The following is a 230,686-nucleotide window of genomic DNA, read 5'->3' as shown; positions in this document are numbered from 1 at the left end:
AGGTCCCGTCGACGTCGGCGAAGTCGCCCCTCTCCCCGATCACGGCCACGGTGACCGGGACACCCAGCTTCTCCGCTGCCGCCTCGGCCGCCATCGACCACGGTCCCCCGCCAGTCGAATCGGTGAGCAGCAGGAATCCGTGCCGGTCGACGAGGTCGTGTGTTGATAGCCGCTGCCCCTCGCGTTCCAGCCAAGCATGCGGAAGCCTGTGTCCGGGGCGAGTTGTGGGAAGGTACTTTGTCCCCATCGGGTCATTTGCTGGCGGCACGGACCCGTCCGCGACGAACGCGCCCTGGTCGTAGCGGAAGCCGAGTTCCAGGTCGTGGGCCTGGAACTCGGTCCGCTGCGTGCGGAGGACTTCGGCGGCGCGAGCCCGGCGCGTCTCGCCCCGCGGTCCCTCGGCGAAGAAGGCTTCCATCGCTGCGCGGTTGGCCTCCGGTGGTTGACCCGGCACCAGCCCTAGCCCTGCGTCGATGACCAAGTGGTTGAGGAAGGTGAACATCGCCCAGTCCACGTTGCGGGCCCCGACCGGCTGCCGTTCGAGCTCGTAGCTGTCCAGAAGCTCGGGCGCTGCCTGCTCCTTGATTACTGCGGCCAGTTTCCAGGCCAGGTTGTGTGCGTCCTGGATCGCGGTGTTTAGCCCGAGTCCGGTGGTCGGCGGATGCCGGTGCGCGGCGTCGCCAGCGACAAACACCCGGCCGACCTGGTAGTGGTCGGCCAGCACGCCCTCCAGTACCCAGTGACTGACGCGTAACACTTCGATCTCCAGGTCGGGCAGGCGGAGTAGTTCCTTGAGTCGCGGGACGATCATGTCCTCGTCGAACCGCTCGGGGTCGCCCGGGGCGAAGGCGAAGCTGAGCTGCCACTCTTCGGAGTGCTTGCCCCAGGTCGGTCCCATCGGGACCATCCCGCCGCTTCCCCAAGCCCCTGAGCCGTCGGGATCGATGAACCACGTGATCAGACAGCCGTCGTCGACGTAGGCGGAGAGGTCGGCCTTGAAGTGGCAGCCGACCATGTCCAGCATCCCGCTGGGTCCGTGCAGCGCGATCCCGATCTGCTCGCCCACGGTCTTGCCGCCGTCCGCGGCGATCACGTACTGCGCGCGCACCTCGTATACGGCGGCGGTGGTGCGGTCCTGGATGGTGGCGGTCACGCCGCTGTCATCCTGGGTAATGGTGAGCAGCTCGTGTTGGAATCGCACCCGACCGGGCGCGCGTTCCTCGGCGTGCCGTTTCAGAATCGGTTCCAGGCGGATCTGCGGCAGGTTGCTCGACAGGGCCGGACTGTCCGCGACGTAGGTGTCGTACAGGCCACCGCCGCCGAAGGCGTCCATTGTGTAGAAAACGCGCCGGTCAAGGGGTCCGTCGCCGCCGAGTGAGGTGGTCCAGCGCACGCTGCCGAAGTGTTCGGGTCCGGCACCGGCCGCGTAGACGGACTCGGCGATGCCGTACTGCCGGAAGATCTCCATGGTGCGCTGGTTGAGGTAGTGGGCTTTGGGTAGGTGTGAGGTGTCGGCATGCCGCTCCACCAGCAACGACTCGACCCCTAGTTCGGATAGGAAGATCGATGTCGACAGGCCACAGCCGCCGCCACCGACGATCAATACGGGTACTTCAAGGTGAGACATCGACGTCTCCTTTTCGTGCTCGGAAGGGCGTGTTCAGGAGGACAGGGCTCCGGCCGGGGGCGGCAGGTCCGGTGTGGTGCTCAACGCCCAGGCGCGGGTCTGCAGCTCCTCCGCCGACGTCCCGTCACGCCGTTCGGTGATCATCAGGTCTGGGGAGAAGCCGACTCCGACGGGGTCCCGGCCGTACTCTTCGCCCTCCATGTAGGCCGTGGCCGCGTCGGGGGTGCGGAAGTTGTCGACCTGCAGTTCGACGAAGTTGCCGTCCGGATCGCGGTAGTACAGAGAGGTCGTCACCCCGTGTTGCACCGGCGCGACCGGAGTGATGCCTTGCTCCTTGAGCTCGGCATAACGTGCGAGCAACGAGTCGAGGTGATCGAAGGTGTAGGCAGTGTGGTGCATGCCGGAGGCTGCCGGGTTCTTCTTTTCCAGCTGCACGGGGGGCTGTATGAGGGCGAGCCGGTGGTGCTCCTCATCGAAGGTCAAAAAGCACAACCCCTGTCCTTCGTAGACGGTGTGCGCCTCGAGGACCGTGTTGTACCAGTTGCGCATCTCCGCCAACTGGCTGGTCTGCAGAACTACGTGCGCGAGATAGGGTTTGGTGCTCATCCGAGTACTCATCTCCAATGTTGGTGCGTTCGTTCAGCCATGGTTGCGGGCGCGCCGGAACGTATGATGCATCTCGCCGACCAGGTCCGCGGCGGTGATGAGGTCGTCGTCCGGGCTGATCAACAACTTCGGCTCACGCGCCCACCCGATCCCGGACGGGGTGCCGGTGAAGATGAGATCCCCCGGGTACAACGTCACCACGGAGGACAGAAACTCCACGATCTCCGGCAGCGAGAAGATCATGTCGCTGGTGCGGGTCTTCTGGACCAGTACACCGTTGAGCGAGCAGCGGATCTCGATGTCGTCCGGGTCCTCGAACTCGTCAGGAGTGACCAGCGCGGGCCCGATCGGAGCGAATCCCGCGAACGACTTGCCCATGTTGAACTGTTGAGGTGCCGGTCCGGCGCCCTGCAGCTCCCGTTCGGAGAGGTCCTGGCCGACGGTGATACCCGCCAGATGCGCCCACGCCTCCTCGGCCCGCACACCGGCGGCCGTCCGCCCGACCACGGCCACCAGCTCCACCTCGTAGTCGACCGATCCCTCGGGCAGATCGATCACGCCGCGAGGCCCGGTGACGCTGGACGGAAACTTGGTGAACACCATCGGGGCCTGAGGCAGCTCCAGCCCCGCCTCGATCGCGTGCTCGCGGTAGTTCAGGCCGATGGCGAAGACCTGCCGGGGCTCAGGAGCGGGTGCGCCGAGAGCGTCGCCGGCGACATCGACGGTGTCGCCCGCCGACCAATCGCCCGATGCCCAGTCCCGGAACTCGTCCCAGCTCTCATAGATCGCCTGCGGGTCCGATCCGAAGCGGCCACGGCTGGCCGTTTCGACGTCGACCCCCCGCTCGCCGTCGACGTCGATCGTCAGCCGGCCGGCGGCGTTCAGGATGCGCATGTTTCTTCCTTTCTGCGCCGTGCCCCGATCTCGGAATACCACGGCAGCACCTCGGGGTGGTCCACTACGCCGGAGTTGACCGCACTGTCTTGGCCGATGCCCTGCATCAGCCGTTTGACAGGCACCTCCAGCCTCTTGCCGGTAAGCGTGCGCGGAATTGCCGGCGCCAGCAGGATCTCGTCCGGTACGTGCCGGGCGGAGCCCTGCCGGCGGATCTCGTCAGCGATCCGGATACGCAATTCCTCGTCGAGGCGGGCGCCGTCGACGAGTGTGACGAACAGCGGCATCCAGTACCCGCCGCCGTCCAGCTCGGCACCGATCACCAGGCTGTCAGCGATCTCCGGGATCCGGTCGACCGCAGCGTAGATGTCCGCGCTGCCGATCCGTACGCCGTGGCGGTTGATCGTCGAGTCCGAACGGCCGTGTACGAGGGCCGTGCCCCGCGAGGTGATTGTGATCCAGTCACCGTGCCGCCACACTCCGGGATAGACGTCGAAGTAGGCCTCACGGAATCGGAGGCCGTCCGGGTCGTTCCAGAACCGCACCGGCATCGACGGCATCGGCGCGGTGACGACGAGCTCCCCGATGCGGTTGGTGGCGTGCCGACCGTTCTCGTCCCAGGACTCCACCCGAGCACCGAGCAGCCTGCACTGCATCTCTCCGGCATACACCGGCGCGAGTGGGTTGCCGCCGACGTAGCTGGTGCCGACGTCGGTGCCACCGCAGGGCGCGTCGAGCCAGAGGTCGGACTTGACCCGGTCGTAGACCCAACGCCAGCCGTCCACCGGCAGCACCGAGCCGGAATAGAGTACAGACCGCAGCTCGCTCAGGTCATGGTCACGGCCCGGGACCAGACCGGCCTGACGGGAGGCGGTGAGGTAACCGGCGCTGGTGCCGAACTGCGTCGCCCCGGTAGCGGCGACGATCTCCCAAAGTCGGTCCGGGCGCGGCCGGTTCGGCGAACCGTCGTAGAGGACGACGGTCGCGCCCACCATCAGTGCCGCCACTGCAGCATTCCACACCACCCAGGCCGTCGAGCTGAACCAGAAGAACCGGTCCCCGGCACGTACGTCGGCGTGCAGCGCCAACCATTTCAGGTGCTCCAGCACGATGCCGCCCTGGGAGTGCACGATGCCTTTCGGCGGCCCACTGGTCCCGGACGAGTACAGAATCCACAGCGGATGATCGAAGGGCAGTCGCGCGAAGACCAGCTCTGCCGGGTCCGCGACGATCTCGGCCCAGGGGGTTACTGTGACCGGCAGGTCGAGATCGACCGCGTCGTGGATCCGCGGCACCACGACGACCCGCTCGAGCCCCGGGAGGCTCTGCGCGAGCTGTCGGATCGTCGGGACGGAGTCGATGTCGCGGCCGGCGAACCGGTAGCCGTCGGCGGCCACCAGTATCCGTGGTTGCACCTGCGACAACCGGTCGAGTACCGCGTCGGTGCCGTAGTCGGGGGCGCAACAGGTCCACACCGCTCCCACCGCGGCGCTGCCGAGCAGTGCGATCACGGCTTCGGTAATGCTCGGCAGATACCCGGCGACCCGGTCGCCCGGGCGGATCCCCCACTCGCGCAGCCGGGCGGCGAAAGCGCCCACGTGCCGGCGCAAGTCGGTCCACGAGACCTCGAGGGTCGGGCTGTCCTCGCTGACCTGGATCAGCGCGGGGCCGGCGGCATCGTCACCGCGCAGGGCCTGCTCCGCGTAGTTCAGGCGGACCTGGGGGAACCACCCCGCCCCGGAGAACCCGGATCGGGCCGGATCCCGCTCCGGCGACCAGTCGCCGTCCGCGGCGACATCGAGGAATTCAGCCAGCGACGCCCAGAACCCGCTGCCTGGCCGAACCGACCAGTCCCATAGCGCCTCGTAATCGTCGGCCGGCACACCCGCCCGCTCGGCGATCCAGCCGCAGTAGCGAGCCAGTCCGCTCGCAGCGCGCCGCTCGGTGGACGGGGTCCAGAGAATCTCGTTGTTCGTCTCGGCGGTCACTGTCCATCTCCGGGCGTCATTGGCGATCTCCTTCGAGCATGCCCGTCGCACTCGACGACTGGGCCAATGCCATTTGTTGTAATTGATAGCCGCATTGTCCTGTTCATGCTGACCCACATCCCGCAAGCACAGACCCCACCGCCCAGGACGACGGGGCGGCGCGGATGACACATGGACTCAGTGCCACACCAGATGTCACGACAGGTCCTTTTGGTACCGGTCGGAAACCCGGACAAGCGATTTCCCCATGTTCCGGCCCTCGAGCAGTCGGACCAGCGCCGCAGGCGCATCGGTCAAGGAAGGAGCCATCTCCTCGAGATGGCGAACCTTGCGATTTCGCAGCCACACAGACATTTCCGCGATGATTTGATCGAATCGGTCGAAGTGGTCGGTCGCAAGGAAGCCTTGAATCGAAATCCGTTTGACCAATATGCGGCGCTCGATTCGCGGACCGACGGCCTTTCCATCTGGCGGTAAACTGATTGTTCCACAAATCGCAACGCGGGCACCGACATTGAGGTTCTCCAGCGCGGCGTCGAACGTTGCTCCGCCGACAGAGTCGAAGAACACGTCGACACCGTCCGGACATTCGCGGCGGATCGCCTCGGCCAGATCATCCTCTTCCCGATAGTTGATGGCTGCGTCGAAGCCGAAGTACTCGATGCACTGGCGGCACTTGTCGCCCGAACCCGTCAGGCCGACTACCCGTGCACCCCTGAGCGCCGCCAGCTGACCTGCGGCGGAGCCCACGGCACCCGCCGCCGACGTGACCAGGACAGTCGAGCCGGGCCCCGGTCGTCCGATATCGATCATCCCGACATAGGCCGTGAGGCCAGTGACGCCCAACACGCCCAGCGATGTCGAGATCGGCGCGAGATCAGGATCGATCCGGCGCTGAATCTCCGGCTCGTTCATGGTCGCCCACTCCTGCCAGCCGGTGAATCCGACCACCAAGTCCCCCGCGCGAAACCCCTCGAGGTTGGAGGTGACGACCTCGCCGACGCCGAAGCTTCGCATGGGGCTTCCCACGGGGACTGGTGGCAGATAGTTCGGAGCGTCGAGAATCCAACCGCGCATGGCGGGTTCGATCGAGACGATGAGAGTTCTGACGAGGACCTGTCCTGGGCCCGCTTCAGGAATCTCTCCCTCACGCTCGACGAAGTCTTGCTCGATCGGCAAGGTGGTTGGACGGCGGTCCAGCACGATCTGGAGGTTGCGGGACACGGTTGCTCCTCAGCGAGTCAGAGTAGATTGTGCACAATATTCTGTATTTGTAGTGCGGAATATTTGTCGAAGCGGGATCCGTCGTTGTCGCCGATCGAGCTCGGCCACGGGACTTCCCTTCAGCGAGGTCGCCGCGTTCATCTGGCATCGCTACCTCCGACCTTCGGACTCGCACCGGGCTGTCTCTGACCCAGGGATGGTCAGGGTTGAGCGGGTTGCAACTGCGGAGGGGTGAAGAAGCCCTCAACGGTGACGAACTTCGTCCCGTCCCACCTCAGGATCGAGATTCCCGGGCGGTGAATGCCGGGAAACTCCGGTGGCGCGGCGCCGGCGGGGCTTCCGAGGAAGGTCGGGATAGTGGTGGTGCTGCCCGGCGCCAGGGTCGTCGTAAGGTACTCCTTGAGGGTGGCTGCGTTGACCTTGTCTGCTCCGATGGTTTTGGCAGCGTCCGCCAGAAACATGACGTTGGCGAAACCCCACTCGGCCAGTGCGGAGCGGGCGATGTCCCCGAACCCGTACTTATCCATCGCCTCCCGGAAGATTTTCACATCGGGATCGTTCAGATCGTCGGGATTGGTGAACTCGCTGATCACGTTCGCGCCGACGGCCGCGGGGCCGGCGGCATCGAAGACCTCCGCGTCCATTGCCACACTGTGGATGTAGATCTGTTCGGGCTCGATCCCTTGCTGTTGCAGCTGATCCCACACCTGCGGGATCTGACTGCCGTTGACCAGGGTGAAGACGGCTTCGGGATCCGTGCTGGTCACCTTGGCGACCGAAGCGGAGAAGTCCGTGATCTGGGGATTGAAGAAGACCGTGTTAACGGTCTCGACGCCGGCCTCCTTCGCCGCCTTTTCGAGCTGCTGCGCGTAGGTGCGGCCCACCGGTTGGTCCTGCATCAGCAACGAGATGTTCTTCAGCTTGGCCGTGGTGCCGAGGTAGTGGCCGAGTCCATAGAACTCACCAACCCCGCCCGGCCCGATGGCGAAAGAGTTCGGGCTTTGGATCAGAGTCGGCTGATTCGGGGAGTTCATGGTGATGATGTTGTTCTTCTCGAAAAGGGCATCACCTCCGGTACTCGAGAAGTCGTCGATCCCGATGACGGCCAGCGATTTCTGCGCGACCGCCTGCTGAGCACACGCCGCGGAGGCGCCCGGGTCGAACTTGGAGTCACAGCTCGTGATTTTGATCGGCCGCCCGCCGATACCACCGTTGTCGTTTATGTACGCCGCGGCAGCCTTCGCCCCGTTCGGCATTGCCGAGGGGGCGAAGCCTGGGACACCGCTGACTTCGCTGATGTCGGCGATGACGATGGGCTCGCCGGTCAGCTTCGCCGCCGCCTCGTCCAGTAGGGAGTTCCCACCCGAGCTCGTGGCCTCACCGCTGCCGCACGCTCCGGTGAGGAGTGCGGCGACGGCAAGCACTGCCGTGAGTCCCAGTCTCTTTCGATGATTCATGTGCACTCCTGATCAATGGACGATGGGTAGGTACGAACGTCCTCGCGGCAACCTCGGCGAGCAGGTGCAGAGGGCCGTTCGACGCCTCGCGTGTGGGGGTGTGGTTCGTGAAGTCTTGAAACAATCATGCTGGCGTGGAACTGGCATCTCAGGCCGTGGCACGTAGTCGCGTGCGGATGGCATTCTTGATCTCCTGGTTCTTCAGCGCGATGCCGTCGGGCTGCAGGACGACGGTCACCACCAAGAGCAGGCCGGTGAGGACATCCCAGTACTGCGCGATCCCCGAGATCTGGTTGAGGAGCACGAAGAACACGCCGCCGGTCACCAGGAACCCGGCTTGATACGCGCCGCTGATCGCTGCAATTCCGCCGATGAAGGCCACCGCCACCACCGACAGAGACAACGCAGTGACGAAGTTGTTGCCGGAGGTCGCACCCGCCTGGTACGCGAGCAGTCCACCGCCGACCGAACCGATGGCGGCCGACAGAGCGAAGGCGTAGATCTTGATACTGGCGACGTTGACGCCGGCGACCGCCGCGGCGCGCTCGTTCGCCCGGACCGCCAGCATCTTGCGCCCGACGGCACTTCGTCGAAGACTGGCCACCCCGAGTGTCACCAGACCCAGAACAACGAAGACCATCAGAGCGAACGCGGTCGGGTTCGTCGCGGCGTCGAGCGAGAGCCCGAAGATCGACGGGGCTGGCACAAGCCGCCCGGTCTGTCCACCGGACACCTCGTAATTCTGGAACACCGCGGCATCAACGGCGATACCTATACCGAGCGTGATCACCGCCAGGTTCACCCCGCGGATACGCAATGCCGGCAGGCCGATAAGCGCACCGATCAACATCGTGATGAATGCGGTGAGGACGATCGGCAGTGGGAATGGCAACCCCAGGTTGGTGCCCAGCAGCGACGCGCCGAACGCGCCGACCGCCGCGAAGCTCAGGGGGGCAAGATTCGCCTGGCCGACGTAGCCCGTCACCACCACGAGGGAGAGTGCCACGATGACCGCGATCATCGACGCGGTGATAGCCGCCTTGAGCTCGTTACCCGTGAGCAGCAAGGAACCGATGATCACGACCGGAACCAGGATCAGCCAGACCGGCGTGACACGGCCGTCGGTTGCCCTGGCCGGCCGCGGCGGTGTGAGTGTGCCCCGGAGCGGAATTCGCTTCCCTGCCACCGCGATAGCAATGACTACTACCACCAGCGGGAGTGCGATTGCCATCCCCTGAAGCGTCCAGAAACCCGTCACCACCGACTGGCCGATCCCGATGAGGACTCCGGCCACAGCGGTGAGAGCGAAGGAGGTGAAGCTCCCGACGAGCGCGGCGGCCAGTGCGGGCAACACAATGAAGGTCAGTGCGTTCACGTTGAGCCCAGAAATCGGAGCGATGAGCGCACCCGACAGACCCGCGAGAGCGCAGCCCAGCGCCCAATTCGTCGCGGCGACGCGGTCCGGGGAGATCCCCAAGAGAGAGGCAGCACGCTCGGACTCAGCAGCCGCACGCGTGGCCAGCCCGAAGCCGGTGTGACGGTAAAGCCAGGCGAGCAGGGCCGTGATGACGACAGCGGTGCAGAGAAGGTAGAGCCGGTCTACTCCCAAGGAAACACCCAAGAACTCGACTGTAGTGACGGGCAGCAGACGCGCCGCCTGCTGCCCGGTCGCCATACTGTTGTGCCAGAGCAGCACCGCGAGAGCGTTGAGCGTCAGTAGCAACCCGATCGAGGCGATGACCTGAGAGAGCGCAGAGGCGTTCCGTAGAGGCTTCATGACCACCACGTAGATGCCGACGCCCGCGAGCGCGCTGAGGATGCAGGTCACGAGGAGGGCAAGTGGCGCTGGAACCCCCTCCCTGACTAGTGCACTGCAGACGAAAGCACTGAACATAGCGATCGCGCCCTGGGCGAAGTTGACGACTCCGGACCCCTTGTAGATAAGGACGATTCCGAGCCCGAGGAGGGCGTATGCCGCTCCGGCACCGAGCCCGAGCATGACGAACAACAGCAGCTGATCCATGGCTATTCTCCAATCGCGGCGGGATCGACCTCGCCGAGGTAGCTGGCCTCGAGCAGGTCACGGCGCTTGCCGAGCTCGGCTGCCGAGCCCGCCAGCCGGATCTCCCCGTGACTGAGAACTATGGCCCGGTCGGCGATGTCCAGGGCAAGGTCGGTGTGCTGCTCGACCAGCAGCACACCGACGCCGAGCTCGGTGGCCGCGCGCCTCACTGGCGGCGCGAGGGACTGAGCGACGACGGGCGCAAGGCCCATGCTCATCTCGTCGATGAGGATGGCCTTCGCCTCCCGGCTCAGTGCCCGCCCGACCGCCAGCATCTGCTGCTCGCCACCGGACAGCAGACCCGCTCGGATATCCAGCTTCTTCCGCAGCGGAGGGAAAAGGTCGAGGGCGACCTCGGTCGACTTTCGGGCCGTGGCCCTGCTCAACGCGACCGCCAGGTTCTCCCGCACCGTCAAGCCGGAGAGCACGGCACGATTGTCGGGCACGAGGCAGACACCACGCCGGCTGACCAGATGCGGCTTGCCCCCAGCCACCGGCGCTCCGAGCGCCTCCACGGCACCCGAGATCGGCGTCAGCACACCGGCCAGCGTCAGTAGCGTGGTGGACTTCCCTGCGCCGTTCGCGCCCAGGATAGCGACGATCTCCCCCGGCAACACCTCGAAACTGATGTCACGGATCGCCGGGATGCCCCGGTAGCCGCTGGTCACGTTCGCCATACTCAGGACCGGTGTCGTCACAGCACACTCTCCATGGGTGCGGCGGCCTCGGATCCCAGATAGGCCTTCACGACCCGCGGATCCTGCAACACCGCCGCAGCCGATCCCTGCGCGATGATCTGACCAAACTCCAGCACATAGACGTAATCGCACACACTCAGCACCAGACCCATGTCGTGGTCGACCAGCAGCACCGTCCGGCCATCGGTCGTGAGCTGACGCAGCTGACGTCCCAATTCGATGCTCTCCGCGGAGTCCAGACCAGCCGCCGGCTCATCGAGCAACACCATTCGCGGATTGGCCGCCACCGCCCGCGCCACCGTGACCAGCTTCCGTTGGCCCAACGAAACACTGTCCGGCATTCGGCCCGCCAGATCCTCGATCCCAAGACTCGCTAGCGCCTGCTCGACACGGTGCGCGGCATCGGCCGACCGGGAAGGCCAGAACGGCGCCCGCGCCATGGACAGCCAAGACGCCCCCTCCGCCGCGACCAACAAGTTCTCGCGAATGCTCAGGTCATCGAACAGCTCGATGCTCTGAAACGTTCGGGCCAAGCCGACTCGCGCCCGCTTGTGCGGCGGCATCCGTTCGATGTTCCGGCCAGCGAATCGCACCGAGCCCGACGACGGCACGAGCCCACTCACGGCATCGATCAGGGTGGTCTTACCGGCGCCGTTCGGACCTATCAGCCCAACGAACGCCCCTTCGGGAATATCGAGAGACACCGCGTCGACCGCGCGCAGCCCGCCGTATTGCACTGTCATTTCCGTCAGTTCCAGCAGTCCCACTCGGTGGCCTCCTCATTGAGCGTCGGCGCCTCGGTGATTCACGTCACCGGCTGCACGACTTTGCGACTTGGAACACAGTACATTGTGCAACAGTGTTTTGTGAAGACGGTCTTGCAACGACGATGTGGAATCGCGTGATTGACAGCAGATCGCACTGACCTCGGGGCAGTTCGACGCCATGGTCGCGACGCGATCGGGTTGGCCACCGCCGCGGTCCGCGTCCTCCCGACTACCGGAGACGATTCGCGAAAGATGTTCTTGCAGATCGATTTTGGCGCGCCGCAACCTGGCCGGGTAGGGCTTCTCCTGATGATCTTGACATCGCACCTGGATCATGATGAGAAGGATTACCTGGCCACCTTGCACTCGGTCGCCGATCGGCCCATGGCAGGGGTCCGGGCCCGCCGCTATCCCTCCGATACCACCGACGTCGAGTGGGCACTGCTGGAGTCGGCGCCACTCAGTGCGGGCTGCCCGACCCCGGTAGGTGGCCCCCGGAGAACACCACCGTCGGGACATCGTTGACGCGATCCACCTACAACGGCGGTCGATTGCGGGCTCTCCCCTGCGGCCCCGCATGGAAAATGATCCTGCTCGCGTTGTACCAGCCGGCGATGTAGCGGAACAGCTCCGCCTCCGCCTCCCATCTGTCGACGAATACGGAGGCGCGGTGCATCAATTCGATTATCAGGTCGACCACAGATTTTCGGCGAGCGCGTTATCGAAGCCCCACGCTGCCGGTGGACGGGCCGATGCCCGGCGTCAATCAAGTTCCGTAGCGCCTCCGGGTGCACCTCCAGCTACTCGGCCGGCCGCTCGATCACCGGTCCGGGCTCGGACTCCCGATAGAATCGCACCGCCTTCTCTCCGCCGGCGGATACTCCCGCGTTCCCACATTGATGTCCTTCCTCGGTCTCCACGATCAAATCTGGTTCGGAAGACTTCGGGAAAGCGGGAAAGCTCGGTCGTGCTGTGTCGCACGCTCTCCAGGTCAGGCGGCCACGACAGTGCGGACCTTCGGTGTGGCCCGAGAACCGGAGCGACGTCGTCGAACGCTGCGCTCCTGTCGATTGGAAGGAGTACCGCAAGAGGTAGACCTACTCGCTACGGCTGCCGCGTGACGCGGCATTCGATGCAGATCCGGTTCTCCGGCCCGACAGAGCTCTCAGCTTGACAGCTCGCCTCTGGCACTGATCAATTCGGTGATCTGGTGAACTGTGGTCTGAAGATGAGTCCGCACGATGCGCGCGCAGACTTTGCCCTTACGCGCCTTGAGGGCAGCAACGATTTCTTCGTGCTGTTGCTGCACTGCCTTACGGTAGTCGGGGTCTTCTTGCCCGTCAGGACTTACCGTGAGCTTGGCGTAGTTTGCCGAGGTGACACGAAGGTTACTCAGGATTTCGAACAGTCTGGGCCGGTTCGCGATCTTGTAGATGGTGTCGTGGAGCACGCCGTTGAGCTCGATGTAGCGGTCCGGCGCAGCCGATGACATCTCGGCGACGATGGCTTCCAGCTCTGTTACCTGATCGTCTGTGATGCATCTCGCCGCGAGTTCGGCGGCCAGTGGCTCCAGGGCGAGGCGGATCTCGTAGAGCTCCTCGAACTCCTCAGCAGCAGGTTGGAACACAACGACACTACGGTGCGCGTCTTGCTGCACGAGGCCTTCCCGCGTGAGTACCGCGAAGGCTTCGCGGACGGGTGTGGTGCTCACCCCGAACCGCTCGGCGACCTCGGTCTGACGCAGACGTGTTCCCGGCGGAAGCTCGCCCGAATGGACCATGTTGCGCAGTCTCTCGGCGACAAGGCCTGCTCGGGTAACGGATACCAATTTCTCCGATGTCACAACCAACTCCCACCCATTGACCCTCCGCATTGTCGGCGCGGGGACCGCTTTCGTCAAGAGTATACGATCCGCCGCCGAGGTCGCACAGAGTCATGCCGGCACCCGGTGCGGAAGGAAGCCGTTTCTTTTGCCGGGGCGGCAACCCGAACTAGCTCGCGCCCCCGTACGCAACCCCACATCCGATGGCTCGTCACGATGTCGCCCATCTCGTACCAGCGATGAAGCTTCCCTTTGCCGCACCCAATTTGTATACTGTGCACTCGACAACTGGCAACTTCCTCGGCCTCGCGTGCGCATCAGAGCACAGCGTCGGAGCCGGACGTTCAGCTACAGGAGAGATTTGCGATGCCTTCAAACCCGACGCCACTGGCGGACTCGGTAAACATGCTGATGGATCGAGCCGCCATCGAAGACCTGATTACAACGCTCTTCCACTGCGTGGATACGAAGGATTTCGCGGGGGCCGCGAAGCTCTTCACAGAGGACGGCGAGATCGTGCTGCCGTTCGCGTCATATCCGGCCACAGAGCTCGTCGAGACGTCGGAGCGCATATTCGCCCCCTTCCAGGCCACTCACCACATGATCGGGAACGTCGCGATCACGATCGATGCCGACTCCGCCCAGTCCCGGCACTACGTGCGGGCAACGCACGTTCCAGATACGACGGTGGCCTCTCGACACGCCGACGTCGGCGGCTGGTACCACTGGCAGTACCGGCGGACCCCCGAGGGGTGGCGCATCACCCGATACGAACTCACCTTCGTCTTCTCGGACGGCATCGAATTCGACCCGACTACCTGAACTAAGCGCCCCGCTCCTGCCGCCCACCCCATGTCAGTGCGCTCGCGTGCGGCACCAGAGCACTGCTTCTGGTCGGTAGACGTGCCGCGTACCTGCTGACACTGCCGCTGCTGGCCATCACGAATGCCACGTTGCTATCCGGACTGCGGTCCGGATAGCATCGGCCTCAGTCCGGTTGGACTGCCCAAGGATGCCGGAAAGGCCCGGCAACCCAACGTTTTCGAGGAGAATCACATGACTGTTGCAGCGCCGACCGGCCTGGCGGCCGGAACCTGGGCCATCGACCCGGTGCACTCGTCGATCAACTTTTCCGTCCGCCATCTGATGGTCAGCAAGGTCCGCGGTACCTTCGGCGCCTTCAGCGGTGCAATTACCGTCGCCCAGGACGGCAGCCCCTCGGTGACCGCCGACATTGACGTCGCCTCGTTGAATACCGGCAACGAGCAGCGCGATGCACATGTGAAGGCCGCGGATTTCTTCGACGTCGCGAAGTTTCCGACCGCCAGCTTCCGGTCCACCGGCGTCCAGGCCAAAGGCGACGACTACGTGCTCGACGGCGAGTTCACCCTTAAGGGCGTCACCAAGCCGATCAGCCTCGCGCTGGAATTCAACGGTGTCAACCCAGGCATGGGCCACGGCGAAGTAGCCGGTTTCGAGGCCTCAGTAGTGCTGAACCGCAAGGACTTCGGCATCGACCTCGACATGCCGTTGGAGTCCGGTGGCGCGGTCCTTGGCGACAAGATCAACATCACCCTCGAGATCGAGGCGCTCAAGCAGGCCTGACCCGGCTCGCGGGCGCGCGTATGACTACCGGCGGACGGCAAGTTCGGCGCCTGGACGGATCGCGCGCTCGCGTCGAGCTAAGCCGAGACTGCGGCACCGGTGAGCACATGCAACTGCACCACATTGGCGTGCAGAGCATCTTCGAGGTCAGCCATCAACTCCTGGCCGGCGCACACCGCCACATTGTCGACGGCTGGCAGTTGCATCCCGACATGGTCGGACCAAAGCTGCCGGCATCTTCGATCCGCTCGTAGTTCGCCCTCGGAAAGCTGCACCAAGCCTTTGGCTTTCAATAAGAAGCGGAGCGCCTACCGGGGGTCCAGCCGCTTGTCCTGCAGCGCCTCGGCGCTCTGCAGCAGATGCACCTGTCGCGTCGCGGCAGCGGGCAGCGCCAAAGCAGCGGCACCCACCACGGCGGTCCTCCGGGTCTGTCGCATCGGCGGCAGCACGACCGTGTCTCCTGTCCGGCACACGGCCCAGCGGACGCGACACCGTTTTGTGAACGAACACGTGATCCAGTCCCCTTCTGAGCGTCTCGTCGCCGCGCGCTAACCAGCGAACCCACGACTGGTCTGGTGTCGTTCGGTTGGAGCACTCAGTGTCGATCTGTAGAAGCTTGGACTTGGATCGCCTTGTCGAGGACCCAGCCGACATCCGCGCGCGGCGCGCGAGATTGGCACGCAGCACTGGCCAACCATGCCGGTCGCCTTGGCGATATCGAAGGGGCGGATGGCGGGCGCCCCTTGCGGTGTGCGCGTGACCGAGCGCGAGCTCAGTCGGACCCGCAGGAACATCCGGGTGCCTCGCGGGGAGTTCGGCGCGCTCTGGCAGGCCGCCGAAGAGCTCACCTCGGCGAACGGTGAGCGCGGTATCGCCGACGGGGTGCCGCCGGCGTGGCGCTGACGTGCCGATGTGTTGCCCGAACGGCAAGCGTAACCGTGAAGGGTCCCCAGATCCTGACGACCGCACCGGTGACGCGTCTCGGCTCGCTTCCGAGGAGACCATCGACGCCGAGTACCTCGCAGCGGAAAAGCTGCTGGCCCAGTGCGACGCCGGCGCGCTTCAGAAGATAGCCCGGCAACATCGAGGCGGACTCGCAACACTGCGGTGGGTATGGCCTGTCGGCGGCCCCATTCTCGTCCTCGCCTGGGCTGAGTGATTTCACTGCGCGCTCCAGGAAATTTTCGTCGACGACGTCCTGTTCATCGACTGGTTAGGGCGTGGACTCGATCGCGAGTTTTTCTGCTTCGTGGACGGCGTCGTAAGCCCCGCGCTCGTGAATCTTGGCCAGCTCACGGTGGGCTCCGGTCGAGCGCGTCCGCGGCCTCGTCCGCCCACGGGGGACGCCGGCCATGGTCTGCACCGCGGCTGCGGTCCTCATACGACCGCGAGCTGCATTGATCGGAACGGCTATTCCATCCGCGCCCTCCCCTAGCGTCTCGGCGTTCCCGCTACCCAGCGAACCCAAGATGGTCTGGTCTCACGTTGGATCAGCCCGCAACACCACGCTTCACGGCCGGGAGGAATTCGCACCTGCCAGAATGTAGATCGCTAGGGCTCGCGATTACAGCAAAGCAGAGGTCACATCACCGCCAGACGACGTGGACGGCGCAGACAGCTGCAAGCGCATCAGGCGGAAAGGCCGAGCAGTTGCCGCCAGGACCGCACGGCCTATTTCAACCACCTCGCGCCCCCCAGCTCCGGTGCAGTAGTCCACACCGGCATTGTGGAGTGCCGTGGGTAGTACTTCTCGTCAGCGTGCGCGGCGTGCGTGGTTCGCTATGAATTCACGCAGTCGGACGCGGATGGGCTCCAGATGGCGTGCCGGTGGTCCGTCGAGAATTTTGCCGAGCCTCGCCACGTAGCGTGCGGGTGTCATCCCGAACTCGACGAGGAGATCTCCAGTGTTTCCTCCCCCGTATGGGGAGCCATCGCCGGGCGAACTCAATGATCTGGGCGTCCTCGATGACAGAATCGTTCATCATGGAAGACCTCCTTGGTTATCGAAAGAAGCTTTGCGCGAGTTGCTTTCACTTGAACGTCGAGGTTTCCGGCGCGTCAGAGGAGCTGATGAGGGGGCCCGGCCATGACGCCGGCGAGCCCGAACTCCTCGGCGGACTTGAATGCTCGACGAACTCTTCGGGCTTGACCCACCGTTCGGGGTCTCCCAGGTATCAGGATGGTTGATCGGACGGGATGGCGTGTTTGCGGAGTTCGCGGGTTGCGACGACCATGCGGTGAACCTCGTCGGCGCCGTCGATGAAGCGCATGGTGCGGGCCTGGGCCCAGAGCATCGCCAGCGGGTGATCCTGCGTCATTCCACCGGCACCGTGGACTTGGATCGCCTTGTCGATGACCCAGCCGACCGCGTCGGGGGCCGCGACCTTGATCGCGGAAATCTCGGTTCGCGCCTCTCGTGCGCCCACGGTGTCGATCAGCCACGCGGTTCGGAGGACGAACAGTCGCAGCTGGTCGATCTTGACCCGCGACTCGGCAATCCAATGCTGGATGATTCCCTGATCGGCGAGTCGTTTGCCGAACGCGGTCCGCTCGTCCGCTCTGCGGCACATCAACTCGATGGCGCGCTCGGCCATTCCGATCATGCGCATGCAGTGGTGAATTCGGCCGGGACCGAGTCGGGCCTGGGCGAGTGCCTGCCCGCGCCCGCGTTCACCGAGCAGGTGCCGCTTGGGGATACGAACGTCGTCGAAGCGGACTTCTGCATGCCCACCGTGGGCTCCGTGCGTGAAGCCGAACATCGACAGCCCCCGAACGAAGGTCAGGCCCGGTGTGTCTCGGGGCACGAGTACCAGACTGTGTCGCGAGCGAGGATCCGCGTCCGGGTCGGACATGCCCATCACTACCAGAAGCTGACAGTCACTGCTCATGGCGCCGGTCGACCACCACTTTCGGCCGTCGATCTTCCAGTGATCGCCCTCGTCGGTGATGGTCGTGGTCAGATTCGACGGATCCGATGATGAGACGTCGGGCTCGGTCATGCAATAGGCAGATCGGATGGTGCCGTCGAGCAAGGGCTCGAGCCACCGTTGCTGCTGCTCGTCGGTGCCGAACAGGCTGAGCAGTTCCATGTTTCCGGTGTCGGGGGGATTGCAGTTGAATGCTTCCGGAGCCACCTCCGGACTCCACCCGGTCAGTTCGGCGATCGGGGCGTACTGCAGGTTGGACAGTCCGGCGCCGCGCGGATCATGTGGGAGGAACAGGTTCCACAGGCCCTGCGCTTTGGCTTCCTTCTTCAGGTCCGCCATGATCGCCGGTCGTTCCCACTGCAGGTCCCCGGCGGCGGGATCGTCGTGGAAGTGCTTTTCGGCGGGGAAGACGAACTCTTCCATGAATGCCGAGACCCGATCGCACATCTGCTGGGTGGTCGAGTCGAAGGTGAACTCCATGTCAGTCCTTGGTCCTTGTATTAACGGTCGGGTGCGGTAGGTCAGGGAAGGGCCGCGAAGCCCCGCTCCGCGAGCGGCTGGACCATCGAACCGATGTTGTCGAACCCATCCCCCACCGTCTCGCCGTTGACGAAGCGAAGGTGGATGCCCTCCAAGATGACGGCCATCTTGTAGAAGGCGAAGCTCGAGTACCAGCTCAACTCGCTGACATCGAATCCGGTAGTCCGTGCGTAGCGCTCGACGAGGTCGTCGAAGGAGGGGTATCCGGGGTGCGTCGACGGGGTGCCGGCAATGGGGTTGGTGATGCCCTCCCATCCGGACCAGAACAGGTGCACCAAGCCGAGATCGGTGAGGGGGTCACCGAGAGTGGACATCTCCCAGTCGAGCACGGCGGCGATCGTCGGCTGCTCGCCGATCCGCGCAATCATGTTGTCGAAGCGGAAGTCACCGTGGACGATCGAGGCCTCGGAATGCTGCGGCAGCCGCTCGCCGAGCCGCCTTCCCAGCTCTTCGAGCACCGGCAGCTCCCGGGATTTCGACGCGGCGAGTTGCTTCCGCCAGCGCCGCACCTGCCGCTCGAGGAAGCCCGCCGGCCGACCGAACGTGGTCAGGCCGAGCGAGTCGTAGTCGCGAGTGTGCAGCGCCGAGAGGCAGTCGATGTACCGGTAGGACAGGGCCGCGCGTTGGGTCGGCTCGACCTCGCTGAAGTCGCTGTCCGTGCGAAGGACCTCGCCGTCGATCTTGTCCATGATGTAGAAGCTTCCCCCCGCATCCGGTGCGGCATCGTCGGCGTACACGATGCGCGGAACCGGAACAGGGCTGTTGGCCAGTGCCCGCTGCACGGCGACCTCACGCTGCATATCGTGTGCGGTTTCGAGGCGGTGCCCGATCGGCGGCCGGCGCAGGATCCACTTCCGGTTCGGGCTGGCGAGCTCGAACGTCAAGTTCGATCGCCCACCGGCGAGCAGACGTACCGCGAGTTCGTCGGAGGAATCCAGTTCGAAGAGTTCCTCGAGCTTGCTCCGCACGTGGGCGAGATTGAAGGGCGCGGATCGCGCGATCTCGTCGACCTGGTTCATAGGTTCCTCAATATCGTTAGCAATATGGGTGTTTCAGGGGTTGGCGACGATGCCCGTGCCCACGGGAAGCTCGTTCCGAACGAGGATCTTCACGTGGTCGATCGTGCCCGCGGTCGGCCTGAGTGCCGCGAATACGTCGTGGACCGCGTCGAGGCTGGCGTACCCGGTCACCATGAGAGACGGGTCGAACCGCCGGAGAACCCGACGATAGGACTGTGACGGACTGATGCCGACGTGCGGCCGGATAAATTCGTCCCACCGCCGTGGGGTGCCCAGCTGACTGTGCAGGCGAGTAGTTCCCGTTCGTACCCAACGGTTCGCTCTACGGTTCGAGTGAGAGCGGTCATTGCAGGTCCTCGGCTGCGAAGCCACTCGCGAGTTGCCGCTTGACCGCCGTCAGATAACGGGCGGCGTCGGCGCCGTCGACGATGCGATGGTCGTACGACAGCGACAGATACGCCGTCGACCGCACCCCGATCTCGAGTTCCTGGATCTCGCCCCGAATTGGGACGACGCGATCGACGACGGTTCCGATCCCGAGGATGGCGGACTGTGGTTGATTGATGATCGGGGTGTCGAATAGTGCCCCGCGGCTGCCGGTATTGGTGATGGTGAACGTACCGCCGGACAAGTCGTCGGCCCGGATCGTGCCCGTGCGGACACGATCCGCAGATTCGGCAATCGCGCGCGCCAGTTCAGGGATGCTCAATGCCGCGGCGTCGCGGATGACAGGCACCATCAGCCCCTTCTCGCTGTCGACGGCCATCCCGAGGTGCACTGCACCGTGGTATGTAACCTCGGTGTAGTCGGCGTTGAGCGAGGAGTTGATCACGGGGTGATCGGCGAGCGCCTCGACGGCCGCAGCAACGAAGAACGGCAGGAACGACAGCTTCACCCCGGTGCGACGGGAGAAGTCCTCCTTCTCCTGCGACCGAAGCCTCGCGATCGCGGTGACGTCGACCTCGACAACTGTCGTCAATTGTGCTGAGGTTTGCAGGGAGTCGAGCATCCGCCGCGCGATCGTGCGGCGAATCCGGGGCAGCTTCTCCACCCGGTCGCCTCCGCCCAGTTTCGTCGCCGAGGACGGTGACGGCTTGGTGACGGCAACCGGGACCGTCTCCGGGTCGGCCACGCTCGGCGGAATGGGAGTGGGCACCGGTGCAGTTGCACGCGCGATGCCCGGTGCAGGACTCGCAGAGGGCTCCTCTTCACCCTCTTCACCAAGAAGAGCCAGTGCCGCGCCGATCTCGACGACTGCGTCCTCTGGGGCGAGGATCTCGAGGAGTGTTCCGGCGGCTGGGGAGGGGACCTCGGTGTCGACCTTGTCGGTGGCCACCTCGAGCAACGGTTCATCCTGCTCGACGCGGTCGCCGGGAGCTTTGAGCCAGCGGGTGATGGTCGCCTCGGTGACGTTCTCGCCGAGCGAGGGTAGCACCACCGTGATGGTGGTCTGAGTGGTGGTCATCTGTGTGGGGTCTCCTGGGTCACTCGACGAGTGTTTTCAGCCAATGAGGTCGAGGGCGGCGCGGACAACGGCATCGGTGTCGATGCCGTGGTAGCGGTAGACGTCCTCGAGGGACCCGACCTGCCCGAACCGGCTGACACCGAGCGCCGCACCGGGAACGTGGTTGATCCCGGTCAGGAACGCGAGGGTGTGCGGGTGTCCGTCGAGGACGGTGACCATCGGTGCCGCCCGGTGGGCGGGGAAGACCTGGTGGAGGATCCAGGACGGGGCGTCGGCGAGGCCGCGGCGCGCCTGCACCGCCTCGAACAACAACCCGGGGCTGGTCACGCACACGACGTCGGCGGCAATCCCCTGCTCGGCTAACCGGTCCGCGGCGGTGAGGGTTTCGGTGATCATCGCGCCCATCCCGACCAGCGTGACGGTCGGGTTGTCGGTGTGCCGGAGGGTGTACGCGCCGGCGACGACCTGACGGCGGCGGCGTTCCCGGGCGGCGGGATCGGTGGGGACGGCGGCGAGGGTCTGGTCGACCGGGCGGGTCGAGAGCCGCAGATACGACGAGGAGCCGTCCGGGCGGCCCAGGCGGGAGATGCTGTCGAGCAGCGTCCACTCGACGTCGATCGCGAAGGCGGGTTCGTAGCTGATGCAGCCGGGCTGTTCGAGGCCGATCGACGGGGTCTTGATCGACTGATGCGCCCCACCCTCCGCCGCCAGGGTCACCCCGGACGGGGTGCCGACCAGGATCGACTGCCCACCCGCATAGATGCCGTACGACCAGGGCTCGAGGGCGCGTTCGACGAACGGGTCGTACATCACCCCGATCGGGAACAGCGGCTGGCCCCAGCGACTCCAGGTGGAACCGAGCTCGCCCATCAACCCGACCAGGTTCGTCTCGGCGATGCCGAGTTCCATGTGCTGCCCGGTGGGCTTCTCCCGCCAGTGCATGATCGTCTCGGCGTCGTCGTCGAACCAGTTGCGCCGCTCGTGCGGCGACCACACCCCCACCTTGTTCAGCCACCCCGCCAGGTTCGTGGTGGACGAGACATCCGGGCTGACGGTCACCACCCGTTTCGCCGCGTCGGGGGCCTCCCGGGACAGGTCCAGCAGGGCGCGCCCGAGGGCGGCCTGGGTCGTCGATGTCCCGGAGGGGGTGCGGCCGATGTCCGCCGGCACCGACGGCGGGGTGCCGAATTCGACGGGGTCACGCCGCAGCCACTGTGCAACCGCATCGCAGACCCGGCCCGCGACACTGTCCGGCTCGAACCGCGCCCACGGGTTCGCAGGGTCCATACCCAGTTCCGCGGCCAGCTGTTCGTACTGTTCCGCCGTCAGCAGCGACGAGTGATTCTGCGGATGCCCCTGCGTCGGCAGGCCGCGGCCCTTGATCGTGTAGGCGATGATCACCGTCGGGCGGGTGTCGTCGATCTGTGCGTACGCGGCGCGCAGGGCGTCGAGGTCGTGACCGCCCAGGTTGCGGATCGCCCGCAGCAGGGTCTCGTCGTCGAGGCCGGCGATCAGGGCTGCGATGGCGGCGGCGTCGGGGCCGTCCCCGGGCAGCCGCACCCGCACCTGCTCGGCGTCGCACCGCAGCAGCCGCTGGTATTCGGGGTTGGGCATGTCCAGGATCCGGGTCCGCAACGCCGCACCACCGGCCCGGGTAAACAGCGACTCCAGCAGGGTCCCGAATTTGACGGTGATCACCTGCCACCCGGCGGCTGAGAACATGGCCTCGAGCCGGCCCGCGGCGATGTTCGGCACCACCCGGTCCAGGGACTGCCGGTTCAGGTCGACGATCCACACGATCTCCCCGAGTTCGGACACGGACGTGTCGAGGATCGCCTCCCACACCGCGCCCTCGTCCAGTTCGGCGTCCCCGACGAGCGAGTACTGGCGGCCCGTGCCCGCAGAACCGATCTGGGTGTTCACGTAGCGGCGGGCGATGGCACCCCAGATCGGGGCCGTCGCACCGATCCCGACCGACCCGGTCGAGTAGTCCACCGGATCAGGATCTTTCGACCGCGACGGGTACGACTGCAGCCCGCCGAACTCGCGCAACGTCGTCAGATACTTCTCGTCCAGCTCCCCGAGCAGGTAGTTGATGCCGTGCAGCACCGGCGAGGCATGGGGTTTGACCGACACCCGGTCACCCGGCCGCAACTGCTCGAACCACAACGACGTCATGATGGTCGCGATCGACGCACACGACGCCTGATGGCCACCCACCTTCAACCCCGTCGGATTCGGGCGAACCCGGTTGGCATGATGAATCATTGCCGTCGACAACCACAACACGCGCTTCTCGATCTCCACAAGCGCTTGCGGAGTGGTCGCGCGCGGGGCGTGCTGCGAAGTGTGGTCGTCGATCGTGTGGGCGTAGTTCATCGTTTTCGTCCTTGCCTGTGAGTTCCTGGCACCGAACCCGATCCGCCAGCCCAGGTCGTGAGCGAGGCAGATCGGCGGTGACGGGCAGGCGGACCTGTGGGAACCGAACCTACCGCGGGGCGGCGTGGCGCCGTCCATGTGTCGAGATCTTCTGTGAGAAATCAGGTTCCAGTTGATCATCGGCATACACTCCGGGCAATACCGATCGCAAAGTTTCAGCATTCTGCGCACCATCCCGCGCTCCCCCCAGTTGGAGGTTGTCACAATGCCCAACACACCCACCGTCGATTCCCTCGACGCCCGCATCCTCGGCGCACTCAACGATGATCCGCGAGCAACGGTGATCGCGCTGGCCGACAAGACGGGTCTGTCCCGTAACACGGTGCAGGCCCGGCTCGGCAAACTCGAAACGCAGGGAGTGCTGCATTCATTCGAACGACGCATCGAGCCGGGCGCCCTCGGGTACCCGCTGACCGCCTTCATTCTTACCAGCGTCATGCAGCGGGCACTGTCTCGAATTGCGGCGGCGCTCAACGGAATCCCCGAAGTTGTCGAGGTGCACGGACTCAGCGGCGCCACGGACCTCCTCATCCACGTCGTCGCCCGCGACGCCGACGACCTCTACCGCATCGCCGGCCACATCCTCGACATCGACGGAGTGGAGAAGACCACCACCGCACTCGTCATGCGCAAACTCGTCGACTACCGCCTCACACCACTGCTCAAACAACTCGTCGACAAGGACTGATCGGGTTCGACGTGAGCATTTTGCCCACTGCACTTCCGCCGGATCAGTAGTTCGTGTGCAGTCTGCGCAGCGGCGTCGTCGGAGATTGTGGGTTGTCAGCGATGATGCTTGACTTGTCGCCCGAGCTCGCCCACCCCCGAGCATTGTCTCTTCACGCGCACCATCCTCCGATCCCGAGGATGTCCGGCAGGTCGCGAAGGCGTCGCATCCGAGTCGTCGGCGACCGAGTCGATCCGACAACCCGTCTCGATCCGAGGATTCCCATGAGTGCACCCACCCGACTCGACTGCCCTGCTCACCGTACCTGTGCTGACACACGTCACCTGCCACAGCTGGTAACCGGGGCGCAGGCTGTCGTGCGCACCTTGGAGGAACTCGGTGTGGATTGTGTCTTCGGGATCCCCGGCGGTGCGATCCTGCCCGTTTACGATCCCCTCCTCGAATCGACCCGGGTGCGGCACGTGCTGGTCCGCCACGAACAGGGCGCAGGGCACGCCGCCACCGGCTATGCCCAGGCCACCGGCAAGGTCGGGGTTTGCATGGCCACCTCCGGTCCCGGTGCGACCAACCTGGTGACTCCGCTCGCAGACGCGCAGATGGACTCCGTCCCGGTTGTCGCGATCACCGGTCAGGTCGCCCGCGGGCTCATTGGCACCGATGCCTTCCAGGAGGCCGACATCTCCGGCATCACGATGCCGATCACGAAGCACAATTTCCTGGTCACCGACCCCGCCGATATCTCCCGGATAATCGCCGAGGCGTTCTACATCGCGTCGAGTGGGCGCCCGGGCGCGGTGCTCGTCGACATTCCGAAAGATGTCCTGCAGGCGACGACGACGTTCTTGTGGCCGCCGGAGATGCGGCTTCCCGGCTACCGTCCCGTGACGAAGCCGCACAGCAAGCAGATCCGCGCGGCAGCCGAGCTGATCAACTCCGCCGAAGCCCCGGTGCTGTACGTCGGCGGCGGAGTTATCAAGGCCGGCGCCGCGGCCGAGCTGCGTGAACTCGCCGAACTGACCGGAATCCCGGTCGTCACCACGCTGATGGCGCGCGGCGCGTTCCCCGACAGTCATCCGTTGCACTACGGCATGCCGGGCATGCATGGGACTGTCGCCGCGGTTGCCGCGCTGCAGCGCAGCGAGCTGCTGATCACACTCGGCGCGCGATTCGATGACCGCGTCACCGGGCATGCGGAGTCGTTCGCCCCGGACGCACGAGTGATCCACGCTGACATCGACCCGGCCGAGATCGGAAAGAACCGGGAGGTGGACGTCCCCATCGTCGGAGACTGCAGTGAGACGATCCCGGCGCTCACCGCCGCCCTTCGCCTCGAACGTGCCGCCGGAACCACCCCGGACCTGAAGGGGTGGCGGGCATCGCTGGACGAGGTACGGCGCACGTACCCGGTGAGTTACGACCGCCCGACCGATGGCATGCTGTCGCCGCAACTGGTCATCGAGGCGGTCGGGAAAGCGGCCGGCCCCGACGCGATCTACGTTTCCGGAGTCGGTCAGCACCAGATGTGGGCGGCCCACTTCATCGACTTCGAGAAACCGCGGACCTGGCTGAACTCCGGCGGCCTGGGAACGATGGGATATGCCGTCCCCGCGGCGCTCGGCGCGAAAATCGCTGCGCCCGAAAAAGAAGTTTGGGCGATAGACGGCGACGGCTGCTTCCAGATGACCAACCGGGAACTGGCGACGGCCGCGATCGAGAGCGTGCCTATCAAGGTGGCCCTGATCAACAACGGCAACCTCGGCATGGTGAAACAACTCCAGGCGATCCACTACGAAGGGCGCTACTCGCAGATCGACCTCGCCACTGACTCGCGTCGCATTCCTGACTTCGTCAGACTTGCCGAGGCACTCGGCTGCGTCGCCCTGCGATGCGATCGGAAGGAAGACGTCGCGGCCGTCATTGCGCAGGCCCGCGCGATCAACGACCGGCCCGTAGTGGTCGACTTCGTCGTCAGCGACAATGCCCTCGTCTGGCCGATGATTGCCGCAGGCGCGAGCAACGACCAGATTATGGCCGCAGAAGGGATTCGTCCCTTGTTCGACGAGGACTGAGCCACGGTGATCCGGTTGGTGAAGTGTGTGCGGCACCGGGATGTAGGTTGGGCCAGAATAGTCAGTCCAAACTTCGGCCTCCTACCGCGTCAGCTCAGGGGTACGGCACGTCACATTTTTCGGGCGTCCTGACCGGCCAGAATCCGCAAGATCTCACCTGGTCCCCTCGCACCACCCGCTATCTGGCAGCGCCTTAATTCTGTGGGTTCGAGGACTGTATAGCGACCTCGGCCTCGTGAATAACAGCCAAAACAGCATTCCTGTCCGGGGCATGGGTAGTCATCCGCCGATTCATCGACGCCCGCTCCCCTGCGCGGTAGCCCACCGGGAAGCACCGTTTACTCAAACATCGGTTGACCTGTGCGTATGACACGTCCCCCCGCGCATCAGAGGCTCTAAGAACCATCGGCGATGGGGTGGGTGGATGATGACGTCTATGAATGCGAACGGAACGGATCCGGACCGGAACCAGATGTCGCTGGGCCTCCTCGTGTTTTTGGGAATACTGATTACGACAGTCCTTGGAGGGTTGCTGTTCTGGCTTTTTACATGGGCACAGTCTGATAATTCGGCATTCAGGGCATTCGGTGATGTGGACGGCGACGAAATGTTCGACGCCGCCCGTACAGCCGTAACGGTCATCGGCGTAATCGGTATCGGCGGAGCGGCGCTGATCGCCTACCGTCGCCAGCGTACGACCGAGACCGCGCAGCAAACAGCTGCCCAGTCGCTGACCGTGGCCGCAAACGCGCAGACCACCGCTGCAGAAGCACTGACACTGAGCCAGAGCCAGTTCAAGCACACCACCGAACGGGCATTACGCGAGCGGTATACGGAGGCTGCAGAACAACTTGGCTCGAAATCCTTTGCCATTAGGTTCGCCGGCGTGTACGCCTTCGCCTCGCTGGCAGACGATTGGTTGACGATCGGTAAACCGGCCGAATGCCAGGTCTGCGTAGACGTGCTATGCGCGTATCTACGAACGCCAACGTCCGCCTACAGCGACAACGACGATGACGCCGATGATGATGAAGTCGAGAGATCCAGACCTACAGCAGCTAGTCAAGAAGACGAGGTTCGCAAAGCAATTCTCCGGGTGATCGCTGACAAGACGCGCATACCTAAGCCGGGTGAAGCCAGGGGGACCTGGCAGAAGTGCACCTTCGATTTGTCCAATACAACGCTGTGGGACGTGCAATTGGTTGGCTGCAAGTTCGACGGAGGTGTCGACTTCACGGGGACTCGATTCGGCGGGATGCCCTTCTTCGATCGCTCCGAGTTCGTAAAGACCAGCTTCGCCAAGGCACGGTTGACGTACGGTGCCTCATTTCGGAAGTGCGTTCTCGGTGATGGAGTGAAGTTCGACAAGGCACAGTTCAAAGGCGCGATTCGATTCACCCAGGCACAAACCAGCGGATTGATCACGTTCGACGAGGCACGTGCCTGGGAGGCCGATCTCTTCTTCCAGGAGGCACACTTCGCGCCTCTGAGTAGCGTGACGTTCAACTTCATGAAAGTGCTAGGGAAATCGACACTTAACTTCACCAATGCTTGGTTCGACGGGGGTGCCGTGGATGTCTCCTCGGTCAGAGCAGAGATCGAATCACGACTCATTTTCGATGAACCTCGGTGCTGGAAGAGGCCTCCGATAGTCAAGTGGGGAGAAGGCACGTCACCCGATGACGTGTCACCCACCCCATGGCCCCCACTCGTTGACGAGCAACCTGATTCGCCCGGCCGACATATAGAAGAAATTCCAGAGACTAATCGATCACGGATCGTTCGGGACGACGAGTGATCTCAATACTGCGCACACGCACCTGACGTCAAGTCAGTCTGGTGTGGACCTCGTAATCCTCGCCCACACATGACGAAACCCCAGCACCAGGAGACTGGACTGGGGTTTCGCCATTCCAGGTCAGGCCTAACGAAGTTCCCTGTATGCGAGCGTCCGGGTGGTGATCGTCTCACTGAGGTCGGTGACCGCAGTGGCCGGCGTCGTCGGGGTGGTGGCCTGTGCGGTGACTAGACGCTCAATTCGCCCTGCGGACTGTTCTGCTCGTTCGGCACGCTCGGCGTCGAGCTGTGCAACGGCATCCGCGGCGGCGAGTTCGGCCGACAGCTGCGTGACTGCGGCGGCCGCGTCCCGCAACGCCTGAACTGCATCGGCGATTCGGGCGCACGACAGCACGTAGGTCTGGTCCTCCTCGGGCGCAAGGGCGCCGTTACCGGATTCGCTCGCCGCGGTGATGGCGTCATGCAGCTCTGTGGCCGCGAGAACCCGGGAGCCGATGTCCCAGATAGCCGCCCGCAGGTCCACGTCGGTGAACAGACCTTCTCGCCACGCGCGGGAATCCTTGATCGTTTCGACGGTCAGGACAGCATCACTCATGAGGGCGCGCACCTCGTGAGGTGCAGCGGCCAATTGGTTGCCGGTGATCTCGTTGGGCTTTCGCTTGTTCCGCACTGCACCGAGTGCTGTCACGCCGCCCACTGCAGCGACCCCAACGAGGAATGTCGCCGTGGTTGCGCCGGCCAGTGTCCAGAGAGCGTCGGAATGCTCGCTAAGGAAGCTCACCTCGACGCCCGCGAAGGCTGCCAGCGCAACCGTTGCCCCGGAAAACAGCAGCGGGATCGCCGTCAGAATGGTTCCGCCGATCGAGAGAAGGACGACGCCGAGCAAGACGCTCAGTAACCCGTCTTCCGCTGGGCGGGCCGGCGGCAGTTCGGATTCCTTCAGGACGACCGTGGACCGCGCCAGATCGCCTGCAGCAGCAACCTCATGACGAAGAACACCGGGCGCAACCGTCCCGGCACCCACACTCGGCTCGCACCGCGGTGCAGACCGCGCACGACAGCGTCCGCGACCTGTGCCGGTGTGCTCGACATCGGCGCCGGCGACATCCCCTCGGTCATCCGGCCGATCACGAAACCGGACCGGACGAGGTCTTCATTCATCCTCTTCCGCCTCCGTGTCCTCGTTGCGCCAGCATGCGGTCAGATACCTGCAGTCGGCTCTCTTCTCGGTGCAGCCGCCATTTCTGGGCGCCCGCAGCACCAGCAGCTATCACCATGACAGCAGCCATGAACACAATCGCAACGGTCGCGCCGAGGTCGTCCGTCGTGGTCTCAGGCGAGCGTTCCCCGGCGTTCATGCTGGCCACCAGGAGTAGCACGCCGAATTGGGCAATGGATCCGCCCATGAGCCACACGAGTCCCAACCAACAGCGGCGGCCTCCAGTGACGGCGGTCGGGGCGGCCGGACGCGGCTCGCAGCTCATTGTCCAGCGACCATGCGCGGCGTTTCGAGTACAAGCTCGCGACCGCGAAGACCGTACCGACCAACACAGTTACCGCAAAGAAGGCGAGGATGGTTGTGGCGGACAGTCGTGCGCCGAAAACCCCTGCCACCCCCGTATAGAGGAACAGCAGGCCGTAGAGGGCCACGAGCGACATGGCTGCGACCGTCGCCTGGTTCTTGGATCGATCCCCGTCACTCCAGCTCCGCACGACCCCCAGCAGCGGATACAGCGCCCCGCCCAGAAACGCCACCCCCAGAGCGAGCATTGCAACGATCAGCATTCTTGTCTCCTCCCTACCAAGACCGGGCATGAGTTGCCCGGTGGGCAATGTAGCGCCGCATACCCACATTTCTCGGTCATGCCGACTTCTGATGCAGGCCAATGTGGTCGAGACCTCCACCGCCGGCGATTCCTGCGAGACGCTGCAGCTGCTCGCCCATGCTGCGGCTGCCGGCCAGCGGAGTGCGGGCGTGCGGCCATACGGCGGTGACGATCCGGCTGTAGTCACGCCCCGCCAGCACGACGACGTCCGGGGCGCCGAGGAGTCCTCGGTCAGCGGCCTGGGCGTGGACAGTGTCGGCGGTGACGGAACCCGGGCGGCCGAGGCGCATCTCGTACGGGGCGACGACTGTGTCGAGGTCGAGCAGGGCCGTGCAGTCCGGAAAGTTTGTGGATGCGCTCGAGAGGTGCCAGTCGGCAGGCAGCCTCTTGGCAAAGTCGGTGGTAGGAGCCGGTATAGAGGGCTCCAGCGGGGGCTGGCTCGCCGCGTTTGCGTCCACCACACAGCACGATCATCAGAGGCGAGGCCGCCGCCTCCTCGGTGACGGGGTGACACCGTGTGCGGGTGCCGTAGTGGCGGCGGCGCGGTGGTCGTGGGTGACGTGGTCAGCAAGTGTCCCGTCCAGCCATTCCCAGCCCGGCCGGTGGCGGAGGTCGACGACGCCGTGGCGGTGACCGGCGATCAGGAACGGGGTGTTCCACAGCAGCAGATCGGTATTCGGCAGGCGCTCGATGCCGTCGTGACGCCGGAACAGTGTGGTGGTGGGACCGACCGAGAGCGGGATGCCGCCGTGCCGGCCGCCGCCCTTCGGGCCGACGCCGGGACGGGAGAACACCAGACCCACCTCCACGACCAGGCCGGCACCGGGGGTCGGAGGTGTCAGGGTCGGATCGGTGTAGCGGTAGGTCGGGCGAATCAGCGCAGGCATGTCAGGTCCTTTTGTCGGAAGCAGAAGGGGGCGCGCGAGATCGGCGGCCGACGAGGGCATCTCGCCGAGCCGGGTGCGCGGTTTGGTGGTTGGTGACGTGGGTCAGGCGGCGGGGTCGAGGGGTTCGAGCTTGGCGCGGGTGATCACGGTCTGGTCCTGGTCACGGAAGATTTCGTGGTCTTTGACGGTGGCGCACAGGATCCGCACCCGCTGGCCGGGTTCGTAGTCGCGCACACCGGTGGCGAACCACTTGATCAGCAGGTTGCCGTCGGTGCGGAGCACGAGCAGGGTCTTGGCGCCGTAGTGGCCGTCGATGATGCGGGAGACGGACGGTCACGGTGGCGCCGAGGTCGGTGACCTTGGCACCGGTCGGGGCGGGGAAACCGGGGACGAGGGTGGCGCGTTCGGCTCGCAGCTGCTGCTGCCGGGCGTAGACCGCCACCAGTGAGGCGGCGATACCCACCGACTTCGCAGACACGTACTCCCCGGCGAGCAGGGTGCGCAGGTTCATCCCTTAATCCCTGGCCGCACCGATGGTCTCGGCGGAGGCCAGGACGGCGTCGATCAGCTCGGGCTGCTCGGGCCCGGATCCGGCGGGCCTCCGCCGCGCCGTCGTCGAGTTCGCGGCGCACCGCCGGGTCGCGGATGAACGCCAGTCCCCACCCGGCGGTCGCGATGGTGTCCGCTGTCGCGGGAATCTCGCGGTCACGGCCCGGGCGCGGGAGATGTAGCCGCGGCCGCCCTCGGAGAACGCGCGGGCGAGGGCGATGGGGTCGAGCGTGTGCAGCGACCGGTCCCCACCGGCCGCCGGTTCGCCCCACTCGTTGCCGCCGAGGTCGGGCAGGTGCTCGTCGTCGTATTCGAGGGTCCACAGTCCGGCGACCTTCACCCCGAGGAACTTCGGTGATGCAGGAGGCTCCGACCTGCGTGATCTCACCGGTGCCGGTGTGGCGCACCACGTACTTTCTTGGCGCGGCGGCGGAACTTGCCGCAGTAGTCGCAGTGCGGGGTGTCCGGGCGACTCCGGCCGTCGAGGTTCTGGCCCGGTGCGCAGAAGGTCACGTAGTCGGCGTCCTCCTCGACCAGGCGGGTGACGAACAGCCAGCCGTCGAACCCGATCCGCGGGGCGGACAGGGTCAGGCGCATCCGCTGCTGTGCGGTGGTGATGCCGAGGGCGTTGGTCTCCTCGTGGGTGTGGGGGTCGAGGACGTAGGTGAACCGTTCGGCGATGTTGTTGCGCGCCAGGCGGGTGTTGGCCTTATCGATCTGCGCCAGCGCGGCCGGCAGGTCGTACGTCACGGCTCCCCCATTCGTCGCGGTCTCACTTCCCCATCACCTTACAATTTAACATTGCGATGTTGCAACCCGGGAGGGAACCGGCCACCGATCAGCACCGGATACACGCACCGGCCCGGAACCGGACGTGCCCCGCATCGGCATCGATGCGGGACACTCACCCTCGAGTAGGGATGGCGGAGGCTGCTGTCGGTTACCCGCGGGAGAGTCCGGGCTGGATCTGGATCTGCCCGGGGTTGGCCTTGGTCTTGCCGACCGTCCACTCGCCGTCCGCACCGCACACCAGCGCGCCATTGCGATCACCGGGCTTGCCGTACGTCACCGTCTCATTTCCCTGCGAGTCCGTGTTCACGATCGGACACGGACCACCGGTGGGACCGTTCGGACCGATCGGCTCGGCCTGAGCGACGGACGCCGCCCCGACCGCACCCAGAACCGAAAAGGCAGTGAAGGCGATAGCAGCAACGGTTCGGCGGGCGTTGATCATTGGCGTTTCTCCTGAGGATGTCGGGGAAGTGCGTCGGTGACAGGTACAACTCTGCCCACGACAGCGCCCGTATTGAAGCAACCCCAGGGGGCTCGATCGCCCACCCCAGGCGGTGGACGCACCCCACCCCCAACAGAGGTCGACCTCGACACATGCACCGACCGGGAACACCGACACACCCAGCACGGTCGACACCCCGGCGCCTGGCTTCACTGCACCAGGCCCTACATCCGTCATGCTCCGAATAGATTCGAAGGGAAGGTCCGTGCACTGGACCAGATTGAACACACTCACCAAGGTGCAACTCGCCGGTCACCTAGCGGGCGGTGTCCGAACCCACTAAGCGGCAATTGCACTCGCCGCCGGATCACCCTGATATTGGTGATAGCGCGGGCCGGACGAAGCGGTGCACGACCTGCGGAGTAGCCTGGTCGTCGCCCCGCTCAGCGCCGGAGTGCGGCCGCGGAGATGGAAGTCCCGCCGCAAGGCGTCACAGACATCGGACGGCGTCCGGGTGGATGATGCCGCGCGGCGGCGATCGCACTGACCACCTGGTGGACCCGCATCCCGTCGAGATAGGACAGGACCTGTTGGTGCTTATCTGGGGACTGAATGGGGGCCGGACGCCTCTTCCCGTATTCGACCGAGGGCGGCCTTCCGTGCACCCGTAACGTGATTCCGTGCGGCTCGTCGTGCCGCTGCTGGGTCGCCGGCAAGGAGCGCATCGAGAATCCGCTGGTGGTCCGCGCGGGAGCGTTCCAGACGCCCGGGAACTTGCAGCGTCGTCTCCATACCGCGGGAGAGTATCTCGTGCAGGACGCCCTGAGTGCGGGCGAGGAAGCGATTCCCGGCCGCTTCGACGATGCGCATGTGGAAAGCTGCGTCGAGTGCCTGGAGGTGACGCCAATCGATCTTCGGCTCGAGGCTGGCAGCGTTGAGAGCCTCGTACGCTTCGGACACTTTTTCGAGCCTGGCTTTGTCACCGTTGCGCGCGGCCCAGGCAGCGGCGGGCAACTCCAGCACTTCGCGCATGTCGAAGAGTTCTTCGATGTCGACTTCTTCGGCGTAGAGGGCCTCGCGCAGGTTGCGGGTGGTCTCCGGGTCTGCGACGTACACCCCGGACCCGTGCCGGACGTCCACTCTGCCCTGCGCCTTCAGGGAGCGAAGAGCCTCTCGGAGTGAGGGCCGACTGGCTCCGAGCATGGCAGCCAACTCGCGCTCCGGAGGTAGTCGGTCGCCCGGGCGAAGTTGGTCCTTCGCGATCACATCGAGAATGCGTCTCGCTATGAGGTCGGAGACGCGTCCCCGCTGAAGCGACTCCCACATTTCATCGGCTGCCATGGAGATCTCCTTCCCGAAAATTTGGTAAGACCACTTTACCTCCTGGGCGAGAATTCTTCTTCATTGACTCTTGCGTCGCGCGTCACACCGTGCCAGACTCCCAGAAGAGGTAAGACCTCTTGCCGAAATAGGAGGAAATTATGAAAGACGCAACCCGAGCGCCGGACTTCCTCGCGCACCACGACGGCGACGTCGTCGCAGTTGCAGTGCGCGATCTCGATCCCGGCGCTGTAGAGGGTGGCTACCTGCGCGGGCCGGCATCGGTCAGCCTCGAATTGCTGGACCCAATCCCTTTGGGGCACAAGGTTGCATTGGTTGATCTCGAGGCCGGACAAGACGTCATCGAATACGGACTGCGCGTCGGTGTGACTACCGAAAAGATCACCCGCGGCTCATACGTCCATGTTCACAACATTAGGAGTGCACGGTGGCACAACAGCATCGCCTGACCGGATACCGCCGAGAGAACGGCACCGTCGGCATCCGCAATTACACGGTGATTCTGCCGCTGGACGACCTGTCCAATGCAGCCGCCGAAGCGGTCGCCAAGGTGGTGCCCGGAACGCTCGCTCTGCCGCATGCATACGGCCGCCTTCAGTTCGGGCCTGACCTGGACCTGACCTTCCGTACCCTGATCGGGACCGGTTGCAACGCCAACGTGGCCTCGGTCGTGGTCATCGGCATCGAGCCGAACTGGACCGACCGGGTAGTTCAAGGAATTGCCAAGACTGGCAAGAAGGTTCAGGGATTTTCGATCGAACGCCACGGGGATCTCGAGACGATCGCGAAGGCCTCACGGGTGGCCGCCCAGTTCCTTCAGGACGATTCCGAGAAGCATCGCGAGCCGGTGGAACGCAGTGAGATCGTTCTGTCGGTCAAGTGCGGCGAATCCGATACCACCAGTGGGTTGGGATCGTGCCCGACCACTTCCGAAGCGGTGGACCGCTGGGTGGACGCCGGCGGCACGGTCTTCTTCGGTGAAACCACGGAGTTGACCGGAGGCGAGCATCTGATCGCCGAACGGTGCGTCAATGACACTGTGCGCGAGAAGTTTCAGTTCATCTACGACGACTACATCGCGATGGTCGAGCGGACCGGGGCGAACCTTCTCGGATCCCAGCCCACCCAGGGCAACATCCGGGGCGGATTGTCGACGATCGAGGAGAAGGCGATGGGCAACATCGCCAAGACAGGCACGAAACCGGTGGTGGGTGCGTTGGCGGCGGCGGAGGCACCGACCTCGGGCCCGGGGCTGTACTTCATGGACACTTCGTCTGCGGCCGCGGAATGCATCACGCTGATGGCCGCCGCAGGAGCTGTCGTGCACCTGTTCCCCACCGGGCAGGGCAACATCATCGGCAACCCGATCGAACCGGTGATCAAGCTGACCGCGAATCCGACCACCGCCGAGACCATGAGTGAACACATGGATCTCGACTGCTCGGGTCTGCTCCGCCGCGAGTACGACCTCGCGGCGGCCGGTGACCAGCTCATGGCGGTCATCGACCGGACCACCAATGGACGACTCACCTGCGCTGAGGCGCTGGGCCACCGCGAATTCGTGATGACCCGTCTGTACCCGAGCGCGTGACCCGGTGGCCGGGGGTGGGCAACGCCCTCCCCCGGCCTCTCAGAGTAAGGAATTCACAGATAATGGCGAATACACCGAGCGTTCTCATCGACGGTGCGTGGCACGAAACCACCGAACAGAAGGATGTGCTGAACCCCGTGACGGGGTCCGTCGTGGGCCGGATCGGCTACGGCGGCCGCGCCGAGGCCACCGCGGCGGCCGACGCTGCTGCAGCCGCGCTTCCCGCATGGGCGGATACACCTGCACGGCAACGTGCAGACCTGCTCCACAAGGCCGCCGACCTGATCACCGCGCGTGCCGAGGAGATCGGCACACTTCTGGCCGCCGAGGCGGGCAAACGCAAACCCGAAGCCGTCTGCGAGGTCGCGTTCTCCGCGGAATACTTCCGTTGGTTCGCCGAGCAGGCGCGCCGCCCGAGTGGCAGTGTGCACCCACACGAAGCGGCCGATCGCCGCCACATGACACTCCGTCGTCCCGCCGGTGTCGTGGCCAGCCTCACCCCGTGGAACTTCCCCTGCTCGATCCAGGCCCGCAAGCTCGCGCCCGCTCTCGCGGCCGGCTGCACCGTCGTGGCCCGCGTCTCGGACCAGGCGCCGTTGGCCGCGACCGAACTTGTCCGCGCGCTGACTGACGCCGGCCTCCCCAAGGGCACCATCAACCTGGTTCACGGCCCCGCCGCCGAGATCACCGATGCCTATCTTCAGCATCCCGCTGTGCGGGTCGTCTCGTTCACAGGTTCGACCGGTGTCGGACAGGACATCATGGCAAAAGCGAGCCGACGTATCACCCGGCCGCTGCTCGAACTGGGCGGAAATGCCGCGTTCATCGTCTTCGACGACGCCGACATCGACGCCGCGGTGGCCGGCGCCATGATCGCCAAGTTCCGCAATACGGGACAGTCCTGCATCGGAGCGAACCGCTTCTTCGTCCATTCCGCCGTGTACGACGAATTCACCAGCCGATTCGCTGCCGCAGTCGATGAGATGACGGTGGGCAACGGATTGTCCTCACCGGTTCCCGACCTCGCGGCCTGCATCGACCAGCGACGCGTCCGCGCCGTGAATGATCTGGTCGATCGGGCTGTGGATGCCGGTGCAAAGAAGATCACCCGCGACTTTGATCTTCCCACCGGCGCATTCTGCACCCCTGCCTTGCTGGTCGATGTCCCCGAACACGTGGGGCTGGCCACCGAGGAGGTATTCGGCCCGGCAGCCGCGATCTTCCAGTTCGAGGACGAAGACGAGGTGCTCGCGCGCGCCAACGCCACGGAAATGGGGCTCGCTGGATACTTCTACACCCGCGACACCGCCCGTGTGTGGCGAGTTGCCGAGCATCTCGACGTCGGCATCACCGGTATCAACAACGCCCTGCCCACAGCGGCATTCGCGCCGATGGGCGGAACAAAGCAATCCGGACTCGGCCGTGAAGGTGCCGAGATCGGCCTCGAGGAGTTCGAAGAAACCCGCTACCTCGCGATCGGGCTCTGATCTGAATCCGTTCGATCCTCCACGCTCCACCCCACTCCGGAACGACCTAGCGGCACGGTCACGAGGCCCGTAAAGTCCGCGTTAAGGGAGCAATGCCATGTCAGGTCCGCACTCGACGGGCGAGCCGATCATCATCAGATCCGCTCGCGACGTCACCAACCTGGTCAACTCGGGTATCGCGAAAGGCGGCAATGCCCGAGCAATTACCTTCATCGCCTTAGGCGGCATCTTCATCGATGCCTACGATTTCTCCGCGATTGCCTTCGGGCTCCACGACATCGCCCACACCTACCAATTGGGTCCTGTCGGTGAGGGAATCGTCGCATGTTCCATCATGGTCGGCGCCCTCATCGGTGCCCTCGTCGGCGGCTATCTTGTCGACCGGCTGGGCCGCTACAAGCTCTTCATGGCCGACATGATCTTCTTCGTCGTCGCAGCACTGGTCTGCGCTGTGGCACCGAACGTGGAAATTCTCACTGCGGGCCGGTTCGTGATGGGTGTCGGCATCGGCATCGACTTCCCCGTCGCCCTTGCATTCATCGCCGAGTTCACCCGATCGGCCCGAAAGGGTGGGCAGGTAACCCTTTGGCAACCGATGTGGTACTTGGCGACGGCGTCGAGTTTTCTCGTACTCCTCCCCCTGTATTTCATCGTTCCCGAATCAGCCCATGACAACTTGTGGCGATGGGCAGTCGGTTTCGGTGCCGTCCCTGCGCTCGCTGTCATGCTCGTTCGCCACCGCTACATGGACGAGTCCCCCTCCTGGGCCGCGAACCAGGGAGACCTCGAGCGGGCGGCGGCGATCCTCAAGAAGTCCTACGGCCTGAAGGTCCACCTCGACCCGGACGCTCCGAGAGAGCTTCCTTCGGGCGACAAACCCAAGTTCGGGGACTTCCGCAGACTGTTCACCCGCCGCTACCGGCAACGCACGATCCTGGCTGCGACGGTCTCCGCCTGCCAATCCATGCAGTATTACGCCGTCGGGTTCGCCCTGCCCGGAATCATCATCGGGTTCCTCGCCCAGGACCGGCTCACCTCGATCGTCGGGGCGCTGGCGTTCAACGTCCTCTTCGGCATCACCGGAGGATTCCTCGGCGTCAAACTGGCCGGCAAGTGGGGATCGTGGAAGCTCTCCACGATCGGATTCGGGATCTGCCTCGCCGCCCTGGTGGGCTTGGGGCTCATCGGAACGCCATCGAGCACGACGATGCTGATCGGTGCGGCTGCGCTGCTCGGCGCCTTCGTCTTCGCGCACGCCGCCGGCCCCGGCGCGCAGGGCATGACCATGGCGACCCTGAGCTATCCGACCTCGCTGCGCGGAGTCGGCTCTGGATTCAGCCAAGCGCTGCTGCGGATCGGGTCGACCGTGGCCCTGCTCTTCTTCCCGATCCTGGGCGCCCATCTGGGCACCGGCGTCTATCTGGTCGTGGCGCTCGCACCGACCTTGGGTCTGCTCACCCTGCTCCTGATCCGGTGGGAACCCATCGGACAAGACGTCGACGCCGACGACGATCCAGCCCCACAGTCCACCTCAACCAACCCATCAGCCACCACCGAGGCTGTCGGCGCTACCGGGTCGGCCACGACCGGTGGCCCGCCGGCCGGGCGGCCACTCAGCAAGGAGATGCAATGACCACCAACACGAAGGTTGCCTTCATCGGCGTCGGAAAGATGGGCGGCGCGGTTGCTCGCCGCCTGGCTACCGGCGGATACGACGTCCGGGTCTTCGACCTCAACGACGCCGCCGTCAACGACTGCATCCAGGTCGGTGCCGTCGCCGCCGCATCCGCGATCGATGCGGTGGCCGGGGCGGATGTGGTGTTCACCAGCCTCCCGCTCCCCGAGCACGTGCTGTCCATGTGGCGCGAAGTGGCGCCGCACCTCGCCGACTCGGCGATTGCGGTGGATGTCTCGACGATCGATCCCGCCACCGCACGCACCACGGCCGAACTCCTCGAAGGCCTGGGCCACGGCTTCGTCTCCTGCGCCCTGGGCAAGACCCCCGCCGCCGCCGAAAACGGCGAGATCCCGCTGTTCGTCGGCGGATCAGCGCCTGCGCTCACCCAACTGCAGCCGTTGCTGGACCGGATCGGCCAGCAGACCTACGACTTCGGCTCCCCCGAGGGGGCGGCCATGTTTAAGCTGATCTCGAACTTGATCGGGATGACCAATCTGGCCGTGCTTGCCGAGGGGTACGTGCTCGCACGCAGCGTCGACATCACGCCGGAGATGTTCGCCGCCGCCCTCAAGGACACCGGGGCATGTTCGTTCCAGTCGGACGTGCGGCTGCCGTGGATCATCGACAACGACTACACCGCACGATTCGGTGTCACACTCGCCGCCAAGGACGTCCGGCTCGCAGTCGACGCCGCCGCGCGGACCGGTGTGCCGACACCTGTTGCTGCACAAGGTCTTGCGCAGCTCGTCTCCGCCATCGCCCACGGCTACGGTGACGAGGACGTCATCGCCATGGCCAAGGTCCTCGACCCGAGCTCGACCCTGCTCAACTCCGAGGGGGCAGACCATGTCTGACATCGACGGAATGATCGACGCAGTCATCACCGAGGACGTGTGGGGGCAGCCGTTCGACGATCTGGGGACCTCGCGCTCGATTCTGCGTGCACCCCACGCCTGGCAAGACCGGGAAAAGCTGCTCGAGCTGGGCTCGCGGTCCCGGGCACTCGTAGTCCGCAACCGGACCCAGGTCGATCGCCAGCTGATCGAGGCATGTCCGTCCCTGCGGGTCATCGCCCGCGCCGGGGTAGGGCTGGACAATATCGATCTCGAGTGCGCCAACGAGGCCGGGGTCGTGGTGGTGGCCCCCTTGGGCGCCAACGCGATCAGCGTCGCTGAGCACACGCTCGGGATGGCCCTGTCCGCGGTGCGCCGCACCGTCGAACTCGATGCCGACTGCCGCCGGGGCGGCTGGCAGCGTACCCCTGGGCGGGAACTTCACGGCGGCGTGTGGGGACTGTTGGGTGCCGGAGCAACCGGACGGGCCTGCGCCCGCCTCGCCCGCAGCCTCGGTATGACGATCGTGGCGTACGACCCGTACGCCGATGCCGAAAAGTTGGCGCAGGAAGAAATAGAATTGCTGGAGCTTCCTGCCCTGGTCGCAGCGAGGGCGGACGTGATGTCGTGCCACCTTCCGGCGACCCGCGGCACCGCGCACCTCATCAACGGTGAACTCCTCGCTGTCATGAAACCCACCGCAGTGCTGGTCAACGTCGGACGCGGCGAAGTCGTCGATGAGGGTGCACTGGCCGATGCCCTCGAGACCGGTCGCCTCGGCGGCGCCGCACTCGATGTCCGGGAAGTAGAACCCCCACTCCCGGGGCGCCTCGACAAACTCGACAACGTGATTCTCACCCCGCACATCGCAGGAATCACCACCCATAGCCAGGACCGAATCCTCGCAGTGCTTGCCGACAACATCGCGGCGGTGCTCGACGATCGCAGCGCGACCGCTGCGGTCGGAACACACCGAGAGGCCCGCTCATGATCGACACCGCAAACGCTGCCATCGACCTGGCCACGGACCTCCTGCGTGCGGCGGGGCTCGAGCCCACCCGGGCGGCAACAACCGCGGAATGCATCGTGCAGGCCGACCTGTGGGGCATCGGCTCTCACGGCCTGCTGCGCCTGCCCTATTACCTCGAACGAATGCAGGCAGGTGGATACCCACCGGAGGCCGAGTTGGTCACGGTCAGCGACACCGGTCCCGTGCTCGCGCTGGACGGCGGCGGCGGTCTCGGGCACTGGCAGCTGTGGCGCGCAGCCGAACTCGCCGCCGAACGCTGCGCCGCATACGGAGTCGCGGTGGTGTCGGTCGGCAATTCCGGTCACTGCGGAGCCCTCGGCATCTACACCCGCGCCGCAATCGACGCCGGCTACATCGCGCTCGCCTTCTCGAACGGACCCGCGGTGATGCCCCCGTGGGGCGGCAACAAGCCGTTGCTGTCGACATCACCGATCGCCGCAGGCATACCCAGCAGACCCACCCCGGCCATCATCGACCTCGCCACCAGCGCGGTCGCGCGGGGGAAGATCGCAGCCCACGCCCAGAACGGCGATCAACTTCCCGATGGGTGGGCACTGGATGCACACGGAGAACCGACGACAGACCCGCAGGCCGCACTGCGCGGCATGTTGTCCCCGCTGGGGGGTGCCAAGGGATTCGCCCTTGCCTTCCTGATCGAGGCACTCGCCGGCGGTGCGGTCGGCCCCCACCTGTCGGTGGACGTCCCCGACATGTTCGACGACTCCGACGCCAAACATCCGCAGCGGATCGGTCACCTCATCGTGACGGTCGACCCTGCCCGCCTCGACAGCAGCGGAACCGGGGCCCAGGATCGAATCGACAGGCTGGCGAATCTTGTGGGTGAACACGGAGGTCGACTACCGGGCGCCCGCCGGTCGACAATCGGCAACCTTCCCGCCAACACTCCGCTCGACCTCGCGACGACCACGGTCGACCAGTTGATCGGATGGGCGGGGCGCCTGGGCGTGGCAGTTGCCCCCAGCACCGACCAGCCGGTCATGACCTGAACCGAACATCCCCGGCCAACCCGATCGCAATGTCGACAGGGATGGCCGGGTTATGGCCGGCTCCAGGAGCACCAACCACCCACATCTCCAAAGTCCCAGGTACCAGAGGTGACGATTACGATCCGCGACGTCCGTGCCATCTACGGACGTGGAGATGGAACGGTCGCGATGTTCCCCTACATGATCGGAACGCAGGCAGATCCGCGGGGAGTGGGAGCCGGCCGCAATCCTCCCCGGCAGAACACCTCTCTCGCCGGTACACCGTTGAAGGAAACACACCACGTTGCTGCACCCCGCGGCGCGGGCTTTTACCAGCAAGATCCCGCCTCCTAGGTGCGGCCGGAAAGGAACATCGTCACGACCTCCACCACAGCCCCTGTCACGTTGCGTCATCGGGTCGGCAGCTCGCGCGGCCAACTGACCATCATCACCGACAGATCAGCTCCCGCACCGCCATTGCGCAACTGCACCAACTCGAGCGCCACATCGAGGACTCCGACAAACCACGGTCGCGCAAGCGAGCTGAGCGAATGCATGGTGACGCTACCGACCACATTCTGGCATTCGCACTGAAGAGCGGCACTGGGACGGTGGATCAGCCGAGGACATCCTCGTCGAAGTGGGTCTTCCCTGAGCAATACTCCCGACGCGTGAGACGCGATTGGACGGAGTGCCGGCGAAATCCTGCCACCGCAGAACAACCGACGACTCACGAATATCTGCCGCGTCAGACTGAGATCCTCACCACCCCAACCGGAGTAGACACCTGGGGTGCGTACTTTACGCGCAGCCCCACACCCGTCACCGGAAGGACACGAGAACGATGACACTGCTCACCTCGCCGCTTCCTGCACCCCTCAGTCGCTTCTGGAAATGGCAACTTCATGCTCGATGCCGAAACACCAACGCGAATCTCTTCTTTCCCTGTGAAGGAGAGGGCAAGGGCGCGCGGATCCGACGCGAACGCACGGCCAAACAGATCTGTACGGGGTGCCCGGTCCGGCCGGAATGCCACGATCACGCCGTCACGGCCGACGAAGCATTCGGAGTCTGGGGCGGCACCTCCGAGTCCGAGAGACGCCGTCTCAACACCGAATCCAAACAAATCGCTTCGCCTACACCCGACGCTCCAGGGCTCTCGCTCCGCCACCCTGGCCCGAGCAGACAGGCGCAGGATGCGGTATCCGACCAGGAAGCGGCTATTTAATCAAGAGTAACGCCACCCGCCGAAGATCAGACCGGCCAGGCCTTTCGTTCCGGGCCCCGGGTGATCAAACCAGTGAGTCACTCCTACATGCACGGCAGCGCCTGAAACTTCCTCGTCTAGACGACAACCTGCGACTGGCCGAATGGGTGTTACGGGAGACGGGTAGCGGCACGCGACAACGTTCAAGACCGCCCTGGGGCACGTCCTGCTGTTGCATTGGAGGTGTCGACAACTGCCGACCTAATCGGTGCGCCCGGAGGGCATTTCGTCGCGGTCAGTACGCGCCGAGATTGGCTCGGGACCTTTGGTCGAGCATGCGACGGAGATCCGCACTGTCCGTTGAACGCGGTGCGGCTTCCTACCGAGCGCTTTTCGGAGTCCGCCACTCTCCTATGCAAATCGCAGCCAACTCGTTGGGCAAGCACGCGTAGCAACTCATAACACGTCTTTCTCCTGATCTGTTGTCGGTCACTGCGATAGCACCCCCAGCGCGACCCGCATTTCGAGGCCAGACCCTTGACACTGTGACCGCGATAACAGTAGCGTTCCGGAAAGTAAGAGGTCTTACCACCGAGGATGAGAGCGACATGTCTCGTTCAAAGTTTAGATTTCTTCGGCCACGAGGAGGGCGATGCGGAGGCCGTCGCGGTCAGTAATCGTGAACCGGCTCAGGTCTCCTGTGCCGTCCTGTCGGGTACTGACCGAATTGTCCGTCGAGGTGCTCGATCCGGGCCCCTGGGCCACAAGCACGCTCTCACTGACCTCAGCGCGGGCGACGACGTCGAATTGAGGCACTATGCCGATTTCCAATCACGCTCTGGGCGAAGCAAATTTGGAAACTCTCCAGGGCATCGCCCACCTCATGATCGTCATCGACCCGCCTCGCACGGATTACGCCACTTATGTCTCCTCCCGCCGGCTCCACGATCTCGCGGCGGCCCACAAGCAGCAGGCGGGAGGGCCCTGGCGCTCGGCTCCTCGCCCCCTCCCAGATGACCGGTCGAGCAGCTCGGGATCGACTCCACACTGTGGCCCCCACGAGAACCTGCTCAACCATTGACCAGCGGCACACTTCCCAGAGCAAAGGAGCTCTCCGTGTCCGACACCATGCTCATCGTTAACATTGCCATCGCCATCCTGGGCGTCATCGGCCTGATCGTCGTCGTCAAACTCGACCCGGTGATGTCGCTGGTAATCGGGGCGCTCTACATCGGTCTCACCGGTGGGCTCGGGGCCGCTGGCACACTCATGGCGATGACCGAAGGATTCGGCGATGTCATGGCCGACATCGGGATGCTTATCGTCTTCGGGGTCCTCATCGGCGCGCTGTTACAAGAGACCGGCGCGATATCCCGACTGGTCGACGTGCTGCTCAACCGCTTCGGAAAGCGCGGTCTGCCTTACGCCCTCGGACTCACTGTCGGCACCGGACTCCAGTCCATCTATCTCGACGTCCTCGTCGTGATCAGTGCCCCGCTGGCACGCGCCGCGAGTCCGCGCCTGGGGCGATTCGGCCTTGCCCGGGCCGGTTCCGCGCTGACGCTCGGGTTGTACTGCGGCCTGGCCATGATGGTCCCTGGCGCCGCCAATATCGCCATCGCCGGACTACTCAACATCCCGCTCGGCAAGATGCTGCTGTGGGACCTAATCGTGATCATCCCGACGATCCTGCTGTCCACGGTCATCATTTTCACGCTGATCAAGGGCGGCTTCTGGAACCCGGACAAGGACGAGCAGGAACCCCTCCCGGCCACCACGCCCCACGACGGGCACGAGATAGCCGGCGGCACGGCAGGGCCTGACCAGGGAACGCACCCGACGGAGTCCACCGAGGACGGTCCCCAGGGTCAGAGCCACGGCGCCACAGCGGTCGCGGTACGCGCCGAGGAAAATGCGCGCTCGGTTCCCTTGCTGGTCCTGTTCCTTCCGCTGCTCCTGGGTTTGGTGCTCATCGCGTCCGGTTCGGTCGCCAACGCCGTGGGCGACGTACCCACGGTGCTCGAGCTCATCTCGGATCCGGTTGTCGCACTGTTGATCGGGCTCATCGGTACAGTTGGCGTCGCGCGCTACACGGTGGGATATGACCGTCTCGCAAACGCCTTTCAGCGCGGTTTCGGGAGCAGTGGGCAGATCCTAATCCTGACCGGTGTCGGCGGATCCCTCGCGGGAGTGGTAACCGCCAGTGGACTCGGCGATGTGCTGAAGGACTCCTTCACGGCCAGCCATGTGGCGCCTCTGCTGTTGGTCTGGGCGATCGCGGCAGTCCTGCACGCAGCGATCGGTTCGGTCACACTCGCGGCGCTGACCGCCGCAGGCATCCTGGCCCCCATCGCGCCGCAACTCGGCGTCGAGCCAGCCCTCATCGGGCTGGCCGCCGCGTCCGGTTCACTGTTCGCAGTTCATGTGACGGCCAATGCCTTCTGGATGGTGCAGAGCATGCTCGGCCTCACGACCAGAGGCACGCTGAAGCTGGTGACCTTCGGAGTATCGATAGCCTCGGTGGTCTCACTCGCCTTGGTGAATGCGTTCAACCTCATTATCTAGCTGAGATGTCGGACAGCACAGCGCGAAAACGTACCGACTCTCCCTCAACCGCCATGCTTGGCCGGGCCCGCAAAATGCCGGTGCTGAGTATCGCGGTCATCTCCTGGCGGGCGGGTACGGGCAGAGCTCGATTCCGGTCGCCTTATCACGGTCACTCCACCACTCCAACTTCGGCGAACGTTGAAAACAGTCTGGCTACCCACCGAGCGCCTGTCAGATGCGGGATTGTCCCGAGTTCAGTTGCCCCGTGGCGTCGCCGCGCAATGGCGGCTGCTGCTCCCCATGCTGGCGCACTGTGAACCCGGAATGCGGCCAACGTATTTCCTGTCACCACCCGGCCTGACCCACACCACCCCGGCACCACCGTCCCCCACCCAAGGCGACTCCATCGCGACCACCACGACTCAGGGTGCTGCACCGCCGGAAATCACGTCCGATCCCACGGTGATCGTTCGACTCTGTGCAGCTCATCCAGAACCTCATCGAGCGCAGTGGTCGGGATGCGGAAGTCCTCACCCTCCGACCCACGAAGACAGCCGCGTACATAGGCGAGCAGGACGAGTTCACGCTCGAGGTCTGCTGCGGTTCGATCGCCCACCGTCTCATCCTAACGCTGCCCAGCGGATGAACGTGCACCGGATCGGGCGCCCACACGCCCGCCGTCTCGATGCCGGTGCCGTCCTGGGCGTGCACGTCACACCAGGATTAACCAACCGGCCGAGCGGCGTCTTTTTAGTCGGGAACCGCCGCTCGACACCGATCGCTCACTGCGCCACAGCACGCCACTCGTCTGTGCGCTCAGGCGTTGCCTGCGCCAAGGCCTTCAACGTAGCTTCCCGATCAAAATCCTTGCCGTAGACCGGGGTTCCCGGCTGCTGACGCCAGGAATCTTCGACTGTGCCCGCGTCGACAGGGTCGAAGCCGAGCTGATTGACCAGATCGAATACCACCTGCTTCTGCAGTGCGTCGTCGCCGGCGACGGGGAGCGCGATCCGGCCGCTCGACCCTTCCGGTAGACCCCTCTCGAGAAGATGCTTCCACCAGATTCCGTTGAACGCCTTGAACACCGGAACTCCGAGGTGTTCTTGCACCCATTCACTCTCTACCTGACCGTCTTCGATGGCGGCGATCAATCCGTCTCGCTGCTGCGGGTAGTAGTTGTTGGTCTCGATCACCGGAGCACCATTGGCAGCGCCGGCGAGGATCCCGGCGGGAAGGTCCACGACGTTCTTCTGCGGGATGCTCACGATCACCAGGTCTGCACCCTCGGCGGCTTCGGTGTTCAGCACCGCCTTTGCGCCGGTCTCCGCCTCGAGGTCTGCGAGGGTGTCGGGTGTCCGAGAGTTCGACACGCACACATCGTGACCGAGCGCAGTCAACCTGCGTGTCAGCGTGCCACCGATCTGACCAGCTCCGATAATTCCGATGCGCATATCTCTTGTGCTCCTTCGTCGAGTGCCGCGATACTTCGCGACTGCTGCATGCGTCAACAACGGACACCGTCGGATAGTTCCGCGTGGGCCCATTCCGCTCGACCTGATTCAAATACTGGACAGTTCGACTCAGTCGGCCGACGTACCGCTTCTCGGTCCTGTCGTGGGTGAGTTGACTACCCCGATTGCGGCACGAATCGTGCTGTACATCGTGAACCGCTCTTGGAACTCGCGTTTTGGCGGTGTGAGCCCTACTCGCCGATGGTGTAGCCGCGCTGTCGATTGGCCCGGCCAACCCGGGAGGCGACAACGGCAGCGACAACGCCGGCAGCGCAGGAAACGCGTCGGTGGCGCGTTCGGTGATCGCGATGCAGACACCGCCGGCGAACCGGCCACGGTAGACGATCCCATCGAGATCGTCATGGGCCCAGTGAATGGTGCGGGCCCAGTGCTGGGTTCGGCCGTGCGCGGCGGAGTCGAGGGCAAGGTTGCCGCCGACCCCGGTCATCCATGCCCCCTCCCCGATGCCGGACACATCGAGCAGTCTCAGCGGCCGGGTGAATCGCAGCCCGGTCAGATACGGGTCGCCGCGGTGCCGGTCGATCACCCGGGCGCTCTGAAACGCCTCGGCCAACCCGCCGCGAGGACTGACGGCGCCGTACCAGATGCCGTAACCGGGATGCTGCGCCCGCGGGAGCGGGTGGTGGTCGAACCGCAGGATCGGACCGAACGTACGCAATCCATTCCACGGCAGCACATGGGTGCCGGTGGTGCGATGCACCCGCCATACCACCTCGACCGGATGCCGGTCGAACACTTCCTCGCCGCGCACGCCCGCATCACGAAGGTCGGCGATGGACGGCGGTGCGGGCAGCATCGACTCTATGCCGATTCCCATTCGGCGGCGGTGTTCCACGGTCAGGGACGGTTGCGGGAGGGTCAGCAACGCCTGCACGGTCAGCGGGTGCAGGTCCTTCGCCAACAACGGCACCACCTGGTCGAGGTGCGGCACCGCACCGGTGTCGGTGAACTGGGCGGGCGGCAGAAACCGGTTCCGGCCCGACGCGAACGCCCACAGGGTGCCCTCGCCGAGGCGTTGCCGGATCCGGGCCGCGGTCACCCCGAGACGGTCCGCGGCCTCCGCGATCGACAGGGAGTGGCGGACTGTTGCGCCCCGACTCTGACAGAGGGTCTCATCACACGGAAGGATGAGATTCATGGGAGCGCCGAGCAAGTACCCAGAGGAGCTGAAGGATCGGGCAACACGGCTGACGGTTGAGGCCCGTCGCGACCCGAGCGCACGGGTCGGGGCGATCGCGAGGATCGCTGACCAACTGGGTATCCATCCGGAGGCCCTTCGTACCTGGGTTCGTCAGGCCGAGGTCGACGGTGGTGACCGACCAGGCTCCACGACCGACGATGCGAAGCGGATCGCTGCAGACGAACGTGAGGTGCGGGAACTCAAGCGGGACAGCGAGATCTTGAAGACGGCGTCCGCATATTTCGCGGCAGCGGAGCTCTCGACCGCAAACTGAAGTGATCGTCGACTACATCGACGCACACAAGGCCGACTACGGGGTCGAGCCGATCTGCCGAGCTCTCGTCCAGGCCGGCGTGCAGATCGCCCCGTCGACGTACTATGCCGCGAAGTCCCGGCCGCCGTCGGCCAGGGCGGTCCGCGACGCCGAACCGATTCCCGAGATCCACCGTGTGCATGCCGAGAACTACGGTGTCTACGGCGCGAGGAAGGTGCACGCGGAGCTGAACCGGCGGGGAATCCAGGTGGCCCGTGCACGGTCGAGCGGCTCATGCGTGCCGAAGGCCTCCGCGGAGTCATGCGGACGAAGAACCCGTGGACCACGACACCGGCCGCCGAAACCGAGTGTCCTGCGGACCTGGTCGAGCGCCGGTTTCGCGCGGCGGCGCCGGACCAGCTGTGGGTTGCCGACATTCCCTCGAGCACTCTGTGCAGGGCGGTACCCCCACTTACGTCCGCACATTCGCCGGGTGGGTGTACGCCGCATTCGTCACCGACGTGTTCTCCCGGAGGGTCGTCGGCTGGCAACTGTCGACGAGCCTGCGCACCGATCTCGCCCTCGACGCCCTCGAAATGGGTTTACCCGCCGGTCGTCGCGGTGGGAGTGGTTGGTCCGGCGTGTGGTTATGCGGTGCCGGCGAGGGGTTCGAGGATGACGCGGTAGCCCAGTGATTCGAGCTGGCTGATGGCGCGGGCCCTGGTCTTCGTAGGGACGCGGCGGGTGAAGTAGTCGGCCCCGGGATCACGGTAGAAGTCACCGTTGGTGAGCATGTTCCAGGCGGCGACGAGCATCGCGTGCTCGATCGCCACGACTGCCTTCATCGGCCCCCGGTGCGCGGCGATGCGCCGGAACTTCGCCGAGAAATAGGTTCCCTTGGAGCGGGAGACGGCGAGGGCGGCGGAGCCGAGGGCGCCCTTGAGGTACCGGTTTCCGGGCCGGGTCTTCGTGGATTTCACCCGACCGGCCGACTCGTTCGACCCCGGTGCCAATGTGGTAGTGAAATGGGTTCGATGGTCTCCTTATGACACAGAACAAGCCGCCCATAAATGTTCCAAAGGCCCCCCAGTGCCACTCAGAGACGGTTTCATTGGAATATGCAGCCGTGATTGGCATGTTGCAATGATCATGAAAGTTGGGCAGCCGAATATTCTCGCCGTGTTGGCTCGGGTCTACGTGGATAGCCTTGAGGCTACACTTCCGCTCTACCACGAGCTTGTAGGCGGGTACGAGCCTCACGTCTTCGAGTTCCGCCAGGCCAGGCTTGCGATGATTGGATCGTTCCTGCTGGTCGAGGGAGCGAACGAGGAGATGCGGTCCCGCGCAGCAACCATCGTCGTCCGAGATATCAGGGCCATCGCAGACGCAGTTTTCGCAGCTGGCGGCGAGTTGATTGAAGGGCCTGCTGCAGGACCAAACGGCCCCCGACTCATCGCGCGCCACCCTGACGGAAATGTGCTCGAATACATTCAACTCAAAATCAACAACTAATCGCTGCATGGCGTGTCCAGAGAATTACGGTTTCGAACTCCCCGAGGTTCCCGATCCGCATGAAGGCATTGTCGGTGCCCCAGGGCCGGGCTTGGTCGATCTCGACCCGACCCGGGCCCGGCGCCGTCCTCGGCGAAGAGGCCTACTCCTCGCGCCACCTGTGATCGAGAGATATCGAATCGGTTGTCTCCGAGCCGGACGACCAGACGCAGCCGCCGTCAACACGCAGACGCGGCGATAGCCCCGGCCCGGTTCGATGCCCAGAACCGGGCCGGTCGCATCCGCACTTCTCACTCAGAAAACTGGAGAGCTTCCGTGTTGCTTGCCCCCGCTCCAGCCGAACGCCGCTCGAGCATGATCGCGATCGGATCGCCCGGTAACGCATACACCAGGAAAACGTGAGCGTATAGACGGACTAGTCTAGTCAACCACGACCACATATCCCGCCCGACGAAGAACGAAACGTACGATCATCCGTCCCACACTTACACGAGCAAACCGGAGGACACCGCCCCGTTAACGACTCGGCCATGCGTCTACAAATGCTGAGCGGGGAGGATGCGAGGAACCAACCATTGCCGTCCGAGTCGCGTTGATATTGCAACTCATTCATCCTCGTGACGACCGCGACAGGGAGGTCCAACCTACCGAATTCGGCCCTAGCCACTGTGCCCGTCCGATACGTTGACTCCTTCGAATGAGATGAGGACTTTGCGAACCGCGGCCGGATCCGTGCGCATGACGGACAGCGCCTGCTCAATCTCCTCGAAAGCGAACCGGTGGGTTACCAGAGCGGCGAAGTGCTCCGGGTTGCGTTCGATGAGGCGCAACCCTTCGTCAATCAGGTTCAAGCTGTTCCTACTACCGAGGATGTCGAGTTCTTTCAATGGGATGGCGCACATCGGGATCGTCACTTCGCGGTCGGAAATTCCCACAGCGACGACGCGCGCGGTCGGAGCGGCGATCTCGACGGCGCCGATGAAGGCCGCTGGTGACCCAGTGGCTTCGATGATCAGTGTGACCGGACGCTCGCTGTCGCCTATTGCCCTCGCGATCTCAGCCCCAGTTGGGAAGGGGGCGCTCACGTCGATCACGACAGTGCTTGCCGCACCGAACTCCCGGGCGGTATCCGTGCGCGACAGGACTGTGTCGGCGGCGACCACGTCCACGCCGGCCTCGCGGAGCGCAAGCGTCGCGATCAGCCCGATGGGGCCGCAGCCGATGACGAGCGCGAGCTCACCTGCTTGGGGACGACCCCGTTGCACAGCCTGCAGCGCGATGCTGGCTGGTTCACTGAGTGGAGCAAGTGCGCTGGGCACGGTCTCTGGGACCGAATGGAGAGCGGAGATCGGCACTGCGATGAACTCGGCAAAGGCGCCGTCTTCGTAGCACCCCAGTACTGATACGTCCCGGCAGACGTTGGATCTACCGACCGAGCATGCGTGACACTTCCCGCAGGTACGCACCGGCGATACGGCCACGCGTGAGCCGATCTGGAACGCTGGGTGGTCAGATTGGATGGAGGCTACGGTTCCGACAATCTCGTGACCTTGCACGATTGGAAACGGGTTCAGGTACTCGCCTTCCCAGATGTGGAAGTCCGTTCCACACAACGTGACATGCTCGACGCGCACCAAGGCGGTACCTCGCTGGACGGCGGGCAGCGGGCGCTCGACGAACTCGATGGTGCGTGGTGCGGTCGTGTTGGCGACCCTCATTTGATGATCCCTTCCAGTCCGAATGCGACGTTCCATCTGCGAATATCCCGTGTCTCGATCAAGCCGGCGCTCCAGAACGGGTCTCCGTCGAGGAGCCGCGCGACTTCATGTGGTGACCCCACAGAGATGACGAGAAGTGCTCCTGGACTGGCATCGTCTTCCAGCCGACCGCTTGCGGCCAACTGGCCGCGGCCGTGTAAGTCCTCCAGAAAGCGGATGTGGTCTGGGCGCAATGTATCTCGAGCGGTCGCACTGCCGCGCGTGTACTCGTACCGCACGGCGTAAAGCGCCGGAAAGGCCTGTGGGTCCATTAGTGCACCTCCAGTTCAACAGCGGCGGCTGCGAGGGTCAAAATCGCTCCGTCCTTCACGAGGTTCTTCTGAAGAGTGACCGGATCGAGTCGACTGGGCTCGATATCGAGCGCCGCGCTCAGAGCAGCTGCCGTTCCTGCGGCTTGGCCGAGTGCCATCACTGTTCCCATATGCCGCATGCCACCCATACCCTCAGCAGTCGCTGAGACGCATCGACCTGTGACGATGACTCCAGGAGCACCGGGGACCAGCAGGGCGCGGTACGGGATTTGAAACGGCGAGTCGGGGATGGTCAGTGAGATACCAACACCATCTGAGTGATGGATGTCGAGCGGCCCGCCGCCAAGCGCAATCGCGTCTGGGAATTGCCGACCCGTTCTTATATCTTCGCCCGTCACTACGTACTTCCCGACGACACGCCAGGTTTCGCGGACGCCGATCCAAGACGCGATCGTTCCGAGCTTCGCTCGCTCGAATCCGGGCACGGACTGTCGTAGGAACGGCACGAGGCCATCGATCATCCGGCGCCCGTCAACCTCAGCGAGCGCGAGTTGCGCCTCATCTGTCCCGTCTCTGCCGGACACTCGTGTCATCAGGATGATCGCATCGTCGCCATGAGGGGAGCTCACTACCGATAGCAACTTCTGGGAAAGAACACCCAAACTGACGCCTTCGACAGCTAGCTGAGCTTTCGCTGCCCTCGGTAGCGACCGGAATCGTGGCATGTCGACATCCACAAGCCGAGCGATCTGGGTCATGGGTTGTCGGGTTCGAGGGTCGGCTCGCTCGTTTTCTCGTCGGCCTCCTGCGCCGACTGCTACCGTGCCGTTTGCGCTGGCATCAACGACAACGCGTGCGCGGAGCGCCTTCCGCGACTCGATACCCTGGTAGACGATTCCTGTGCATGTGCCGTTCTCGATGATCGGTGCGACGGCCTGCGAGTGAAGGTAGAGCTGGACGCCGCTCTGCACGAGCATCTCGTCGAGGACGATCTTCATCACCTCGGGGTCGAACGGAAAGGTGACTACGTCGATTGGGGCGTCACTCGCTTCGGCCAAAACATAGCGGCCGAAGCCCGGCGACGCTTCGCGGGCGAGAATACGTTCGACCAGCTCCATGGCGATGCCGCCAACGATCCGGCGGTTGCGCCAGAAGAAGCCCATGAAGCTCGCCACCATTGCGCCAGTTGCTGTGCCCCCAAGGAATGAGGACCGCTCGACGAGCGCGACTGAGGCGCCTGATCGGGCTGCGGCGATTGCGGCAGCAACACCGGAAGGGCCGCCGCCGACGACGACGACATCGAACTCACCAACTACGCGTACTGCCTCTGCTTCCTGTAGCACGAAGGATGCATTCGAGATGGATTCAAAAGGCGACATTGATCGACCATCCTCCGCCGATAGTGAGTGTTTGGTCTGTGGCGTGGGCGGGTCCTGGGTTACCGAGCGGGGGTGGGGATTCGGCGATCTCGCCAGGTTCCACAAGAAGATCTTGATGCGTGCGCTCCGGGATGCGGCGTTCGGCAACGCGCTGGCTCGTGATCGCATCGGCCACCGTGCGGAGGCGGGTGTTCCCGGGGCTGACAGCATTCATGCGGTTGCCGTACTCAGTCCACTCGAGAGCGGGTGGCCTGGTAAGCGAGGTCGTATTCGCGGTGGCCGCCGGATCGACGGCGAGAAGGTCGAACACGGATCCTCCATGTCGGTATGTTGTTCCGGTCGTCATGATGAGGTGGTGGGGACGTAACCGAACCGGTGGGTCGGAGTGAGGGGACCGAAATCGGGCCACTCGAGATCGATGCCGAGACGAGTGGTGAGCAGCGACTGCAGGTCGGCGATAAGCTCCGCCTTCGCGCGAAGCTCGGCAGGTTCGACGCCTGCACCGAGACAGAATGCGGCGACAGCGCCGGAAGCCTCACCCGCCGACCACTCGACAGGGTGAACACGATAGGCGCCGTTGGTCAGATGGGTTGTGCCCATGGTTTTCCCCGCAGCGAGAACGTTGCGGACCCGGACCGGGATCAGGCTGCCGAGCGGTATCTGGAAGGGATAGGTGTCCAGATCGAGGGTGTTGCGTCCCGACGTCGAGGGGTGCAGGTCCATCCGGTAGGCGCCGATGCCGACCGAATCATCGAAGTGCTCGGCGGAATCGAATCCGTTGCGGGCGGCGACACCGATGTGCTGCTCGGCAACGGTGAACAGTGCCGCGATGCGGCGGCCCTCCCGGATGTACGGCCTCTTCGCAAGGCCGTCTGCGGTTCCGGTGATTTCGGTGTGCGGACGCAACTCCGGATAGCCGACACCTCCGTCGTGCCGCGGCGCCTCCGTTTGCATCCAGTACAGGAAGGATCGGGTGAACTCCCGCGCCTCGTCCAGCGCGGTCTCCCTGTGCTCGGGATCGCCACCGACCAGCGGTAGGCGCATGTAGTCCATCATCGGCCACGCCGCGATCGTGTTGTCCGAGGTCCAGTCGCCGTCCATGTTTTCTGCGGCGAGAACGCGCCGGGCGTGCCACAGGTCGTAGCGGATTCCAGTGGGGCCGGGCGCAGTCACGAACAGCGGCCGGTGGCGCGGTTCGTGCGTGACGTAGTCCGACACCTCCCAGCCCAGCAGCGGGCCGGGCCAGAAGTCCGGCTGATAGCTGCGCCAGAAATCGTAGCTGGTGGGGCGTTCGATGATGTTGTCGGTGTCCGGTGACAGACGCAGGGCCAGCGCCCATGTGATGGCTTGCTGGTCGGTCGGGTCCGGATCTCCGGGCAGTGCGTGGGGCTCACCTGTCTGACTCTGCGACTCGGCGCCGACCACGTGCTCGATCCTGGCGGCGTCGATCAGGTCGCCCAGGTCGGTCGCGTCGATGTAGTAGCCGCCGCTGATCTCCCGCTGTGTTCCGTCGAGCAACTCGACGGTCACCGAATCGACGCGGTCGCCGGTGGTGTCGGCGCGTACTACGCGCGCGTCGCGGATGATTTCGATCAGGCCGCGGCTGCGCCACGGGGCGAGCATTTGCTCGATGACAATTTCCGCCACGAACGGTTCGTGCGAGAGCGGGCCGATGTTCCCGCCCCCGGGGTTGAGGAGGCGCGCGGACCTGGCGTCCGCGGTGAGCGGGTAGTGCTCCGTGTAGAAGGTGCGCACGTTGTTGCGGAAGGTGCGGTAGCTGTGGGTGCATCCCGCGAACTCGATCCACGGATGCTCGTCCGGCGGGATGGCCTGGCTCGACACCTGCCCGCCGAGCCACTCGCACTCGGAGACGAGCACGCTGCGGATTCCCAGACGGGCGCAGGACAGTGCTGCGCCTATCCCTGCCATTCCCCCGCCGACGATGACCACACTGTTGGCGCTCATCGGGTTTCGCCCTTGCTGACCAAGTGTTCTTGTAGTGGCGTGGGGGTGTCCGTGTCGTCGTGGTTGACGCCGAGGCGTTGGGTCTCCGGACCAATGAACACGCAGTAGAAGGCCAGTAGGACGAAGCCGAGGAAGAACAGGGCGACTGCCCAGTAGGAGCCGGCGGCGGCGAGCAGTGAGGTGGCAATCAGCGGCGTCAGGCCGGCGATCGGGTCGGAAGCGGTCCGTGCGGTGGTAACCGCGCTGCTTCGAACGCGGGTGTCGAAGAGTTCGGCGAGGTAGGCGCCGGATACGGACAAGATCACCTTGACTCCGAAGCCGTAGGCGAGCACGAGGGCGACGACGACCAGCAGGTACGACTCGGTATTCACCATCCAGAAGAACGGGAACGTGAACAGCGCCAGGAAAGCGAGACCACCGAGGTAGACGGGACGGCGACCGTACTTGTCGGCGATCGAGCCGGTGAACGGGATCACGACGAGCCCGACCAGGTTGGCGGCCATGACGCCGGTGAGCCCTACGTGCTTGGGCAGGTCCAGATATGATGTGCTGTAGGCGATCGCGAAGACGTTGAACAACTGCCCACCGACGGCGTCGGCGGACCGCGCGCCGGCGGCGATGAGGAGATTGCGGCGTTGCTCCGACCACAGCCACCGCAACGGCGCCTTGACGATCCGGTTCTCTTCCTTGAGCTTCTCGAACTCGGGAGTTTCGTCGACCTGAGTGCGGATGTAGAGGCCGACGGCGACCAGCGAGAATCCGATGAGGAACGGGATCCGCCAACCCCAGGACTCGAATTTGTCGTCCGGCATCAGTGAGAGCAGAGCGAACATTCCGGTGCCCATCAGGATGCCGAGCGACACGCCCATCGCCGGGAGGCTGGCCATCAGGCCACGGCGCTTATCGGTGGAGTACTCCGATACCAGCGTGATCGCGCCGCCGTACTCTGCTCCCGCTCCGATGCTCTGAATCAACCGCAGCAACACCAGCAGGACCGGCGCAGCGACGCCGATCGCCTCGTAGGTGGGCAGCAGCCCGACGGCGCCAGTGGCCAGACCCATCGCCACGAGGCTGAGGATCATCACGCGTTTGCGCCCAAAGGTGTCACCGAATCGGCTGAGGATGATGCCGCCGACCGGTTTGAAGAAGAACCCGATGCCGTAGGTCGCGAAAGCGGCAAGCATTCCGGCCAGTGGACTCAGGTCAGGAAAGAAGAGTTTCCCCAACACCAACGTCGCGGCGGTGCCGTAGATGTAGAAGTCGTACCACTCGAGTACGGTGCCGACGACGCTAGATGCCACAGCTTTGCGCTGGCCAGAAGCAGATGTTGGCTCCGCGCCTGTGGGTGGGTTCGGAGTGTTCACGGGCAATGACTCCCTGGATGATCCTGATTGGGTGAGGCGACAGCGAAATCGGAAATCTTGTTTGCGATACGAACGGCTGTCCTCTTGGTGGAACTCAATCTAGAATTCGGGGACGTTGTGTGTCAACCAACAGATCCCCGGCGTGTGTGACGTGGCCCCGCGCCGGGCCCTATTTCACTCAGTTAGTGCGACGGAGACCTGCGGTGATCGCTGCGGCAGCTTCGGAGAGTGCAGGCGCGACGGCGTACCGGATGTCGTCTACCGAATATCGACTCTTCTGCAGGGAGACGTTCAGTGCGGCAACGACCACGCCTTCGGGGTCGCGCACGGGAACGGCTGCGGATCGCATTCCCATCTCGAGCTCGTCAGTGACGGTGGACCACCCCTGCTCGACCACGTGGTTCACGTCCGACCGAAGGACTCGGCGATCGACGACGGTGCGGGGTGTGAGTTGCCGGAGAACCACCGTGGCAAAGTACTTGTCACGTTCCTCCGGAGAAAGATGGCCGATCAGGACCCTACCGGAGGCCGTGGCGTGCGCGGGGAAGCGGCTTCCCACCGCGATGGCAGCGGTCACGACCCGCTGGCTCGAAGCGCAGGCGACGCAAAGGATGTCCTCGCCGCTTAGCACTGTGACCGCTACGGTCTCGCCCAGGTCCGCGGCTAGACGGTCGATGCGCGGTTGTGCAACGCGAGGGAGATCGTGGGTGGCGAGGTAGGAATGCCCGAACGTCAGCACTAGCGGGGTCAAGGTGAATAGGCGGCCATCGAGCTGGAGATAGCCGAGCTCGACCAAGGTGAGCAAAAATCGGCGCGCGGTCCCGCGCGGAAGCCCGACCGAGGCGGCGACACTGGACAGGGTTCGAGCGGGGTGGTCCACGTCGAAGCAGCGCAGAACCGCGAAGGCGCGTTCGACAGAGTTGACCGTCACGATGGCGCCGCCGTCGTCCATCCTGCGACTCCACCCCCCGTTCGCCGTCTTGCGTCCCGTCCCGGCATGCAGGCGCGTTTGACCCCCGTAACGCGGAACAAGCACACTATACCGGTGCCATTGAATGAAATCTCTTCCGGTGACCGGAGCGCCGTGGTGTCGAAGGCCGCCGCTGTGCTGTTCGCGTTCACGTCAGACCATCCGGAACTACCCCTGCGAGACGTAGCTAAGCGGGCAGGCCTGCCGCCGAGCACGACGCGACGGCTCCTAGTTCAACTCGCAGAGGTCGGTCTGATCTCACAGCAGCCCGCAACCCAGCGCTACCGCCTTAGCCTTCAGCTGGCGCGGCTAGGAGCCGTCGCCCTCAGCGCATTCGACATTGTCGAACTCGCTCGTCCTGCCATGGCCGACCTCAGGGACAAGGTCGGTGAGGCCTCGATCCTCGGTAGGTTGAGCGGCAGCGGCGTCGTCTACCTCGCCGTCACCGATGCGGCGACCCCGATCCGCATCGCAATCCAGGCCGGCGACATCCGCCCGGCCCACGGATCGTCAATCGGCAAGGTCATGCTTGCAGCGATGACCAACTCGGAACTCGACGCCTGGCTCGCCGCCCATGAGTTGACGCCGGTGACCCCGAACGCGCACACCACCGAGGACTCGCTGCAGCTCGATCTCGCCGATGTGCGACGGCGCGGCTACGCCCTCAACTACCGCGAGTCGAGCCTCGAGTTCGCCTCCGTCGCCGCCCCGATCTATGACCACACCGGCACCGCCGTCGCGGCACTGTCAATCGTTGGCCCGGCATACCGCATCCACCCCGAGCAGCTCACCGAGGTAGCGAGCGATGTGATCGCGGCAGCAGCCAGGGTCACTGACGCCCTCGGAGGAGAACGCGTCGCCGCTCCGACTCACCTACCCCAGCCACCGACAACTTAGATCGCCGGCCAACCCGTGGCCGGGCAGGCATGTGGGGCGAGCGAGTCCGGTTCGTCGACCAGGTCCCGATCCGGGCCTATCGCCGTCAGAAGGGCGTTCAGCGCCTCGACCCTGGGTGACGAGGATCTCCCGCGCCGCCGTCGGGGAATCTGCACGGACAGGAACACCCGCCGCGACCAGATCGTCCGCGGTGAACCGGTCCGCCTCCCCCGCCCGATTGCCGGTGCTCGGCCAGGAGTCGAAGTGCGCGCCGACGTAGGCATTGTCGCCCAGATACGGGCGGTCGTTATACTTCGTCGGCGCCGTGACCGCAGCAGCATTCGAGTCCGTGGCGAGGGTGGTCGGCAGCCGCAATGTCATACCTCGCACCCTCTCACCCCCAGGTGCTGGCGCCCGGGAACCGAGCCGAGGTGGTCGCTACGCGCCGGGCCTGGAATCAGGGCGGTGTCGGCCGCGGCGCGGCCGCCGGCGGTCTCCGGCAGAAGTGTGCGGGCCTTCTCCGCCAGGTCCGGCAGGCCGAGCGCACCCCGCCAATCCCGGTAGGCCCGAGCCGGGGGGCCAGAGCCAGTTCCTCGTCCACCAGCACCACCAGGCTGGTGGGGTACGCGACGCGGGCCACGAACCGGGCGATCTCGTCGGCTGGCAGAATCTTCCCGAGCGGCGGCGTGGTTGCTGCATCGGTCAAGGCATCTCCCCCATTGTCAGAGCTGGACGTTGTGTGGACAGTATCGCGCTGTGGGCGTGGCCGTTCGGCCGTCACAGGGACATGTCATCTGCCCAGTTCAGTGATAGGAATGCGCGGTGATCGATGCGCACAAAGGATGGCTAGAAGGCGGGTGCACCACCACTCGCTTCTTCGGCGGCGTTGACCGCTGGAGGACTGCGAACCCGCCGCCCGGCCCTCGAGTTCGTGCCGCGGCGCGTCTGCAGCTTGGCCACTTCAGGCGCCCGCACCAGGCTCGCTGGTGGTATGCCCTGGCACTGACGATGCTCCTCACCGTAATCGCGGCGGCACTCACCATCGGCGCGCTCGATGACGTCCTGATGGTGTTGCTCGTGGCGATCGCACTCATGCTGGTCGGGATATTCGTGTACGCCGTCTACGCGCTGGCACTGGCGACTCGATCCCGCGCCTACCCCGTCACCCGGTGGCGGCACCGGTTTCGGGTGACGGGGCTGACGAACCCCCGCCAGCACAGTCGGGGCGGCGCTCACCGTCTACCTCCGCCGGGGCCGTGCGGTGACCTTCCACAACCACTTCCGATGGCCCGCAATCACACCCCAGCGGCCGCCGGTCGCGCGCCGGCTACGGCTCGAGCTACTGACCATTGCCGCCGAGGCCGGCCAAGTCGTCATCACGTTCACGACAGATGAACGCATCGCCACCACGTACAACAGGGACGGGTGGCGGGCACCCACCCCCGCCGAACGTCACGAGTACACGATCCCGACAACCACGAATCAAAACGGCGAGCTCACGCGGTGGGATCTGCTGTTCGATCCTCACGACGAAGAATGCGCAGCGACCCTCACAGCTGCACGAGCCGAACTCGCTACCTGAGAGACGCAGCTGTCGGTGGCTATGCGCCGCGGCGGGCGCGGGCGTTGTCCACCACGGACCGCCGCAGCACCCAGGTACCGCCGACACGGGTGGCCGGCAGCACCTTGCCCTTGATGGCCTTCAGCACGCCCTGCCGGGTCATCCCGAGCCCGTCGGCGGCCTCCTGCACCGACACCAGCGGCGGCAGGTCCATGGCATCGGTGAGGCGATCGAAATCGGCGGAGGTGAGCACTCGCAGCGACCGCAACGACCACGGGTAGGTCCCCAGCACCGCCAGCGCCGTCGAGGTGGCCTGGCGCACCGATTCGGCGGGGACGGTGAACACGACCTCGGCGTGGCCGAGTTCCGAGCGTCCGGCCGCGCCGCTGTACTCGGCGATCGGGCCGAGCAGGGCGTCGGCGTTCTCCTCGCCGAACGTCGCGTCCAGCTCGGCGACAACGTTGTACGACTCTGTCATTGGTCCGGATCCCTTCTGTGTTTGTCAGTGGTGTCAGGTTTGGGACAATGCAACTCGGGCCGGGGTGATATCAGCACCCCCGGCCCTTGTCAGATCAGCGCCGTGGAGGCCACTGGAATCCCGCTCGCTTCAAGTACGAGAGCGTGTTCCGGAACGATCGCGGGTCGCTCGCCGAGCCCGAGAAGATCGTGATGAGCTTCGCATCAGATGTCAGCGCGCACGGCGTGCCGGTAGCACCCACACCAACTTCCTATGCAGGCATGGAAGCGCAAAACGGCTGGCGGCTTTATGTCGGAGGTGTCTGCTATTGAGGAACGATGCACCACGGTGATATCGATTGGCAGTTCTCTGACAAGTACAACTGCTGGGACGAGTGGTACCCGCCCGAGCTCGGTATCGGCTATCTCTATGTCATTGAGTTCGACTCCGGCTGGATCAAGGCCGGGCACACCACCGACTGGTCGCGACGCCTCACTCAGATTCGGTGCGACTACCGCCCCTTTGGTTGGGCTTTCGCCCGGCCCCCCTGGAGATCGTGCGTGGTCTCCAACGAACCGAGGCCAGGCGGCGAACGGACCGACCTTCGGCGGATCGAGGGTGTCCTACTCGATGAGGCACGTCGCACCTCCGATGGCCACCGGTTCAACCCTGTCATCCCCGGTGTCGGCCGCGACCGATCCAAGCCCGCCGCAACCGAACTCTTCAGCGGATGCTCATTCGGCTACCTCACGGCATACGCGGAGGTCCTCGCCCGCACTGACGCACTCGTGTAGCCCTGCGACTGCGCCGAGGTGAACGGGATCGTATCGCCGGGGCAGTATGTTGCCGGTAGGACGGACTAGTCTTCGTCGCCGGGCTGGTGGTCTTCGTAGTGCCTGGCGGTGACTCCGAGGGTGATTCGGTCGTGTCCGGCGGCTGCTGCGACAGGTCCGGGCGGAGCAGCAGATCGGCCCCATGGATGGCTGGCTCCATCTGCCCGTCACTGCCGTCGTGGATGAGAAATCCCCGCCATTGCCGGCACACGAGCGCCGGCCCGTGGTCGTCGATCATCACGGAACGCAGTGCTGGGGCTTCGGGCCGGATACCTAGAAGTGCGACGACCTCGATCCTGGGTACGAGCGCGAACGGTTGCAGTCCGGCGCCGCGGCCTCGGGCTGGGGCGCCGGGTTGTCCTTCATATTCGATGAGCGCGGCGAGCGGCCCGTGCGCGGTTCGAAGGATTCGGGCGGCACGGTCGGCGTCCAGACCTGCAGCCAGATGGTTGTACCTCTGTATCCAAGGATTTGGAGGACTACTCGACAGCGGCATGCTGTCCTCCGGTGGAGGCCCATCGCACACCTCGAGTCCGGCTGCGATTAACACCTCCCTGGCCGGGACGGCGGGGTAGGTAGATGCAAACGTCGCTTGACATTCGACAAGCGCGACCTGAACCCACTCTTCGTACGGAGCCTCATGCACGCGCACGACCTGGCTGTCTGTTCTGGTGAGTTGGCGAACGTCGGCCAGCGCGACAGCGCCGGCTGGAGGCCATTCGCCTTCGTTGTCCACCCACGGGATGGGCGCCAGCGACCATCCGAGCGCACCGGCCCGCGTTGGTGGCCGTGGAACTCGAGAGGCCTCACTGCGCAGCGCCCACAGCCCGGTCGGTCCGAGCCGTTGTGCGAGTGAGTATTCGAACCGTCGGGGTTCGGTGAGGGCTCCTCCGAGCGCTCTGGCAGTCCGGATGCCGGCGGCACTGATCTGGAATTCGTTCTCGATTACTTCTTCGTCCGCGAAGTACGCGTCGGGGATGCGCCGACTGTTCGGCGACCGGAGGTGGTCGACTTGCGCACCAGCACGCTTGGCCAAGTCGTCGATGTGTGCGGCAACCCGGTCGATGATTGCTTCGCGAAGGCCCGGTGGCTTGTTTGCGTCTGCGAGGCGCTCATCGATGAACAGGCCGACGAGTCCTTCGGCCTGATCTTCGTGTTCGCGGTCGCTCACTCGCAGTCCTTCAGCAGCTTGCTGGCGTGCGAACTGGACCGTCGATGCCGGCGTGTCCGGAACCGGACGCCCGTGTACGTCGAGGATTCGTCCCGCGATGGCACGCACCGTGAGCCAGTCCGATCGTGCCAGTCGGGTCAACTCCGCAGCCATCTCGTCATTGAGTTCACCGGGCTGGAGGCAGTCCCGGACAATCTCGAGAAGCCACGTGGTCCGGCCAGCATCGAGCCCCGCGCTCAGAACTGGGGTGACCGACCGGATCCACGACGCACTGCGGGCGCGGGCGCGCGATCGCGGTGGTCGGGATCCGATGGCCTCGGCGGGGATGGTCGACGCCCAGGCGGTGAAGGGTGCCGACACCGTCGGGACGAATACGCTCGGTTGGGACGGCGCGAACGAGTCAATGGGCGCAAAAGGCACCTGGTGACCGACACGCTCGGCCTACTCGTGGTCGTGTTGGTGACGGCGAGAGCGTGCAGGACCGTGACGGCGGACGCCGGGTGCTGGCGCGGGCGAAGACGGCGATGCCCTCGATGGTCGTTGGTGCGGGCCGACGGCGGCTACGCCCGGAAGCTGGTCGCCTGGGTCGAAACGCACTGCCGAATCGCAGTGCATATCGTTCGGAACCCCGAAGGGCAGAACGGGTTTGCTGTCCTACCGTACCGCCGGAAGATCGAACGGACGCCGTCGTGGATGGTGCGCTGTCGCCGCCTCGACCACGACTATGAGCGCCTGGCCGCATACTCGGAGGCGTTCATCGAGTGCGCCATGATCGGGCTCATGACGCGACGACTCGCACCGACACCGGGGGCGCCGACCATGGCAATCGACCAGGCATTGCCGGTTACCCTTCGATTTTCGAAGGGCATATATGCGAACTTGCCGCCGTAGTCCACCCCTTGAGGCTCCGCATCAGACGGTAGCTTTGATGTCTGCACGAGGTCAGTCATCGAGATGTTGTCGAAGAAACCTCACAGTTTGCTCATGGGCGTCGACGGCTGCCCGACACGGCATGGCCACGAAGTTGTGCGGTGCCCCCGGATAGACTTGCAGTGCACTGGGATTCCCCGCTGCCATCCACCGCATATGCATGAACAGTGAATCCTCCAGGAGCGCATCGTCGGTGCCGACGACGAACAGAGCTGGGCAGAGGTTGGAGAGGTCTGCATAAAGCGGAGAGATGTCCGGGTCGTCGAGTTCTCGATCAGGTCCGACGAAGGCGTCGACATAGCCGCGTAGATCCGCAGTGCGAGGTCGGCTACGCTCGCTGCCGAACTGCCGGGCTCCGGGCGTGAGAGACAGATCGAAGAATCCGAATATGAAATGCGCCGCATCGACGGGGATGTCAGTCAGGCTCCGTATTCCGAGGAGTGTCAACGCAGCCAAATGAGCGCCTGCAGAATCGCCGCCGAGAACGAGTCGTCGAGTGCCCCAAATGGTCTCTGCATTCTCGGCTAACCACACCACCGCTGCAACGCAGTCTTCGACGGCTGCGGGAAACCTATTTTCAGGTGCGAGGCGGTACTCCACGCTGACACATGTCACGCCAGCATCGTCGGCGAGCGCTTCAAGCTTGTAGTCCTGGAGATCCGCGCCGCCCATGTACCAGCCGCCGCCGTGAATGTGGATATAGACACCGCGGGGAGAGCTGGACGAGATGACGCGGAGCATTATTTCGCCCGCGGGGCCTGGTATCGAGTATGTGCTGGCACGCGGCGATCGGATGATCGCCGGAAAACCGTCCGTTCCAGCCCTCTTCGCATCTCGTAGCGCACGTGCGTGCTCTGCAGTCCAGCCTGGGTTGTCAGGAATTCTCGACTTGGCAATAGCCGCAACGACGCGCGTGTCGGCCGGGATGTTCGATCTGTCGAACAGCGAGGGGTGGAGTTCGGTCATACGTCCTACTAGTTACGGAGACGCGGCATGGACAGTCACACCTCGGTGGTCAGGGCTATACGCTCAGCTCGCAGCTGGCTGCGTCTGACTTTTCCTGCTTCGTCACGCAGCGGAGCATCGGTGAACTCATAACTCGTCGGAAGCTTGTGCCGGGAAATCTTTTCCGACAGGAACTCCCGCAACGTGTCCCCGGTGGTCCGGTCAGCGCCTAGCGCTGTTAATCGGACAATGGCATGGACTACCGCTCCCAGGTCGTGGTCAGGCAGCCCGATCACGACCGCCAAGTCGACGTCTGGGTGTTCCGACAATGCATTCTCGACTTCGGCGGGGTAGATGTTCATCCCGCCGCGAATGATCAGGTCAGCACGACGGTCGGCAATATAGAGAAATCCATCTTCGTCAAGCCAGCCGTAGTCGCCTGTGCCTTCGAAACCGTCGCGCAATGGCCGCGGATCGGCGCCTATGTACCGATACGTCGATCCGGGCCCGGTATTCGGGAGAAACTCAACTTCTCCCACCTGGCCCGAGGATAGTGGTGCGCCGCTCGGATCGACGATGCGCACAGACGAATTGATCGGGCGACCTACCGAACCCCGGTGAGTGAGCCAGTCGTCGCCACTGATGACGGTGTTGCCGTGACGCTCGGTTCCGCCGTAGATCTCCCATACCCGCCCTGGACCCAGCCAATCGATCCATGCTTCTTTGAGCCACGTGGGGATGGGCGCTGCTGTATGCCAAACCGCGCGCAGTGATCCAAGGTCGTAACTAGTGCGAACCTCTTCGGGCAGGCTCCAGATTCGATTCATCATTGTAGGCACAAAGTTCGCCCAACTCAGACGATGATCCTGGATCAATCGTAGCGACTCTTCCGCATCGAAGCGGGTCATGCTGACGACACTATTCCCACGAAACAGAGCACCACACATGAACCTGAACGGCGCATTGTGAAACAGTGGTCCCGCGTTCAATACCGCCGCCCCCTGGGGCAATTCCAGCAGCGTAGCGTCAGTGTCGATCTCGCCTGGAGCGAGGTCGACGATCAACTTCGGCAGTCCAGAAGAACCACCAGATGCGATAACTTTCCAGCGGCTTCCGACGAGCGAGGGCAGTCGGTCAACGGTTTCGTCATCCAACCCGTAGTCAACGGAGACCGCCCCGGTCGCTCGGCGGACCTTTGGATCACGAGCGACCACAACTCGCGGGTTGGCGAGCTGAAGTACTGCCCTCAGCTCAGACATCGGCAACCTCGACGAAACGACAGCGGGTGTCGCACCGAGCTTCCAAATTGCGAAAGCGAATTCGAACACTGCATTCTCGTTCGGCAGGACGAGAGCGACGATGTCGTCTTGCTGCACCCCCAATTTCTTCAGCGCCCACGCTCGACGGTTAGCCCGAGTGTTCATCTCACCCCACGACAGCGAGTCGGCTCCGTGCCTAACACATAGCGTGTCGGCGCCTAGTCGTTTCGAATACCACCCTGGGATATCGCCCATCGGAATCAGATTCATGCACAACTCCTCAATTTGGCACTAGTGCTTTCAAGACCGAGCGAAAATCATGTTCACTCTCGCATAGTGAGACACAAACTTCGACGTCACCTCAGCTACCAACGGAACGGCAGATGAAAGGAGGAACTGTCGTATGCCGTGGAGTTCGGACTCAGGTCGACACCTGACCTGTCCCGCAGTAGCAGCGTGCACACGAGACTCACCGTCGCCATGCCAACGACATACCAACCGACCGAATGCAGTGAACCCATGCCGTTGAACAGCGCCGTTGCGATAGTAGGCGCGAACGCACCACCCAAGATCGATGCGAGTGCATACGTGAGGGCAACTCCGGAATACCGAATCCTCGCCGGGAAGAGTTCCGCTGTATACGCAGCAAGAGGCCCCGATGTCAGCATCGTGGCGAACATGAACACAGTCACGGCCAGAAATAGCATGGGGACACTACCGCTGTCCATCGCGTGCAGGAGCGGGAAAATCGTGGCAATGATCGCTACCCAGCCGCACACGTATATGCTTCGGCGTCCAATACGGTCGGACGCGAGCGCAGCTCCCACCAGGACGAACAGCCACAAGATGCCAGACACGGTAACTATATTGAACACTGCGCTCTTGGACATCTGACCTGCAGTTTGAGATCCGGTGACATAACTTTGCATGAATCCACCGACCACGACGTAGGACGCCGCGCTATTTGCCGCCAGAACAAGCGCAGCGACTATCACTAGGCCGGCCCGCTCACGGAACAGGACAACAAGCGGCGCACGTCGCGTCTCACCTTGGCGAGACATCTCGACGAAGGCGGGAGTTTCTTCGACTCGGCGTCGGATCCAGTACCCGACGAATACGAGTACTGCGCTGCACAAGAACGGGACGCGCCACCCCCACTCATCGAAGGCTTCGTCGTTCGGCACGATCGCCGTCATAAGGGAGAGAAAACCCGTGGCAACGAGAAGCCCGACTGGAGCGCCCAGCTGCACCGCTGACCCGAATCGTCCGCGCTGATTCGCCGGTGCCGATTCCACTGCCATCAGTGCAGCTCCTCCCCACTCTCCGCCTGCTGACAACCCTTGCCCGATTCGCAGCACCAACAGCAGAATTGGCGCAGCAATACCGATGGTATGGGGGGTCGGTAGCAGTCCGATCAGAGCGGTCGAACCACCCATCAGGAACAGGGTGTACATCAGCATCCGTCGACGACCAATTCGGTCGCCGAAATGTCCCGCGATCATCGCGCCGATCGGACGAAAGAGGAAGCTGATGCCGATAGTTGCAAGCGAGACCAGCACCGCTTGCTGCTCGCCGAGCGACGAGAAGAATACCGGGCCGAAGACCAACGCGGCGACCTGGGCGTACAGGAAGAAGTCGAACCATTCGATCGTTGTTCCCACGCCAGCCGCGAACAGGACTCGCCGGTTCTGCTGCCGTCGACCGATCCCTGCTGCACCCGCGGTGTCACCCACGGTCGTAGTCCTGTCCATTTACGAACTCCTTCGGGAACAAATCGCCGACTGGGCGAAAAATTGGATCACAGGTATGGGCGAGGTTGCATCAACCCATCGGCCGCGTTGCCGTCAACAGCATTCCGCGAAGGCCAGGTCAGTGGATTCAATCCAGTTGATATGATGCGCCTCACTCAGTACCCTAGCTATCGGTCGAGTCACAAACCAATGCCTGATCTACATTGCGCCCATGCCGGATTCGGCACTTGTGCAGGTCGAGGACCGTAGTTGACTCTGATGTCGTCCACGACACACAACCAAGGAGTCAATCGGTGGAGTTCACAGGCAGGGCCGCACTCGTGACCGGAGCTGGCAGCGGGATCGGTCGAGCGATCAGCCTTTCGCTGGCTGCAGGTGACGCATTCGTCTGGGTTTCCGACTTCGACGAAAACGCGGCTGCGGGCACAGTTCACTTGATAGAGAACGCTGGCGGTCGCGCCGAGGCGATCGGCCTGGATGTCCGGTCCGAGCCGCAATGGGAAGCCGCATTCTCCCGATGTGATGAAGCAATCGAACGATTGACCACCCTGGTCAACTGCGCCGGAAAGGCCGCTACCGGCGACACCTTCTCGATGTCCCTCGAACGGTTCAGGGACATCATGGCGATCAACGCGGAGGGGACATTTCTGGGTATGAAACATGGGATTCCACGTATCTCAGGATCAGGCGGCGGTGCGGTCATCAACATCTCGTCCCTCGCCGGACTCAGGGGAATCGCAGGAATGACCGCGTACTCAGGATCCAAGGGTGCGATCCGAATGATGACCAAGTCAGTGGCACTCGAATGCGCCGGGCTCTACAACGGCGTTCGAGTAAACTCCGTACACCCCGGCGTCGTCGACACACCCGCGTGGCGAGCCATCCTCGCGGACGTCGATCCAGAAGTACGTGCTAGAGACCGAGTTCCCATTGGTGTCGCCTGCACCCCAGCCGAGGTAGCCGACACTGTGTACTTCCTGGCTTCTGATTCCGCACGTCACATCACTGGCACCGAGATTGTCATCGATGGCGGGATGACGGCTGGATGAGTTGCATAAAGGCCACGGCACTCCTGCGGGTGCCGTGGCCTACGTCTGTCGGTCGCGCAGACGTAATGACGCATAGGCGACTGAAACCGACGCGCCGTCACAGAACCCTATTAGCGCGGGTAGTACTCGTCGAATACTTGCGATTCCAGCTGCCACATGAATGCGCGGCTGAGCTTTCCGTCCGCGATCTCATAGACGCACAACCGCGGAACTACAAGGTCGGGTTTGCCGGCTTGATGGTGCCGTTGATGTATCAATGCCGCTACCATCGTGTCTCCGGCCAACAGGATGGTGGGGGTCCCGACGAGTTCGACTCTGCCACCGTTGAGTTCATGCAGACGCCGTAGGTATTGCGCAGCCTCGTCCGCGTTGTTCACTGTGCCCGAAACAGCCGAGTTTCCTGCAATGTAGGCAGGCTTGTCCTCGGCGTAGAAGCTGACCATACGCGCGACGCTTTCCGGTCCGCCATCTCCATGCGCTGCGTAATAGTCGGTCAGCAACTGAAAATTCTCGCTTGGGGTCGCCACTGAGGTTCTCCTTCTTCTAGGTGCAGAGATTGGATCAATTCTCATTGCCCCGGTCTAGCCCGGCGATTGTCGTCGGTTCCTGGCTCCAACGGTGTCCTCGCCACCGTGGCTATCCGGTTCATAGTCATGTAATAGCCAATTGCGACAATAGCTTCGACCAATTCTTCGGCAGTCAGATAGCGCGAGACACGCTCGAAAACTTCGTCTTCTACTTCCCCGACGGAAATCACCTGCCGTCCAAAAGCCAGCAGAGCCCGGTCTGCCCGATCGAAGACACCATGAGACAAGTCGAGTGCCTCGATCCGACCGACCATCGGGGCCGACACACCACATTGCTCGGCCACTGCACGATGTTGGATCCAGACATAATCACATCGGTTCAGCCGCGCCGCAAGCAGGATCAACATTTCCCGGTACCTCGGAGACAGCGTCTGCTCCTTCATGACGGCCCGTCCCAGAGCCAACTGCTGGACGACGCACGATGTCGCATGCGCCATCGTCGCCACGATATTCAGCCGAGTAGGACGGCTACGTAGGATCTCGCCGACACCTCCTGTCACCGCGTCGATATCCACGAGAGGTAGCCGCTGGACCGCTTCCACATCACTGCTCACGTTGCACATACCCGCCGCCGTTGTTCCCGATCATGCACGACCAGCGGTGCGATAGTCGCCGAATCTTCCGTCCCGCTGATCGAGCGCACCTGTGATGCCGCGCCTGAGCTCACTGACGTAGTCGATGACCTCCGGTGTAAACCACGCTTGTGCCTGAACATCTGTCCCAGCACGGACTCCGTTGCGGATACCCATTGCCTCCATCTGACGATGAAGGGAACGCTTGTTCATCTGCTGCAGAGGCGTTGGGACCTTCGCAACCCTCTCAGCAACGTCCAGGACAGCGTCTTCAAGTTTTTCGATAGGATACGAGCGGTTCGCGAAACCCAGCTCGGCCGCCTCCACTCCGGAGATCGAGTCACCCGTCAACATCATCTCCATCGCCGGCCGCATCCCGATCATCCACGGAAAGAACTGATTGTCCGGCGGACTCATGAGTCGAACCGGGGGATATCCGATCTCCGCATCATCCGCAACGTAAACGAGATCACAGGATGCCGCGAGTTCAGTGCCGCCAGCCAGGCAGTAGCCGTGGACTTCCGCGATGAGCGGCTTCGCCATATCCCACATTCGGAAGCATCCGTCGACCACGTGTCGCGCCCAATAGCCGATACCGGAAGCCGTGTAATACGGCGGGGTAGTCGCAGGCTTGTTCCCGCCGCCGCCTGCAGAACCCTGAGTGAGATCGTAGCCGGACGAGAAGCATTTGCCCGCGCCACGCAGAACAATCACACGCACGGAATCGTCGGCATCCGCATGTTCGAGAACTGCGAACAACTCTCGCCGGAGTTCGTAGCTCATCGCATTCCGCTTTTCAGGACGATTGAGCGTAATACGAAGAATGTTCGCACGAGGTCGGTCGACCTTTATGAACTCGAGAAGGTCGTATACAAGCATTTCCTGATCGAATTCTGTCATATCTAGTGTCAGCTCCAGTGTTCGTCGATTGACGAATCGTAGCTCCGAACCAGAAGTACAGACCAATGCCAACCGCTAATAGGAGCCATGTCAAACCTGCACACCAATCCCATTGCATTTATCGATGCCGCCTTCGATGATCAAGTGCAGTGGCACAACGTCGTAGCCAAGGGCGAAATACCGAACCCTGAGGACAATAAGAAAACATCGAGACGTGGGAGCCAAGCACTAGTGACGCAGAAATCGACCAGTTCCGCAGACGGCGGAATCTTCAGACGCGAAACAAAGGGAATGTGCGTCGAACCCGTGGTGGTACAGCTCGAGCGTGGACGCCTCACATCGTTCGCGCGGCTATTGGCGGAGCGTGATCCAATATTCCTCGATCCGGCAGCAGCGCGGGCAATGCACTATCCCGACGTCGTCGCGTCGCCTTCCTTCCCGTCGACGATAGAAATGCTGGCAAAGGACAAACGGTACGATCGTGGCGTTCCGAATCTGACAGACCTGGTCGGATGCGACTACCGCTTCCTGCTTCACGGCGAGCAGCACTACAGCTACCTGGGCCTGATGTACGCGGGCGACGAGGTCACGGTCTCGGGAGAGGTGCTCGATTTCTACGACAAGAAGGGCGGCCTCTTGGAATTCGTCGTACTCGGATCAACCATTTCCCACCCGGAGCGAGGGGTATTGGTCCGCGCCAGGCGAACACTGGTGCATAGGCTGGTGTCCTGAGATGTCCGAGGATCGGTCGACCGACCAGCTTATAGCAGGACCGCTGCTACCCGAGATACGATTCGGGCCGATCACGCGGTCCATGCTCGCGCTCTACGCGGGTGTCTCTGGAGATCACGACCCGGTTCACATCGACATCGATTTCGCGCAGGCAGCTGGCCACGAGGACGTGTTTGCGCACGGGATGCTGACCTTCGGTGTGCTGGCGCGCGTCGTCAGCGAGTGGTGTGGGGTCGAACGCCTGATCTCCTTCGAGGCCCGCTTCGTCTCGATCACACACTTACACGACCTGATCACTTGCAGCGCGGCCGTGATCGAATGTTTCGAAGTGAACGGGGGCCGCCGGGCACGTCTGCGGGTCACTGCACTCGTGCAGAACAACCGCACGACCATTACCGGCGAGGCCGTCGTGGCCCTCGACGGTAGGTGGCCGTCGTAGCCCTCGACGGTAGGTGGCCGTCGTAGCCCTCGACGGTAGGTGGCCGTAGCACTGCATCGTCGGATTCGATAGCTTCATCGACCCGGATGCTTCTGCCCACGGCGTATTGTCAGCGGCAGTGATTATCACCGCACGTCACCGTGTCCACCGCTTTGTGACCACTTCGGGATCCTGCTGGCGTTGGGCGAATTGCCCACTGCGCACGCCGATCGAGAGTTAACATGAATTTCCTGAGCCTGCAGTATTTCTTGATCATTGCCGAACGTGGCGTCATCACTCAAGCTGCCGCCGAATTGCACATCACGCAGCCCGCTCTCACTCGCCATGTGGCACAACTGGAACGTGAGCTGGGCGTCAAATTGTTGATGAGACATGGCCGCGGTGTGCGACTGACAGAGGCCGGTCAGCTACTTCAGATCAGGGGTAAAGCCATTCTCGCCGATGTTGACAGATTGTCCGATGATCTGGTGGCCCAGCAGTCCGAACCGCGTGGGTCACTGGCAATCGGGCTACCGTATGCCTGGTCGGAGACCCTCACTGCACCGGTTGTCAAGCGGTTCAACGCTAGATTCCCCGATGTGCAGCTCACGGTCATCGCCGACTCGAGCGAAACTCTCGAGAGCATGCTCAAGGCGCAATATATCGACTTCGCTGTGCTGACAACAAACGAAAACGACCAAGAAGTCGCCGCTCGGCCAATAGTGCACGATCGCGTATACCTTTTCGGCCAGAAGGGGTCAGGCCTCGCCGAACTCGATGAGATCTCCCTTGCCGATCTAGCGGAGCGTCCCACAATCCGGCAACACAACGCGGTCGTTGCGTCAAAGCGAACAGATCAGAGGCTCGCTCGTTTCGGTAGGTCACAAAACGTCCTGGTCAATACGAGTTCGTCGATGATGCTCGAACTAGCGGACCTGGGTCTCGGATACGTCGTGATGGCTGGTTGTGCCACCGGTTCTCGCCGGTACGAGATGGAAACTGTTCCGATCGTAGACCATTCCATCACTTGGACGATTGGAACACTGCGTACCCGCCCGGTCACCGCCGCGATGACAGCCTTCGAGGCACTCCTAACAGCGGAGATTCGGGAGCGAGCAGCCTCGGGGGAATGGCCCGGAGTCGTCCTGATCGAAGCGGGCCTCCACCAGGCTAAGCCTTCCCGACCGATCGACGAGACATTGCCAAATTGAGGTGCGCTCCGGCATCGATGATCAGTGTCTCGCCGGTGATCGCTGCCGCCTCCGCCCCACAGAGAAAAACAATTCCGCCCGCGATATCTGCGGCCGAGGATGCACGTTCCAGCGGAGTATCCGACGCCACCCTCTCTACAGTCTCCGAGTAGTCATCCGGTGACAGGCGGTCTTCGTACCACCGCGTAGCGACGAACCCCGGACATACCACATTGACTCTGAGCTGCGGTGCCAGCGCGCGCGCCATAGTCCGAGTCAGGTTGATCAGCGCGGCCTTGGACGCGCCGTAGGCGGCCGAGGAGCCTCCCCCGAACACACCCGCGATAGAGGCAACGTTCACGATCGCACCACCGGTGCGACGCATGCCAGGCTCAACTGCCCGGGTCATCTGATATGCCCCAATGACGTTCGTACGATATATATCTACGAAGTCCTCATCGGACAGGCCGTCCAGATCTACGTGCGGCACGAACTTCGTCGCCGCCGCATTGTTCACCAAGATGTCGACGGTGCCGCCGAGTTGTTCCCCCGCTGTTGCGACGAGTCGACGGCAGTCCTCGTCGACTCCGACGTCTGCTGCCAAGGCCACCGCCTGAACCCCCAATTCGCGGCACACCTGTGCAGTCTCCTCGGCCTCGTCGCGGCTAACGCGGTAGTTGATAGCGACGTCCGAGCCACGTTCGGCTAATTTCATCGAGGTGGCGCGGCCGATGCCGGTACCACCGCCTGTGACAATGGAAATTTTTCCGCTCAAATCCATGGAAATTCCAGTTCCCTATTCAGTATTCAGTAATCGTATGCGGCCGACACGTAGCCCAGTCCTTCGAACGTCGCCTCGACTTTGGCATTCGGCTTTGCGTATAGAAGCACAGACGGTGACAGCGTGGCCAGGACCTGGCCTGCACGAATTCCGTGGCGCTCCCGCGCTGTGTTCACTCCGACGAACACCAGAATGAACGGATCGACAACGGGATGACCGCCACGGATGTCGCCAACGATGCCACCGTCCATTTGCGAGACGATGCGCATCTTGTTGAAATCCACGGTCCGCCAATCCGAGTATGGATCACCGACAACAAACCCACCGCTCAGGGTGTTGTCGGAGTATCTTTCGAACGTTCTACCAGCGATTTCGTCGAGGTCATCCACATCGTACCGGGTTGCGAGAAATTCGATGGCCGGCGCAGCCTCAGTGGCCTGAGCAACCTCTTCGTATGAGTAGGGCTCTTCACGGGGTGGTAAATCCGACTTCGCGCGGAACACAATCTCGGGCTCCCAAATCCGAAGTCGAGACATTTCCACTGTGATACGTCCACCCGACGGCAAGACGTTGAATATCGGTGCGATCAAGTTGGGTTGACCTGCTTTGAACGGGAAGTAAAGCTTCCACCCCTGAACAGGCTGGCCTAACCTCTCTATGAGGCCGTCCAAAATTAGCTGGACGTCGGCGAACGAAGTGGGCCGGTACTGTTCTGGGATCCCGATCACCGGCCGATCAGTAGCAGTGCCGAGAAACAGCGAGCTAAGCAGGTCCGATGCGCGGCCCGCGCTAGCGAGATCCATAAATGCCTCCGTCGTTTTCCAGATTGGTCCGTCTACAGCGCCGATTCGTGGGCTTAACCCCAGGCATACCAAAATTAGCTCGGCCCCTACCCCGGTGCATCGCCTTCGGCACCGCGACATAAGAAAAGTAATCCGAAAAGGTCACGGCGACTACCCCAAATTTCGACATTGGAGATATAACGGATCTGTCGATCGATACGAGTCGTTGCGGGCCTGCCATAACTGTTCTACATATCGGCCATAACGGTAATAGGTGTGGAGCCAACCAGAAAAAACCACTAAGGTGTCAGTACCGAGGACGACGTCAGCCGCGATAAAGGGCTAGTGGAGAATGGAGCAAAGCGAATGTCCGAAGATCTGGATGTAAGTCCCCTAGTCCAGAGTTGGAGTGTGGGCACGACGAGAATCACAAGTGTGCTGGAGATGGCACCGCAGATCGTTGATCCAGCCAGATTCATTCAGACAGATCGCAGTGACGTCCGACAAATCGAGTGGCTCTTTCCGGACTTCGCGGACGAGGACGGAAGCATCAAGCTAAATTTTCAGATCTTCGTGATCGAGGCTGGAAATCTACGAATTGTTGTTGATCCGTGCTTCGGCAACGACAAACAGCGAAAACATACGTCGTACACAATGTTGAAGAATCCTCTTCTGGAACGGCTGGAGTCAGCCGGATTCCATCCAGACACCATCGACTACGTAGTCTGCACTCATCTCCATGCGGATCACTGCGGATGGAACACCGTGCTTGCAAACGGTATATGGGTGCCGACGTTCGCAAACGCACAGTATCTGATCACAGAGGCAGAGTACGAGCATGCTGCAAACTCCGAGTACGGCGACGCGCAGGCGGTCTTGGCAGATTCGGTCACTCCGATTGTCATTGCAGGGCTGGCGAGGTTCGTGGACCCGAGCCACGTGATTTGTGAGGGTGTATGCCTCGAACCCACGCCTGGGCACACTCCCGGACACTGCTCGGTCTTCATTTCGTCCGAAGGTCGGGAAGCGATTATCACCGGGGACCTTATTCACCACCCTATCCAACTTGCTTTTCCCCAGGTGGGAGATAATTTCTGCTGGAATTCAGTCATGTCCGAAAACACTCGCCGCCGAATTCTTGGACGCGCCGCCGATAGCGGTGCGCTCCTTCTGGGGTCGCACTTCTCGGGACCCGTGGGCATATACGTTCAACCGGACGGAACGAAGCGGCGAGGGAGAACAGCACACTGGCAGGCGGGCAACAACAGATGAATGCGACGACGACGGCAACCGATTCACGGAATGCTGCCGGCGAGGTCATGTTTGCCTTGCGTCAAACGTCTTTGGGCGGTCCGGAGGTCCTACAACTGGCCGAGGTTCCTCGGCCAGTTGTAGGACCTGGGGAGATTCTAATCGGGGTGCATGCCGCCGGGCTCAACCCTACCGACTTCAAGCACCGTGCTTCGCGCATCTTTCTGCCAGCCCCACCATTTACTTTGGGTTGGGACGTATCTGGCACCGTTGTCAGCACTGGCCCCGGTGTGACCCTCTTTCAACCGGGCGACGACGTATTCGGGATGCTGCCGTATCCGCACGGTGTCGGCTCCCATGCCGAGTACGTTGCCGGTCCTACCCGTGCCTTTGTCATCAAACCTGCAGGAGTAAGCCATATTCAGGCGGCCGCGCTGCCGTTGGCTGCTCTGACTGCATGGCAGGCGCTGGTGGACACTGCGCGCCTGCGCCGAGGCCAACGGGTCCTAATTCACGCCGCCGCCGGTGGCGTCGGTCATCTCGCTGTACAGATCGCCAAAGAGCTTGGCGCTCATGTGACAGGAACAGCAAGCGCCCCGAAGCATTCCTTCCTAAGTGAGATTGGTGCAGATGCCTGCGTCGACTACCGTTCGGAGGACTTCACCGACATCGATGAACCATACGATGTGGTGCTGGATTCGCTGGGCGGCGCGACCTCTACCCGTTCGGTCCGCGTCCTCCGCCCAGGGGGCTCCCTCGTGTCCTTGCAGCGTAGCGACCCGGACACCGCGGCAGTTGCGGAGACCGCGCAGGTACGTGCCGTCGGATTGATCGTCGAACATGACCAGGCTGGAATGCAAGCTATCGCCGACCTCGCCGCGCGGGGACGACTTCGCGCCCACATATCGGCAGTCTTCACCCTGGCCGAAGCCGCTCGAGCCCACGCTGTGGGAGAAGCTGGCCGCACAACCGGAAAACTCGTTATCTCCGTGTGTTGATCATGAAAGGTGCGGAAAGCATAATTCACGGCGCCGACTTCTGAGCGCCCGAAATTCCGTTCAAGTTCGCCACTCATCAAGTCAGGCAACGGTGCGGTAGATGCATGCCAGCTTTGAATGTTTGCTAGTGTCCTGAGTCGTTAATCGTTTTATTTATTCTGGTGCAGTAGCGGGCGACGCTGGCGAGGATCTCGTCCGCGGTCTTGGTCCACACGAAGGGTTTCGGGTCGTCGTTCCACGCGGCGATCCAGGCGTTCACGCCGTCTTCGAGGGCTATGATGCTGCGGTGGGATGAGCGGCGGAGTTTACGGTTGGTCAACGCGGCGAACCAGCGCTCAACGAGGTTGAGCCAGCTACCCGAGGTGGGGGCGAAATGCAGGTGAAACCGCGGATGGCTGGCCAGCCATTTCGGTCAAGTCCATGGGGTGGTGTACGAGTTCGTCGCGTGACTCCTCGTTGGTAAGTCAGGCAGTCAAGGCCGGTGTCACCTCCTCGGTGGACCCGGTGCTGTCGGTGGGCTTGTCGTTGCGGGAGCGGGCCAGAACGTCCAGGCCGAGATAGCGCCGTCCTTCGATCCACTCGTCGTGTTGTTCGGCCAGGACCGCACCGACGAGCCGGATCAGGGTGGTACGATCCGGGAAGATTCCGACCACATCGGTTCTCCTGCGGATTTCCCTATTGAGGCGCTCCTGCGGATTGTTGCTCCAGATCTGTTTCCAAATCTGCTTGGGAAATGCGTTGAACGCCAACAGGTCCGGCCGTGCCGCGTCGAGGTGGTCGGCGACCCTCGGCAACTTCTCCGACAGTGCACCGATGATTCGATCATATTGGGCATGAACAGAATCCGCGTCGGGTTGGTCGTAGACCGAGTGCAGCAACGTCTTCACCCAAGGCCACGATGCCTTCTCCGGTCACCGTCATGCCCCCAGGCACTACGTGCAGGAGGTACCCGGTTCGTCGAATAGTGCGTTCGGCACCTCTGCCACGAGGCGCCCGGCAGGGTCGCGCCGATCGCCGCCACCAACCCGGCGTGCGCATCGGAAGTCACCAACCGCACCCCGGACAGGCCGCGGGCGACCAGCGATCGGAAGAAAGCCAGCCAGCCGGCACCGTCCTCGGACGAGGTCACATCCACGCCCAGGATCTCGCGGTACCCCTCGGCGTTCACCCCGGCCGCGACCAGGGCGTGCAGGTTCACCACCCGACCGTTTCTCCCGCACCTTGAGCACCAGGGCGTCGGCGGCGACGAACGTGTACGGCCCGGCATCGAGCGGCCGGCTGCGGAACGCCTCGACCTGGGTGTCGAGTTCCTTGGCCATCACGGACACCTGCGACTTGGCTCCCCCAAGCACTGAAATAGATCGGGTTAGACCTTCACAAGCACCTCCGGAGGTGTCACGAAGGAAGTGAACATCAAACACTTTCCTCGGAGGATCGGGGACGTGGCCGCGTCGCCCGTGACACCCCCGGAGGTGCGCTCGTGTCTGTGCACGTTGTCCCAGCCACATCATCCACCATCGTCGTCGCCATCGATGTCGGCAAGAACGTCGCTGCCATCTCCGCGACCGATTCGTCCCGTCGTCGTGTACTCCCACCGACTCATGTCGCGTTGACCCGGTCGGGTCTGGATTCCGTCGTCACACGGATCCAGTCCGCCTCCGATGCACCAATCCAGGTCAGGGTCGGCGTCGAAGCCGCCGGCCACTATCATCAGCCGGTCCTGGGTTACACCTGGCCCTCCGGCGGGGAACTTGTGGAGGTCAACCCGGCACGAGTGGCTCAGCAACGGAAGATCTTCGGTCGGCGCCGGGTGAAGACCGACACGATCGACCTCGACGCCCTCACCGAACTGCTGCTAGCAGGACAGGGCATCCCGGTGATCAGTCGCAGCGACGTGTGCGCCGAGCTGAGCGCCTGGTCCGCGCACCGGTCCCGCCGCGTCCTGACCGCACACGGCCACGATGATCCAGCTCACCACCCAACTCGACCGCGCGTTCCCCGGTGTCGGCACCGTCATCTCGGACCTGTTCGGCACCGGGATCGGCCGTCTGGTCATCGCCGAATTCACCGACCCGACGCATCTGACAAAGCTCGGGACCAAAGGGTTGATCGCTTTCGCCGCCGACCACGGATTGCGGCTCGAACACCCACGGGCGGAGCGTCTGGTCGCAGCCGCCGCCGATGCCTTACCGACTCCCCATGCAGCGTTGGCGCGACAGGCGATCGCCAGGGATCGGATTCTGTTGGCCGACTTGGAAGCCCAGATCACCGAAGCGACAGCACGGATCGCGGAACTGATCCCGGCCAGCCCGTTCGAGACGTTGATGTCGGTGCCCGGATGGGGACCGGCGCGTATCGGTAATTATGCAGGGGCTCTCGGTGATCCGGAACGATGGGCCCGGCCCAGATCTACCGAGCCTCTGGATTGGTGCCAGCCCAGTATGAATCCGCCGGCAAGCGTCGAGACGGACACATCAGCAGAGAAGGGAGCGTGCCGCTGCGCCGCGCCCTGATCGAACTCGGTTTCGGCTTGCGTCACAACGAGCCAGCGGCGAAGCGGTACGCAGCGGACTTGAAGCTGCGCGGCAAGCCGAACAGGGTCATCGGGTGCGCGTTGGCGCACCGCGCCAACCGAGTCGCCTACGCCCTGGTGCGGGACCGGGCCGCATTCGACCCGGGCTACTGGCGGCGAGAGGAGTCCTGACCACCAACCCGACCCCCGAGGATCTTCCGCTCGGCCACGAACGGTGGAACGCTGGAGGGTGACGAAGGACCGGAATCGATGCCGCAAGCACTGTGGCGGACCCTCGGACGAGGGCCACGCCGTACGAAGCCTGGCAGGCACCCGGCCCTTCGCCTTTCGCCGCAGCCCGCACATCGCCGGATGACCCACGCATCTCCGAGTGAGGTCGCACACGTCAGCACGGGCGCTGGACACCCCCGCTTAACAGCACGACCACCGGTCGGCCCAGGCCGCACACCAATACGCTCGCATTTCGACCGAGCGGCGTGAAGTCATGCCAGAGCCCCGCTTGACAACACCTATAGCCGGCTTCGTGCAGGGAGGTACCCCCAGGCTGGTAATGCCCAACGTGTCGACGAGCCGGTCCATCCGCCGGGTGGAGACCCCGAGCAGGAAGCAGGTGGCAACCACCGAGGTCAGGGCCTTTTCGGCGCGTTTGCGCGCTCGAGCAACCAATCGGGGAAGTACGAACCGGACCGCAGCTTCGGGATCGCCACGTCGAGGGTTCCGACGCGGGTGTCGAAGTCGCGGTGCCGGTATCCGTCACGAGAGTTGGTGCGCTCGTCGGAGCGTTGTCCGAAGCCGGCGCCGCACAGTGCGTCGGCCTCGGCGCCCATCAGGGTGTGGATGAACATCGTCAGCAGCTCGCGCAGCAGGTCGGGGCTTGCACCGGTGAGTCGGTCGGTCAGGATCTGCTGCAGGTCGATATCGTGGGCACTGGTCATCGCGTGGTCCAACACCCGAGTGACTTTGGTAGGTCTCTCGAAGAGTCACGCGATGGCCACCTTCATAGGGCTACGACACGCCGGTCAGATGCGGAACCGGTCCGTACACCATCTTCATGGACGCAACCGCCATTTCTTGATCGCTAGGGTCTTGTGTGTTGCGTAGTTGTCACAGATCAGCTGCAAGTACAGCTCGGCAGGGGTGTTGGCGTCGATGGTTTTGAGAAACCGCAGGAACTCCTGGGGCCGGTGGCGACGCTGGTGCTGGCCGATGACCTTGCCGGTGGCGACATCCAACGCCGCGAACAGGCTCGTGGTGCCGTAGCGGACGTAGTCGTGCGTCTTACGTTCGGGCGCACCCGGCATCATCGGCAGCATCGGCGCGGTGCGATCGAGCGCCTGCATCTGCGATTTCTCGTCCACCGCCAGCACTATCGCCTTGTTGGGAGGATCGAGGTACAACCCCACCACGTCACGGACCTTGTCGATGAACAGTGGATCGGTCGACAAATTTCACGTGTCCACCAGGTGCGGTTGGAGACCAAATGTCCTCCAGATCCGCGAAATCGCCGTCTGGGACATCCCGGTCGCCGCCGCCATCGACCGGGTCGACCAGTGACTGTCACGGTTAGCCTGCTGCTCCTCCAGGGTCTTGGTGATCACCCTCTCAACCTGGGCATCGCTCAGCTTGCGCGGCGCACCCGACCGGGCCTCGTCATTTAAGCCTTCCAGTCGATCCTCAACAAATCGCTTGCGCCACTTGCCAACAGTGGGCAGCGACACCCTCAATTGTCGCGAGACAGGGTGGCTACGAGCGGTGTGCCCGGTCGATACCATCCGAACACCTCCCCTATCCGCTCGCCAAATCGGGCTCCCCGGTCGTGATGACCACAAACCCGACAACCACACACTGCCGGAGAACCACATGAATTCCCCTCTTCCTCACCCAACTGGCCGCCCACTTCGTCGGGGAGAAGCTCATCCTGATCTCGGACGGGCTCGTGGCCCACTGATCCAAGGCGATGACCGCGTGGCTGGCCACCCAACGCGACTGGCTCCACCTCGAACGCCTCCCTGCGTATCCGCCCGAGCTCAACCTCATCGAACAAGTTTGGGGCAATATGAAATCCACCGAATTGGCCAACCTCTGCCCCGACATCCTCGGCGAGGTCCGCATCGCGGCCCAAACCGGCCCGACCCGGATCGGCTCGAACTACGCCCTGTGCGACAGCTTTCTCGACTACACCGGGCTTTCCTTATGATCGGTGCTCACTCAATTACCGAAACATTCTTAATTACGGAGATCATCGTACCTGCTCCCGACTCTATCTACGACCACTAAACTAATGACGTAGACCATTGCACCGCAGCGCGTACGGCGCTAGCGCACCCTGGCGATGGAACGGCGAGCGTGTCCGCATCGGCGGCATTGTTGCGTGCCGTTCTTGGCATCTGTGGCGGGTGACAACGTAGTTGATACTTGACCGTCCGATTCGAAAGTTCATCCCCATTTTGGCGGGCTCCGCTTAAGGCGGCGATCGGTGCAGTTTCAATGGTCGTCGTCTGTGTCACGAGTCTAGGCCCGTCGGTCCCGAACGCCGCTCTAGCGCAGAAGAACTAACCACAACCGTACCTCTGATCGTTACTACATTGTTCATCTCGGTCGTTACGGTGTAGACGATTTTCGCCGATTCTTGTTCCTTGCAGGTGACATGACCTTCGCATATGAGGTGTGAGCCTAACGGTGTGGGAGCGGTGAATCGTGAGCTCAGAGAGTGGATCTGGTCAAGTGGGCACCAAGACGTCACCCACCGGCCGACAAATGCCATAGATAGCATCCCTTGAGCAATCACCTCGCGATGACCCGCAAGCTGCGCTGCCGCATCACTGAGGTGAAGCGGATTGTTGTCCCCGGATGCCTGAGCGTACTCAGACAACATGGATCTGGTGACCGGTCCGAAACGTCCTATTGGGACTAGAAAATGGTCGGTCATCGACTGTCCTGCCTACTCTTAATCAGCCAAGTGCATTCAGACGTGGCGACCATGTCGTCGCCGCGTTGGAAGGTGTTTAGAGTGACGAGGTAGGTCATGGCTCCCTTAGAACCAGCATCAATGATTCGGCGATGAACCTGAATCGCGTCGCCCGCGTAGACGAGCGAGCGAAAGTGAAACGCTTGTTCTCCGTGGAGGACCATCGCGGTGTCGAGACCAAGTTCGCGGATGAAGCGAAGACTGTCTCGATTATCGATCTCCAACGTGATCAGGAACGTAGGCGGAGCGGGGATGTCCTTCATCCCGAGCTCCCGAGCGACCGCGACATCGAAATACATCGGGTCGTTTTCACCGATGACGGAAGCGAACTCACCGACAATCTCTCGTGTCACTTGACGATCGAAGCCTTCGAGCTGCCGGCCAATGAAGTGAGTCAGTTCGGTAGACATCTCAATGGATCTTTCCGAGGTAGGCAGCGCGAACATCGGGCGAAGTCCGCAATTCATCAGCTGGCCCGCTGATCGTGATTAGTCCCTGTTCGAGCACATTGGCATGCTGCGCGAGGCCCAAGGCATCGTCAGCCATCTGCTCGATCAAGAAAATTCCGGCGTTCGTCTCGTCTGCGATCAGTTGGATCAGGCGGAAGACTTCCTGCGTCAGCTTGGGGCTGAGGCCGAGCGACGGTTCGTCGAGCAACAGATATTTGGGTGCCGAGGCGACGGCTCGAGTCAGTGCGACCATCTGTTGTTCGCCGCCGGACAGATGGCCGGCCCGCTGGCTCCAGCGATCTCGGATGATGGGGAACGCGTCGAGGAGCGTCTCGACGTGCTGCGTCGATGCCTTGCCGCGTCCCGCAGCCGCGTAGGAGCCCATGCGGATGTTTTCCGCAACGGTCAGCTTCGCGAACAGCCGCCGACCTTCTGGCACCATGACGATACCGGCGCGAGCTCGCTGGGCCGCGGACAGCTTCTGGACGGGTTTGCCGTCGAGGATGATGGACCCAGAACGGCAAGTCAGCAAGCCGCACACGGTTCGCGCCAACGTCGATTTGCCTGCGCCGTTCGACCCGATCACCGCTGAAATACGGCCGGGTGCCAGTTCCACATTGATCGACTCGATCACCGTCGCCCTGCCATAACCGGAACTGACATCTTCAACGATTAGGCTCATCCCTGGCTCCCTTCGGTGAGTGATTCCGCTGGCGGAGAATCGGCCGCCCCGAGGTATACCGCCATCACCGACTCGTCGGATAAGACGTCCGATGCAGTTCCATGGGCGATGACGGTCCCCTGCGCCAAGCACGTCACCTCGTCCGCCACCGTCGAGATCAGATCCATGTGGTGCTCGACAAGAATCATGCCGAGACCATCGGCACGAAGGTCCGTCAACAAGCGCCCCAGCTCCATGACCTCGGTCGAGTTGAGCCCGGCGGCTGGCTCATCCAAGATCAGAACCTTTGGTTGACTTGCGAGCGCTCGAGCAATTTCCAGTGCACGCGCCTTGCCGTATGCCAGGCTCCCGGCGAGGACATAGGCCTCGTCGAGCAGACCCACCCGTCGCAGCAACGCAGTCGCCATCCGCTCGAGTTCGACCTCTCGCCGATACTGAGCGCGTGGCTTCAACGCGGCCCTCCACCACGACAGCTGGCCTGTGTCAGCAAATCCCGCCTTCACATTCTCAAGTGCGGTGGCCGAACTGAAGAGCTGTGGAGTCTGGAACGTTCGGGCAAGTCCCTTCCGCGCGATCTGATCCGGGCGGCGGCCCGCAATATCGACCCCGTCCAGGAGGATCGAGCCGCTGTCGGGACGATATGCCCCACTCACCAAATTCGCTAGCGAAGACTTGCCGGCCCCATTCGGTCCGATCACACCGTGGATGCTTCCCGGTCCTACGCGGAGGTCAACTCTGTTAACTGCCAGCAACCCTCCGAAGTGCTTCGTTGCACCGGCCACTTCCAACAGGGTCCTTGTTTCGGCTTCATCGACGTTGACAGCCAAGAAGCTAGACGGTGACAGCGGCTCAGTGGGCAGTGGGGGTGCCGTGAGTTGGGTGAGGTTTCGGCGCGTCCTCTTGGCCGCGAAGTCCGAGATCGTTCCTACGACTCCGCGCGGGAGTATGAACAGTGCTGCGATGAGAATCAGGCCGATAATTCCAGGTGTGGACAGGTACCACTGGTCACTCAAATATTGACGCTGTAATTCTGTAACCCCGTCCAGCACCTCTGAGCGTTCCAGCCACACGACGATCACGGCGCCGACAGCGGGCCCGATAACGGTGCCGCTGCCTCCGAGGATGACGGCAAGCAAGATGGTGATTGAGAAGAATACGTCAAAAGACTCCGGCTGAAGGTGGGCGAACAGCAGGGCGTAGAAAATGCCGCCGAGACCTCCGAGTGCGCTTGTGATTCCCAGCGCAGCGACTTTCCGCTGAAAGACGTGAACACCTAGATGCGAGGCGAGCATGTCACTCTCGCCGACAGCCCTGAGCGACCGACCCCATGATGACAGGCTCAGGTTCCTATACAACACCAGCGCCACCACGGTTAGTACCAACACCAGCACGAGTACCGAGGCGAACTCGCCACCAAATAGGGGCGGCACGAAGGAAAATCCCAAGACGGTCGCCTCGGGAAGGAGGCCAGTTTGGTGCTGCAGGGTGTTCGGATACCCCGACGCAGCACCGAGTTCTGGCCACTCCACCAGGACTTTGTGAACTAGCACCGCCAGGACCAACGTGATCATCGTGAATTGTGGACCTCGCAGGCGGGCAGTTCCTAGGGCAACGACCACACCGACAACAGCACACACGATCAACGTGATGGGAACGGCTAGCAGAGTCGGCAGTTCACCTTTAAGCGAGAGGTAGCCGAAGACATATGCCCCGACGGCATACATCGCACCCTGTCCTAGCGAGATGAGACCAGCAAACCCCGAAACCAGGTTCAGTCCCACTGCTGCCACGACCATCGCGGCCATCAGGCCTATTAGTTGCATGTGAGGAATTGATGTCCCTTCGCCGCTCAGGCCTGGAGTCAGCGCGAGAAAGCAGACGAGGGCTAGGGCGATGACGAACAGACCGTCTCGACGCTGCGGCGAGACGTCAGACCAGCGTGCGAGTATTTTTGTCGCACCCAGAAAGCGCGTGTTCATTGGGTGTTCCTTCGTGCTCGTGCTCGTCTCGGGACCGAGCTTTGTGTGTCCAATTTGCGGGCTGCTGCTGGGGTCAGAGCTTCACGTCTACTCGCCGTCCCAGCAAACCTTCCGGGCGGAACATCAGAACGGCCAGGACGATTAAAGAGGTTTCGGTAATTGAGTGAGTGGTGATCATAAGGAAAGTCCGGTGTGGTCGAGGAAGCTGTGGCACAGGTCGTAGTTCGAGCCGATCCGGGTCAGGCCGGTCTCGGTCGCGGTGCGGACCTCGTCGAGGATGTCGGGGCAGAGGTTGGCCAATTCGGTGGATTTCATGTTGCCCCAGACTTGTTCGATGGGGTTGAGCTCGGGCGCATACGCAGGGAGGCGTTCGACGTGGAGCCAGTCGCGTTGGGTGGCCAGCCACGCGGTCATCGCCTTGGATCGGTGGGCCATGAGCCCGTCCCAGATCAGGATGAGCTTCTCCCCGGCGAAGTGGGCGCGCAGTTCGGTGAGGAACTCGATGAGCTTGTCGGTGTTGTAGGCGCCGTCGGTCATGGAGAACACGAACGCGCTCTGGCTGCGATCGGGCCGATACGCCAGTACTCCGGCCATGGACATGCGCTTCCAAGAGAATCGGTGATGCAGCACGGGTGTGAGGCCTTTGGGCGCCCAGGTTGCGCGGACGACCGGCAGCAGCGACACACCACTTTCGTCCTGGAAGCAGATCCACGCACCTCGGCGCCGCGCTATTTTTTTATCCGCGGCCACTCATTCTCGCGCCAGGCGACGATGGCGTCCTCGTCGCGTTCGACTGCCCGACGTGCGGGCCGCTGCCGGCTCCACCCGAGCCGGGTTCGCAGGATCGTCCACGTCTGAGTGGGTCCGTAGGTCACGCCGGTGAGCCGCTCGATCACGATCGCGACCCGGCCTAGGGTCCACACCCCGGTCGCGAAGCCATGCGCTTGGGGTCCTTTGAGCAGTTCCTCTCGGATCGCCTCGATCTGGGCGTCATCGAGGCGGGGTCGGCGTCCAGCGCGACCGGCACCTTCCAAAGCCTCGTTGCCCCCTTCGGTCCACTGTCGATGCCAGCGTGAGGCGGTCTGCTGGGAGACTTCCAACTCGACCGCGACATCGACCTGTCGTCGTCCTGCGGCGAACATCTCCGCCGCCCGCATCCGCCGGTCACGCATGGCTTCGAGATCCCGGCGACCGCCGCGCTGCTTGACTTTCCGGGCATCCGAGCTCTCACCCGAACCGGTTTCCTTCCCTGCCATTCATCAATGATCAAGCAGCACGGTGTGAATCCCGTGCAACGACACACCCTATTACCGAAACATCTTTAGAAGTCCGGAGACTTCGCCCCACATGACACCGGCGGATTCGCCGACCGCGGCGGTGACCAGCCCGTAGATCCCGCCGCCGAGGAGCGGTCCCCAGAGAGAGGTGAGACCGCCGATGATGCCCGCCGCGAATGCGCCCACAAGCAGGGGCTCGCCTAGTTGCGGCGAGACGCCGACTTCGGCCGCCCACAGGACGCCTGCCAGAGCCACCACCGACATGGCTAGGCCGTAGGCAATCATTCCGATCCGCTTGGACGAGATGCCCATGAGTGATGCCGCTTCGGCGTCTTCTGACACGGCTCGCATGCGGGTGCCCAGCCCGGTCATTCGTGTCACCATCACCAACGCAATAGTGACAAGGACCGCTGTCACGGCGATGAGGCCTTGTTGGGACGGAAGGCGGACCCCCAGGAACTCGACGACTTCGTCCATTCCACCGTAGTTGAGCGGCTGGCGCAGCACACCTTCGCCGTTGGTGGTCATATTGATGATGATGAAAGAGAGACCTACGGTCGACAGGAGCCACCGCGTGTCGTTGTGACCGGAACTGAAGGGCAGCACAATCAATCGATAAGTCCATGCCCCCAGTACACCGACAACAGCGATCACAAAAACGATCTTCCCCGCGGACGGGAGCCAGCCCCATGAACTGATTGCCAGCGCGAGGAACGCGGCGACAACCATGAATTCGCCGAGTGCGAAGTTCAAGGTGTTAGTGGTCAGGAAGGTGAGGACGAAGCCTTGGGCAACAAGGGCAAACAAACCGCCCGCGGCCAGTCCCGATACTACGATCTCCACGAGATTCCGATCCCTCAGCAGCCGCGCGTGGTGCAGTCAGCGACTGTGCCATCTGTGACGATGTTGCCCTCCGGCGTGTCGTCGAATCCCATCACATGCCATTTGGAGATGTCGGCATCGTAGAATTCGCCGTCCCCCGGCGCAAAGGGAGTGTCATAGGTTGATCCCTCTACTTCCACGGTATGGGCCGATTCGATCGCGTCTCGGACCGCCTCGCGATCGGCGCCGCCGGCCTTCAGCCCTTGGCCGTAAGCGTCCAACGCCGAAAACACGTTGTACACAACGGTAGGCAGCTGGGGCTCTTCACCATAGGCCGACCTGTAGGCGTCGAGCACCTTCCTGAAGTTCGGGCTGTTCAAGTCTTCACGTTCAACGAACTTCAAGCCTTCCCACTCGTCAGGCTTGGACAGCTCCCGGTAGTTCGCGAGAACGTTGCTGGTGGTCGTCTTGCGCGGCGGGTCGAAGCCCACGACCTTCATATCGCGGGTAACGGTGGCGATGTCGGACCCAGATGTGAAGTTGAAGAACACCGAGTTCACGCCAGCATCACGGAGCCGTTTCGCTCCCGCGGTGAAGTCTGTGGCCCCGGGCTGCATCGACTCTCCCACCACCTCCACGCCGAGCTCTTTGCCCAGTTCTTGATACTGGTCCACTGCGGCCTGCCCGAAAGCGTCTGCGGCATAGGCGATACCGACCACGGGCTTTTTCCCATCGACATCAGAGAAGACCACCTGGCTGTTGACATCATTGAGCACTGGTCCGGCCCACTGCGTTCTGAACGCAAAATTCTTATCGCCGGCGGTCGGGACCAGGTCTGCATTGCTTGCTGACACTAAGAGGTACGGACGTTGGGAGCGGGCGATCACCTCAGCGATTTGCAGAGCTGGAGCCGACGTCGGAGGACCGAAAATGGCGTCGACATCGTCTTCATTCAGAAGCTTCTGCACGGCGCGCGAGGCGCCTTCCGGTGAACCGGCGTCGTCGGCGTAGACGAAGTCGAGTTCGAGACCGTAACGCTCCTCGATTATCGGCGTAGCAAGCTCGATCCCGCGCTGAGTGTCTTGGTAGAACTGCGGGGCCGGCCCCGTCTTCGGGCCGATGACGCCGATCGTGGCATCGCTGTCGGCCGAGGACGACGACTCCGAGCCCGAGCTGCCGCAGGCGCTCGCGATAAGCATGGTGGCCAGGGTTGGCACCATCCATCGTGTGTGCATATTGCTACTCCCTTAGCCGTCGACGCACTTGGGCGCCGCACAGTGTGTGATGCCGCTCACTCCGCGACCATGAAAACCTATAATCGTGATTCATCATTGTCAATAGACGGGAATCCCCAACCGCCGAAGAGCCGTACGGGTACGCAAACCAGGCCTGGTCGCACCAGAAATCCGGAGCGCGACCAGGCCGACAGATCCCCTTATCGGGGTGCTGGCAGGAAGAGCGCGCGCTCTATGAAGGCGCGATAGCCCTTCAGCACAGCAGCACGTGACTCACCGATGGGTCCCATGCTGGAGAGATACACCTTTGCGTAGTAGCTGCGCGCGGCGAGCAGCGCGATGGCTATCCCTTCCAGCTCGTCAGGCTCATAGCCTACGATTTCGCCTCGTTCGACCGCTCGATTCAGCGTTCTCACGTAGCCGTTGACCACTCTGTCGAAGTAGGCGGCATTTCCAGCTGGGGCCTGAACGTTCGCTTCGTCCACGACACGAGCGAACCAAGGATGGTCTGCCACGAAATCGAGGAACGCCTGCATCCTCTGCATCTCCCGAACCAGACCGACCGAGTCCTTGTCCACATGCTCCTGGATGAAGTTAAGCATTCGTTCGGCATAGGTCGGCAGAACGACGTCGAACAAGTCTTGCCGCGTCGCGAAGTATCGATAGAAGGTCCCTTGAGAAATACCTACGTCTTCGACGATGCGAGCCACCGACGCCTCGGAATAGCCACGATCTCCGATGATCCGTGCTGTGCTCTCGATGATCCGTTGACGCATTGCCGAGATCCGTTCGGGATTCCGCTTATAGGGTCCTCGTGCCACGCTCGGGTCCTCTCATCGGCAGCACCACAATGCGTACCGTGTAGTGGTTCACTTCCCTACCTGCACGACCACTTTTCCGGTGATCGCACGACGATCAAGCATGTCAAGTCCGTCGGCGGCCTGATCCAGTGGTACCACGGACGTGATACTAGGCCTCAGAGTCCCGGCCACGCACCAGTCGAGGAGCTGGGCCATGAGCGTTCCCAGACGCTCCGGCCGGACCTTCAAGTATTCACCGAGAGCGGATCCAATCACCTTCGCTTGCTTCACCAGAACCACATTGTTAGGTAGCGGGCCTACGCCTGCCGCGAATCCGACCAGCACATATCGCCCCTCCAGGCCCAGAGCACGAGCAGCCGGATCGGCATACGGACCGCTCACCGGATCGACGACGACATCTGCCCCGCCTTCTCCAACAGCTTCGGCGAACAGGCGCCGAAGCTCTCGGCGATCGGGCGCGTCGTCGCCGGTGCCCGAATATGCCAATCCACGGACCGCCCCGCCCGCCAGAGCAGCCTCGACCTTCTCGTCCGTCGAACACGCGGCCACGACCTCAGCCCCCAACTGTGTAGCGATCTGCACGGTCGCGAGCCCGATCCCCGCGCCGGCGCCGGTGACGAGCACACGCTGACCCGAAGTCAGGTGCGCCCGGTCCTGCAAGGCATGAAGCGCGCTTGCATACGCGATGGGCAGGACAGACGCTTCTTCGAACGAGACCTCGCTGGGGATACCGATCAGGCCCGCCGCCGGTAGGACGATCTGCTCGCGCAATCCCCCCGAGCCCGTGATTGCGACGACTCGATCACCAACGGCCAGATCACGTACGCCGTCTCCCAATGCCTCGACGACCCCAGCGACCTCGCCGCCGGGTGAATAGGGGCGAGCCACCTTGTCTTGATAGAGGTCGCGCATCATGAGCAGATCGGTCGCGTTGAGCCCGACGGCGCGAACCGAGACGCGCACCTCGCCCGGTCCGGGCAGCGGCTCGGGCAGATCGAGCCATTGCAGAGTCTCTGGGCCGCCGGGCAGGAGTGATACCAGGGCGCGCATTCTCAGCCCTGCCGCTCTGACGGTGACATAGCCGTCGGAACGCTCGGCCAATCCACCGGGCGAGGCCATAAACCGGAGTCGGACATCGAAACTGCCTCGTCCCGGGAGAGCACTTCAGCCGAGGCCTCCGCAGTCGACTTTGCACGCTGCCGCTGAAGCTCGAGCCGTCCGATCTGGTTCCGATGGACCTCGTCAGGGCCGTCCAGAAGTCTCATCGACCGCGAATTGGCGAGCATCGAGCTCAGCAGAAAGTCATTCGTCAGGCCAGCACCGCCGAAAGCCTGGATGGCCCAGTCCACGACCTGCTGCGCGAGCGCGGGCGCGGCAACCTTGATCATCGCGATCTCTTGGCGCGCCTCGGAGTTTCCGACGGTGTCCATCATCCAGGAAGCCTTCATGGTCAGCAGCCGGGCCTGTTCGATGCGGATTCGAGCTTCAGCAATCCGCTCGAGCGTCACGGTCTGTTCTGAGATCATGCGGCCGAAGGTGCTCCGACTATCGACACGTTGGCACATGCGCTCGAGAGCTCGTTCGCTCAGGCCGATCAGACGCATGCAGTGGTGCATGCGACCGGGCCCCAGCCGACCCTGCGCGATTTCGAACCCCCGCCCCTCTCCCAGTAAGATGTTCTCGGTCGGAACACGGACGTCGTCGAACCAGACCTCACACGCGCGGTCAAGGTACGAGCCGAGCACAGGCAGCGCCCGAGCAACGTGCACGCCAGGTGCATTGCGAGGTATGAGGATCATGCTCTGCTGCCGGTGACGTTCCGCATCAGGGCTCGTCCTGCCCATGAAGATCATGACTTCGCAGTTCGGATGGGTCGCACCACTCGTGTACCACTTCCGCCCATTGACGACGTAGTCGTCTCCGTCACGGACGATGGAACTTGAAATGGCCGTCGCGTCGGACGACGCCACGTCCGGTTCCGTCATTGCGAAGGCTGAACGGATTTTTCCTTCCAGCAACGGTGACAACCACCGCGCTTTCTGTTCGTGAGTGCCGTACTTGTGCAGGACCTCCATATTTCCCGAATCTGGGGCCGAACAATTGAACACCTCCGCTCCGAACAAGACTCGCCCCATAATCTCCGCGAGCGGCGCATACTCCATGTTCGTCAATCCCTGCCCATCGGGGGTCGCGGGCATGAATAGGTTCCACAATCCGACACTCTTGGCCTCTTCTCGCAGGCCAAGGAGTGTCGGGTAGAGGGCCCAAGGCCCCAACCGCTCGATCTCTTGATGCACTGCCCGTTCAGCCGGATACACGTGCTGGTCCATGAATGCGCTTAACCGCTGCTGAAGCGCTCGACTGCGATCGGTGTGTCGCAGATCGATATCCGTCTCTGGAGAGCGTGTCACGGTGGTGCCTGGGGATCTCAAAATATGTCTCCTCCACTCAGCGGGCTCTGATGCGTACTAAAAGGTTCTGATGCATACTAGATCAAAAGATGAACTGGCGAATCACCGTTACTGTTCTAGATCGAAACGGAGAATCCTTCCCATGTCGGCACAATTGCCCCTCGCCCGTGTCCGAGTACTGGACTTTTCGACCCTGGTGCCCGGACCGCTGGCCAGTCTGCTCCTGTCCGACGCGGGCGCCGATGTTCTCAAGGTGGAACGCCCCGGCGTCGGGGACGAGATGCGCATCTTCGAACCCTGTGACTTCGAAACCCTGAATCGCGGCAAGCGCAGCATCGCGATAGATCTGAAGGCTCCTTCAGCAACAGCTGCGCTCGAGCCGTTGATCGCGCAGGCCGACGTTTTGATCGAGCAGTTCCGCCCCGGAGTGATGGACCGACTGGGCCTTGGCTACGAACGCGCCCGCTCACTCAACCCGCGCATCGTCTATTGCTCGATCACCGGATACGGACAGAACGGCCCGCTCGCATCCAGGGCCGGGCACGATCTGAACTATCTGGTCGACGCCGGCCTGCTCGCTTCGGCACGACGTTCACAGTCACAGGGCGTCCCCCATCTTCCGCCGACACTGATCGCGGACATCGGAGGCGGGACGTATCCGGCTGTCGTCAACATCCTCCTGGCGCTCCGCTCGGTCGAGCAGACCGGGCAGGGGAGCCATCTTGATATCGCCATGACCGAGAATGTGTTCTTCTGGCACTGGTGGACTCGGACCCAGGTGGACGTCTCCGGAAAGTCGAGCGATCCAGGCACCGCCCATCCGGCCGGCGGCTCTCCCCGTTACGGGCTTTACGCGGCGGCCGACGGCGCAGTGGTGGCGCTGGCCGCCCTCGAGGAACGTTTCTGGCTCCGCCTGTGCGACATGCTCGCCATCCCTGCCGAGCTCAGGCCGGAGGACGCCGACGGGACGACCGTCCAGACGCACCTCGCAGAGCGGTTCTCACAACACGACGGTGCCCATTGGCGATCCCTCTTCGACGGTGTTGACGTGTGTGTCTCAGTCATGACCACACCGGAAGTCGCCTTCGCCCACCCGCACTGGGCGGCTCGAAAGACGTTCGAGGAGACCGCAGGTACGGCTGGTCATCGTTTTGCGGCGATCCCCAGTCCCCTCCATCAGGGGTTTCGACGCACCGACGAACGATCGGCTCCGGGGCTCGGAGCATCTGATCCAGACTTCAGGGTTTCGGACCCCAGCCAGCTGGACCGCGCCGACGGCGGGAACGAGCTGTGACCTCAAAGCAGGCTGAGGGTGAGGTGCGCCTATCAGTCACCGGCCCTATTGCCACCCTCACGATCGATCGGCAAGAGACACGCAATGCCCTGAACCTCAGTATGTGGCTCGCGATCCCTGGCCTGATCGCGCAAGCCGAGGCGCACCCCGAGGTGGTTGCCTTGGTCATTCGCGGAGCCGGGAACGAAGCTTTTGCAGCTGGAGCAGACATCTCCGACCTACGATCAGCACTCGGGGATCCGCTGGCTGGGCGGGGGTACATCGATGCCGTCGCGTCGGCGGAGTCGAGTATCGCGCGCTGCCGACGAGTGACGATCGCGGGTATCAACGGCTTTTGCATCGGTGGAGGGCTTGAGATCGCCATGGCCTGCGATCTGCGCTTTGCCACCGACACCTCCACATTCGCCACGCCGCCCACGAGCCTCGGCGTCGCGTACAGCGTAGATTCCACGCGTCGGCTGATCGAGCTCGTCGGAGTCGGCGCGGCCCGGGACCTGCTCTTCACGGCTCGCCGAATCGACGCGTCGACCGCACACCGCCTGGGGCTGATCGACAGGGTGTTGGCGGCGACCACCTTGGACGAGGAGATCGTCGAGTACACGAGCCAGCTGGCCAAGCAGTCGCAGTACGCGATACGGCTGACAAAGCTGGTGATCTCACAGGCACTGGACCGTCCGGTCGAGTCCGCTGCGCTTCGGCAGCTGCGGGTTGACTCGTTCTCCGGCTCTGATCTGCGAGAGGGGATTTCCGCATTCGGTGAGCGCCGACGGGCTACGTTCACCAGCCGGCTGCTCAGCTGACCACTTCAGACCTGGGTTCGACGCAATTTGTGGGTTCTAGAGGTTCTGCGGAGCTGAAGGAGCAGGTCATTGAGCTGCATGGGGCGGAAGTCGAAATATCCCTAAAGACGCGAATATTCGATTCATCTGCACTGGCCTGGACTCTGCTCGTATGGTCTAGAGCTGTACGTGAAGACGACGAAGCGGGAGAACAAGACCGCCACGTGCGGTACCTGCACCTGGCCCACAACGAGTGGGACCCGGCCAGGGAGCGGGCGGTGCTCAGGGTGCTGCTGTTCACGTTCGGCCGCGAGGACAAGCTCGGACGGTCCCAGCGTGGCCGCCGGGACGTGACCGCCACCGAACGGGTGCTGTTCGCCCTGGTCGCCAACCGGGCGCTGGCACCGTCGTTCAAACTCGCCGCCGCGGACTGGAGCAGCCACGACGTGCACATCGACGGGCTGGCCGAGAGCGGCGAACAGCCCTGTTACCGGTCGATGGACAGGCTGCACGAGGTAACCGACGACCTGGAGAAGCAGGTCTTCGACAAGGTCGCCACCTGTTGAACCTCGATGTGACCCTGCGTTTCTTCGACACCAACCAGCACCTACTTCGAGCTGGAGGAGGCCGACGAGCCCGTCGCCCGTAACGACGCCGGCCGCCGACTGGGCGACGGCCCCGAGCGCGGTGACGCGAAGCAGACCGGGTTCCGCACCTACGGCAAGTCCAAGGACTCCCGCGACGACCTGCCGCAGATCGTCATCGGCATGGCCGTCACCCTGGATGGCATCCCGGTGCGCTGCTGGTGCTAGCCGGGCAACGCCTCGGATCAGACGGTGATGCGCAGGTCAAGGACGAGATGCGGGACTGGACCCTGGCCACGATCGTGTGGGTGACCGACCGCGGCTTCTCCAGCGAGGAGAACAGCCACTACCTGCGGCAGGGCGACCACGCCTACATCCTCGGGGAAAGCTCCGCTCCGGATCAGCGGGTGAAGGCCGCCCCGTCCCGCCCGGGCCGCTACCAGGACGTCGCCGAGAACATGCGCGTCGAGGAAGCACGGATCAGCGACACCGATCGGTTCGTGATCTGCCACAACCTCGAATCGGCGGTGCGCGACAAGCACATGCGCACCCAACTCGTCACCCACCTGCAGGAGTTGATCGCCGACACCGACACGCTCAGCGACTTCAAGCGGGGCGAGGTGCGCGGGAAGATCGCCGACAAGCTCGGACCGAACCGCCACCTGCGCACCACCGGCGCCGGCAAGCTCCGCATCGACCACGCCAGGATCAAGGCGGAGGAGAACCTCGACGGAAAATACCTCCTACGCTGATCGGACCCCAAGCCCAAGCGTCGAGGACATCGCCCTGGGCTACAAGCAGCTGATGGAAGTCGAGCGCAGCTGGCGGACATGAAGCAGATCCTCGACCTGCGGCCCATCTACCACCGGCGCGAGGAACGCATCCGCGCCCACGACATCCTGTGCTGGCTCGCCCCTCCTACTCATCCGCATCATCGAGACGGTCAGGGCGTCGCGGATGCGACCCGGTCGACGAACGCCGACTGGTCAATTGCCGGCACGTTCTGCCAGGTGTCTACCGAGCTTCGCGAGTTGCGGCATCGACGAGATCATCTGGCTCGCGTGCGGCGACGCTGAGGTACCGTTCTCGATCCGCGCTCGAATGCCGTGCATGATGGCGTAGAGCCGAAAGGCGTTGAACGCCAGGTAGAGGTCCAGGTCATCGATGCCTTCACGCGCCGTCCGCTCACAGTACTTCGCCACGTACTCAGCCTCTGTGGGTATCCCCAGCTCTGCGAGCTGATCGACCGAACGGGCACCCAACCCACCGGCGAGGTCGCTCGGCAGATGATACATCAACGCGTTGTAGCCGAAGTCAGCGAGCGGATCACCCAAGGTGGCAAGCTCCCAATCGAGAACCGCAACGACCCGAGGCTCCGTGGGATGGAAGATGAAGTTGTCGCACTTGATGTCTCCGTGCGTGATTGAGACACGCTCATCGGTAGGCAATCTCTCGCGGAGCCAGCCCTGCAACCAGTCGATGTCTGTGTCGCGCTCACCAGACCCTGACTCGTACTGCCGGGACCATCGGTTCAGCTGACGACGCAGATATCCCCCTTTGCGCCCAAAGTCGCTCAGCCCGACGGCATCAGCGTCCACAGAATGCAATGTGGCCACGACTCGATTCATGTCGTCGAACATCATGGTTCGGTCACCAGGGTCAAGCGCGGGCATGCTGCTGTCCCAGAAGATCCGTCCTTCCACGTGACCCATCACATAGAACGCCGTGCCAATGACGGCTTCATCCTGAGACTCGGCCAGGATCTTCGGGACCGGAAAACCGGCGCCGTTCAGCGCCATCATGACCCGTGCCTCCCGGTCAACGGCATGAGCCCCCGGCAGCAGCTCACCTGGCGGCTTACGCCGCAGGACGTAGTCAGCATCGGGTGTACTCAGCAGATAAGTCGGATTTGACTGGCCCCCACGGAACTGCGTCACCTTCAGGGGGCCCGCGAAGCCACTCACGTTCGACTGGAGCCACTGGGTCAATCGAGACTCATCGAACCGATGCTGTTTACGCACCTCCCCTGTTCCAGAGTTCAGCTGCTGGCGATCTGCGTCGGACGCGGCAGTACTCATCGGCTGTCATCCGAGGTACGCAGGCCGCCCATAGTCCTCAAAACTCAACTCGGCACAGGGCCGCAGGTAGACCGGGTGTCTCGACGCGCGCTTTGAACACGCCGGCTCCGCGGTCGGTGTCGAGACCTTCGGAACCGGAAACAATGTAGACATCGCGGAGATCATCGCCGCCAAAAGTCAAGCTCGTCACCATCGGGACGTCGATCTGAATCGACGCGACACGCTCTCCATCTTGGTTGAAGCAGCCGACCTGACCGCTGTGCGGCAGAGCGACCCACACATTTCCTGCGGCGTCAACGGCGAGTCCGTCAGGTTGTTCGCCGTCCCCCGCCGTCACGAAGGATCGCTTGGGACCAAGCCCGCCTCGGTCGTCCACGTCATACACGTTGACGGTCGAACGCAGGGTATCGGCGTGATAAAGAAGCGAGCCGTCCGGCGAAAATCCGAGCCCATTCGTGAGCAGAACATCTTCTGCCACAATACGTGCCGAACCATCGAGATCGATGCAAAAGAGCTGACCTGGCTTATCGACATCCCGTGATTCTGAAGCAACGAAGGCCAGCGAACCCACATACAGGCGACCGTGGGTATCCACCGTCAAGTCGTTGTATCCGACGACACCGTTGGACGGATCATTCTCACGCAACACATGAGTTGCTGTGTCATCGCTGCTGACAAGCCCCTTGACCGCCACGTTCCGGCCGCTGATCACGAGCCCGCCACTGGCGTGCAGGGCCATTCCGCCGATCCCGCGCCTGTGCTCGATCACCGTCTCGGTCGAGCCTGAGTCCGTGAAGCGAAGGACGCCCCCGGCGATGGCGTCGGCCGCGAGCAGACCCTCTGGCGTCCAGAGCGGTCCTTCCAGAAGGCCGTGGCCCGTAGAGATCTGTTCAGCTTGAATAGTTTTCATGACGTTCCGATCAGTGCTTGGTTGGAGGCTTGTTGGCAACATCGGTCTGGTCACGCAGTACGCGTTTCAAGGTCTTGCCGGTGGGGCCGCGAGGTAGGTCATCGACAACTGCGATCCACACGGGGACCTTGTAGGAGGCGAGACGGGAGCTGCAGTAGTCCTTCAGAACCTCGCCATCTGCTACTTCACCACTTCGAAGAACCACGTAGCCCACCGGGATCTCCCCGAATCGCTCATCGGGAATTCCGATCACCGCGGCCTCTGCCACCACCTCGTGATCCGTCAGCACTGATTCGATCTCGGCGGGGTAGATGTTCGCACCACCGCTAATAATCATGTCCTTGATCCGTCCGGAGATGTAGATGTTCCCGTCCTCATCGCGACGACCGAGATCTCCGGAGTGCACCCAGCCGTCGATGATGGTTTCCTTCGTGGCTTCGGGCCGGTTGAAGTACTCGATCATGTTGCTGGGGCTGCGGAAGGTGATCTCACCGACTTCGTCGATCGCGACCTCGGATCCGTGTGCGTCGAGGATGCGGATCTCGCTGTCCCCGATCGGGGGGCCGACTGAGTCGGGAACCGGCGAAGACCCGGGTGGGAATCCTGTCAGCGGGGTGCCCTCCGTCATTCCCCAAGCGTTGTAGATCGTCTTACCGGTAGCGGCACGCATACGCTCCACCAGGCTCCACGGCAGACTCGCTGCCGACGAGACACATGCCCGCAGGCTAGCCAAGGACCCGACGCGATCGGACGGATTCGATTCGATCCATTCGCACACCATGACGTACATCGTCGGCACCCACATGATGACCGTGGCCTTGTAGCGGTCAATCGCCTGGATCGCCTCTGACGGGTGGAAACGCTCTTGCAGGACAACTGTCGCGCCGATGGCGATGTGCCCCATCGCGGCGATCGTCGAGTGCATGATGAACGCGAGCGACCCGTTGATGAGGATCGTGTCGTCCACCGTGGAGCCGACCCAGGTGGTCGTTCGGCTAAGCGTGGCCGCGACTCCCAAATGCGGAAGCACCGCACCTTTCGGGTGGCCGGTAGTGCCAGAGGTGTAATGGATCAGAGCAGGGTGCATGTCGTCCAAATCGACGACCTGGGGCCAACTGCTCCTCTCATCCTCGTCCCATGACCGAGCCTCAGGGTCAACCAGCACGTCGACCGGGATCGTTAGGCCATCTGGAACCTGAGGCAGGCTCTTGTCGTCGACGATGACCAGTACCGGAGCACAATCATCGAGGATGAAGGCGACCTCCGATTCTGACAAGGCTGGGTTGAGGGGAACCAGGGTTGCACCCCGTGCCAGACAGGCACAGTAGATCGCCAGCCACTCCGGACGGTTCGCGGCCAACAGCGCCACCCGATCGCCGACACCGACATCAGCTGCATCCAGCTCTGCAACCGCCTCTGAAACCAGAGTTCTGAAGGCACTGGCCGTCACACCACGATCTCGGAAGTAGATGATCGGACGATCACCAACGGCCGTCTCAAGCCCCACCATGAATTCAACGACGTTCATCCTCTAGCCCCTCTAGCCGTGCATCGTGAGGCCACCGGACACGCTGATGACCTGGCCCGTAATGAATGAAGCATCGTCGGTCGCAAGGAATACTGCTATCCCAGCGACGTCTTCAGGCTCACCCATTCGACGCATGGGCACCGCCTTGGTCATCCGCTCGAGAACGTGCTTGGCACTCGCATCGTCGCCATCGAGGGCTTCGGCCATCATTCTGGTCCGCGTAGGACCGGGCGCCACCACGTTCAGCGTGATCCCGTACCGCGCGACCTCCCTGGCGGCCGACTTCGTCAAGGCGATCATGCCTGCCTTACACGCCGAGTAGACGGCTTGCCCGGTGGATCCGACGCGTCCGGCATCCGACGAGATCGTGACGACACGGCCCCGGCCACGCTCGACCATCTTGGCGAGCACGGCGTGTGTCACATTGATCGGGCCCTTCAGGTTGATGTCGATGATCAGGTCACGATGGGCTTCATCATTGTCGAGGAATGGTTTCAGAGAGTCCCATCCAGCGTTGTTGACCAGGATGTCGATCGGGCCCAGGGCTGCCTCAATGGCATTGACGCCACTGATGACCGCAGAGTTGTTGCTGATGTCGGCCGCCACGATCGCAGTGGTCACACCAGTTGCCTCCAGCTCGGCAGCAATCGCCCGCGCCGACGCTTCATCGCGATCGATGATGCCGACTGACGCTCCGGACTCGGCCAGCCGTCTCACGATGGCTGCCCCGATTCCATTGCCCCCGCCCGTCACCAACGCCACCTTGTCCTTCAGCTGTCGAGTCATGCCAGCTCCCTTTGGATGAGCATCTTCAAGACTTCGCTGGACCCTTCGTAGATCTGCAAAATCCGCTGGTCCCGGTAGAGCTTCTCCACCATTCCGCCGCCAGCGAATCCGGCGCCACCGAAGATCTGCACAGCATCGCTGCATACAGACTCGGCCATCTCGGAGGCGAAAAGCTTGGCCATGGCCGATTCCCGTACCGAACGCACACCAGACTCCTTCAGAGCTGCCGCCCTCAGATACATCTGTCGTGCGACCTCGATGCTGGTTGCCATCTCGGCGAGCTTGAAGCCAATCGCCTGGTGCTGGAAGATCGGTTTGCCGAAAGTCGCCCTTTCCTTGGCGTATTCGAGTGCTAGGTCGAACGCTCGCTGCGCGACGCCGACGCTTTGCGCCGCGACTCCGATTCGGCTGGTATCCAAGCCGTCAAGGATGTTGCGATAACCCGTCCCCACCTCTCCCAGAACGTGATCATCGGTGAGTTCGAGGTCATCAAGGGAGATTTGGCAGATATCCATGACGCGGTGACCCATTTTCGGCTCGCGCCTGATCACGTTGTATCCCGGCATGTCGGGCCGGACAAGGAATAGCGTCAATCCGCGGACCCCTGCATCTGGATCGGTCGTCGCTAGCAAGATTCCTGCTCCCGAGGTCGCCCCGCCAGTGATCCAAACCTTTTCCCCATTGATGACCCAGCCGCCGTCTCGCCTAGTCGCCTTGGTGCGAATCTGGGAAAGATCTGAGCCAGCATGCGCTTCGCTCAGTAGCAGAGATATGTAGTACTCCCCTGCGACGGCCGGCTTGAGAAACTGCTCCTGCTGCCAAGGAGTACCAAGCTCGGCCAGCTTCGATCCGAACGGAAAGTTAGTCCCGCCAACCTGGTTGGCGATGGCGCAATCACCCTGGGCGAGCTCTTCGATCATGAGTGCCCATGCCGTCACTCCTGCTCCGGCGCCACCGAAGTCTGGATCGACAGCGAGGCCAAAGAACCCCTGCTCTCCCAGTCCCCGCCAGACCTTTTCGGGTACCTCACCCTCGCTCTCCCACTGCTGAATATGCGGCGAGATTTCGCGCGCCACATAGCTGCGCGTCACATCCCGTACCGAAAGCTGGAGATCCGTCAGCATGTGCACCTACTCACTTGAGGCATTATTCACCGTCGTTCGGCTCGTCAATTTGTATAATGGTGAATCACTATTGTCAAGATTAACGAAATGTCGTACGTTCTCATGAGCAAGGGGGCTCGCAACGAACGGCACCCCGCCTCTACAAGACACAAAGGACAAAACGGCATGCAGCCTCCCGTCTACTCGGCGCTTCAGATCTCTGTGTCGGAGCATGTCGCCACGGTCACGCTGCTCAACTCCGGTTCGAATCCATCGATGGGCGTGGCGCACTTCGAAGAGTTGCCTTTGGCATTTGCCTGGCTGGAAGACGACGATGATGTACGCGCGATCATCGTCCGTGGGGGTGAGGGCAACTTCTCATTCGGGCTCGACCTGGTCGACATGCATCCCTTGCTTGACCTAGCCAGGCCGGGAGCAAGCGCTAGCGAACGTCAGGCGTTCTTGCGTTCCATCATCGAACTCCAAACGGCATTTTCCAGCGTTGCCAGTATCAGCAAGCCGGTCATTGCCGCCGTGGACGGCTGGTGCATCGGCGCTGGAGTGGATCTAATCTCATCTGTCGATGTCAGGCTCGCAACGCAGAGCGCCAAGTTCAGCATCAGAGAGACCCGTATGGCCATGGTCGCCGACCTCGGCAGCCTTCAACGTCTTGTCGGGATCATCGGCGACGGGCACCTTCGCGACCTGGCGCTAACAGGACGGGACATCGCGGCCGATGAGGCGCAACAGATCGGCCTGATCAACCGCGCCTTCACCGACAGCGAAGCTCTGTATACGGCCGCAGCGCAACTCGCTCAACAGATGGCGAGGAACTCCCCTCTTGTGCTTTCTGGCATCAAGGAGGTGCTCGGCAATGAACGAGAGAGCCGCGTGAGAGCTGGACTCAGGTTCGTGGCCGCATGGAACGCGGCCTTCATGGCGAGCCAAGATCTCCTTGAGGCACGTAACGCATTCCTGGAACGTCGAACAGCAAATTTCACCGGTCACTGATCCTCGGCATGGCCGCTGCGGTCGACTTCGGAGAGTAGCTCTATCGCGTCTGACAGCCACGTCATCCAGTACGTCTCGAGCCCGACGCCGGCAAGCAAGATCAAATGTTGAATTTGTGCACTCGCGTCCGGGTGAGGATCGCTGAAGTCACGTTCGGCAATCTCCAGGTACTCCGCTCGTCGCTCCTCGTGAGCCTCGCGATGCAACCGCATCTGCTCCACGAGTGGTCCTGCCCCAACTACTGAGGCGGCTCGTAGTCGCACAAGCAGTGCATCCCGGCTCCGTTCGGGCTCCTCATACTGCCCGAGCCACGCGACCAGTGCCGAGCGCCCGGCCAGCCGCACCTCGTACAGCTTGCGCTTGCCTCGCGAAGGCGGTTGCGGAAGCGATTCGATGAGCCCTTCGCGTTCCAGCGTTGCCAGTTCGCGATAGATGCTCTGGTGGGTGGCCGACCAGAAGTAGCCGATTGATCTGTCAAAGCGCCGCGCCAGATCGAACCCCGACGACGGCCGCTCAAGCAGAGCGGTGAGTATGGCATGACGCAGCGACATATGCCCTCTCCAAGATCGGCGCGAACCCGACGGCTGAAAGCACGGTACCCGCAATCGTTTGACCCGCCGCACACGCTCGGTGCACCGCGGCCCCACAATGGGGCCGACGGCGCGCCCGGCGAGAACGGCGATCAGATTGCAGCGGCGAGAGTAACTCCCTGATGTATGGCTCGCTTAGCGTCCAGCTCTGACGCCACATCGGCACCACCTATCAGATGGGCCGTGACGCCGGCTGCATTCAGATCGGCGAGCAGACCTCGTTGTGACTCCTGACCTGCGCAGACGATCACGTTGTCCACCTCCAACGTCACCGGTTCTCCGTCGACCACCAGGTGGATTCCCGAGTCGTCCACGCGAACGTACGCCACACCGGACATGGTCTTGACGCCCCGAGCGGCCAGTTCAGCGCGATGGATCCACCCAGTTGTGACGCCGAGACCGGCACCGACTTTCGAGGCCTTCCGCTGCAGCAGATAGACCTGCCGCTCAGAGCTGTGAGGGTGCGCAGGCACCGCACCACCGGACGCCTCGAAGGTCGGATCAACACCCCAGTGCTCGTAAAACTTTGCCACATCGAGGCTTGCGGATGTTCCCTCTTGAGTGACGAACTCGGCTACATCGAAGCCAATACCTCCGGCACCGACGATGGCGACTCGGGTACCCAGAGATACCTCCTCGCGCAAGACCTGCAGGTAGGTCACGACCTTCGGATGGTCTGCACCATCGAGCTCAAGGGCCCGGGGAACGATTCCCGTAGCCAGGACCACCTCGTCGAAGTCCCCCTCGATCAGTTCTTGCGCGTCGATCCATGAGCCGAGTCGTAGGTCGACTCCCGCCCGCGGCAGCTCGGCACGGAAGTACCGGAGCGTCTCGTTGAACTCCTCCTTTCCAGGAATGCGACGGGCGAGGTCGAACTGACCGCCGACCGTAGAGGCAGCGTCATAGAGCACAACCCGGTGACCCTTCTGTGCTGCGGCCAAAGCGAACGCCATCCCAGCCGGTCCGGCACCGACGACGGCGATGTCCTTCGTCTTGCGTGTGGGCGCAAGATCAATCATCGTCTCGTTGCACGCACGAGGGTTGACGAGGCAGGATGTGATCTTTCCGCTCAGCGTGTGGTCAATACACGCTTGGTTGCACCCAATGCACGTGTTGATCCGCTCAGCCTGCCCGTCGCGAGCCTTCGCTACGAACTGGGGATCGGCCAGAAACGGACGAGCCATGGAGATCATGTCGGCCGCCCCACGCGCCAGCAGGTCTTCCGCGACGTCAGGCGCGTTGATTCGATTGCTGGCGACCACCGGGATGCCCACCGCAGCCTTGATCTTGGCGGTCGCTGTCGCGAACGCGGCGCGCGGCACCGAGGTCGCAATGGTAGGAACCCGAGCTTCATGCCAGCCGATTCCAGTGTTGAGGATGTCAACACCCGCCAGCTCAAGTTGCTTGGCTAGGTCGATCGTCTCAGCCAGCGTGGAGCCACCCGGAACGAGGTCCAGGATCGAGAGCCGGAACAAGACAAGAAAATCTTGGCCTACGCGTGCCCTGGTACGCCGCACGATCTCGAGTGCGAACCGCGCACGACTCTGAGCGTCGCCACCCCATTCATCGTCCCGTTCGTTTGTGCAGGACGCGAGGAACGTGTTGATGAGGTATCCCTCCGAACCCATGATCTCCACCCCGTCATAGCCGGCCTGACGAGCAAGTTCCGCCGCGTTGACGAAGTCTTCGATCGTGGCTTCGACCTCGGCGGAGTCCAGACCCCGCGGGACGAACGTATTGATCGGGGCGCGCAGCGGACTTGGGGCGACAAGCCGGGCGTGCTTCGCGTACCGACCGTAGTGAAGGATCTGCATGGCGATACGCCCGCCGGCGGCATGGACTGCCTGGGTGATCACTCGATGGGCCGTCACATCGTCCGAATTGGTCATTGCTGCACCGTCATCCCAAGGCCTGCCATCATCGTTCGGCGAGATGCCCCCGGTGACGATGAGCCCTACACCCCCCCGGGCCCTCTCGGCATAAAACTCAGCCATGCGGTCGAAACCGTCGGCCACTTCCTCGAGACCCAAGTGCATCGATCCCATGATCACTCGGTTCGGCAGTGTGATCAAGCCGAGATCGAGGGGCTCTAAGAGTCGGGGATAGTGGGTCATCAAAGATCTCCTGTGTTTGGAGTGAGTAGTTTCGCCTATTATGCACTAAGGAGCATAATGCAGGTTCGCATGCACAGAGACCTCTACGCCGCTCGAATGACCGAGATCGCTCGGCGCATCGCTGACGTTGCGACGCTCTCCCGAGCAATAGATCAGCCCTCACCTGCCACAGCTCCGAACTGGTTTCGCCCTGGATTCAAGAGCCGCGCCACTACGATGCACTCGGTCGACGACGAGCCGGACGTAGATTCCGTTCACGCACAATATGATCGGATGATCGACGCCCTGTCGGAGACAGTTACCGAAGGTCGCCGAGCGCCTCGACGCGGCACGGTCGGACCTGTTGGCGTTCACGGCTTTTCCGAAGCCGATTTGGAAACAGATCTGGAGCAACGATCCACGATCGATTAACCGGCCCTTGGGCGACATGATTCCGTCCGCGGCGTGAGATCCATGGCCAACGGCCGGGTGGGGCGCATGCTGCCGGTGTCGGCTCGATCGGAGAGGGCCAGACGATTGACCGTGCGGACGTGCACCAGCCCGTCGCCTCGCGCGCCGGCACCCGACGTCGACGCCATGGTGATGAGCACTGTAGCCGGGTTAGAGGATCCGTTCGCCCGCATCGGGTTGGCGGTGCTCCGCGGGGCAGGGTTGCGGGTCGGGGAACTGCTCGATCTCGAGGTCGGCAGCGTCGTCGACTACGGTCCGGCCGGGACCTGGCGCCGACATCCAGGCCCTCGAAACCGACGCCCGAGACCGCTGCTGGTCCGACGCGTCGGTCACCAAGGATGACGAGTACACCCCGCACCGATGCCCGAACCTCCGATCCGGGATAGGGGCAATGACGCACACAGTGCCAACCGCACGCCGACGTCGATGGTTACCAAAACCGAGAGAACAACCGGTTGCGCGTTCCTGGTTGGCATGCTGTACTTGTCCCCTGAAATACCCGATGACGAGCTTCTCCGCCATGCCGATCCTCACGGTCGGCGCCCTCGCAACGTCGTGAATAAATCTCCGCTGCGACGGTTCCACGTCCGTCCACAGCAGCATGCATCCTAACCCGGGAGTCATCCATGTCCCTGAAAGCGAAGTTACGCGGCCCCGCGACCTCGATCGACGATCAAGTGGAAAGCTTTGCCACCGAAAGAGTTCCAACGAATCAACGATGGCCAATCCCTGCCATCAGCGTCGTCCTCCTCGGTGGCGCAACCGCAATGTTCTGGTTCACCTACGGCGCTCAACACCTGTTCCTGGTGGGATTCCCCCTGATCCTGATACCAATCGGCTATTTCGTCATCGGCGCAGTACTGACGGGCATGTTGACGATGCGCGTAGCATCCCGAGAGGGTTTATCTCCCAACCTACTCAGCCGCGGCCTCGGATTCGGAAGTAGGGGCGCTGCCGTCACGTCATTCATATACGGAATTAACTACGTTTACTACTTCCTCTTCGAAGGCACCATCGTTTCCCACGCAATTGCCATATACTTCGAAATCCCTATCGACTCCTTCAACGGAACCCTCATCTACGCCGCCTTCGGACTTGTCACAATTGCATTTGCCTGGCGCGGCATGCATGCAATGTCCTTCCTGCAAAAATGGGGATTCCCCTTCTTCGTCATCACAGTAGGGTGGGCGGTATACATATTTTCCAGGGATCGCGATCTGGTCGGCATTGGAGATTGGACCGCGACTCAACCTCTCACATTCGCCGCGATGATGAGCGCGCTCAGCCTCGCGAACGGACAGGTCATCTTCCAGGGGCTGATGGCAACCGATTACGGACGGTTCGCATCTCAGCGTATCCGATACCGTGGAACCGCCTCGATCATGATTTTCGAACTCATTCCCATGCTGATCGTCATCGGACTCGGCTGCTTCTTTGGCATCAACCTGTACAGCGAGCTCAGCGGTCCCGACGCCCAGTCGTACGCTCAGGACCCCGGCTACCTATTCGTCAACGTAATTGGGCTGCTGGGCGTTATTCTGGTTGTAGTCACACAGATCCGCGTCAACGTTATGAATCTCTATTCAGGTTCGATTGCTTTGGCTAGCGGATTCGAGGTGGCAGCGAAGATCAAGCCGGGCCGCCCCTGGTGGATGTTCCTCATTTGGGGTGTGGGAGTTCTGTTCTATGTCACCAACGTTTTGAACCATCTCGGTACTTTCCTCGCGATTGCCGGCGTTCTCACCAATACCTGGGTGCTCATCATCCTCGCGGACTACTTCGTGTGTCGGCGCTGGATGAAACTCGGTAAGCCCGAGAACGTCGAATTTCACGAAAAAGAAGTCCCGAAATGGAACCCATGCGGCCTGACGTCGCTTGGAGTTGCGGTCACTATCGGTGCCATGGGAATCATTGGGATCTATCCGATCTACTTCGCCTCTTTTGTTGCAATGATCGTCGGTCCCATTATTCACATTGCGCTGACCAGGGCGACCGGCGGTCGGTACTACACACCGAAACGTACTGCAACCCAGACCGAAGTGAACGCATTGGATGAGGCTGACGACGACCACGACCCGCTGTCCGTCTGAGGAAAGGGACACAGTGACCACACCCCGCCATAACGTAGACGACATCCGTCGGCTCAGCGCCACAGTCAATCTGGTGGTCGAGAACCATCGACTTTCTGAGCTGTGTGAGGCCGCGAACCATGCCGACTCGTTCATCCGCAAAGTCTCACACATACAGTGCGGCGAGACAGCGCCTGCCACCTCATTCGACCCCCGTTGGAAGTAGACGAGCATGCAACCATATGAGCTGTCGGTTTCTGCAGCATCCCACCTGATCAAGTCTCGAGCACTGTCTCCAGTAGAACTGACTGCTTCCGTGCTCGATCGAATGGAAGCCACGGAACCGCTTGTGAACGCCTACGCGTTGACACTCGCCGAGAATGCGCGGGCAGCCGCAGAAGTGGCCGAGCACGAGATTTCGTCGGGCCATTACAGGGGTCCGTTTCACGGCATTCCCATCGGCATCAAAGATCTGTACAATATGCGAGGTCTTCCCACCACTGCTAGTTCACGCGTCCGTGACGCATTCGTGCCTACTCAGGACAGCGCTGTGGTGGAGAAACTCACTGCGGCAGGCGCGGTGATCGTTGGGAAAACACATACCCACGAGTTCGCCTTCGGTGGAGTAACACCCGGCACGAGCAACCCTTGGAACACTCAATTTATCGCTGGCGGATCCAGCGGCGGGTCAGCTGCAGCGGTGGCTGCAGGTTCGTGTCTAATGGCCACCGGAAGCGACACCGGAGGCTCAATCCGCATCCCAGCCGCCTTCTGCGGAATGGTTGGGCTCAAACCGACGTACGGTCTAGTCTCCCGGCGCGGCGTCACATCCTTGTCGTGGTCACTCGACCACGCCGGACCCATCACTCGTAACGTGGCAGACGCCGCGCTAGCTTTGACCGCAATGGCAGGGTATGACGACCAGGATCCGGGAAGTCTGAAACTCGAGGCACGCGACTACTCAGCCGATCTCAATGGTGGCGTCTCCGGATTGCGTATCGGTGTTCCCAGCAACTTCTACTTCGACCGAGTGGACAGTGAAGTCGTCCGTCGTGTAGAGGTTGCTCTCGGCCAATTCGAGCAGCTCGGGGCGCGTCTCGTCGAGATCGAAGTCCCGATGACTGACTACGTAGAAGCGCTGGAGTGGGCGATTCTTCTTCCAGAGGCCAACGCATATCATTCCGAAATGCTCCGCAGCTCAGGCGATCTCTATACCCCGGAGGTACGCACGATGTTGGAAGCCGGCGAGTTCGTATTCGCCAAGGATTACATTCAGGCGCTCAGAGGACGGGCGCTCATGCAGAACGCGTGGCGTTCGATGTTTGGGCAGATTGATGTCCTGGCGGCCCCGACGCTGAGTTCCTCACCCGCTCGTCACGATCACACACACGTGACATGGCCAGACGGGTCATCCGAGGCGCTGACTGAGAGCTACATGCGATTGTCCGCGCCAGCAAATGTGTTGGGTCTACCTGCCCTATCCGTGCCCATCGGAATGACGGAAATCGGTCTTCCCATCGGGATGCAGGTAGTTGGTCGTCCGCTCGAGGATAGGACGGTCCTGCGCGCCGGCAACGCATACGAAAAAGCTTTCGGCCAGTTCGGCAAGACTGCACCCTTGTTCGCCGTTTCAGACACGTCGGGCAAGGCGTAGCCTCCGCGACACGTTGGCGACGGGAAGTTGCTTCTGCCAGTTGCCGAACCTTTGGTTGACGGCGATGCCCGGTCGTCGGGCGATATCGGTGGGCACTGAGCTGTCCATCCTCGGATGTGGGGTTGCGTCCATGAAGATGGTGTATGAACCGGTTCCGCATCTGACCGGCGTGTCGTAGCCAACGAAGGTGGCCATCGCGTGACTCTTCGAGAGACCTACCAAAGTCACTCGATGAAGGAAGACGCGATGACCAGTGCCCACGATATCGACCTGCAGCAGATCCTGACCGACCGACTCACCGGGGCAAGCCCCGACCTGCTGCGCGAGCTACTGACGATGTTCATCCACACCCTGATGGGCGCCGAAGCCGACGCACTGTGCGGCGCCGGCTACGGACAACGCTCCGACGAGCGCACCAACTCGCGTAACGGATACCGGCACCGCGACTTCGACACCCGCGTCGGAACCCTCGACGTGGCGATCCCCAAGCTGCGGTCCGGTTCGTACTTCCCCGATTGGTTGCTCGAGCGCCGCAAACGCGCCGAAAAGGCTCTGACTACCGTGGTTGCCACCTGCTACCTACTCGGGGTCTCCACCCGGCGGATGGACCGGCTCGTCGACACGTTGGGCATCACCAGCCTGTCCAAGTCGCAGGTGTCCGTGATGGCCAAGGACCTCGACACCCAGGTCGAGGCGTTCCGCAGCCGCCCGCTCGATGCCGGGCCGTACACCTTCGTCGCCGCCGACGCCCTTGTGCTCAAGGTGCGGGAGAACGGTCGGGTGGTGAATGTGCACACCCTGGTCGCGGTCGGCGTCAACGCCGAGGGCTACCGCGAGATCCTGGGCGTGGATGTGACCTCGTCCGAGGACGGTGCCGGCTGGCTGGCGTTCTTCCGATCGCTCGTCGCCCGCGGTTTGAGCGGGGTGCGGTTGGTGACCTCCGATGCGCACGCCGGGTTGGTGGCGGCGATCGGCGCGACCCTGCCGGGCGCCTCGTGGCAGAGGTGTCGAACCCATTACTCGACGAACCTGATGGCGGTGACCCCGAAGGCATCGTGGCCTTGGGTGAAGACGTTGCTGCACTCGGTCTACGACCAACCCGACGCGGATTCTGTTCATGCCCAATATGATCGAATCATCGGCGCACTGTCGGAGAAGTTGCCGAGGGTCGCTGACCACCTCGACGCAGCACGACCGGACCTGTTGGCGTTCACCGCATTTCCCAAACAGATTTGGAAACAGATCTGGAGCAACAATCCGCAGGAGCGCCTCAATAAGGAAATCCGCAGGAGAACCGATGTGGTCGGAATCTTCCCGGATCGTACCGCCCTGATCCGGCTCGTCGGTGCGGTCCTGGCCGAACAACACGACGAGTGGATCGAAGGACGCCGCTATCTCGGCCTGGACGTTCTGGCCCGCTCCCGCAACGACAAGCCCACCGACAGCAGCACCGAGTCCACCGAGGAGGTGACACCGGCCTTGACTGCCTGACTCACCAACGAGGAGTCACGCGACGACCCTCGTACACCACCCGCAAGGACTTGACCGGATGTGGCAGGTCGCTCGAACCGAGCTTCGGCCTGCTTCAGCTCTGATCCACCGTCAGCCTGACTGTGTGAGCGGAGCGTACACGAGAGCCCCTGTAGGGCAGGAAGCTCTGAGTTGCCACACAATAGATTCCGGCACCAGGACAGGAGAATCTCGCAGGGGAAAGCTGCTCACACCGTCACGCCGGTTTCGATGATCCGAACCTCGTCTCGGTCGCACGCCTGTTCCGGTGATGCAGCTGGCCGAGACCGCGGGCCTGCACGACCTACTCGACCGACGTCTGGGCGTCGATACACCGAACCCGGTGGTCAAGTCCGTCGGCATCGGCGCAGGGATTCTCGCAGGCACGGACAGCCTCGACGACCTCGACGTTCTTCGCCACGGTGCCACGAACCGGCTCTTCGCTGGGGTGCGGGCTCCGTCCACACCGGGAAGCCCTCTTTCGTCCTTCACCCACGGCCATGTCCTGCAACTCGACCATCGCCGCACGCCTGCTCGTCAGCCTGTCAGCCCGAGTCCCAGACATGCTCGACGGGGCGGATCAGATGCTGTTCGTCGATGTCGACGACACCATCGGTGAAGTGCACGGCTGCGGCGAGCAGGCCGCCGAGTTCGAATACTCGGGCGTCCGTGGCTTGAACGCTTAACGGGCGGGCGCCCCGAACCCGGTCGCGTCGCTGGTCATCGTCCGCGCCCGCCTGCGCCGCGGCAACACCGCATCGCACACCGGCGAGCGACTGCTCACTCGGAGGCCGTCGGCTGCGCCAGCACCGCCGGGGTGTCCAGTGCAGATTATGGCGCGGGCGAACTCGGCCTACTTCTGCCACCGCCGAACCGGCTCCGGCGGTGGATGATCTGCTGTCGGAGGTCGATCGAGACGTCGTTTGGGTTTGAACTCCGCTCACTCCCAGCATTGTTCGAGAATTCTTCGCCGTGCCTGCAAGCGTCGGCGAAGAGGTCCGCAGGTTGTGCCCAGTCGAGGGGGGATATGCGCGGTAGGTGGCCGACTTCGTCGGCTATACGATTGATCTCGAGGGGGCGTTTAGTCTTGCAAACGTGGTGAACTGACTCGAGGTCGGCATGAACCGGAAGGCAAGTCCGACCTCGTGTCCGTCACCCCGACACGTCCATGGAACATCCGAACCGGCTTGGAGACAGTGACGATCCCGCGGAGTTGCGCCGACCCGAGGACGGGGCGCGAACGGGTGTCCGAGCGGTACAGGACACCCTCACCAGCGAGCCGATAGCTTCCTACTTCACTCCTCGACGTTCAGACACCTCGTCACTTCGATACAGCGACGGCACTGCATGCGCGCACGCCTACCGTCATCGCCCTTACATGTCGCCGTCCTTTTTGGCGGTCATGCCTCAGAGGGAGACGAGGATGGCGTCGCTGCACTTGGGCGCGCCTTTTTGGGCTCTACTGACTCATTCGTGGTTGGGTTCGGCCGGGTAATTGTGGCCGGGCGCCCCCGAGGCTGAGCATTGCGAGTGCGATGACGGCTTCGGGGGTGTGGAACCCGAAGCCGCGGCGGGTGATGAGGCGGATCTTGGTGTTGACCGATTCGATCCGGCCGTACGAGAGCCCGTGTTCGATGGCGGCGAGGATGGCGGGTTTGTGGGCGAGGATGCTTTTCTGCAACTCGACGAACTCCGGGATCCGGGACCGTCTCGCCCAGCCGATCTGAGGTTCCCCCCGAAAAGTGGACACCGAGTTAGCGGGACTCCAGTCCCGCTGGAAGGATGTCCGTATGCCTCCTCGCAAGCGTCGGTCGTTCACGGCCGAGTACAAGGTCGAGGCCGCCCATCGTGTGATCGATTCCGGCCGTACCATCGCAGAAGTGGCCCGGGAGCTGGGCCTGAACGAGAGCCTGTTGGGTGAGTGGGTCAAAGTCGAGCGCCGCAGGATCGCTGCCGCCGAGGTCCATGGAGAAAAACCTCTGGACACGGCCGAACGCGCCGAGTTGCTGCGACTGCGACGGCAGGTCGGCGAGCTCGAGAAAGACAACGCTTTCCTGGTAAAAGCCTCGGCGTACTTTGCTGCGATGCAGAAGAATCGACCCGGTTCGATTTGATGGTGAAGTACGCCGGCCCCGACGACATTGCGGAGACCGCCGGTACCGCCGCACCGGAAGGTGAGCGCTTTTCGATCACGCGGATGGCGCGACTGCTGACAGTGTCCACATCTGGCTACTACCAGTACATCAAACGTAGAGCTACCACGGTGCTGACGCCGAGGCAGCATCGTCGCGCCGACCTCGAAGTCAAGATTGTCGAGATCCACAAGGATTCGAAGGGAACCTACGGGTCTCCGCGGGTCACGGCCGAGTTGCGTGCTCACGGCGAGGTGGTGAACAAGAAGACGGTGGCCAAGATCATGGCCTCGATAGGCATGGAGGGCATCAGTCCGCGCACGTTCAAGGTCAAGACGACGGTGGTCGATCCGCAGGCGTCGTTCCCGCCGGATCTGATCGAGCGGCACTTCGACCAGGGCCGACTCGATGCCGTCTGGCTCACCGACGTCACCTATCTCACCTCCGGTGAAGGTGACATGTTCTTGTGTGCAATCCGGGACGGCCATTCGCGGAAAGTGTTGGGATACAGCATTGCTGATCACATCGGTGCCGAGATGGTCACGACAGCCATCGACCGCGCCGTGGCTGCGCGCGGTGGGTGGTGTCGTCAGACGATCCTGCACTCGGACCGGGGTGGGGAATACACGGCTCACCTGACCGCGGCCGCCTGTTTCCGGCACGGGTTGCGTCGGTCGATGGGTGCGACCGGGATCTGCTGGGACAACAGTCCTTCCGAATCGTTCTGGTCGACCTTCAAGCACGAGGAATACTATCGGCACGTCTTTGCGACGAAGTCTGATCTCGTTGCCGCAGTTGACAGCTGGATCATCTTCTACAACACTGTCCGACGACACTCGGCAGTGGGAATGCAAAGCCCCGACAGCTACGAGAAGTCACTTCGGGCGGCAGTCGCCTGAAGCAGGTAACCCCCTTGTCCACCGTTCGGGGGGAACCTCAATCCACCGGTCGAGTTCGGTGGCGGCTTCGGTGGCCGGGAGCTGCAGGATCAACCGCAGGCCCTCCTTGAGCCGGTATCCCCGGTGTAGCACCGGATCGTGCAATGCGATCCACCGCAGACTCGCCTGTTGCTGCGCACTGAGCGTGTCCGGGTTCTTCAGCAGCGCCCACCGGCTGCGTTTGACCGTCTGAGCCGGCCCGGCCTTCGGGCGTCGGCGCGGTTTCCAGCCGCCGCCGCGGGAGGCGTTCTCGCCCGGCCCGGGCCCGGTTCCACGCGGCCCGCCGCACCGCGTCCAGCGCCTCGGTGGCCCAGGCGACCACGTGGAACGGGTCCGCGCAGCGGATCGCGGCGGGGCAGACCCGGCCGCGTCCGAGGTGACGTGGGTGATCTTCGCGCAGCGTTCGGGCCCGAGCAGGTCGAAGAACTCGGACAGGGTGGCCGTGTCGCGGCCGGGGGCCGCCCACACCAGCCGACCGGAGTCGTGATCGACGACGACGGTCAGATACTTGTGGCCCTTCTTGTACGAGATTTCGTCGATCCCGATCCTCCGCAGCCCGGCCAGCGGATCCCGGGCGGGTGCGGTGTCGGCCCACACCCGCTCCACGATCGCCCCGACCGTACGCCACGCGGTGCGCATCAACTCGCAGGTCGCCGCCTTGGAGGTATGCGTGGCCAGCCACGCCACCGTCTGATCGAACGAATAGGTGTGGCCGGCGCGGTGCCGGGCCCAGGGCACCGCGGCCACCGTCACCCCGTGTTCGCGGCAGGCCACCCGGGGTGTCTCGGCCTCGACGAAGGTACGGATCAGACCGCAGTCCGGGCTTCGCGCACGCCGTTCTCCACACATGTAGCCGACTGACCCTAGACAAGCCAGAACGCTACTGGGGCAACGGCGTGCGCCCACACCAGACCCGTCTACCACCCACGATCACAGCAGTAGAGCCCCTTTTTCGACTTAACTCACCTGCTGGGCTCCATCGCCTCGTACCTGCCGCACCTCGTCGACACCAGAACCGGACCAGACCTCGACCACACAGGCGACGCGCCGTTACGCCACACTGCACAAGCAGGCCTCCAGGTTGGCCAAGACACTGATGGAATCCTGCATGCCAGCCGGAACCGAACACATGATCACCGAACGCGATCAGCGTGGTTTGTGGATGAATGTCGCTGACGCCAAAGCGGTGCGACACTGACCTTGGCGGGGTGAGCAAGTTGACGGTTACGCCGCCATCGATGAGCGCTTCCTACGACGTGCTTGTGCGTGAACTACGATCGAGTGCCGCAATCGCGGACAGGCCATAGATTCTCTCCGAAGAGGTGATACCGCGCTAAGTCGGGCCACTTCGAGCCTCACAGCATCTCGGACTCGGTGCTTGAACTCCGTGACGTCTATCGAGATGACGATTGTAATGTTCCTCGGGGTGGGACCACCAATCGGCGCCCAGAGTAGCGCAAAGTCGAGAATGTCATCGTCGCTGCGACTGTTCCACAGCGTCATGGGCGACTGCCGCTGCACGGTGTCGGGGCTTCGAGTTGATTTGTGGTGCATGGGGTGTCCAGCTCGTGAAGGTGTAGCCGGGATCCGTCCGGGCAGGGGCTGCCGCCCAAGTTTCTTGTCGGGTCAGTTTCGGTTCCGCTGACGGCAGCCCCACCGGGGCGGTTCGGAGCGACCCGCGACGGATTTACCTGCTCACGGTTTCTGGATGTTCGGGAAGGATCTCTATCGTTCCAGGGCGTTTGTATGCTGATTCCCCAGTCGCGACGGCACTCACCTCAAGGGAGACGAGCGCCTTCACCGACTTGCCACGTTCGTGACTGCGCCGAAATCGGCGGGATCCCAATCGAGGCGGGCGCCCATGTGTCGCGCTTGTCCCTTCTTCAGCGTTCGAATTGATCAAGACCACGGGGCAACCGAAAGGATCATGCGGGACATCCGAGCAGCCGAACAAGCGTCCTCTGCTGCCGCGCGTACCCTACCGCGGCATCAAAGCCGCCCGACACGTAATACCGAAGTCGCTGGACTTGTGTGTCATTGCCGACCTGAGTCAGACGCTGCAAAGCGTGTCGTCTCGTCGCCTCCAGGCTTGGCATCAGTCGCCTCCATCTCCCGGCGCAACGTCTCCGGCCCCATCCACAATGCCACCAATGCAATCACCGCCAGAGCTGTCATGTATCCCACGATCGCCCACCATGACCCGGTCCATGCGAACAGGGCAGTAGCAACGAACGGAGCCAACCCGCCGGCCAGAACGGAGCCGACTTCCCGCGAGAACGCAAAGCCGGACAACCGGAATTCTGTATCGAACAGTTCGGCGTACCAGGCGGCTTGGGGGGCAAGCATGGCGGGGTAGGCGAAACCCAACCCGATGACGAAAGCCAAGATCACTGCGCCCGTCGAGCCTGTCCCCGTCAGCATGAAGAATGGTGCGAGCCACAGCATGGACCCGACCGCTCCTGCGATGTAGACGGGTTTCCGGCCGACTCGGTCGGACAGCGCACCATAGAACGGCACAGTAATCAGCTGTATTGCTGAAGCAATCATCACTGCCCACAACGCCACCGAGTCACCCAACTCGAGAGTCTTCGAAACGTAGGCGACACCGAAGACGGGCAGAAGGTAGGCGAAACCGTTCTCCCCCATCCGCGTACCCACGACGATGAGGAAGCTACGCGGATGCTCTTTGAGCGCAGCGAACAGCGACGGCTTCGGTGGTGCGGTGCGGTGTGATTGCATCTTTTCGAAGGCTGGCGGCTCCTCCACTCGTCGCCGGATGATGTAGCCAACTACTACGCACACCGCACCGAGGAGGAACGGAACTCGCCACCCCCACGATTCGAACTGCTCCTCGGGCATGAGTAGGAAGAGATAGAATACGGCGTTCGCCAGCAACGTGGCGACTGAGAAACCGAGTGGCGCCCATGCACCCGCAAGACCGCGCTTGCCGGGTACCGAGTGCTCGACCGAGAGTACTACTGCGCCTGCGTACTCCCCTCCCGCTCCGAATCCTTGAATCAGGCGCAAAACAACGAGCAGGATGGGGGCAGCGATACCGATGGTCGCGTACGTCGGGAGGAGGCCGATCGCCGTTGTCGCACCGCCCATGAGCAATAAGGTCGAAACCAAGACCTTCTTGCGGCCAAGCCGGTCGCCCATTCGCCCAAGGATCAACCCTCCAATGGGTCGCGCCAGGAACCCGACCGCGTATGTGGCGAAGGCGGCCAAGGTCCCCACCAGCGGATTCTCGGACGGAAAAAACAGTCTGTTGAGAACTACCGCAGCGGCGGTGCCGTACACGATGAAGTCGTACCACTCGAGCACTGTTCCGACGAGGGCGGCGATGGCGGCCCTCCTCGGCTGAGTTGCTGTTTTCGACAACGTCTCGATTCCTTTCTGAACGCCTACTGCGATATCGGGCGTCTCAGGACCGCACCCTGCTGTATGGGGCCCACAAGTTGGGCATACTGGCCGAGCCAACCGCGTTCTCGGCCCGGGGTACCGGAATGTACGGGCGCTCCCTGCCGAATAGGGTCCGCATCAAGCGTGCGTGTGTCGAGGTCGATGGAGATGATGTCACCAGGTTCCACGCCGGCGAGTGGCCCCCCGTCCGCTGCTTCAGGCATGACCTGGCCGACGACTAGTCCATGGTTGAGTCCTGACAGTTCGCCGTCTGTCACCACCGCGACCTGGCCGCCGAGCCCTGCGCCGTTGAGGGCCGCCACGAAGCTTGCCGCGAACACCGTGCCCGGGCCACCGCGTGGCCCCATACCGCGAAGGACAATGACATCGCCTGGCGTAATTTCCCGGTTACCGAGAGCCATGATTGCCTGGTCCTCGCCTAGGAATACCTTCGCTGAGCCCGAGAACTGACGACGTGCGTTACCGACGCCCGCGACTTTGACGATGCACCCATCAGGAGCAAGCGAACCACGAAGAATCAGCAACCCACTCTCGTTGCGAATCGGCTCCGAGAGTTCATGCAACACTTCGCCGTCCGGTTGAGGGGCTGTCTCGGCTCGCTCCATCACGGTGTCACCTGTCACTGTCAACGCTGTGCCGTGTAGTCGTGGAAGCAAAGCCTTCATTGCGGCTTGAGTGCCTCCTACCCGCTCGAGATCCCATACCTGGTCGGTCCCGTTCGGTCGTATTGCCGCGAGTTGGACGCCGGATTTTGCTCGTTCCTCGAATGTGGCGACAACATCCATATCGAGGTCGGCTTCATTGGCAACTGCTGCGAGATGACGAATACAATTGACCGACCCCCCCAGTGCAAGGGCAACTTCGACAGCATTCTCGATGGCGTCTTTGGTCAGCACCTTTCGTGCGGTCAATCCTTCGGCAACCATTTCGACGATTCGAGTACCAGCAGCAGCAGCGCGTTCGCGCATCCTGTCTGAGTTCGCTCGAATGGGTGCCGAGCCAGGCATTGTCATTCCGAGGGCTTCGGATAGGATGTGCATGGTGTTCGCGGTGGCGAGTCCTGCGCAGACGCCCGGCCCTTGAATCGCGGCATCGGCTAGGTCGCCGAGCTGATCGACGGTCATCTCGCCGGCCTTGACGGCGCCGACGGACTCGTAGACGGTGTCGATATCCACCGAGCAGCCTGCGTATGTGCCTCCCCGTTGATACCCGCCGATGACCAGAATGGAGGGGATGTCTAGTCGTGCTGACGCCATGAGATGGGCGGGGGCCGTCTTGTCGCAGGAGGACAAGCAGACCATTCCGTCGAGTACGGCCCCTTCCACTGCGGCTTCCACATCGTTGACAATGAGGTCACGGGTGGGAAGGAGGTATCGCGCTTTTCGTCCGGCGCTGGTTACGAAATCGCTTGGTGCGACAGTTCGTATCTCAAGCGGCAAGCCGCCAGCTTCCCAGATCGCCTCAGCTACCACATCGACGATGTCGTCGAGATGGGCGAAACAGACAGAAAGCCGGGATGAGGTGTTTACGATGGCGATCTGTGGTCGCCCCTGATCCTCAACCGATCGCCCGAGCGCGGTCCATTGGGCGCGACGGACAGCCCACCGGGTTGTGCCAGGGACGAAGCGACTTCTGAGTTGGCCGGGCTGACCGCGATCATTATCTGGCAACGCGTCAGCCGTCGTGGAGATGGGTCGGTTGATGGGCATGTTTACTCCTGTACTGCAGTCGAAATGACCGCGTGAAGAACTTTAAATAGGAAGGTCAGAGTGCACTGCCGGAACGTTGCATGCCCCTTCGCACCTCTGCGCGACCGATGTCTCGGTAGCCGATGGAGTTCGGCGGCGATCGAATGGTCCGTGTGCTGCGGCGTGACCGTACTCGAAACACTGCGCGGTAAGAGGACAATTTTTGATGATCGGCGCCGAGAGGTCGTCCGGCGACGATACTTCCTTCGCCGCGTCTCGGAACGAGGCTGAGGTACGGGCTCTCGCAGTAGTCGCCGATGAGCCTACTCATGGCAACCTGCTGTCCTGCTGGACAAATGAGAGATTGGGGGTACCGGTGAGCGCTGTTTTGTCAGCGCTGCTGGTTCGAACTCGGTGGAAATCTCGTCCGGTCCTGGGCGTCGACATCCTGCAATGAGATGCCGCAGGTCTCGCGCGCGGCCGAGATTGCGACCAGTGAAACACTCGCCGCGACTACCAGGTAAATCGCAATCGGGATCCACGAATGATACTCACGCAGAAGGTAAGTCGCGATGAATGGGGCAACCGACCCGGCGAAGACTGAGGTCACTTGGTAGCCGAGCGATACCCCGGAATACCGAATACGTGTCGGGAACATCTCGGACATCATCGCAGCCTGCGGCGCGTAGACCAGCGCATGAACGGCCAGTCCAAGCGTCAGCGCCACGATCACGAGCACGATGTTTCCCGTGTTCATTAAGGGGTAGGAAGTGAACGCCCACAACACCATTAGCAGCGCACCGGTCATATAGATGGGTTTGCGCCCGATCCGATCGGTAAGGCCGCCAATCACGGGAATCAGGATGAAATGCAGCAGATGCGGAATTAACATAACCAGCAAGACATTTTCGATCTTCATTCCGACCTTGAAGGCCAGGTACGTGATCGAGAAGGTCACGACAACCTGATATAGGATATTCTCGCCGACACGTAGTCCCATCGCGATCGCAATCTGCCGCGGATACTGTCGAATCGCCTGCGACACACTGGACCGGTTCTCGCTGCGCTGTTCCTCGGCCTTCAGCGACTCCAGGAAGATCGGCGCGTCGTCGACATGCGTGCGAATGTAGTAGCCGATGATGATGATAACCGCTGAGAGCCAGAACGCCAGTCGCCATCCCCAACCAAGGAATGCCGATTCCGGCATGACGAAGGCAAGCACGGACAAGACCATGGTCGCGACAAGGTTCCCCAAAGGAAGCCCCGCCTGTGGCCAGCTCGCCCAGAAGCCGCGGCGACGATCGGAGCTGTGCTCGCTGACCAACAGAACTGCACCACCCCATTCGCCTCCGACTGCGAATCCCTGAATAAAGCGGAGAATCACGAGAAGCCCTGGCGCCCAATAGCCGATACTGCCGAAGCCGGGGAGGCAGCCCATTCCGAACGTTGAGATCCCGACCAGCAGAAGGCTGAACTGCAGCAGTTTCTTGCGGCCGAACTTGTCGCCGTAGAGACCGAAAACCACACCGCCGAGCGGACGGGCGAGAAAGCCGACCGCGTAGATGAGCAGTGCACTAAGTACGCCGTCGAGGGCGTTGTCGGTCTTCGGAAAGAACAGGGTGCCGAAGACTAACGCGGAAGCCGCGGAGTACAGAAGAAATTCGTACCACTCCGCGACAGTCCCGGCCATCGAGGCGGCGACTACCTTGCGCAGGCCGTTATTCGACGGCTGGGACGATTCGGTCATTGGCGAAGCCATCGAGGTTCGCTCGGGAGGATTCATTGCATTCCTTCAGGAGGAGCGGGGTTGGACACACGACTGTGGTCGCAGTCACAAGGCGGGTGAAGTAAGTAAAGCATCCACTCCCCCGGTGCGCAACCGGTTGTGCAATTGCTTCCAGAACAGAACTCGAGATCCTCGAAACCTGACGGGACCGAATCCTGGCGAATTTACGGTCGCGCTGCCTGCTAGTCGAATGTCGCTGCGGTTCCTTTCGCCGGGGCGACATCGTGGAGCTCGCTGATCGATCGCGGGGCGGCAAGTCGCCGCCGAGTCGGACTACCCGAGCTGAAACGGTGGTGCGTCCTTGACCTCCGCGGACGCTTCCGCGGTAAGGGCAGGTCGTTCTTGGTCCGCGATCGGGCCCGCTAGTCCCGAGTCACGCCTTCGTCGGGGCAATCGAGGTGCCCCGCACCAGTAGTTCGGGGGCGGGATCGTCGATCGTCACATTGGAGAGCGCCTCCCCGTCGAGGTGCCCGAGGAGCATCTCCGCCGCCGTGCTGCCGATCTTCGACAGCGGCATTCGCACGGTGGTGATGGCCGGGAATACCGTCTCCGATACCCAGGTGGTGTGGATCCCGACGATGGACATCTCCTCGGGAACCTTCACCTGCGCTCGCTGCAGTTGGGAGAGTGCACCTACTGCAGCGTTCACACTCGCCACCACTAGTGCAGTTGGCCGATCGGGCCGGACGAGGATGGCATCGACCGCGGCCGCTCCAGAGGGAGCCTCCCATCCAAGCTCATGTACCCATTCCGGCCGAGAGGCAAGGCCGTGCGAGGCGAGTGTTTCCTCGAAACCGATTCGGCGGCGGACTGCGGTGTCGTGTGTGGGCGATCCGCCAATGAATCCGAGGTCGCGGTGACCGAGGTCTATCAGATGCTCTGTCGCGATACGGACGCCTTCGGCATCCGGCAAGATGACCGATCCTGTCCGGTCATCGAGTCGGCAGTTGACAAAGACAGTGGGGATGCCCTCGGGGACAACTTCGCGAAGCTCGTTGTCATCGAAGTCTTCGCGGCGCTGGATCAAAATACCGTCAACTCGCCCTTGCTTGAGCAGGCGCTGCACGGCATCGCGGCCTTCCGGCGCGTGGTCGACGGTGCCGATGAGGACATCGATCCCCGCTGGGGTGGCAACCTGCTGGATTCCGGACAGCATCTCGGCGAAGACGTGGTTGTTCGGGTCGGGGACGATCAGTGCGATGGCGCCGGAGCGATTGAAGCGCAGTGCGATGGCGCGCCGGTTCGGGACATACCCGAGTTGCTCCGCAATCTCGAGGATTCGGGTGCGGGTGTCCTCGCGAATCCGTGCGTTGACGTCACCGTTGAGCGCCCTGGACGCAACGGATTTCGACACGCCGGCGGCGCGTGCGACGTCATTGAGGCTCACCATCATGACTCAGTATAGAGAGCAGGATATCGATCAGCACCGGCACGGTCATGGCGGCTCTCGGATGCCGCAGCGATCTTGACCCATGTCCAGGCGAGGGCGGCGACGTTGTCGAGGACCTCCGGGATTCGACAGAAGGTCTCTCTTGTTCTTCGAGTGCGCGTCCTTCGGGCGCGTTAGCAGCGCCTGATCGATCACGGGTCCACACCTTGCGTTGATGGTCACGGCGGTCGCCGAGGAGTTCGAGTTGTTCGCCGTGGATCACGCCGCTGACTCTTCGGCCAGCAGGCAAAGCCACACGACGACGTTGCTCCAGGTGGCACCCAGGCTTCTCAGCTCGCCATCTGGCGACCGATTGCCCTGCCCTCCGACGTCGTAGGCATAGCGCAAAACCCGATGAACAACCGGTTGTGCAAATGGTGCTGCCGTGCTTTACTGCATTAAGTACCAACTGCCTCGCACCGAGACACACCGGGCGGGGCCCCCAAGCCAGCCCGTAGCTCGCAGCGCACAGGTCGATGCGACCGGTCATTCACACTCACGCCCGGGAGGGTTCATGCTGTCCGGAATACGCGTTGTCAGTTTCACCCATTTCCTGCAGGGGCCGTCGGCCACCCAGATGCTCGCGGACCTCGGTGCCGAGGTAGTCAAGATCGAATCTCCCGCAGGCGCTTTCGAGCGAAGCTGGTCGGGACCTGACGCCTATGTCGGCGATGCCAGCGTCTTCTTCCTGCTCGGCAACCGGAATGTCCAGAGCCTGTCGATCGATCTGAAATCCGAGAAGGCCAAGTCGATCTTGCTGAAACTGATCGACGACGCGGACGTGCTCATCGAGAGCTTCCGGCCAGGCGCCCTCAAGCGGCTCGGATTCGGCTACGAGGAACTGTCCGCCCGCAATCCGCGGCTGGTGTACTGCTCGCTGTCCGGGTACGGCTCCGCCGGCCCGTACCGCGATCGGCCAGGCCAGGATCTACTGTTGCAGTCGCTGTCCGGGCTCGCGCACGCGACCGGCAGCGCCGACTCACCGCCCACGTCGGTGGGCGCCTCCGTCATCGATCAGCACGGTGCCGTCCTGGGCGCGTTCGGCATCCTCGGTGCCCTCCTCGGCCGCGAACGCACCGGCAAAGGATGCAAGGTCGAAAGTAACCTACTCAACGCCGCACTCGACCTGCAGATCGAACCGATATCTTACTATCTCAACGGATTCCGGGGCGAGCGGAGCTCGACCGGTATCGGGTCGCGCTACTACAAGGCGCCGTACGGGATCTACCGCACCGCGGACGGGCACATCACCGTTTCGATCACCGCCCTGTCGATCCTTTCCGAGGCGTTCGACGACGACTGGTTCACCACGATCGCCGCGGACGACGAATACGACCGCCGTGAGGAGATCAACGAGCGCATCTCCAAACACCTCGCCGAGCGGACAACCCAGGAGTGGGAGGCGCACTTCACCGAGCACAAGGTCTGGTTCGCCCCCGTCAACGACTACGAAGCCGTCGTCAACGATGCCCAGGTGCTGCACAACAACAGCTTCCTCGAGTTCGACTACCCCGGCAGCGGCCCGGTCAAGGTGCTCGCTCACCCGATCCGCTACGACGGCCAGACACCGGCCGCCCGTACGCTGCCTCCCGCCCTGGGAGAACACACCGAGTCCATCTTGAGCACACTCGGGCTCAACGACAGCGAGATCGACGCACTCGCACAGGAAGGAGTTGTCCGTGTCCACAACGCTTGAGGAAATCCTCGTCGCACTGGAAACCGGTGAGGGCGTGGCCACCATCACCCTCGACCGGCCGCAAAAGTTCAACGCCCTCAATTCGGCGATGATCCAGCAGTTCAACGAGGCCCTCGACACTGTCGCCGAGGATCCCGATGTCCGCGCCGTCGTGGTTTCCGGCACGGGGAAGGCGTTCGCCGCCGGCGCCGACATCGCCCAGTACGAGAAGGCAGAGGCCGCCCAGTTCGCCGCGTTCACCCGCGCCTGCAACGACTTGTGCGACCGGATCGACACCTTCGAAAAGCCGGTCATCGCCGCGGTGAACGGACTCGCCCTCGGCGGCGGATTCGAAATCGTCCTCGCCTGCGACATCGTGATCGCAGCCGAGTCGGCGTCCTTCGGCCTGCCGGAGGTCTCCCTCGGCCTGTTGCCGGGTTGGGGTGGCACCCAACGCCTTCCCCAGTTCGTTGGCCCGAACCGTGCACGACATCTGATCATGACCGCGGGCCGCCTCAGCGCCGCCGAGGCCAACCAGTCGGGCATCGTCTCGCAGATTTGCGCTCTCGACGACCTGACCGAGACCGCGCGCACACTGGCCACCGACATAGCCGGGCGGGCCCCGCTGGCGGTCGCCGCCATCAAAAAGGCCGTCGGCTACGCCACGGCAGCGGTGCCCGGCAACCGGGGACCCGGTTACGCCCTGGAGCAGAGCCTGCTCTTCGACCTATTCGCCTCCGAGGACGGTCGGGAAGGCATCGCCTCGTTCGTCCAGAAGCGGCCGGCCCGGTTCACCGGGCGTTGACCCAGCACACACAACAAGGTCGGGGCGGTCTCCAAGTGGAGGCTGCCCCGACCTGTTGCGTTGCACCACCCAGCGCTTACAGGTCGCTGCCGTTGGCGGCCATCCGCTCGCGGACAGCCTCGCCGCGGATCTCCCGGAGGGGCACATCACGCTGAAGCGACTGGTGCACCGCGACGGCCGCCGCGTGCCCGTACTCGAAGCATTGGGCGGTCACCCGGGCAGAAGCCAGCGCTTCGTGCTCGGCTCCCAGGCACCGGCCGGCAACGATGATGTTATCCCCCACCTCGGGGATCAGCGCGGCAAACGGAACCTCGTAGAAGTCGTCGAGGATCCAGTGCAGTTTCGGTTTGTCACCGTCGTGCAGTTCGATCGGCCAGGGCACCCGCGCGATACCGTCGGGGCGCTTGCGGTGCTCGAGCACATCGGTATTGGTGAGCCGTTCCGCGGCCGCGATGGGGCGGGTCTGCCGGATGCCGACCTCGGTGCCGGTATCGACGACATAGCTGTTCTCGCACCCGGGTATGCGCAGCTTCAGGTACTCGGCGTAGTTGCGGACCTGACGACGTCCCCCGATCTCGGCCTCGGTGAAATCGACCGGGTCGACGACGTTGAGCATGCGCCCGTCGAACCCGACCAGACGAGTGGCGTTGACCATCAACTCCCCCGGCCGCGGCGTCTGGAAGATCCAGATCTTCTGCCGAGGGAGGTCGAGCCCCTCCTCGCGCGCGGCGACGATGTCGGCGGACACCTCCGGCGGGCAGATCGTGTCGTGGCCGTAGAAGTCGAGAAACCGGTCGACGTCGACACCGGCGATCCGGAAGAACATCGTCGGATTCTGGATACGCCCGCTGTCCCCGTAGGTGTATCGGTGGCCCGCACGGGCGACGACCGCACCGTCACCGGAGGCGTCGATTGTGCGCCGCGCCCGAATCGATGAGCGACCCGCGGTGGACTCCACCACCACACCCTCATGTGATGCCCCATCCATGATCACACCGACCACGTTGGTGTGGAACAGAATTCGCACGCCGGCGTCGAGCAGCATCGATTCCGCCGCCTCGCGCCAGACCAGCGGATCGTGCGCAGCGGTCCAGGTCTTGCCGTACATCTGCGGCGCTGTCAGACCACCTCGTTTGGACAACTCGACGGAGAATCGCTCGGAAAAGCCCTGCACGACCTGCAGGGGCGAACCGGGTGTCTCTGACGCTGCGTACATTCCGCAGATGGTGCCGGACATCCCAGCGACGGCAGCGCCACCACAGAATCCGTACTTCTCGACCAGGACCACGCTCGCGCCGGCCTCGGCCGCCACCGTCGCGGCCGCAACACCAGCGGCGCCGCCGCCCACGACGAGAACGTCGACGGTGTCGAGAACCGGCAGGTCACAGTTAGTGCCGACAATTGATGTTTCTTTCCAGTTCGTGATCATCTCTGATGCTGCCCTCGAATGTGCGATGTGTGTGATCCGAGAAGGATCGGCGGTGGAATGGGTGAGCCGACGATCGGTTCCCCACGCGAGTCAAGCACAGATACTTCCGATGAACAACCGGTTGCGCTCCTTTGGTTGTTCGGAAATGCGGCCACTGCGGACATCTGGATGCACCACACCGGGGACATCCTGCTGCAGAGCGGCCGGCGGCGGATCGGCACCGTCGCCGGAGTGCCGTTCGGATTCGGCCTCGCCGGTCGGTCTGTCAGGTCCGCCGTCGCCGAAATCTGACGATTCGTCCAGAACCAGCACGGCTTTCAGGACCGGGGCGGCACACGACGCGGCAGGCATTCCAAGTGACCACCGCGGCTGCGCTCGCGGTACTCGGCGGCCATCTCCGACGGGCACACCACCGTGGTGACCTTCTTCATCACCGGCTCGCTCAGCATGGTGCTCTCACTCCTGCACACGCTTTCCCCGGAGATGCTCGCCCTGCGCGTCCAGGAGACCGTTTGGTCCGGCGCGATGGCGCGCGGTATGCCTCAGGTGACTGCTTCCCGGGCCGGAGGTTGCCCTCATTCCTGCTGGCGGGCCGTGGCGAGGGTGCCCTCGATGAGGTCGCGCAGCTGGGAGCGGGCGGTGATGCCCAGTTTCGGGAAGCTGCGGTAGAGGTGCGAGCTGACCGTGCGCGGGGAGAGGAAGAGCTTCTCGCCGATCTCGCGGTTGGTCAGCCCGCGGGCGGCGAGCCTGATGATCTGCTGCTGTTGCGGGGAGAGTTCGGCAAGCGCGTCGGGGGCGGTGTCCGTGACGTCGAGGCCGGCCGCGCGCGATTCGGCCCGAGCGCGCTCGATCCACGGGCGTGCGCCCAGGCGCCGGAACGTCTCCAGGGCCTCGGTGAGTGGTCCGCGCGCCTCGGCGATGCGGCGACGGCGCCGCAGCCATTCGGCGAGGTCGAGCAGGGTTTGCGCGCGTTCGAAGGGCCAGTATTCGAGCACCGGATCGGCCAGGGCCGCCCGGAAGTGCGGCTCGGCGACCTCGGGCTTCGCCAGCAGACCCCGGGCTCGGCTGATCAGCGCACGCAGACGAGGGGAAGCGTTGTCCGCCAGTGCGTTTGCCGAACGCTCGACGATCCGGGCGGCCTCGTCGCTGCGCCCGCAGCGCACTGCGGCGGCGGCCAGATCCGCCAGGGCCGGGTAGCAGGCGTGGTAGTGCACGGGGGTGCCGTCTGCCGTGAAGACCATGCGGAGTTGGTCATACGCGGTCTCGTACGCGCCTTCCGCGGCGGCCGCGGCACCGAGCGCACGACGGGCATACACGGCGACCGAGCGGCTTTCCAGCGGATCGATCAGGGCTAGTGCCTCCTCGGCTCTGGTACGGGCTGAGGGCGCATCGCCCTGGAAGGCCAGCACGGCGGCGTCCACGGTGGCCGCGCAGGCCACGGCGTGGTCGAGGCCGGCCGCTCGGCCGACCGCGGTGGTGCGGGTGCACGCCTCGCGGGCTTGTTCCCACCTGCCGCGCTCGACATAGGCCCAGGCGACCGCTCCGCCGAGACCCTCTGGCAGAGCTCCCTGCAACTCCCAGCGGTGGAAGGCTTCGTCGAAGGCGCGGACGGCCTGTGGGGTCTCGTCCAAGAGCCAGGCCATGATCCCGACGGTGATGAGTTGCTCCGGCCGTGTTTCCGCCTCGGCGGCCAGCTGGGGCAGCAGGGCGACGAGTCCCGCCCGCTCGTCGAAGGGGTCCGAGACGGCCCTCACCCAGGTGCGCACACCGGTGTTTGAGGCATCGTCGGGCAGGCCCCGCAGGAGGTCCTCGATGCGGTGGCGCTGGGTGTCCTCTCCGGCGTAGAAGCGGACCACGGCCGCGCCGGCCAGGAGGTCCAGCGCTGCGGCGGGCTGGGAGTGCGCCAACTGCTCGGCGGCCTCGATCAGGCGGGAGAACACCGTGGCGTGGCGCACCGTCAGGACCGCCAGCCGTCCGGCGTGCACGGCGGCGGAGGCGAGCAGCGACGGGTCATCGGTGCGCGCGCGTGCCGCGGCGGCCAGTTCCTCGACCCAAGCGATGTCTCCGGTGAACACGGCCGCTGAAGCGGCTTCGACCAGCAGCCGGGCGCTGTCCTCGCGCCGTGGTGCGAGTTCGGCGGCGCGCTGCAGGGCCTTGCCCGCCGCCGCGTGCCCGCCGCGCCGACGGGCCCGGGCGGCGGTCCGCTCCAGCTCCGCCGACACGTCCGCGTCTGGCCCCGGGCAGGCGGCGGCCAGATGCCAGGCACGCCGATCCGGTTCGCCCCGCAGCATCTCGGCGAGCGCGAGATGCGCCTGTCGCTGGGCACCCGAGGATGCGGCGTGATAGACGGCGGAACGGACCAGTGGGTGGCGGAACCGGACGTCCCTGCCGGTGCGGCGGACCAACCCGGCCTGATCAGAGGGCAGCCAGGCCGCGTCCTGGGCGGCCGGCAGTCCCACCGCGGCGGCGATCGTGGAGTCGGCGCTGTCCATGGCGGCCAGAAGCAGCAGCGCCTCGGCCGTGGAAGTGGGGAGCCCGCTCAGGCGGGCGGTGAAGATTCGCTCCAGGTGATCGGTGAGCGGGAGCGGACCTGCGGACGGCGGCGGCGCAGCCGTGACGTGTGCCGATGCTGCCCTCGTCAGTTCCACCAGCGCCAGCGGGTTACCGCCGGCCTGCTCGAGGATCCGTGTCCTGGTGTGGCTGGTGGGGCTCGTCGGCTGCAGGTCGAGCAGCCGACCCGCCGCGGCGTTGTCGAGCGGCTCCAGGGTGAGCGTCGGCACATGACGGTCGAATCCCGGGACATGATCGCCGCTACGGGCTCCGATCAGTATCGTGACCGGTTCACCGGCCAGCCGTCGGGCGGCGAAGGACAGCACGTCCAGGGAAGCGCGGTCACACCACTGCGCGTCGTCGAGGGCCACGAGCACAGGTCCCCGGTCGCCCAGATCTGACAACAGATTCAGGACGGCGACCCCGACCAGCATGAGATCGGGTCCCGACGGGGCCGGGCCCGCGCCGAAGGCGTGCACCAGCGCAGCGCGCTGCCTTTGCGGTAGTCCGTCCATCTCGGCCCGCAGCGACCGCAGCAACTGATGCAGGGCGGAGAACGCCAGGCTCGACTCCGACTCGCTGCCCTCCGCGCGCAGTACCCGAGCACCGCTCGCTTCGGCCCGGCGGACCGCACGGTCGAGTAGTGCACTCTTGCCCGTGCCCATCTCACCGGCCAGTATCAGCACGGGGTCGGCCGACGTCGAGTCCACCGCACGAAACAGGCGTGCCAGTTCCGCGTCCCGGCCGAGGATCAACTCCTCCGGATCCGGATCCGGTCTCGTCACCGCACCGAGGTCGCCTGTGTGCTCGTCCACCGAGTCTCCCGGAAATTGAATTGCGGCTTTTGGATCGAAGTCGCCTCGCGCTGGCCCGTCCAGGCTACAAGCGCCCCGCGCCCGGGCCCTGCGCGCAGATGCAGTCACGTTACCGATACCGCCCGCGCCGGGGCCGCTCGTACCGTTTCTAGGGAATCCTCCGCATTCTCCAAGGACACTTCATGGACCAGATCACCCTCGGCAATGTCACCATCACCCGGGTATGGGAGTACTTCGGCTCCGTCGACATGACGCCCGACACCTTCTTCCCGGATAGCCCGAAAGAGGTGTGGGACGACAACGCCTCCTGGCTGACGCCGAACTTCCTCGATTCCGAGACCAACATCGTCAATTCCGCGATTCAGACCTGGCTGCTGCGCAGCGGGGGCAAGACCATCCTGGTCGACACCGGCGTGGGCAATCACAAGGACCGCCCCTACGCACCGGTGTGGAACCGCCTCGAAACAGGCTTCCTCGCCAATCTCGCCCGGGCCGGCGTCAAGCCTGAGGACGTGGACATCGTGATCAACACCCATCTCCACATCGATCACGTCGGCTGGAACACGTACCTGCACGACCGGCAGTGGGTGCCCACGTTCCCCAACGCCACCTATCTGATGCCGAAGGACGACTTCGACTTCTGGAATCCCGCAAACGGCCACAAGCCACTGCTCGGCCGCGGCAACCAGAACGTCTTCGAGGACAGCGTGGCCCCGGTGCACCAGGCCGGCCAAACGCTACTGTGGGAGAACAGCCACCAGATCGACGCCGACCTGCGCCTGGACCCGGCTCCCGGACACACCCCGGGCTCCTCCGTGCTGACCCTCACCTCCGGGACAGACCGCGCGGTGTTCGTCGGTGACATGCTCCACAGCCCCGTGCAGATCGTCGAGCCCCACGCCAACAGCTGCTTCTGCGAGGACCCCGCGGGCTCGCGCGCCACCCGCCGCAAGGTGCTGGGCTGGGCGGCCGACAACAACGCACTCGTGATCCCCGCGCACTTCGGCGGCCGCGGCGCCGCCGAAGTGGTCCGCGAGGCAGACAAATTCGCCATCAAAGGCTGGGCCCCCTTCGCCCCGTACACCGAGCAGGCCTGAGACCTTGAGGAAAGTCACCACCGTGAACCTCCACCACCCCGACCCCATCGTGACTACGGCACAGGGAACCGTTCGCGGCCTGCGCCAGGGCGACACCGCCGCTTTCCTCAACGTCCCCTACGCCGCCCCGCCCCGCGGCGCCGGCCGATTCGCGCCGCCCGAGCCGCACGAGCCGTGGGATGGCATACGGGACGCCACCGCGCCCGGACCCAACGCGCCGCAGTCCGAACGCAAGCTCGGCAGCGTGAACATGACTCCCTACTTCGGCACCGGCTGGAGCCGCGGCGACGACTACCTGACCGTCAACGTCTTCACACCCGCCGACGGCGGCGGTAGCGGTGGTGACGACCTGCCCGTCATGGTGTTCGTCCACGGCGGCGGATTCGTCGCCGGATCGACGCGGTCCGCGATGTACGACGGCTCCGCCTTCGCCCGCGACGGCGTCGTCCTCGTCACCCTCAACTACCGACTCGGCATCGCCGGGTTCCTCGACATCCCCGGGGCGCCCGCCAACCGCGGCCTGCTCGACGTCGTCGCCGCACTGCGCTGGGTGCGGGAGAACATCGCCGTCTTCGACGGTGACCCGCGCAACGTCACCCTGTTCGGCCAGTCGGCCGGGGCGACCATCGTCAGCGGCGTCCTCGCCACCCCCGACGCCACGGGCCTCTTCCGTCGGGCCATCGTCCAAAGCGGTAGCGGCCTAGGGGCATTCACCACCGATCAGGCCGCCCGCGTCACCCAGGCGGCAGCCGAGGCCCTGGACATCGAGCCTCACCTCGACGCCTTCGCGGACATCTCCGACGCCCGCCTGGTCGAGGCCGCCTCCCGGCTCGCGGGCATCGACCTGCACACCGAGACCCACCACGACCCACTGATCGGACTCAGCCCCTTCAGTCTCGTCCTCGACACGCAGCCCGCCGAATCCGTCGCCGCCGGGCACAGCAGCGACATCGACCTGCTCATCGGGACCAACACCGAAGAGGGAAACCTCTACCTGGTCCCCGTAGGCAAGTACTCCACGTCGACCGCCGGGGACGTCGACGACACGGCGGTGCGCTCGCACCCGAAACCGGCGCAACTCGTTGAGACCTATCGCACGACACGCCCCGAGGCGTCCCTCGGCGAGCTGCGCTCCGCCATCATGGGCGACGCGCTGTTCGGCGCGGGCAGCTGGGCCCTGGCCGGCGCACACGCCGCCCACCCCGAGTCCGCCACCTACGCCTACGAGTTCGCCTGGCGCTCCCACGCCCTGGACGGACAGCTCGGCGCCACCCACGCGGTCGAGCTGCCCTTCGTCTTCGACCGCACGGATCGGCCCGAGCTGAAAGGCCCCGACGCCCTACTCGGCCCCGACAAGCCCCCCACCGATCTCGCCACCCGCATGCACGCCGCCTGGGTCCGGTTCGCCCAGACCGGCAACCCCGGCTGGGACCCGTACGACACCGAGCGCCGGGCCACTATGCGCATCAATGCCCACTGGACCCAGGTCGACGACCCCAGAAGCCGCGAGCGCCAAGCCTGGAGCTGACCCGCATGTGGATCCGTCCGCAACCTTACAAGGAACACCGTGACCAGAACCGTCATCACCACCGAGAACGCACCCACCCTGCCGGCCCCGCTGTCCCAAGGCATCCGTAAGGGCCCCCTCCTGCAAGTCTCCGGGCAGCTCCCCTTCGACCCGGACACCGGTGAGGTCGCCGGCACCACGGTCGCCGAACAGACCACACAGGCCCTGCGCAACGTCACCGCCGTCCTAGAGGCGGGCGGCGCGGGCCTCGAGGACGTCGTGATGCTGCGCGTATACCTCACCGACCCCGCTCATCTGGCCGAGATGAACGAGGCGTACACCGCCGCCGTCGGCGAGCCCTTCCCCACCCGAACCACCGTCTACATGCAGCTTCCGCCAGGCCTGCTCGTCGAGGTCGACGCCCTGGCAGTGCTCGACGACTGATCGCGATGGCCGGTCGTCTGACGAGGACGCGCACCAACCCGAGGGTTCCACCGCCGCAACTGCCGGACCCCTGTGCAACTCGCCGGACGACCGGCACCACCCTCTGTGCCTCAGCCCGAACGCCTCATCCACGGATTGTTCAAATAATAGGGGCGTTGCCGCTGGGCGCGCGTCGACATCAACGGTGCCACCGCAGTCCGGTCTGAGCACGCCTACTACCAAGGCCAGCGACGGCAACCCGGTCCCGGCCCGGCGAGAAGGCCCAGCCTGGATCAAACCACCCCTCCCCCTGTCGCTCTCGCCACACTCGTGGTCCCGACAACCATCTACTCCGAGCGCATCGACACCCTGCCAACCGAACTCAGTGACCTGGTCCGCGCAAAGATCGGCGCCATCGCCTCCCTCTCCGGAGTCGACATCGTTCCCAGGCTGCCGAAAACCCGATCCCGCAAAATCCTGCGCCGCGCCCTTCGGCAGATCGTGGACGGGCAAACATCCGATACCCCCTCGACGATCGAGAACCCCACAGTCGCGGGGATCGTCAAAGTCCTCCGCCCCAACACCGATCCCGGGGAGCCGATGCAACCACACCATCGACTCCCCGATCCCGTACCGGTGGCGACCAAGACGACATCAGCGCCAGGCAATCGCTTCGCCGCCGCCGAGCTCGCCCCACCCTCCGCCGGTTCGCTGCATCCAGTGGTAGGTCGATACCCCCAACCACCCAACAGAATCGACAATGATGCCGCTCCATTTGGCGTGCACCGCCCGGAAACACCCCGCACCGCCGTGTTCCGGATCATCGCCGGCACTTATGCCCCACTGCGAAGCTTCGAGCACTGGCCCGCGATGAACAGTTCGGAAGCTGCCGACCACTGACAATGGGCTGGTGACGTCGCACAAGTTACCATCAGTGAATCTGTAACCTACCGCGCTGAATGAACCATCCCGAGTCTGATGCACACAGTGTCATTTGTGTGCGACCGGTCGGTCGGCACGGTATTCAGCGTAGTTTCGTGGCCTCGTACTCGGTTGGAGGGATCCGCCCGAGGCGGTGCATAAGCCTGGCGGTGTTGAACCAATACACCCACGCAGAGGTGGGCGGATTCAACCGGTCGTCGCAACAATGTGCCGTGAGGACGAGTGTACCTGTTCGGCAAACACTTCCGCTGGAGTTCTCCAACCGTGGATCTTCGAGGGCGGTTGTTGAGCGCATCAGCGACCGCCTGAAGTTCACGGAACTTGTATCGCGACAGATCAGTACCCTTCGGGAAATACTGCCGCAGGGGCCCATTCATGTTCTCGCTCGTCCCGCGCTGCCATGGACTTTACGGATCGCAGAAGTAGACACGGATACCCGTTGGTGCCGTCAACTCAGCATGACGCGCCAGTTCCCTTCCCCGATCCCATGTCACGGATCTGCGTAGATGCTCGGGCAATGGTGTCAGCGTCGCGGCCAGAGCATCACAAACGGACACCGAACCATATCCGGACAGCGCCTGGCCCGTGCTTCATCATCGCCGCTATCCCATAACCTTTCAGGCGCGGCAGATGTAGCAGTGTCGTGAATCTGCTGGTGCGCGCGACCGGCGTGCCGATCGCGGACCGGTTCAGACCTGATAGTGAGGTCGCCCCCCAATGCCCCAGCGTCTTCCGACTCTCGACCTCCTCCGGCCGAGCTCCGATGGTCACCTCATTGGTGATGAAACCGATGCGCTGCTTCCGTGCTCGCGCACGAGGCTTACGTACCGCCCGACCGGTGCGCAGGCACGCGACGAGCTCCCGCTCCAAGCCGCCACGCCCCTCGATGAAGAGCGATTGGTAGATCGCCTCATGTGAAATGCGCATCGACGGATCCTCCGGATAGTCGATCGGTAGGCGACTCGAGATCTGCTCCGGACTCCACGCCGTCGCCCACCAACGGTCACCGCGCCGAGGCTTGTTGCGGCCAATCAATCGATCGTCTTCGGCGAGCTTCGCCGGCTTCGGGCGGCTGGCGGCGAGGGCGGCCTTCCACTGTGCGGTCGACGCCCGGTATGGGGTCTTCCCATTACCGGTGGCGGCGATCCGCCGCAACTCTCGCGAGATCGTCGACGGGGATCGTCCGATCCGGTCAGCGATGTCGCGCATACTCATACCCTTGGCTCGCAGCAGCGCGATATCCTCGCGTTCGGTGAACGACAGGTACCTCCCCGAGACCGGGATCGACTCGATCGGTGGCATCCCGCCAGCCTGGCGGAACCAACATGTCCCTACCGGTCCCGACACGCCGCACGCTGTCGCTGATTCGTCCTTGTGAGACCTTCGGCGATCCGCGTCCAGAATGCCCGCTCGAGGTCTCGGCGCACCGGAGGACGTCCCGGTGACCGCATCACCGCACGCCCCGTAAACGCTGCCGCCCACCCGGGTGATCGTCCCATTCCCACACCTCCATGATCGAGGTGTTGCTTCCACCAGTTGAAGCTGGTTTGCGACCCCACGTCCGAATGGTGCGCAGCGCGTTCATCTGCTGCATCGACCGCAGCGTGCAGGCCTGGTTCACCGCCCGCTGCACGAAGGCGGTCTCCTTGGACGCCGACACCTCCCAACCGACAATCGTGCCGGCGAACGCATCGATCACGATCGTCGTGTAGCGAAGCCGGGCACCATCCGCACGTACGTGAAGTCTGCGACATAGAGGGCGTCGGGCCGGTCGACCCGAAAGTTCCGGTCGACCAGATCCGGCGGCCGCCGGCACCTATAGCTCCCGCACGGTGGTGCGAACCCTCTTCGCCCGGGTGGCACCACCCCACCCGTTGACACGCATGAGCCGCTCCACGTGCAGCGGGCCACCTCGATACCCTGGCGGCGCAGGTGGGCCCACATCTTCAACGAGCCGTACAGCGACTCCGGTCTGCGCCTACCGTGCTCGTCACGCTCGACGCAGTACGAGGCCAGCACCGCGGTGATGGTGGCGTCCCACAACGCCCGCCTCGACAACGGCCGCGTCAGCCAGGCGTAGAAGGTTCTCGGGGCGATCGTGCACTGAGCGCACGGCAGATCCGTACGACCCCGAACTGATCGCGGTGTTAGGTGTGCATCAAACTCGGGACGATTCAGAACGCGACAGGGTGCGGGTGTGGGTGCCGCCAGCAGCTGCCTATATCAGGTGGTCTTCAGTACGGAACCACGGATCCACCGGAATGACTCGGAAGCACCGACCTTGCTCGTCGACTATCCGCCCGTAGACCTTCACCTGGCGCAGAACCAACCGACGGTCGACCACTTCCACAGAAGGGTGATCCCGAGCCAGCCGAAGCAGCAGCTCGTCGAGATGTTCCAGAGAACGCAGATTCACGATGACGCAAAGGTTTGCAGGGCTGGCGACAGCTGCACAATGGCGTGTTTCGGACCAGGTTCCGATGGAACGGCCGACCACCTGCATGTCTGCGTCGGGCACCCGAATCCAGAACAGAGCCATGGAATGCCAACCTACGAGCGAACGTGCCACGTCGCATCGAAAGATGATATCGCCATGGCGACGCAGGCGGTCCAGCCTTCGTTTCACTGCTTGGGGGGTGCTGCCGAGGTCATCGGCGAGATCGGTGTAGGCACGCCTGCCGTCATGTCCCAACGCCAGGAACAAGGCGTGATCCCCGCTGTCCAATGATCTGCTCTGCGGAGTGGTTTCCGCACGAGCTATCGGCGATGGGGGTTTTCCCAGTTCATCGCGGACCTGGTCCATCTGCATGCGATTCAAGACACCCAGACGCCAGAAAATTCCACCGAACGTGCTTCCGTAAACGTGAGTGCGTAGACGAACAACTGCATCAGGAACCGGCAGCGCTTCCAACAAGGCAACAGAGATCCCAGCAAGAGTGGGGGCGAGCATCAGCGCCAGCACCTGATACTCACCGGTTGTGACGCAAACCGTGCTGATGTTTGGGACCTCGGACAGCTCCCGCGCAACGGACAACTCGGACCCCGGCCGACACAAGAATTCTACTACCGCACCGCGGGACCCCCAGTTACTTAACGACACCGAGATCCACGCCGCCCCCGATTCAGCGAGCCGCTGCCATCGACGTGCCAGAGTGACCGGCGCCAGTTCGAGGACATCACCCAGCGCCGCCCAACTGGCGCGTGGGTTGACCTGCAGAGCATCTACCAACGCAAGGTCGAGTTCGTCTAGCATGTGGCCCCTTCCCTTCGGCGGGATCCGACAATGTCGTTTTCAATCAAAATGTGCCGAGAATTAACATCTTTCCATCATTCTGTAGGTGGGATGCCGGTGCTCACGCACTCTTGTCAACATTCCATGGCAACGGCCGCCGTGCAGAACATCTGGCAAGAGTTGGAGAACACCACTATGGTCGACATTGGCGCTACTATCGATCGCGACAAGCTTTATCGGAAAATCGGCCTGCGGATTCTGCCGCTGCTTGTGCTCTGTTACACCTTCGCCTACCTAGACCGGGTAAACATCGGGTACGCAAAGCTTCAGATGACCGAGGATATAGGGATCAGCGAGTCAGCGTACGGTCTGGCAGCCGGGATCTTCTTCCTCGCGTACGCTCTCTTCGAAGTCCCCAGCAACTTGCTGCTGGAGAAAATCGGCACTCGCAAGACCCTCTTCCGGATCATGGTTCTATGGGGAATCACCTCTGCGACAATGATGTTTGTTACCAACGCGATGACGTTCTATGTACTGCGATTTCTTCTCGGGGTCTTTGAGGCCGGTTTCGCGCCTGGCATCATCTTCTACCTGACCTTATGGTTTCCGCGGGCTCGGATGGCTGGAGCGATGGCTCTGCTAATGATCCCTGGACCGCTGGGATCAATGATCGGCGGGCCGATCTCGTCCTGGACAATCACCAGGTTCAACGGAACGCTCGGTCTCGCAGGGTGGCAATGGATGTTTCTCGCCGAGGGTCTGCCATGTGTCCTGCTCGGGTTCGTCGTGTGGAAAACGTTGGTAGACCGGCCGAACCTGGCGAGTTGGCTCACCGACGCCGAGAAGGCAGTAATCCAGCAGGAGGTGTCGGATACGGAGGACGCTGCGTCCACCCATAACTTTCGACAAGTCTTGCGGGATCCCCGCATTTACGCGCTGGCCATCGGGTACTTTTGCCTGATCGGCGGCCTGTACACCGTCGCATTCTGGTTGCCGACGATTCTCAAAGAAAACGGAGTCGCAAGCACGACGCAAATCGGGCACTTGTCCGCAGCCCCCTATCTCGTCGCGCTGCTCGTCATGTTTCCACTCGCCCGCCACTCGGACAAGCGGGGCGAACGACGCCTGCACAGCTCCGTGCCAGCCCTTGCCGCTGCGGCCGCGCTTCTTATCTCAGCGCTGACGGCGAACAATTTCCTCGTCTCGTTCGTTGCGATCATCGTGGCCACAGCGTGCCTACAGGGTGCTTATGTCGTATTCTGGGCCATCCCAGCCGGCTACCTCAGCGGAACAGCCGCCGCGGGCGGTATTGCCTTCATCAACAGCATCGGCTTACTCGGCGGATTCTTCAGCCCGACACTGATCGGCTACATCAAGGATTCGACTGGAAGCGCGTCCCCCGGGTTAGTGGTCATGGCAGGGGTGGTGCTCGTCGGCGGGTTGCTGATCTTCGCGAACCGCCTTCCCCGCAAATCGCCGTTCGCGGCAGATGACCCGAGCCCCCGACCCTTGGCCCGCGACTCTGCTCCCCTTGCCAACAGAAACCCTTAGAACCGAACCATGAGGAGGAATTTACTGTGCGCATACTAGTGGCAGGCTTCCAACACGAAACGAACACATTCGCAGTGGGACCGCCCGCGAGTTACGACAGCTTCGTCAACGGCGAGGGGTTTCCCGCTCTGCGACGGGGAGACTCTGTGCACGAACTCGAGGAGGTCAACATCCCGATGGGAGGGTTCCTCAAGGAGCTCAAGAGCAAAGGTATTACGATCGTGCCGGTCATCTGGGCAGGGGCGAGCCCGTCTGCTCCAGTGACACGCGATACATATGAAAAGATCTGCGGTGAGATAACATCCGCGGCTGCCGTCGCCGCCCCCGACGCCATCTACCTCGACCTCCACGGAGCGATGGTCGCGGAGCACCATGACGATGGTGAAGGCGAACTTCTAACTCGATTGCGGGCGATCGTCGGGGAGAGAGTGCCCATCGTCGCAAGCCTGGACCTGCACGCCAATGTCACGACTCGAATGGTCGAGAACGCCGACGCTCTCGTTGCCTACCGCACGTATCCCCACACCGACATGGCCGAAACGGGGGCGCGAGCCGCGGGTTTGCTGCTCCGGCTCACTGCTGGGGAAACCCTCCATTGCGTGATTCGACGCATCCCATTTCTGATCCCGATCAACGCGGGATGCACACTCACAGACCCGGCAGGACTCGTCTACGAAAAACTCGGAGCCCTTGGGGGCGATACCTCGTGCATGTCCTTTGCCGCCGGATTCCCGAGCAGCGACTTTCCTGAGTGCGGGCCCACAGTGTGGGGATATGGAAGTGACCGGGCGGACCTTGAGCGCGCCGTCGAGCTCCTCTACAACGAAGTTGTCGGACGCGAGTCCGAATGGATGGTATCGCTACAGGGTCCGTCGGCCGCCGTGGGCGATGCCATCAGGATTGCGGGCGCATCCACCCGCCCCGTAATCATTGCGGACACCCAGGATAATCCGGGAGCTGGTGGTAACGCCAATACGATGGGCATTATCCGGGCTCTTCTCGACGCCGATGCGGAGCGCGCAATAGTCGGTGCGATTTGTGACCCCGACGTCGCTTCAGCCGCGCACGCAGCGGGACCGGGGCAACCGATCACGGTCGCTCTCGGCGGCCAATCGAGTATCCCTGGCGATGAACCCCTCAAAGAGACGTTCGTAGTGGAGCGAGTCTCAGATGGTCGGTGCCGCTTCGGCGGCCCGATGATGCGTGGCAATGAGATCGACCAGGGCCCATCCGCCTGCCTTCGAATTGGCGGCGTCAGAATCGTCGTCACAACCTGGAAGTCACAGTTATTCGACCGCAACCAATTCCGGATGGTCGGCTTAGAACCCGAAGATAGCGAAATCGTGGTCGTCAAGAGTTCGGTGCATTTCCGAGCGGACTTCCAACCGATCGCTCATTCCATTCTCGTTGCGAAGGCCCCCGGCCCTGTCGCTGCCGATCCATCGGACCTTCCATGGCAGAGGTTGGCGTCCGGGATCAGAATCGGACCACTCGGCGTGCCTTTTGGTGGGCAGAATCTAGCGAACGTCACAACAGTCGGGCTTGTCGTGGGATGAGGGTATTTCAGTAAGGAGCGAAACCGGAGTTGCCCACTCCAGGGTCTTGCGGGGTCGAGTATTCAACTGGGAGGCAACCTCGACCAGACCGCTCTGACGTATGGATGCTGAGGTCGCTGGCTATGCTGAGGTCGCTGGCTTTGGGAAAGTACTGACGCAGAGGCCCGTTGAGGTTCTCATTGCTGCCGCGCTGCCACGGCGAGTGGACGTCATCGTGCGACCGAACCGTCATCGTGTCCCGGTCCGGCGGTTGATTCCGACACGGCGGCACGCCTCAGAGTTACTCACCCCTAGCCGGATCAGCCGAGCGAACTGGTAGGCGTCCCGGTGGAGTAGTGGGGTTTGGGACTGAGCGGCGCGGCTCCGACGTAGAGAGGGCCATCGGCGGGATCTTCGGTGTGTACCGCCAAGCACGCATCGAAGAAAGAGGTCCACCGATGGCCCTGTCCCAGTCTGCCCTTTCCGAGCTACTCGACGCATTCCGTGCCGGAGAAGGCGTGGATCTGATCCGTGAATCGGTCCGGATGGTCATGCAAGAACTGATCGAAACCGAAGCCACCGAACAGATCGGCGCGGGCCGCTATGAACGCACCGAGGCCCGCACCACCGAACGCAACGGGGTCAGGCCCCGGTTGGTGGCCACCCAGGCCGGCGACGTCCCATTGCGGATCCCGAAACTTCGCCCAGCCCGATCCCGCCACCGCCGCCCCCACGGGGGACGAGGTTCGTGATCAGTTGGTCGGCCGGTTCCCCAAGATCGGTCCGCTGATGGACCAGGCGAAGGCAGAGGTTTTGGCGTTCAGCACATTTCCGCGGGCGCATTGGTCGAAAATCTGGTCGACCAATCCGTTGGAGCGGGTAAACAAGGAGAGCAAGCGCAGAGCCCGCGTCGTGGGCATATTCCCGAACGAGGCGGCCGTGATCCGACTCGTCGGTGCGGTCCCGGCCGACATGCACGGCGAGTGGCACTCCAGCGAGCGCCGCTACCTCTCCGAGGGGTCGATGGCGTTGCTGGGCCCCAGCGGCGATACTGAAGCCATCGCCGCGATCACCCGTGGCGAGTAGGCACCGAGGATTCAACCTCAAAGCCCACCACCCCACGGGGCGCTATCGCGAACTGTTCCCGCTTCTCCGTCAGAGCAATGCCGGGGTGTCCTCCGTCGCGCTGTGTCGAGTCCTGCCTCGCAACCTCCGAGTAGTGTCGCTGTTGCTTCTGGAACGCTAATCGACCAACGTCAACGAATTTCCGGGCGCCTGTAGAGACTGAGCGTCCGTACCACATTGTGTCAGGGCATGATTCGCCGTGATTCCACCACCCATGCGGCGATCTGGGCACGCGAGGTGAAGCCCAACTTGGCAAGAAGGTGTTCGATGTGTCCCTGCGCGGTACGCACAGATATCGTCAAGCGGGACGCTATCTCTCTATTGGTCAACCCCTCGGCGACCAACTCGGCGACCTCACGCTCGCGCTTGGTCGGACCGGCCTGTCCAGTGGTCGGTGTGTTTGACGCCGGACTTTGCTCACCGAGTGCGTAGGCGACCGCGGACTCCACTCCCAGCTTGTTCCCTTTTCTCTGAGCCGCGGCAAATGTCTTTTCGCTCAGCGCCCTCCGTGTATCCCGTTCGCTTCTCTCGTGGTACGGGACCAACCCAGATACGAAGATCGGGGAACTCCCCATGGCATTGCTGAGGTTTTCTGCAGCCGAGGTCAACACCACGGCTCGTTCGAAAGCACCTTCCTCGGCAGCGATCCACGCGAGTGCTTGTAGGCACATGCTGATGACGAGCCGCTCATTGACTTTCCGAGCAGCGCGGAGCGCCTGTTGGAGTAGCTCGTTCGCCCGTTCGGTATTGGCGTGTCGCCACACCACCACGGCCAGGGCCCACAGCAAATACGACCGATGCACTGCTTCACCATGCTCTTCGGTGACCGCGAGTGCACTCTCGTAACATTCGATGGCGCGCTCAGTGTGATTGAGCAACTCGTACGCGAACCCGAGACCCTGCAACAAGAGGATGTGGAGAGCAAGCGCGCTCGGCACGGCGGCGTAGGTTGGTCGTGCGGCTTCGAAATGAACTTGTGCAGAGTCGACGTCGCCGCCGTAAAAGGCACGGTAACCTTCGGCAAGGTCGATGTGCGCCCGCAGCAGAGGATCGGCCGATCGATCGGCAAGCGCCCGTCCAGCGTGGATGAGGATCGTCGATGCCTGCAGGTCGCCCTGCACTCCGGCCATCACGCTGGCCCAGAGTATTGCCTTGGCGCGGTCAACGCCTACGGTGCGGGGCGACTGCGCCAGGAGCCCATCGATCCAGCGCCGTCCTTCGGTCAATAAACCGCGCGATAACCAGAGAGGGAACAGCGCTGCGGCCATGCCAAGCCCGGACTCGGGATCTTCGGAGAGGCAAAACTCTTGTGCCTGTCGGAAGTTCGGCAGTTCGGCGACCAATCGGGTCAGCCACTCGAGTTGCCGCGGACCGACCCAGTCAGCCTCGGCGTCCGAGGACAGCTGCACGTACCAGTTTCTGTATCGGGTGCGCAGCTCGGAGTAGTCGGTGTCGGCGCGGATCTTCTCCCGGCCGTAGTCGCGCACGGTCTCGAGCATCCGGAACCGAGCGACCGGAGCCGACTGTTCTCGAATGAGAATCGACTTGTCGACGAGAGAGGTGACGGTGTCCAGGAAATCGTCAACGGTCGGGTCCTGCCCGAAGATCTGCTCGGCCGCATTGAGTTCGAAGCTACCGGCGAACATGGACAGGCGAGCCCACATCAGTTGTTCCAGGGGTGTGCACAGGTCATGGCTCCAGTCGATGCACATCCGCAGGGTCTGTTGCCGTGACGGGGCGTCTCTGCGTCCGCGGGTCAGGAACCGGTAGCGGTCGGTGAGTCGCTCGAGAATCTCCTCTGGGGAGATCGCCCGAAGTCGTGCGGCGGCCAGCTCGATCGCCAACGGCAGGCCGTCGAGGTGCTGGCATATCCGGGCGATGGTCACCTTGTTGTCGTCGGTGACCTCGAAGCCGGGCAGGACCGCGGCGCCCCGCTCGGCGAACAGTGCCATTGCGTCGTTGCCGGGCAGCCGTCTCGGCAGATGGTCGGCGTCGGGTACCGCAAGCGGGGCTATCGGTAGCGCTACCTCGCCGCTGATGCCGATCGGCTCGCGGCTGGTCAGGAGCATCCGCAGGCCCGGGCTGGTGCGGAGCAGCGCTTCGGAGAGTTTCGCGACCGCGTCGAGCACCTGCTCGCAGTTGTCCAGAACGAGCAGCACTTCGCGCGGGGCGATGAATTCCGCGAGGACCTCGGGAAGTGGCCTCGCGGTTCTGTCGCGTAAACCCAGCGCATCCGCCACCACGTTGACGAGAAGCGAGTCATCGCGCAGCTCGCCCAGATCGATCAGGAACACACCATCAGCGAAACGCGTCTGGGTTCGACCGGCGACTCGCAGCGCCAGTCGGGTCTTGCCCACTCCTCCCATCCCGGTCAAGGTCACCATGCGGGCCGTCGAGAGTAAGTTTGTGACCTTCGCCGTCTCCTCGCGACGGTCGATAAAGCTGGTCAACTCCAGCGGCAGCGCCCCGGTGCGGACTGAATGAGCAGCTGGTGACTCACTATCGTGCGGTGGGTGCGCCGGTGGTGGGTGACTGGAGTCGCCCGCGTGAGTTTTCTCGTAGCCGGCGCGCGCGGCCATGTCGTCGACAGGATAGCGATGCTGGCGTTGCAGGTGCGTCAGTTGTCTGCCCAGTTCCCCGACGGATGGCCGACTGGCAGGATCGTTTGCCATCGTCGCCTCGATCACAGTGCTGACATCGTTCGCGATGCCGTGCTCTCGCGGGTTCGGCGTCGGCTCGGTCGTGATCCGGACGAACTGGGCGACCAGTTGCTCACCACTCCGGCGTTCGAAGGCAGCGTGGCCGGTGGCGGCGGCGAACAAGGTCGCGCCCAGACCGTACACATCGGCGGCCGGACTCGGTGCGCCACCGGCAATGACCTCGGGTGCCGTGAAGGCCGGCGATCCGGTCACAACTCCAGCGGTGGTTTCGAACCCGCCCGAGATGTGCGCGATCCCGAAGTCTGTCAACGCGGGATCCCCGTAATCGGTGAGCAAAATGTTAGCCGGCTTGACGTCACGATGGAGGATACCGAGGTCGTGGGCGGCTTGTAGGGCACCGGCGATCTTGACGCCGACGCGCAGCACCTCCTCCAGTCTCAACGGACCCCGCCTGCGGATGCGGGCATCGAGAGAGTCATGGGCATAGAAGGGCATGACAATGTACGGCCGGTCGTGCTCGGTGACTCCGACCTGCAGGACGTTGACGACATTGGGATGGCCGGTCAGCCGGCCCGCGGCACGCTGCTCACGCAGAAATCGCGCACGGCTGTCCTCGTCGAGATCCCCGGTCAGCACCTTCACCGCCACAGTGCGATCGAGCGCAGTCTGCCGACAGCGGTAGACGACCCCGAAACCCCCGCGCCCGATCTCCGCGGCGTCGGCGAACCCGGCCGCCGCCAAGTCCGCGACGACCGACCCGGCCACATCCGGACGGGTAGCGAAGGGATCAAACTCATTCATGAAGGGCCTCGGATTGCCGAACCGTGTCGATTGTGTGCCCGCTCGAAGTTACTCGTCCCAACGTCGAGCCGCGCAGAGTTAACCGACGCCGCACCTCGATGTCGTGAGGACTACTCGTCGAGTCGGTGTTTGGTCTCCGGGTCGAAGCGCAGCGCGATGGGATCGCCCAACGGGAACCGCCCTGACCTCGACTCCGTCTTTTCTCGCTCTTCTCGTCCGCCGGTGCGCACGAGTGTGCCCCGGCGTCGGGGGGGGTGACGCCGGGGCACTGGGGTGTTCTAGGAACAAAATCTGGGGGGATGCTCACCAGAACGTATCCGAGTCTACGGATCGCCACCGACAGGAAATCGGGCGGCCGGGATTTTTCAGTCAGTCAAACTTGAGTGGAGTAAACCACCGGTCGGCCTGTGGTTGCGCACCGGAGCAGGGCGGGATCCGCACCGTCTCCCCGCTTGAGGCTGGTGGTAGGACGTTATTTCAATGTGCAGTTTGCGCAGACCAAGCGCGTCTCAGGCATGGACCGGCCACAGATGAGCAGTGAGACCTTCCCCCAAGTGAAGGGCGAGCGTCCTAACGGGCAAACTCACCGCCCGTTCGGATCTGTGAAGGTCAGCCCACGGCGGGCGGCTCAACTTGCCTGCGAAGAATTTTGCCGGTCGGTCCTTTCGGGAGGCTGGGGACAAACCAAATCTGCCGGGGGTACTTGTACTCGGCGAGCCTGGCGCGAACAAACTCGATTATCTCAGACGGCTCGACGTGCGCTCCGCGTTTGAGCGATACGGCAGCTCCGATTTGCTCCCCGAGATGGGTGTGTTTGATACCTACAACAGCTGCCTCGGCAACAGCTGGATGCTCGTACAGAACCTCTTCCACTTCGCGTGGGTACACGTTGTAACCACCCCGAATGATGATGTCCTTTTTCCGGTCAACGATGCTGTAGTAGCCATCGCTATCTCGTGTGGCGATGTCTCCTGTGCGGAACCAGCCGTCGCTTATGGCCTCCGCGGTGGCCGCCGGACGAGCCCAGTATCCCTTCATCACGTTCTCGCCGCGAATTTGGATTTCTCCGGCCTCATCACATCCGACAATTTCGTTGTCGCCGTCGTCGACTAGTCGCAGCGTGCATCCGCGCACGGGAATCCCGATCGTGCCGGCTTTGCGTGGGTGTCCGGGCTGGTTGAAACAAGCGATGGGTGCGGTTTCAGAAAGTCCGTACCCCTCGTAAATCTCGCATTCGAATGTTTGTTCGAATGCCTTGAGAACCTCGACAGGCATCGGCGCCCCCCCTACGATGCAGCAGCGAAGATGGGATAGCTCGACGGAGTCGGCGTCGGGAGAGTTGAGCATCGCGGAGTACATGGTGGGGACCCCTTCGAGAACTGTAACCTCATCTCGAACCAGAACACGCAGGGCTGATTCCGCGTCAAACTTGGGGATCAGAGTCAGGAGCGCTCCTGACTTCACCGCGGCATTCAGCCCACAGGTTAGGCCGAACACGTGGAACAGTGGCAGGCACCCCAAGATGACATCACTGGACCCGGTCTGAATCAGAGTCTCAGCAGTCGTCGAAGCATTGGTCGACATATTCTCGTGGGTGAGTTCCGCTCCCTTAGGACTCCCCGTCGTCCCAGAGGTATAGAGAAGAACTGCGGTGTCGTCACGGCTACGCTCCACAGGTTCATCGATCGGGTTCCCAGTCAGATCAGCGTCGCTCGGACCACGGTCGTCGACCAACAGCGCGGGAATCTTCTTCGCTAGTGCGGCTTTCGCAACCAGATCCCCGCGAGACCGCGGGCCATAGATGAGAGCCATCCCAGAATCGTCCAAGTAATATGTGATCTCACGCTCCTTGAGCATGGGGTTGATCGGAACTGCGACGGCGCCTGCCATCAGAATCCCGTAGAAGATGACCGGAAACGCAGGGACGTTCGGCAGTACGATGCCGACCCGATCGCCGGATCGAATACCTCGCGAATGCAGGTCGCCCGCCACTGCCGCAGCGGCACGATGGAACTCTGCATAATCCAAGGTGGTTTCATCAAGCCGGATCGCGGGTCGATCGCCCAGTAGCCGAGCAGTCTCGACAAGATTGTTCGCAAGATTTGATGACATCGAAACGACTTCTCCTGGGTTGGCGTGGCGTCAGGAGGGCTACGGATGCGCCAGCGCTTCGGGAAGTGAAAGAGCGTCGCGCAAGTGAGCGTACCGACCTGAATTACGAGTTACTACGCGAGCGGGTCTCGCCAGCGTGCCGATGAACGTTGCCCGTCGTGGTTCACATACGTACAATAGACGATGTGTCGAGTATAATCAACGTACAGTCGAGGCACTTCGCCAGTTGCTTGCCTACGCAATGAGGACGAGGGCTGACTTGACGCTGCGCCGTTGATGGTTGACGCTCGCGCGAGCCGAGGACTTTGCACGGAAAGCACATGGATTGTCGAGTCGTGAAATGGGCGCCGAGTCACCAATTCCGCCCCAGTCTTTGACTATCAACATGACCATTAAATCGGTATCTGTATTCCAACTTGGTCAAGACCGAACTGGGAATTTGCCCCCGATAGTTCTACCGAACTGCCGTGCAATCCGAGAGACCATCTCGGGCGATGCAGCATGGCAAATCGTGGACGGACACCGCACCCCCGGCTACATATGCAGGTTGAACTAGCCTACTCTGTAGGCATGGCGACTTCGTTCTCAAACGGTCTCAACGGATCCGAACCCCGGACTGGTAGGCGCAATCTCAAGGGCGACAGGCGCGAGCAAGCAATCCTCGAGGGCGCATATGAGATTCTGCGCACCGAGCCGTTACGGAACGTTTCGATTGATGACCTTGCCAAGCGAGCGGGTTTGTCGCGTTCATCCTTCTATTTTTATTTCGAATCTAAATGGCAGGTTCTTTCGGCGCTTCTATCGAGTGTGACGGCCGATGTGTTCACTGCATCAGCAATGATCTTCGAGCGACCTCCCGGGATTTCTCCGGAGGCTGCCATCGAGCATGCAGTATCGGAGGTCATGGTCGTGTGGGAGCGGCATGGACACGTCCTGCGCGAGGTCGGTGATGCAGCGGCGGCCGAACCCACTTTGGGGGCCCAGTGGGACAAAATACTGGGTCGTTTTGTCGATGCGGCGGCCGCTGCGATCGAGCGCGACAGAGTTGCGGGTGTGGCTCTTGATGGACCACCGGCTCGTTCACTGGCGGCAGCGCTCATTTGGATGGGCGAACGGAACCTGGGACTTATGAGCATGCGAAGCGAGAATGCAATTCGCACCGAAGACATGGTGGAGACGGTCACCACAGTGTGGCTTAGAACGGTATTCGGTTTGGAATGGAGAGGCCGCTCGAAGAGCGATTAGTTCGGGTCGTTCAGAGCAATCGCAGCGAACTGGTTAAAAAAACCGGTTCGCTGCGATCGATTTGTTCTATTCAGCTTTGTCGCGCATGGAAAATGCGGACTTCAGGAAGTGGGTTCTCTTCCAGTCGAAGATAGGTCGAGTTGTTACTGTGGTTGATCGGCGGCCATCTTTGCCATGTTCAGTCCCGGCATCAGCATATGGCCACCGTCAACGTGCATCTCGAGTCCGGTTGTCCAACGAGACTCGTCGGACGCAAGCCACAGCACCGCTTCGCTCATGGCAAGTGGTGGCAGCAACCCGACATCGCGAAGGGCAGACCAGTACTTCGCGCCTTCGAGGTCTTCTTTCACGCCCTGACCGGGGCCTTTACCTGCACAGAGATCATATCCACCCTGCCAGTCGAGGGCTGGAGTATCAGTCGGCCCCGGGAGCAAGATATTGACTCGAATTCCGTACTGACCAAACTCGAGCGCAGCGCTTTTCGCCAGCCCTATTACGCCGTGCTTCGACGCGACATAGTGGGCGTAATGGGGTGACCCTTCCACGCCGTTGCCGGAAGAGGTCACGATGATCGAGCCGCCGCCCCGTTCCGTGATCGCCGGCGACACTGCCTTCAAGGTGCGCCACACCCCGGTGATATTGACGTCTAGAACAGCGGTGAATTCGTCTTCAGGGATGTCGTGGAACGGGTGTACGGTCCAGATCCCGGCGTTGGCGACCGCAACGTCCAGACCACCGAATGCCTTTACGCCGTCAGCAACCAGTTTGTCGAGCGACGACTGCTTCCGGACATCTCCCTCGTGTGCAATGATTCGTCGTCCCAGTGCTTCGACCTCTTTGACGGTGATCTGGAGGTCATCAGATGATCCGGTCGGATACGGGAGTCCGGTGTCCGGCGGACAGTCGATGGCGAGGATATTGGCGCCCTCCTCAGCGAGCCGGATTGCGTGTGCCCGTCCCATTCCACGTGCCGCACCTGTTACCAGGGCGACCTTTCCGTCCATGCGTCCCATTGGTCTCTCCTCTTGTGAGTGTGCATCGGATTGGTTGTGCCTCCCGGTGATCGGCGTACCGGGTACCGGGTGACCACTTGTGTTCGTTGACTTGCCTAATGGCGGTGCAGTTCTGGCCCCGGTTTCTCCCCCACATTCACAAATGGTGGAGGCCGTCGGGAGGCAACGTTCGCAGCGCTACGGTGTGCTTTCCGTCGGGGTGATGAGCTGTAGCAGTATGTCGATTCCAGGTGGCTCGGTCCATACATGCTCTGAGTCGGCGATGATGAAAGGAGCTCCGATCGGGTCCGGTCGTCCGGGCCCGCGGATCGTGCATCCAGCGAGATCGAGTTCGCTCGTGTTTCCGTCGAACCGCAACGCGATGTGGTCGAGCTTTGCCGAGGCTCCGCCCAGCGCGAGATCGAGAACGTCCGGATCGTCGATGGTGTAGAGCTCGACATTGGCCGACGCTATCGCGAGAAACGTCGCGCGGATGGCGAGAGAGGGTGCCTGGAAAGTGTGCGCGATGCTGACGTTGAATCTGCTCTGCCAATGTGTGGTGGCCAACTCGAGATCGCGGACGAGTATCCCCACATGATCCAGCCGCGGAGTGCTGTCTTTTCGAGCATCGTCGGAAGGCGAGGATGAGGAGAGATCGATCATCGTCATTGGTGCCTCGCGGCGACGAAATGAGGGGACACGCCCGTTCGGGGTTCAGTCCAACGTTGGGTGACGACCTTGGACTTGGTGTAGAAGCGATATGCATCGTAGTTGAGCCCGTCATCGCCGAACCGCGAGTCGCCCCAACCTCCGAATCCGAACCAAGAGATCGGAACTGGAATGGGAACGTTGATCCCGACGCTTCCGGCCTGGACGCTGTGAACGAATCGGCGACCGGCCACTCCACTTGCGGTGAAGATGGTCGCACCATTGCCATATGGGCTGGCGTTCACGATGCGCAGTGCTTCGTCGAGATCATCGACGCGGACCACACTCAGGATCGGTCCGAACACCTCGTTCTGATAGAGATCGCTGTCGACGCTTACGTTGTCGACCAAGCTGGGGCCGATAAAATAGCCGGCGTCGGACGCTATGGTGACACGGCCGTCTACAACGACTTTTGCGCCTTGGCTAGGTGCCGCCTCCAACGCACCTCTGACTCGTTCGATGGCGACCTCTGAGATGAGTGGCCCCATGTCGGTGCCTTCGGCGTTCCCCGGTCCGGTACGGAAGGCGGTGGCCCGCTCCGCGGTCTTGGCAACTAGCTCGTCCGCGATTTCCCCGACCGCTACCGCGATGGGCACGGCCATGCATCGCTGACCGGCGGCGCCGTATGCGGCCGACGCCAGTGCGTCCGCTGCTGCGTCCAGGTCGGCGTCAGGCATGACGACCATATGGTTGTTCGCTCCACCCAGTGCCTGCACCTTCTTGCCGGCAGCGGCGGAACGGCTGTAGATCTCACGCGCAACCGGGGTGGAGCCCACAAAGGAAATGGCAGCGACGTCCGGGTGGTCGATCAGCGCGTTCACCGTGTCAACGCCACCGTGCACGACGTTGAAGACACCGTCGGGTAGCTCGGCTTCGGCGAGCAGTTGCGCCAGCCGCACCGAGGCGGATGGCACTCTCTCGCTTGGTTTGAGCACGAACGAGTTACCGCAGGCGATCGCGGCCGCGAACATTGACACCGGCACCATGATGGGGAAGTTGAATGGGGTGATACCAGCACACACTCCGAGTGGCTGGCGGAACGAGTATGTGTCAACTCCCCTGGAGACCTGTTCTGCGTACTCACCTTTGAGGTGCTGCACGACGGAGATCGCAACTTCGACAGCTTCCACAGAACGGGCGACCTCCCCTCTCGCGTCTGCGAGAGTTTTCCCCTGCTCCGAGGTGATGATCGATGCAAGCTCGTCACTGTGCTCGAGCATCAGGGCGCGGAAGCGGTGGAGAGTGGTCGCGCGGACGGGGGCCGGGGTCGAAGCCCAGGCCCCCGCAGCGCTTCGGGCGCTGGTTACAGCCGTGTCGACGACAGCAGCGTCGCCCAGCTCAACAAGCCTCAGTACGTGACCCGTGGCTGGATCGACAACCTCCGACCTCCGCCCGTTCGTCGAGCTGGAGGAGGTGCCAGCGATCCAGTGCGGCACCGTTGCAAGATGGACATCGTTTGTAATCACAGAAACTCCATAGTCACGAAGAGGCGAGTTGATGTTGTGGGCCGCTTAAGCTTTGGCGTCCCGGGGGTGCGGCAACTCGGGGAACATCTCCAAGCCATAGTTCGTCTTGAGATTCTCCACCTCTGCGGCTAGCTGCTCCGGAGTGCGCAATTCGCGATCGCGCGCTTCGTAGAAGTACTTGTCGATGCCGCCGCCGGGCTCGAATCCGCTGCTGTCGGGGCCCGGAACGAAGATCACGAGGATCCTCGCCTCTTCTCCGACTACCTCGTAGGTATGCCGCTGATCCTTGCGCCCCCAGACGAATTGACCCGCGCCGGCATTGTAGGACCCGGCTTCGGTGTGGATCTTGATTTCACCGTCCATCACGAAGAAGCCTTCCTCTTCGCGGTGATGGATGTGCCAGACCGGCTCGGTTCCGCGAACCCAGTTGGTCTCGATGATGATCAGCTGGCCATTGGTGCTTTCACCGGTCGCATGAATCCAGAAATCTACACCGGTCATGAAGTCGCCGGTCATGTTGAAATGCACATCGCTGCGGTGGGAGACGTAGCTCTCCCCGTCTCGGTTTGTCGTCGGCTGAATCTGGTCGACATCAGACTTCGTGACCATGAGGGCCCCTTTTTCGTTGCTTGCCGTGGTGATGAGTGACGTCACGGCTCGGACATTTTTGAGACTAGACTCACAGTTGATAAGAGTCAACACTCTGTCGGATTTCGACAAATCTGCAGTTCAAAGGGATAATCCGGGTGCAGGCCGACGCGCGGCCAGGCCACTGGTCCGCGCATAATCGACACAACGTTGACGAGGACCAACACTAAGTGCAAAGTTGGAACACCGACGTGCGACCCGACTAGTCGACGGTCGTACGCCCCTGACAGCAGCAATGGAGGAGACGACTGGTGAGTCCGCTACGAAAGCGCATAGGTGCCGCGACGAAGATCCGTGCAGGCCATTCATGAGCGATCTGCACCCTCAGGTACTCGAGTTGCTGGCGTCCCTGTCAACGAATCCACCGGCGCAGCCGTGGGAAGTGTCCATCACCGCGTACAGGGCGGTCGGCGAGAAATTGATCGGGTTGGCAGGTGATCTCAATCCACATTGCGACGTGAGGGACTTAGAGATTCCCCTTCGCGGGAGGGTCCTCAATGCCCGGAGTTACTCTCCCAAAGGCACAACCGGGGCAGCGCCGTGTGTCGTGTACTTCCACGGTGGCGGTTTCGTCAGGGGCAGCCTGGACTCTCATGACCGACTGTGTCGCGAGTTGAGCGTCCAGGGCGCTCTCCGCGTGATCTCGGTGGCGTACCGCCTTGCGCCCGAAAATACCTATCCGAGCGCTCACGCCGATGCGATCGAGTCGTTTTGCTGGGTGGCCGATCGTTCTGATGAACTGAGAATTGACGGCGAAGCACTGGCGGTTGCTGGAGACTCCTCTGGGGGGATGCTCGCAGCGGCGACCGCAGCGACTCTCAACGCACGTACAGACGGTGCGTCGGTCAAGGCGCAGGGACTTCTGTGCCCGGTGCTAGATCTGACCTTGAGTAGTGACTCTGTAAACAGATACGGATCGGCGCCTCTTCTTTCGCGTGCCGCACTCGAATGGTGTATCGATCAATACGTGCCCAACGTGTGGCTTCGAAAGTCACCGGAAGTCTCGCCGTTGTTCAGTATGAATCTGAACAACGCCCCGCCTGCGCTCATCATCAACGCAGAGATCGATCCAGTGTCAGATGATGCCAGTCGATACGCGTCTGAACTGCAAGCTTCGGGCGTCGCAGTCATCCAACACGAGTATGCGGGCATGCCGCATAGCTTCTTTCTACTCGCCGGCGTGGTGGACGAGGGAGAGCGTGCTATCACTGGCTTCGCGGAAGGGTTGTCTAGATTGCTGCGCTAGGTGATCTGGGTCGAGCAACTCGCTACGTCGTCATCACTCATCACATCGGCCCGGTTTCGCCATCACATCGGCCCGGTTTCGCTCAGAGCTGCGTGGCTTCATTTTGGCGGTCGATGCCACGCTTTCCAACTTCCCAACTTCACACGAAAGCGGGCTTCGCACGAAAGCGGCGGGCCGCACATCACAATTTCATGCGATGTGCGGCCCGCCGACTGTATTCCCGTTCCTCCTACTGCAGGGCTACGCGGAAGACCTGAAACTCGATGACGGGTCCTGGTGTAATTCGCCCTTGTCCCACGAAGATGGTCTGATTGACCCAGCCGTACCTATCGTCCCCGCACTCGAGGCGCGGAGTAGTGACAAAGTAGTGGTCGCCAAAGTTCGTGCTCGATTCCCCGCCGGTCAATGCGGCTGCGGCAGCTTCGGTCACCTCGACCAGGCCCTGGTAGCTCATGTAGATGACGGCACCGTCGTCGGTATGGAACTGAGCGCGCACATCCAGGCGCCCGAATCCGTCATCTCCAGCCAGAAGCCAGTCACCGCCGCCGATGGCTGCTGTACCGCTCAGTCGATCACCCTTTACAGTGCCGCCGGTAACGGGGAGGACCTGCCGCATTCCGTATGGTCCAGGACCGACGACCTGCGGCGCAGCGAGTTCTGCGGTGTACGAAAATTCCGGGATGAGCTTCACTTGCTTACCTCCAGGCCTGCGGCTGCCATCACCTGGGACATACCCTCGGCAATGACTTCGACGCCGAAGGCTTGTTCGACGATATTTGGATCGAAGTACTCGCGAATCAAGACCACCTTGCCGCCTCTGATTCGCATGTGCGTGCAATAGGTGTTCGCGTACACGTGTCCGTTCTGCGTTACGGTCGCCTCGCCGTGTAGCTCAAGCACGAACAGCTCGGGATCAGTCGTGTCGTGCACAACCAACGAGTCGATCTTCAGGTCGGGCACGGACTTGAAGAACCAGTCGATGAAGTGGCCGATGAGTTGGCGGCCGGGGACGGTTTTCGCAAGCGGCTCAGGGGCGAACGGCATCTCCCAAACAGCATCTTCGGCGAACCAGTCTTTCCAAGCCTCCAGCGCTTTCCCGGTCGGCGGCCCGCTGTCGAGGTCGCCCCAAAAACCATCCACTACCTTGCGATTTTCTGCTTGTGTACTCACAGTCGCCTCCTTGGTGGGCTCTGGCGACGACTGATGCGCCAGCCGCCGTAGCCTCAAAGAATGCCCGTCCTGTCGGTTATAGTCAACAGTGTGTCGACACGATTCTGCGACAGGCGCACCTAGCCTTCGCCGCATTTGTGGACGGTGTGTTGATTATCGACGACTGTGAGTCTAATCTCAGGGTGGTCGGCCCAAGAATCGACTGGACAGGGTGCCCGCGAAGCCGCATTCCGGCGGGCTCGAGAGGCATTCCGCTTTGGGCATTTATGCGCCACTTAAGGAGATGTGATGAGCACTTTGACCAACCGGCTCTACCGATTGCGGAGTCGTCCGGAGGGGGAAGTAACTGCCGATAACCTGGAATTGTTGGAAGAGCCGGTTGCCGAGATCCTTGATGGGCAAGCGCTTATTCGGACGCACTACTTGTCGGTCGACCCCACGAATCGTGTGTGGATGAGTGCGATGCGTTCCTACATCCCTCCGGTCGAATTGGACGCGGTCATGCGCGGGGCCGGTGTTGGGCAGGTCGTGGCCAGCCGACGTGACGATCTTCCTGTCGGCTCGTTTGTTGTGGGATTGACTGGCTGGCAGGACTATTGCGTAGCTGATGCAGCGAGTGAAGATATGTCATTTACAGTCCTACCCGATCCGCTACCGGCCCCCCTCCCCGCGTTCGTCGGAGTCCTGGGCCACACCGGAATATCGGCGTACCTCGGTGTCGAGTTCGGTGATCCTCGACCGGGAGAGACTTTCTTTGTATCCGCTGCGGCCGGAGCAGTGGGATCTATTGCAGGTCAGCTCGCAAAGCGGCGGGGGGCCCGTGTGGTCGGTATCGCAGGCGGCGCCGAGAAATGTCGATACCTGGTAGAAGAGTTGGGGTTTGACGCGTGTATTGACCGACATGCTGGTGACTGGCAGAAGCAACTCGACGACGCCACGCCTGATGGTATCGACGTGGACTTCGAAAATGTTGGCGGCGAAATCATGGACCACGTTTTCGGCCGACTGAACATCGGGGCACGAATAACGCTCTGCGGGCTGGTTTCCGAGTACAACGACTATAACGGCGATAACGCCCAACGTGGCCTGCGTAATGTCAGTCAGCTGCTCATGCAGCGGGCAACTTTGCAAGGGTTCATCGTTTTCGATCACGTGGATCGGTACGCAGAGATCATTGGACAGCTATCGCTGGCTCTCAGTGCCGGCACCCTGCGCTCCGCGGAGACCGTGGTCGACGGTCTGGAGAATGCGAGACATACTCTTAACCGCAGTCTCGCCGGCGAGAACAAAGGGAAGGTCGTGGTCAAGGTGAGCACCGACTAACCGAACAACGTCAGATGGCTGGGCCTCCCAGTCAAGTCCCGCCAGGCTCGCCTCATCGACTTTTCTGGCGATGCCCTGCTCGGCTGGCGGTAGAGAACTCGAGCGCCCCCGGGGCCGCTTCGCACCCGTCCTCTCGGACGATCCTCAGTGCGGCAATCGATTGCCTCGGCTTCATGGTGTTCTGCCGCTTGCTGGGGCTCACGGACTTGACTCGAAAAATGGACCGTGACGCTGTCCTGTTCGGGGTGGCGAACCATCGGGTGGCGGCACGGTCGAAGTCGTCGTGGTCTTCAGTAGCACTAGCGCCGTCGGGTCCGGATGAGTCGAGCGGTGAGGCCGCCACGAAGATTGCGTACGGGACTGGCCCGTACCGGATCGGCCTGAACATCTCTGCGCTGCCTGCTCGAGCCTGCAGTCAATGGTGAAGTCTAGTGCCACGCCGGTGACCGCGTGGAGCAGTTCACCGAAGTAAGTTCCGTCGGCGAGGCAAAAGTCGGGGCACTACTGAGGCTGTCGCAAAAGAACTCCCTCCTGCCAACGCCGCCATCAACCAGGGCTCCCCAAGGTAGTGAGAACCGTGTACTGAGACTGACGTCCCATGCGAACGCCCTCCTGGTTCTCCTACCCCTGGGAGTGGACACCCGACAATGGTTCGTAGGAGTTCCGCCGGGACGCGGTCGATTTGTATCACGCAGGCGGCGGCACCCGAACCTACGCGGCCGTGGGGCCTCAGCATCAGCGGCGAGACGCTGCGGACCTGGGAAAACGGTGGACAAGACCACCAACGAGACGTTGACTGGATCTTCTCCTCGATGGACGCCGCAACCACCCATCGGTCGCGCCGACCAGCAGGCTAAGCCACGGTCGCCATCATTCTCGGCTTAACGCCGACCGAGATCGACACCACGGAGAACCAAATGGATACCTACGACCATGCGTTGTTGGGCTTCGCCCTACGGTGGAGACGCTACGGTGGCGGTGACTACTACATCTTCACTGAGTTCGGAATACCCCCCAAAATTTTCTACCAACGCGTGCTGTGGATGGTGGAAAAGCGGCTCGCCTCCGGCCTCGACCCGACCATGAGACAGCAACTTCGGGAACACTGCCTTGCGAAGTTGACTTCGTTTCAAGAACCGCAATGACAACGTAAAGCCGACGCAGCAGCAGCATCGTGGAGAACTCGCCGTCTGGCGGCCGGCCCACTGCAACCGCCCGCATCGGCACACCCAAAAGTCCCAATCAACCATGACTGCGCTGCCTCCGACCTGACCGATCCAAAATGACTCGACACCCAGTCCGATGCTGTTTGATTGAGACGTTGCGTACAGCAGTCATCCCACAGACTGGCTGCGACCTACGGACTCCTCGCCGGCGGAGGTCGGCAGATCCTCCGGTGCCCGCCCACCAGCATGATCTGCACCCACCACCACCATTTCGCCGGTAGTGCGCGAAATGTGCTCGCAGCAAAGTGAAATCAGGTGTGATTCGAAGCCCCTGCTCGCCATAGGTGGACACCCCTCCATTCCATCCAGCCTGCGAGATCCCGAAACACACAGTCGCGCGCGCGGGCGTGGGGTGTTCGCGCGCGCGGTGAGCGCGGTGAGTAGGCCCACTCCCCACGTCGGCGAGGGTGTCTGCGGCGTCGACCAGATACGCAGCCACGGTCGCCGGGTGCGCTGGCAACGGCGGGTGGCCAGGGGTGTGGCACCAGCTGCAGAAGCGGCGCCAGTCCGTGGTGCCACTCCGGAGCGGCCAACGCCATCCTGGGCCGTGTGTCGGTATCGGTCATCTCGCTCATTTTCCTTTCCCGCAGATGGTGTCTCGGTGGGGCGGACGGTATCCCCTGACCTGGACAGCGCGACTCGACTTCGCATCACGGCCGTCACGCCGTGATCGATGTCCTCCGTCACGGCATTCGTGTCCTCTTCGAAGCGGCCTTATCCCGTCATGAAGAGGAAGATCCGAGATCGATGAGTTGAGTGACATCGCGCGTAGAACATGCACCGAACCGGTACGCGCGCAACACTCATCGAGGTAGGTGGAGTTGCCTCATTCGGGTCGGGCGCATATACGGCGGCCGCAGACCGGCCAACCCGAAGCCGGCCGATTCCGGCTCCAAGAGCTCGGGCACACAGGCCGGTGGTGTGGTGCGCCCGAGACTCCCGTCGCTATGCAGGTGCGCCGACGCCCACCGGTCGGCGGCGGGGCAGTGTTCGAACTCCCACCGCACAACCCGACCCTCACCATGGGCCCGCTTCTTACCGATGCCATCCAAGCCACCCAGAATCGTGGCGACGCCGTCGAGATCTCCGACTCCACGCCAGGTGACCGTGCGAGTGCTGGTACCGCCCGTGACCTATCGCGCTGCGCCCTCCGAGGAATCCGTCACGCGCGAATCTGCCCCACACATCGGTGAAGAACGAGATTTCGAGAGGGGTGGCCCGGTCCAGCCGCAAGAGGTTTCGAATTGTGACTGAGCTGCTCGAGCCCGCGGTGATCGGCCCGCGATGCCCAGTGCCGCGCCACCGGATCACCGGCCGGGTCCTCGGGGACGTCGCACACCAATGCCAGTCCGCGCCTGCGAGCTCGCACCGAGCCAGTGGCAGCTCGAGGTCGGGCGGGGCGCACTCGGGTGTCAGCGCCGGCACATACTCCCCTCGATCGAGTTGCCGCGGCCTTGTGATCGGCCCACAGTTCGGCCGCGAGGATCCCGTGAGACTGATTCCCCACGGCGTCGCATGCGCCAGTCCCGACGACAGGTGCGCCCCGACAACGAACGGTGCCATCTCCCCGGTGCCCGTCACGTCAGCCAGCACAATGCTTCGATGACCCCATCGCGCAGTGGTGCGAGCTCGACGCGCCAGTCCACTGACTGCGGGTCCGGGCCGGCCAACACCACCCGATCCGATTCGGCGCGGACCCCGCTGCCGGCGGTGATCTCGGATCGGCAGGGCCGCTACCGGGCTCGCTACATGCCTCTGATGATTTCGGGGAACGTTCGGGTGTCGGTGTCGTCGAATCGGCTGTAGCTCTCCAGGGAGACCAACTCGAACTGACTCATCAGCCGGCCGTCATACGGGCCCAGGTCATGATCGTCTCGGTCTCACGCACCCGCGGGAACGGGTTCCCGCAGGGAGTGTTTCGACCTCGAATCGCATCAGCATCGACGAGCCGACATCCTTGCCGGCTCCGACCACTGCCGTGGCTGGGACCTTGCCCACCTTCAGGCAGCCATCGATCGGTGCTGACCTCCGCCGTTGCCGCCGAACACCCGATCGGGGGAACCAGCTCCCGCAGTCGCTACCGCCGACGACCGGTCAGACCGTCGCCGGTGACCTTCGTCAAAGAGCCGCCGTTGCGTAGCGCGTGCGCCGCCGAGAGGGGGATCTGCTGTTCGTAGCCGATGACATCGCGGAACAGCTCCTCGGCGATCCTGCGCAACCCGCCGCGCAGGGAGTTCCCGGACACGATCGGCACCAGCACCGGCCTGCCGTCCGGCTGGATCACCGGCTCGCGCCGGAACAGTGTCGTCGTCGTTCCGGAGTCCTCCCCCTTCTGGGAGATCGAGGACAGCGCGGTCAGCTCGACATCCCAGCGCACCGTCGACCTCATCATTTCTTCCTTCCCGCAGTGCGAGCGGCGGCCACGGCTTCGGCGACGATCCGCGTGCGCAGCACGTACGACGTGGGACGTGGGACGTGGGACGCGGACGCTCACGCAGCAACGTCAGCACCGCCTCGGACTCCTCACGCAGCAACGGCGCCAGTTCCAGCCGTTGGTCGGTGTTCGTCGGTTCCGATTCGAGGGACCGGGAGACCACTGACCACCACCGGTCGAGATCGCCGCCACCGATATATGTGGCGACCCGAACACTGTTCGGCAGGTGCTGGGTCCAGTACGTTTCCCGCCGCCGGCCGACCCATCCTGAATCCCAGTCGATCCCCGTAGTGCAGCAACAGCAGGAGGCGTTCTGCTGTCGACGCCGGACCCTCGAGCGGCGGCAGCCCCGCCGGTGCGCGGACGCGAGCCATTGATCGGTCCGGCGGGATTCATCAAGTGCAGGTTTCGATGGTCCTCGGCCCAGCCTTCTCCAACGAGGATCATCGATTGCCTCACTCCGCTTCGAGGGAACGCCAGCACTCACCGGGATCGCGTATAACGATTTTCTTCGTCCGTACGACGTGCTCCCATCGAAGGTTATCCGGTCGACTCCCATTAGGCGGTGGATACTGAACTGACCGGGTACCTCGGTGCCGTAAAGAAGATTGCAGCCACTACGACGAGTAGAATCGCCGAAATCGCCAGCGGCACTGTATAACTTCCGGTGACGCGATGCAACACCGCCGCCAGTAAGGGACTGACTGCCACTCCAAGACTAAACACGGCGTAGAGGACTCCGAACATACGGCCGTACTGCGCCATGGCGTAGTAGCGCGATGTCAGGTTGCCGAGCAGGTCGACCTCGGCGCCGAGCGCCAACCCAACCGCAAGCGCAGCTACGGTCCCTAAGGCCGCACCGCCGAATGCGAGCGCCGCGAAACCCAGCGCAGTGACGAACACGACGCAAGCTGCAACCCGGGGCGCAAAGAAGCGATCAACGAGCCATCCAACCACCAGACGGCTCATAATCATCGAGATTCCGATAAGCCCGACGGTCCGCGCAGCCGAACCGGACGACACACCAGCTTCGCGCAATAGCGGTACCAGGTTAAGTGTCATCCAAAATGCGGATACCGAGAGGATGAAGAAAGCGACTGCCAGCCGCCTGAACAGCGCATCACGAAGCAGCGGGGCAATACTCTGCCGAGCGAGCTTCTCAGACCGCGGCCTCGATGCGGCTGACTGCGCGGTCCGACGCGGCATGAGCACAAAGATAATGACGGCGGCGGCCAACGCAAGAAAGCCAATGACCCGGTATCCGGACCGCCAACTCTCCGCTAGCAGGGGGCCCAGAAACACCGGAAGGGAGAAGGCAACAGCACCTGCGCCGGCGAGCGAGATACCGAGGGCAAGACCTCGTGCATGGTCAAACCGCTCATTCAGGGTTCGTGTGAACGATACGGGTGTTGTAGCCGAAGCCAGCAAGTACATCAGAGCGAACATCAGCAGGTACCAGAGGAAGACTGGACCGCTGGCAGACATCGTGAGATACGCAGCACCCAGTGCCGCCATTGATACCACTGACGGTATCCTCGCACCGAATCGGTCGACGAGGAATCCGACGAGCGGGGCGGTGAGGACAAGTATCAGCGAGCCGAGCTGTAGAAGTGAAAGCTGTTCAAGGCTCCAGCCAAACTCCTCCTCGAGCGCGCCGACGACCAGCCCATTTGTAAAAACAGGGACGATCGCAATACCGAAGCCGATTCCGATCGTGGCTGCGGCGAGTGCCCGCCAGTGTCGCCGGAACTCCACTGTCTTGGATTGGGCAGCGATGACAGTGGAGCCTGACAGCGATTCGTGCGTCGATGCACTCATAGGATCTCCATTGAGGAAGGCGGGAAATGTGCGAGGAGGCGACTGCGGCGAAGTCGCGATAACCGCTGATCGGATGCCGTTTTCTCAGACGCTCCAACGCTTCGTAAGGCTCATCATGCGGAAGCGTCAATCTAGGCGCGAAGAGATGGGATGGTCTGATCGAACGAGACGGCTCGTAATTTTGTTCTGCGGCTACTGGTTAGCAACCACATCCTCTTGGTAGCTAGACGACAGCGTACGAGCCGCCGTCATCGCGAGTCCATACGCGCTTAGCGTAGGGGGTCTTCGCGCATTGCTAATCGATCACGGCTTGAATCAGGCTATATAGTTGTTGCAGGTTGAGTCCGTCAATTCCCACTCCCGAAGAATATCTGCACACGCCGCGGAGAATTACCACCGATACAGCTCCGCCTAGGTCGTGAGCAACTTGCCGGCCGGCCTCGGACGTGAACCTTTTTTACCAGTAACCGATAGACCACTCCGCGACCGCCGAAAAGACAGGACATGCCCTAGCGGGCGCGGAAAGCGCCCGATCCTACTTGCGATTTCGCCATACGCGCAGGCGTACTCGATGTACTTTTCACGAACCGTTGCCGTCGAATATTCCGTTACTCTTAGCTCATTATCGGCCTGAATCGAAGATACTCGCGATCCCAGGAACACAGCACACTAATACCGGAAGACGAGTTCAATTAACATGCCAGCATATGTAATCAGTGAAATCGAAATCACCGACACCAACGCTTTCAAGGAGTACACGACGCTCTCTCCGCCGTCGGTAGAGAAATATGGCGGTCGCTTCCTTGCCCGCGGCGGAAGCCTGGAGGTCCTCGAAGGCGACTGGTCGCCGAAACGACTCGCCATTCTTGAGTTTCCGGACGTGAGGTCGGCGAAAGCTTGGGTCGACTCAGCAGAGTACTCACCGGCCCGACAAGTTCGACAACGGAGTGCGATAGCTCGGATAGTAGCGGTCGAGGGAGTGCCAGATCATTGACATTGCTTCCAACCAGCAGCGCATGAGTCAGGTGTCGCTTTGCTCGTTGTGAGCCGCGAGCACCCCGGTCGGAGTTGTAGTGGCCGTTGGATGTGCCCGGGTTATGGACCACCTCGTTGCCACGCGCATGAGCGCCGGCTGCAAGGCTGCGTGGACTTCTGAGGTTCGCCATGGCTGGGAAGCGAGCAGCGCCGATGCGTCTTGAGGCGAGCCGCCCGATGGACGTAGTCGATCTTAGAGCTTGTCTCACCTGGGGTGCCTCTCTGTTTGTCAAGCTGCCCTGACGGATTGATTCTTCTCTGGTTGAAGACGACGCTTTTCGTCGGACAGCATGATGCGCCAGACGTGATCGGACAGGTGACCTTTGAGGGCGCGCCTGGCCGCTGCCGGCTTCTTGCCCTCGGCGATTTTCTTCCCGAAATAGTTGCGCCCGGCGCTGGCGCGCATTCGGATCTGAACCACAGCGACGGTGTAGAGCGCGCTGTTGAGCTGTCGGTCGCCGTAGCGTGAGAGTCGGTGCCGGTCGGTGTCGGCGCTGGCGATCTGGACCGGTGCCGAGCCGTTGTAGTTCGCATAGGCCGCCGCGGTCGGGAAACGATCTGGCCGGCCGGTGCGGCCGATCAGCCGGGCCGCGGTCACCGCACCGATTCCGTCGACCTCGCGCAGGCGGGTGCCGTGCTCGTCGAGGGTCTCGGCCATCTGCTTCTCGTTCGCCGCGAGCTGGTCGTCGAGGCGGCGGATGTCGGCGATGAGATCTCGACACAGCCCGACGCGCATCCGGTCGACAGGGCTCTTGGCGCGGAAGCTTCGTAACAGGGCGGCTGCCGCGGGAAAGTTCCCGCACCCGGGCGGTGGCGGTGGTCGGAACGTCGAGGGTGACCTCCCCGAGGACGAGCAGCCACTGCGCAAGGTGATGTCCGAGGCCGTAGGCATTCTCGACCGCCCACTGGCGTTGCGGCCAGGACTTGGCCCAGGCAATCAGCGTCTTGTAGCCGGTGAGGGTGGTGTCGATGCGGATCGAGCCGAGGTCGGTGTTGGTGGCCGGGTCGACCGCGGTTGCGGTGTGGGTGGACTTGTGCGGGTCGATACCGATGACGATCATGGAAGACGGTTCCCTTCTCTGTCAGGATGGGATCCGCGGAGGACAATCCGACTTCAAGTACCTCTCACAGCAGCTTGGGGTCACGCCTCTCTTCAGTCACTCCGCGAACGCAGACCGGGAGGGTCGGACACACCCCACAAGGGTCAACGCACCGTGCAAGTGACAGGAGCTTCTCGAGTCAGCCCTTCCGGTCTGCTACGGGACGCTACGGGTAGCTGACCCGATCACGAACCGCTGACACTCATACAAGTCGGAGCTTCTTGAAGCAGGTGAGTGCGGCGGCGAGGTGAAGGAAGCCGGCGAAGTGTTCGCCGTGGCGCTCGTAGCGGATGGTCATGCGCCGGTAGCCGGTGAGCCAGGCGATGGTGCGTTCGATCTTCCATCGGTACCGGCCTAGGCGATCGTTTCGCTCGATGCCGCGGCGGGCGATCCGCGGGACGATGCCTCGTTCGCGCAGCCACCGTCGGTGAATGTCGTAGTCGTAGCCCTTGTCGGCGCGAAGCTTTCCCGGCTTGCGTCGGCGCGGTCCGCGCCGAGACCTCACGCCCGGGATCGCGCTGACCATCGGTTGCAGCATCGTGCCCTCGTGGGTATTCGCCGCGGACACATCGACGACCAGCGGGATGCCGTTGGCCTCGACAGGACGTGGATCTTCGACCCCTTCTTGCGCGATCGACCGGACTCGGCCCGGTCAGCGATCCCCTTTTTTCGCCCGCACACTCGCAGCGTCCAGGATTGCTGCCGTCCAGTCGAGTTCACCGGCGCTACCGAGGCGGTCGAGCACCTCGCGGTGCAGTCTCTCGAACACCCCGGCCGCCGCCCAGACGGTAAACCTTCGGTGCGCGGTAGGAACGGTGACCCCGAACGAGGGCGGCAGATGCCGCCACGCACATCCACTGGTCAGCACGTACACGATCGCGGTGAACACCGCCCGATCATCCTCTGGTGTACTGCCACCTCCCTGCGGCCGCGCGGCGAATCGCGGAATCAACGGTTCGGCCATCTCCCACAACGCATCCGGCACCAACGCAGAGACAACTCATCTACCACGCGTCACATTATGTCCCACAGGTCACTTCATCCACATGAGACACGCTCTTAGACTTAGTGGTTCCGCCCATAAGTTCGTTGGGGGGTCAGGTCCAGGCCGTCGGGTCGTTGAGGTAGAGACCGCAGACGGTGTCGAGGGCGTCTTCTGGGAGTCCGGCGGTGTGGCCGTTGGGCAGGAAGGAGTCCTCGTATCCGTCCTTGCTCGCAAGGTAGGCCGCGAAGCCCCATTGGGAGGCGGACCCGCCGTAGCGTAGTCGCATCAATGGCTGGGTATCGCCGTCGACGAGTTCACCGGTGACATAGGCGAACTGGCCACGGAACCGAACTCCGACACCGGTCAGCTGTGGCCAGCGTTCGCGTGCGCGTTGGGACAGGCGCTGTTGCAGCCACGTCTTCGTGGACTGAGGAGGCGTGGCCATGATCACTGATCCTGCCCGACCGGCGCGTCGCGAGCCAGTCCGCCGGGTGAAACTCGAGACTGAAGTGACTATTGGGAACTTCGGTTTGGGCTATGAGCATTGCCTTTGATCAGTGCGGATCCGGTCAGGGTGACCGGATCCCAGCGCCGCGAGCTGAATCGTTTGCTTCGAGCCGGGCGCACCGAACAGCGTCTTGTGCTGCGCGCCACCATCGTTTTGTGGGCTGCGGATCGGTGCCCGAGTTCGCGATCGCCCGGGCGTTACTCGTGAGTGTGGAGACCGTCCGCAAGTGGCGGGGCCGTTGGAACGCCGCGCCGGGCGTGGCGTCGTTGGGAGACGCGAAACGGTCGGGTCGGCCACCGAAGTTCACCCCGGTGCAGGTCACGCGGGTCAAGGCGATGGCCTGCACACCCCCGAAGGAGTGTGGGGTGCCGTTGGCGCGGTGGTCGTGTCCGGAACTGGCCCGCCACGCCGTCACCGACGGGATCTGTGCGTCGATCTCGCAGGCCACGATTCGCAGGTGGCTCCCAGGACGCCCTCAAGCCCTGGCAGCATCAGTCGTGGATCTTCATCTCCGATCCGAACTTCGCCGCTAAAGCTAGCCGTGTGCTCGACCTGTATGCCCGGGTGTGGGATGGGGAACCGTTGGGCGAGCATGACTATGTGATCTCCTCTGACGAGAAGACGTCCATTCAGGCCCGCTGCCGATGTCACCCCACACTTCCACCCGGCTGCTCCCGGACGATGCGGGTCAACCACACCTACAAGCGGCGCGGCGCCCTCGCCTACCTCGCTGCTTACGATGTGCACCGCGCGAATGTTTTCGGTCGCTGCGAGGACACCACCGGCATCGTTCCGTTCGCCCGTCTCGTCGAGCAGGTCATGACCCAGGAGCCCTACGCGTCGGCGGAGCGAGTGTTCTGGATTGTGGACAACGGCTCCTCACACCGGGGGCAAGCGGCGATCGACCGGCTTGCCGAACAGTTTCCCAACGCGATCATGGTCCATACACCGGTGCACGCGTCGTGGTTGAACCAAGTCGAGATCTTCTTCTCCATAGTGCAACGAAAGATTGTCTCGCCCAACGACTTTACTGATACCGACGAAGTCGCCGCACGACTGGCGGCCTTCGAGACCCACTACAACCGGGCAGCCCAACCGTTCAAATGGAAGTTCACCACCGCCGACCTCGCCGATCTGCTCGCCAGGCTCGACCGCTACGAACGCGACCATGATCAGCCCGACAAAACAACCGCTCAAGCCCGTGCCGCATGACCCCCAACGAACTTATGGGCGGAACCACTTAGTTGCTCGCTTGGTCTCGCCATAGATCTCTGGTCAACGCGAACGCGACCTTGAGCTCCCTTGATCTACGGGACTGGAAGGTTTCCATGCCGCGCTCGCGGCAGGGCGGGCACCCTCAAGCACTACATGCAGCAGCGACTCCATCTCCTCGCCAAGGTCGAGCGACGGGTCCTGCTCTGCCCACCGGATACACGCGGACAAGTACCCAAGCGCAATGAGCCTGCTGGTCAACTCAGCATCGATGTCAGGCCGAAGCTCGTCCGATCGGTCGATAAGGAGGCTGGCAAGTTCGCGGCTCAGCGGTTCGACATGGATGCCGTTGACCCGAATTAGCAGTGGCATAATTTTCATGGTCTCGGTGCGGCTTCCTTCCGCCAGGGCGACGAGCGCACTGAGGTATCCACCGAGAACCTCTTGCAACGACGATGCTCGGCTCGTCCTGCCTGAATAGATGCGAGCAGCCTGACTCCGGCGCCGCGCCGTCCACTCCTCCAGGAATGAGGCTTTGCGCGGGAAGTGGTTGAAGACGGTTGCCCGCGCCACTCCCGCACTTGCGGCGATTTGTTCCATCGACGTGTCGTCGTATCCCTGCTCGACGAAGAGCGTGATCGCAATATCGAATATCCGGTCACGCCGCTTGTATCTGCCGCGCGTCCGTCCGTCAACGCGCGACACCGCCACTTTGGCTGCCATGACCTCAGTACACCATCCCGTCTCCAACAACTTGGACTTGAGTCTTGCCTATATGGCGTCATGTGTCTATGGTCACATAGTACTTGGACTGCAATCCAAATACATCAAGTGAACGGCTGACCAGTGCGGACGACCGCTGACTACCCTCATTGTTCGGCATCAACGCCCGGCAATGCGCCTAACCGTTGGGAGAGGAGATCAACGTGCTACCTGACAACGACTCATTGGCACTTTTCGTACAGGCGGCCGAGCTCCAGAGCTTGACCAAGGCAGCTGAGGCCTCCAATATCGGGCTAGCCGGTGCAAGCCGCCGCATTATGCTTTTGGAGGCGCGGCTAAAGACTTCGCTCTTCGACCGGACGCCACGAGGCATGACGCTCACGCCGGCAGGGAAATGGCTGCTACCCCAGGCGAGGTCAGTGCTGACACAGATGCACGAGATGCAGCTGACCCTGAAAGATTTCTCTGCGGGTCGTCAAGCCGTTCTCCGGCTCCTTGTGGACTCCTCCATGATGCTAGAGCACTTCCCTGAAGATCTCGCCACGTTCTCGAAAGCGAACGCGGATGCGGAGCTGATCGTCGAAGAATGCCGAAGCGAAAAAATTACACGCGCTCTTCGTGAATCTGGGGCCGATCTCGGAATCGTGGTGGAAGGGATCCCGACCAGCGGACTTGATGCATTCGTCTACGATGCCGACCGTCTCGCGATACTGGCACCGGCCGGGCATCCAGTTGCGACGAAGGTGGATGCGAGCTTCGAGAATCTGCTAGATCATGATCTAGTCACCCTTGAGAACGGTTCGTCAATCACGCGTCTGCTGTCTGAGCGGGCGAGTTTAGCCGGCAGAGAATTTGAGCCCAAAGTGCAGGTCCGTAGTTTTGAAGCGATCTGTCGTATGGTTCAGGCGGATCTCGGTGTCGGCATTCTTCCCCTCAAGGTCGCGACACTCCTGGCTACCGATATCGGCGCGGTTGTGCGTCCCCTCCACGACAACTGGGCAGAGCGCAAGATGTTCGTATGCGTGAAGAATGAGCGTGCCGCGAATCCGTTACTATCAAAGTTGCTGAAGCAGCTTTCTTCGGCGAGTGAGCGCTCAACACCGACAGAGCGGAACCCGAGCAATCTCTTCAATATTCGTCCCGCAGTCGCTTGATCCACTGTCTCAGTACACAAGCCGATTCATGGCCGGCCAACGTTCAATTCCTGTGCGCCCCAGAATCTGAACCACGCCATTCTGTCGATCCTATATCGCTCAAGATTTACCCAGGTCATCTAGGTTCAGGACCGGTCCAGTGGGCTTACCCCTGCGGTCACCACCAATCTGCTGCCGATCATCAGCTGAGCACAATCAAAACTCGTTCTCGATGCCCGGAACCACCCGTAGTTACTAAGGCGAGCGTAAGTATGTCGACTGATTATGCGGCGGCGCGGATGTAGGCGAGGTGGGGGTCGGCGAAGAAGCCGCGGACGAGGTGCGGCATGCGTTGCAGCCGCCGCAGAGCCCGGGTGCACAGGGTCTTGAACTGGTCGGGCCCGGTGATGCCGGATCGGCCGATGCGGTCGTGTTTGACGTTCTTCCATACCCATTCGTCCGGGTTGAGTTGCGGCGAGTAGGCGGGGATGCGGAACAGGGTCAGTTGGCCGCCCGTGGAGTCGGCGAAGGCGGTGACGGCCTTGGACCGGTGGACGGGATGCCCGTCGAGGATCAAGAACACCGGCCCGTCGTTGTCGCGGAGCAGGCGTTTGCAGAAGTCGATGAACTTCGCTGCGGTGAGGGTGCCATCGATGATCGAGAACCGCAGAGCACCTTTGGCACTGATCGCGGAGATCATGTTCACCGAGAACCGGGCCCCGGTCACCGCAACGACCGGGGTGCGCCCGACCGGCGCCCAGGTGGTGCCGGCGTGGTAGTCGCTGCGCACGGATGCCTCGTCGGTGAAGTAGATCGTCGCTTTCGCCTTCTTCGCCTGTTTCTGGATCTTCGGGAACGTCGTGCTCTTCCACTGCTCGACGGCCTCGGGGTCGGCCTGATACGCCCGGTAGAGGGGTTTCTGCGGGGACAATCCCATCGCTTTGAGCCACCGGCCGACGGTGACCTCGGACATGGTGACCCCGAACTCGCGGCCTATCACCTCGCGAATCATGTTCCGCGTCCACAGGGCGAACTCGAACTCGAGCTGACGCGGATCGGTGCCGACGATGATCGAATACAGCCGCGCCAGCTGATCGCCGGTCAGGGTGGGAGGTCGGCCGGGCACCGGTTTCGCTTCGAGCGCCTCCCAGCCCCCGGCGCGGAACTTCGCGACCCACCCGTAGACGGTCTTGCGGTGCAGCCCCAACGTCTCGGCGACCTGTTCGGGGTGCGCCCCGGCCTGAACCTGCTCCACCGCACGCCTTCTCAACACAGCAAGGGTTGCATGGTCGAGTTTGCGGCCATCGTTATCTCGCACACCGTGATTCAATCAGACACAAGGCCAATAGTCGACATACTTACGCACTAATTAGTAAGGACCAACTTGATGAACGACGCCCGCATTCTCGACACCCGCACGGCGCAGCTCACCCTCCACTCAGCCACACCGGAAGCGCTTGTGGAGGTCGAGCAGCGCGTGCTCTGGTTGGCGACGTCGATGATCCACCACGCCAACCGGGTTCGTCCCAACCCGACGGGGTTGAAGGTCGGTGGTCACCAGGCCTCGTGCGCGTCGATGGTGTCGATCATGACCTCGCTGTGGTTCGAGCAGCTCCGGCCCGGTGACCGGGTGTCGGTCAAACCCCATGCCTCCCCGGTGCTGCACGGCATCAACTACCTGCTCGGTGAACTGGACGCGAAGTATCTGACGACGTTGCGCGAGTTCGGCGGGCTGCAGTCGTACCCGTCGCGGTCGAAAGACCCTGATCCGGTGGACTACTCGACCGGGTCGGTCGGGATCGGTGCGACGGCCCCGATCTGGGGTGCCATCGCCCGCCGCTACGTGAACACCCAGATCGGTTCTGCGGGCACGGGCCGCCAGTACTCGCTCGTCGGGGACGCCGAACTGGACGAGGGCGCGGTGTGGGAGGCGATCCTCGACACGTCCGTGTCCGAACTCGGGGAGATCGTGTGGATCGTCGACCTGAACCGGCAGTCCCTGGACCGGGTGGTGCCGAACATCGCCGCGGGCCGGCTCGAGGCCATGTTCTCAGCCGCCGGGTGGCAGGTGATCACCGTCAAATTCGGGACCCTGCTCGAGTCGCTGTTTACCCGGGCCGGTGGTGCGGCGTTGCGGACCCGGATCCTGGACATGCCCAACCCCGAATACCAGCGACTGCTGCGGTGCGACGCCGAGCAGGTGCGGGACCGGCTGCCGGGAGCGGGGGCGGATGCGATGGCCATTGCCGCCCTGATCGCCGGCCTCGACGACGACACCCTCCTCAAAGCGATCCGCAACCTCGGCGGTCACGACCTCGACGCCCTGCGCGCCGCGTACGCACAGATCGACGACACCCGCCCGACGGTGATCATCGCCTACACGATCAAGGGCCGCGGCCTGCCGACGCAGGGGCATCCGCAGAATCACTCGTCGCTGCTGACGGCGGAACAGTACGAACAGCTGGCCGCGGAACTGGGTATGGACCCTGCGAACCCGTGGGCGCGGTTCGAGCCGGACAGTGTCGCGGGCCGGGTCTGCGATGCGGTTGCACAGTGGCTGCGGCGTGACCCCGTCGAATTCGGCACCCCGCCGTCGGTGCCGGCGGACATCGGCCGCACCCCCTCCGGGACATCGACGACCCAGGCCGCCCTCGGGCGCGCCCTGCTGGACCTGTCCCGGGAGGCCCCCGACGCGGCGAAACGGGTGGTGACCGTCAGCCCGGATGTCTCGTCCACCACGAACCTGGCGGGGTGGCTGAACAAGGTGGGGGTGTGGTCGCCGCACGAGCGGCGCAACTGGTTCGACGACGACGCCGAGACGATCATGCACTGGCGGGAGAAGCCCACCGGGCAGCACATGGAACTCGGCATCGCCGAGACGAACCTGGTCGGGTTGATGGGCGAGCTCGGTTCCACCTGGAGTCGCTGGGGACAGCCGCTGTTCCCGATCGGGGTGATGTACGACCCGTTCGTCGAACGCGCCCTCGAGCCCTGGTCGTACGGCATCTATGCGGGTGGGCAGTCGATCCTGGTCGGCACCCCGTCCGGGGTGACCCTGGCGGCGGAGGGTGGGGCGCATCAGTCGATCAAGACCCCGTCGATCGGCCTCGAACAGCCCGGCTGCATCAGCTACGAACCCGCCTTCGCGATCGACGTCGAGTGGACGCTGCTCGACAGCATCTCCCGCCTGGGCCGCCCGGACGGCTCCTCGTCGTATCTGCGGCTCTCGACCCGCCCGGTCGACCAGACCCTCGCCGCCGTCCCCACCGATCCCGCCGCCCGGGAACGCCGCCGCCGTCAGGTCGTCGCCGGCGCGTACACCCTCCGGCACACCGACAACCCGACCGTCACGCTGGTCGGGATGGGCGCGATGATCACCGAAACCCTCACCGCCGCGGACCGGTTAGCCGAGCAGGGGATTGCCGCCGACGTCGTGTGCGTGACCAGCCCCGGGTTGTTGTGAGGCGGTGCAGGCGCGCCGCGGCCTCGCCGACGCCCCGTCCTGGATCCTCCACCAGGTCTTCCCCGCCCACCGGGCGGCACCGATGGTCACCGTCCTCGACGGACACCCGCACACCCTCGCGTTCCTGACCGGCATCAACCACGTCCGCGGTGCCGCGCTCGGTGTCAGCAAGTTCGGGCAGGTCGGCTCCCTCGACGACGTCTACCGCTACCACGGCATCGACACCGATGCCGTCGTCCGCACCGCACTCGACCTCATCGACTGACCCAGAGAACCCAGAGAGACACCACGAATGATCACGAATCAGATCGCCGCGACCACCGTCCTGCTGCCGTCGCTCGGCGAGAACGTCACCGAAGCCACGATCACCCGCTGGCTCAAGGCCCGAGGGGACCGAGTCGCGGCGGGCGAGCCGCTGCTCGAGGTGTCCACCGACAAGGTCGACACCGAGATACCGTCACCCTCCGATGGCATCGTCGTCGAACTGTTCGCCGCCGAGGACGAGGTCGTCACTGTCGGCGGAGCACTCGCATTGATCAGCTCGGTTGATACTGAGGCGCCGCCCCCGCAACCCGGGCCGTCCACACCAGCGTCCGCACCGGACGCCTCGCCACCCGCAGCGATCACGCCGCCGGTGGTGTCGTCGGTGCCGACCGCGTCGGGGCCTGTCGCTGCTGATCGCATCGAGAAGTTGCCGCGGATCCGGCAGACCATCGCACGTCGCATGCTCGAATCTCTTCAGACCTCAGCGCAACTCACGACCGTGGTCGAGGTCGATGTCACCGAAATTGCTCGACTGCGCACTGCCCACAAGGATGAGTTCCACCGCCGTACCGGAGTGAAGCTGTCCTTCCTACCGTTCTTCGTCTCGGCGGCGGTCGAGGCGCTCGACGAGCATCCGGTCCTCAACGCCTCGGTGAACCCGGATTGCACCGAGGTGACCTATCACGCGGCCGTGCATCTGGGAATGGCAGTTGACAGCGACAAGGGCCTGATGGTGCCGGTAATCCGCGACGCCCACGCACTCGACATCGCCACCCTCGCCCAGGCCATCGCTACCAGCGCCGACAATGTCCGAACCGGAAAGGTCAGCCCGGACGATCTCACCGGCGGCACGTTCACCATCACCAACACCGGCAGCCGCGGCGCACTGTTCGACACCCCCATCATCAACCAACCCCAATCCGCGATCCTCGGTATCGGCGCCGTCGTCGAACGCGTCGTCCCCACCCGAGGCGAGGGTGGGGCACTGCAGATCGGTGTCCGATCGATGGCGCATCTGTCCATCTCGTACGATCACCGCATCGTCGACGGCGCCGACGCCACCCGCTACCTCACCACCGTCCGGCAGCGGCTGGAAAGCAGGTTTACCGACGAGGAGGTGCAGTAATGGCCCCCAGGACCTCATCGCCGCGCTCCAAGAGTCGAGCCGCCGAAATCGTCCGCTACATCGACTTTGCACTGCAATGGGCAAACTACGGCGAAGGCGAAGAGTACATCCTGCCAGAATTCGGAATTCAACCCAGGACCTATTACCTGCGTCTGCTGAGGCTTCTGCAAACCGGTCACGCGCCACACTTGGAGTCGACGGATCGAGCCCAGCTAGTCGACCTCTGCAAGACAAAACTCGGGAATTCCAACACCCCACCGCCTTGAGTGTGGCTCATGTATTGAAGTGACTTGTCGTACATTATGGGATGCACGGAAGATCAGTTGTCTCTGCAATTTGTACCGGATGCGGTGAGCGTCGAACGGTCGATTCCGGCGCTTTGCCGCACGGCGGCGGAAGCCCGCGATCGACGTCTACGTGCTGACCAGTAGATTTGCGTAGCGCCATCTTCCGCCATCGTCCGGTGTTACCTACATTCGTGACCGCGCACCGAGCGTGCGGGCCCGCGCGATGAACACGGCATCGGCATCGTGGAGTTCCTCCAGGCCCGGCTCGACGAGGACGAGCAGGGCGCGCCCGGCAAGCCCGTCGCCGTGCAAGTACCGTCGCGACCCCAGTGTGCCACAAACTGTGCCACAAACTGCGCCACAAACTGCGCCACAAACTGCGCCACAAACTGCGCCACAAACTGCGCCACAAACTGCGCCGCGAAGTCCTCGATCTGCTCGGTGCGCCCCGCGAACTCGACTGGACGGCAGCAACCCCTGCGCGACACGCGTGCATACCAAAAACGGGGATTACTGACCGAACGGAGTCCTACCGGCGAGGTCAGAAGGGATCGACGATCCATGTCGTGCCCGATGTGGACGGATTCCCACTGGCCGTCGACGTGCCCGGAGCGAACCCTCACGGCAGCCGTGACCTCGAGAACGAGCCCGGCCTTGTCGAGGCACCGGAGCAGGCCGGCACCATAGGAGCCGGTGCACTCGACGCCGATCCGGGCGAGGTCGCCGTGGCTGCGCATCCAGCGCAGCATGGCCCTATGGCCGGCGCGGGTGCGGATCTGATCACGCAGTTCCTCGGGCGCGGAGATGCCTCCACCGCTGGCGACGGGCTGCGCTTCGCGGTTCCGGGGTGGACTGCCCGCTCCACCCTTATCTCGTCGGATACTCCTGTGTGCCAGCGGATCCTGATCCTGACTATGCCGCGGTCCGTCTCCGGGGGCAGGGCGATGTCGGCGATCAGGGTGCGCAGCAGCCGCTTGCGGTCCTTGTTGCTGGTGGTCGGGGCGTGCCAGAGCCCGGGGAGGTCGGCGGCGAGTTTCTCCAACTCGATGGGGCTGGGCAGCGGCGGCAGCGTGTCCTGGGCTGCGGCCAGGGCCTGCTCGGCGTCGGCGAGGGCGGCGAGCTTGGCCTCCCGACGGGCTCCAGGCTGCGGGCCACCAGCAGGTTCTCCGGCTCGACCGAGTGGAAGGCGCGTTCGGCCCGGTCCGCCTCGTAACGGGCACGTTCGACGGCGAGCTCGTGCGCCCGACTCACTCGCCGGTGCCGGTCTGCGACCTCGTCGGCGGCCGCCAGGGCGAGCACTATCTCGGTGGGATCGACTGCCGCCAAAAACCTTTCGCCCACCACGTCGTCGACGGTGGCCGCCGCAACGGAGCGGCAGGTCGGTGTGGTGAGCCGATCGGCACGGGAGCTGCACTCGTAGGACGGCCTCTGGTCGGTCAGGCAGTCGGTGCGTATCGGCTTGCCGCAGGACCCGCAGACGAGGATGCCCTGACACAGCGCCGACCCCTCCCGCGGTGGCCGGGCCCCGGCATTGGTGCGGTTGGCGGCCAGGGTCTCGTTGGCCAGGTAGTCGGCCCAGCCGATGTAGCCGTCGTGGTGACCGGGGATCAGCACCGGCCATTCGGCTCGGGACCGCTCGATCTGCCCGGTGTGCACCGTCCCATCCGGCTCGACGGACGCCCCAGCGCGGCTGCCCGGCCCAGACCCCGCCGTAGGCGCGCAGCGGGAACCGCCGGCCTGCGAACGCGGCCACCACCCCGTAGGCGGCCCGGGACAGCATTAAGGCCACGGTTTTGATGTCACTTGGCGTAACGACACGTCATCAGTGGTTCACTCGCGTTCGCCTTCTCGACCCATACCGGCCGCATCTTGTGTGGCTCTTCCCACGACGCTTACCACCACGACTCATTCACCGCAGCAGCTCGGGGCGGTTTGACACCTGCACCTGCATACCGGTGCCGAAGGACCTACCTTCATCTCCACAACAGCACGACAATCACGCGACTACGCCTTCTACATCGCTACCTCGCAATCGTCTTCAGGACACACTAATGCTCTCGCCGAATCGTTCTTCCAAGGACTCAAGAGGGAGTGGCTGCACGGACGGAGTTGGACGTCGAAGTCGCAGGCACGGCTGGAGCTGTTCGAGTGGCTCTCGTACTTCAACCGACGTCGCCGCCATTCCGCCCTCGGATACCTCACCCCGGTGGAGTTCGAACAACGGCTGATCGCGTCGTCTACGCTGTCAGTCGCCGCATGAAATCGGGTGTCCACTCCCGATGCTGACACCCGCCCAACCAGAAGAGCTTGGGCAACCTCAATATCCACCACGTGATAAATCGACCGCTGACTGGGCCAACGTCCAACCTTGCCAACTTCACAAACTAAGCGCCCTCGCCTCAGTCGCAACCGCCACCAATGTGACGTTCGGATGCTTACGGCAACGAATCCATCGACGCCGGCGCTCATCCAACTCGTGGTGTTGGTGATCAGCACTCAGCCGCGGCCTACACCTGCCTGTCGCCTTGTGTGGGCTGGCCCCAGCGACGGTATCCATGCGCGAATACTGTCAGCCGGAACTGCACACTCCGACTGCCCAACTCCTCGTCTCGAGGTTCTCCGCGGGTTTACCCCTATCGCTGGAACGTGGTCAGATTTTCGGTCGCCCACTGGCTGAATGTGCGCCCAGGACGACCGCTGATCATCGCTGTGGAACGTGAGGCCTCGGAACGCTCGGGCAGCATGGCCCAGTAGTCGAGCACGGCCTCGACAAGCGCTGGGGGGACGTGGCTGGCCAACTGCTCGGCTGCCTGCTTCCGCGTCGGTTCGCGCACCTCGATCTGGCGGTCCAACAACTCCCCCAGCGTCCGCACCTGGTCTCGGAAACTCATTACCTCCGGTCCGCCTAGAGTGATGGTCTCACCATCCAGCTTGTCTGTGGTCAGCGCCAACTCGGCGACTTCGGCGATGTCCTCGGGGTGAATGACGTCCAATCGGGTCTCTGGGTATAGCTGCTCCACCGGTTGACCTGCGCGTATGAACTCCGCCCATCCCAGTGCCATGGTGGCGAATCCACCAGGGCGCAGGACGGTCGCTGTGAGTGGCGCCGCGCGCAAGGCCTGCTCCACTAGCAGGTGATGCCGAGCCAGCGCATTGCGCTCTCCGTCGCAGACGACCACCGAGTCCGACGAAAGCAGCACCACACGCCGCACGCCCGCTGATACGGCGGCATCCAGCAGTGCATCGATGCGCCCCGGATCAGCGTAGAGAAAAACGTCGGTCACGCCGGCGAGGGCCGAGGCAAACGTCTTCGGTTCGGCGAGGTCCAGCGCGACAGCCGGTACACCGGCAGGCAATTGAGCCTTCTCCGGGGCGCGGCCCGCGGCACGGACATCATGACCGGACGCGTGCAGACGATGCAGCAGACTCCTGCCGATACCGCCACGAGCGCCGGTGATCAATGTGGTCACTAGTACCTCCATCAAGTTGGGAATCGATTGGGACTTCATTGGGACATCTGGCCCGGGAAGCGGGGCCACGGTGCATTCCATCGATGATGATCACATTGGTCATCGCCTGTCGCACCTACAGCTTGCGATGGCGCCGAGTCCGCTTCGCGACAATCGCGTCACCCGGATTAAGGACATGGCGCGATTGCTAGCGTATACGTCGGCAAACATATCTACATCGGACAGACCATTGTAGAGCACTCGTCCCCACGTTCAAGTGCGGCATTCTTGCGTCGACTTAGATCGAGCGCGACATCGACAATCATGTCTTCCTGCCCCCCAATCAATCTGCGGCGGCCGACTTCGAGCATGACGGCACGAGAGTCGAGATCGAAATCTCTCGCGGCGCGCTCCGCGTGCCGCAGAAAACTCGAGTAAACCCCGGCATAGCCGAGTGTAAGCGTCTCACGATCAACCCGAACCGGGCGGTCCTGCAGGGGTCTGACGATGTCGTCGGCCGCATCCTGCAGTTTGAACAGGTCACAGCCGTGTTTCCACCCGTATTTGTTGGCGACCGCCGCGAACGCCTCGATTGGACAGTTGCCGGCACCTGCGCCCATGCCCGCCAGAGATGCGTCGACCCGACTGGCTCCATTCTCGACGGCGACTACCGTGTTCGCCACCGCCAGCGAGAGATTCTCATGCGCATGGATGCCGCGTTCCGTTCCTGGCTGGAGAGCGGCGTCGAGTTCCCGGAAGCGTGCTGCTGTGTCGGCCATCGTCAGGCTACCCGCCGAATCCGCCAGGTACACGCATTGGGCGCCATAGCCTTCCATCTTTCCGGCCTGAATACCGATATTGTCCGGCGTAGTAGCTGAAGACATCATCAGAAATCCGGAGACGTGGAAGCCGAGCTCTGCGGCGGCCGCAATGTGCTGAGCGGACACATCAGCCTCCGTGCAGTGGGTGGCGATGCGGACTAGTTCGATTCCCGTGTCGCGAGCGCGTTTCAAGTCGTCGATGGTGCCGATGCCCGGAAGCAGGACACACGCAAGCTTTGCGCGTTTCGTCACCTTCGCCGCTTCGCGAACGTAGGCGAGATCGGTGTGCCGGCTGAATCCGTATGCCAGGCCGGATCCGTTGAGGCCGTCACCGTGGCCAACCTCAATCGCATCGACTCCTGCATCGTCGAGTGCGGCGGCGATCTCCCGAACTTGGCCAAGATCATATTGGTGCCCGATCGCGTGCATGCCGTCGCGAAGCGTGACGTCTGTAATAAATACTTTCGGCATGTCTACTTTCCTGTCCCCGAATGAATCTCGGCGATGCGTTCGGCGGTTCGAAGTGCCGCCGACGTCATAATATCGAGGTTTCCAGCATAGGATGGAAGGTAATGAGCAGCGCCCTCCACCTCAAGAAATACGGACACTTTGAGTCCGACGAAAACGCCTTCAGGTTCTGAAAGTGGAAGGGGCGAATTCGGAGTATAGCGCAGAAATTGTACTTTTTGCTTGAGCCGGTACCCGGGAACGAATTCAGCTACAGCCGCTACCATACGCTCGACGGAGGACTCTATTTCTTTCTCGTCAGCATCGTCGCAAAGGCACAGTATCGTGTCCCTCATCATCAGCGGCGGTTCTGCTGGATTCAGGATGATTATTGCCTTTCCGCGTGTTGCGCCGCCGACGCTTTCCACTGCGAGAGACGTTGTTTCAGTGAATTCGTCGATGTTCGCCCGAGTACCAGGGCCCGCGGACCTGGAGGCAATCGACGCGACGATCTCTGCGTAGTGCACTGGCGTCACCTGGGAGATCGCCGAAACGATCGGCACCGTCGCCTGGCCACCACAGGTGACCATGTTTACGTTGCTTTCTCCGGCGACGGTGTCCAGGTTGACGGTTGGAACCACGAAGGGACCTACTGCAGCCGGCGTGAGATCGACGACCCGCTTGTTCGTCTCTTGCAAGATGGTGGCGTGCTGTTCGTGTGCAGCTGCCGACGTAGCATCGAAAATGACAGCAATTTCATCAAATTCGGGCATCGTGACGAGATGGTCCAAACCTCGGTGCGTGGTCGCGATCCCGAGGCTCTCTGCGCGCGCCAAACCATCCGAGTTTCGATCGACACCCACGAGCACCGCTACCTCAAGTGTCCTAGAGCGCATAGTCTTCATCATCAAATCGGTTCCGATGTTGCCGGATCCGATGATCGCGACCTTCGTCTTTTTCATTCACTCTCCCCGCTTGTTGGCCGAACGCGGCACCATCAGTGAGGCGTGGCTCACGCCCCTATGTGCCAGGCCCAACGTCTCGAAGGTCGTTCTACTATGCGCGGGAACGTACCCGATTTGACGGTGGGCAGCCGCGGGCCGCCTAAATGCCGTACCAGCATCAACGCACATTAGTCGATGTGTCCATCTGCATCTTGCATAAGGGAACTACGGAGACTGCGAAGGGGCAGGAATTCGGGTGTTGCCGACTTCCGCACCGATCGCAGTTGTCGATAACGGATCACCATACGCAGCGCACGCTCTAGACGATCTCCTTGTCGATGGTCTTCCTCCTTGTCGATGTTCTTCGTGGATTGTCAAGTGGGTGTTGATTTTCCACGAATCGACAGATAGAGCGAGCTCGTCATAGCGTTGCCGAATACCGTCGCGACATGATCGCGTTCCGAGTACAGATCGTCGGGACCGAACTTCGCGCCGTGTTCAATCGCGCTCAATATAGACTGGAGGTCCGCTGTGTCCTTAGATAAAGAGACCATAGCGTTCATCGAACGTGCCACGGCGTCGCCCGCCCCACCGCCGGATAGCATTCCCATCTCTGAGTTTCGGGCCGCAGTAGAGGCGTTTCGGCCGATGACCTTTGATCGGGTGGAGTTGGCCGAGATTCGCGATTTATCGTTCCCCAGCCCTGGCCCGGACCAGGGCACGGTCACCGCCCGTCTCTACCGGCCGGAAACCGAGTCGCCAGCACCGCTAGTCGTATGGGCACACGGCGGTCAGTGGGTGCGTACAACCATCGATTTGCTCGACAGCTATTTCCGATTCCTAGCTCTTCGGAGTGGCTGTGCGGTGCTGGCCGTGGACTATGAGTATGCCCCTGAGTCTCAATTTCCGACACAGATCGAACAGGTCTACGCCGCAGCGCTATGGGCCCGCGAACACGGGGAACAGCTCGGTTGCGACTCGAGCAGACTGGCTATTGCCGGGGACAGCAGCGGTGGCAACCTTGCAGCTGCGGTCGCCTTGATGGCCCGCGATCGTGGACAATTGCAGTTTGACCATCAGCTACTGCTGGTCCCACTTCTGGACGCGCTTTTCGAGTCGGCGTCCTGGCAGGAGCTAGGTGAAGACTACCTGCTCAGCAAAGGACAGCTGAACTGGGCACTGCAGAAGTATGCCCCGCAAACCGATCGTCGAAATCCGATGCTGTCTCCGCTGCACGCGGAAAGCACGGCAGGGCTACCGCCAACGACGGTCATCGTCGGCGGACTCGACCCGCTGCGAGACGATGGCCTTGCTTACGCCCAACGGCTACGGGTGGAAGGGGTCCCGGTCCGAACCATCGACATCGACGGACTAATCCATCACGCGATTGTCCTGCCCAAGGCCCTGCCGCGGGGACTCGTGGCGGTCGAGGAAGCTGCCGACGCGCTGGCACGCTGTTGGTGACTTCGGCCTGGCACGCTCGACCAGGGATTGCTCGCGTCCCAACTCTTGGCCGAGGTACCGTCCCACCAGCGGGCGATCCGATGCGACTGCGCAGAACTCGGAACCTAAACAACAAATCAGATCGTTGCCCAACATAACCACTACATGGGCTCGGACCTCGTACTGGAGGAGACGCATGGATCATGTGGTGATTGTCGAAGGCGTCCCACGCTGGAATCCGGGCCGCTGAGGAGATCCGCCATCTCGGCTACGACGGCTCACTCCGCTTCCTGAGCGAAGAGGCCGAACTCCCGTACGAGCGACCGCCGCTTTCCACGGAGTTCCTTCTTGGTCAGATAGACTCAGCCGCCCTGTCAATGCCGCAGTCCGACATCGCCGAGCTCATGCTTGACATCGGGGCGATAGAACTCGACACGCGCAACCATCTGCTGACGCTTTCCGACGGGTCTTCACTGACCTTCGACGGTCTGGTCATAGCTACGGGAGCACGACCGCGCACCATGCCTGACGAGGAAAGGGCGCACGACGCCTTCACTCTCTACACTCTCGGCGAGGCTCAGGCGCTGCGCCTTGAGCTTCAGCGCGAACCCCGGGTTGTCATCATTGGTGCGGGTCTCACTGGTCTGGAAGTCGCATCCTCCTGTCGCACAATCGGTCTCGGTACGACGCCTGTCGAACTCCTGTCAACGCCGCTCGGACGGGTGTTGGATGAAGAGCTCGGGCAGCGCGTTGCAGGCCTTGCCCGCGCACACGGTGTCAACTTGATCACCGGGCGCACTGCTGTTCGAAGCTGCGCGCCAGGTCCTTTTGAACGACGGACGGTGCCTGCCCGCTGATGTCGTCGTGCTGGCAACAGGATGCCGTCCAAACACGGATCTGAACGATGGTGTCCGCTGTGATGCACGATGTCGGGTGTCTCCGGGAATTGTGGCGGCAGGCGATGTAGCGCGATGGCTCCATGTCGGCGTTGGCGGCTACCTCCGCCTCGAGAACGCCGGCAACGCGGTCGACCAAGCGGCAGCGGCGGCACGATCTCAGCTCTACGGAACTGTGGCGCCCCTTACACGTCCCTTACACGCCAGTCCCCAACTTCTCGTCGCGCCTGTTCGGCGTAACCGTGCGCGGCACTGGGCACCTGCGAAGTTTCGACGAGGCACGCGTCGCTGACCCTTCAGGCGACGAGTCCAGCTTTGCAGTGTCATGCCGCAACGGCGATTCCTTGGTCGGCGCGATGTGTATCGCAGGGCAGACGATTTCGTCGCACTCAGAGAGCAAGTCCAGGTCGAGTGGCACAGCGCGGCTACTGTGAATACTTCACGACACAGGCGACGCGGATGAAAGCGCTCTGGTGTTCGTCCGCCCTTTTTCAGATGACACTGTCCTCGGTGCTGACCACCCTCGTCGCGGCTCCGAGACATGGGATGGCCGGTAGGTGCCGCCGACTGGTGCATACGTCGTCGACCGCCGTCTGATTCACCATGTCGAGATCCATGACTCGACTGTCCACACCGCCAGGCGAGGGCCTCCGACGGCGACTCTCACGTCGTGCGGGCGGCCGCACCCTTGCCGCTTCCTAATGATGTGGGTGTTGTCGAATTTATCGTTGAGTTTGGTCGCCGTTGTAACCGGTGTTGCCGCCGAACTCGGCTTCGAACACCTGACGATTGGTCCGAGCACGGCCAGGTTGTGTTCACCACGACGCGCACCGCGCCTCCCATGACCCACTGCCCGGGGAGGAAGACCAGATCGTCGCGGTTCGGCAGCGGCGCCCGTCAGGCGCAGTGGAACGCGTTGACGGACGCCACGTGGGAGTGCCTTCTCGGCGAACGACGCCACTCTTCCTGGTTGATCTGGCCGCTTCCCGAACAATTTCGCCACAGACTTGATTGCGTCGCATCGGGTTCTTGGCCACGAGCTTTCCTCGGGACGGCCTATCGACGATCCTCGATCACGACGACGCCGGCGGGTCGATCTCCTCGCAAGGAGGGTGACCCGCGGCGCTGACCGCATGACCACCCTGCGACTGATTACGCGAGGGAACTCGAATGCCACGTCCTGTGACATCACTTCTGCGCGGACGACAATGGACATTCCGGTCCTCGAATGGACAAGGGACGTAAGTACGTACACCCTCTACCGATACTGTCCAGACCGCGCTCCATCACAGTTCCTCGGTGCGCGCCACAGGTGAGTAACCCCCGCGAGAACCCACAATTGCTTAGCGGTTACGGCACCAGAATCGTCGATCCTGCAAGCTTGCGCAATTCGAGATCGGCATGCGCTTGAGCCGCTTCGGCCAGCCTATAAGTGTTCGCCACCTCTACCTTGACGTGTCCGTCTAGCACGACGTCGAACAACGCCTGCGCGCTGGCGTTCAGGTCCTCGGTGGTGGCGACGTAAGGACCGAGCATCGGCCGAGTCACGTACAGCGAGCCCTTCGGCCCAAGTTCCTGGACGTCGAGCGGCGGGATGGGGCCGGCCGCAGCGCCAAACGCGACCATCGTGCCGCGGGGCGCCAGGCAGTCCAGGGACTTCATGAACCCTTCGCCGCCCACACCGTCGTATACGACTGGGACACCATGTCCGGCAGTGATGTCATGGACTGTTGCAACAAAGTCTTCTTGCCCATTGATGATCACGTGGTCGCACCCCACGTTTTCGGCGATCTGTCGTTTCGCGGCGCTCCCCACCGTGCCGATCACCGTCGCCCCAAGATGTTTGGCCCATTGGCAGAGGATTTGCCCGACTCCACCTGCGGCCGCGTGAACGAGAATGGTCTGGCCAGCCATCACCCGGTACGTCCGGCGCAACAAATACTCTGCGGTCATTCCCTTCAGAAGCAGTCCTGCTGCATCTTTGACTTCAATTCCGTCCGGTAGCTTGACGAGACGATCGACTGAACGCGTGACCAGGCCTGCGTATGATCCCATCGGATCGATGTAGCCAACCCGATCACCGACGCTGAAGTCTTCGACACCGATCCCGACCCGTTCGACGACACCGGCGCCCTCGTGTCCTGGTATGAACGGCACCTTGGCGGGGTACCGCCCCGACCGGAGATAGACGTCGAGAAAATTCAGACCCACAGCGTGATTGCGAACCAGAACCTGGCCGGGTCCGGGCTCCGGGACGGTGATTTCTTCGTACTTTAGCACCTGGGGTCCGCCGCTTTCATGGACCACAATCGCTTGAGTCGTCACTATCGTGTCACTCCACATCCTGTTACTTCGCCTGTTCGTGTTTCCGCACATAGTGCATGTGTAACCAAAGACTTCAACCGCGGCGGCCTCGGTATTCGCTCCTGCCCAAAATGCATTCGGCCACCTCCGACTCAAGCGCCGCCTCTCCAGTGCCGTTCAGCAACGATGCATTCCGGTCACAGGCGGCAAGTTGCCCTCTCCGCTTGAATCTGTGACCACAGCTGGCGGCCTCGACCGAGGAGCGATGTGGACCACGTATGTCTTGCACTCTGGTTCTTGATTCATATATTGTTCTACTCCAACATAACCCGGTATTGAATCGGCCACTACACCTGTCCATCAGCGGTCGAGCAACCCCCACTTCGCAACCCGCGAAGACCATGTGTTCACTGGCGGTAACGACAACGTGTTCACTTCGCAATGATGACGCCGCTTGCAGAAATCGGCGAACCTGTGGCAAGCATCAGCGACGACGACATCGAAGGCTTCCATTCCTTGTGATGAGGCCTAGACCGGCCGCAACTACTTCGCACTCCCGACCTCCTCACGGCACTCGTCTCACAAGAACCGCAACGGCGGCCAGCACGAGGAACAGCGTCCCACAGAAGCCGTACATCGCACCTGTCAGAGGTATGAAGTGGGCTGCAATTCCAACCCCAACAGTGGGTACACTCATCCCCGCATAGCAAACGAGGAAAAGGCCAGCTAGTGCTTCGCCACGCTTCGCGGGTGCGGCCATCGCAGCGACCATACCGATCGCATACTTGATCGACACTCCTACCCCGGCGCCGCAGACGACGCCGGCAATGAGGAAGATCGCGAGGTTCGCGGACTGGATACCGACCATGAGCAGGACTAATCCGACTGCTTCCCCACCGATTCCGAGAGCTTGTTGAGTCCGGAGAGGCAGCCGCCCGGCGAGCAATTGAGATAGTGTCGCCGCCGCGAAGAGCGCGAACGCGACGGTGCCGGCGAGTAGGACGCTGCTGCGGTGTAGTGTCCCCGCCACGAAGCCCGCTGACAACGAGGTGTAGACCCCATTAACGGCAAAGGCTACGAATCCGCTGGCAGCGGCTGCGATAAAACCAGACCGGTCGCCGTGGTCTGCGCTAATTCGCTGGGGTCGATAGGTAGGGCGCGACAGCAATTCCGTAACTGTCTCGGGGGTGCACGCGACAGCCACGAGAGCAAGCAGCAGCAGGATGCCGAACACGATGTAGGGCACTCGCAATGGTGCACCGACGTACTGTGCCAGCGCCCCGGCGATGAGCGGCCCGAGAGCGAGTCCGCCCACATTGGCGCCGGTGGATACAATTTCGAACAGCCCGGACCCCGCATCGTGGCGCCGGACGGTATGAAGATCCTTGAGGTACGCGGTGGCTGTGGCGGAGATCATGCCGATCCCCACTCCTCCTATTAGTCGTCCGATCAACAGCCCTGGAAGCTCGGGGAACGCGAGAAAGACTGCGGCGGAGAGCGCCTCGAGAATGAGGGCGGGTATCAGGATCTTCTTGCGTCCGACCCAGTCGGAGATATGTCCCAGCAGCACTAAACCCACGCCGACTCCCGCGGCGAAAACCGAGAACACCACTGTAACCATCAACGTGCCGAAGCCATCCTGAGCCTGATACAGCGGGTACAGCGGCGTCGGTACGGCATTGAACGCCATCGCGGTCAGAAATGCGCCAGCAATCATCCAAAAGCCGATCCCGTACTTGCGTGGTGGTTGCAAGGTCGTCGGTAGAGCGGCAGGCGAAGATGGCGCTGCATTACTCGTGGTGGGGGTGTTTGGCACCGTCATGTACGTCTCCGAAGCTTGGGTGGCAAGTACGGCTACCACCCTCCACCCACTTTCGTATCGCGTCCAACGAAGATTACCGATGATATTGATCGATCTGTGCTATGAGTAAGAGGGTGGATTTGCGCCAGCTTGAATGTTTCATTGCCGTAGCGGAGGAGTCCAGCTTCACCCGCGCCGCTTCCCGGCTGCACATTGTGCAGTCCACCATGTCGGCTACGATTGCGTCCCTCGAACGCGAGCTGGACACCATCCTGCTATTGCGCACGACCCGTCGGGTTGGTCTTACTGATGCAGGCCTCGAACTGCTCCCGAAAGCGCGTGCCGCGCTCGATGCGGTCCGGGATGCTCGGGACGCCGTGCATGCGGTCAAGGGTGGCCTAAGAGGCACGTTGCGCATCGGGACCATGAGCTCACTTGGACTGATCGATCTGCCCGCACTCCTGGGGCAATTCCACCGTGAGCACCCCGCCGTGACCCTCCACTTGGAGACGGCTGCATCTACCGGTGGATCGCCAAGGCTCATCACAGCAGTGGCCGAAGGCCGGCTCGACCTGGCATTCGTCTCCCTTTCTGGGCGCACCTCGGTCGCCGTGCATCTATGCGATTTGGTATCCACTCCCCTAGATCTGGTGGTTCTTCGAGATCATCGTCTCGCGGACCGAACTGAGGTATCGATCTCAGAGCTGGCCGATGAGTCCTTCATCGACTTCCCGCTCGGATACGGAAACCGCGCAGTGACCGACAGGGCGTTTGCTGCCGAAGGAATTCAACGTCGCGTCACTATCGAGATCACCGACATCGCTGCAGGCACCGACTTCATCCGACACCGCCTTGGCGTCGCGCTCTTGCCGCGACCGATCGTCTCGACCGGTGACGATCTGGTTGCCTTGCGCATAACCGGAGCGGATCTGGATTGGCCGATTTCCCTCGCCAAATCCGCAGAACGAACCTCCGGGGCAGCCGCCACCGCCTTCGCGCACCTGGTCGAGAAACGTCTAGGTAGCTAGAAGCGGCGTAGCCGGGTTTTGGGGTCCAGTTTTGTGGTGTTCGAGTCACGCTCGACTGCTTGACATTTCATGCCGCGAGTTGCGCTGTGCCGGTGAGGGTATCGACGGCGGTGCGGTAGGCGGTGGCAGCTGATCGCAGGCGGCCGGGAGTGGTTGTCGGAGCGGCGAGTTCGGCCAGGCCGGTGCGCAGGACCCGATCGTGGACACAGGTGAGGAACTTCGCGGTGTCGAGTCCGAGGTCGGTGACCTGATACCGGTGGGTGCCCTCGATCCGGACGATGAGGCTGCGGGTTTTCAGCCGGCGCAGGTCGTAGGTCATCTGCCCGGCGGACACTTTGTCCGGGTCGAGTCCACGCAGCTCGCCGGTGAGGGTGCGTAGGTCCTTGTTGGTGAAGCCGTTCGGTGCAGCCGGAAGACCAGCAGTGCGGAGAGCAGGGCGTGGCTGCGCTGGTCGGCGAACCGCAGTCCCGGGACGCGGGTGTCGGTGGCGGTGGCGGTGGTGACGGGGGCGGAGAGGGCGTCGGCGCCGATGATCGGGTCGTGGCTGAGTCGCCCGGCGCGCAGTAGGCGGCGGGTGGCGTGAAAGCTGCTCTCCCGCAAGGCTGGCAGATGTGTCAGTCGTTTCCCGAGGTGGAAATCACGGGTGTCGTTGATGGTGGTCTCGGTGCGCAGGGTGCGTGCCTCCTTGTGGTACTGCTTGATGGTGGTGTGTTTGTAATCGACGTGTGGGCTGGGGGTGACGCCCTCGGTGATCACCCGCGTGCGGAATCGCCCGGGGGTGGCACGGGGCCTCGGCGCATCAACCGCCGGTCGAACACCAACGTGACCTGTTCGGGGCGGCCGAAATCGAGGTTGTCGCGGATGACCTGTTCGAAACAGACCCGACCGGAGACCGGGGCGTCGAGCATCTGGGTCAGGAAGAACTCGGTTGCAGGACCGACAGGTCGTAGCGGTAGCCGACGTCCCGATCGGCGTCGGTGAACGGATCCGGCAGAATCGTCAGCCACTTGCGGAGCAGGGCGTCGATCCGTGGGCCGGTGAGCCGGTCGCAGATCGCCTGCAGCGTGTTGGGGTCGTCGACGGTGGCGAAGGCGTTGTCGAGTGCGGTGAACCCGAGCCCGGCCCTCGTGGCCTGACGTTGGGCCCAGTGGTGGCCGTTGATGCAGAGTTTGGCGTTGTAGGGGAAGTACGAGCAGAACTTGAGGAAGAACGGGCCGAAGTCGGCGTCGACGCAGTAGGAGTAGTAGTGGTTGACCATGCCGGTGGTTTTGACGATCCACGGATAACTCTTGCCGCGGCGTCGCGTCGGGGCGTTTCTCGGTGCGGAACAGTGGTGTCCTCTCCTGAGCGCGTCCGATGAACACCACTCCCTCGGCCGCGGTGAAGTGCTCGAGGTCGGAAGTTCCGGTCGACCAGATCCGGCGGCCGCGGCGGCGACGGCTCCGGCACGGTGGTGCGGACCCTCTTCGCCCTGCTGGCACCGCGCCACCCGTTGACGCGCATGAGCCGTTCGACGGTGCAGCGGGCCACCTCGATGCCCTGACGGCGCAGGTGGGCCCACATCTTCAATGAGCCGTACAGCGACTCCGGCCTGCGTCGACCGTGCTCGTCACGCTCGACGTAGTACGAGGCCAGCACCGCGGTGATGGTGGCGTCCCACAATGCCCGTTTCGACAACGGCCGGCTGCGCCAGGCGTAGAAGGTTCTCGGGGCGATCGTGCACCCGTGCTCGGTGAGCACCCGGCAGATCGCTACGACCCCGAACTGATCGCGGTGTCCGGCGATGAACCGGCAGACACTTGCGTGGGGGGTCGCACTCCCGCACGAAGAAAGACGTTGCGGCCTTCAATATTTCGATGGTCTTCTCCAGCTCGGCGTTCTTCCTCCGCAAAGCCCGCAGTTCGGCCTCAGCCTCCGATGCCGACGCAGCCGGTATACCGCCACCCGCCGACTCGGCCTTACGCACCCACACCCGCACCGTCTCCAGTGACAACCGTTCGGCGATCGTACGGATCGCCTCGTACTCCGAGGCGTACTCGTCACGGTGTTCGAGGACCAGGCGCAGCTTCAGGCTGCCTGAGCGACTTGAGAATCACCCTGTCGTGGCAGGACGTGTGTGGGCTCAAGTCATCGATGATAACGATGGAACACGTTTGCGGCGAGCGCATATGATCGTCACGTCCGCCGGAGGGCAAGATCGCCAAGTTCACTCCCTGGGGGTGAATTGGGAACTGCTACAAAATGGGTGAGCGAATGCTCCGCTGCGATTCTGGCAAATTTTGACGGGAGTAATTCCGCGCCACCCACAACATCGTGGACGAAGATAACGCGTGCGCGTCACCCTGGGCGGCTGACTCCAGGGACATTTCTAACTATTCACGAAAGCTGATGCCGGGAGTGAGTGGCACGCCATGCGCCAATCGCTCCCGGCACCACCACGGCCTATTCTGTTCTAAACTAGCGCTCAGATAGGTTGTTGGATCAATTTCTCACCAACCGAACAAGGTCACCGTCCTCGTTGATTCCGATTCCGTACTCCACGCCGATCTCGCTGACCTGCCGGAAAACCTGTTCCGGCCAGGTAATCCGGCCGGGCCGCTTCTCCGGGGTGCTGCTGACCATGCCGATCATCAGCCCTTCTTCCTCGCCCACATTCTTGAAGCAGCGGAAGACGCCGGCCGGAATGGTGATCACGTCACCTACGTTCAGGTCGAGCTGATGCTCCCCTTCGTCGCCCCACATGATGATCCATTTTCCCGTCATGGGAATGAACACCTCGACCGTGTCGTGAGAGTGGAGCGCCCCACGCTTTCCGGGCTTGCTCCGGATGTAGCCCAGATGGAACCCTTCGACCGCCGGTAGGGCGGGTGCCAGGTTCGGATCGTCGGGGTTCTCCGTGACACCGGCACCGATCACGTTGAAGATTTCGCGCTCGTGATCGGGGAGTAACACGTCCACATACGCCTTGTCGCTCGACTTCATCTCGTCGAACTTCGCGACGTACTTCTGCATCTCCGTCTCGCTCAACTGCACACCAGTCATCGCACTTTCCTTTCACGTGTTCTTTCGAATCCGTTGTAGGGCAAGGCTATGGCGGGATCGGTAGGTGTGTCCATCTGCGATCGCGAGAGTACTGAGTTCGCGTTTCGCGAAGGCTGCGCTGCGTCGCAATAGAATCGACTCACAGCTGGAGCGGATTTTGAACGCTTATTAGAGCGTGTCTGCTTAATGTTCGGGGATTGATGCGTGATGCTGCGTATGCGTTGCGCGCCGACGAGATCCCCGATGACCTGTGGGCTGTGATCGAGCCCGTCCTACCCGCATCGGCGGCCCGGAGGGGACGTCCGTGGAACGACCACCGGTTGACTCTGGAAGGAATCGCCTGGCGGTTCCGAACGGGATCACCGTGGCGCGATCTGCCCGAATACTTCGGCCCGTGGCAGTCGATCTGGGAACGGCATCGCCGCTGGTCCGACGGCGGCACCTACATCCGGATGTTCGCCGCCGTGCGGGCGGAAGCCCCCGAACACGACGCACAACTCGAACGTCTGCTGTCGATCGACTCGACGATTGTCCGCGCCCACCAGCATTCGGCCGGCGCCCTGACCGGTGCGCACACAGGGGGCTCGGTCGAATGACAAGAATCTGGCCAACGAACCCGCCGACCACGCACTCGGCCGCTCCCGCGGCGGGCTGAGCACCAAGATCCACGCCCTCACCGACACGTTCTGTTGCCCGCTGACGCTGCTGCTCTCGCCGGGACAGGCCGGCGACAACCCCTACCTGGCGCCGCTGCTCGACGCGCACCACGCCCACGACACCGAAGCGTTCCGCCTGCTGGCGGACAAGGCGTACTCGCACCCGAGCACCCGAAAGAACCTGCGGGAACGCAGAATCTCGCACACCATCTCCGAACGCCGCGACCAGATCCGACGTCGCAAGGCGAAAGGATCGGCCGGGGGTCGACCGCCGGCCATCGACAAGGACCGCTACCGCGAACGCAACACCGTCGAGCGTGGTTTCGGGCGTCTCAAGCAGTGGCGCGGCATCGCCACTCGCTACGACAAGTACGCCACCACCTTCCTCGGTGGCGTACTCTTCGCTGCGCTCGTCATTCATCACCGCGTCCGTAAATAGCAGACACGCTCTAGGGTCACTGGGAGCGCGAGCGACGAAACCCGACAAGAGTACTTCACGTGCCACTTCAGTGCCCCCACGCCGTATCAGGCGATACAGCGCGCTTGTTTTGACACTTTGAAGACCCCGCGGGCGCGCCCGCGTCTGTACCGCTCCGTGGTGCCGGTTAGTTCGGGTCGGGGACGCGGTCGCGGCCGACGAGTTCGTTTTCGATGTCGGCGAGTCGGTCGAGGGCGAGGTCGCGGTCGGGTGCGCCGGTGGGGGTTTCGCAGGTGGCGATCGAGGTGAGCCAGTCGCCGTCGAGGGTGAGCGTGTAGACGGGCCGGTGTGCGGCGTCGGACTCGATGATGCAGGCTCTGGTGGCGTCGATGAGTTCGGTGGCTGCGGTGCGGAGGTCGAGGGCGGCACCGGTCTGGGCGGTCGCGGCGTCTTCGGCGGCGATGGTGAGGGTCCAACTGATCATGGCGGTGCCGTCTCCCGGTGTGTGGTTGAGGGTTGTGCTGGTGTGAGTATGCCGGGGACCTCGGACGTGTTGCCGGGTCCGGGCTGGCGGGCCCGGGTCCTGTTGAGGATCCGGACGCGGATTGTCAGCGGCAGGGCACCCAGCCTTCGCTCGGCGGGTCATGCGGGCGTTGCCCCTGTTGAGATCGCCGAGACATCGATCAGCGAGGCGCCGGCCCCAGTTCGTGGGACCCACCCCCATACTCGATGTCGTCGTCGACGCTCCCGTCCGTTGGATTCGCCTTGCACCGTGGCGCATCGTTCCTGCTGGTCACATACTTGTCGCACAGACCCGGGCGCATGGCGTCCGCACAGCGCGCGAGCGGCGTCTGCCGGCAGCGGCCCAGGTGCGGGCCGGTTCGGCGGGCTATGGCATCGCGACCCCCTTTTCCGGGCCTGCCGTCGAGCGCAAATCTACGGTAGACTTCTACATAGAAGCGGTCAGGGTGCCTGCCCGGGCACCAAGGAGGGGAACATGGCGCACAAGACCGCGGCCTCGGGCTACGAGTCCGATCCGCAACAGCAGCGCAGCGGCGTGAGCGACCACGAGTTCATCGCCCGGATGCGAGCCGAGCTGTACAAGAGGCCGAGCATGCGGCTGGTCGCCGACCGGGTCACCCACATCATGCTGGCCGGACGGATCGACCGGGACGACCCGATTCTCGAGCTCATCGAATCGGACGACATCCTCGACGAGAAGACGGTGCTCAGCGACGCCGTCGAACGCATCCTGTCGTTCCCGCATCTCTCCGCAAAAGAGGTCGCCGACCACTACGACAAGAACTGGGCCAACCCCAGCGACGCGCTGCGCAAACTCAGCGCCAAAGGCGAGGTCATCGGGCTCAAGCGGGCCGGCAAGTTCCGGTATCCGGAGTTTCAGTTCTCCCTGCCGGGCGAGGCGAATCAGGTGGTACGGGAAGGCAACGTGGCTCTCGGCGCCCGGGACGATCCGTGGGGTGTCGCGTCGTGGTGGCTCTCGCCCAACCCGTCGGCCGAAGACCGCAAGTCCCCGGTCCAACTGCTCGGCGAAGGGTCCTACGACGCCGTGCGCGCGTTGCTGCGTGCCGAGATCGCCGACGACCTTGCCTAACCGCCCACCACCGGTATCGGTGACCGCGCATATCGGGTCGCTCACCGCGGGAACCAAGCTCTGGCGCATCCACTCCGGCGACCCGAACCGCGGTGCCCTGACCCTGAATCCGACCCCGGCGGGAGCGGGAGGCGGACGGTTCGACTCCTCCGACGGGTCGTACCACTACAGCTATTTCGGGGAGGACATCTCCACCTGCATCGCGGAGACCTACTGCCGGTCGCTGCCGCTCGATGACCACGTTCCGAGAATTTTGCGGAAGGCCAAGCTGGCCGGTCGAGTCCTGTCCCAGGTCACCGTCACCGACGACGTCCCCGTCGCACTGGTGCACGGCTCACATCTGGCGGCGATCGGTCAGGACACCTGGCTGACGAAATGCGACCCCGTCGACTACCGGATCACCCGGGACTGGGCGGCATCCATCCTGCATGGGACCGACGGGGTGCTCGGGATCAAGTACCGGGCACGCAACGACGAGGACAGGTTCTCCGTCGTCATGACCATCACACCTAATGTCGGTGTGGGGCTGCATGATCTGATGACGGTGTCCAGGGGCCCGATCAAGCTCGACGACCGCCCCGGGCTGGAGCTGGTCAGATCCCATCTCGCACAATACAATGCAACACTCATCTAGGCGTCATAGGCCGATCTCCCACCTTCTGTCACCGAAATCGGGAGCGGGAGACGAACCCGTGAAAAGCCAACCGTCAGTACAGGATTGTCCTGCCTATCAACGACGCCGCGACAGAACACGCAACAAAGGACATCCATGGGACGCTCGAAGAAAGCAACGCAGGCCACACAAGCCGCGAAGAAGAGGCGGAACAAGGCCAAACGACAGACCCGCGGCACAAACCCGACCGCGAATGTGAGCTTCCCCGACTCCAGGACGATGGTCCTCAGCAACCCATTCGACGCGACCGCACAGCGGGCACCCATCGAACTGGCACCTGAGCTGACCGTCGAGGAGTACCACACACTCCGGGACACCGGCGACAACCCGAAGCCTGATGAGTACGACCTTGTCGATCCCACCCTCACGCGCATACTCGAGGGTCGCCGTGAGTGGGAGAGCTACGAAGACGGGACGTGGGATCACGTTCCGAGCCGGGACCACGTCGCGACAGCCTGGGGTGAGTTTGCCCAACCATTACACATCGCGGTCGGCTTTGCCGCTGCCGCTGGACCCCGGTGGGAGGTCCACTATCCCTCCCCGGACGAGGATTTTCGCGCCCCTGCTGAGACCTACACACGCCGAGACGCCCTCCTCGCCGAACTCGACCGACTCGAACACCTGGGCCACCAGCCGATCGATACCCGACCAATTCCCTGAACCAGCCGGCAGCACGTTCGGCTGTGCCGCCATCGACCTGTAGACGACACCTTCAGGGTTGTCGACGCATGCTGTCCACCTGGGCCCCCCGACGTGGTCGGCACCGCCCTCGGACGGACCATGCGGGGTCAGTGGGCGTCGTGGAAGGCTTGTACGATGTCGGCGCGGATCCGGCCCCGGGAGGACATTTCGTAGCCGTGTTCTGTCGCCCACTCCCGAATCTTCTTGACCTCGACCGTTTTCGGCGTCGATCCGATCGGATCCGTCACCCGATTCGAGCGGCGCTTCCTTCCTCCGACCCTCCTGGAATGAGCAATCCAGTAGTCGAGAGCGTCGCGGAACTCCTTGGCGTGCTCGCCCTTCAGGTCGATCTCGTACTCGACGCCATCAACCGTGTAGTTGATGCTCTCCCCCTCGTCGCCGAACACGGTCCCGTCGATATCGTCCACCAACTCCACCACAGCCCTACGTGCCACGGATTCCATTCCCACCTTCATCGATACCAACGAAACAAATGTACGGCACTCATGCCAGACAACGGCATCACTGCTAGCTACGCTAGCTATGATTGCCTCGCACCAAAATGTTGGCGATCAGTCTCGTCGCACAACACCCTGTCATCGTGTGCGAGCGGCCGCCGCCGGAATCCCCTGAAGATCCTCATCAACGACGCTAGCCGGCTTTTCACCAGACAATCCCGACGCACGCGACACCCACGCCACTTTCGTCACGGTGATGCAATTCGAGCGCCGGGTCGCCGTACCGCCCCTCCGATCGCCCCGTCCGACGACCGACCCATGAAGCCGCAGAAGAACTCTCGGTCCTACACGTGCGGCATCAACGGCATCCGCCGAGCCGGATGCACGTCGGCCTGCCGCAACCCCCTGTGTCCACCGCCGCCTGGGCCCACCTCCGCTCCCCCGCGCACGGAGTCCGCTGGCGTAGTGCGGCCCAGCCACACCCAGGTGCAGGGGGCGAACTCCCGCGGACCGGAGTCCAGGTCTTCGGTGTCGAAAAATGACAGGTGCTCACTCGGCGCGGCGCCGGTGCGACTTGGGAATGTCGGTGCGCGCGCCCTGACCGGGCCTGTTGTTCGCCCACGCGACAATTTCCGAGCGCTTCCACAGCGGGGTGCGGCCGATCTTCTCCACCGGCGCCGGCGCTTGCCCACGAGAGACGTACCCGCGGAACGTCGAGGCAGACAGCTCGGTACCGGTCTCCTCTTTGATCAGGTCGACGACCTGATCGGTGGTCAGTCGATGTGGGTTAGCCATCTGGTGAGAGTCCTTCCTGTTCATCGCCTTCTCGGCGATGGGAGTGGTAGTTCGGTTGCAGTCCGCAGACCCGCTGCGACGTGACGCCAGTCGATGCGGGACTATCCTCGGAATGACCCTACAACGGCGTGCTGTAATGACCGAGAGCATCTGCGTGGGGTGCGGTCGAGGTCCATACGTTCCAACACTACAGCGATAAATTGCAAGGTTGAGCCGTCGGAGAGGAGGCCTCCAGCTGGGACACGACACGTCCCCGAACATCATGTGTCCCTCCTCGAACCGAAAGGACCTGCTCGCTTGCGACAGTAATGTCGACATGTCGTTGTCCTCACGGCCGACCTCGCGCACACTTTGCCGAGCTGCGCGCGGAAACTTCCACGTCACGGTCCGCAGCCAATCGGTCAGGGGTGTCTCCCGAGTGCAGCTGCCGCAGCGAGAACGACCTGCCCCGTCTGGGAGGGACAGACTCAGTGCCGACTCGCCGGGGCAGTGACGGCACGCGGCATGGCGAGCGCCGTCGCACGTCCTGACATGGGCGCAGACCGTCCGTGCGACCATGAGCTCCGTACGGCTCCGCAGGATGTCACTCCCGCATGCCCGGCATCTAACAGAAAGCTGCGTGCAACCGAAGCTGACCACAAGAAGTGCCCACAGTCACATCGCGCGAACCGGAACGCCACGACGTCCTCCTGCTCGATCCCACCAGTCGCACCGAAATCGATGGGCGCACAAGCATTCCACGCTTGGAACCGTCGCGTAGTCCACACCGCCGGTTGCGCTGACACCGCGACAAGGCCCTCGGCCCGGCGACGAATTCGACCTCCCACGCCGCCGCGTCAACCCCCTCGCCACGGTTGACCACGTACCCTCACCCGCTGGAGGCAGCACACAGGAGGAGAGATTGCATGGGGGTCGGATCGGTGCACGAGACGCTCGTCGACTACGACGGCATGGACTACCGCCGGGCGTGGGGCGTGCAGGTCACGACAGATGTGCGACACGACTTCGGCATGCCGGCGGTGGTCACGCGATGAAGCCCGTCGAAATCGCCGATGGCGTGTTCTTTGTGCACTCCGAGATGGTCAACTGGGTGCTGCTCACCGAGGGTGACGCGGTGACGGTGATCGACACCGGGTACCCGGGGCAGCGCACTGATGTCGAGGACTCGATCCGGGCGATCGGACGGGATCCGCACCGCATCGAGGCCGTGCTCATCACCCACGCGCATGTCGACCACATCGGCAGCGCACAGTATCTCGCCGACACCTACGGGGCGCCGGTACTGGTGCACCCCGACGAGGTAGCTCACGCCCGCCGTGAATGCCACGAGGTCGCGACGCCCTGGGATGTGCTCAGCAATATCTGGCGGCCCGGGGTCCTGCCGTGGGCGATCAAGCTGGTCCGGTTGGGTGGCACGGCCAAGTACGGCATCGACTCCCCCACCGCGATGCCCGTACCCGGTGCGCTGACCTGCCCGGGCGCCCCGGTCCCGGTTCTCGCGCCCGGCCACACCTCCGGTCACACCATCTATCACCTTCCCGATCGCGGTGTGGTGATCTCCGGCGACGCCCTGATCACCGGGCACCTGACCTCACCGGTCGCCGGACCTCAATTGTTGCCGCAGTGGTTCGACCACGACCGCGGCACGGCCGCCGAGTCATTGCGCATCATCGGAGAGTTGGACGCCGACATTCTCCTGCCCGGACACGGGCCGATCCATCACGGCTCCGTCGCCGAAGCGGCCGCAACCGCACGAGAACGCGTCGGCGCCGCGCGGTGAGGATCGGATCGCACTGACGCGAGAACTCCATTCCCACAAGGTCTTCGCGCACCACCTGGCCCGACGAACGGCTACACGTCGGGCCTGACTGCCCTAATTGCACGCAAGGCAGACAATGCGTGCGATCAGGAGGTTTGGGTGGGCGAGGTCTGAGCGTGTGGTCGTCGCCAGCCGAGGCGCATCAGAGTTCGCGGGCGGAAATCTCTACCCCTGCCCCGCGCAGTCGTTCGACGAGCACGTCGCCGAGCGCGGTGGCCGGGGTGAGGACACCGGCCTCGTCGGGGAGCCGGTCGCGGTCGAGCACCAGGCTCAGTGCCGCCTCCCCCAGCAGGACCGCGGTGGCCCGGTATCCGGGATCGCCCTGCGCCGTCACCCGGGCTGCGTACCGGGCGCCGGTCGTGGTGGTGGTGTAGATGTCCATCGCGAAGTAGCCGTTGCGCTGCGTTTTCTCGCTGGGGCCCTCGCCTGGTGCGGGGAGGATGCGGTCGAGGACGTACCGGGTGGGCGGAACGCTGAGCCCGAGGACGAGCCCGCCGAGGATGGCCGCGACACCGGCAGCGTAGACGCGGGACAGGCGCGAGTCGCCGACGCTCATCACCTCGCGGTACTTGAACTTGCGGCCGTACGCCCACCCTTGGAGTGCGTTGCTGCGCCGCACGACGCGGGTGTTGTAGGAGCCCATGACGAACGGTGCCTTCCACCCGCGTACCTGCGGGGCGATGTCCGCACCGTCGACGACGGCGACGTCGGATTGTCGGCCGAGGTCGGGTTCCTTCGTCCGGTCGGGGCTCAATGAGTACGGGGAGGCGGCGAGTCGGCGCAGCGCCCGATCCTTCCTCGATTCGTCGATCTGGGTGCGCAGCGAGTCGATCGTCCCGCCGGAGACTCCGCCGCTCAGCGATGCGACCAGGGTGGTGTCGGTGAGTTCCCCCGCGTTGTCGGCCTGGACTGCTTGGTGCAGTACGTGCACGCCCAGGTCGGAGGGAATGGAGTCGTAGCCGCAGGAGTGCACGATTTTCACACCGTTGGCGCGGGCCTTGTCGTGGTGGGCGTCGATGCTGGTCCGGACGAACAACACCTCCCCGGTCAGATCGACGTAGTCGGTGCCGGCCGCGACGCAGGCTGCGACCAGTTCGGCCCCGTACTTCGCGTACGGCCCCACCGTGGTCGCGACAACCCGTGTGCGGGAGACCAGCTCGGCGATCGCGACAGCGTCACTGGATTCGGCGAGGACGATCGGCCAGTCGGCGGCGCGGGCCCCGAGCGCCGACCGCGTGGCCTCGAGTTTCGCCTGCGACCGTCCGGCGAGGCCGATCCGGATGCCGTCCGGGGCGGTGCGTGCGAGATAGTCGGCGAGCAACCTTCCGACGAACCCGGTGGCACCGTAGATGACGAGATCGAGTTCGCGTCCGCTGTCAGCCACGCGCGGAAGCCTACAACCGCAGCCGATCCCGCAGAAGAGGTAGCTGTAACCCAGCGTAACAACCAGCGGCGTAGGCTCAACATCCTCGGACCGACAACATGCCGAACATCGCGCGGCCCTCGGTAGCGGCGGTGTCGATCCCCTGCTCGAGGACCTTCAGACCGATGCCGCGATCGCGCAGGTTGGCGCCGAGCGTGATAGATGCAGCATCGACCTCCGAGCCGGTCCAGCCGGGTGATCACCAGGACGTCGTCGCCGCATAACCGCTGCAGTGCCAGATCGAGTTGGGGCCGTGACGCTTTGGCACTGCCCGCGTGGTCGACGTGGATGTTCTCGGCCGCGACACCGGCGTGGTGCAACGCATCGACCTGGTGGTCGGGGTTCTGGTCTGCGGTGGAGACCCGTGGCGTAGCCGATCATCATGTGTCGACAACCCCCCGGCTGGGGCTTTTCGACATAGTTTCTCGACACGGGTTGCCGACGCGTTTTCAGGCGATTTCCGCAGTTCGTAGCGGTTGACGGATAACCAACGATTCTCGTCACATGCGGGCTGTTACCGGGGCGGCAGGGTCGTTGAGTTGCCGGGTGAATGGGTAGCGCGGCGGCGTTCTCGGAAGCGTGCCCAATGGTGCTCCATCACGACTTCGAACCCGGCGGCTTCTTTCAGGTTCGAGCGCCGTGCATGGGCCTGGCCGTTGACCAGGATGTTCGAGTCGCTTATGAGCGGTGGTCCCCGGTCTCATGCACGGCCGCGGGTCAGTGCGGCGTCGGCGCCGCCGCGGGTGTCTTCTCGGTGTTCGGCCGAGACTTTCTGGAAGATCTCCATGTCCTGCGCTTGGAGAGCGTCGATGATGCGTGCGTGGTGCTCAACGGCGTAGCCTCGCCGCTCGGGTGAGGCGTAGTTGCTGGCGAAATACGCGTCGGAGAGCGCCCACACACGTTCGACTTCGGCGATCACGAGGTTCAGCGGTGAAAGTCTCCACACCGAGAGGTGAAATTCGTGATTCAGGTCGATGAACTCGACCACCTCTGATGTATCGACCTTCTCTCCCATCTGCGCATTGAGGCTGCGTAAATGCTCTAACGCGGCCTTGTCCGGCCAGTGGATGGACGAGTTCAGCTCGGTTTCGAGGAGAGTATGCAGCATGTGGAGCTGACTCAACTCGAAGGCGGTCCGCTTCGCCACGACGAAGCCCTGGTTCGGCCGGTGCGCGAGCAGGCCCTGGTTGGCGAGCACGAGGAACGCTTCCCGCAATGGCACGCGGCTTACACCGAGTCGCTGAGACAGCTCCTCTTGCCGGAGCTGCTCACCGGGCAGAAGCTCACCGAGAAGGATCAGTTTCCGCAGCTCGGCGATGATTCGTACGGTCCCCACCCGGGCGCTCATCCCAGCCCCTTCTCGTTCCGCTTCGTTGAAGCTCCATGGTCTCACGGCCCTGTCCGACCTGAGCGGCGGACCGGGCGTGACCCGCGAACTCGTCACAGGCCACGCCCCTGAAAGGTCGGCGGTCAGGCCTTCAGCCGAGGGAAGACCCGCCGCGCGTTCTCCTCGAAGACCGCCCTGCGATCGGACTCGTCGAGGAAGTCGAACCCTTCGATGACCGGCTTGAGGTCGTCGAACGGACGCCCGGTCTCGGGGTTGGTCGTCGACCCGCTGCCGGGCCGCTCGGTGCCGAAGAGCACCCGGTCGGATCCCACGGTCTTGAGGAGCAGTTCCAACGCCGGCGAGTAATGCAGGACGGTGTCGAAGTAGAAGTTCTTCAACTTGTCCTCGAAGCGGGGTGCCTGCGGGTCGCCGCCCAGTGCGGGATGCAGGTGCTCGGCCTGCCACCGGCCGAGCTGATACGGCACCGACCCGCCACCGTGAGAAATCATCACGTTCAGCTTCGGAAAGCGATCGAAGACCTTGCCTCGGATCATCGACAGGATGGCGATGGATTCCTCGGTGATGAAGTGCTCGCTGTAGGTTTCGCGACCGTTGTAGCAACCGGCGGAATGCACTTGCATCGGCACGTCGAGCTCGACGAGCTGCTCGAAGAGCGGGTACCAGTAGGGGTCCCCGAGCGCGGGACCGGTGCCGGTTCCTTCGTGCGGATCGGGGTTGACGGTGACACCGACGAATCCGAGTTCCTCGACAGCCCGCCGCAGTTCCGGAAACGCCCGCTCGACCGGTTCTCCGGGCGTGATCGGAAGCCCGGCCACACCGGCGAATCGTGTCGGGTGCAGGTCAACGGTGCGGGCGATGACGTCGTTGTTGGCGCGGATCCATGCGTCCACCAACCGGGTGGGCTGCATGGAGTGCCCCTGGTAGTACGGGCGCGGCGAGAGCAACTGGATGTCGGTGCCGACCGCATCCATGGTGTCGACATTGCTCTGAGCGCACGCGGCCAGAGCATCGTCGCTGATCTTGGGCTGGCCGATGAAATAACCTCCGTCGGCCATCAGATTTGCTCGGTAGGCATACAGTCCGTCGGGTGCGACGACATGGGCATGAGCGTCGATAATCATGGTTTCCTCTTGTGTTCGATGTTGGGCGGTCGGGTGATGTGCAGCGGTTATGACTTGTCCAGGTAGGCGATCAGTTCGCACTGGGCGAGCAGCGGGTCGGCGAGGGCGTATTCGAGGGTGTGCCGGGCGGGGCGGCTGGACGCGTCGGGGAACATCTCGACCCAGTAGGGATCAATGGCGGAGCGTGCAGCGCGGTCACGGACGAAGAAGGTGCACTTGGCTATGTCCGCGGTGGTTCCGCCGGCGGCGTCCATGATGCGCCCGATATTGGCGAAGATCAGTGCGACCTGCTCGTCCACCGAGCCGGGCACGGTGCCGCTGTCGGGGTCGAGGCCGTTGATCCCGCTGGACGTCAGCAGTGGGCCGACCAGGGCTGCTTGTGGAATCGGTGCCTTGCCGTGATGCAGGCCCGGAACTTCGATCGAACGACGAGACATCGGTCAGTTCTCCTTGTGTGCCAGATCGGCGAATGTGGTTCGCAGGTCGCGTTTGAGGATTTTCCCGCTGGGATTTTTCGGTAGTGAGTCGGCGACGACCAGGTGTTTGGGGACCTTGAACCCGGCCAGGCGGGTGGCGCAGTGTGCCAGCACGGTGGCTTCGTCGAGGTCGGCTCCGGGTCTGGGTACAACGACCGCGCATACCGCTTCGACCCACTTCGGATGTGGCACAGCGAAGACGGCGACCTCGGCGACGTCCGGGTGCAGGTAGATCGCCTCTTCGACTTCCCGGCTGGCGACGTTCTCGCCGCCGGTCTTGATCATGTCCTTCTTCCGGTCGACGACGGTCAGACGGCCTTCGTCGTCGAAGACACCGAGGTCCCCGGAATGGAACCAGCCGTTGCGGAATGCCTCGGTCGTCTTGGCTTCGTCTCGCCAGTAGCCGAGGGTTGCCTGGGGGCTGCGGTGCACGATCTCGCCGACCGTTCCTGGCGGGACCTGACGATCGTCGTCGTCGACGACGACGGTTTCGACGTTGAGGACCGGGCGTCCCGCCGAACCGGCATGGGACTCTTGTTCGTGAGGGCCGAGAATTGTTGCGACCGGGGACAGTTCGGTTTGCCCGTAGAAGTTCCACAGCTGCACCTGCGGAAGTCGGGTCCGGATCTCACGGAGCACCTCCACGGGCATGGCGGAGGCTCCGTAGTAGCCCTTGCGCAGCGAGCTGAGATCGGAAGTCTCGAACTCGGGTGCGCGCAGAAGCGAGATCCACACTGTCGGTGGGGCGAAGAACTTCGTGACCTTGTGGGTTTCGATCGCCGCGAGGACCGCCGCGGGGTCGGGTCCGGGTAGCACGATGCTGGTGGCGCCGAGGTAGACGTCGGGGCCGAGGAAGCAGTCCATCTGGGCGCAGTGGTACAGCGGCAGGGTGTGCAGATCGATGTCGTCCGCGGCCATTCCGCCGTCCACGATGCAGCTGACGTACTCGCTGATCAGTGCCCGGCTCGACAGCAGGGCGCCCTTCGGCCGGGACTCGGTGCCGGAGGTGTACATGATCCGGACGGGGTCGTCGTCGGCGACAAGGACGTGCGGTGCGGAACCGGGCTCGTCGACCCAGGTGGTGAAGTTGTCCCAGCCTGCGGCGTCCTCCAGTTCGCCGATCGTTGCCTGCACCGACAGGGTTAGGCCGAGTTCGGCGAGGGCTTTGGCTGCCAGGGGTTGCAGATCGGCTTCGGTGATGACACCCTGTGCGCCACTGTGATCGAGGATGTAGGCGACTTCTTCGGCTTTGAGCATGAAGTTGATCGGAACCAGGACGACGCCGAGTCGAGCGGCGGCGTAGGTGACGACCACGTACTGCCAGTTGTTGCGGGACAGGATGGCCAACCGGTCACCGTGTGCGAGCCCGCGGCGGGCCAGCGCGGCGGCCGTCCGATCGACCGCGGCGTGCAGCTCACGGAAGTCGAAGGAGCGATCTGAACCGATCAGTGCGGTCTTGCCAGGGTAGCGGGCGGCGCTGCGGTGCAGCAGGTCCGCGAGAGCGTGCCCACGTGCCTGGACGACCTCCGGTGCACTCATGCGTGAACCTCATTTCGTGAGAGCAGGGACTGCAGAGCTACTGCCAGCTCCGCTGCGGGATCTGCGGGCATGGTGGTGGTACGCCAGGCGATGTGCCGATCCGGGCGGACCAGAATCGCCCCGCCGGGGTCGACGTCGCGGAGACGGCCCCAGCTGTGGTCGGAAGCCGGATCGGCCGATCCGATCGCGACCACGTCGACCGGCACACCGATCTTCTCGGCGGCGGTGCGCCATGTCTGCGCGTGCGCCGGGTCGACGAGCAGGGTGTAGTCGGCGCGATGGACGAGTCCGAGCGTTGACACTCGCGGTCCGCGCCCGTGTACCCAGGCGTGGGGTAGGTGGTGCCCCGGGCGGGTGGTGGGGGTGTAGTCGCGCAACGAGGTGTGCGTGTGCGGCGGTTCGGTTCCGTCGGGAATGACCGCACCGCTGTCGTAGGCGAATCCCGCTTCGACGTTGAGTTGGCTGTAGTCGTCGCCGTTGTCCGCGACAGCGGCCGCGACGAGTCGGCGGCGTTTGTCACCGGCTGGGCCGGGGGCGAGCCAGGTGTCGATCTCCTTCCATCCGTCCTCGACCGAGATCTCCGGTGTCATCCCGAGTGCGGCCGCGATCTTGCGGTGACCGCCGGCGTTCTCGAGTGAGTGGCGGACGTTGAACAGCCCGACGGGGCGGCGTTCGCTCTCGTAGGTGTTCAGAAGGTCGGCTCCGGCCTTCTCCCGCAGCACCTGCGCGAGCTTCCAGCACAGGTTGTCCACGTCCTGGACCGCGGTGTTGAGTCCGAGACCGCCGGTGGGCGGGTGACGGTGTGCAGCATTGCCGACGAGAAAGACGTTGCCGACTCGGTATCGGTCGGCGGTGACGCCTTCGAACTCCCAATGGGAGATTGCGTGGACGTCGAACTCGAGGTCCGGGATGCCGATGATGTCTCGGAAGCGGTCCTTGAGGGTTGTTTCGTCCATGGCCTCCTTCGAGCCCCAGGGGAAGGCCTGGTGGAACGCCCACTCGCGGGATTGCGAGCCCCAGGTGTCCGGGCCCATCGCGCACATCGAACCGCGGAATCCGCCGTTGCCGAGGGGGTCGATGAAGTAGTACAGAAGGACCTGGTCGTCGCGGATCCACGGGGTCAGGTCGGCGGTGACGTGCATGCTGACCATGTCGAGCAGCTGTGTGGGTCCCTGCATCTCGACGCCGAGCAGGGAGCTGACCAATCGTCCGCCATCGGCACCGATGGCGTATCGAGCCTGCACCGTTCGCGTTGCACCGGTTTCGGTTTCGATCACGGCAACTTCGACACCGTCTGTCGTGGTGCGCACGTCGGTGACCTCGTGGCCGTAGTGGATGCGGCCGGGGCACTGCCGTTCGGCATGTCGGCGCAGGAGGGGGTCCAGGCGCATCTGCGGAACGTTGGCGTAGCGGTTGGGGCTGGCCGCGGCATAGCGGTCCGTGTCGGGGCCGCCGCCCCAGGCGTGGATGTGCCCGATCTCGCGGCCCTGGCCCGGCCGATCCCCCGCCAGCGAGGTGTACCAGCCGACACGATGCCAACGGTCCTCCGGTGGGGACATCTCGTACACGTCGTCGGCGACCCCGATGGCGTCGAAGATCTCCATCGTTCGTTGGTTGAGCAGATGCGCGCGAGGAAGGTGCGAGGTGGTCGCCCGGCGTTCGAACACCGTGACGTCGACACCGAGCTGGGCGAGTTCGATTGCGGCGGTGAGGCCGGCGGGCCCGCCACCGATAACCACAACTTCGGTGCTCTCGGGTGCGCTCATCGGGTCACCTCGCGGGTCTGAAGGGTGTGATAGCCGTGGAGTTCGCGGGCCGCAACCAGGCTGTGCCCGGCTCGGACGGCGCCGCGGATGCGGTCTTCGGTTTCCCGGATCCGGACTGCGGTCTCGATCACTGCCGCCGCCTGGCGGGTGGGAATGGAGACGACACCGTCGGCGTCACCGACGAGCCAGTCGCCCTGTTCGACACGAACTCCACCGATGTTCACCGGCACGTTGTAGCCGTCGACGCGGACGCGGTCCTTGCCGGTGCGCATCCACCGTGACCGGCTGAAAACCGGGTAGCTCAGGTCGACCGCGCAGTCGGAGTCCCGGCAGACGCCGTCGATGACGGTGCCGGCCAACCCTTTGTGGGAGGCGGTGGCGGTCAGCAGATCACCCCACACGGTCGTGTCGAGGCGACCGGCGTTGTCGAGTACGACCACTGTTCCCGGCTCGAGGTCGTCGATGTAGTCGCCGACGGTTCCTCCGTCGTCACCGACCGGGACGTAGCGCACCGTGAAGGCCCGGCCGACGAGGCGGGTCGTGCGGTCCAGGGGAAGCAGGCCGGCGCATTGGCCGTTGAGGCCGAGTTTGTCGAGGGCATCGCTCAGGTGACTGGTGTCGAGCCGCGATAGTTCGGAGCGGATGTCGTCGGTCATCAGGGGGCCTTTCGATCGAGCATGGTTTCGTAGTTGGCACTCATCACGGCGGCCAGCGATTCGCCGAGCTTCACGCGGCGCAGCATTTCCGCTTCTTTCGCGACGATGGACTCGGCGACGGTGAGCACTTCGTCGATGCGCTCTCGCGGGACGATAACGACACCGCTACCATCGGCGAGGATGTAATCGCCTGGGTGGACGGTGATTCCGGCGATCTCGACAGGAACGTTCCAGTCGCGTTCGACCACTCGCTTGCGGGCGGTGACCGGAACCGAGGTAGCGGCGTAGAGGGTCAGCCCGAACTGGCGCGCCTCGTCGAGGTCACGTACCGCCCCATCGACGACAATGCCCTCGGTGCCACTTGCGACCGCGCCGGCGGAGAGGACACCGCCCCAACCCGCCACGTGGGTGCGGCCGTGGTGGGCCACGACGATCACCGTGCCGGGTGCGCTCGCGTCGACGGCCGCAGTGCACAGGTGACGCGGCGCGGTGGTGGTGCCGGCTTCGACGAGGTCGACGGTGATGGCGGTTCCGGCGATCCGCCGGTCGTTGGCAATGGCGTGGATACCGAGCGCGGCGCCCGGCACACCGAGTGAGTCCAGGGCGTCGGACACCGCGCAGGTGTCCAGGGCAGCCAGCCGCTCGCGGTGATCGCTCATGACCAGAGTCCGAATGCCAGACCGACCCCGGTGCCGGCGGCGCTGCGCCAGGCCGGAATGTAGGTGCTCCACCGGTGGGCGAGGTGTCGACCGGCTCCGGCGGCAGCGATCCAGTTCCGGACCTCGGAGGTGCCGGAATCGAGCTGTTCCACCGGCAAAGTGCGCAACGTGGTTTCGTCGTGGGTGCGCATGGCCTCGAGGATCTGGCGGTCGAGTTCGTCGTTGACGACGAAGTGGCTCAGTCCACCGGAAGCGATCACGGCGACGCGGAGATCGCCGGGTAGCGAGTCGACCGCCTCCGCCAGTGCCTGGCCGAGGTCGTAGCAGCGGGCGGGTGTGGGCTGGTTGGGCGGGTAGTAGGTGTTGATCAGGACCGGCACCATCGGGATGGTGATGTTCTTGAGCATCCGTCCGACCACCCAGGCGAAGGCATGCCCGAAGCCACCTTCGGTTTCGGTTTCCGAGCTGGTCGCGATGTCGAAGTCGCGGGAAATGAGCTCTTTGATGATGTGCAGTGCGGCCTGCGGGTGGGCGGGGTAGATCTCGCCGTCCATCCCGAGGTTGTGCTGGACCTCGCTGAGCAACGCATTACCCATGTCGATGGGCTTGTGCGTCTCGATCTTCTCCCCGTAGTACACCGCGATCGCCGGTTGGTTGCGCGGGGTGAACAGCTCTTCTTGATCGTCGCCGATCACCACGAGCAGATCCGGCTTCAGCTCGACCAGTTCCTCACGCAGACGGTCCACGCACGCAAGGGCGTTGCCGTACTTCTCATTCCAGACGTCCAAGGACAACTCGTCGTCGTAGTGTCCGCCGGCGGCGGCGACCAGTTCGCCGAAACTGCGGATGTCGCCTTTCTGGTCGACGAGGTCGTAGTCGTTGTCGGCGTCGTTCTCGGCGCGCAGGCGCCACATCCGTTCCGGTTCCATGCCGAGCATCGGGCTGTGTGAGGTACCGGCCACGGCGACGATCTTGCTCATCTCGCACCTTCTCCGGCACCGGAGCGGGTAACGGAAATCTTCATGACATTCCTTTTCGGGTCTGTGCCCCGGCAGCAATCGTTGCTCGGGATCGGGGATGGGCTCGGTTGTCAGCGCGGCAACGAGTAGAGATCGAGAGTCGATGCGCCGGAACGAATTTCAGCGATGATTCTCGCTTCCTTGTCTTCGCGCTCGCGGGAGGACTCCAGGACTTCGGGCCACCGGTGCTGCGGTATGACCACGACCCCGTCCTCGTCGCCGACGATCAGATCGCCGCGTTCGATGCGCACGTCACCGATCCGGATCGGGCCACCGAGGCGACCGGACCCGTCGGGGTCCTTGACAGTGCCCTTGATGCAGATCGAGGACGAGAACACCGGAAAACCGACGCGTTCGAGTGCGCCGAGGTCTCGAACTCCGCCGTCGAGTACCAGTCCGCTCAGACCGCGGGCGCGGGCGGCCTCGCTGAGGATCTCTCCCCAGTAACCATATTCGTCGGTAGAAGTCGTCTGCACTACCAGGACGTCGCCGGGTGCGGCCTCTGCGACCGCGCGGTGCAACCACAAGTTGTCGCCTCCCGGGCACAGCACCGGAAACGCGGGGCCGTACACCGCCGCCGCATACGCGGGCCGCAAGCGGGCCGGCAGGGCACCGACGCGTCCGGCTGCCTCGTGCACGGTGGCGGCGGAGAAGCGATCGGCGACTGCCGTCGCGGCGGCAAGGGGGCGATCTGCAGAAGAGGCAACCATGTCAATCCTTGGGCTCGGAGGGCGACGGATCACTGTGACGCCGCCGTGTGACTCACACCATACGATGAATTCAAGATTGAATGCAATCCTCCTTCGCGAACCCTTGCCTACGGACGACGAACCCACCCCTCCTTATTGCATTCAATCTTGAATGTGATGTACGGTCCCGACATGCCTCAATGTGAGGCCAATCACTTCGTATGCCGCCGCTCTCGTCGCGCCACGGCGACGACGAACTCTCCCTCGCCCTCCCCGGAAGGACGGCCATGAGTACCGACAACCCGGTTCGCTCCCGTGCCGATGTGCGCCGCGTGGCGCTGTCGAGCTATCTCGGCACCACCATCGAGTACTACGACTTCTTGCTCTACGGCACCGCTGCTGCGCTCGTGTTCAACAAGGTCTTCTTCACGAATCTGAGTCCGGTGATCGGTACGATCGTCGCGCTGTCCACGCTGGCGGCCGGCTACGCGGCCCGGTTCATCGGCGCCATGGTCTTCGGACACTTCGGCGATCGAGTCGGTCGCAAGAACGTCATGCTCGTGACCATGGTCGTGATGGGTCTGACCAGTGGACTCATCGGACTTCTCCCCACCTACGGCCAAATCGGGGCTGCTGCACCGCTTCTGCTGGTCTTTTTACGCCTCATCCAGGGTTTCGCGGTCGGCGGCGAGTACGGCGGCGCCGTCCTCATGGTCTCCGAGCATGCAAACACCAGCAAGCGTGGACTCGCAAGCAGCTCCGCCGCGATGGGTGCTCCGACCGGCTCAGTGATCGCCACCGGCGCCATGCTGTGGGTGGCCTCGCTGCCAGAAGATCAGATGCTGAGCTGGGGCTGGCGGGTGCCATTTCTCTTCAGTTTTGCGCTCCTGGCCCTGGGGATGTACTTCCGGGCACGGATCCAGGAGAGTCCGGTCTTTCTCGACAACCGCGCAGCAATCAGTACCCCGGCGAAGGGGACCCCGATTCTGGCGCTGGTGCGCTCCAATCCCGCCATCTTGTTCAAGTCCATCGTGTTCCAGATCGGCCCCTACTGCGGCATGGGCATCTTCGGAATCTTCATCATTTCCTACGCCCCGACGATCGGTTACTCCCGGTCCACAGCGCTCGCAGCAGCTTTGCTCGGCACGCTCCTCAGCATCTTCATGACACCGATCTACGCCACTCTGTCCGATCGAATCGGACGGCGCCCGGTCGTCATCGGCGGAATCCTCGCCACCGCGGTCCTGGCTTTCCCGATCTTCCATCTCGTCAATCTCGGAAGCCCCGCCATCCTGGTGACCACCATCTCGCTCTACCTCGGATTGGTCATGCCCTCAGTCACCGGCGTCGCACCTGTCATGCTTACCGAATTGTTCACGACGGAGCTGCGCTATACCGGCGTGTCCACCAGTTACCAGCTCGCACAGACGGTCGGGTCCGGCTTTTCTCCGCTGATCGCAACCTCACTACTGGCCGCGGCGGGCGGGGCAACCAGCACCTGGCCGGTCGGGCTGTTCCTGGTGCTCACCGCTGCGGCCAGTGCGTGGGCCGCACTCACGCTTCCGGAGCGGTCCCGTCAGAGCCTTGCGTCGGTCAGAGCAGACGCTGCCGAGCAACGGCTCGCCGCACCCCGGGGATAACCAGAAGCGATCGACAGTGAGCTACCCGACGCCCATCGCAACCGAACGAGCGCCGGCTGTCATCGCTGCTCTACCAACTGCCGAAGAATGCCAGCGCGACCACAACATTCCATTCGGTGCCTGGCCTAAAGCATCCCTTCGCGGCTGAACATAAAGAGAGAGCGGCACCGTGCACGAACGGCACCAGCGTTCCGCTGGTGCCGTTCGTATTTACCCGGCCGGTACTGCTAGTGCGGCGTCGGCGAAGGATTGTGACGGTCACTGCTGAGCCGAAAGCTATTCTGGCACAGCCGAAATCTGTGGGAAATCGGCGGAGGTAGACCAGAAGCTGGACCCCGGGTGAGTGGCTGGCCTCATGGGTCGCGAAGGTCAATCGGCCAGTTCGTCGCCGAACGAGGCCCCGGACCCGCTCGGCGATGGTGCCGAAGAAGTGACCAAGGCGCAAAGGGCCAGTCGGGCGTCACCGGTGAGAATGCGGTACCGGTCCGCGTTCGGCTACCAAGACGGCGGGTCACGGTTGTCCTATGCGCCGGACTCGTGGCTGCGTGCGTACTCGACGAGGGAGTCGGTGGTGCGTTGGATGTGCCGGGCCAGGGCGTCGGCCGCTTCATCGACCTTGCGGGCGACGGTGAGTTCGGCGAGTTGACGGTGCTCGCACGCGACGTCCCGGTTGGGTCCGTCACCGAGGTAGCGGGACCAGTATTGATACAGCTCGGATCGGTCGCGCAGCGAGGTGGCGATCGACTCGAGGTGGGAGTTGGCGGCCCCGGCGAGCAGCGCCACATGGAAGTCGCGGTGTACCAGGGCGAAGTCCCGGTTGATGGTTCCGCTCTCGTCGTACATCGCGGTCGCGGCCAGTTGGTGGTGCGCCGCGACGACGGATCCTTCCCACGCCAGGTCTCCGTTGGTGATGGATTCGCGCAGGGTGGCAGTTTCGATGACGATGCGGGCACGGGTGAGTTCGAACAGATCGCCGACCGACAGCGGCAACGTGCTGAAGCCGCGCTGCGGATTGGCCTGCAGCAGACCCTGTTCGGCGAGCCGACCCATGGCCTCACGCACCACGGCCAGACTCACGTCGAACCGCTGGCTGTAGTCGGCGAGTTTCATCTTCGTTCCCGGCGGGATGCGGACGGAGAGCACTTCGTCCCGGATGGCATCGAAGACCACCTCGGTCCGGGTCTGCTTGACGGTCGTTGTCGGCACGCCTCGGATGCTACCGCGTCCAGCACCAAATGACGTCTTTTTATATGAATTGCGAAATTTTGTTGCTTTGCTGAAACTTCTCGCGTACAACTTGTGGTGCATATCACTCACCCCAGCGGCGCACCGCCGCGTTCGAGAGGTTGAACCCGTTATGACCACTACCTCCACTGTCCCGGTTCTGATCGTCGGCGGCGGCGGCGCGGGCCTGTCCGCGTCGATGATCCTGTCCACCTACGGTGTCGAATCACTGCTGGTCAGCGCCCTGCCGAGCACGTCGATCCTTCCCAAGGCTCACGTGCTCGGTCAGCGCACGATGGAGATCTTCACCGAGGTCGGCGTCGCCGACGAGATCTACCAACGCGGCACCCCGCAGGAGAACCTGGTAGCGACCGGCTTCTACGCTGGCGTACAGGGTCAGAATCCCAACGCGGGCCGCGAGATCGGCAAGCTCGAGATCTGGGGGGCGGGCAACCGCGACCCGGAGTATGTCGACGCCAGCCCGTGCCCGACGACCAACCTGCCGCAGATCCGGCTCGAGCCGATCCTCAAGGCCCACGCCGACAAGCTCAACCCCGGCGGGATCCGGTTCAACCACGAAGTGATTGCACTCGAACAAACCGAGACCGGGGTCCGCAGCACCATCCGGGACAGGGCGACCGGCGAGGAGTACCAGGTCCACTCGCAGTACGTCATCGCCGCCGACGGGGGCCGCACGGTCGGCAAACTGGTCGGCATCACCCTCGAGGGGGAACGCAACATCCTCGACATGGTCTCGGTGCACATGAGCGCAGACCTGTCCGATGTGCTCGACGACGACTCGGTGCTGCTGCGCTGGCTGACCAACCCCGATTTCGGCGGCACCTTTACCGGCGGCGTCCTGTGCCCGATGGGCCCGGACCACTGGGGCACCAAGTCCGAGGAATGGGTGTTCCACATCGGCTACCCCCACGGCGACCCGGACACCGGCGACCGAGAGAAGGTCGTCGCGCACATGAAGACGATGCTCGGCATGCCCGACCTCGACGCCGAGATTCATGCCGTGTCGGTGTGGACCATGGAAGGCATCGTCGCCGACCGGTTCCGCGCCGACCGCGTCTTCGTCGTCGGCGACGCCGCCCACAAACACCCACCCACCAGCGGGCTGGGCCTGAACTCCGCCATCCACGACGCCCACAACCTGTGCTGGAAACTCGCCCAAGTACTCGCCGGGCAGGCCGGCGACGGACTGCTCGACACTTACGAGGCCGAACGCAAGCCCGTGATCCTGCGCAATATCGCCAATTCGGTCAACTGCACCCAGGACCGGTTCCGGCTCGATGCCGCTCTCGGGGTGTCCCTGGAGAAGACCCCGGCGCAGAACTGGAAGTCCCTCGAGGTCATTTGGGACCCCTCGCACCCCGAGTACTCCGAGCGTCGTGACCTCGTGAATAACGCCCTCGCCGCGCAGTCCCGCGAGTTCCACCACCACGGCCTCGAGTTCGGCTTCACCTACGACTCGGCGGCGGTCGTCGACGACGGCACCCCCGCCATCGAACCGATCGACGCGGTGCGACTGTACGAGTCGAGCACCAAGCCCGGTCACCCCCTGCCGCATGCCTTCGTCACCCGCCGCGGTGAGATCTTCCCGCTGCAGAACCTGACGCACGGCGGCAAGTTCGTACTCATCGCCGGCGAAGACGGGCAGGCGTGGGTCGAGGCGGCCGCCAAGATTGCCGAAAGCGCCGGGATCGCCCTCGAGGCGGTCACCGTCGGCGCCGACGACGCCGACCTTGCCGACGTGCGCTTCGCGTGGTTGCGCAAGCGCCAAATCACCCGCGACGGAGCGGTTCTGGTGCGCCCGGACCGGTTCGTCGGGTTCCGCTCCGCCGGTGCCGTCGCCGACCCACAGGCCGTCCTGACCGACGCCTTCGACCGCATCCTGTCCACCACCGACCTGGGAGCACAGCAGTGAAATTCGCCAACTACGACGGCCGGGCCGTCGTCACCGACGGCACCCGCGCCGTGCACGTCGCCGACGCCAGCAACGGCAAGTTCGCCGACGAACCGGACCGGATCTACACCGTGTGGGACGAGTTCACTGCGTGGGCGCAGACCGTCGAGTTGACCGACGGTTTCCTCCTCGACCGCAGCAAGCTCTCGGCACCGTCACCGCAGCCGCGTCAGGTGTTCGCCGTCGGACTCAACTACGCCGAGCACGCCCGCGAGAGCGGGCTGGACAACCCCACCGAGCCCGCCGTGTTCACCAAGTTCCCCAGCTCGGTCACCGGCCCGGACACCGTGCTCGAGCTCCCCACCGAGACCGTCGACTACGAAGCCGAGCTGGTGGTGGTGGTCGGACGCTACAGCCACCGCGTCTCCGAGTCCCAGGCGTGGGATCACATCGCCGGGCTGACCGTCGGCCAGGACATCTCCGAACGTATCCGCCAGCTGATCGGTCCGGCCCCACAGTTCAGCCTGGGAAAATCCTTCCCCGGATTCGCACCGACCGGCCCGTGGATCGTGACCCCCGACGAACTCGAGCACCGCGACGATCTCGGGATCGGCTGCTCGATCAACGGACAGGTCATGCAGGACGGACGCACCGACGATCTGATCTTCTCGGTACCGGCCATCGTGTCGAGGCTCTCGGCGATCCTGCCGCTGCTACCCGGGGACCTGATCTTCACCGGTACCCCGTCCGGGGTCGGTGGGGCCCGCAAACCCCCGGTGTTCCTGCGCGACGGCGACATCCTCGAAACCTGGGTCGAGGGCATCGGCACCATCACCTCCACCTGCCGCACCGGAACCCCGTACCCGGCCGGCCACTAGTCGTAACAGGAGCACATCATGGCACTTCACCGACTCGGATCCGTGACCATCGGCGTCCCCAACGTCGCCGAAACCGCGGCCTACTACGAGGATTTCGGACTCACACCGCTCGGAGCGAACCGGTTCGCGACCACGGACGGAGGCGAGCAGTTGCGGGTGGTGCACGCGGCTCGGCGGCAAGTCGTCGAGATCACCATCGGCGCGCAGGACCAGGACGACATCGACCGGATCGCCCGGCAGATCGAGCGGCTGGACCTGGCGGCCTCGGTGACCGAGGGCCGGGTCGAGGCGCTCGAACCGATCGCGGGGTTCAAGGCCGTCGTGCAGGTCATGCCGCACCTGGCCCAGGAGCCCGTCCCGGCCACGCCCTATAACGGTCCGGGCCGCATCGACCGCGGTACCGGGAGGGCGCCGGGCATCCTGCGGGACGAGCGGGTGCGTCCGCACAAGCTCGGGCACGTGGTGATCGGGTCGACCGACCAGGCCGCGACCCAGAAGTTCTTCACCGAGGGCATCGGCCTCAAAGTCAGTGACGTGGTCCCGTCCCTGGCCGCCTTCATGCGGTGCTCGACCGACCACCACAACGTCCTCGTGCAGCAGGCACCGGTGAATTTCCTGCACCACACCTCCTGGCAGGTCGACGACATCGACGAGATCGGCCGCGGCGCGATGGCAATGCTCGAACAGGATCCCGCCCGGCACGTGTGGGGCCTGGGCCGCCACCACATCGGGTCGAACTTCTTCTGGTACCTCAAGGATCCGGCCGGCAACTTCTCCGAGTACTACTCCGACATCGACTGCATCGTCGACGACGCCTTGTGGGAACCCGGGGTGTGGGACGCCGCGCACAGCCTGTTCAACTGGGGACCGCCGCCACCGCCGTCGTTCGTCATGCCCGAGGACCTCGCCGCACACATGACCGGATCGCACAATGCGAGTTGATTCGTCACCGGTGGAGGGCGCCCTCTGGGTGCCCTCCGCCGAATTCGTCGCCCAGTCACGGTTGACGGCGTACACCGACTACCTCGCTGCCGAGCGGGGGCGCACGTTCGACGACTACCGGCAGCTGTGGCAGTGGTCCACCACCGATCTCGCCGGATTCTGGAGCTCGCTCCGCGACTTTTTCGACCTCGACGTCGACGACCGCGATCGCATCGTCGACGAGGGCACCGGCATGCCCCACACGAACTGGTTCGTCGGTGCGAGAACAAATTACGCCGCCAATGCTCTGCGCACCTCCGGGCCGGGTATCGCCGTCGAGTCCCTGGATGAGACCGGCGCCCTCGACACCCTCACGTGGGACGAACTGCGCCTACGGGTCGGAGCTCTCGCCCACTGGTTCCGCAGCCAGGGCATCGAGCCAGGGGACCGGATCGTCGCCTACATTCCGAACGTCGCGGCCGCGGTGGTCTCCATGCTCGCCTGCGCAGCCGTGGGAGCGGTGTGGGCCTCGTGCGCGCAGGAGTATTCCGCAGACGGTGCCCGCGACCGGTTCGCTCAGCTCGAACCGAAGATTCTCATCGCCGCCGACGGCTACCACTACGGAGGCAAGAAGCACGACCGCCGCGCGCAGGCGACCGCACTGGCCGCAGCCCTCGACTCGGTCGAAACGGTGTTGTGGATCGACAACCTCGGCTCCCTCGACGCAGACTCCGCCGGTCCCCGTTTCGACGAGGTCACCGCGACCGGCCGTGAACCCGAATACACCAGGGTGGAATTCGATCATCCATTGTGGGTGCTGTTCTCCTCCGGCACCACCGGCCGACCCAAGGGTATCGTCCACGGCCACGGTGGCATCATCCTCGAGCACGCGAAGTTCCTCGGGCTGCACGCCGACCTGAAACCCGGGTCGACATTCCTGTGGTTGGCCACCCCCAGTTGGATGGTGTGGAACGTGCAGGTCTCGGGTCTGCTGTGCGGGGCGACTATCGTCACCTTCGACGGCAGCCCCGCCTGGCCGGACCCCGCCCAACTGTGGCGCATCACCGACAAGCTCGAACTCGACTTCCTCGGCACTAGCGCCGCCAGCCTGATCGCGGCCCAGACGCTCGCCGCCCATCCTCTCGACGTCGCCCCCGGACTGCGGCTGCGCGCGATCGGGAGCACCGGGTCGCCCTTGCCGCCGAGCACCGCGCAGTGGGTGTCGCAGATGCTGCCCGAGGTGTGGCTCGCCTCGGCCAGCGGCGGAACCGACATCTGCTCCGCATTCGCCGGCGGCATCCCCACCGAACCGGTGTTTGCAGACCAGATCCAAGGCCCCCTGCTCGGGGTCGCACTCGAGGCATGGGACACACACGGCTCTCCGATCGTGAACGAGACCGGCGAAATGGTCGTCACCCGCCCGATGCCGTCGATGCCGCTCTTCTTCTGGGACGACCCGGACTTCACCAAGTACACCGACGCCTACTTCGACCGGTACCCCGGCATCTGGCGCCACGGCGACTGGATCACCGTCACCGACCGGGGCGGGGTGATCGTGCACGGACGCTCCGACGCGACGATGAACCGGCAGGGTGTGCGCATCGGTAGCGGCGAAATCTACGAAGTGGTCGAGCAACTCAACGAGGTACGCGATTCTCTGATCGTCGGCGTCGAGCTCGACGACGGCGGGTACTGGATGCCCCTGTTCGTCGTTCCCAGCCGCCCGGTGCCGGACACCGACACCTTCACCAAGACCATCCGGGACACCATCCGCGGCGGCGTCAGCCCCCGGCACGTACCCGACGACGTCATCATCGTCGACGCCCTCCCCCACACCCGCACCGGCAAGAAACTCGAGGTGCCCGTCAAAAGAATTCTGCAGGGAGCCGACCCGGCATCAGTGGTCAACCCCCAGGCCATCGATAACCCCGACGCGCTCACCAAATTCCGCACTTTCCGTCCGCAGACCACCAGTACGCCGGGGTGACCTGAGCCAGGCCGCGGCGGGGCCTGGCCTGTCCGCAGTACCCCAGCGGACGTCGGCACCGACCCTCACCGGCGCTCCCTGGTTTCGCCGAGATGTCCGGTTCCGGCGTGCGGAATGCCGAGGTGTCGAGCTTGCCCAGTAACCGGTCGGCCATCGGTGAGCGGTCACCTATCCGCTGTGGAACTATCTGTCCGTCGGCGCGGCCTGAGGTCGAACGCACGGGCTCCCTCATCTGGAGCGGTAGATTTGCGCTCTGTTCTTAGGTTCGGGTTTGCGCAGCAATCTATGCAGGGCCGCACGAGCGACGTTTCCGATGACTGATCGCGGTCCTACGCCCTGCGTCTCGATGTTGGGCACCAGTGGGCGTGACCCCAGTTAGCGGGCCACGGTGCGGCCGTAAACGTCGTAGGTTCGTCGAGATTCTGGACCGTGCCGCCCCCGGCTTTGAAGGATGTGCGCACCGCGGAGCAGTCGGCTGTGGCGTCCACTTCGAGGGAGCCGTCGACGACAGATAGCACCCACATGTCCAGGTCCTTGAGCAGGTCAGCGGACCCGCTATCGCACCCATCGCATGCACAGTCGGGAAGCGATGCCAACCTCACTGCCGGGTTGCCAGCGGCAATCGTGACGTTGAAGGGATGGTCGCTATCCACCGGTGGGTGGGCCGTCAACACCAGTGGAACCGCGCCGTCGCCGGCCGGCTCGAGGACTGTGTCGGTTCCGCCGGGTTCCATGGGGCGAAGCGCCCAGTCCACACGCGATGCTTCTCGCGCCCAGCCGCGGTCGAGGAGCACCTTTGTCCACGCTCGCGCTCTGGCCACCACGATCAGGAACTTCTCGGGGTTGGTGCAACGCTCGTACGCTTCCTCGTCCGGCTTGGGGCCACCCTGATACGGGCCGGTGACCGCGAATGCCGCATCGACGTCGTCGAGCAGTTCGCACATTTCTCGCGAGAGCAACGGCTCGTTCTCTCCCCAAGCGGTTTCGCGCGCACGGAGAATATTGTCGTTGTAACCTTCCCACCACGATCGCGCCGGATCTGTCACCACCACAGGGACGTTACCCGTCGCCCGCTCACGAATCTGGATTCGCATGTGTCCTGGTACGTGATCCTTGACCGGTCAGCGAATCGTCATTCGGCTCCGATGGGCGTCCGCTGACGGCGAGCGCTGCGACACTATGGCCATGACGTCTGATCTTGCGGTCAACCTCCTGGACACGTTCCCCGGCCGCATGTTGATCGATTGGTGGGGAGAGTGGCGCGCACTGCACCCGGAGTTCTCCTCCGCGCAGCAATACGCCGACTCGATCGACACCGAGGACTACTCCGGACGCGTCGCGATGGTCCTCCACATGTATTTGTACGGCGGCGACTTCCAGGACGTCATCGGCCTTGACACCTCAGATCCCGAGGTCGTGGAAATGAGCGAGGCTGTCGCGACCGCACTCTCCTCGCCCAGCCGGGAAACGCTGCTCTCCCCACAGAGTCATCACGGCAACCTCACCGAGTGGCGCGCATTCAGTGTCGCAAACCGTAACCAGCCCAGCGCTTTACCTGATGGTGCCTTGTGGACGGCGACGAAGTTCGATTGTGGAAGCGATGCCTGGCTGCTCCACGGCGAACACGACGCCGAACGGAGTCCTCTGCGCTACGACATTCATTTCGACCCCGCGAATGCGCGGATCGCGCGAGTCGATTCAGCTCTCGCCTGGGAGGCGCTGCTGAAGGCGCATCCCCGCGAGCACGCCGGGACCCTGTTTCCCGATTGGCCGTCGATCGCCCAGCATTGGGACGCGGTCCACGTATCGCTCAGTGGACTGCTCTGCGCCGAGCCGCTGATATCGCAGGTTCCCTACACCGGAGGTGACACCACCGGATACACACACTGCCACTCCGGCCCGTACATCGGTGTCGCCGAGTGGGCCGTTCCGAGCACCGCCTGGCTTCGTCCCTCAACCCACATGAGGGTCGAGCCCACTCCTCCCGCTGCTGGAACGTAAGGGTTCGCCGACCGGACGACGATCCCTTGTCAGAGCATCGTCCGCTGGCGGTCTGGCCTCGCCACTCAACCAGTCTCCGCTGGGGGTCGGCATCGCCCCGCCCGCTTCCGAGGAATGGAGGAAACCGTTCCGGTCCGATTGACCGATGTGCGCTGGTGCAGTTCTGACACGCTATGCCAATGGGTGGTAGAGGACATTCAATGAGGCGCGTCGCGCGAATGACGGCGTACGCGGGATTGGCGAGCATTGCGATGATGAGCAGTGGATGCGGCTCTGGAGACTCACAGGAGGAGATCAGCGTTGAGTCGACGCTGGTCACTGCATCCGCGCCAGACCAAAAAACGGTTCGTGACTCGCTCGCATCCGCGATTCCCTATCGAATCAGAGAACAGTTGCAGGACCCCCGATGGGAGTTAGTCTCCGACGTCGATCTCAATGATGCGGCCGGGGAGGTCTGTCGATTGGCGGCTTCCGATGGTCCAGTTGCAGCACAGGAGTACGTCCGCGACAAGTTTAAGAGACTGGAGGGCGCCGAAAACGAGTTCATCCGCGCCGTCACCGTTGTGGGTTGCCCAGACCAATAAGCGAACGCCGGAACCGAACGCCTATCGGAGTACAACCGGTTGCCGATCCGCTTGCGGAACGACGGTCGACTGCCGCCGGCACGCGCTGAGACGCCACTTCGTCCGAAGCAGGTTCGGGCAAAGGATCCTCTTTCTCTTGCCCGACGACGTCACTACCGGGAGAGTCACGACGATGAGTGTTCCCGATCGTACCGAGCTCGATCGGCTCTTCATGCTGTGGAAAAACAGATTGTGGACTGCGTTTGGTGTCTCTGAAAACGAGGCAGCGAGCGAACCGGAGCTCTATCGCTTCAGGGTCACCGGGATCGGTCGGCTCGACGAGAACTCTCTGGAGATCCACATCGAGTTCGCGCCTAATGCCGTCTACGGCATCGAGCACGTGCCCGCCTCGAAGGCTGGCATTGTGATCGCGCTGTACTCACATGGTGAGGTCAACGCTCCACCCGGGATGGAGCATCTGCTGACCGAATTCATCACGTCCGGCGGGATCCACCCCGCCAACCTCGTAGGCACGGATGCCGACGGTCATCCCCGGGTCTTCTGGGACACAGCAGGATAGGAACCCGCAGGCGAGTGTCCCGTGCCGGGCACTCGTACATCTGGTCATGGTGGCAGACGCCACCAGGCCAACGGTGACCTGTTCCGTATGCGGATCGTTATCCGGTGCCCTAGGCGTTCGTCCATCAAATCCGGCCTTGGTGTTAATGCGCAGAGGTGGCCGAGCGATCAGTACATTGAGGCCCCGCCCTACGGAAACTTGAGTGCCTGGTTTGTGCCAGCAAGGGGGAGGCGACCCCGGCGAAAGTGGTGTGGCCAATGACAGGCAGAACAATTGCAGCTGGTCTTGGCGCGCTAGCCCTCATTGCTGTCGCGTCGGTCGGAATCTACACAGTGATTAGCCGGCCACCACCCAGCGTGTCGCTGCAACTACCGACGGCTACCAGCCTCGTGGCCAAGTTGGACTCTGTGGAGAATCCCCACCTTTCGGCGGACGTCAGAGCGCGTGACGTCTCCGGTATCGGCCCAGCTCCGCAGAAGATGGATCCAAGGGGCACCCCGCCAAGCCTCACCGTCACAAATAACGTCATCGAAGTGGCCCAGGACGGACCGAACAGACTTACCGTCACCCGAATCATTCGGTATGACTTTCCGGATGGAGAAGACATCGAGACCGAACCAGCGAAGGTTCCATTCGTCCTCGAGTCAGACGGCGAGTGGCGAGTCGACAGAGAGTACCTATGCGCACAAGTAGAGGCCATGGAGACGACAATCTGGGAAAGCGGGCGCACCGTTAAACCCGATCCCGGGTGCGTCTAACCGCAAACGGATCCATCACCGGGATCACTCCGTCACCGGCCGGCCGAGTAGAAAATTGGCAAGTGAACGTTCGTGGCGATGATGCAGTATCGACTTATGTCTCCGACGATCGGAACCGTTCGTAGCTGGAACCTCGACGAGGGCTGGGGCGTCATCGACTCACCCGAGACGCCCGGTGGTTGCTGGATACACGCGACGACGCCCTCTACGAAGACTCGCATGGGCTTGGATCCTGGTCGTCAAGTGTTCTTCGAGTGGGAACGCCTACCTGGGGAGGGAGTTCAGGACGGCTACGACTTCGTCGCTAGCGACGCATGGTACGTCGGCGACGAACCGTATCGCCGCCCCCAGAGTCCTAGCACCGGTGCGTTCAGCACGTCATTGACGATCACCCTCGACGACGACCCTGACCACAAGGCTCACGGGATTCCGCCCGGGGTTACGCCTGAGGAGTACTTCCGCCCAGAACCCCCTGGCAGCAGTTGAGAGAACCGATCAGCGATCCGCTTTCGGGACGAGCGCCTGACCCTTCCGGTGCGCGCTGGGCGTCGATCTCGTCCCGGTGCAGGTTCCGCTTGCGGGAACCACCTGTCCGCCGACGCGTTCTCGGCCGGACCACCCACTGGTGTTCCTCACGGTGGACAATAAGCATATGAGTGACCGTCCCCCGTTAGCCGAAGTTGACCTTCGTAAGGGGCAAACGGTGATCTACACCGGGCCTGAGGCGCGGGAAATCTACGAGGAACACACACGTCCCCGGACGTTGTGTAGCGGGCATCCCGGGAGGATTGCCGATCCCACTCGACAGCACATCCGAGTGGACTGGGTCGGTCTTGAACATGAACCGATCAGCTATGCAGTTGGCTTCTGCCTCGAGCGTGATCGGGTTGTACCTGGACTATCTGCCATTACGGAATCCGAGTACGAGAGGCTCGCAGAACAGGTGCGGTCCGCTTCCCATCTGGAACTCTGAGTAGGAGAGCGCCCCAGCTTCGGTGTCCGCTCGACGATCCGCTTCCGGCACGTTGTGCGCTCTCGATTCCTTGGAGGTCAGCTCGCTTGCTGCTTCAGGTCGCCGTAGTGGGTGTGGGCCTTCGCTGTGAGGAGCCAAAAAGGTGCTGTGTCATCGGCATCTACGAGATAGCCGTTCTTCTTTCCGTCCGAGAGGTACTGCTTGCGCACCCAGTCCTCCATCCCTTCGGGTGACTGGTCGGGCAGACCGTAGAGCACAGCGAGTGCCTGTTTGAGCTGATCGTCATTGCCTGGCGTTGCTTCCGCAGCCACAGCGCCTTGCTGCTCTCACCAGCGCGATGTAACTGCGCGACGCGCATCGCTAGCTCCAGCACGAATGGTTGGTTCTGATTCATGATTCCTCCCGTACCCTGCCTCGATCGTATGAGCAACTCGCGTCATTTGGACGAGGGAATTGCGCCTAGACGTGGGAGGCGTTGATCCACCGGTCACCGATTGGGCATCCTCGATCGGGCGACTACTAACCGAACGTGAAGCGCAGATTCGCGTTGATGAGTTCATTCACTCGCTTGCGCATGCGGACGGTCGTTTCCCTGTCCGGGACTGGTTCATCGACGATCAATGTCCAGCACAGAGTAGCGCTGCCGCGTGGTGGGCCCGTGATGTCGAAGCGGATCCGTGCATCCGGTCGCCACGGCCAGATTGACGTCCAGACGACGAGGTTCGGTTCCACCGCTTCGGCGATCGTGGGACGTTGTTCGTCGTTGTGCAGGATCAGCCACGGACGAACGGGGTCACGCTCAGGGTTGGTGAGGGCTTCGAAGACAAAGCGAGGCGGTGGTGGTTGGGTGCGACGCCGTCTAGCAATCTCGGGCACACCCGAACCATATCCATGCTTCTCAGATTCCGTTCGCCGATCCGCTCTCGGGACGAGCGCTGACCCCTGCGAGTGCGCGCTAGGCGCCGATCGCGTCCCGGTGCAGGTTCGTTTATCGGCTCACCATCGTCGGACGTGACTACCGTTGTTCCTGTGGCCGACGCGAATGAACCAGGGCCGGGTTCCCAATGGGACGCATCTGAGTTGGCGGACTCCGCCGAGGCGGAGTCGAGGTGGATAGAACAACGTCTGGCTCCGTTCCGGGCCCATACTGTGAGCTCGATAGTCCCGACTGGGTTCGAGTCGTATTGCCGGATCTTCCACCCCGCGTGGACCGCGTACGCGCCTGACGGCTCGGGTGAACGGCCCCTCCGCTGGAACGAGATCGCGGCCCTGAGCGGTGCCGTGTCCCATCCCGCGATGGAGTGGGATTCCATCGTTCGGGGCGTCAGTGAGTCGTCGCGAACTTGGGCAGATCCCCCCTGGCCCGGGGAATTGAAAGTCAATGAAGCCTTAGAAGTGGCGACGGTGCTGGCCGGGCACAGCACGACTCCCGATGTCTGTTTCTTCGCCTTTACAGCGCTCGACAACATGGTCGAGTCTTTCTGCGGCGTCACTTCACGGCCGACGAAGGTCGGGAAGCGGCCGTTTCATGTGTTCACTGGACCGATTGGCCGTATCGCTTCTTCGATCGGTCCTTCGATCGCTCTGTCGAGGCCGAATCTGTGGTGGCCCAGCGATGCCGCATGGTGTGTTGGTTCAGACGTCGACCTGATGACAACGTACGTGGGAGCATCCCGCAGCTGCGTGGAGCAGCTCGTGGCGCTTCAATCGATCGAAGCCATGCCTGTGCCAGGGGACCAGTCGATATTGCGGTCGGCTGACACGGTCAATGATTGAGATCGATACAGGCCTCGAGTCGCTTCGCGAACGAGGCCCGCTCAGCGATCGTCTATCGGTGAACTCCCCCCTCGCAGAACCGCGATCGATTGAAAGGGCTTAGAGGGTGTTAGTGCGTCACAGTGCGGGCAGCTCGGCGACCAAACCCTCAAGCAACTCGATGTCGTGGCGGTCGGGCCGCGGTCGGGCGAGCGACGCTATGTCGAGCTCAGACGGGAAGCCGGCGACTACGCGGCCCGGGTCGAGTCGATCCAGGACCGCGTACCACTCGGCCAGCGGATCGGAGAGTCGGGCATGCAGATCGAAATGACCGCGCCGGCGAGTGCTGTCGCCATTGCGTTGCGCCACCAGTTGCTGCGGATCGGGTATCGACAACAGGACCGCATCGGCGAATCCGAGACGACGCTGGGCGAACATCTGCCGGACAGCGGCCAGTTCGTGCTCGAACCGCGTGACCGGTTCGGCACCCACTGCGACCAGGCACCAGCTGTAATGCAATTTCAGCGGGTCACTGTCACACACCGCCACACCGGTGGCGTCCTCCAAAGTCAGCGCCTGTGTCCACCGCTGCGCATTGACCTGCGCCCAGTACGTCGCCTGCTCCGCCAAATCGGACCCGTCTGGTTCCTGCCCTGTCGGGATGTATTCGGCGACGAACTGACCACCGGTTGCGCGGCACCAGGTTGTTTTTCCGGCGGCACTGGGCCCTTCGACAGCGACAATCACCGGCACACCCTATCTATCCGGAGACACGACGATCTGAATCGGCGGCGCTCTCCTTGTGGTGTCTCATGAGGCGGCTCCCGATAACGGTCGAATCTGAGACGGTCAGGATTGAATGCTCCTCGTGGGATGAGGAACTCCCCCCTCAGGTGAAGACGCCTCCGATTTCTGATCGGGGCATCTCCGGGCACGCGCGCCAGGCTGACGTCCTGGTCGATGTCAAGATCACTACATGAAACTGAAGACCCTGGTTGGCGGCAACGGATGGGTAAGACCGAAGAAATCGCCAGTGTCCGATCCCGCCGAGACGCCCCATGAGCTCAGGATGACGGGTCGCGGATCGTATTACTCCTACAGCTTTGATCTCGGCCCCGGTTTAGACATATTCGCGATTGCGGATCGTCTACTAACAAAGAATTTGGCCACCGTCGCTGCATCACCAGCGACGACCAAACTCAGGGTCGGCAAGAGGGTAATCGAGGCGGAAAAGGCACACCAGCATGCGGAGACGTTCGATCAGTTTCTGACCGAGATGTATTCGGAAACACCGCGTTTTAAGGAAATGATTCGCATCTCGAAGGGGCTTTCCTTATCGATCGGCTACGTCGTCCTCAAGGAGGCGATGAAGGCGTATTTACGCCCCTCGAAAGACTTGGAGATCTCTCGGGACGACCGACTCGATGATACGAGGAAGATGGTCAAAGAGTCTGAGGAGAAGCTTCATGACACCCTAATGTCCTACCATATCGACGGGGCACTTCGGGTTCGCATCGAGCAGAAAGAACATTATCCCCGATACTTTAATTCCGAACCCTATGTTCGTTTGGAAATGGACCGAGTTCTATTCGCCGACTCCATCGCGGGAAAGACCGCCAGCCAGGTGTCGCTCATGCTACATCGGTCCGGCATCTGCATTCTCACCTTCTCCACCGATGCCGGCGAAGATATGGACTTCGCTCAAATGCTGTCTGTTCTTGGCGGCTCTTCTCGCAAGTTGGTGCACATGAAGATATCGCGAAGCGTCATGTCTGCGTATGCCAACAGTCACGGAATACGGTCCCTCGTGAAACGAAACCCAACCGACCCAAACCGAGATCCAAATTGGGTGACTATTACACAGGAAGACGCTGCGGCGGTTGATGAAACCCTATCGCTCACCGGGGCCTTTCTTGCATACCTGGGCGCTATAGAGAACATTTCAGGAAGAGAGAATCAGAGCGAGTGGCAGTGTTACACAACGTTGTCACTTGGCGCGCCAACCTGTCGATGCACAGGACCCGAGTGCAAAGAAGTGCACAGGTCTGATTTTGCACGGCTTGCGACGAGAGCGAAGGCTACAACGGCATTGACCGACAAGGCTGAGGATGAGCTTCTCGAGAACCATCTGAAACTATCTCAAACGGAGATCTGGATAGCGCCGGGCAGCGCCATTTATGTCGGGTGGTCTGCGAATTCCCCGGATCTAACGAAGGACCTTCATCAAATCGTTCCACTTGAGTCCGCGATCCTACAAGTGCGGCAGCTCGAACAGATAGACCTTATTACCTCCGCGGCCGTGGTTCGCGATAAGAAGCTTTTCAGGGCACAAAACATACTCGCCGTCGGACTCCAGGAGTATCAACGCAATCTCTTAGTCGGTCCAGACGCCCCTGCAGTCATAGACGCTTTGACTACAAAACAAGGTGCCGAGGACCTCTACGACCGACTAATGGATAGAGTAAAGGTGCTTGAAAGCATGGTCTCCACTCGATATTCACGCACTCAATCCCGTCGGTCGATCGCGATCTCAATATCCGGATTTCTCGCAGTGCTACTGTTTCTACTTCCCCGGATCACAGATTCTATCGAGACATTCTCAAGGCAGGGCGAATGGCCGGTGAAGGCCGTCACTAAGATCGACGAACTATTCGGCGGCCGCGGATCAGTTGTGCTCTGGATCTACCTACTTGCAATATCGGCATTCATTGCCGCCTTCGTTGTGGTCTCCCTTCGTCCACGGTTCAGACCTGTTCGTGCCCGAAAATTCGGATACTCGACCAAGCGCGAGATCGAGATCTCCCTCGTCGATGCTGGTGAAAGAGATAGCTCGTAGGTTCCTATACCAGCGACATGTGAGCAAGGCCAGCAATCGAATGAGTGCGACCCATACCGACGAGCAGCACTGTGCACATGTTCCGCGCGAGGGGGCCAACTCATTGGGGCGATTGCGGTGCGGTAACAGCGCCGAGGTCGGCGCCTGGCCCGCTACCCACAGAGCGACTCTAATTAAAGAGGGCTGTTCGTAGAATAGGATGTGGGTATGTTGATCGGGTATGCACGTTGTTCGTCGTCCGGCGACGACGAACAAGGCCAGCGCGATCAGCTGCGAGTGTTAGGCGTGGACGGCGACTCCATTCATGTGGATCACGGACTGACGGGCACGGACAGGCCCCGACCAGCGTTAACCGCGGCATTGTCGGCGTTGTCCGCTCGTGACACCCTGGTGGTCACCTCGTTGGATCGACTGGCCCGCTCGGTTGCCGATCTCAGCGCGATCGCCAGCGATCTCCAGGCCCGCGATGTGCTGTTGATGTTCGACGGCGCGGTCCACGACCCGCGGGATCCTATTGGGCGAACGGTGTTCGCGATGTTGTCGACTACCTTCGCCGAGTTCGAGTCCGGCCTGATTCGTCTGCGCACGATGGAGGGCAATGGCCGCCGTAAGGCTGCGGGCGGTTTCGCCGGCCGTAAACCACTCCTCAACCCTGCACAACAGTCGTAACTCTACGACCTGCACAACGCGGGGCATTCCGTTGCAGAGCTGACGAAGCGTTTCAATCTCAGCCAGCCAGGCCTGTATAAGTACCTCGCCCGCGAGAAGGCCGCCCGAGGGAATCCCACCCTCCCGGCAGACCACTGAGCGACGTCATCAGCTGGAACAAGGCGGCAAGTCAGCGCGGAGCGGTGTCGCGGCAGCACCGTCTTCCGCAATGAATGCATGCATGCATTAATTCACTCACGCATTCGCCGTGGCCCCGCGACTATCCAGCTCTCGGTCCGTCCTGCTGGCCAAGCGACAGGCGCTACATCGTCTCGGACGTCTCGCAGGTGGAGCAGTAGATCCGGCTGAGGGTGCAGTCTTTGCCACACGAGCTCCAGTCTTGGCAGCGGTGGCACTCCTCGCGGTTGCGCTCGGTCGCAGCGGAGGTCCAGCACGTATTGCAAAGCCAACAGCCATTACTTCGCTGGAGGGCGCGGGCCATATCGTCCCAGAGGAAGTGGAAGTCGCCCTTCACCCAGTACCCGCCGCCGACGATCGGCACGGTGTTGTCTGGATGGAGGATCCGCGAGTCGTAGTCAGCTGTCATCCGGTCTACGTGGGCGAGTTGCTCACGGTGGTTGATCAGCGCACCCTCCAGATCGGCCTCATCGACCGTCCACCGCTGCCCGTGCTTGACCGCGGCGATGCGGTCATCGCCGAACCAGACGGTACCGCAGCTGCTCGCAGATCGCCGGTACCAGCCGTAGGCGTTGGTCGCAGTGCCCGGCTCGCGCTTGAAGCGATCTACGGCGTCGGAGAGAGGTATGCGCACGATTCCGACCATACTGCGAGGCGGTGACAATGGCGCGTGCACGAGCTTGCTGCCTCAACGTGGTTGCGGCAGCATCCTCGGTCGCCGTCCGCCGCCCCGGGCGCGAAACAACCCGTGCAACAACCGTCCCGAAGTGACTGCAACAAGGCGGACCCCAGCGTCCTCCACGCAACGGCAAGTGCAACGAGTTGCGCACCTGTTGAAGCGTTACACGCTGCTCGGTTCTCAGTTGTAGGCGTTGCGTTGGGCTATCCGAAGACGTTGCAGACACACCAACTCGGCTGTGCAACGACCCCTGCACTGAATTAATGCATGCACTCACTCACTCACTCACACTTTCCGTTCGGGGACCCGGTGGCCACGCACCAAACATCGATTCCGCTATCGGTCCGGCGCGGCTTTCCCGGACGACAGAGTTGTCCGGCCACACCGGCGTCACCCGCGCCAAGAAACTCGTCGTCCTGGTCGGCTCCCGCAAAGCCCTGGCCGCGGCGGTCCGCACCCCGGACGCGGGCCGCCGCCACACCGCCCTCACCCACCGACTCCAGACCAGATAACTGAGGTTCCGACTGGGGCGCTGGCAGGACCGGCAGCGGATAGCCCGCATGCTCGGCACCTTGCCGCCCCACCGCATTGCCCAACTCGATGCGATCGGATTCGTGTGGAGCGACGACGATCGTCCCCTTCCCGCCGTATCATTCGCCGACTGCAAGCGGCGACGAATGCTCTCCGAGATTGCCGTCTACCGCGAAGAGCACGGTGACGCACTCGTTCCCGCGAACTACGTCACCGCCGACGGTGAACAAGTCGGCCAGTGGCTCTACCGGGCGGTGAAGAAGTGGCGAGCCAACACCCTGCCCGGCGACGAACGGCGTCCACTCGCCGCCCTGTGCGTCTCCCCCGGCCCACGCCCCTGGGGGCCACGAACAGCAGCACAACCCGTCGGATAGCCACCCCTACCGCCCTGCCAGCTCGGACCGCTCTCCGGTCGACAGTGGTGGCGAACTCACATGTGGACCGTAGTTCGGACGAAACATGCAGGGCCATCAGACCTTCCCTGGAGAGTACTCCTCGTCGGTGACGGCTGCCTCGAACGTCAGCTTCACCTCAGGCACGCCCCTCGCTGAGGCGAAAAGACAAGCACCGTGTCGGGAGGACCACGTCCTTCACCACCGACCTCCTCCCAGCGCTCGCTGTGGCCGGCTATGCCCTCATCCGCATACAGGCACACCGGGGAGCGCTAGCTACGCTAGTTATGCGAGCTAGCGACGACCGCGAAGCGGCCGCACGTTCAATCCCTAACGGAGGCACGGCGGCGGCTGCACCGTGCCTCCGTTGCCTGTGCTGCCGTGCCCAGGGTCACCAGATCTCGTGTCCTCGAATCCGGTCCAACTCCCGCGCTCCGGGACGCCTGGCCCGTTACCGTCTGTCGGTATGGGGACCACCTTCCACGGGCCGAGTCCGTGGCCCCACATCACCCGCGCCATCCGCACACGGGGGCATGCTCTGCGGCGATCGGCTACCTCGGGCAGGACGCACCCGCCCTGCTTCCGCTGCGCGCCGGGGACGTGCTGGTCGTCAACGTCTCCAAGGCCGCGGTCCGGGCGCATGCCACCTCCCCTCCCCTACCGCCCTCGCGTACTACGTGAACAAGGGTGTTCGGGTCCTGTCCTCCCCGGCCCTGCACGCGAAGGTGATCCAGCCGAGCGGTGATCGGGTCGGCGAACGCGTCCGAGAACTCCGCCTTCGCCGACGACGCTGTGGTCATCACCGACGACCCCGAGGTTGTTGTCTCGGTGCGGAAGTTCATCGACGGCATCGACGAGATCACCGAGGTCGACGAGGTGTTCATCGGCAAACGCCGCCCGGGAGTGGGAGATCGGCCGGGTGGTGCCGATCCCCGGTGTCAGCGGCAGAATCCACGACCCGGACACGGAGTTTTTGCCTTTCCCGGTCACCCGGATGTTCGTCAAGCATGCCGTCGACTACGAACCCTCCCCGACGGAACACCAGGGGCTTGCCGAGCACCGGGCGCGGCAGCGGACGACGGCTGGGGCGGTGGCGAAGTACCAGCTCGAATCGCTTCGCCTCGACAAACCCGCGGCGTGAAGCGCGGCGACGTGATCGTCTTCGTCTCTGCCGACGACCAGTGGTTTTACCCGCCCGCTGTAGTGGTGTCCGACCGCATGAAGATTCCGCGGTCCGGTGGAGCGGTGCTGTTCTCCCTCCGTATTCGCGCCGATCTGTCCCCTCTTCCCCTCACCGATGCCGAGACGGCGCTCACCGACCTCGGGCATCCCGGGTCACGGCTGCGGACCGATCGCTTTGTCCGCTTCCCCAGCCTCCGGACGCCCTGCTGGCGTTGTGGGACCTCTGAGAATCGGTGAGCGCACCACAGTCCCCCGCGACGCATCGGAAGAGCAGCAGCAGCGCGAGAGGGCTCTCGGGCATGTGCGCTGTCATGACTGGTCTCGGTCGAGGATGTCGAGGGGGACGCGGTTGCGGTGGCTGATTTCCCACCGGCCGGCTTCGAGGTCGGCGAGGAGGTTGCGGCATTGCTCGTCGGTGCTCACGTCCACGCTCTGCGCGATGACGTTGACAGGGCCGCGGATTCCGCCCCGCCAGTCGATGACCGTGTAGACGAACTCACCTTGGGTGGCGAAGTCGCGGTGGCGGGTGCAGATGACGAAGTGCTCCGAGATTGCGCGGACGGTGTAGGGGCGGCGGGGTTCGAGACCGAAGCGGATCCGGTCACCGGCATCGAGTGGGATCGGGGTAGTGGGTGATCCTGTGGCGTTCATCAATGTCACCGCGCACCCCCGTCGGCGGACGGTCCTTCGAAGAACGGGGTCCGCTGATTGTCGGCGAGGGTATCCCGGTCGATGTGGCCGCGGCCCAACCTCTCTGGGCGGTGCCCGACGTGGAAACCGACGTGACCGGCATGGTGTCGGTGGGGGCAGGGGTAGATCGCCAGGCCGTGGCGTTTTTCGTGGTGGATGCGGGCCGCGCGGGCGGCCCTGCGGGTAAAGTAGGTGCGTTTGCCGCCGCAGTGCGGACAGGTCACCCAGCAGGATGCCGGACGGTGCGTTCGAGGGGCCACTTTTCTGTGCTCCTATTCGACTGGGAGATATAGGTTCTCGGTCCGAATGTCAACGCCGGGGCGATGACCTGAACTGCGTCGTTTCTTTACCCGGGCCAGTCGTCCCTCGGCACAGCCACCGCTCTGACTTGCCAGGTGTCGGTTCCGTGGTCGAAGGTGAAGTTCGGATGACGTCGGCCGTGAGAAGATGAAGCCCGGAAGGTTTTCCTACCGGGACGCGCTTGGATTGTCAGGCGGCGCGGGTGATCTGCAGGTTCAGCCAATCCGAAACCCACTGAATGGCGTTGCGGCCGGCGTTGTCGACGACCAGGTTCTGGTAGCTCTGGTGTGCCCCGGAGGCGAAGAAGCTGGCCGCGCTCAGGCCCTCGCCGACGACCGCGGCGAGATCCTCGGCCCCCTGCGAGCGCGCCATCGTCGACACCGACCCCGCGAGTCCTGCGAGGTCGAGGGTCTGCGCCTGCGCGGTGATCGCGTTGCCCACAGGATTGGTCTGCTTGCCGAGCAGCGCGGGGTCGGCCTTGCTGACTTTGCCGGTGACCATGTTCGCGGCCACCGAGGCGAGGTCGAGGCCGAGTGGGAGCAACGCTGCCGTCTGCGCCGCAGCACCGACCGGGTCGGGTAGCACCCCGGGCGGGGGAAAGAGCCTGTCCGCGGCGGCCCACGCAATTTCCTGCGCCTGGCCGGCGATGTTGGCCAGCTTGATCACGTCGACGTTGCCGAGGATGCTGGTGACCAACGCCGCGATCTGGGTGTAACCGGACGGGTCCGGGATGATCGCGAGGATCTGGGAGACCCACTTCAAGTCGACACCGGCGACCATCTTCACCAGCGGCTCGAACTGCACGTTCAGCTCTCGGGCGGTATCGCGGGCGGCGCGGACATCGCCGGCGGCAATTCTTTGCGGAAGCACGATCAGGTTGTGCAGGATCGCTGGTATATCGAGGGCAGTGACGCCGGTGACGACGTTCAGGGCCTGGTCGACGACGACTTTCGGTTTGAGGACCGACAGCACGCTCGACGCGGAGGAGAGGGCCTCTGCCGGGGTGGCGGCGACGGGTGCGATCTGGCTACCAAGTGATGCGGCGGTGCCCGCGAGTTGAGAGATTTCGGGTGCGGTGGCAGGCAGTGTGGTGGCGCCATTATTGGCGAGTTTGGCTGCGGTGTTCGCGATCGTGGCCGCCGAGTCGAGGGCACCGGACAGGTTCGCGTGGCTGGCTGTGGTGAGGACTTGTGCGGCCGCGTTTTCCGGTGTGCCCACTGGAGCTGCGGCCAGCCGCGCGGTGGCGGCGGTGTTCGCGGCCCCGGACTGCAGCAGGTCGACCAGTGGGCTGAGCGTCTTACTCAGTGAGGTCGCGGAGTCGGCGATCTGGTTCACATCGATCGAGCCGCCGGTGTCGCTGGCGGACAGTTGCCTTCCGAGCGCGTCGACATTCGATCCGAGACCGGGCAGGTCGGCGTCGGTGAAATCCGAGGTCAGCGCGTGGGCGACCGCCGCGTTACCTCCACCGGCACCGGCGCCGGTGTTGCCGGGGGTTTTCGACAGGATCGACCCGAGCGATCCGAGGAACGGGTTGGCGCCCTTGCGGATCGAGCAGTACAGGTCGTTCGGATCGCAGATCGAGGCGACCCGTCCCGACAGTGTGCCCATGCCCTGCGACCGGGGACCGGCGATCCCCTCCCCGGAGGTCTTCGGCCCGACCGGTGCGGCGCCCTTCGTGCCGGCACCGGGATCGGCGATCAGTGCCACACCGAGGACCTGGTCCGCATCGACCGGCCCTTGATCGTTTCCGATCGCCGACGCGAGATCGCCTGCAGCGTCTGCCCCCTGGGAGTAGCCGGTGATCGTGATCTTCGCGCCCCGGCATTTGTCGGCGTAGTTGCTCAGCACGGCGGCGGCCTTGCTGACCGCGTCGGTCTTGCTGTCGGCGTAGGTGTGGCCGTTGTCGAACGCGGACGCCATGTATGGCAGCGTGTATGTCTGTGCGCGGGCACCGTTCTGTGCCTCGATTGCCTCCGCGACGGGGGCGAGCATGCCTACGGGCTGGTTCGGGTCGGCGTTCTCGTTGGTTTCCCATGTGCCGGGGATGAGCAGGTTGAATGTCGACGCGCAGGTGGTCGGGGCGGCGTTGGCGATCGCGGGTGCGGTAAGAGCGACGCCGACGACGACGGTCGCAGTGGCGATCAGTGCGACCGTGCGACGGGTTCTCGAACCTCTGGCGGGCATTGGCACCTCGATTACCGGAAGGGACACTGCTGCCTACCTTCACCCATTTCGGTGTTTCCCCTCAACGGGGTGTCGGGGTGCCCTCGCTCCTTTTTAGGGCGTTGACCGGCGAGGATGGGCCGGAGTCGGTGTTTTCACGTGCGATGGAACAAGGGCCACCCGACCCGTGCCGCGGCGGGCTGGTGGGGGGTGGTTCCCAGGTGTTTTAGATCCAGTCGATGTGGACGGAGTCGATGTGGTCGAAGTGGAATCCGAATTGGTCGCTGTACTTGTCGAAGCCTTTGTTTTCGGGGTAGTCGAGGGTGGCGTGCCGCTCGAGGAGTGCAACGACGCGGGCGTGGTCGTCGTTGG

201 protein-coding genes, 29 pseudogenes and 1 other annotated feature (2 of these 231 only partly in view) are annotated in these 230,686 nt (G+C 63.3%); of the genes and pseudogenes, 90 read left to right on the top strand and 140 right to left on the bottom strand.

Annotated elements, in window-relative coordinates; all coding sequences use genetic code 11:
• The 10 genes from JWS14_RS47920 to JWS14_RS47875 all read right to left on the bottom strand — a co-directional run.
• Positions 1 to 1,627: the 5' portion of an FAD-dependent monooxygenase gene (locus JWS14_RS47920; RefSeq protein ID WP_206017165.1), read on the bottom strand. It extends 140 nt beyond the left edge of the window; 1,627 of the gene's 1,767 nt are visible here — the first part of the coding sequence; the start codon lies at positions 1,625 to 1,627; its stop codon lies beyond the left edge, outside the window.
• A 33-nt stretch (positions 1,628 to 1,660) separates the two neighbouring features.
• Positions 1,661 to 2,233 (bottom strand): VOC family protein, encoded by a 573-nt coding sequence (locus JWS14_RS47915; protein ID WP_206017164.1) that lies wholly within the window; start codon positions 2,231 to 2,233, stop codon positions 1,661 to 1,663.
• A gap of 33 nt (positions 2,234 to 2,266) precedes the next feature.
• On the bottom strand, positions 2,267 to 3,127 hold the full coding sequence (locus tag JWS14_RS47910) for a fumarylacetoacetate hydrolase family protein (RefSeq protein WP_206017163.1): 861 nt from the start codon (positions 3,125 to 3,127) through the stop codon (positions 2,267 to 2,269).
• Positions 3,115 to 5,115: an acetoacetate--CoA ligase gene (locus JWS14_RS47905; RefSeq protein WP_206017162.1), complete on the bottom strand. Its 2,001-nt coding sequence runs from the start codon at positions 5,113 to 5,115 to the stop codon at positions 3,115 to 3,117. Before JWS14_RS47905 ends, JWS14_RS47910 begins: the two co-directional genes overlap by 13 nt.
• 195 nt (positions 5,116 to 5,310) lie before the next feature.
• Positions 5,311 to 6,339, bottom strand: coding sequence for an NADP-dependent oxidoreductase (locus JWS14_RS47900; RefSeq protein WP_206017161.1), 1,029 nt, complete (start codon positions 6,337 to 6,339; stop codon positions 5,311 to 5,313).
• Between the two features lie 200 nt (positions 6,340 to 6,539).
• The gene (locus JWS14_RS47895; RefSeq protein ID WP_206017160.1) at positions 6,540 to 7,796 is read right to left on the bottom strand and encodes an ABC transporter substrate-binding protein; all 1,257 of its coding nucleotides are present in this window, start codon (positions 7,794 to 7,796) and stop codon (positions 6,540 to 6,542) included.
• A gap of 148 nt (positions 7,797 to 7,944) precedes the next feature.
• Entirely contained in the window at positions 7,945 to 9,819 is a 1,875-nt protein-coding gene (locus tag JWS14_RS47890; RefSeq protein ID WP_206017159.1) for an ABC transporter permease, read from the bottom strand.
• A gap of 2 nt (positions 9,820 to 9,821) precedes the next feature.
• Complete coding sequence (locus JWS14_RS47885; protein WP_241031915.1) at positions 9,822 to 10,556, bottom strand: ABC transporter ATP-binding protein; 735 nt, start codon at positions 10,554 to 10,556, stop codon at positions 9,822 to 9,824.
• Positions 10,553 to 11,323 (bottom strand): ABC transporter ATP-binding protein, encoded by a 771-nt coding sequence (locus tag JWS14_RS47880; protein WP_241031914.1) that lies wholly within the window; start codon positions 11,321 to 11,323, stop codon positions 10,553 to 10,555. The genes JWS14_RS47885 and JWS14_RS47880 overlap by 4 nt, the downstream gene beginning before the upstream one ends.
• A gap of 1,165 nt (positions 11,324 to 12,488) precedes the next feature.
• Positions 12,489 to 13,196: a GntR family transcriptional regulator gene (locus JWS14_RS47875; protein ID WP_259376175.1), complete on the bottom strand. Its 708-nt coding sequence runs from the start codon at positions 13,194 to 13,196 to the stop codon at positions 12,489 to 12,491.
• A 315-nt stretch (positions 13,197 to 13,511) separates the two neighbouring features.
• Here JWS14_RS47875 and JWS14_RS47870 point away from each other — a divergent pair, with 315 nt between their 5' ends.
• Together JWS14_RS47870 and JWS14_RS47865 are read left to right on the top strand one after the other, a co-directional pair.
• A complete protein-coding gene (locus JWS14_RS47870; protein ID WP_206017157.1) occupies positions 13,512 to 13,967 on the top strand; it encodes a nuclear transport factor 2 family protein in 456 nt (151 codons plus the stop codon).
• Positions 13,968 to 14,201: 234 nt separating this feature from the next.
• On the top strand, positions 14,202 to 14,750 hold the full coding sequence (locus tag JWS14_RS47865) for a YceI family protein (protein WP_206017156.1): 549 nt from the start codon (positions 14,202 to 14,204) through the stop codon (positions 14,748 to 14,750).
• 77 nt (positions 14,751 to 14,827) lie between these two features.
• Here JWS14_RS47865 and JWS14_RS51375 read toward each other — a convergent pair whose 3' ends face one another.
• Positions 14,828 to 14,956, bottom strand: coding sequence for a hypothetical protein (locus JWS14_RS51375; RefSeq protein ID WP_259376170.1), 129 nt, complete (start codon positions 14,954 to 14,956; stop codon positions 14,828 to 14,830).
• 102 nt (positions 14,957 to 15,058) lie between these two features.
• The gene (locus JWS14_RS51370) at positions 15,059 to 15,187 is read right to left on the bottom strand and encodes a hypothetical protein (RefSeq protein WP_259376169.1); all 129 of its coding nucleotides are present in this window, start codon (positions 15,185 to 15,187) and stop codon (positions 15,059 to 15,061) included.
• A 319-nt stretch (positions 15,188 to 15,506) separates the two neighbouring features.
• Here JWS14_RS51370 and JWS14_RS47860 point away from each other — a divergent pair, with 319 nt between their 5' ends.
• Complete coding sequence (locus JWS14_RS47860) at positions 15,507 to 15,653, top strand: hypothetical protein (RefSeq protein WP_206017155.1); 147 nt, start codon at positions 15,507 to 15,509, stop codon at positions 15,651 to 15,653.
• An 850-nt stretch (positions 15,654 to 16,503) separates the two neighbouring features.
• On the opposite strand, the gene JWS14_RS51015 is transcribed toward JWS14_RS47860, so the two are convergent.
• From JWS14_RS51015 to JWS14_RS47825, 7 genes and pseudogenes are all read right to left on the bottom strand, one after another.
• Positions 16,504 to 16,629, bottom strand: coding sequence for a hypothetical protein (locus JWS14_RS51015; protein ID WP_241031913.1), 126 nt, complete (start codon positions 16,627 to 16,629; stop codon positions 16,504 to 16,506).
• Between the two features lie 197 nt (positions 16,630 to 16,826).
• Positions 16,827 to 16,909: pseudogene (locus JWS14_RS47850) on the bottom strand (lipoyl synthase); the annotation flags it as partial.
• 15 nt (positions 16,910 to 16,924) lie between these two features.
• The gene (locus JWS14_RS47845) at positions 16,925 to 18,157 is read right to left on the bottom strand and encodes an acyl-CoA dehydrogenase family protein (RefSeq protein WP_206017154.1); all 1,233 of its coding nucleotides are present in this window, start codon (positions 18,155 to 18,157) and stop codon (positions 16,925 to 16,927) included.
• A gap of 41 nt (positions 18,158 to 18,198) precedes the next feature.
• Entirely contained in the window at positions 18,199 to 19,236 is a 1,038-nt protein-coding gene (locus JWS14_RS47840) for a phosphotransferase family protein (RefSeq protein ID WP_206017153.1), read from the bottom strand.
• Positions 19,237 to 19,269: 33 nt separating this feature from the next.
• Complete coding sequence (locus tag JWS14_RS47835) at positions 19,270 to 19,410, bottom strand: hypothetical protein (RefSeq protein WP_206017152.1); 141 nt, start codon at positions 19,408 to 19,410, stop codon at positions 19,270 to 19,272.
• A 169-nt stretch (positions 19,411 to 19,579) separates the two neighbouring features.
• Entirely contained in the window at positions 19,580 to 20,701 is a 1,122-nt protein-coding gene (locus JWS14_RS47830) for a 2-oxo acid dehydrogenase subunit E2 (protein ID WP_206017151.1), read from the bottom strand.
• Between the two features lie 36 nt (positions 20,702 to 20,737).
• Positions 20,738 to 23,080 carry a transketolase-like TK C-terminal-containing protein gene (locus tag JWS14_RS47825; protein WP_206017150.1) on the bottom strand — a complete coding sequence of 781 codons (2,343 nt, stop codon included), beginning with the start codon at positions 23,078 to 23,080 and terminating at the stop codon, positions 20,738 to 20,740.
• A gap of 265 nt (positions 23,081 to 23,345) precedes the next feature.
• Here JWS14_RS47825 and JWS14_RS47820 point away from each other — a divergent pair, with 265 nt between their 5' ends.
• The 3 genes from JWS14_RS47820 (at position 23,346) to JWS14_RS47810 (ending at position 27,695) form a co-directional block, all read left to right on the top strand.
• The gene (locus JWS14_RS47820; RefSeq protein WP_206017149.1) at positions 23,346 to 23,828 is read left to right on the top strand and encodes an Lrp/AsnC family transcriptional regulator; all 483 of its coding nucleotides are present in this window, start codon (positions 23,346 to 23,348) and stop codon (positions 23,826 to 23,828) included.
• Between the two features lie 179 nt (positions 23,829 to 24,007).
• Complete coding sequence (locus JWS14_RS47815) at positions 24,008 to 25,897, top strand: acetolactate synthase large subunit (protein WP_206017148.1); 1,890 nt, start codon at positions 24,008 to 24,010, stop codon at positions 25,895 to 25,897.
• 436 nt (positions 25,898 to 26,333) lie between these two features.
• The gene (locus JWS14_RS47810; protein ID WP_206017147.1) at positions 26,334 to 27,695 is read left to right on the top strand and encodes a pentapeptide repeat-containing protein; all 1,362 of its coding nucleotides are present in this window, start codon (positions 26,334 to 26,336) and stop codon (positions 27,693 to 27,695) included.
• 126 nt (positions 27,696 to 27,821) lie between these two features.
• Here the strand turns inward: JWS14_RS47810 and JWS14_RS47805 are convergent, their stop codons facing one another.
• The 10 genes and pseudogenes from JWS14_RS47805 to JWS14_RS47775 all read right to left on the bottom strand — a co-directional run bounded on the left by JWS14_RS47805 (position 27,822) and on the right by JWS14_RS47775 (position 33,531).
• A complete protein-coding gene (locus JWS14_RS47805; protein WP_241031911.1) occupies positions 27,822 to 28,580 on the bottom strand; it encodes a hypothetical protein in 759 nt (252 codons plus the stop codon).
• Between the two features lie 53 nt (positions 28,581 to 28,633).
• Positions 28,634 to 28,843: pseudogene (locus JWS14_RS47800) on the bottom strand (oxidoreductase); the annotation flags it as partial.
• Between the two features lie 183 nt (positions 28,844 to 29,026).
• Entirely contained in the window at positions 29,027 to 29,479 is a 453-nt protein-coding gene (locus JWS14_RS47795) for a hypothetical protein (protein WP_241031910.1), read from the bottom strand.
• 76 nt (positions 29,480 to 29,555) lie between these two features.
• The gene (locus JWS14_RS51010) at positions 29,556 to 29,981 is read right to left on the bottom strand and encodes a hypothetical protein (RefSeq protein WP_241031909.1); all 426 of its coding nucleotides are present in this window, start codon (positions 29,979 to 29,981) and stop codon (positions 29,556 to 29,558) included.
• A 12-nt stretch (positions 29,982 to 29,993) separates the two neighbouring features.
• Positions 29,994 to 30,407 carry a hypothetical protein gene (locus JWS14_RS51005; protein ID WP_241031908.1) on the bottom strand — a complete coding sequence of 138 codons (414 nt, stop codon included), beginning with the start codon at positions 30,405 to 30,407 and terminating at the stop codon, positions 29,994 to 29,996.
• Positions 30,408 to 30,509: 102 nt separating this feature from the next.
• Entirely contained in the window at positions 30,510 to 30,689 is a 180-nt protein-coding gene (locus JWS14_RS51000; protein WP_241031907.1) for a hypothetical protein, read from the bottom strand.
• Positions 30,690 to 30,921: 232 nt separating this feature from the next.
• Positions 30,922 to 31,344 carry a hypothetical protein gene (locus tag JWS14_RS50995; protein WP_241031906.1) on the bottom strand — a complete coding sequence of 141 codons (423 nt, stop codon included), beginning with the start codon at positions 31,342 to 31,344 and terminating at the stop codon, positions 30,922 to 30,924.
• Complete coding sequence (locus JWS14_RS50990; protein ID WP_241031905.1) at positions 31,341 to 31,706, bottom strand: hypothetical protein; 366 nt, start codon at positions 31,704 to 31,706, stop codon at positions 31,341 to 31,343. The genes JWS14_RS50995 and JWS14_RS50990 overlap by 4 nt, the downstream gene beginning before the upstream one ends.
• 190 nt (positions 31,707 to 31,896) lie before the next feature.
• Positions 31,897 to 32,190, bottom strand: coding sequence for a hypothetical protein (locus JWS14_RS47780; protein ID WP_105422014.1), 294 nt, complete (start codon positions 32,188 to 32,190; stop codon positions 31,897 to 31,899).
• Between the two features lie 597 nt (positions 32,191 to 32,787).
• A complete protein-coding gene (locus tag JWS14_RS47775) occupies positions 32,788 to 33,531 on the bottom strand; it encodes a FadR/GntR family transcriptional regulator (protein WP_061045519.1) in 744 nt (247 codons plus the stop codon).
• A gap of 140 nt (positions 33,532 to 33,671) precedes the next feature.
• On the opposite strand from JWS14_RS47775, the gene JWS14_RS47770 reads away from it, so the two are divergent.
• From JWS14_RS47770 to JWS14_RS47725, 10 genes are all read left to right on the top strand, one after another.
• Positions 33,672 to 33,980: a UxaA family hydrolase gene (locus tag JWS14_RS47770; RefSeq protein WP_206017146.1), complete on the top strand. Its 309-nt coding sequence runs from the start codon at positions 33,672 to 33,674 to the stop codon at positions 33,978 to 33,980.
• On the top strand, positions 33,959 to 35,122 hold the full coding sequence (locus JWS14_RS47765) for a UxaA family hydrolase (RefSeq protein WP_061045517.1): 1,164 nt from the start codon (positions 33,959 to 33,961) through the stop codon (positions 35,120 to 35,122). Before JWS14_RS47770 ends, JWS14_RS47765 begins: the two co-directional genes overlap by 22 nt.
• A 62-nt stretch (positions 35,123 to 35,184) precedes the next feature.
• Positions 35,185 to 36,609, top strand: coding sequence for an aldehyde dehydrogenase family protein (locus tag JWS14_RS47760; RefSeq protein WP_206017145.1), 1,425 nt, complete (start codon positions 35,185 to 35,187; stop codon positions 36,607 to 36,609).
• Between the two features lie 97 nt (positions 36,610 to 36,706).
• The gene (locus tag JWS14_RS47755; RefSeq protein ID WP_206017144.1) at positions 36,707 to 38,242 is read left to right on the top strand and encodes an MFS transporter; all 1,536 of its coding nucleotides are present in this window, start codon (positions 36,707 to 36,709) and stop codon (positions 38,240 to 38,242) included.
• A complete protein-coding gene (locus tag JWS14_RS47750; RefSeq protein ID WP_206017143.1) occupies positions 38,239 to 39,141 on the top strand; it encodes an NAD(P)-dependent oxidoreductase in 903 nt (300 codons plus the stop codon). The genes JWS14_RS47755 and JWS14_RS47750 overlap by 4 nt, the downstream gene beginning before the upstream one ends.
• Positions 39,134 to 40,111 carry a hydroxyacid dehydrogenase gene (locus JWS14_RS47745; RefSeq protein WP_206017142.1) on the top strand — a complete coding sequence of 326 codons (978 nt, stop codon included), beginning with the start codon at positions 39,134 to 39,136 and terminating at the stop codon, positions 40,109 to 40,111. The genes JWS14_RS47750 and JWS14_RS47745 overlap by 8 nt, the downstream gene beginning before the upstream one ends.
• On the top strand, positions 40,108 to 41,157 hold the full coding sequence (locus JWS14_RS47740; protein WP_206017141.1) for an Ldh family oxidoreductase: 1,050 nt from the start codon (positions 40,108 to 40,110) through the stop codon (positions 41,155 to 41,157). The genes JWS14_RS47745 and JWS14_RS47740 overlap by 4 nt, the downstream gene beginning before the upstream one ends.
• A 108-nt stretch (positions 41,158 to 41,265) precedes the next feature.
• On the top strand, positions 41,266 to 41,490 hold the full coding sequence (locus JWS14_RS47735; RefSeq protein WP_206017140.1) for a hypothetical protein: 225 nt from the start codon (positions 41,266 to 41,268) through the stop codon (positions 41,488 to 41,490).
• A gap of 490 nt (positions 41,491 to 41,980) precedes the next feature.
• A complete protein-coding gene (locus tag JWS14_RS47730; protein ID WP_206017139.1) occupies positions 41,981 to 42,364 on the top strand; it encodes a WhiB family transcriptional regulator in 384 nt (127 codons plus the stop codon).
• Between the two features lie 1,095 nt (positions 42,365 to 43,459).
• Positions 43,460 to 44,908: a GntP family permease gene (locus tag JWS14_RS47725; RefSeq protein ID WP_206017138.1), complete on the top strand. Its 1,449-nt coding sequence runs from the start codon at positions 43,460 to 43,462 to the stop codon at positions 44,906 to 44,908.
• 427 nt (positions 44,909 to 45,335) lie between these two features.
• On the opposite strand, the gene JWS14_RS47720 is transcribed toward JWS14_RS47725, so the two are convergent.
• The 3 genes and pseudogenes from JWS14_RS47720 to JWS14_RS47710 all read right to left on the bottom strand — a co-directional run.
• Positions 45,336 to 45,506 (bottom strand): hypothetical protein, encoded by a 171-nt coding sequence (locus JWS14_RS47720; protein ID WP_206017137.1) that lies wholly within the window; start codon positions 45,504 to 45,506, stop codon positions 45,336 to 45,338.
• A 166-nt stretch (positions 45,507 to 45,672) separates the two neighbouring features.
• Positions 45,673 to 46,434 carry an NADPH-dependent F420 reductase gene (locus JWS14_RS47715; RefSeq protein WP_338051824.1) on the bottom strand — a complete coding sequence of 254 codons (762 nt, stop codon included), beginning with the start codon at positions 46,432 to 46,434 and terminating at the stop codon, positions 45,673 to 45,675.
• 175 nt (positions 46,435 to 46,609) lie between these two features.
• Positions 46,610 to 47,218 (bottom strand): annotated as a pseudogene (locus JWS14_RS47710) (RES family NAD+ phosphorylase); the annotation flags it as partial.
• Between the two features lie 331 nt (positions 47,219 to 47,549).
• Here JWS14_RS47710 and JWS14_RS52140 point away from each other — a divergent pair.
• On the top strand, positions 47,550 to 47,876 hold the full coding sequence (locus tag JWS14_RS52140) for a transposase (RefSeq protein WP_420855184.1): 327 nt from the start codon (positions 47,550 to 47,552) through the stop codon (positions 47,874 to 47,876).
• Positions 47,837 to 47,970 (top strand) — a sequence feature (AL1L pseudoknot). (Overlaps the previous gene by 40 nt.)
• Positions 47,878 to 48,534, top strand: coding sequence for an IS3 family transposase (locus JWS14_RS52135; RefSeq protein ID WP_206017134.1), 657 nt, complete (start codon positions 47,878 to 47,880; stop codon positions 48,532 to 48,534). It overlaps the preceding feature by 93 nt.
• On the opposite strand, the pseudogene JWS14_RS47695 reads toward JWS14_RS52135, so the two are convergent.
• Positions 48,503 to 48,865, bottom strand: a pseudogene (locus tag JWS14_RS47695) (IS110 family transposase); the annotation flags it as partial. The gene JWS14_RS52135 and the pseudogene JWS14_RS47695 sit on opposite strands and share 32 nt — an antisense overlap.
• A gap of 133 nt (positions 48,866 to 48,998) precedes the next feature.
• Between JWS14_RS47695 and JWS14_RS47690 the strand changes: the two are divergent.
• The gene (locus JWS14_RS47690) at positions 48,999 to 49,367 is read left to right on the top strand and encodes a VOC family protein (RefSeq protein ID WP_241031904.1); all 369 of its coding nucleotides are present in this window, start codon (positions 48,999 to 49,001) and stop codon (positions 49,365 to 49,367) included.
• A gap of 659 nt (positions 49,368 to 50,026) precedes the next feature.
• On the opposite strand, the gene JWS14_RS47685 is transcribed toward JWS14_RS47690, so the two are convergent.
• From JWS14_RS47685 to JWS14_RS47655, 7 genes are all read right to left on the bottom strand, one after another.
• Positions 50,027 to 51,085 (bottom strand): alcohol dehydrogenase catalytic domain-containing protein, encoded by a 1,059-nt coding sequence (locus JWS14_RS47685; protein ID WP_206017133.1) that lies wholly within the window; start codon positions 51,083 to 51,085, stop codon positions 50,027 to 50,029.
• The gene (locus tag JWS14_RS47680; RefSeq protein ID WP_206017132.1) at positions 51,082 to 51,396 is read right to left on the bottom strand and encodes a YciI family protein; all 315 of its coding nucleotides are present in this window, start codon (positions 51,394 to 51,396) and stop codon (positions 51,082 to 51,084) included. The genes JWS14_RS47685 and JWS14_RS47680 overlap by 4 nt, the downstream gene beginning before the upstream one ends.
• Entirely contained in the window at positions 51,396 to 52,775 is a 1,380-nt protein-coding gene (locus tag JWS14_RS47675; RefSeq protein WP_206017131.1) for an FAD-dependent oxidoreductase, read from the bottom strand. The genes JWS14_RS47680 and JWS14_RS47675 overlap by 1 nt, the downstream gene beginning before the upstream one ends.
• Positions 52,762 to 53,085, bottom strand: a complete 324-nt coding sequence (locus JWS14_RS47670; RefSeq protein ID WP_206017130.1) for a hypothetical protein — start codon at positions 53,083 to 53,085, stop codon at positions 52,762 to 52,764. The genes JWS14_RS47675 and JWS14_RS47670 overlap by 14 nt, the downstream gene beginning before the upstream one ends.
• Before the next feature lie 32 nt (positions 53,086 to 53,117).
• Entirely contained in the window at positions 53,118 to 54,740 is a 1,623-nt protein-coding gene (locus JWS14_RS47665) for an FAD-dependent oxidoreductase (protein WP_206017129.1), read from the bottom strand.
• Entirely contained in the window at positions 54,737 to 56,041 is a 1,305-nt protein-coding gene (locus JWS14_RS47660) for an MFS transporter (protein WP_241031903.1), read from the bottom strand. Before JWS14_RS47660 ends, JWS14_RS47665 begins: the two co-directional genes overlap by 4 nt.
• A gap of 241 nt (positions 56,042 to 56,282) precedes the next feature.
• On the bottom strand, positions 56,283 to 57,056 hold the full coding sequence (locus tag JWS14_RS47655) for an IclR family transcriptional regulator domain-containing protein (RefSeq protein ID WP_133988404.1): 774 nt from the start codon (positions 57,054 to 57,056) through the stop codon (positions 56,283 to 56,285).
• 93 nt (positions 57,057 to 57,149) lie between these two features.
• On the opposite strand from JWS14_RS47655, the gene JWS14_RS47650 reads away from it, so the two are divergent.
• On the top strand, positions 57,150 to 57,971 hold the full coding sequence (locus JWS14_RS47650; RefSeq protein WP_206017127.1) for an IclR family transcriptional regulator: 822 nt from the start codon (positions 57,150 to 57,152) through the stop codon (positions 57,969 to 57,971).
• Here the strand turns inward: JWS14_RS47650 and JWS14_RS50985 are convergent.
• Both JWS14_RS50985 and JWS14_RS47645 read right to left on the bottom strand, forming a co-directional pair.
• Positions 57,948 to 58,331: a DUF6308 family protein gene (locus JWS14_RS50985; RefSeq protein ID WP_241031902.1), complete on the bottom strand. Its 384-nt coding sequence runs from the start codon at positions 58,329 to 58,331 to the stop codon at positions 57,948 to 57,950. The two genes, JWS14_RS47650 and JWS14_RS50985, sit on opposite strands and share 24 nt — an antisense overlap.
• A gap of 76 nt (positions 58,332 to 58,407) precedes the next feature.
• Positions 58,408 to 58,656: a hypothetical protein gene (locus JWS14_RS47645; protein WP_241031901.1), complete on the bottom strand. Its 249-nt coding sequence runs from the start codon at positions 58,654 to 58,656 to the stop codon at positions 58,408 to 58,410.
• A gap of 555 nt (positions 58,657 to 59,211) precedes the next feature.
• Here JWS14_RS47645 and JWS14_RS50980 point away from each other — a divergent pair.
• On the top strand, positions 59,212 to 59,532 hold the full coding sequence (locus tag JWS14_RS50980; RefSeq protein WP_241031900.1) for a hypothetical protein: 321 nt from the start codon (positions 59,212 to 59,214) through the stop codon (positions 59,530 to 59,532).
• 19 nt (positions 59,533 to 59,551) lie between these two features.
• Here JWS14_RS50980 and JWS14_RS47635 read toward each other — a convergent pair whose 3' ends face one another.
• Positions 59,552 to 59,989: a helix-turn-helix domain-containing protein gene (locus tag JWS14_RS47635; protein WP_206017126.1), complete on the bottom strand. Its 438-nt coding sequence runs from the start codon at positions 59,987 to 59,989 to the stop codon at positions 59,552 to 59,554.
• Positions 59,990 to 60,132: 143 nt separating this feature from the next.
• On the opposite strand from JWS14_RS47635, the gene JWS14_RS47630 reads away from it, so the two are divergent.
• From JWS14_RS47630 to JWS14_RS52130, 4 genes and pseudogenes are all read left to right on the top strand, one after another.
• Positions 60,133 to 60,300, top strand: coding sequence for a hypothetical protein (locus JWS14_RS47630; protein WP_206017125.1), 168 nt, complete (start codon positions 60,133 to 60,135; stop codon positions 60,298 to 60,300).
• A gap of 6 nt (positions 60,301 to 60,306) precedes the next feature.
• Positions 60,307 to 60,762: a hypothetical protein gene (locus JWS14_RS47625; protein ID WP_206017124.1), complete on the top strand. Its 456-nt coding sequence runs from the start codon at positions 60,307 to 60,309 to the stop codon at positions 60,760 to 60,762.
• A 1,457-nt stretch (positions 60,763 to 62,219) separates the two neighbouring features.
• The gene (locus tag JWS14_RS47620; protein ID WP_206017123.1) at positions 62,220 to 62,399 is read left to right on the top strand and encodes a hypothetical protein; all 180 of its coding nucleotides are present in this window, start codon (positions 62,220 to 62,222) and stop codon (positions 62,397 to 62,399) included.
• Positions 62,396 to 62,683, top strand: a pseudogene (locus JWS14_RS52130) (hypothetical protein); the annotation flags it as partial. The gene JWS14_RS47620 and the pseudogene JWS14_RS52130, both read left to right, overlap by 4 nt.
• Before the next feature lie 11 nt (positions 62,684 to 62,694).
• Here the strand turns inward: JWS14_RS52130 and JWS14_RS50975 are convergent.
• The 4 genes from JWS14_RS50975 to JWS14_RS47600 all read right to left on the bottom strand — a co-directional run bounded on the left by JWS14_RS50975 (position 62,695) and on the right by JWS14_RS47600 (position 66,839).
• A complete protein-coding gene (locus JWS14_RS50975; RefSeq protein ID WP_241031899.1) occupies positions 62,695 to 62,922 on the bottom strand; it encodes a hypothetical protein in 228 nt (75 codons plus the stop codon).
• Complete coding sequence (locus JWS14_RS47610; protein WP_206017121.1) at positions 62,915 to 63,868, bottom strand: alpha/beta hydrolase; 954 nt, start codon at positions 63,866 to 63,868, stop codon at positions 62,915 to 62,917. The genes JWS14_RS50975 and JWS14_RS47610 overlap by 8 nt, the downstream gene beginning before the upstream one ends.
• A 35-nt stretch (positions 63,869 to 63,903) precedes the next feature.
• Positions 63,904 to 65,376, bottom strand: coding sequence for an AMP-binding protein (locus JWS14_RS47605; protein WP_206017120.1), 1,473 nt, complete (start codon positions 65,374 to 65,376; stop codon positions 63,904 to 63,906).
• Positions 65,377 to 65,471: 95 nt separating this feature from the next.
• On the bottom strand, positions 65,472 to 66,839 hold the full coding sequence (locus JWS14_RS47600; RefSeq protein ID WP_241031898.1) for an MFS transporter: 1,368 nt from the start codon (positions 66,837 to 66,839) through the stop codon (positions 65,472 to 65,474).
• 311 nt (positions 66,840 to 67,150) lie between these two features.
• Between JWS14_RS47600 and JWS14_RS47595 the strand changes: the two genes are divergently transcribed.
• The gene (locus tag JWS14_RS47595) at positions 67,151 to 67,906 is read left to right on the top strand and encodes an SDR family NAD(P)-dependent oxidoreductase (RefSeq protein ID WP_206017118.1); all 756 of its coding nucleotides are present in this window, start codon (positions 67,151 to 67,153) and stop codon (positions 67,904 to 67,906) included.
• Positions 67,907 to 68,016: 110 nt separating this feature from the next.
• Here JWS14_RS47595 and JWS14_RS47590 read toward each other — a convergent pair whose 3' ends face one another.
• The 3 genes from JWS14_RS47590 to JWS14_RS47580 all read right to left on the bottom strand — a co-directional run bounded on the left by JWS14_RS47590 (position 68,017) and on the right by JWS14_RS47580 (position 69,965).
• On the bottom strand, positions 68,017 to 68,433 hold the full coding sequence (locus tag JWS14_RS47590) for a hypothetical protein (protein WP_206017117.1): 417 nt from the start codon (positions 68,431 to 68,433) through the stop codon (positions 68,017 to 68,019).
• A gap of 41 nt (positions 68,434 to 68,474) precedes the next feature.
• Positions 68,475 to 69,008, bottom strand: coding sequence for a carboxymuconolactone decarboxylase family protein (locus JWS14_RS47585; RefSeq protein ID WP_206017116.1), 534 nt, complete (start codon positions 69,006 to 69,008; stop codon positions 68,475 to 68,477).
• A gap of 69 nt (positions 69,009 to 69,077) precedes the next feature.
• The gene (locus JWS14_RS47580; RefSeq protein ID WP_206017115.1) at positions 69,078 to 69,965 is read right to left on the bottom strand and encodes an enoyl-CoA hydratase-related protein; all 888 of its coding nucleotides are present in this window, start codon (positions 69,963 to 69,965) and stop codon (positions 69,078 to 69,080) included.
• 87 nt (positions 69,966 to 70,052) lie between these two features.
• Here JWS14_RS47580 and JWS14_RS47575 point away from each other — a divergent pair, with 87 nt between their 5' ends.
• The 3 genes from JWS14_RS47575 (at position 70,053) to JWS14_RS47565 (ending at position 72,326) form a co-directional block, all read left to right on the top strand.
• On the top strand, positions 70,053 to 70,697 hold the full coding sequence (locus tag JWS14_RS47575) for an FAS1-like dehydratase domain-containing protein (protein WP_206017114.1): 645 nt from the start codon (positions 70,053 to 70,055) through the stop codon (positions 70,695 to 70,697).
• Position 70,698: 1 nt separating this feature from the next.
• Positions 70,699 to 71,136, top strand: a complete 438-nt coding sequence (locus JWS14_RS47570; protein WP_206017113.1) for a MaoC/PaaZ C-terminal domain-containing protein — start codon at positions 70,699 to 70,701, stop codon at positions 71,134 to 71,136.
• 221 nt (positions 71,137 to 71,357) lie between these two features.
• On the top strand, positions 71,358 to 72,326 hold the full coding sequence (locus JWS14_RS47565) for a LysR family transcriptional regulator (protein WP_206017112.1): 969 nt from the start codon (positions 71,358 to 71,360) through the stop codon (positions 72,324 to 72,326).
• Here the strand turns inward: JWS14_RS47565 and JWS14_RS47560 are convergent.
• A complete protein-coding gene (locus JWS14_RS47560) occupies positions 72,286 to 73,086 on the bottom strand; it encodes an SDR family NAD(P)-dependent oxidoreductase (RefSeq protein ID WP_206017111.1) in 801 nt (266 codons plus the stop codon). The genes JWS14_RS47565 and JWS14_RS47560 overlap by 41 nt on opposite strands.
• Before the next feature lie 26 nt (positions 73,087 to 73,112).
• Complete coding sequence (locus JWS14_RS47555) at positions 73,113 to 73,889, bottom strand: hypothetical protein (protein ID WP_206017110.1); 777 nt, start codon at positions 73,887 to 73,889, stop codon at positions 73,113 to 73,115.
• A 345-nt stretch (positions 73,890 to 74,234) separates the two neighbouring features.
• On the opposite strand from JWS14_RS47555, the gene JWS14_RS47550 reads away from it, so the two are divergent.
• Together JWS14_RS47550 and JWS14_RS47545 are read left to right on the top strand one after the other, a co-directional pair.
• The gene (locus JWS14_RS47550; protein ID WP_206017109.1) at positions 74,235 to 75,140 is read left to right on the top strand and encodes an MBL fold metallo-hydrolase; all 906 of its coding nucleotides are present in this window, start codon (positions 74,235 to 74,237) and stop codon (positions 75,138 to 75,140) included.
• Complete coding sequence (locus tag JWS14_RS47545; RefSeq protein WP_241031896.1) at positions 75,137 to 76,117, top strand: NADP-dependent oxidoreductase; 981 nt, start codon at positions 75,137 to 75,139, stop codon at positions 76,115 to 76,117. The genes JWS14_RS47550 and JWS14_RS47545 overlap by 4 nt, the downstream gene beginning before the upstream one ends.
• 124 nt (positions 76,118 to 76,241) lie before the next feature.
• Here the strand turns inward: JWS14_RS47545 and JWS14_RS50970 are convergent.
• Positions 76,242 to 76,523, bottom strand: a pseudogene (locus JWS14_RS50970) (IS630 family transposase); the annotation flags it as partial.
• A 58-nt stretch (positions 76,524 to 76,581) separates the two neighbouring features.
• Positions 76,582 to 77,523, bottom strand: a pseudogene (locus JWS14_RS47540) (IS256 family transposase); the annotation flags it as partial.
• A 74-nt stretch (positions 77,524 to 77,597) separates the two neighbouring features.
• On the opposite strand from JWS14_RS47540, the pseudogene JWS14_RS52300 reads away from it, so the two are divergent.
• Positions 77,598 to 78,821: pseudogene (locus JWS14_RS52300) on the top strand (IS110 family RNA-guided transposase).
• Positions 78,822 to 79,190: 369 nt separating this feature from the next.
• Here JWS14_RS52300 and JWS14_RS47530 read toward each other — a convergent pair.
• Positions 79,191 to 79,585, bottom strand: a pseudogene (locus JWS14_RS47530) (transposase); the annotation flags it as partial.
• A 120-nt stretch (positions 79,586 to 79,705) separates the two neighbouring features.
• A pseudogene (locus tag JWS14_RS47525) lies at positions 79,706 to 80,512 on the bottom strand (IS630 family transposase); the annotation flags it as partial.
• Between the two features lie 95 nt (positions 80,513 to 80,607).
• On the opposite strand from JWS14_RS47525, the gene JWS14_RS47520 reads away from it, so the two are divergent.
• Positions 80,608 to 80,847: a transposase gene (locus JWS14_RS47520; protein WP_206017108.1), complete on the top strand. Its 240-nt coding sequence runs from the start codon at positions 80,608 to 80,610 to the stop codon at positions 80,845 to 80,847.
• Between the two features lie 306 nt (positions 80,848 to 81,153).
• On the opposite strand, the gene JWS14_RS52125 is transcribed toward JWS14_RS47520, so the two are convergent.
• The 11 genes from JWS14_RS52125 to JWS14_RS47465 all read right to left on the bottom strand — a co-directional run bounded on the left by JWS14_RS52125 (position 81,154) and on the right by JWS14_RS47465 (position 91,270).
• Positions 81,154 to 81,579, bottom strand: a complete 426-nt coding sequence (locus JWS14_RS52125) for a MaoC family dehydratase (RefSeq protein WP_133988291.1) — start codon at positions 81,577 to 81,579, stop codon at positions 81,154 to 81,156.
• Positions 81,576 to 82,028, bottom strand: coding sequence for an FAS1-like dehydratase domain-containing protein (locus tag JWS14_RS47510; protein ID WP_164060209.1), 453 nt, complete (start codon positions 82,026 to 82,028; stop codon positions 81,576 to 81,578). Before JWS14_RS47510 ends, JWS14_RS52125 begins: the two co-directional genes overlap by 4 nt.
• A gap of 1 nt (position 82,029) precedes the next feature.
• Positions 82,030 to 82,749 carry an ABC transporter ATP-binding protein gene (locus JWS14_RS47505; protein ID WP_133988293.1) on the bottom strand — a complete coding sequence of 240 codons (720 nt, stop codon included), beginning with the start codon at positions 82,747 to 82,749 and terminating at the stop codon, positions 82,030 to 82,032.
• Positions 82,746 to 84,728 (bottom strand): branched-chain amino acid ABC transporter ATP-binding protein/permease, encoded by a 1,983-nt coding sequence (locus JWS14_RS47500; RefSeq protein ID WP_133988294.1) that lies wholly within the window; start codon positions 84,726 to 84,728, stop codon positions 82,746 to 82,748. The genes JWS14_RS47505 and JWS14_RS47500 overlap by 4 nt, the downstream gene beginning before the upstream one ends.
• A 174-nt stretch (positions 84,729 to 84,902) precedes the next feature.
• Positions 84,903 to 85,478, bottom strand: coding sequence for an IS630 family transposase (locus tag JWS14_RS47495; protein WP_259376167.1), 576 nt, complete (start codon positions 85,476 to 85,478; stop codon positions 84,903 to 84,905).
• Positions 85,457 to 85,984 carry a winged helix-turn-helix domain-containing protein gene (locus JWS14_RS47490; RefSeq protein ID WP_241031894.1) on the bottom strand — a complete coding sequence of 176 codons (528 nt, stop codon included), beginning with the start codon at positions 85,982 to 85,984 and terminating at the stop codon, positions 85,457 to 85,459. Before JWS14_RS47490 ends, JWS14_RS47495 begins: the two co-directional genes overlap by 22 nt.
• Positions 85,985 to 86,035: 51 nt before the next feature.
• Positions 86,036 to 86,848, bottom strand: a complete 813-nt coding sequence (locus JWS14_RS47485) for a branched-chain amino acid ABC transporter permease (protein WP_206017107.1) — start codon at positions 86,846 to 86,848, stop codon at positions 86,036 to 86,038.
• Between the two features lie 14 nt (positions 86,849 to 86,862).
• Positions 86,863 to 88,047 (bottom strand): ABC transporter substrate-binding protein, encoded by a 1,185-nt coding sequence (locus JWS14_RS47480; protein WP_206017106.1) that lies wholly within the window; start codon positions 88,045 to 88,047, stop codon positions 86,863 to 86,865.
• Between the two features lie 215 nt (positions 88,048 to 88,262).
• On the bottom strand, positions 88,263 to 88,838 hold the full coding sequence (locus JWS14_RS47475; protein ID WP_133988297.1) for a TetR/AcrR family transcriptional regulator: 576 nt from the start codon (positions 88,836 to 88,838) through the stop codon (positions 88,263 to 88,265).
• 93 nt (positions 88,839 to 88,931) lie between these two features.
• Positions 88,932 to 89,933 carry an NADPH:quinone oxidoreductase family protein gene (locus tag JWS14_RS47470; protein WP_164060213.1) on the bottom strand — a complete coding sequence of 334 codons (1,002 nt, stop codon included), beginning with the start codon at positions 89,931 to 89,933 and terminating at the stop codon, positions 88,932 to 88,934.
• Between the two features lie 2 nt (positions 89,934 to 89,935).
• Positions 89,936 to 91,270, bottom strand: a complete 1,335-nt coding sequence (locus JWS14_RS47465) for an acyl-CoA dehydrogenase family protein (protein WP_133988463.1) — start codon at positions 91,268 to 91,270, stop codon at positions 89,936 to 89,938.
• 166 nt (positions 91,271 to 91,436) lie between these two features.
• On the opposite strand from JWS14_RS47465, the gene JWS14_RS47460 reads away from it, so the two are divergent.
• The 3 genes and pseudogenes from JWS14_RS47460 to JWS14_RS52120 form a co-directional block, all read left to right on the top strand.
• Complete coding sequence (locus JWS14_RS47460) at positions 91,437 to 92,588, top strand: CaiB/BaiF CoA transferase family protein (protein WP_206017317.1); 1,152 nt, start codon at positions 91,437 to 91,439, stop codon at positions 92,586 to 92,588.
• Positions 92,585 to 93,388: an enoyl-CoA hydratase/isomerase family protein gene (locus JWS14_RS47455; protein ID WP_133988299.1), complete on the top strand. Its 804-nt coding sequence runs from the start codon at positions 92,585 to 92,587 to the stop codon at positions 93,386 to 93,388. Before JWS14_RS47460 ends, JWS14_RS47455 begins: the two co-directional genes overlap by 4 nt.
• A 162-nt stretch (positions 93,389 to 93,550) precedes the next feature.
• A pseudogene (locus JWS14_RS52120) lies at positions 93,551 to 94,926 on the top strand (IS1634 family transposase); the annotation flags it as partial.
• 11 nt (positions 94,927 to 94,937) lie between these two features.
• Here JWS14_RS52120 and JWS14_RS47445 read toward each other — a convergent pair.
• Genes JWS14_RS47445 through JWS14_RS47425 form a run of 5 tightly spaced genes read right to left on the bottom strand, consistent with a single transcriptional unit; the run spans position 94,938 to position 100,377 of the window.
• Positions 94,938 to 96,029 carry a phosphotransferase family protein gene (locus tag JWS14_RS47445; RefSeq protein WP_206017105.1) on the bottom strand — a complete coding sequence of 364 codons (1,092 nt, stop codon included), beginning with the start codon at positions 96,027 to 96,029 and terminating at the stop codon, positions 94,938 to 94,940.
• Between the two features lie 37 nt (positions 96,030 to 96,066).
• Positions 96,067 to 96,939: an SMP-30/gluconolactonase/LRE family protein gene (locus JWS14_RS47440; RefSeq protein ID WP_164060214.1), complete on the bottom strand. Its 873-nt coding sequence runs from the start codon at positions 96,937 to 96,939 to the stop codon at positions 96,067 to 96,069.
• A gap of 10 nt (positions 96,940 to 96,949) precedes the next feature.
• Positions 96,950 to 98,467 (bottom strand): class I adenylate-forming enzyme family protein, encoded by a 1,518-nt coding sequence (locus JWS14_RS47435; protein WP_133988302.1) that lies wholly within the window; start codon positions 98,465 to 98,467, stop codon positions 96,950 to 96,952.
• A 12-nt stretch (positions 98,468 to 98,479) separates the two neighbouring features.
• A complete protein-coding gene (locus tag JWS14_RS47430; protein WP_206017104.1) occupies positions 98,480 to 99,253 on the bottom strand; it encodes an SDR family NAD(P)-dependent oxidoreductase in 774 nt (257 codons plus the stop codon).
• Positions 99,250 to 100,377, bottom strand: a complete 1,128-nt coding sequence (locus JWS14_RS47425) for an acyl-CoA dehydrogenase family protein (protein WP_133988304.1) — start codon at positions 100,375 to 100,377, stop codon at positions 99,250 to 99,252. The genes JWS14_RS47430 and JWS14_RS47425 overlap by 4 nt, the downstream gene beginning before the upstream one ends.
• 165 nt (positions 100,378 to 100,542) lie before the next feature.
• On the opposite strand from JWS14_RS47425, the gene JWS14_RS47420 reads away from it, so the two are divergent.
• Complete coding sequence (locus JWS14_RS47420; protein ID WP_133988305.1) at positions 100,543 to 101,367, top strand: crotonase/enoyl-CoA hydratase family protein; 825 nt, start codon at positions 100,543 to 100,545, stop codon at positions 101,365 to 101,367.
• Here JWS14_RS47420 and JWS14_RS47415 read toward each other — a convergent pair.
• Complete coding sequence (locus JWS14_RS47415) at positions 101,361 to 101,918, bottom strand: PadR family transcriptional regulator (protein ID WP_169693675.1); 558 nt, start codon at positions 101,916 to 101,918, stop codon at positions 101,361 to 101,363. The genes JWS14_RS47420 and JWS14_RS47415 overlap by 7 nt on opposite strands.
• A gap of 131 nt (positions 101,919 to 102,049) precedes the next feature.
• Positions 102,050 to 104,071, bottom strand: a complete 2,022-nt coding sequence (locus JWS14_RS47410) for an NADPH-dependent 2,4-dienoyl-CoA reductase (protein ID WP_206017103.1) — start codon at positions 104,069 to 104,071, stop codon at positions 102,050 to 102,052.
• A gap of 210 nt (positions 104,072 to 104,281) precedes the next feature.
• Here JWS14_RS47410 and JWS14_RS47405 point away from each other — a divergent pair.
• A pseudogene (locus JWS14_RS47405) lies at positions 104,282 to 104,474 on the top strand (transposase); the annotation flags it as partial.
• A gap of 197 nt (positions 104,475 to 104,671) precedes the next feature.
• On the opposite strand, the gene JWS14_RS51365 reads toward JWS14_RS47405, so the two are convergent.
• Positions 104,672 to 104,800: a hypothetical protein gene (locus JWS14_RS51365; protein ID WP_259376166.1), complete on the bottom strand. Its 129-nt coding sequence runs from the start codon at positions 104,798 to 104,800 to the stop codon at positions 104,672 to 104,674.
• Between the two features lie 347 nt (positions 104,801 to 105,147).
• Here JWS14_RS51365 and JWS14_RS47400 point away from each other — a divergent pair, with 347 nt between their 5' ends.
• From JWS14_RS47400 to JWS14_RS47385, 4 genes are all read left to right on the top strand, one after another.
• Positions 105,148 to 106,611, top strand: coding sequence for a purine-cytosine permease family protein (locus JWS14_RS47400; RefSeq protein ID WP_206017102.1), 1,464 nt, complete (start codon positions 105,148 to 105,150; stop codon positions 106,609 to 106,611).
• A gap of 211 nt (positions 106,612 to 106,822) precedes the next feature.
• Positions 106,823 to 108,244, top strand: coding sequence for an amidase (locus JWS14_RS47395; protein WP_206017101.1), 1,422 nt, complete (start codon positions 106,823 to 106,825; stop codon positions 108,242 to 108,244).
• Between the two features lie 246 nt (positions 108,245 to 108,490).
• Positions 108,491 to 109,735 carry an IS256 family transposase gene (locus tag JWS14_RS47390; RefSeq protein WP_206017100.1) on the top strand — a complete coding sequence of 415 codons (1,245 nt, stop codon included), beginning with the start codon at positions 108,491 to 108,493 and terminating at the stop codon, positions 109,733 to 109,735.
• A gap of 518 nt (positions 109,736 to 110,253) precedes the next feature.
• On the top strand, positions 110,254 to 110,439 hold the full coding sequence (locus tag JWS14_RS47385; RefSeq protein ID WP_133988310.1) for a hypothetical protein: 186 nt from the start codon (positions 110,254 to 110,256) through the stop codon (positions 110,437 to 110,439).
• Positions 110,440 to 111,212: 773 nt separating this feature from the next.
• Here the strand turns inward: JWS14_RS47385 and JWS14_RS47380 are convergent.
• A complete protein-coding gene (locus JWS14_RS47380; RefSeq protein ID WP_206017099.1) occupies positions 111,213 to 111,503 on the bottom strand; it encodes a transposase in 291 nt (96 codons plus the stop codon).
• Between the two features lie 40 nt (positions 111,504 to 111,543).
• Here JWS14_RS47380 and JWS14_RS47375 point away from each other — a divergent pair, with 40 nt between their 5' ends.
• Positions 111,544 to 111,867 carry an IS3 family transposase gene (locus JWS14_RS47375; protein WP_005563490.1) on the top strand — a complete coding sequence of 108 codons (324 nt, stop codon included), beginning with the start codon at positions 111,544 to 111,546 and terminating at the stop codon, positions 111,865 to 111,867.
• Positions 111,867 to 112,784 (top strand): IS3 family transposase, encoded by a 918-nt coding sequence (locus JWS14_RS47370; protein WP_206017098.1) that lies wholly within the window; start codon positions 111,867 to 111,869, stop codon positions 112,782 to 112,784. Before JWS14_RS47375 ends, JWS14_RS47370 begins: the two co-directional genes overlap by 1 nt.
• Positions 112,785 to 112,823: 39 nt before the next feature.
• On the opposite strand, the pseudogene JWS14_RS47365 reads toward JWS14_RS47370, so the two are convergent.
• The 5 genes and pseudogenes from JWS14_RS47365 to JWS14_RS47345 all read right to left on the bottom strand — a co-directional run.
• Positions 112,824 to 113,684 (bottom strand): annotated as a pseudogene (locus tag JWS14_RS47365) (ISL3 family transposase); the annotation flags it as partial.
• Positions 113,685 to 114,857: 1,173 nt separating this feature from the next.
• Positions 114,858 to 116,204 (bottom strand): MFS transporter, encoded by a 1,347-nt coding sequence (locus tag JWS14_RS47360; RefSeq protein WP_133988311.1) that lies wholly within the window; start codon positions 116,202 to 116,204, stop codon positions 114,858 to 114,860.
• A 23-nt stretch (positions 116,205 to 116,227) separates the two neighbouring features.
• Positions 116,228 to 117,955, bottom strand: coding sequence for a dihydroxy-acid dehydratase (locus tag JWS14_RS47355; RefSeq protein ID WP_133988312.1), 1,728 nt, complete (start codon positions 117,953 to 117,955; stop codon positions 116,228 to 116,230).
• 370 nt (positions 117,956 to 118,325) lie between these two features.
• Positions 118,326 to 119,717 (bottom strand): MFS transporter, encoded by a 1,392-nt coding sequence (locus JWS14_RS47350; RefSeq protein ID WP_133988313.1) that lies wholly within the window; start codon positions 119,715 to 119,717, stop codon positions 118,326 to 118,328.
• Positions 119,718 to 120,093: 376 nt separating this feature from the next.
• Positions 120,094 to 121,110: a LacI family DNA-binding transcriptional regulator gene (locus tag JWS14_RS47345; protein WP_105421090.1), complete on the bottom strand. Its 1,017-nt coding sequence runs from the start codon at positions 121,108 to 121,110 to the stop codon at positions 120,094 to 120,096.
• 553 nt (positions 121,111 to 121,663) lie between these two features.
• On the opposite strand from JWS14_RS47345, the gene JWS14_RS47340 reads away from it, so the two are divergent.
• A complete protein-coding gene (locus JWS14_RS47340) occupies positions 121,664 to 122,845 on the top strand; it encodes a CaiB/BaiF CoA transferase family protein (RefSeq protein ID WP_133988314.1) in 1,182 nt (393 codons plus the stop codon).
• On the top strand, positions 122,829 to 123,629 hold the full coding sequence (locus JWS14_RS47335) for an enoyl-CoA hydratase/isomerase family protein (protein ID WP_241031891.1): 801 nt from the start codon (positions 122,829 to 122,831) through the stop codon (positions 123,627 to 123,629). The genes JWS14_RS47340 and JWS14_RS47335 overlap by 17 nt, the downstream gene beginning before the upstream one ends.
• A 76-nt stretch (positions 123,630 to 123,705) precedes the next feature.
• Here the strand turns inward: JWS14_RS47335 and JWS14_RS47330 are convergent, their stop codons facing one another.
• On the bottom strand, positions 123,706 to 125,058 hold the full coding sequence (locus JWS14_RS47330; RefSeq protein WP_206017096.1) for an FAD-dependent oxidoreductase: 1,353 nt from the start codon (positions 125,056 to 125,058) through the stop codon (positions 123,706 to 123,708).
• A 168-nt stretch (positions 125,059 to 125,226) separates the two neighbouring features.
• Here JWS14_RS47330 and JWS14_RS51360 point away from each other — a divergent pair, with 168 nt between their 5' ends.
• Positions 125,227 to 125,349: a hypothetical protein gene (locus tag JWS14_RS51360; protein WP_259376165.1), complete on the top strand. Its 123-nt coding sequence runs from the start codon at positions 125,227 to 125,229 to the stop codon at positions 125,347 to 125,349.
• 26 nt (positions 125,350 to 125,375) lie between these two features.
• Here JWS14_RS51360 and JWS14_RS51355 read toward each other — a convergent pair whose 3' ends face one another.
• Together JWS14_RS51355 and JWS14_RS47325 are read right to left on the bottom strand one after the other, a co-directional pair.
• The gene (locus JWS14_RS51355) at positions 125,376 to 125,507 is read right to left on the bottom strand and encodes a hypothetical protein (protein WP_259376164.1); all 132 of its coding nucleotides are present in this window, start codon (positions 125,505 to 125,507) and stop codon (positions 125,376 to 125,378) included.
• Positions 125,508 to 125,633: 126 nt separating this feature from the next.
• Entirely contained in the window at positions 125,634 to 128,423 is a 2,790-nt protein-coding gene (locus JWS14_RS47325) for a helix-turn-helix transcriptional regulator (RefSeq protein ID WP_206017095.1), read from the bottom strand.
• 182 nt (positions 128,424 to 128,605) lie between these two features.
• On the opposite strand from JWS14_RS47325, the gene JWS14_RS47320 reads away from it, so the two are divergent.
• The 4 genes from JWS14_RS47320 (at position 128,606) to JWS14_RS47305 (ending at position 132,350) form a co-directional block, all read left to right on the top strand.
• Positions 128,606 to 129,520, top strand: a complete 915-nt coding sequence (locus JWS14_RS47320) for an MBL fold metallo-hydrolase (protein ID WP_133988318.1) — start codon at positions 128,606 to 128,608, stop codon at positions 129,518 to 129,520.
• 22 nt (positions 129,521 to 129,542) lie between these two features.
• Entirely contained in the window at positions 129,543 to 131,048 is a 1,506-nt protein-coding gene (locus JWS14_RS47315) for a carboxylesterase/lipase family protein (protein ID WP_133988319.1), read from the top strand.
• A gap of 39 nt (positions 131,049 to 131,087) precedes the next feature.
• Complete coding sequence (locus tag JWS14_RS47310) at positions 131,088 to 131,471, top strand: RidA family protein (protein WP_105421003.1); 384 nt, start codon at positions 131,088 to 131,090, stop codon at positions 131,469 to 131,471.
• Positions 131,472 to 131,780: 309 nt separating this feature from the next.
• Entirely contained in the window at positions 131,781 to 132,350 is a 570-nt protein-coding gene (locus JWS14_RS47305; RefSeq protein ID WP_241031890.1) for an AMP-binding enzyme, read from the top strand.
• A gap of 228 nt (positions 132,351 to 132,578) precedes the next feature.
• On the opposite strand, the pseudogene JWS14_RS47300 reads toward JWS14_RS47305, so the two are convergent.
• From JWS14_RS47300 to JWS14_RS47285, 3 genes and pseudogenes are all read right to left on the bottom strand, one after another.
• Positions 132,579 to 133,891, bottom strand: a pseudogene (locus JWS14_RS47300) (IS30 family transposase).
• Between the two features lie 48 nt (positions 133,892 to 133,939).
• Positions 133,940 to 134,539: pseudogene (locus JWS14_RS50955) on the bottom strand (DDE-type integrase/transposase/recombinase); the annotation flags it as partial.
• A gap of 71 nt (positions 134,540 to 134,610) precedes the next feature.
• The gene (locus tag JWS14_RS47285; protein WP_133988323.1) at positions 134,611 to 135,645 is read right to left on the bottom strand and encodes an Lrp/AsnC family transcriptional regulator; all 1,035 of its coding nucleotides are present in this window, start codon (positions 135,643 to 135,645) and stop codon (positions 134,611 to 134,613) included.
• A 174-nt stretch (positions 135,646 to 135,819) separates the two neighbouring features.
• Here JWS14_RS47285 and JWS14_RS47280 point away from each other — a divergent pair, with 174 nt between their 5' ends.
• Positions 135,820 to 137,175, top strand: coding sequence for an MFS transporter (locus JWS14_RS47280; protein WP_206017315.1), 1,356 nt, complete (start codon positions 135,820 to 135,822; stop codon positions 137,173 to 137,175).
• Positions 137,176 to 137,201: 26 nt separating this feature from the next.
• Positions 137,202 to 138,731 carry a M81 family metallopeptidase gene (locus tag JWS14_RS47275; protein ID WP_133988324.1) on the top strand — a complete coding sequence of 510 codons (1,530 nt, stop codon included), beginning with the start codon at positions 137,202 to 137,204 and terminating at the stop codon, positions 138,729 to 138,731.
• Here JWS14_RS47275 and JWS14_RS50950 read toward each other — a convergent pair.
• Positions 138,693 to 138,942, bottom strand: a pseudogene (locus JWS14_RS50950) (transposase); the annotation flags it as partial. The gene JWS14_RS47275 and the pseudogene JWS14_RS50950 overlap by 39 nt on opposite strands.
• A 226-nt stretch (positions 138,943 to 139,168) precedes the next feature.
• On the opposite strand from JWS14_RS50950, the pseudogene JWS14_RS47270 reads away from it, so the two are divergent.
• A pseudogene (locus tag JWS14_RS47270) lies at positions 139,169 to 139,796 on the top strand (transposase).
• Positions 139,797 to 140,017: 221 nt separating this feature from the next.
• Here the strand turns inward: JWS14_RS47270 and JWS14_RS47265 are convergent.
• Together JWS14_RS47265 and JWS14_RS47260 are read right to left on the bottom strand one after the other, a co-directional pair.
• Entirely contained in the window at positions 140,018 to 143,296 is a 3,279-nt protein-coding gene (locus tag JWS14_RS47265) for a protein kinase domain-containing protein (RefSeq protein ID WP_206017094.1), read from the bottom strand.
• 609 nt (positions 143,297 to 143,905) lie between these two features.
• Positions 143,906 to 145,408: a long-chain-fatty-acid--CoA ligase gene (locus JWS14_RS47260; protein ID WP_206017093.1), complete on the bottom strand. Its 1,503-nt coding sequence runs from the start codon at positions 145,406 to 145,408 to the stop codon at positions 143,906 to 143,908.
• Between the two features lie 570 nt (positions 145,409 to 145,978).
• Here JWS14_RS47260 and JWS14_RS47255 point away from each other — a divergent pair.
• Positions 145,979 to 146,653: a TetR/AcrR family transcriptional regulator gene (locus tag JWS14_RS47255; RefSeq protein ID WP_133988328.1), complete on the top strand. Its 675-nt coding sequence runs from the start codon at positions 145,979 to 145,981 to the stop codon at positions 146,651 to 146,653.
• A 143-nt stretch (positions 146,654 to 146,796) separates the two neighbouring features.
• On the opposite strand, the gene JWS14_RS47250 is transcribed toward JWS14_RS47255, so the two are convergent.
• The 4 genes from JWS14_RS47250 to JWS14_RS47235 form a co-directional block, all read right to left on the bottom strand.
• Complete coding sequence (locus JWS14_RS47250; protein WP_133988329.1) at positions 146,797 to 147,666, bottom strand: mycofactocin-coupled SDR family oxidoreductase; 870 nt, start codon at positions 147,664 to 147,666, stop codon at positions 146,797 to 146,799.
• Between the two features lie 177 nt (positions 147,667 to 147,843).
• Positions 147,844 to 148,314 carry a VOC family protein gene (locus JWS14_RS47245; protein ID WP_241031889.1) on the bottom strand — a complete coding sequence of 157 codons (471 nt, stop codon included), beginning with the start codon at positions 148,312 to 148,314 and terminating at the stop codon, positions 147,844 to 147,846.
• On the bottom strand, positions 148,311 to 149,816 hold the full coding sequence (locus JWS14_RS47240) for a CoA-acylating methylmalonate-semialdehyde dehydrogenase (protein ID WP_133988473.1): 1,506 nt from the start codon (positions 149,814 to 149,816) through the stop codon (positions 148,311 to 148,313). Before JWS14_RS47240 ends, JWS14_RS47245 begins: the two co-directional genes overlap by 4 nt.
• Before the next feature lie 48 nt (positions 149,817 to 149,864).
• Complete coding sequence (locus JWS14_RS47235) at positions 149,865 to 150,428, bottom strand: cupin domain-containing protein (RefSeq protein WP_133988475.1); 564 nt, start codon at positions 150,426 to 150,428, stop codon at positions 149,865 to 149,867.
• A 274-nt stretch (positions 150,429 to 150,702) separates the two neighbouring features.
• On the opposite strand from JWS14_RS47235, the gene JWS14_RS47230 reads away from it, so the two are divergent.
• Complete coding sequence (locus tag JWS14_RS47230) at positions 150,703 to 151,713, top strand: alpha/beta hydrolase (RefSeq protein ID WP_338051812.1); 1,011 nt, start codon at positions 150,703 to 150,705, stop codon at positions 151,711 to 151,713.
• A gap of 229 nt (positions 151,714 to 151,942) precedes the next feature.
• Here the strand turns inward: JWS14_RS47230 and JWS14_RS47225 are convergent, their stop codons facing one another.
• Both JWS14_RS47225 and JWS14_RS47220 read right to left on the bottom strand, forming a co-directional pair.
• Positions 151,943 to 152,404, bottom strand: a complete 462-nt coding sequence (locus JWS14_RS47225; protein WP_133988331.1) for a DUF3237 domain-containing protein — start codon at positions 152,402 to 152,404, stop codon at positions 151,943 to 151,945.
• Positions 152,401 to 152,883 (bottom strand): nuclear transport factor 2 family protein, encoded by a 483-nt coding sequence (locus JWS14_RS47220; protein WP_206017091.1) that lies wholly within the window; start codon positions 152,881 to 152,883, stop codon positions 152,401 to 152,403. Before JWS14_RS47220 ends, JWS14_RS47225 begins: the two co-directional genes overlap by 4 nt.
• Positions 152,884 to 153,171: 288 nt before the next feature.
• Here JWS14_RS47220 and JWS14_RS47215 point away from each other — a divergent pair, with 288 nt between their 5' ends.
• Together JWS14_RS47215 and JWS14_RS47210 are read left to right on the top strand one after the other, a co-directional pair.
• Positions 153,172 to 154,206, top strand: coding sequence for an NADP-dependent oxidoreductase (locus tag JWS14_RS47215; protein WP_206017090.1), 1,035 nt, complete (start codon positions 153,172 to 153,174; stop codon positions 154,204 to 154,206).
• 917 nt (positions 154,207 to 155,123) lie between these two features.
• Entirely contained in the window at positions 155,124 to 155,351 is a 228-nt protein-coding gene (locus JWS14_RS47210; RefSeq protein WP_206017089.1) for a DUF3263 domain-containing protein, read from the top strand.
• 884 nt (positions 155,352 to 156,235) lie between these two features.
• Here the strand turns inward: JWS14_RS47210 and JWS14_RS52115 are convergent.
• From JWS14_RS52115 to JWS14_RS47200, 4 genes and pseudogenes are all read right to left on the bottom strand, one after another.
• A pseudogene (locus JWS14_RS52115) lies at positions 156,236 to 156,556 on the bottom strand (hypothetical protein); the annotation flags it as partial.
• A 118-nt stretch (positions 156,557 to 156,674) separates the two neighbouring features.
• Positions 156,675 to 157,013, bottom strand: a pseudogene (locus JWS14_RS52110) (hypothetical protein); the annotation flags it as partial.
• 496 nt (positions 157,014 to 157,509) lie between these two features.
• On the bottom strand, positions 157,510 to 157,824 hold the full coding sequence (locus JWS14_RS47205) for a hypothetical protein (RefSeq protein ID WP_206017088.1): 315 nt from the start codon (positions 157,822 to 157,824) through the stop codon (positions 157,510 to 157,512).
• 600 nt (positions 157,825 to 158,424) lie between these two features.
• Positions 158,425 to 159,684: an MFS transporter gene (locus JWS14_RS47200; protein WP_206017087.1), complete on the bottom strand. Its 1,260-nt coding sequence runs from the start codon at positions 159,682 to 159,684 to the stop codon at positions 158,425 to 158,427.
• 697 nt (positions 159,685 to 160,381) lie between these two features.
• Here JWS14_RS47200 and JWS14_RS47195 point away from each other — a divergent pair.
• Positions 160,382 to 160,678, top strand: coding sequence for a DUF1330 domain-containing protein (locus tag JWS14_RS47195; protein ID WP_206017086.1), 297 nt, complete (start codon positions 160,382 to 160,384; stop codon positions 160,676 to 160,678).
• 270 nt (positions 160,679 to 160,948) lie between these two features.
• On the opposite strand, the pseudogene JWS14_RS51615 reads toward JWS14_RS47195, so the two are convergent.
• From JWS14_RS51615 to JWS14_RS47180, 3 genes and pseudogenes are all read right to left on the bottom strand, one after another.
• A pseudogene (locus tag JWS14_RS51615) lies at positions 160,949 to 161,780 on the bottom strand (transposase).
• A 241-nt stretch (positions 161,781 to 162,021) separates the two neighbouring features.
• Positions 162,022 to 162,783, bottom strand: a pseudogene (locus tag JWS14_RS47185) (IS5 family transposase).
• Between the two features lie 133 nt (positions 162,784 to 162,916).
• Entirely contained in the window at positions 162,917 to 163,249 is a 333-nt protein-coding gene (locus JWS14_RS47180) for a hypothetical protein (protein WP_206017085.1), read from the bottom strand.
• A gap of 92 nt (positions 163,250 to 163,341) precedes the next feature.
• On the opposite strand from JWS14_RS47180, the gene JWS14_RS51610 reads away from it, so the two are divergent.
• Complete coding sequence (locus JWS14_RS51610; protein ID WP_338051810.1) at positions 163,342 to 163,845, top strand: helix-turn-helix domain-containing protein; 504 nt, start codon at positions 163,342 to 163,344, stop codon at positions 163,843 to 163,845.
• 10 nt (positions 163,846 to 163,855) lie between these two features.
• Complete coding sequence (locus JWS14_RS51605) at positions 163,856 to 164,524, top strand: transposase (protein ID WP_338051809.1); 669 nt, start codon at positions 163,856 to 163,858, stop codon at positions 164,522 to 164,524.
• 63 nt (positions 164,525 to 164,587) lie between these two features.
• Here the strand turns inward: JWS14_RS51605 and JWS14_RS47170 are convergent, their stop codons facing one another.
• On the bottom strand, positions 164,588 to 165,247 hold the full coding sequence (locus tag JWS14_RS47170; protein WP_206017084.1) for a TetR/AcrR family transcriptional regulator: 660 nt from the start codon (positions 165,245 to 165,247) through the stop codon (positions 164,588 to 164,590).
• Positions 165,248 to 165,450: 203 nt separating this feature from the next.
• Between JWS14_RS47170 and JWS14_RS47165 the strand changes: the two genes are divergently transcribed.
• A complete protein-coding gene (locus tag JWS14_RS47165; protein ID WP_206017083.1) occupies positions 165,451 to 166,401 on the top strand; it encodes a LysR substrate-binding domain-containing protein in 951 nt (316 codons plus the stop codon).
• Between the two features lie 262 nt (positions 166,402 to 166,663).
• Here JWS14_RS47165 and JWS14_RS47160 read toward each other — a convergent pair whose 3' ends face one another.
• Positions 166,664 to 167,653 (bottom strand): IS630 family transposase, encoded by a 990-nt coding sequence (locus JWS14_RS47160; RefSeq protein ID WP_259376174.1) that lies wholly within the window; start codon positions 167,651 to 167,653, stop codon positions 166,664 to 166,666.
• A gap of 114 nt (positions 167,654 to 167,767) precedes the next feature.
• Between JWS14_RS47160 and JWS14_RS47155 the strand changes: the two are divergent.
• Positions 167,768 to 170,108: pseudogene (locus JWS14_RS47155) on the top strand (transketolase-like TK C-terminal-containing protein).
• 27 nt (positions 170,109 to 170,135) lie between these two features.
• On the top strand, positions 170,136 to 171,233 hold the full coding sequence (locus JWS14_RS47150; RefSeq protein WP_206017082.1) for a 2-oxo acid dehydrogenase subunit E2: 1,098 nt from the start codon (positions 170,136 to 170,138) through the stop codon (positions 171,231 to 171,233).
• 913 nt (positions 171,234 to 172,146) lie between these two features.
• Here JWS14_RS47150 and JWS14_RS47145 read toward each other — a convergent pair.
• Positions 172,147 to 172,290: pseudogene (locus tag JWS14_RS47145) on the bottom strand (IS110 family transposase); the annotation flags it as partial.
• A gap of 184 nt (positions 172,291 to 172,474) precedes the next feature.
• Positions 172,475 to 173,176, bottom strand: coding sequence for a recombinase zinc ribbon domain-containing protein (locus JWS14_RS47140; protein WP_206017343.1), 702 nt, complete (start codon positions 173,174 to 173,176; stop codon positions 172,475 to 172,477).
• Between the two features lie 382 nt (positions 173,177 to 173,558).
• Here JWS14_RS47140 and JWS14_RS47135 point away from each other — a divergent pair.
• Positions 173,559 to 173,780, top strand: a pseudogene (locus JWS14_RS47135) (integrase core domain-containing protein); the annotation flags it as partial.
• A gap of 373 nt (positions 173,781 to 174,153) precedes the next feature.
• Here the strand turns inward: JWS14_RS47135 and JWS14_RS47130 are convergent.
• From JWS14_RS47130 to JWS14_RS47120, 3 genes are all read right to left on the bottom strand, one after another.
• Positions 174,154 to 174,990, bottom strand: a complete 837-nt coding sequence (locus JWS14_RS47130; protein WP_206017081.1) for an SDR family oxidoreductase — start codon at positions 174,988 to 174,990, stop codon at positions 174,154 to 174,156.
• A gap of 212 nt (positions 174,991 to 175,202) precedes the next feature.
• The gene (dmpG, locus tag JWS14_RS47125; RefSeq protein ID WP_206017080.1) at positions 175,203 to 176,261 is read right to left on the bottom strand and encodes a 4-hydroxy-2-oxovalerate aldolase; all 1,059 of its coding nucleotides are present in this window, start codon (positions 176,259 to 176,261) and stop codon (positions 175,203 to 175,205) included.
• Between the two features lie 2 nt (positions 176,262 to 176,263).
• Entirely contained in the window at positions 176,264 to 177,199 is a 936-nt protein-coding gene (locus JWS14_RS47120) for an acetaldehyde dehydrogenase (acetylating) (protein WP_206017079.1), read from the bottom strand.
• 630 nt (positions 177,200 to 177,829) lie between these two features.
• Between JWS14_RS47120 and JWS14_RS47115 the strand changes: the two genes are divergently transcribed.
• The 3 genes from JWS14_RS47115 (at position 177,830) to JWS14_RS52105 (ending at position 179,812) form a co-directional block, all read left to right on the top strand.
• The gene (locus tag JWS14_RS47115) at positions 177,830 to 178,645 is read left to right on the top strand and encodes an alpha/beta hydrolase (protein ID WP_241031886.1); all 816 of its coding nucleotides are present in this window, start codon (positions 177,830 to 177,832) and stop codon (positions 178,643 to 178,645) included.
• A 191-nt stretch (positions 178,646 to 178,836) separates the two neighbouring features.
• The gene (locus JWS14_RS47110) at positions 178,837 to 179,481 is read left to right on the top strand and encodes an FAD-dependent oxidoreductase (RefSeq protein ID WP_206017077.1); all 645 of its coding nucleotides are present in this window, start codon (positions 178,837 to 178,839) and stop codon (positions 179,479 to 179,481) included.
• A 7-nt stretch (positions 179,482 to 179,488) separates the two neighbouring features.
• Complete coding sequence (locus JWS14_RS52105; protein ID WP_420855183.1) at positions 179,489 to 179,812, top strand: hypothetical protein; 324 nt, start codon at positions 179,489 to 179,491, stop codon at positions 179,810 to 179,812.
• Between the two features lie 1,058 nt (positions 179,813 to 180,870).
• Here JWS14_RS52105 and JWS14_RS47100 read toward each other — a convergent pair.
• Together JWS14_RS47100 and JWS14_RS47095 are read right to left on the bottom strand one after the other, a co-directional pair.
• Positions 180,871 to 181,863, bottom strand: coding sequence for a quinone oxidoreductase family protein (locus tag JWS14_RS47100; protein WP_206017075.1), 993 nt, complete (start codon positions 181,861 to 181,863; stop codon positions 180,871 to 180,873).
• A 526-nt stretch (positions 181,864 to 182,389) separates the two neighbouring features.
• Complete coding sequence (locus JWS14_RS47095; RefSeq protein ID WP_206017074.1) at positions 182,390 to 183,646, bottom strand: MFS transporter; 1,257 nt, start codon at positions 183,644 to 183,646, stop codon at positions 182,390 to 182,392.
• A 113-nt stretch (positions 183,647 to 183,759) separates the two neighbouring features.
• Here JWS14_RS47095 and JWS14_RS47090 point away from each other — a divergent pair, with 113 nt between their 5' ends.
• A complete protein-coding gene (locus JWS14_RS47090) occupies positions 183,760 to 184,653 on the top strand; it encodes a LysR family transcriptional regulator (RefSeq protein ID WP_241031885.1) in 894 nt (297 codons plus the stop codon).
• A 67-nt stretch (positions 184,654 to 184,720) separates the two neighbouring features.
• Here the strand turns inward: JWS14_RS47090 and JWS14_RS50935 are convergent, their stop codons facing one another.
• From JWS14_RS50935 to JWS14_RS47075, 5 genes and pseudogenes are all read right to left on the bottom strand, one after another.
• Positions 184,721 to 184,972 (bottom strand): hypothetical protein, encoded by a 252-nt coding sequence (locus JWS14_RS50935; protein WP_241031884.1) that lies wholly within the window; start codon positions 184,970 to 184,972, stop codon positions 184,721 to 184,723.
• On the bottom strand, positions 184,969 to 185,409 hold the full coding sequence (locus JWS14_RS50930; RefSeq protein ID WP_241031883.1) for a hypothetical protein: 441 nt from the start codon (positions 185,407 to 185,409) through the stop codon (positions 184,969 to 184,971). Before JWS14_RS50930 ends, JWS14_RS50935 begins: the two co-directional genes overlap by 4 nt.
• Positions 185,410 to 185,566: 157 nt before the next feature.
• Complete coding sequence (locus tag JWS14_RS50925) at positions 185,567 to 185,911, bottom strand: hypothetical protein (RefSeq protein WP_241031882.1); 345 nt, start codon at positions 185,909 to 185,911, stop codon at positions 185,567 to 185,569.
• 140 nt (positions 185,912 to 186,051) lie between these two features.
• Positions 186,052 to 186,724, bottom strand: a pseudogene (locus JWS14_RS50920) (IS3 family transposase); the annotation flags it as partial.
• A 410-nt stretch (positions 186,725 to 187,134) separates the two neighbouring features.
• A complete protein-coding gene (locus tag JWS14_RS47075) occupies positions 187,135 to 187,695 on the bottom strand; it encodes a cupin domain-containing protein (RefSeq protein ID WP_206017071.1) in 561 nt (186 codons plus the stop codon).
• A 200-nt stretch (positions 187,696 to 187,895) separates the two neighbouring features.
• Here JWS14_RS47075 and JWS14_RS47070 point away from each other — a divergent pair.
• Positions 187,896 to 188,790 (top strand): annotated as a pseudogene (locus tag JWS14_RS47070) (IS5 family transposase).
• 166 nt (positions 188,791 to 188,956) lie between these two features.
• Here the strand turns inward: JWS14_RS47070 and JWS14_RS47065 are convergent.
• On the bottom strand, positions 188,957 to 189,253 hold the full coding sequence (locus tag JWS14_RS47065; protein ID WP_206017070.1) for a hypothetical protein: 297 nt from the start codon (positions 189,251 to 189,253) through the stop codon (positions 188,957 to 188,959).
• Positions 189,254 to 189,766: 513 nt separating this feature from the next.
• On the opposite strand from JWS14_RS47065, the gene JWS14_RS47060 reads away from it, so the two are divergent.
• From JWS14_RS47060 to JWS14_RS47050, 3 genes are all read left to right on the top strand, one after another.
• Positions 189,767 to 190,381 carry a hypothetical protein gene (locus JWS14_RS47060; RefSeq protein ID WP_206017069.1) on the top strand — a complete coding sequence of 205 codons (615 nt, stop codon included), beginning with the start codon at positions 189,767 to 189,769 and terminating at the stop codon, positions 190,379 to 190,381.
• A 19-nt stretch (positions 190,382 to 190,400) separates the two neighbouring features.
• Entirely contained in the window at positions 190,401 to 191,015 is a 615-nt protein-coding gene (locus tag JWS14_RS47055; RefSeq protein WP_241031881.1) for an RES family NAD+ phosphorylase, read from the top strand.
• A 135-nt stretch (positions 191,016 to 191,150) separates the two neighbouring features.
• Positions 191,151 to 191,714: a hypothetical protein gene (locus JWS14_RS47050; protein ID WP_206017067.1), complete on the top strand. Its 564-nt coding sequence runs from the start codon at positions 191,151 to 191,153 to the stop codon at positions 191,712 to 191,714.
• Positions 191,715 to 191,842: 128 nt separating this feature from the next.
• Here the strand turns inward: JWS14_RS47050 and JWS14_RS47045 are convergent, their stop codons facing one another.
• Positions 191,843 to 192,190 (bottom strand): histone-like nucleoid-structuring protein Lsr2, encoded by a 348-nt coding sequence (locus JWS14_RS47045; RefSeq protein ID WP_206017066.1) that lies wholly within the window; start codon positions 192,188 to 192,190, stop codon positions 191,843 to 191,845.
• Positions 192,191 to 192,742: 552 nt separating this feature from the next.
• Positions 192,743 to 192,988, bottom strand: coding sequence for a helix-turn-helix transcriptional regulator (locus tag JWS14_RS47040; RefSeq protein ID WP_206017065.1), 246 nt, complete (start codon positions 192,986 to 192,988; stop codon positions 192,743 to 192,745).
• Between the two features lie 905 nt (positions 192,989 to 193,893).
• Here JWS14_RS47040 and JWS14_RS51350 point away from each other — a divergent pair.
• Together JWS14_RS51350 and JWS14_RS47035 are read left to right on the top strand one after the other, a co-directional pair.
• Positions 193,894 to 194,022 (top strand): hypothetical protein, encoded by a 129-nt coding sequence (locus JWS14_RS51350; RefSeq protein ID WP_259376163.1) that lies wholly within the window; start codon positions 193,894 to 193,896, stop codon positions 194,020 to 194,022.
• On the top strand, positions 194,019 to 194,768 hold the full coding sequence (locus JWS14_RS47035) for an MBL fold metallo-hydrolase (RefSeq protein ID WP_206017064.1): 750 nt from the start codon (positions 194,019 to 194,021) through the stop codon (positions 194,766 to 194,768). Before JWS14_RS51350 ends, JWS14_RS47035 begins: the two co-directional genes overlap by 4 nt.
• A gap of 181 nt (positions 194,769 to 194,949) precedes the next feature.
• Here the strand turns inward: JWS14_RS47035 and JWS14_RS47030 are convergent, their stop codons facing one another.
• From JWS14_RS47030 to JWS14_RS46980, 11 genes and pseudogenes are all read right to left on the bottom strand, one after another.
• Positions 194,950 to 196,191 (bottom strand): saccharopine dehydrogenase family protein, encoded by a 1,242-nt coding sequence (locus JWS14_RS47030; protein ID WP_206017063.1) that lies wholly within the window; start codon positions 196,189 to 196,191, stop codon positions 194,950 to 194,952.
• 272 nt (positions 196,192 to 196,463) lie between these two features.
• Positions 196,464 to 196,550: pseudogene (locus JWS14_RS50915) on the bottom strand (hypothetical protein); the annotation flags it as partial.
• Positions 196,551 to 196,930: 380 nt separating this feature from the next.
• Positions 196,931 to 197,578, bottom strand: a complete 648-nt coding sequence (locus JWS14_RS47020) for a GntR family transcriptional regulator (protein WP_206017062.1) — start codon at positions 197,576 to 197,578, stop codon at positions 196,931 to 196,933.
• Positions 197,579 to 197,700: 122 nt separating this feature from the next.
• Complete coding sequence (locus JWS14_RS47015; RefSeq protein WP_206017061.1) at positions 197,701 to 198,699, bottom strand: amidohydrolase family protein; 999 nt, start codon at positions 198,697 to 198,699, stop codon at positions 197,701 to 197,703.
• Positions 198,700 to 198,746: 47 nt separating this feature from the next.
• Positions 198,747 to 199,136, bottom strand: a complete 390-nt coding sequence (locus tag JWS14_RS47010; RefSeq protein ID WP_206017060.1) for a RidA family protein — start codon at positions 199,134 to 199,136, stop codon at positions 198,747 to 198,749.
• Between the two features lie 3 nt (positions 199,137 to 199,139).
• A complete protein-coding gene (locus JWS14_RS47005; protein WP_206017059.1) occupies positions 199,140 to 200,714 on the bottom strand; it encodes a fatty acyl-CoA synthetase in 1,575 nt (524 codons plus the stop codon).
• Positions 200,711 to 202,480: an FAD-dependent oxidoreductase gene (locus JWS14_RS47000; protein WP_206017058.1), complete on the bottom strand. Its 1,770-nt coding sequence runs from the start codon at positions 202,478 to 202,480 to the stop codon at positions 200,711 to 200,713. The genes JWS14_RS47005 and JWS14_RS47000 overlap by 4 nt, the downstream gene beginning before the upstream one ends.
• Positions 202,477 to 203,136, bottom strand: coding sequence for an RraA family protein (locus JWS14_RS46995; protein ID WP_206017057.1), 660 nt, complete (start codon positions 203,134 to 203,136; stop codon positions 202,477 to 202,479). The genes JWS14_RS47000 and JWS14_RS46995 overlap by 4 nt, the downstream gene beginning before the upstream one ends.
• On the bottom strand, positions 203,136 to 203,795 hold the full coding sequence (locus JWS14_RS46990) for an RraA family protein (RefSeq protein WP_206017056.1): 660 nt from the start codon (positions 203,793 to 203,795) through the stop codon (positions 203,136 to 203,138). The genes JWS14_RS46995 and JWS14_RS46990 overlap by 1 nt, the downstream gene beginning before the upstream one ends.
• Complete coding sequence (locus JWS14_RS46985; RefSeq protein ID WP_206017055.1) at positions 203,792 to 204,775, bottom strand: DODA-type extradiol aromatic ring-opening family dioxygenase; 984 nt, start codon at positions 204,773 to 204,775, stop codon at positions 203,792 to 203,794. The genes JWS14_RS46990 and JWS14_RS46985 overlap by 4 nt, the downstream gene beginning before the upstream one ends.
• A 110-nt stretch (positions 204,776 to 204,885) precedes the next feature.
• Positions 204,886 to 205,524, bottom strand: coding sequence for a 4-carboxy-4-hydroxy-2-oxoadipate aldolase/oxaloacetate decarboxylase (locus JWS14_RS46980; RefSeq protein WP_206017054.1), 639 nt, complete (start codon positions 205,522 to 205,524; stop codon positions 204,886 to 204,888).
• A gap of 266 nt (positions 205,525 to 205,790) precedes the next feature.
• On the opposite strand from JWS14_RS46980, the gene JWS14_RS46975 reads away from it, so the two are divergent.
• Positions 205,791 to 207,143 carry an MFS transporter gene (locus tag JWS14_RS46975; RefSeq protein WP_206017053.1) on the top strand — a complete coding sequence of 451 codons (1,353 nt, stop codon included), beginning with the start codon at positions 205,791 to 205,793 and terminating at the stop codon, positions 207,141 to 207,143.
• Positions 207,144 to 207,665: 522 nt separating this feature from the next.
• Here the strand turns inward: JWS14_RS46975 and JWS14_RS46970 are convergent.
• The gene (locus tag JWS14_RS46970) at positions 207,666 to 208,349 is read right to left on the bottom strand and encodes a GntR family transcriptional regulator (protein WP_241031880.1); all 684 of its coding nucleotides are present in this window, start codon (positions 208,347 to 208,349) and stop codon (positions 207,666 to 207,668) included.
• A gap of 151 nt (positions 208,350 to 208,500) precedes the next feature.
• Between JWS14_RS46970 and JWS14_RS46965 the strand changes: the two genes are divergently transcribed.
• The 4 genes from JWS14_RS46965 to JWS14_RS46950 are packed head-to-tail and all read left to right on the top strand — an operon-like array spanning position 208,501 to position 214,065.
• Positions 208,501 to 210,300, top strand: coding sequence for an FAD-dependent monooxygenase (locus JWS14_RS46965; RefSeq protein ID WP_206017051.1), 1,800 nt, complete (start codon positions 208,501 to 208,503; stop codon positions 210,298 to 210,300).
• The gene (locus tag JWS14_RS46960; RefSeq protein ID WP_206017050.1) at positions 210,297 to 211,157 is read left to right on the top strand and encodes a fumarylacetoacetate hydrolase family protein; all 861 of its coding nucleotides are present in this window, start codon (positions 210,297 to 210,299) and stop codon (positions 211,155 to 211,157) included. Before JWS14_RS46965 ends, JWS14_RS46960 begins: the two co-directional genes overlap by 4 nt.
• An 18-nt stretch (positions 211,158 to 211,175) precedes the next feature.
• Positions 211,176 to 212,099, top strand: a complete 924-nt coding sequence (locus JWS14_RS46955; RefSeq protein ID WP_206017049.1) for a VOC family protein — start codon at positions 211,176 to 211,178, stop codon at positions 212,097 to 212,099.
• On the top strand, positions 212,089 to 214,065 hold the full coding sequence (locus JWS14_RS46950; protein ID WP_206017048.1) for an acetoacetate--CoA ligase: 1,977 nt from the start codon (positions 212,089 to 212,091) through the stop codon (positions 214,063 to 214,065). The genes JWS14_RS46955 and JWS14_RS46950 overlap by 11 nt, the downstream gene beginning before the upstream one ends.
• A 329-nt stretch (positions 214,066 to 214,394) precedes the next feature.
• Here JWS14_RS46950 and JWS14_RS46945 read toward each other — a convergent pair whose 3' ends face one another.
• Positions 214,395 to 215,159 carry a DUF6226 family protein gene (locus JWS14_RS46945; protein ID WP_241031879.1) on the bottom strand — a complete coding sequence of 255 codons (765 nt, stop codon included), beginning with the start codon at positions 215,157 to 215,159 and terminating at the stop codon, positions 214,395 to 214,397.
• A gap of 91 nt (positions 215,160 to 215,250) precedes the next feature.
• On the opposite strand from JWS14_RS46945, the gene JWS14_RS46940 reads away from it, so the two are divergent.
• The 4 genes from JWS14_RS46940 to JWS14_RS46925 all read left to right on the top strand — a co-directional run bounded on the left by JWS14_RS46940 (position 215,251) and on the right by JWS14_RS46925 (position 217,967).
• Positions 215,251 to 216,066 carry a hypothetical protein gene (locus tag JWS14_RS46940; protein WP_206017047.1) on the top strand — a complete coding sequence of 272 codons (816 nt, stop codon included), beginning with the start codon at positions 215,251 to 215,253 and terminating at the stop codon, positions 216,064 to 216,066.
• A 218-nt stretch (positions 216,067 to 216,284) separates the two neighbouring features.
• Positions 216,285 to 216,650, top strand: a complete 366-nt coding sequence (locus JWS14_RS46935) for a hypothetical protein (RefSeq protein WP_206017046.1) — start codon at positions 216,285 to 216,287, stop codon at positions 216,648 to 216,650.
• 172 nt (positions 216,651 to 216,822) lie between these two features.
• Positions 216,823 to 217,209 (top strand): hypothetical protein, encoded by a 387-nt coding sequence (locus JWS14_RS46930; RefSeq protein ID WP_206017045.1) that lies wholly within the window; start codon positions 216,823 to 216,825, stop codon positions 217,207 to 217,209.
• 257 nt (positions 217,210 to 217,466) lie between these two features.
• Positions 217,467 to 217,967, top strand: a complete 501-nt coding sequence (locus tag JWS14_RS46925) for an MTB12 C-terminal domain-containing protein (RefSeq protein WP_206017044.1) — start codon at positions 217,467 to 217,469, stop codon at positions 217,965 to 217,967.
• Positions 217,968 to 219,017: 1,050 nt separating this feature from the next.
• Here the strand turns inward: JWS14_RS46925 and JWS14_RS46920 are convergent.
• Positions 219,018 to 219,251 carry a hypothetical protein gene (locus JWS14_RS46920; protein WP_241031878.1) on the bottom strand — a complete coding sequence of 78 codons (234 nt, stop codon included), beginning with the start codon at positions 219,249 to 219,251 and terminating at the stop codon, positions 219,018 to 219,020.
• Positions 219,252 to 219,459: 208 nt separating this feature from the next.
• Entirely contained in the window at positions 219,460 to 219,816 is a 357-nt protein-coding gene (locus tag JWS14_RS46915; protein ID WP_206017043.1) for a hypothetical protein, read from the bottom strand.
• A 420-nt stretch (positions 219,817 to 220,236) separates the two neighbouring features.
• Between JWS14_RS46915 and JWS14_RS46910 the strand changes: the two genes are divergently transcribed.
• Entirely contained in the window at positions 220,237 to 220,716 is a 480-nt protein-coding gene (locus JWS14_RS46910) for a hypothetical protein (RefSeq protein ID WP_206017042.1), read from the top strand.
• Positions 220,717 to 220,833: 117 nt separating this feature from the next.
• Here the strand turns inward: JWS14_RS46910 and JWS14_RS46905 are convergent, their stop codons facing one another.
• Positions 220,834 to 221,448: a hypothetical protein gene (locus tag JWS14_RS46905; protein WP_206017041.1), complete on the bottom strand. Its 615-nt coding sequence runs from the start codon at positions 221,446 to 221,448 to the stop codon at positions 220,834 to 220,836.
• Positions 221,449 to 221,671: 223 nt separating this feature from the next.
• On the opposite strand from JWS14_RS46905, the gene JWS14_RS46900 reads away from it, so the two are divergent.
• Positions 221,672 to 223,531 carry a hypothetical protein gene (locus JWS14_RS46900; protein ID WP_206017040.1) on the top strand — a complete coding sequence of 620 codons (1,860 nt, stop codon included), beginning with the start codon at positions 221,672 to 221,674 and terminating at the stop codon, positions 223,529 to 223,531.
• A gap of 207 nt (positions 223,532 to 223,738) precedes the next feature.
• Positions 223,739 to 224,200 (top strand): recombinase family protein, encoded by a 462-nt coding sequence (locus tag JWS14_RS46895; protein WP_241031877.1) that lies wholly within the window; start codon positions 223,739 to 223,741, stop codon positions 224,198 to 224,200.
• Between the two features lie 301 nt (positions 224,201 to 224,501).
• Here JWS14_RS46895 and JWS14_RS46890 read toward each other — a convergent pair whose 3' ends face one another.
• Complete coding sequence (locus JWS14_RS46890; protein ID WP_206017039.1) at positions 224,502 to 225,011, bottom strand: hypothetical protein; 510 nt, start codon at positions 225,009 to 225,011, stop codon at positions 224,502 to 224,504.
• Between the two features lie 416 nt (positions 225,012 to 225,427).
• On the opposite strand from JWS14_RS46890, the gene JWS14_RS46885 reads away from it, so the two are divergent.
• From JWS14_RS46885 to JWS14_RS46875, 3 genes and pseudogenes are all read left to right on the top strand, one after another.
• Positions 225,428 to 225,568: a hypothetical protein gene (locus JWS14_RS46885; protein WP_206017342.1), complete on the top strand. Its 141-nt coding sequence runs from the start codon at positions 225,428 to 225,430 to the stop codon at positions 225,566 to 225,568.
• 6 nt (positions 225,569 to 225,574) lie between these two features.
• Positions 225,575 to 225,961, top strand: a pseudogene (locus JWS14_RS46880) (helicase associated domain-containing protein); the annotation flags it as partial.
• Positions 225,962 to 226,445: 484 nt separating this feature from the next.
• Positions 226,446 to 227,388 (top strand): annotated as a pseudogene (locus JWS14_RS46875) (phospholipase D-like domain-containing protein).
• 82 nt (positions 227,389 to 227,470) lie between these two features.
• Here the strand turns inward: JWS14_RS46875 and JWS14_RS46870 are convergent.
• From JWS14_RS46870 to JWS14_RS46860, 3 genes are all read right to left on the bottom strand, one after another.
• Complete coding sequence (locus JWS14_RS46870) at positions 227,471 to 227,812, bottom strand: hypothetical protein (RefSeq protein ID WP_241031876.1); 342 nt, start codon at positions 227,810 to 227,812, stop codon at positions 227,471 to 227,473.
• 528 nt (positions 227,813 to 228,340) lie between these two features.
• The gene (locus JWS14_RS46865) at positions 228,341 to 230,335 is read right to left on the bottom strand and encodes a cutinase family protein (RefSeq protein WP_206017036.1); all 1,995 of its coding nucleotides are present in this window, start codon (positions 230,333 to 230,335) and stop codon (positions 228,341 to 228,343) included.
• 205 nt (positions 230,336 to 230,540) lie between these two features.
• Positions 230,541 to 230,686 carry the 3' end of a hypothetical protein gene (locus JWS14_RS46860; RefSeq protein ID WP_206017035.1) on the bottom strand. Its footprint extends 652 nt past the window's final position, so 146 of the gene's 798 nt are visible here — the last part of the coding sequence; its start codon lies off the right edge, out of view — the gene reads right to left on this strand; the stop codon is at positions 230,541 to 230,543.

Source organism: Rhodococcus koreensis, from assembly GCF_017068375.1.
In the GTDB taxonomy this organism is placed as follows: domain Bacteria; phylum Actinomycetota; class Actinomycetes; order Mycobacteriales; family Mycobacteriaceae; genus Rhodococcus_F; species Rhodococcus_F koreensis.
This window is presented reverse-complemented; position numbering and strand designations above follow the sequence as displayed.

Bases quoted from the DNA above. Each gene is read 5' to 3' on its own strand.
- JWS14_RS47375 (WP_005563490.1), top strand. From the start codon at position 111,544: ATGCCTCCTCGCAAGCGTCGGTCGTTCACGGCCGAGTACAAGGTCGAG.
- JWS14_RS47115 (WP_241031886.1), top strand. From the start codon at position 177,830: ATGACCTTTGATCGGGTGGAGTTGGCCGAGATTCGCGATTTATCGTTC.
- JWS14_RS47780 (WP_105422014.1), bottom strand. From the start codon at position 32,190: ATGATCAACGCCCGCCGAACCGTTGCTGCTATCGCCTTCACTGCCTTT.
- JWS14_RS46870 (WP_241031876.1), bottom strand. From the start codon at position 227,812: ATGAACGCCACAGGATCACCCACTACCCCGATCCCACTCGATGCCGGT.
- JWS14_RS46935 (WP_206017046.1), top strand. From the start codon at position 216,285: ATGACGGCGTACGCGGGATTGGCGAGCATTGCGATGATGAGCAGTGGA.
- JWS14_RS47510 (WP_164060209.1), bottom strand. From the start codon at position 82,028: ATGTCTACCGAACTGACTCACTTCATTGGCCGGCAGCTCGAAGGCTTC.
- JWS14_RS47745 (WP_206017142.1), top strand. From the start codon at position 39,134: ATGTCTGACATCGACGGAATGATCGACGCAGTCATCACCGAGGACGTG.
- JWS14_RS47010 (WP_206017060.1), bottom strand. From the start codon at position 199,136: ATGTCTCGTCGTTCGATCGAAGTTCCGGGCCTGCATCACGGCAAGGCA.
- JWS14_RS47395 (WP_206017101.1), top strand. From the start codon at position 106,823: ATGCAACCATATGAGCTGTCGGTTTCTGCAGCATCCCACCTGATCAAG.
- JWS14_RS47875 (WP_259376175.1), bottom strand. From the start codon at position 13,196: ATGCGGAGGGTCAATGGGTGGGAGTTGGTTGTGACATCGGAGAAATTG.
- JWS14_RS47820 (WP_206017149.1), top strand. From the start codon at position 23,346: ATGCCCAACACACCCACCGTCGATTCCCTCGACGCCCGCATCCTCGGC.
- JWS14_RS47235 (WP_133988475.1), bottom strand. From the start codon at position 150,428: ATGGTCACGAAGTCTGATGTCGACCAGATTCAGCCGACGACAAACCGA.
- JWS14_RS47200 (WP_206017087.1), bottom strand. From the start codon at position 159,684: ATGAGTGCATCGACGCACGAATCGCTGTCAGGCTCCACTGTCATCGCT.
- JWS14_RS47075 (WP_206017071.1), bottom strand. From the start codon at position 187,695: ATGACTGGTGTGCAGTTGAGCGAGACGGAGATGCAGAAGTACGTCGCG.
- JWS14_RS52140 (WP_420855184.1), top strand. From the start codon at position 47,550: ATGAGATTCATGGGAGCGCCGAGCAAGTACCCAGAGGAGCTGAAGGAT.
- JWS14_RS47815 (WP_206017148.1), top strand. From the start codon at position 24,008: ATGTCCGGCAGGTCGCGAAGGCGTCGCATCCGAGTCGTCGGCGACCGA.
- JWS14_RS46940 (WP_206017047.1), top strand. From the start codon at position 215,251: ATGACGTCTGATCTTGCGGTCAACCTCCTGGACACGTTCCCCGGCCGC.
- JWS14_RS46865 (WP_206017036.1), bottom strand. From the start codon at position 230,335: ATGCCCGCCAGAGGTTCGAGAACCCGTCGCACGGTCGCACTGATCGCC.
- JWS14_RS46895 (WP_241031877.1), top strand. From the start codon at position 223,739: ATGTTGATCGGGTATGCACGTTGTTCGTCGTCCGGCGACGACGAACAA.
- JWS14_RS47910 (WP_206017163.1), bottom strand. From the start codon at position 3,127: ATGCGCATCCTGAACGCCGCCGGCCGGCTGACGATCGACGTCGACGGC.
- JWS14_RS47890 (WP_206017159.1), bottom strand. From the start codon at position 9,819: ATGGATCAGCTGCTGTTGTTCGTCATGCTCGGGCTCGGTGCCGGAGCG.
- JWS14_RS47180 (WP_206017085.1), bottom strand. From the start codon at position 163,249: ATGGCCACGCCTCCTCAGTCCACGAAGACGTGGCTGCAACAGCGCCTG.
- JWS14_RS46975 (WP_206017053.1), top strand. From the start codon at position 205,791: ATGAGTACCGACAACCCGGTTCGCTCCCGTGCCGATGTGCGCCGCGTG.
- JWS14_RS50975 (WP_241031899.1), bottom strand. From the start codon at position 62,922: ATGACTGACCTCGTGCAGACATCAAAGCTACCGTCTGATGCGGAGCCT.
- JWS14_RS47015 (WP_206017061.1), bottom strand. From the start codon at position 198,699: ATGATTATCGACGCTCATGCCCATGTCGTCGCACCCGACGGACTGTAT.
- JWS14_RS46955 (WP_206017049.1), top strand. From the start codon at position 211,176: ATGGCACTTCACCGACTCGGATCCGTGACCATCGGCGTCCCCAACGTC.
- JWS14_RS47120 (WP_206017079.1), bottom strand. From the start codon at position 177,199: ATGAAAAAGACGAAGGTCGCGATCATCGGATCCGGCAACATCGGAACC.
- JWS14_RS51375 (WP_259376170.1), bottom strand. From the start codon at position 14,956: ATGCAACTGCCAGCCGTCGACAATGTGGCGGTGTGCGCCGGCCAGGAG.
- JWS14_RS47795 (WP_241031910.1), bottom strand. From the start codon at position 29,479: ATGCTGATCGTTGCAATGCTCGCTCTGGGGGTGGCGTTTCTGGGCGGG.
- JWS14_RS47680 (WP_206017132.1), bottom strand. From the start codon at position 51,396: ATGGACCCACAGGCCTTTCCGGCGCTTTACGCCGTGCGGTACGAGTAC.
- JWS14_RS47215 (WP_206017090.1), top strand. From the start codon at position 153,172: ATGAGCACTTTGACCAACCGGCTCTACCGATTGCGGAGTCGTCCGGAG.
- JWS14_RS46910 (WP_206017042.1), top strand. From the start codon at position 220,237: ATGGAGTGGGATTCCATCGTTCGGGGCGTCAGTGAGTCGTCGCGAACT.
- JWS14_RS46965 (WP_206017051.1), top strand. From the start codon at position 208,501: ATGACCACTACCTCCACTGTCCCGGTTCTGATCGTCGGCGGCGGCGGC.
- JWS14_RS47400 (WP_206017102.1), top strand. From the start codon at position 105,148: ATGTCCCTGAAAGCGAAGTTACGCGGCCCCGCGACCTCGATCGACGAT.
- JWS14_RS47895 (WP_206017160.1), bottom strand. From the start codon at position 7,796: ATGAATCATCGAAAGAGACTGGGACTCACGGCAGTGCTTGCCGTCGCC.
- JWS14_RS51370 (WP_259376169.1), bottom strand. From the start codon at position 15,187: ATGCGACAGACCCGGAGGACCGCCGTGGTGGGTGCCGCTGCTTTGGCG.
- JWS14_RS47750 (WP_206017143.1), top strand. From the start codon at position 38,239: ATGACCACCAACACGAAGGTTGCCTTCATCGGCGTCGGAAAGATGGGC.
- JWS14_RS47655 (WP_133988404.1), bottom strand. From the start codon at position 57,056: ATGGACGACGGCGGCGCCATCGTGACGGTCAACTCTGTCGAACGCGCC.
- JWS14_RS47565 (WP_206017112.1), top strand. From the start codon at position 71,358: ATGAATTTCCTGAGCCTGCAGTATTTCTTGATCATTGCCGAACGTGGC.
- JWS14_RS47830 (WP_206017151.1), bottom strand. From the start codon at position 20,701: ATGACCACCACTCAGACCACCATCACGGTGGTGCTACCCTCGCTCGGC.
- JWS14_RS47040 (WP_206017065.1), bottom strand. From the start codon at position 192,988: ATGGCTAACCCACATCGACTGACCACCGATCAGGTCGTCGACCTGATC.
- JWS14_RS47435 (WP_133988302.1), bottom strand. From the start codon at position 98,467: ATGAACGTCGTTGAATTCATGGTGGGGCTTGAGACGGCCGTTGGTGAT.
- JWS14_RS47775 (WP_061045519.1), bottom strand. From the start codon at position 33,531: ATGGCAGCCGATGAAATGTGGGAGTCGCTTCAGCGGGGACGCGTCTCC.
- JWS14_RS47415 (WP_169693675.1), bottom strand. From the start codon at position 101,918: ATGTCGCTGCGTCATGCCATACTCACCGCTCTGCTTGAGCGGCCGTCG.
- JWS14_RS51350 (WP_259376163.1), top strand. From the start codon at position 193,894: ATGGGGGTCGGATCGGTGCACGAGACGCTCGTCGACTACGACGGCATG.
- JWS14_RS47065 (WP_206017070.1), bottom strand. From the start codon at position 189,253: ATGATCAGTTGGACCCTCACCATCGCCGCCGAAGACGCCGCGACCGCC.
- JWS14_RS47050 (WP_206017067.1), top strand. From the start codon at position 191,151: ATGGGACGCTCGAAGAAAGCAACGCAGGCCACACAAGCCGCGAAGAAG.
- JWS14_RS47675 (WP_206017131.1), bottom strand. From the start codon at position 52,775: ATGTCGCCTTTTGAATCCATCTCGAATGCATCCTTCGTGCTACAGGAA.
- JWS14_RS47100 (WP_206017075.1), bottom strand. From the start codon at position 181,863: ATGTGGAGTGACACGATAGTGACGACTCAAGCGATTGTGGTCCATGAA.
- JWS14_RS47170 (WP_206017084.1), bottom strand. From the start codon at position 165,247: ATGGCAGCCAAAGTGGCGGTGTCGCGCGTTGACGGACGGACGCGCGGC.
- JWS14_RS47845 (WP_206017154.1), bottom strand. From the start codon at position 18,157: ATGGAGTTCACCTTCGACTCGACCACCCAGCAGATGTGCGATCGGGTC.
- JWS14_RS47865 (WP_206017156.1), top strand. From the start codon at position 14,202: ATGACTGTTGCAGCGCCGACCGGCCTGGCGGCCGGAACCTGGGCCATC.
- JWS14_RS47740 (WP_206017141.1), top strand. From the start codon at position 40,108: ATGATCGACACCGCAAACGCTGCCATCGACCTGGCCACGGACCTCCTG.
- JWS14_RS47835 (WP_206017152.1), bottom strand. From the start codon at position 19,410: ATGGTGACCGGGTACGCCAGCCTCGACGCGGTCCACGACGTATTCGCG.
- JWS14_RS47635 (WP_206017126.1), bottom strand. From the start codon at position 59,989: ATGACAGAGTCGTACAACGTTGTCGCCGAGCTGGACGCGACGTTCGGC.
- JWS14_RS47760 (WP_206017145.1), top strand. From the start codon at position 35,185: ATGGCGAATACACCGAGCGTTCTCATCGACGGTGCGTGGCACGAAACC.
- JWS14_RS47550 (WP_206017109.1), top strand. From the start codon at position 74,235: ATGTCCGAAGATCTGGATGTAAGTCCCCTAGTCCAGAGTTGGAGTGTG.
- JWS14_RS47420 (WP_133988305.1), top strand. From the start codon at position 100,543: ATGCAGCCTCCCGTCTACTCGGCGCTTCAGATCTCTGTGTCGGAGCAT.
- JWS14_RS46900 (WP_206017040.1), top strand. From the start codon at position 221,672: ATGAAACTGAAGACCCTGGTTGGCGGCAACGGATGGGTAAGACCGAAG.
- JWS14_RS47345 (WP_105421090.1), bottom strand. From the start codon at position 121,110: ATGGTGAGCCTCAATGACGTCGCACGCGCCGCCGGCGTGTCGAAATCC.
- JWS14_RS47505 (WP_133988293.1), bottom strand. From the start codon at position 82,749: ATGAGCCTAATCGTTGAAGATGTCAGTTCCGGTTATGGCAGGGCGACG.
- JWS14_RS46995 (WP_206017057.1), bottom strand. From the start codon at position 203,136: ATGACCGACGACATCCGCTCCGAACTATCGCGGCTCGACACCAGTCAC.
- JWS14_RS47440 (WP_164060214.1), bottom strand. From the start codon at position 96,939: ATGAAAACTATTCAAGCTGAACAGATCTCTACGGGCCACGGCCTTCTG.
- JWS14_RS51360 (WP_259376165.1), top strand. From the start codon at position 125,227: ATGCACCACACCGGGGACATCCTGCTGCAGAGCGGCCGGCGGCGGATC.
- JWS14_RS51015 (WP_241031913.1), bottom strand. From the start codon at position 16,629: ATGACACCCGCACGCTACGTGGCGAGGCTCGGCAAAATTCTCGACGGA.
- JWS14_RS47340 (WP_133988314.1), top strand. From the start codon at position 121,664: ATGCTGTCCGGAATACGCGTTGTCAGTTTCACCCATTTCCTGCAGGGG.
- JWS14_RS47230 (WP_338051812.1), top strand. From the start codon at position 150,703: ATGGAGGAGACGACTGGTGAGTCCGCTACGAAAGCGCATAGGTGCCGC.
- JWS14_RS47605 (WP_206017120.1), bottom strand. From the start codon at position 65,376: ATGAATCTGATTCCGATGGGCGATATCCCAGGGTGGTATTCGAAACGA.
- JWS14_RS50985 (WP_241031902.1), bottom strand. From the start codon at position 58,331: ATGACATTGCGGCTGCCGACCACCCTCGCCACGGACTCGAATGCTGCT.
- JWS14_RS46980 (WP_206017054.1), bottom strand. From the start codon at position 205,524: ATGGTTGCCTCTTCTGCAGATCGCCCCCTTGCCGCCGCGACGGCAGTC.
- JWS14_RS47280 (WP_206017315.1), top strand. From the start codon at position 135,820: ATGGTCGACATTGGCGCTACTATCGATCGCGACAAGCTTTATCGGAAA.
- JWS14_RS47350 (WP_133988313.1), bottom strand. From the start codon at position 119,717: ATGAATCCTCCCGAGCGAACCTCGATGGCTTCGCCAATGACCGAATCG.
- JWS14_RS47570 (WP_206017113.1), top strand. From the start codon at position 70,699: ATGTCCGAGGATCGGTCGACCGACCAGCTTATAGCAGGACCGCTGCTA.
- JWS14_RS47840 (WP_206017153.1), bottom strand. From the start codon at position 19,236: ATGAACCAGGTCGACGAGATCGCGCGATCCGCGCCCTTCAATCTCGCC.
- JWS14_RS47715 (WP_338051824.1), bottom strand. From the start codon at position 46,434: ATGGGCCCACGCGGAACTATCCGACGGTGTCCGTTGTTGACGCATGCA.
- JWS14_RS47205 (WP_206017088.1), bottom strand. From the start codon at position 157,824: ATGATGAGGTCGACGGTGCGCTGGGATGTCGAGCTGACCGCGCTGTCC.
- JWS14_RS46925 (WP_206017044.1), top strand. From the start codon at position 217,467: ATGACAGGCAGAACAATTGCAGCTGGTCTTGGCGCGCTAGCCCTCATT.
- JWS14_RS47210 (WP_206017089.1), top strand. From the start codon at position 155,124: ATGGATACCTACGACCATGCGTTGTTGGGCTTCGCCCTACGGTGGAGA.
- JWS14_RS47150 (WP_206017082.1), top strand. From the start codon at position 170,136: ATGATCACGAATCAGATCGCCGCGACCACCGTCCTGCTGCCGTCGCTC.
- JWS14_RS47460 (WP_206017317.1), top strand. From the start codon at position 91,437: ATGTCGGCACAATTGCCCCTCGCCCGTGTCCGAGTACTGGACTTTTCG.
- JWS14_RS47770 (WP_206017146.1), top strand. From the start codon at position 33,672: ATGAAAGACGCAACCCGAGCGCCGGACTTCCTCGCGCACCACGACGGC.
- JWS14_RS47285 (WP_133988323.1), bottom strand. From the start codon at position 135,645: ATGCTAGACGAACTCGACCTTGCGTTGGTAGATGCTCTGCAGGTCAAC.
- JWS14_RS51355 (WP_259376164.1), bottom strand. From the start codon at position 125,507: ATGCTGAGCGAGCCGGTGATGAAGAAGGTCACCACGGTGGTGTGCCCG.
- JWS14_RS46945 (WP_241031879.1), bottom strand. From the start codon at position 215,159: ATGCGAATCCAGATTCGTGAGCGGGCGACGGGTAACGTCCCTGTGGTG.
- JWS14_RS47410 (WP_206017103.1), bottom strand. From the start codon at position 104,071: ATGACCCACTATCCCCGACTCTTAGAGCCCCTCGATCTCGGCTTGATC.
- JWS14_RS47355 (WP_133988312.1), bottom strand. From the start codon at position 117,955: ATGCCCATCAACCGACCCATCTCCACGACGGCTGACGCGTTGCCAGAT.
- JWS14_RS47385 (WP_133988310.1), top strand. From the start codon at position 110,254: ATGTCCTGCAACTCGACCATCGCCGCACGCCTGCTCGTCAGCCTGTCA.
- JWS14_RS47480 (WP_206017106.1), bottom strand. From the start codon at position 88,047: ATGGTGCCAACCCTGGCCACCATGCTTATCGCGAGCGCCTGCGGCAGC.
- JWS14_RS47445 (WP_206017105.1), bottom strand. From the start codon at position 96,029: ATGAGTACTGCCGCGTCCGACGCAGATCGCCAGCAGCTGAACTCTGGA.
- JWS14_RS47915 (WP_206017164.1), bottom strand. From the start codon at position 2,233: ATGAGCACCAAACCCTATCTCGCGCACGTAGTTCTGCAGACCAGCCAG.
- JWS14_RS47870 (WP_206017157.1), top strand. From the start codon at position 13,512: ATGCCTTCAAACCCGACGCCACTGGCGGACTCGGTAAACATGCTGATG.
- JWS14_RS47245 (WP_241031889.1), bottom strand. From the start codon at position 148,314: ATGACGATGATCGATCTCTCCTCATCCTCGCCTTCCGACGATGCTCGA.
- JWS14_RS47730 (WP_206017139.1), top strand. From the start codon at position 41,981: ATGACACTGCTCACCTCGCCGCTTCCTGCACCCCTCAGTCGCTTCTGG.
- JWS14_RS47685 (WP_206017133.1), bottom strand. From the start codon at position 51,085: ATGAGGGTCGCCAACACGACCGCACCACGCACCATCGAGTTCGTCGAG.
- JWS14_RS46930 (WP_206017045.1), top strand. From the start codon at position 216,823: ATGAGTGTTCCCGATCGTACCGAGCTCGATCGGCTCTTCATGCTGTGG.
- JWS14_RS47095 (WP_206017074.1), bottom strand. From the start codon at position 183,646: ATGACGGTGCCAAACACCCCCACCACGAGTAATGCAGCGCCATCTTCG.
- JWS14_RS46985 (WP_206017055.1), bottom strand. From the start codon at position 204,775: ATGAGCAAGATCGTCGCCGTGGCCGGTACCTCACACAGCCCGATGCTC.
- JWS14_RS47500 (WP_133988294.1), bottom strand. From the start codon at position 84,728: ATGAACACGCGCTTTCTGGGTGCGACAAAAATACTCGCACGCTGGTCT.
- JWS14_RS47555 (WP_206017110.1), bottom strand. From the start codon at position 73,889: ATGGATCTCGCTAGCGCGGGCCGCGCATCGGACCTGCTTAGCTCGCTG.
- JWS14_RS47000 (WP_206017058.1), bottom strand. From the start codon at position 202,480: ATGAGCGCACCCGAGAGCACCGAAGTTGTGGTTATCGGTGGCGGGCCC.
- JWS14_RS47470 (WP_164060213.1), bottom strand. From the start codon at position 89,933: ATGCGCGCCCTGGTATCACTCCTGCCCGGCGGCCCAGAGACTCTGCAA.
- JWS14_RS50925 (WP_241031882.1), bottom strand. From the start codon at position 185,911: ATGGTCAACCACTACTACTCCTACTGCGTCGACGCCGACTTCGGCCCG.
- JWS14_RS47490 (WP_241031894.1), bottom strand. From the start codon at position 85,984: ATGGCAGGGAAGGAAACCGGTTCGGGTGAGAGCTCGGATGCCCGGAAA.
- JWS14_RS51365 (WP_259376166.1), bottom strand. From the start codon at position 104,800: ATGTCGGCGCCAGGTCCCGGCCGGACCGTAGTCGACGACGCTGCCGAC.
- JWS14_RS47250 (WP_133988329.1), bottom strand. From the start codon at position 147,666: ATGGGACGCATGGACGGAAAGGTCGCCCTGGTAACAGGTGCGGCACGT.
- JWS14_RS47390 (WP_206017100.1), top strand. From the start codon at position 108,491: ATGACCAGTGCCCACGATATCGACCTGCAGCAGATCCTGACCGACCGA.
- JWS14_RS47430 (WP_206017104.1), bottom strand. From the start codon at position 99,253: ATGACTCGACAGCTGAAGGACAAGGTGGCGTTGGTGACGGGCGGGGGC.
- JWS14_RS47255 (WP_133988328.1), top strand. From the start codon at position 145,979: ATGGCGACTTCGTTCTCAAACGGTCTCAACGGATCCGAACCCCGGACT.
- JWS14_RS47610 (WP_206017121.1), bottom strand. From the start codon at position 63,868: ATGACCGAACTCCACCCCTCGCTGTTCGACAGATCGAACATCCCGGCC.
- JWS14_RS47475 (WP_133988297.1), bottom strand. From the start codon at position 88,838: ATGCGTCAACGGATCATCGAGAGCACAGCACGGATCATCGGAGATCGT.
- JWS14_RS47265 (WP_206017094.1), bottom strand. From the start codon at position 143,296: ATGAATGAGTTTGATCCCTTCGCTACCCGTCCGGATGTGGCCGGGTCG.
- JWS14_RS47825 (WP_206017150.1), bottom strand. From the start codon at position 23,080: ATGAACTACGCCCACACGATCGACGACCACACTTCGCAGCACGCCCCG.
- JWS14_RS47020 (WP_206017062.1), bottom strand. From the start codon at position 197,578: ATGAGCGCCCGGGTGGGGACCGTACGAATCATCGCCGAGCTGCGGAAA.
- JWS14_RS47035 (WP_206017064.1), top strand. From the start codon at position 194,019: ATGAAGCCCGTCGAAATCGCCGATGGCGTGTTCTTTGTGCACTCCGAG.
- JWS14_RS47260 (WP_206017093.1), bottom strand. From the start codon at position 145,408: ATGTCATCAAATCTTGCGAACAATCTTGTCGAGACTGCTCGGCTACTG.
- JWS14_RS47560 (WP_206017111.1), bottom strand. From the start codon at position 73,086: ATGGATTTGAGCGGAAAAATTTCCATTGTCACAGGCGGTGGTACCGGC.
- JWS14_RS47575 (WP_206017114.1), top strand. From the start codon at position 70,053: ATGTCAAACCTGCACACCAATCCCATTGCATTTATCGATGCCGCCTTC.
- JWS14_RS51610 (WP_338051810.1), top strand. From the start codon at position 163,342: ATGAGCATTGCCTTTGATCAGTGCGGATCCGGTCAGGGTGACCGGATC.
- JWS14_RS47755 (WP_206017144.1), top strand. From the start codon at position 36,707: ATGTCAGGTCCGCACTCGACGGGCGAGCCGATCATCATCAGATCCGCT.
- JWS14_RS47665 (WP_206017129.1), bottom strand. From the start codon at position 54,740: ATGAGCGCCAACAGTGTGGTCATCGTCGGCGGGGGAATGGCAGGGATA.
- JWS14_RS47195 (WP_206017086.1), top strand. From the start codon at position 160,382: ATGCCAGCATATGTAATCAGTGAAATCGAAATCACCGACACCAACGCT.
- JWS14_RS47320 (WP_133988318.1), top strand. From the start codon at position 128,606: ATGGACCAGATCACCCTCGGCAATGTCACCATCACCCGGGTATGGGAG.
- JWS14_RS47330 (WP_206017096.1), bottom strand. From the start codon at position 125,058: ATGATCACGAACTGGAAAGAAACATCAATTGTCGGCACTAACTGTGAC.
- JWS14_RS47810 (WP_206017147.1), top strand. From the start codon at position 26,334: ATGAATGCGAACGGAACGGATCCGGACCGGAACCAGATGTCGCTGGGC.
- dmpG (WP_206017080.1), bottom strand. From the start codon at position 176,261: ATGCCGAAAGTATTTATTACAGACGTCACGCTTCGCGACGGCATGCAC.
- JWS14_RS52125 (WP_133988291.1), bottom strand. From the start codon at position 81,579: ATGACCGACCATTTTCTAGTCCCAATAGGACGTTTCGGACCGGTCACC.
- JWS14_RS51005 (WP_241031908.1), bottom strand. From the start codon at position 30,407: ATGCCTGCGCTGATTCGCCCGACCTACCGCTACACCGATCCGACCCTG.
- JWS14_RS47060 (WP_206017069.1), top strand. From the start codon at position 189,767: ATGGCGCACAAGACCGCGGCCTCGGGCTACGAGTCCGATCCGCAACAG.
- JWS14_RS47580 (WP_206017115.1), bottom strand. From the start codon at position 69,965: ATGACAGAATTCGATCAGGAAATGCTTGTATACGACCTTCTCGAGTTC.
- JWS14_RS46950 (WP_206017048.1), top strand. From the start codon at position 212,089: ATGCGAGTTGATTCGTCACCGGTGGAGGGCGCCCTCTGGGTGCCCTCC.
- JWS14_RS47370 (WP_206017098.1), top strand. From the start codon at position 111,867: ATGGTGAAGTACGCCGGCCCCGACGACATTGCGGAGACCGCCGGTACC.
- JWS14_RS47690 (WP_241031904.1), top strand. From the start codon at position 48,999: ATGATCATGAAAGTTGGGCAGCCGAATATTCTCGCCGTGTTGGCTCGG.
- JWS14_RS47005 (WP_206017059.1), bottom strand. From the start codon at position 200,714: ATGAGTGCACCGGAGGTCGTCCAGGCACGTGGGCACGCTCTCGCGGAC.
- JWS14_RS47425 (WP_133988304.1), bottom strand. From the start codon at position 100,377: ATGCTGACGGATCTCCAGCTTTCGGTACGGGATGTGACGCGCAGCTAT.
- JWS14_RS46990 (WP_206017056.1), bottom strand. From the start codon at position 203,795: ATGAGCGATCACCGCGAGCGGCTGGCTGCCCTGGACACCTGCGCGGTG.
- JWS14_RS50935 (WP_241031884.1), bottom strand. From the start codon at position 184,972: ATGACCTACGACCTGCGCCGGCTGAAAACCCGCAGCCTCATCGTCCGG.
- JWS14_RS47545 (WP_241031896.1), top strand. From the start codon at position 75,137: ATGAATGCGACGACGACGGCAACCGATTCACGGAATGCTGCCGGCGAG.
- JWS14_RS47625 (WP_206017124.1), top strand. From the start codon at position 60,307: ATGCACCACGGTGATATCGATTGGCAGTTCTCTGACAAGTACAACTGC.
- JWS14_RS47520 (WP_206017108.1), top strand. From the start codon at position 80,608: ATGACCGCGTGGCTGGCCACCCAACGCGACTGGCTCCACCTCGAACGC.